Below are 187,680 nucleotides of genomic sequence, written 5' to 3'. Positions count from 1 at the left end.
AAAACAAGTCAATCAACAAGTGCCCACACAGATTGTCTGATATATTGTTAAAGAGCAAAAAACAACGACGCACTTGGAAACTTAAAAACTTCACAACAGTGCGTCGTTGTGTGCGGTGCATTATAGGCGTTTTAAAACCCTTTGCAACCCCTTTTTAAGAAATTTTATTTGAACGCGCAAATTTTACTCATCATCTAATTTTCTATAACCCTTTAAACCGTTAGCCCTCAAAACTTCATTCAATTTTTTTAATAAAGCTTCTTTTTCTGCTTTAGTGAACATTTGGCTATTTTTATTAAGTAATGCTCCAACTAATTTCCAGTAGAAATCTAAAGTAGCACCACTTCCTGCTTTTTTTAATCGAACCATAGCATTCTCTGCGCCAATTTCCCTCAGCATTTTAACATCTAAAATACCAGCTTTAATTAGCGCTCTCTCATGCCTAATAGTCAAGTTAGCCAAATCTTTCAAACGGTTTAGTTTATTTAATGTACGCTTCAACTTCTGCTTTTGAATTTGTTTAATAGATAGAATTACTAGTTTTCTACATAATGCATTATCACCTATAACCTGATTAGATAAAGCATAATACTGAGAAAGAACAAAGCGTTTATTTACTTCATTTGTTGTAAAAGGCTCACAACCAAGCCTAATAAGATAAGATGCTAACTCTCCCTCCCCTCTCAAGTAGAGTTTCTTATTTTGCCAAATTGCAAACATCGTTTCTCCTTTATGGAATAACCCATATCCTGTAAAAAGGTTCCTGGAGGTAACATTTCCTACCAACTGATCTAACAGAGAGCAAACTACATCAATATGTTCGTCTTTTATATTCATATATATCTCCAAAATGAATAATTTGTTGAAAAAATCGGTAGAAGTACTTCTGCTTTTTTTATATCACGAACTTTTTTCATTACCTAAAAATAAATTTCAATTTTGTGAACCTGATCGCAAAATAAAATTTATTTTTAAAGAAATACTTAAATTACTATGAATAATCAATATAGTAAAAATCCTTCTTACAACATAAAATAGAGATAAAAGAAGCAAATTTATTTCTAACTATTTTTATTTATTTTATCTATAAATATTCAAAACTAATTCTGAACTGTTGTTCACATTTCTCATAAAATATAGAAATTTTTCTTGACCTGTACATCAATACAGATATAATCACAAAAAACTTGAACATTCAAACAGGAATTCACTTATGGCGACTCAAGAAGAAAAACAAAAAGCACTAGCTGCAGCATTAGGACAAATCGAAAAACAATTTGGTAAAGGCTCAATTATGAAGTTAGGCGATACCAAAACGTTAGATGTAGAATCTATTTCTACTGGATCACTTGGCTTAGATGTTGCACTGGGAATTGGTGGTCTACCTATGGGACGAATTGTAGAAATTTTCGGACCTGAATCATCTGGTAAAACAACATTAACTCTTTCCGTCATTGCTCAAGCGCAAAAAGCGGGAAAAACCTGTGCATTTATTGATGCAGAACACGCCCTTGATCCTATTTATGCAGCAAAACTTGGAGTAGATGTAAAAGAACTTTTTGTTTCTCAACCAGATAATGGTGAACAAGCACTTGAAATCTGTGATGCATTAGTTCGCTCTGGCGCAATTGATGTAATCATTGTTGACTCCGTTGCCGCACTGACACCAAAAGCTGAAATTGAAGGGGATATGGGTGATTCCCATATGGGACTACAGGCTCGTTTAATGTCACAAGCTTTGCGTAAACTTACTGGCCAAATAAAAAATGCAAACTGTTTAGTTGTATTTATTAACCAAATCCGAATGAAAATAGGTGTGATGTTTGGCAATCCAGAAACTACCACTGGCGGTAATGCATTAAAATTCTATTCTTCTGTTCGTTTAGATATTCGTCGCACAGGTTCTGTAAAAGATGGCGAAAATATTATTGGGAATGAAACTCGCGTAAAAGTAGTGAAAAACAAATTAGCGGCACCATTCCGTCAAGTAGATTTCCAAATTCTTTATGGTGAAGGTATTTCAAAAGCAGGGGAATTATTAGAACTTGGTGTAAAACACAAGCTTGTAGAGAAATCAGGTGCGTGGTATGCCTATAATGGAGAAAAAATTGGCCAAGGTAAAACTAACTCAATGAAATGGCTCAATGAAAATCCAGAAAAAGCAGATGAGTTAGAAGCTCGTTTACGCGCAGAATTAGTGGCTAATCCAGAACAAGCTTTAATGGCTGATATTGAACAATCTGAAAATAGTTCCGGATCAGAAAGTGATTTTGAATAAATCAAATCATTAACGCCAAAAGTGCGGTCATTTTTAACCGCACTTTATATCAACTCAATAAAAATAAAGGAATCATTCCTTGTCATCCCTTGCTTTTAATTACATAGTTAATCTTCTTTCTCGCAGAGAATATAGTGAATTCGAGCTCCGCAATAAAATGCAGGAAAAGAACTTTTCGGAAGAAGAAATTGATGATGCATTATCTTTATGCCAGGCAAAAAATTGGCAAAGTGATCGTCGTTTTTCAGAAAATTATCTAAATTCACGCGCACAAAAAGGTTATGGTGTAGGAAGAATTCGACAAGAATTACTCCAATTAAAAGGTGTGTCTTCTGATATTATTGATGAAGTTTTAATGGAATCAGAAATTAATTGGTATGAAATGGCTGAGAACTTGTTACGTAAAAAATTCCCAAATTACAACGAACAGCAAACGCCTAAAATGAAACAAAAAATTTGGCAATATATGCTATCACATGGATTTCGTAGCGATGAATTTGCTGATTTAATTGGGCAAAACCAAAGTGAATGGGATTAAGATAAAAGTTGAGAACAAATTTTATATATCCAAATGCCCAATACAGTCATAGCTAAACATCCGAATAAATGCATCATCAATACACAAAATCCATTTAACCACTTGTCATTAAAAAATAATTCCACAATTTCGGAAGAAAAAGAAGAAAATGTGGTTAGCGATCCTAAAAAACCGGTAATTAAAAATAACCGCCATTCAGAACTAATTTGTGGAAATTGCCAAAAAAGCCCAAGTAATACACCAATAATTAAACAACCAAGCAAATTAGCTATTAAAGTTCCAAAAGCAAATGAGGAAAATAAAGGATTAAATAACAATCCTATAGCCCAACGCAATGACGCACCTAATATTGCACCACAACTTATAAATAATAATGCCTGCATTAATAATCTAATCCAAATTGGGTTCGCAAATAACGAGCGACTGATTCTTCTTTATTTGAACCAATAACTTCTAACTCTGGACAAGCTTTTTTTAAACGAACATCTGCATCTTGCATGATGCAGCCCTTACCAGACCAAGAAAGCATTTCTACATCATTCATTCCATCACCAAAAGTAATACAGTCTTTTAACTCATACTCACGTGATTCGAGTAAATGTTTTAATGCATCCCCTTTTGAAACATTCTTATTCATTACTTCCAAACAAGCTAATGCTGAATAAACAATTGTCGTTACGTCACCAAACTTATCTCGTAAATAACTTTCTACTTCAACTAAATCCTCAGGAGTTTTACCAATAAAAAAGACTTTTTCTGTCCCACGTCCATGATGTTTGGAAAAATCGACAACGTTATAATCGAATCCAGATTCTTTATGGAACTGACGCATTGCAGGGATATCTTTGTTAGTAAACCAACCTTCATCTTGATAGCTATTCATGCATACTTTGGAAGTATCAAATGGCGTTTTGTAAAGCTCGAGAACTAAGTCTTCAGGCAAACTATTGCTATAAAGCAAATTACCCTGTAAATCCCGTACACGAGCACCATTTGATGTAATCATAACCGCACGTTCCGCACCAATTTTTCCAAGAATAGATGACACATCGGTATGGTTACGCCCCGTTGCCAAAATGATATCCACTCCGTTTTGCTCTAATGCTCTCAGCGTATCAATGGTAAGATCACCGACTAAATGTTCAGGAGTTAAAAGGGTGCCATCTAAATCAGACACCATTGCTCGAAAAGGTAAATTCATAAAAAACTCAAAAAATAATTTGCGGTTATCATATCACTAAATATACAAATTGCCCTTGTCTAAGATCAATGTATAAAAACCGTAATAAAAATAACCGCACTTTATTAAGGATTAAGGCATTAAATCAACTGATATATTTCCTTTCATTTGACAGCAACACGCTAAAACATAACCTTGTTTAATTTCATCTTCTGTCAGCGGTCCGTTTGAACTCACTTCATAATCCCCACTCACCACTAAAGTTTTACAAGAACCACAAATACCTTCTCTACAGGCGGCAATAATCGGTGCTTTATGTTCTTCCAAAGCAGCTAATAAGGTTTTTCCAACAGGTACAGAAAAAGTTTGAGGTACTGGATTAATAATAGAAAGCGTCACTTGTTTACTATTATCTAACATACAATTTTCTGCTGAAGAATGAAATTGCTCTAAAAAGAAACGCTCAGATGGAATACCAAGGGATTCTGTCATCGTACGTAAATCATTCATATAACTCTCTGGACCACAAGTCAGCACCGTATAATCAGCTATATTGGGTACAAGGTCAGATAACATTTGACTATTTAAACGTCCAGCTATAAAGCCATCATCCGCATCAACAGAAGCATTAATAAATAATTTTAACTGTGGAAATTGTTCTTTCAGCAATGTCCATTCTCGTTTAAAAATAACATCTTTAGGCGAATGGACACTATAGAATACAACCACATCTACACTCGGTTTATTTTTTAATAACCAGCGCGTCATAGACATGATTGGCGTAACGCCACATCCACCAGCCACAAGCAAATATCGATCACTTACAATACGGGTACAGGTAAATTTACCCATTGGATCGGATAGCCAAATTTGATCACCTTCTTTAATTTCGGATGTAATCCAATTAGAACCTACTCCATTTTTAATACGGCGAACGGTTAAAGTAACAAAACGGCTCATTCCTGGCGTAGATGATAGTGTATAAGCTCGCACAATATTTGGCGTATTACGAATACTTACTAAAGCGTACTGACCAGGCTCATAAGGGTAAAAATCTTGTGCTATTAATTCAATTGTATAGACATCATCAGTTTCCTGATGAATAGCATGTACCTGCATTTCGTTATAACACAACGGATTCTGATTATTTGACATAGAATTTTCTCTTTGAAGATAGAAAAAAGTGCGGTGGATTTTTAAAATGTTTATAAAACTAATACTACAAATTAAAAAATCGACCGCACTTTTCTATGAAATGTTATTTAGCTAAAGCTTCTGCCATATCTTGTTCAGGAGTGGTCAAACCGCGCAAACCGAATTTTTCATTTAATAATGCCATCACATTATCATTTAAAAATGCTGGAGCAGTCGGCCCTGTATAGATATTTTTTACACCTAACGCCAATAAGGTAAGCAAAATAACAATAGCTTTTTGCTCAAACCAAGAAAGCACTAGTGTTAATGGCAATTCATTAACGCCAATACCAAGTTTTTGTGAAAGATTTACAGCAAGCATTATCGCAGAATACGCATCATTACATTGCCCAACATCTAACAAGCGAGGTAACCCATCAATAGCACCAAAATCTAATTTATTAAAACGATATTTACCACAACCTAAAGTTAAAATCGCACAATCTTCCGGTACTTGACGAGCAAAATCAGTGTAATAGCTACGTTCACCTTTGCTACCATCACACCCGCCCACTAAGAAAACATGACGTAATTTTCCACCAGCAACAAGATTAATCACCGCATCTGAAGCATCTAATAAAGTTTGACGACCAAACCCAACGGTAATTTTGTGTTCTAATTCATCATAAGGGAATCCCGCCATTTCTTGTGCTTTCGCGATAACTTGACTGAAATCACGATCTTCAATGTGCGTTACACCAGGCCAGCCCACAATACTACGGGTATAAATACGATCTGCGTAATTACCAACATTAGGATCAATAATACAGTTAGAGGTCATAATTACAGGACCAGGGAATTTAGCAAATTCTTTCTGCTGATTTTGCCAACCACTTCCATAGTTACCAACTAAATGGTTGTATTTTTTCAATTCTGGGTAACCATGCGCAGGTAACATTTCACCATGAGTATAAATATTTATCCCTGTTCCTTCCGTTTGTTCTAAAAGTGCTTTTAAATCTTTTAAATCATGACCAGAAATTAAAATACATTTTCCTGCTACAGGCTTCACATTTACCGTTGCTGGAACAGGATGACCAAATGCTTCTGTTTCACCTGCATCTAATAAACTCATTACTTGAAAATTCATATTACCGATGCCAAGCGCCTTTTCTAACAATTCATTTAGATCGCTTGGATTTGTTCCTAGCCACGCCATAAACTCATGGAATTGACGATATACCTCATTATCAAATTTACCTAAAACATGGGCATGTTCCATATAAGCAGCCGCACCTTTTAAACCGTATAAACAAAGCATACGCACGCCATGTACTTCTTCCCCAATCAAAGTGCGGTCAGAATTTAGAGCAAAATTCGCTGCTTGTTTTGTTAAATCAGAAATCGTTGCACCTTCAAGCTGTAAATGAGCTAATGGATGGTTTATATCAATACTTGGATTTAGTGTACGGCAACGTTTCATTAAATTATCGCGATAAGCGATGGCTTGTTGCGCATATTCAACTATACGTTGAGAATCAAAGTTTACATTAGTCAAGGTAGAGAAAAATGCTTGTGCCGTAAAAGCATCAATTTCATTATCAATAATAGCTAAATCTCTCGCTTGAATAGCCCAAGCAGATAAGCTTTGCAGAGTTGCAATAAGAAGATCTTGTAAATCAGAAGTTTCCGCAGTTTTACCGCACATTCCTTGAGAGTAACTACAACCATTACCCATCGGAGTACGCATGGTTTGTTCACATTGTACACAGTACATAATTAAGTCCTTTTGTTAGAATAGAAAGTTTCGTTATAAACCCGATAAAATCACTCAGATTTATGAATAAAATGATAAAACCTTTTTTCTACTAGATACAAAAGGAAATTTTAATTAATTAGAACTTGTTTGATCTAGATTAAGCTAATACCAATCATAAATTGATTTTCTTGTTTAGAAAAACATAAATTCTAATAACACTAAAAACCTCGCAATAAAATTCAATATCTTTACATTACCAGATGAAATACGATAACAAATTTCATTTTATTTCTCTTATAATGCAACCGTTCGAACGACAAGCAGTATCTCGAATGATGTATGTTTATTCCCCAATGGATAGTCAAAACACAAGGAGATTATTATGGCTTTCAATATGAAAAATAGACATTTACTTAGTCTTGTTCATCACACAGAACGTGAAATTAAATATCTCTTAGATCTCTCCCGAGATTTGAAACGAGCCAAATATACAGGCACAGAACAACAAAAATTAAAAGGCAAAAATATAGCGCTCATCTTTGAAAAAACCTCCACTCGCACACGCTGTGCATTCGAAGTCGCCGCTCATGATCAAGGCGCACAAGTCACCTACATCGACCCGAACTCCTCTCAAATTGGCCACAAAGAAAGTATGAAAGATACCGCCCGCGTATTAGGCAGAATGTATGATGGCATTGAATATCGTGGCTTTAAACAAAGTATCGTTCAAGAACTTGCTGATTATGCTGGTGTGCCAGTATTCAATGGTTTAACCGATGAATTCCACCCAACACAAATGCTTGCCGACGTACTTACCATGATTGAACATTGCGACAAACCATTAAGCGAAATTAGATATGTATATATTGGGGATGCTCGCAATAACATGGGTAATTCACTTTTATTAATTGGTGCAAAATTAGGTATGGATGTTCGTATTTGTGGACCTAAAGCATTATTACCAGAAGCTAGTCTTGTGGAAATGTGCGAAAAATTTGCGAAAGAAAGTGGCGCTCGTATTACTGTAACTGAAGATATCGACAAAGCTGTGAAAGGTGTAGATTTTGTTCATACTGATGTGTGGGTTTCAATGGGTGAACCATTAGAAACTTGGGGCGAACGCATTAAATTATTACTTCCTTATCAAGTCACACCTGAATTAATGAAACGCACAGGTAATCCAAAAGTGAAATTTATGCACTGCTTACCTGCCTTCCATAACAGTGAAACCAAAGTTGGTCGTCAAATTGCTGAAAAATATCCTGAATTGGCTAATGGTATTGAAGTGACTGAAGATGTATTTGAATCTCCAATGAATATTGCATTTGAACAAGCTGAAAACCGTATGCACACAATTAAAGCAGTCATGGTGGCAAGTTTGGCATAAGGAGAGCGTATGAGAATAGTGATTGCATTAGGCGGTAATGCGTTATTACGACGCGGAGAGCCGCTGACAGCCGAAAATCAACGACAAAATGTTCGCATTGCTTGTGAGCAAATTGCTAAGGTTTGGCCAAATAATGAATTAGTAATTGCGCACGGTAATGGCCCACAAGTGGGTTTGCTCGCATTACAAGGTGCTGCCTATACTGATGTGCCAACCTATCCTTTAGATGTATTAGGTGCAGAATCAGTAGGAATGATTGGTTATATGATTCAACAAGAACTCGGTAATTTAGTTCCATTTGAAGTGCCATTTGCAACTTTATTATCTCAAGTAGAAGTTGATATCAACGACCCAGCTTTTAAAAATCCAACTAAACCAATTGGCCCTGTTTATACGAAAGAAGAAGCTGAACGTTTGGCAAAAGAAAAAAATTGGTCTATCGCACAAGATGGTGATAAATATCGTCGCGTTGTGCCAAGTCCATTACCAAAACGTATTTTTGAAATTCGTCCAGTCAAATGGTTACTTGAAAAAGGCAGTATCGTAATTTGCGCGGGTGGCGGTGGTATTCCGACCTATTATGATAAACACCATAATTTACAAGGTGTTGAAGCTGTTATCGACAAAGATTTATGTTCAGCTTTACTTGCAGAAAATCTTGACGCTGATTTATTTATCATCGCAACTGACGTTTCCGCAACTTTCGTAGATTGGGGTAAACCAACTCAAAAAGCAATTTCTGTCGCATCACCAGAAGCCATTTCAGAACTTGGTTTCGCTGCAGGTTCCATGGGGCCGAAAGTACAAGCCGCGATCAACTTTGCGAAACAAACAGGAAAAGATGCAGTAATAGGCTCTTTATCTGATATTGTGGATATTGTGAAAGGAAAAGCTGGTACTCGTATTACGAAAAAAGCTGAAGGTATATCCTATTATGCTTAAATAATAAAAGAACTTTGAGAAATCATTCTCAAAGTAAAAAGTGCGGTCGGTTTAACCGATGTTTTTACCAACCGCACTTTAAACGTTAAACATAAGGAGCTCGCTATGGATGCGTCCAAAAAGAAGAAAACGTTTAATTTCCCATCAGCGTTTACTATTTTATTTGCAATATTAATTCTCGCTGTTGGATTGACCTGGGTAATTCCATCCGGTTCATATTCAAAATTAACATATAACTCCACAGATAATGTTTTTGTCGTCAAAGCTTACGGCGTTGACGATAAAACTTATCCCGCCACAACAGACACTCTTGATAATCTCAATATCAAAATTAAACTCTCCAACTTCACCGAAGGCGTGATCAAAAAACCAATCGCAATTCCTGGTACCTATCAACGAGTAGAACAACACCACAAAGGCATTGAAGACATCACCAAAAGTATGGTGGAAGGAACTATCGAAGCCGTTGATGTCATGGTCTTTATTTTCGTGTTAGGTGGTATGATTGGTGTCATTAACCGTACTGGTTCTTTTAATGCTGGTTTGATGGCTCTGGCGAAGAAAACCAAAGGTAATGAGTTTTTTATTGTATTCAGCGTATCCGTCTTAATGGTGTTAGGCGGCACAACATGCGGTATTGAAGAAGAGGCCGTGGCATTCTATCCGATTCTGGTGCCTGTATTCCTGGCTCTAGGATATGATGCGATAGTCTGCGTAGGGGCTATATTCCTTGCTTCATCTATGGGGACCGCATTCTCTACAATTAACCCATTCTCCGTTGTTATCGCATCAAATGCAGCTGGTATTCAATTTACTGAAGGTATTGGTTTCCGTGCTCTAGGTTTAGCTTTAGGCGCAACTTGCGTAATCGCATATCTTTATTGGTACTGTAAAAAAATCAAAGCTGACCCAAGTTTTTCTTTCACTTACGACGATCGCGAAGAATTTCGCCAACGTTATATGAAGAACTTTGATCCAAATGCAACTATCGCATTCTCAGCTCGTCGCAAATTAATCTTAACGCTTTTCTGTATTGCATTCCCTATTATGATTTGGGGTGTAATGGTTGGCGGATGGTGGTTCCCTCAAATGGCTGCATCTTTCCTTGCCATTACTATCATCATTATGTTTATCAGTGGCTTGTCTGAAAAAGATATAGTGGAATCCTTCACTGAAGGTGCATCAGAATTAGTAGGCGTGTCCTTAATCATTGGTCTTGCTCGTGGCGTAAACTTAGTGCTCGAACAAGGTATGATTTCTGATACTATCCTTGATTATATGTCTAATGTGGTTAGCGGTATGCCGGGTAGCGTATTCATCTTAGGTCAATTAGTCGTATTTATTTTCCTAGGCTTAATCGTGCCGTCTTCTTCAGGCTTAGCCGTGCTTTCAATGCCAATAATGGCGCCACTTGCTGACTCAGTGGGTATTCCACGCGATATCGTGGTTTCCGCTTACAACTGGGGACAATATGCAATGCTATTCTTGGCACCAACAGGATTAGTATTAGTGACTCTCCAAATGTTGCATATTCCATTTGATAGATGGGTTAAATTCGTCATGCCAATGATTGGATGCTTATTATTAATCGGATCTATTTTACTGGTAGTACAAGTATCCTTATATAGCGTTTAATTAGCCAAATTGCCGCCTAGATCACAGTTTTTCTAGGCGGTTTCTTTTATAATAAGTTATCTTTTTTGTTAGCATAAAAAGGATTTACTATGCTTAAAAAATGTTTCGATAATATAGATACTCGTATTCTTAAAGCATTACAACGAAATGGTCGATTACAAAATAATGAACTTGCCAACGAAATAGGGCTTTCAAATTCAGCTTGCTTACGCCGAGTAAATCAACTGGAAGAAAGCGGCGTAATTGATAGTTATGTTGCCTTATTGAATCCCAAGAAAGTAAATTGTAATCTTATCGTTTATGCATTAGGTTCTTTCTTTGAAGAAGATCCAGAATTAAAAGAGCGGTTTATTTTTGAAGTAAAATTAATCCCACAGATCATCGAATGCCATTTTATGGCAGGAACTTTCGATTTTCTTCTGAAACTTTGTGTATCAGATTTAGAAGAATTTAACCACATTAAAACCACCTATCTTAATTCCAGGCTTGGCATTAAAACCTTAAAATCAGAAGTAACACTAAAAACGGTTAAATCAACAACTGAGTTGCCTTTATAAAAATCCAGCTTTTATGCTGGATTTTGTTTTTAGCTTCGACATAATAGCAATAACTTTTCATCCCTAAAAAGGATTATAAATATGAAAAACATGTTACTGCTCAGTAGCTCAAAATACAAGAATACAGGTTATCTTGAACACACTGTACCTTGGTTACAAAATTTCTTGGCTGATTATCGTGGTAAAACTATTGCTTTTGTGCCTTATGCTGGGGTACGTCGCACTTTTGATGAATATGAAAAAACTGTGCAAAATGCACTTTCTAATTTAGGGATGAATATTGTTTCCGTTCATCATGGTAAACAGCATCGAGATATCATTGAACAAGCAGATGTCATTGCTATTGGCGGCGGGAATACATTTTGTTTGTTAAAACAACTTTATGAGCACAATTTGATTGATATCATTCGTGAAAAAGTAAATAACGGTACGCCTTATTTTGGTTGGAGTGCTGGCGCCAATGTAGCGGGCGCATCTATTATGACAACTAATGATATGCCGATTACTTATCCTCCTTCATTTCAAGCATTACAACTTTTTCCTCATCAAATTAATCCACACTTTATTTCAGGTAAAATCCAAGGCCACAATGGCGAAAGCCGAGAAGAACGTTTGGCAGAATTTTTACTCGTTAATCCAACTGCATTTGTATATGCATTACCTGAAGGTTCTGCGCTTCATATACAAAATGAAATGGCAACTGTGTTGGGCGAAAATCCTATTTTGTGCTTCAGTGAAAATATGGAATGTGGCACATTTGATATCAATACAACTTTTTCTTATTAACTTAAAGGGAACATATAATGGAATTATTTAAATCCATCGTTGCAGTGATTGGCATTATTGCCACAATTTATTTTCTGATTAAAAAAGCCGAAACCCGAACCGTTTTGATTGGTGTCGGTTTAATAATGTCCATTCTAACGCTTAATCCAATGGGCGCATTAGATGCTTTTGCCAAAAGCATGACATCTGGCGGATTAATTATGGCCATCTGTTCTAGTATGGGTTTTGCTTATGTAATGAAATACACTCAATGTGATACTCATCTAGTGCATTTACTTACTAAACCATTAAGCGGATTAAAATTCTTCTTAATTCCGATTGCAACAGTCATCACCTTTTTCATCAATATTGCTATTCCTTCTGCTGCTGGTTGTGCAGCTGCAGTTGGCGCAACATTAATTCCCGTTTTAAAAAGTGCGGGTGTTCGACCAGCTACTGCTGGTGCAGCTATTTTAGCTGGGACTTTTGGATCAATGATGAGCCCAGGTTCTTCTCACTCAGCAATGATTAGTGAAATGTCAGGCTTAACTATCGCTCAAGTAAACCTTTCACATGCGCCATATAACATGATTGCAGGAGCAATAGGTGCTGTTGTTTTAACAATTCTTGCGCTTGTTTTTAAAGATTATGGTGAACAACATCGCCAAGCTTATCTTGCAGAACAAAAAGAAAGTGAAATTAAAGTTGTTGAAGGCGTCAATGTACTTTATGCCCTTGCACCATTAATACCATTAGTTATTTTAGTGATTGGTGGAACGTCATTACAACAAGTACCAGGTCTTGAATGGACTAAAATGGGCGTTCCTCAAGCGATGTTGATTGGTGCAATTTATGGCATTATCGTAACTCGTATTTCCCCAGTAAAAATCACTGAAGAATTTTTCAATGGCATGGGAAATTCTTATGCAAACGTACTTGGTATCATTATTGCCGCCAGTGTATTTGTAGCAGGATTAAAATCTACGGGCGCAGTTGATGCTGCAATTTCTTTCTTAAAAGAATCCAACGAATTTGTACGTTGGGGTGCAACAATTGGACCATTCTTAATGGGCTTAATTACAGGCTCTGGCGATGCAGCAGCGATTGCCTTTAACACAGCCGTCACGCCACATGCTGTAGAACTCGGCTACACTCACGTAAATCTTGGTATGGCAGCAGCGATTGCTGGTGCAATAGGCCGTACAGCTTCACCAATTGCAGGCGTAACTATTGTTTGTGCAGGCCTTGCGATGGTAAGCCCTGTAGAAATGGTAAAACGTACCGCGCCAGGCATGATACTTGCCGTTTTATTCTTAGCATTATTTATGTTGTAAAAATAGTAAAAAAATTGACCGCACTTTATTTAAGTGCGGTCTGTTTTTATAGACTTTTAAAGGAAGAAAAAAATGAACTTAGATTTAAATCAACTTGTTAAATGGCGTCGTGAATTTCATCGTTTTCCAGAAATTGGTTGGAGTGAATTTTGGACAACTTCTCGCATTGCGGATTACTTGGAAGACTTAGGTTGTTTTGAAATTTTTCTTGGCAAACAAATTATAAATCCAGACTTTGTTCGTGGACGAAAACAAGCTGTAGTAGATAAAGGTTTAGCTAATGCAAAAGCCTATGGAGCCAATGAAAAATGGCTCGAAAAAATGGAAGGGTATACTGGTTGTGTGGCATTATTTGATTCAGGTAAACCAGGAAAAACCATCGCATTACGTTTTGATATCGACTGTGTGAATGTAACGGAAACTCGCTCACCCGAGCATATTCCAAATAAAGAAGGTTTTGCTTCAATTAACGATGGTTTTATGCATGCTTGTGGACATGATTCACACATTACAATAGGTTTAGGCGTTGCATTATGGATCGCTCAGAACAAAGATAAACTCACGGGAAAAGTAAAAATTGTATTCCAACCAGCAGAAGAAGGTGTTCGAGGTGCAGCAGCCATTGCACAAAGTGGCATAATTGATGATGCAGATTATTTTGCTTCTTCACACATTAGTTTTTGCGCGAATACAGGCACAGTTATTGCTAATCCAAGAAATTTTCTTTCCACCACAAAAATTGATATTCGTTATAAAGGTAAACCTGCACACGCAGGTGCTGCGCCCCATTTAGGTCGTAATGCTTTATTAGCTGCAGCGCATACAGTCACTCAACTTCATGGTATTGCACGCCATGGTGAAGGCATGACAAGAATTAATGTGGGTGTGCTAAAAGCGGGTGAAGGACGAAATGTCATCCCATCTTCTGCTGAATTGCAATTAGAAGTGCGGGGAGAAAATAAAGTAATTAATGAATACATGACCGAACAAGTCATGCAAATAGCCAAAGGTATCTCCATAAGTTTTGATGTCGCATATGAAACTGAAATTGTAGGTGAAGCAGTGGATATGAATAATGATGTTGAACTTATAAAACTTATCGAAGAAATATCTCTTGAACAACCACAAATAAATAACGTAAATTCAGATTATGCTTTCAATGCAAGTGAAGATGCGACTATTTTAGGTAGACGTGTACAAGAACACGGGGGTAAAGCCATTTACTTTATTCTTGGTGCAGATCGTACAGCAGGTCATCATGAAGCTGAATTTGATTTCGATGAAAATCAATTGCTTACTGGAGTTAATATTTATACTTCTTTAGTACAAAGATTATTAGCTTAATTAAATAAAAATATTTTTACTCCTTTCTTTTAAGAATCCGCTATTTTTCTTAGAATAAAGGCAATATCTACCCACCTTATAAGGAAAACTCAATGATTAATAGACGTCATTTTATTCAAATCGGTGCAAGCAGTATTCTTGCATTAAGTGCAAGCCGTTTTGCGACAGCAAAAGATAAACATGATGTAGATTTACGTATTGTTGCTACTACTGACGTTCATAGTTTCTTAACAGACTTTGATTATTACAAAGACGCACCAACCGAGAAATTCGGTTTTACTCGTGCAGCAAGCCTTATTCGTCAAGCACGTGCTGAAGTAAAAAATAGCGTATTGGTTGATAACGGGGATTTAATTCAAGGTAACCCTATTGCTGATTATCAAGCTGTACAAGGCTATAAAGAGGGCAAATCTAACCCTGCGGTTGATTGCTTAAATGCTATGCACTATGAAGTAGGAACTTTAGGTAACCACGAGTTTAACTATGGTTTAGATTATTTAGCTGACTGTATCAAACAAGCTAAATTCCCAATTGTGAATGCGAACGTAGTAAAAGCGGGGACAGAAGAGCCTTATTTCACACCTTATGTCATTCAAGAAAAATCTGTGGTGGATAATAATGGCAAAACACATAAATTAAAAATCGGTTATATCGGTTTTGTGCCACCGCAAATTATGGTTTGGGATAAAGCGAACCTTCAAGGCAAAGTCGAAACCCGTGATATTGTAAAAACAGCACAAAAATATGTCCCTGAAATGAAGAAAAAAGGGGCTGATATTGTCGTTGCATTAGCTCACACAGGCCCATCAGATGAACCTTATCAAGAAGGTGCTGAAAACTCAGCATTCTATCTAGCTGATGTACCACATATTGATGCCGTCATTTTTGGTCACTCACACCGTTTATTCCCAAATAAAGAATTTGCGAAATCACCAAATGCAGACATCGTAAATGGTACAGTAAAAGGTGTACCAGAAAGTATGGCTGGTTACTGGGCAAATAATATCAGCGTGGTAGATTTAGGCTTAACAGAACACAAAGGTAAATGGATTGTTACTTCAGGTAAAGCGGTTCTTCGTCCAATCTATGATGCAGAAAATAAAAAAGCGCTTGCAGAAAATGACCCAGAAATTACCGCACTTTTAAAACCAGTTCACGAAGCGACACGTAAATTTGTTTCTCAGCCTATTGGTAAAGCAACAGATAATATGTACAGCTATCTTGCATTAGTACAAGATGATCCAACCATCCAAATCGTGAACCAAGCACAAAAAGCCTATGTAGAAAAAGTTGCACCAAGTGTTGCAGCAATGGCTGGCTTACCTATTTTAAGTGCAGGTGCACCATTTAAAGCGGGTGGTCGTAAAAATGACCCAACAGGTTATACCGAAGTAAATAAAGGTAAATTAACTTTCCGTAATGCGGCAGACTTATATCTCTATCCAAATACATTAGTGGTTGTTAAAGCTACAGGCGAGCAATTAAAAGAATGGTTAGAATGTAGTGCAGGTATGTTTAAACAAATTGACCCTACAAGTGATAAACCACAATCATTAATCGACTGGGAAGGTTTCCGCACTTATAACTTTGATGTGATTGATGGTGTTAATTATGAATACGATCTAACCAAACCTGCTCGTTACGATGGCGAATGTAAATTAATTAACCCAGAATCGCATCGTGTAGTAAATTTAACCTATCAAGGAAAACCAGTTGATCCAAAAGCAGAATTCTTGATTGCAACGAATAACTATCGTGCTTACGGTAATAAATTCCCAGGCACTGGCGATCAACATATTGTTTACGCATCGCCAGATGAAAACCGTCAAATTTTAGCTGATTACATTAAAGTAACCAGTGAAAAAGAAGGTTCTGTAAACCCTAGCGCGGATAAAAACTGGCGTTTTGTGCCTATCACAGGTAACGATAAATTAGATGTCCGTTTTGAAACTTCACCAAGCGAACAAGCAGCCCAATTCATCAAAGAAAAAGCACAGTATCCAATGAAACAAGTGGGTACTGATGAAATCGGTTTTGCAGTGTATCAAATTGATTTGTCAAAATAATAATTAGAAAAATAAAATGCTGTCTAAAAATTAAAATTTAGGCGGCATTTTTTCTTCCTAAAGAGCGGTCAAATTTCTGAGTATTTTTAATCTACCTTCTTTCTTTTACAAATTGCATTCGCTTTTCAATCCTTCTATTGCTTTACATTCCTCTTCATTATGTTCACTTTCGGTAACAATAGATTGTAAAAAAGCTTTAATTTCTAATAATTGAAATATTTTATTTTCTACTTGAATAAGTTGATTAAGTACTAATTGATCTGCTTGATAATGATCTTTCGTACTAAACCTAATACGATTGAGTTCCCGAATATTCTCTAAAGAGAAGCCCAACATTCGACATTTTTTAATAAAGTTTAATTGCTCTATACTCTCTTCATCATAAAATCGATAACCATTAGCCAATCGCTTAGGTGGAGGTAATACTCCTTGTTTCTCATAGTAGCGAATAGTTTCAATATTAGTATGTGTAGATTTACTTAATTCATTAATTTTCATTATTTCCTCAAGCAATTTTTTACTTTAATGAGAATGATCATTCGGCAATGAATTGTCATCGCTACTATATAAGGATTTAATAGCTTGAAAAACTGTAGAAATACCGCTGTGTAATACAAAAATACTTAAGATACCACTAGCAACTACATCAACCCACTGCCAATTTAACCACCAAGCACTTATTCCTGCAATAATAGCAACAACCGAACCAAATAAATCTACTAAAACATGCAAATATGCTGCACGAATATTCAAATTATGGCGATTACTTTTTAGCATTATAAAAGCTACCAACAAATTAATCCCAAACCCTAGTAAAGCTACACCTAACATTGGCAAAGCGTCTATTTCTATCGGAGCCTGCCAACGTGTTACAGCCTCAATAAAAATCCAAATAGCGACCCAAACTAATGAAATTCCATTGATTAAAGCTAACCATTTTTGCCATTTTAGACTTAAAAATAACCCAATCCATACTAAAAAAATAGATAAACTATCATTTGCCATATGCCCAGCATCAGCCATCAAGGTAAGGCTGTTAAACCAATATCCCCCTAGAAATTCAACAACCATATAAAAAGTAATAATTGCAAAACTGATGCCTAATACCATTTTATTTTTAGAAATTTGACTATGAGGGCAAGATGCATACTGCTGATATTCTTTAGGAGTATAATTTTTTACTAGAGAAACTTCTTTCATTTTATTTCCTTAACTATTTGATTTGAAAGAAGCATAAAACCTGTAGTAACTACAAAGTCAAATCATAAAACTTACATTTAATAAAATTAATTATTTAAAAAAAGCTAAATTATAGAGATTTCAATAAAAATTCATTTTTATCTGTGGATAACTCATAAATAATCTGTCATAAAACTGTTTTTACTCACTTGATAACTTTGAGAAAAAATAAAGTTGTTAATAACTTTCCATTTTACACACAAGATTTTTAAAGAAAATGATCGCATTTTCACAAGATCTTTAGATTCTATAACACCTGTTTCCATAAGGATCGAGTAAGGTTACTCACAACCTCAAAGGATCTTAATAGTAACAATAATAAGATCTTTATATATAAAAAGAGATCTTATTTACTAATAAAAACGTGATCTTTCAAAGGATCAATAGATCTATTCTTTTTTTGTCAGGTGTTTTAAATTTCTGTAAAATAATGCCAATTTTTTGATCCGAATAATATAGAGATAGATATGTTTTACACTGAAACTTATGATGTGATTGTGATCGGTGGTGGTCATGCGGGTACAGAAGCCGCGCTTACACCAGCTCGAATGGGATTAAAAACCCTTTTATTAACGCATAATGTAGATACTTTAGGGCAAATGTCTTGTAACCCTGCAATTGGTGGGATTGGTAAAGGTCATTTAGTAAAAGAAGTAGATGCAATGGGCGGTTTAATGGCTCATGCTGCAGATAAAGCAGGGATCCAATTTCGTACTTTAAATAGCAGTAAAGGCCCAGCAGTACGTGCTACTCGAGCTCAAGCTGACAGAGTTCTATATCGTCAAGCTGTTCGTACAGCATTAGAAAATCAACCTAATTTAGATATTTTCCAACAAGAAGCCACTGATATTCTAATTGAGCAAGATCGAGTTACAGGCGTTAGCACAAAAATGGGATTAACTTTTCGTGCTAAATCAGTGATATTAACTGCAGGTACTTTCTTAGCTGGTAAAATTCATATTGGTTTGGAAAATTATGAAGGTGGTCGAGCAGGGGATCCTGCTTCTGTAAATCTTTCACATCGATTAAGAGATCTTGGATTACGTGTAGATCGCCTTAAAACAGGTACACCACCACGTATTGATGCACGTACGATCAATTTTGATGTTTTAGCTAAACAGCATGGTGATGCTGTTTTACCCGTGTTTTCTTTTATGGGATCAGTAGATGATCACCCACAACAAATTCCTTGTTATATAACCCATACTAATGAACAAACTCATGAAGTGATCCGTAATAATTTGGATCGCAGTCCAATGTATACTGGTGTGATTGAAGGGATCGGGCCACGTTATTGTCCATCCATTGAAGATAAAGTGATGCGTTTTGCGGATCGTAATTCACATCAAATCTATTTGGAACCTGAAGGCTTAACCAGTAACGAAGTGTATCCAAACGGGATTTCTACCAGTTTGCCGTTTGACGTGCAAATGGGCATTGTGAATTCCATGAAAGGTTTAGAAAAAGCTCGCATCATCAAACCAGGTTATGCCATTGAATATGATTATTTTGATCCACGTGACTTAAAACCAACGTTAGAAACTAAATCGATTTCAGGTTTATTCTTTGCAGGTCAAATTAACGGTACAACTGGTTATGAAGAAGCGGCAGCACAAGGCTTATTGGCGGGGATTAATGCTGGTCTTTATGTACAAGAGAAAGAGGCATGGTATCCACGTCGTGATCAATCTTATACTGGCGTACTGGTTGATGACCTTTGTACGCTTGGTACCAAAGAACCGTATCGCGTATTCACTTCTCGTGCCGAATACCGTTTGTTATTACGTGAAGATAATGCAGATATTCGTTTAACACCTATTGCCCATGAATTAGGTTTAATTGATGAGGCTCGTTGGGCACGCTTTAATCAAAAAATGGAAAATATTGAACAGGAACGCCAACGCTTACGCAGCATTTGGTTGCATCCGCGCTCTGAATATTTAGGAGAAGCGAATAAAGTGCTTGGTAGCCCACTTATGCGTGAAGCCAGCGGTGAAGATTTATTGCGCCGTCCAGAAATGACTTATGATATTTTGACTTCTTTAACGCCATACAAACCATCAATGGAAGATAGAGAAGCTGTAGAACAAGTGGAAATTGCCATTAAGTATCAAGGCTATATTGAGCATCAACAAGAAGAAATTGAAAAACAAAAACGCCACGAAAATACGGCAATTCCAGCTAACTTTGATTACAGCAAGGTTTCTGGTTTATCTAATGAAGTACGTGCGAAGTTGGAACAGCATCATCCAGTTTCCATTGGCCAAGCCAGCCGAATTTCAGGTGTTACCCCTGCGGCAATTTCAATTATTCTGGTGAATTTGAAAAAACAAGGTATGCTGAAGCGTGGGGAATAAAGTTTTTTTAATTTAAATGTAAAAGAGCGGTGAATTTGATCTGCACCCCAAAAGTTGGACTCAACAACCAACAATTGAGGTGCAGATTTTTTATGGGTAAACGCTATACAACAGAATTTAAATTACAGGCTCTCCAACCTATCTTGAATGGAGAAATGAGTATCAGAGAAGCCGCGCTTTTTTACAATATTCCTTCCAACACCTTAGTCGGGACATGGTTGAAAAGGTTTGAAAAAACAGGCATAAAAGGACTTATTTCCCGCAAACCATCAGGACGACCGCCAATGAAACCCAAGTATGCAAAAATGCCACCGCCACCCAAAACTGAAGAAGACCGTTTACGTTTGAGAATTTTACAGCTTGAAGAGGAGGTAGCCTACCTAAAGGAGTTGAGAAGGCTTAGACTTCAGGACGAAGCCGAGCAACGGAAATTATTCAAAGGTTAAGAACACTCTATCCGTTAAAATGGCTTTTAGGCTTTGCACAGTTAGCGCGTAGTACGTTTTTTGCTAAACTTCAGATTAAACTGGATAAGGATGAGCAGCTGAAAAAGACTATTAAACGCATCAAAGCTAATCATCCTGATTATGGCTATTGACGCGTTCATGCCTGTTTGCCAGGCGTAAATCATAAAAAAGTCCAACGTTTAATGCAGGCCTTGGATTTCAAGTGCGGTCAAGAAAAAGTAAGAAATTTACGACCTATTGAGGCACGATAGGGGTGATTGCACTGAATCATCTTGAACGCGATTTTAGCGCAACGGCCCCGAAACAAAAATGGGTGACTGATATCACCGAGTTTAAGGCTAAAGATGGAGGAAAAGTCTATTTATCTCCAATTTTAGACTTATTTAACAATGAGATAGTCTCCTATAATCTCAGCTATTCCCCAAACTGGGCACAAGTAGAGAACATGTTAATGCAAGCAGCAAAGGATTAAATAAAGCTTGTGGTGTCATTTTACATTCAGACCAAGGCTGGCAGTATAAAATGATGGCTTATAGTCGGATCTTGGCTGAACATGGCATCATTCAAAGTATGTCGAGAAAAGGGAATGGCTTGGGCAATGCCGCGATGGAAAGTTTCTTTGGGATATTAAAAACGGAATGTTTTTATGGTCGGGAATTTAACAGTAGAGAGGAGATAGTTGATGCCGTCAGGGATTATTTGGATTACTATAACCACCGACGGATTCAACTAAAACTAAAAGGACTGAGTCCGATACAATATCGAAAATAATCCTTTAAATAACAGTCTAACTTTTTAGGGTCAGATCACAATAGCCAAAATTGGAACTTATTTAAGATATTTGCTGATATAGTATCAGGTTGGGGATAAGTAGCGACTACATCGATTCTAAAGATGGAAAAATGTCATCATTTAGACATCGAGAAGCTAAAAAACGAATAATAACTGGGTTTGGAATGGTATTAAAAAATTACTCTAAAATTTAGGAAATAATAATAAATAAAACAGTTGTGCTAATGTTACTGGCTATTTCAAGTTCTATCTATGATAATTACAATAATTATTATAAACAGTAATACTTTATAATCAACATCAATACGGAAATACAAATAAAAGTTCCATCTGTACAAAATCATTTATTCAGTTATAGTGTAGATAAGAAGACCGGTGCATTAGCAATGGATGCTATACGTAAAGGTGTAGAGTGGGATGGTACATTACAGCCGATACAGTAAGCGGAAATGATGTAAAAAAGCTGAATAGTTATATTCAGCTTTTTATTATGCATATTCTATTGTATTAAAATGTTTAATGTACTAAGTGTGTTGTAATACAATTTGTTGTTGTACCTGAATTGGTTGGAGTGTTTGATATTTTTGTCTTATTAAGTTATACAGATTAGGCATTTCCTCTGCGGATAATGTAACAACTAAAACGTAAGGTAAATCTTCCAGTTCGTTTATATGAACAGGCATACCACAATCTCTTCCATAATAAATTATATCAAAACATGGGGTTGTTAGTTGGTTAGCTTTAAACTTGTGTTCACTTCTTATTGTGTTTTCCCACTTATGGGCATCGCGTTGTTCACTTTCATCCATATAAATACGTTTCTGATTAAAAAATGGGAATGTAAGTCCCGGGGCATCATCAGTACTTTTTCGCATAGTGACCTCAAGTCCGCTTCTTGTATAATTGAGGGAATGTTCGGGATCTACCGAAGTTGAGAAACAGAGCGTTGCCCTTAAATTTACATTTCCCCGCATAGGTATGTTTGGAATTGGAATTAAGGCTCGCATATATTGTGATGGTTTGAGAATTCCTTGATAAATAACTTTTACTTCATCATCACTACAATAGATAATATCATTAATATCATTAGGGAAACGTCCCCATCCAATTTCATGACGCGGAAAATCCTTAGGTTCTGCATGATGTACGAGGAGAGCTTTAGCTGTTAATGGCGTGATGTTATATTGTAGGGATGTGCTTAAAGCTATTGCCTGCCGTAATACTAATGGGGCAGCAAAACTTGTACCGGCAGTGCTTACAATTCCGTTATTCATCGGACTATATGTTTGAAATGGTTCTTCGGCGTGCCCTCCAAAAGCAACACCATCCGGTTTTATATATCCAGGGCTTCTACCAGGGCCAATGCAGCTATATAAACATCTTTCCCAGTCATCAGATAGAGAAGTTGCCGCACCAACGGATAATCCATTGACTAAATCTGAAGGTGGTTGAATTCGATTCAGTGATTCAGGTAAATGTCCATCATTGCCAACGGCGATAGTACAAAGTGTTCCGCTTTTAGCAAAAATTTCTTCAAGAGTAGAAGTCCATACGTGAACATCGTCGTCGTCAATTGGTAGTCTTGGACCTAAACTTAGGTTTATATAATCATATTTTGTTTGCTCTAATATCGTTTTTATACGGATAAGAACATCAAATAAATCTGTATCAGTATTATTAATATCCGAGTCTAAAACTCTATAATGATCTATATTACAATAAGGCACACTAAGCTTTTTAGTATTACTATTCACAACACCAAAAAGAATAGTGGATGTGACATCTTGCCCATGAGAAAGTAATTGGGCACTAGTATTACCATTACCCCAAATATATTCTTTAACCCAAGGATCAAAATTATTAATTCCTAGTCCTCCATCGAATATTGCAACTTTTAAATCAGGATTTATAGCTCTCTCCGAAGGAGGGCTAAAAGTGGTTTCATTGGTAGATGAACGTAATATCACAGGATCATTAACCCGTAATTCGGGTAATTGTCTTAAGGTCCGTAGAAAAGAAAATTCCGCGAGTTTCAATGCCATATCTTTACTGGCTTTAGCTGGTATGAATGTTAATCCTTTTACGTTTATACTTCTTTTTTTATCTATGAAAACACCATTTTGTTTTGCGAATGTTTCAAAAGCATCAACAATTCCTGAAGGGGTATTGGGTGTATGTAAAGCTATTTCAACAGCTACAACCTCATCATTATTAAAACTTTTTACTTTATCTGAAATAGTTAATATAGATATACTTTCTAACGTAATAAAATCATCTTTTAGGCTTTGATTTAGTTTGTCTTCATTTAATGTATCAAGAAAGTTCTGAAAATTCTCTTTTTTACCAGATACATAAATACAGGCGGTTGTATATTCTTCTCTCCACCCTTTCTTTTTGATATTTTTTCTAGGCTTAATACTAACGGCCTTGCTGCCTATATTTTGAAGAGAAAATTTATTTAATAACTTAACTGGAAAATAACTTTTAGCTAAAAAAGCCGGATGAAGAACGAATTTTACTACTGCTTTCCCCTCTGGCATTGCAAGCGGTAGTGTATTGTTAATTTCAGAAATGACCTCATTTAGCTGCGCTACAATAACAGGTTTGTTTTCTTCATATGTATACGGCTTATTTTTCGGTCCTCCGCCTGTATTTAATATCACTGGGCTAGTAAGGGTTTCTCCATAACCAAGAAGCATATTTTTATTATTCATTTTTATAATCCTTGTTCTTTCACAAATTTTTGTATTTGAGATCTTGAAATCCCTAAGTCTTGTGCAATTTTTCGTTGAGAAATATTTGTTGATAACATCGTTTCAATAACATTTTCCAGTAAGACATTATCACCTAATAATTCATTAATTAATGTTGCACTGAAAGGTTTTTTTTCTATGATAGAATTTTTTTTAGCTTGATTGATGGATCTTTCTATTATGGCATAAGAAATATCATGTAATTTAGTTGATATATAATCTGCCAGATTATTACTAATATCTTTAGATATCAGATATTTTTTAATTAGTTCTTGATTCGGAAGCTCAAAATCAATAATACTGTCAAACCGTCGCCAAACAGCAGGATCTAGAAGCTCTGAATGATTAGTTGCTGCTATCAGGACAGATTGCTTAGGCCATTCGTCAATAGCTTGGAGAATAACGGTTACTAATCTTTTTAATTCACCGACATCAGTTGTATCGTCTCTCTTTTTAGCTATTGAATCAAACTCATCAAGTAATAATACACATGGAAAAGATGAAGCATAATTGAGTACGGCTTTAATATTATTGCCGGTTTTACCCAGATAACTGCTCATTACACTGGCGAGATCTAAAGTTAGGAGGGGTATGTCAAGTTTATGAGCAATCCATTTGGCAGATAATGTCTTACCTACTCCTGGCGGACCACTTATAAGCAAGGATGTAGATGGATGTAGCCCGCCTTTATGTAAGGATTCTTTCATTTCCCACTCAGCTATAAAGCGATTTAACTGAGTATTTACTTTTTCTGACCATATAGGAACTGTATCCATAATTACCGGATATACTTCAATTAGTAATTTTTGTCTGGTATCGGCGTCAACAGGGGAAAATTGAGGTGTTAATGATTGCCCTCTTGTGACAGCATTAGTGTTTGAAGTAGAAATTAAAGATTCCAATTCCTTTGCTAAGTCAGGTAGTTCTTTCTTTAGCTTTTTGGCTATTACTTTCAACCGCATCAAAAGGCTATCTTTTTTCCCGGTAAGAGCATCATTTACTACATCAATAAACATTTTATTTATTACATTGGCCATAAATTTACAAAAATCCTTATAAATAGATAAAATTTTTGAAATTATAACCCAAAAAAAACAAAGTTAAAGCCATTTTTATTTATTTTTAGTTTGTTTTTAACCATTTTTTATTAAAACTGAGCCAATCTTGTTTTTTTACTAAGATTATACCAAAAATCGTTGATAGATTGTTTTTGTTAAAATTAGTGGTAGCCCTTGATTGTAATAATGTAGCAAACAAAATTATAATACATAACGTAATCTCTCACATTAGCCACTGTGTAACTTAACATCAACTAACCATCCTTTTGTATAATAAATCTCTATTTATGTGCTGATAATAGGCTGGCGTTTATTGTTAGTTTTATCTATGCCTAGATTTAAGAAATAGTTTTGCGATGTAAATTGCAAAAATGATATTTTCCAAACCTAAAATACTAAACAACACACTTATAAATCTCCTCTGGTAATAAATAATTCCTATTTTCGTAACAATCAATAATAAGTAACTTTATCAATCTTGATGATGTTCTCCTGCGTTGGCATTTTTATTGTAGCGCCGTATAAGCTGTATAACACAACAGAAACTAGCTCCATTAGCTCTCTTTGGGGTAAATAGGCTTGCTTATAGAGTTCTACTAAGCGCTGAGAACAATGTTTTTTAAGCTGTTTAGTCTTAATTTGCTGAATCCGCTTATAATTGATTTCAAGCTCTCGATGGTATTCCGCAAGTGATTGATAAAGCTTGTTATTGCCGCCGTTTGCCCTGATTTTTCCACTAAATATTGATTTAGCTGATCTTGTGTTGGGTAATCCGTAATATTGTTAACACTGATTAAATCTATCGCAGGTTGCAAAGCTAATCGCACTGATTTAATTGAAGTTTTACCTTCATCACACCGACGTTGCAATTTCTGATAGTAACTTTCGATACGAGGCTCGGGCTCTTTGAGTTTATTAAAAAGAGCTTGTATGCGTTCTAATTCAGCTAAATTATCTTTTAACACTTCATCAACAATAATCTGATTGGTATCAAGCAACCAGCGTAATACAGTTAAATTGGCACGCAATCCATTTGGTTTAAAGTGCGTAACTAGCTCCGCATTTTTGCCAAATTTCATCACAATTAATGAAGAACCGCATAAAAATTGATCCTTTATCCAAGGCGACACTAATACCACATTTTCGCATATACCAGAAAATGAACTTCTTGTAGGTGGTTTTAACTGCTTTATTACACAAGATATGTCCATTTAGGCGAATCATATTGAACAATAAACTTCGTCTTGAACAATCATGGCAAACATTACCGTAACCAGATGGCATTTCACCGTTGAATTTCAGGCAAATTGAAAGTAACTGTTCGTCACATTTCTTGCACAACAGTATCTCTTGGTTATGAACCTTACGATAACTACAGCAATTCTTACAAGTTGCAAAAGTATATCGACGATAGCACTGCAAACAGACCAATTCATTCGTCATGGGCGAACGGTATCTATCGTGTGTCATTTTACCGCATTCTGAGCATTCTATTTTCTCTCGAAAATAATGAGTGCAAGAACTACACACCGCACCGACTTATTATACTGATTTCAAATGTACCAGCTTATTTACCATAGCGTACACAATCCTTTAATTTTTCGCATTCAAGACAAAGTTTACCATCAAGGTGAATACGTTTGAGTTGTTCGCATCGCTTACAAGATGTTTTTTTAAACCACTGGACGTAGCAATTTTCACAATAATATTCTTCTTGGAACTTGCGTGTAACTTGAGCTTTGCCACAAATAGAGCAACTATTTCTCTTTTGAGAGCAAATTTTAGTGATTTTCATGCTGCGATTTTTAACTGCCGTTTTAAGCGTTCCCATTGACGGTTTAGACTTAAAACAGAATCAGTCTTAGATTTATTAGTTACTGTCTTACGGCTTACAGTTTTGCCTTCTGGTGTGTATTTAAAGAGTGTATCAAGTTTCGTAGGATACTTTTCAAAGTCAAACACCTTTTGTGTTATACCACTTTGTTGAATAGCTTGAATAAAATCCTTACTTGGTAATTTTTGAATTTTAATCGCGTTTACCAATAGATTCTTGCGCTCTTCAACAGGAAGCTGTTCAAATGCAAGAGCTGTTTTGGTTTGGTATATTTCTACTTGAGAAATACCGCATTATTCCACAAACCTTGTGAAAGCATGAGTGGATTTGGAAACCGCAGCACGTCAAATAAAATTGATGAAGTAATGCAATGTAGCAAAGTACACTTGCACATCCACACGTTTTCTGAAACATTCACCTGAATTAGTCGTAAACGCATTATTAATCGTTTCCATCGTTACGATTTCTACTTCATTAAGAGGTGTCATCACAACCTATAATTTCTCACCGCATTGATGGTAATAATTCAATTGTTGTTTCTCTGTAGAAAGTAAATGCGGTTGATACAGTTCACTACAACAAGGACGTTTGGACTCAAGTAGAACCTGATGTTCTAAACAACCAAAGTGCTACGCAAAACGCCATTCATTACGCAAATAAGGAGTTTCCTCTAAGCAACAAGGACAATAAGATTGACCGACACGAAAAGTGCTATTATACGAACCTCTTGAAATCACCTACTTCGCTTGACCTTTAATCAGGGTGCTTTCGCCATTAATCAGTTTCAATACGAAATACATCGAATGGTTAGCTAAGTTTACCTGCTGATTAAGTGATAATGCTTTAATATCTTCATGAATCTGCGGTACTATCGGTTCAACCCTCTATCTAAATCACACATCCATAGTCGCCATTTATCCCAATAAAATCCAGTAAATATAATCGACTCCGTACCGTAATCTAAAGCAGCACGAATAAGCCACGAACTGATGCTTTCATTCGGATAAAGTGGAGTTCAGATACCCCCTGATTTTACTCGATAATTTTACGTAAGCCCTGCGTTGGTTGTACCCATGAATTATGCTCAATAATGTCTGATGTAATTTACTCAGTCCCACTTGTAATCGCTTCAACAGTACATACGTTTAATAAACAATATACATTGCCTAAGTTGCCACCTGAGATTGTATTAATCTTTGTTGCTAACTCTGGTGATTGTAGATTAGAACATTTCTTTAATGGCAAAATACCTTGAAATTGGAAGAGTAGTTTTTGAAAATCCTTATTCAATTTCCATATTGGCAACTCCGCTACATCAAAACGACTGGTATGCTGTGGATAGGTGTGTAAAACACGGATTGCATCTTTTGTACCTACGCTTACAATCGGAATTTGCAATTCATTGCACAACATTTTAATAGCATTCATTATTTGGCGTTGCAAACGCGGTGTTCCCATAAGCAACGAATGAAATTCGTTAATAATCAGCATTTTTACCTTGTATTCACGGAATAAGTGAATAGTCTGATAACGCAATTTAGCGACACTGTCCGTTGTGTCGATACGGAATATAAAAACGTTCCAATAACGAGATATAAAGCTCTTTTTTATTTGCACTCGGCGGTGCTTCTGCCAAAATAATGGGGTGCACGCCGTCTGATTGACTGTCCACAAAAGGTATGCCGTACAAATCATAAAAGTGTCGAATAAGCGTCGTTTTACTATTGTTAGAATCACCGACTGCCAACAAATTGAACATACTCATATTGCTTTTCCATTACTCAATCTCCCCAAATGTGAAATCATTGTCTAAAAGCAAGTTAGAAGCAGGTGTTTTGACTGTTTCTGTTGGTTTGCTTTCGGGTAAACTTGTTGGGATTACCACCTTGCTTTTCGCATGGACTTTCTGCCGTTGAGCCTGTCTGCAAGCTTTCTTAGTCCTATGTGCAGATTGTTCAACCAGTTTGCGCATCAATACTACAGGATCTCGACGAAATAAAAATTCCTTACTTTTTTTCGTCTGAATCATTGGTGTACATATTGAGTGCTACATCGTAGTAACGTAAACCATCAATTGTCACTCCATTATGCTGAATAGTCCGTTTTTTACTTGGTAGGAAATGGTAGAGTGAATCTGTAAAAAGGTGAGAAAGTAGAAAATCTATCATAGTACTGCCATGTAACTTAACTTGAGTAAGTACCGCCTCAATATCTTCAAGATTACATTGCTGTTGCTTGTAACTTTGAACAGAGTTAATGTTAAATAACGCAAGGTGACGAATTCTATCTTCATTATAAACGTGGAAAATACACTTATTCTTTTTACAAAATGCCATTGTTGCTTTCCATTTTTCTTTCCAATTACGCCAATGTTCTTGCCATTTTGATTTCGGTTTTACTTCAATCAAAAGCGATGGTCGTCCATCATTGAAACAAATGAAGAAATCAGGAGTGTAAGGATAAGTCATTCCATTTTTCACAAACAGAATGCTAACAGGTTGAGAAACGATTTCCTCTACTGCAGGAATATAAGTAAAATAGAGTAAGAGATCACGCTCAAGTGTAGATTCGTAAGGAATGCTTACTCCATCTTTAAAAGGAAATAAGCCTGATACGCTAAGGCGTGTAGGTTTAATCTTACGAACCTGTTGAAAGGTAGGTTCTGTTTTCATAAATAATTTGACCTTTATTGGTATCTTTTAATATATTTTGACTGCTATTTGTGGTTTTATCGCCATTAAACAGTATCTTCTAAGAGTAAAAATAGGCTAAAGTCTTATTCTATCATTCTAGGTTTTGCCCATTATGATACTTATTTGTAGCTTTAACAAAATTGTAACTGCTTTCTAATACATCCGCTTGATTTTGTAACATTGGAACAATGTTAAAATAGCTATGAATTGTGGCTTGGCTGTCATTAAATTCCACTTCTTCAATGTAAAATGATAAAGAATCAACTTTTGAGTATTTTGCAAATTTGAAGCTACTGAGCGAAATTAAATGTGGACGATAATGGAGAGCTGAGTAGAAAATCAAAGATAAAAGAATAAAGATAATAAAAAGCATTGTTTCTCCTTATTTTTATTACTCCCCGAATAAACAAACGCTATTTAAAAAGGTGCGATAATAACCGCACCTTGTTTTAGTCAAATGTTATTAGTGGGATAAAGCTTGTTTCACTGCTACATCCAATCCAGCTGTTGGACGGCCAAGTAATTTCTCAAGGGTTTTGTCTTCTGAGAATAACGCACCGTTTGACGCATCTACATCCCATTGTGCAATTAAGCCTGCAAAGCTTTCATCTAATCCTGCTTGTACAAGTGCTGCGGCATAATCTGCTACAGGAATATCCACGTAAGGGATATCTTTACCTGTTTGTTTGCTGATTTCTGCTGCAAGGTCAGCTAATGTCCAGCTGCTTGATCCGGCAAGCTCGTAAGTTTGGTTTTCATGACCTTCACCTAGCGCCACATTTACTGCAGCTTCAGCAAGTTCTGCACGAAGTACAGACGAAATTTTGCCGTTTTTTGCTGAACCGTAGAAAGCATTGTTTGCTAATGCTGCCGGAATTGAAGCTGTGTAGTTTTCGGTGTACCAACCATTGCGTAAAATAGTGTAAGTAATACCCGAAGCTTTTAATGCAGCTTCAGTTTCAACGTGCTCACCGGCAAGGGATTTTACAGTATTATTGTTGGTCGCGCCGAGTAAACTGGTATAGATAATATGTTTCACACCCGCTTTTTTCGCCGATTCAATTACGTTGTTGTGTTGTACAAAACGCTGACCGATTTCATTACTTGATACTAAAATTAATGTATCTACGCCTTGTAATGCTTCTACTTGTCCTTCTGTTTTTGAATAATCAAATTTGCGAGCTTCTACACCTAAAATTTTTTCTGGAGAGCGTACAAGCGCAAGAACGTTTGCTTGTTTTGCTTTTAATAAGTCTAATGCGATTGCGCCAAATTGACCTGTTGCACCAGTAATTGCGATAGTTTTAGTTGTCATGATGTTTTCCTTCTCGTTAAGTTGAAATGATGTTTGAACATTTGATTGTTCGCTTGATGTGGCGTATTATATTTTAATACTTACTTTTGAGAAGTACTTACATAAACGTAAGTTTTGGAATTTTTTAAAAAATTTTTCAAATTGTTGATTTTTAAGGAATTAAAAATGGAAAAAAATTTAAATCGTGGGAACGTACTGGCTTCAGCTTGCCCTTCTCGCCAAATTTTGCAACATTTAACCAGTCGTTGGGGCGCATTAGTGTTAGTGAGTTTACATTCTGGCACCAAGCGTTTTAGTGAACTTCGCCGTGCTATTGATGGCGTAAGCGAGCGTATGTTGACTAAAACCCTGCAGGAATTGGAGGCTGATGGTATGTTAATCCGTAAATCCTATAATACCGTGCCACCGCAAGTGGATTACACATTAACAGAATTTGGGACAGAGGCATCTAATAAGATGTTTGATTTGGTGGATTGGTTAGAAACAAATTTACCTGAAATTTTAGATACAGTGAAAAAACATTAAGAATTATTACTGAACTTGTTTATGGAAATTCCTAAGGTAAAAAAATCGCACCTTTAACAGTGCGATTTTTTCTTATATTAATTTAGGACATTCTGCCGTTTTCTATGCCAATCACCTGATCACAAATTGCCATGGTGGATTGGCGATGGCTGACGAGAATAATCAATTTCTCAGCTTTTACATCGAGTAATGATTTCAAAATCATTGCTTCGTTTAAGCTATCCAAATTACTGGTTGGCTCATCAAGCAAGATAATCGGTGCATTATGTAAAAATGCTCGGGCAATACCGATACGTTGTTTTTCACCATCAGACAGGTTACCGCCTAATTCCGTCATTTTTGTTTGATAACCTTGTGGCAAGCTTAAAATGAAATCATGAATTGAAGCTTTCTTCGCGGCTTCCATAATTTCATCTAACGTTGCATCACGGCGCGCAAGACGGATATTTTCCTCAATGGTTTCGTTGAAAATATAGGTTTGCTGAGTAATGTATGCCATATTGTCACGCAAGCTACGAGTGTTGATATTCGGTAAAGTTTCGCTGTTAATTTTAATGCTACCTGATTTTGGATCGTAAAAACGCATCAGCAATTTCAACAAGGTACTTTTACCGCTTCCGCTTCTGCCGTGAATCCCTAAGATTTCACCTTTTTTCACAGATAAGCTGACATCCGATAAAATTTGTTCTTCACCGTAAGCGAAGTTTACATTCTCTACATCAATGCGAGAAACCTCCTTCAAATCTACCGCACTTTCTACATCTTTTAACTCTGGTTCTTCTGCTAATAAACCTAATACTCGCTCACCTGAAGCCAAAGTTTGTAATAAGTTGCTTGAAAGGTTACTTAAGGCAATAACTGGCCCGTAGCTCGACATCAATAAAATCACACCAATTAAAAAGGCTGAGAAATCAATTTTATCTAAGCTAAATAAAATTAAGCCTGTGAATAATATAATTATGTTAAACGCCGATACCGCCACTTCAGTATAAACACGCACTTTTGCTTCTTGGTCTTTAATACGTTCAAAAGCTGTATCGATTTTTTGGCTGCGTTGTTGGATTTCATCTAACCGTTGTTTCGCATAACCGAAGAGCTGAATTTCTTTCATACCTCGCACACTGTCGAGGAAGAAATCATTCATTTCGCCCACTAATTCACGATAACGTCTGCCATCTTCACGCGCTAATTTAGTGGTGATAATCGGTAAAATAACACCCACTGTCAAATACGCAGCCAACGCCACAAGCACAAACCAACCTGAAAGATGCGCAAAGACCAACAATAAAATCACAGAGGTAAAGAACGCGATCATAATTGGCGCAATGGTATGCGCATAGAACACTTCGAGCAATTCAATATCATTAGTCACTAAAGACACTAATTGCCCTGCTTGTTTATCTTGCAACTTCACAAAAGCCAAACGGCGCAAAGAAGAAAACACTTTGTCACGCAATAATGCGAGTAATTTAAAAGCGATGTAGTGCCCAGACATTTGCTCTAAATAACGCAGTGCGCCACGAGCCACCGCCAATACTATAAGTGCGGTCAAAATTCCGGAGAAACTTAAATGAGTGTCAAAGTTAAGAAGATTTACTAACCCCATCGCACCCAGCACCATAATAAAGATGGCAGCCAGGAAACCAAGCGTACCCATAGTAATGGTAAACGCCATAATATGTGCGAGTGGAGTCACTAATTTCAACAAATGCCCCATAACAACAAAACCATTTTTACGCATTTGCCACCTCTCTAATTTGTTCTAAATCTTTTTGTTGTTGGAACATTTCAGCATACGCACCTTGTTTTGTCATTAAGGTTTGGTGAGTGCCTTGCTCAATCAATTTACCTTGGTCAAGTACGTTAATACAGTCCGCATTTACCGCATTTGCTAAGCGGTGAGAAATCATCACAATGGTTTTTTGTTGTTTAAATTGCTGAATGAACTGCAAAATAATTTCTTCGCTTTCCACATCAATGTTACTGGTCGCTTCATCAAAAATGTAAAGCTCGGCATTGTGTAATAAAGCACGCGCTAAGGCTAAACGTTGAATCTGACCGCCCGATAAATTCGCACCACGGCTTAATAATTGCATATCTAAGCCACCATTTTCGCGTACAAAATGGGCAAGATTCACTTGTTCTAAACACGCATAAATTTGCTCGTCTGTGGCATCAATTTTCGCCATCGTCATATTTTCACGCAGCGAGCCTTTAAACACGTAGCTACTATGGCTCACCAACGATACTTTTTGATAGAAAGAAGTGCGGTCTATTTCTGAGGCGTTTTGTCCATTAAACAAAATCTCACCTTGTTGCGCTTTATTAAAGCCCATCAACAAAGAAACTAAAGTTGATTTACCGCAACCACTTTTACCCACAAACACTGAAAGTTGATTTGGTTGAATCGTTAAAGTTAAACCCTGAATTGCTGGTTTTTCTGCAGAATACGCAAAATGTAAATCTTTAATTTCCACTTGAACGTTATTTTTGGCTTCAAAATTTACCGCACTTTGTTGGGTTTCCACAGGCGTATCAAGTAATGTGAAGATCTTATCTGAAGCCGCTTTACCATTCATCGCCACATGGAAGAAAGAACCAAGCAAACGAAGCGGAATAAAGAACTCAGAGGAAAGGAGAATAAATAAAATCACGCCTAACACGCTGAGTTGTGCATCTTGGAATTGCAATAGTGCGGTTAAAATCCCGATTGCCGCACCGCCGTAAGCAAGTAAATCCATAAGAGAAACCGAGTTAAGCTGCATGGTAAGCACTTTCATGGTAATTTTGCGGAAATGCTCAGCCTCTTTATCCATCTCTTTCGCTTTGTAAGCGTCGTCTTGATAGATTTTCAAAGTAATTAAACCCTGTAGGTTATCTAAAAAGCTGCTGCCTAATCCCACATAGATGGACCAATATTTTGCTAAGAGTTTTTTCGCAATTTTATTCACCGCAATGATCGACATAGGGATAAGCGGCACGCAAATTAATAAAATAATGGCTGTTTTAAAGCTGAAAAAAATCAAGAAAACAAAGAGGGTAAGCGGTGCAAGCAAGCTATAAAAAAGCTGCGGCAAATAACGCCCAAAGTAGATTTCAAGCTGTTCTACACCTTCTGATGCCACTTGGATAATGCTTGAAGTAGATTGTTGATTCACTTGGTTAAGTGGCATAGAAGCCAATTTACGATAAATGAGGCTACGCAATTCATGCTTCACTTTTGTGCTGGCAAAATAAGACGCCTGCACCGATTTTTTACCCGCAAAAGCACGTAATGCTAATGCCGCAATTAAAATCACACCTAAACCCACCGCACTTGACATCGTCAACTCTTTAAAATAAGCGGCTTGTAAAATATAAGAAAACACGACGGCACTAATAATCCCGCCAACTAACGCCACCCAATTCCACAACACCGTGACACCAATCCATTTTTTACTATCGGCCACAGTGTTAATTAGGCGTTTATCTATCATCATAATGATTGCTCCTAAAATAAAAAGAAGTACGCATAGAATTATGCGTACTTTATATGTAGGGAATGGAAGTTAGCACAATCCATGCACTCAGATTATTTATGTGTGTGAATGGAAAACGATTCACACACCCTACAAATTAATTAGAATCGAATTTCTACAGAAGCTGAGAAGTTACGACCTGGTTGATAGAAACGTTCAAGACCATAGCCTGTATCCCAGTTTAATCCATTTGTTGTTGAACGACGATTTATACCACGTAAGCTATCCCACGTATGGTATTTACGGTCAAGTAAGTTATACACACCAGCACGTAATGTTACATTTTCTACTGGTTTATAATAACCAAATAGATCTACAACAAAAGCAGAACCATTTAACCAGCGATAAGGTTTAATAAGATTATAGCTTATGTCAGCTCCTTGTTCACATCCTCCATCCAGATCACCATACCAATCTCTAGTTGGGCGTAAACATTCATGTTTTACTTCTTGGATTTTAGCATCTTTGTCTTTTTTAGCACCTAAATACGTAAATCTTGAAAAGATACCCCATACTTTATTAGGAGATTCATAATCTAAACCAAAAATTGTTTTTATTGGTTGAATTGATTGTAAACTTTCTCCATTAGACAAAGAACCTTTACTGTAACCTAGAGCACCAAATAACTTAAAGCCATCAGGTATTTTTTGATACAGAGAATGTAAGTTTAACGATCCTTTAAACTCAATGCCTGAAATTTTTGCTCTGTCAAGATTAACCATTTGTTGATATAACTCAGGAATTGTCGGATTACAAAATTTAGGATCATTATAACAACTATACTCGTCATAATATTTATTCGGAACTTCTTTCTCTGTTTCTTGTTCATACAAGAAATTGCGATAACGAGTGTGATAAATCGTTACATCTAAATCCCCTTTCTCACCACGACCTTGTAACGTTAAACTTTGACTTAAGCTACGTTCTGTTTTTAAATCTGGATTAGCAGCCCAATTACCATAAATATTCTCATAGGTAAAAAACATTTCGGATGCACTTGGCAAACGATATCCAGTGCTCAACAAATAACTTAATTTCCAGGCTTCATTAATTTGACCATTTAATCCAATTAACCCTGTCCAATCGTTAAATTTAGCTTTTTCTGGTTTTTTAGGTTGGAATTGAGGATTTCTATATGGAACATTATAATCTAAAGGTTCCATCTTTGTATGATCATAACGAATACCAACATTAGCTGAAAATATATCATTAAATGTCACGTTATCTAGCAAAGAAACACCATATTGGGTAGTTTTCACTGGGTTTTGGATTGTATAAATATTAGTTTTTCTAGTGTTTCTAGTTAAATCAATATCAGTATCATAATTCACATTTTGGAAATTTTTCTCACTAACAAAAGATTGGAATGAGAATCTATGATCACCAAACAAATCAAAAGATTTCGTATCTAATCGTAAAGATACTCTTTTATATTTTGTTTTTGTTTGACGATCATCTACTTCTGTTGCTGGATTCTTAGATAAATCTTTTTCATTTCTCCAAGAAGAATAAACATAATCCCCTTTATGATTAACAGAACCTAAATTAGTTTGTTGATAATCAAAATCCGCTCTTATTAATGTAAATAATCCTGATTTAGGTAAATATTGATAATTAGTATTTATTGTATATATTTTTTGAGAATCATCAGACTCACGATAAGAATTCAATAGATTATATGAATACTCGTCGGTGTAACGACTTGACTTCTGTCCTGAAATAGAAAAATTAATTCTATTCTCATCATTTAATTGATAACCAATTTTAGCTAAATAACTATTATTCCAATGTTTTGAGGGATCTGGTGTTTGTCTATTTTGCCCTCTAACCAACTCTCCACTGCCAGCACTTTTCATTTCGTGTCCATTACGATAAGAGTAAAGCAACGTTAAATCTACTTTCTCTCCTATATAGCCCAATCCCATTGTATGGAACCATTCTCGATTTTTGCTTGCGTAGCCATTACGTAAAAGGACACCATAATTTTTATTTGGCAGTAAAAAATCCCCTGCTTCCAATGTCCGATAATTTACTCCACCACCAAGGTAACCACTACCTTGATTAAAAGAATCTGAGCCACGAACAATATCAATTTCACGAACTAATTCTGAATCAATAGATAATCTTGAGCTATTAAAATTACCATAACGAGCATAAAGTGAATTTTCTTCGCTATCTGGTAAATTAACACCATCAATACTAATTCCTACACGATTATTTTCTACCCCACGAATAGAGAAACCTTTTAAGAATCTACCATTATCACTGATACCAACATCAGTTGTATAACGAACCAAATCTCGAGTATCACGGATCATCTCTTTTTGAATTGTTTTTTCATTTTTATGAATCACAGCGGATTGTGTTTTACGTGGAGATGATATTTCATCCGTAACCTTAATTTCAGACAATTGCTCCTCAGCCAAAGCATAACTCGTAACAGACATGCCAGCAGTAATCAGCAACAGAGCATAAGGGGTTAATTTATGTTGTTTCATTTATGATTTCCTTAAGTTATATAAATGATAATTATTATAAATAATGAATTTTTATTTTGTATATATTTTTGATAATTATTTTTATTTTGTGATCGAGATCAAAAAATTAAGTTGAGCTTTATTTTACTAATCATCATCACAGTACAATCAAAATGACTTTTTTTCCTAACAGTGATAGGATAATTGGCAGTTTTATTATGTAAATTGAATCAATTATGACCCAATCTCGAATTGTAAAAATCGCAACGCGTCAAAGTCCTTTAGCTTTATGGCAAGCAAATTTTGTGAAAGAGCGCTTAGAGCAACTTCATTCCCATTTAACAGTTGAACTTGTGCCTATGGTGACAAAAGGTGATGTGATTTTAGATTCACCTTTAGCAAAAATTGGGGGTAAAGGTTTATTTGTGAAAGAACTAGAGCATGCATTATTGGAGAAGCGAGCAGATATAGCTGTACATTCAATGAAAGATGTACCAATGACTTTTCCTGAAGGTTTAGGCTTAAGTGTGATTTGTAAACGCGAAGATCCACGAGATGCTTTTGTTTCAAATTCTTACTGTTCTTTATCTGAATTACCACGGGGCGCGATTGTAGGAACATCTAGCTTACGTCGTCAATGCCAGTTAAAACAGCTTCGACCAGATTTAGATATTCGTTCTTTACGTGGAAATGTGGGTACGCGTTTGAGTAAACTTGATACTGGTGAATACGATGCCATTATTTTGGCTTCTGCAGGTTTAATTCGTTTAGGTTTAGCATCTAGAATTGCTTCTTTTATTGAAGTAGAACAGTCATTGCCGGCTGCAGGACAAGGTGCTGTAGGAATAGAATGCCGAACGGATGATATAGTCGTGAAAGATTTATTAGCGCCGCTAGCTGATGAAGAAACAACAGTATGTGTTTTGGCTGAACGTGCGATGAATACTGCATTACAAGGTGGATGTCAGGTACCAATTGGGGGGTATGCTGTGTTACAGGGAGATGAAATTTATTTACGTGCATTAGTGGGTGATGTGGATGGTTCGTTGATTCTTCGAGCAGAAGGCAAAAGTGCGGTAGAAAATGCAGAAGAATTAGGCCGTACTTTGGCTAAACAGTTATTAGCTCAAGGTGCTGATAAAATTTTAGCAAGAATTTATGCATAATAGGGGGAAGTAATGGCTGTCTTAGTAACTCGCCCTGACGAACGTGGTAGGCAATTGGTTGATATGTTAAGTCAATCAGGTGTGGCAGCACTTCATTTGCCTTTATTTACTCTAGAAGAAGGCTATGAGCTTGTTAATTTACCCACTAGATTAAATCAACTCAATGCTGGTGATTATGTGTTCTTGGTTTCTAAAAGTGCGGTGGATTTTGCAGATAAAATATTAAAAAAAACAAATAATATTTGGAGAAAAGATTTACATTTCTTTACAGTTGGAGAACGAACCGCACAGTATTTTTCTTGTCAAAGCGAGCGCAATGTGCGTTACCCTATTCGTTCTGAAAGCAGTGAAGGTTTGTTAGAGTTACCCGAAATGCAATTTTTGCAAGGCAAACAAATTTTAATATTACGAGCTAATAATGGTCGAGATTTTTTCCGCAAACAAGCGGAATTACGTGGAGCATTGGTAAGCTATGTTGAATGTTATCGTCGGGAGCCTCTTCTTTATGATGCAGAAGAAAAAATAAATATTTGTAAGCGTTTAGGTGTAAATACTATTGTGGCGACAAGCTTAGACATCGTTCAATTCCTATTAACATTTGTGCCTGAAAATGATCAGGCATGGTTAAAACAATGCACACTGATTACTGTAAGCCAACGTATTGCTAATTTTACGAAAGAAGCTGGTTGGGCTAATGTCGTCATTTCTCCTAAAGCAGATAACACAAGTTTATTAAATACCTTACTTAAGACTCATTAAGGAATTGATATGGCAAAGAATCAATCAAATGATATCACTGAACAAGTCAGCGATACCCCTGAAATAGTAGTAGAAAAAACGGAAGCGGAACAATCTGCTGAACAGCCGGTTCTTCAACAAACAATAGTTAAAAAGAATGGTACAGCATTAAGTTTGTTAGCTATTTTAATTGCGCTTGGTGTTGGCGGTGCTGGTTATTATATTGGCCAACAACAAGTTACAGACTTTCAGAAAAAGTTAATTGTTCTTGAAAACCAAGTCGGAGAGTCAGCCTCTCGTGTTACTTCAAATGAGAAAAATGAGCAAGTAAGCCAATTGGAAAGTGGTTTAAAAGCCATGCAGGAAAAGGTAATTCAATTAGAAGAATTTAATAAAAGTAAAACGGAAGAAATTACTACTTTACAGGCACAAATAAAACAAGTGGGTCAACTTGCAAGTGCACAACAACCAAATGATTGGTTATTCTCTGAAGTCGATTTTTTATTGAATAACGCACTACGTAAACTTATTTTAGATAATGACGTTGATACAGCTATTTCTTTATTGAAATTAGCTGATGAAACGCTAGTTAAAATTAATAATACTCAAGCTAATTCTGTTCGTAATGCGATTAACCAAGATTTGAAGAAATTACTTTCTCTTTCTAGTGTGGATCAAAATTCAGTGATGCAAAAACTTTCACAGCTTGCCAACACAGTTGATGAGTTGCAAGTGCTTAATGTAAATTTTGATGATACCCCTGAAAATAATAATAAATTATCCGATAGTATCGAGGATTGGCAACAAAATGTTGAAAAAAGTGCTACTTCTTTCTTAAATCATTTTATTCGTATTTCGCCAAAACAAAGTGCAAATAAGAAAGAATTATTAGCACCGAATCAAGATATTTATCTTCGTGAAAATATTCGTTTACGTTTACAACTTGCTATTATGGCTGTACCTCGTCAACAGGATGAGCTTTATAAACAATCTTTAGATGCTGTGTCGTCTTGGGTTCGTAGCTATTTTGATACAAATTCTGAAACTACGCAGAATTTCTTAAAATCTGTGGATGAATTGTCAGAACTGTCTATTTATGTGGATGTTCCAGAACAATTGGCAAGTTTAACATTGCTTGATAAATATCTTAATCGCTTACCATTAGATGTACAAAAAGTAGAAATTGAGACAGATAAAGCGGTTGAAAGTATGCCGAAAGTAGAGGATACAATGCAAAAATCTGAAGATAAACCGGCAAAAGCCGAGCATCAACAATAAGGAGAGCCTATGTTTAGAGTGCTTTTTCTAATGATAGCGCTGCTTGCAGGACTTGTGGGTGGACCTTATCTTTCTGGTCAGCAAGGTTATGTCCGTATTGAAACGGCTAACAATATTATTGAAATGTCTATTACAACGCTAGTCATCTTTTTTGTTATCGCGTTAGCAATCATTTATGGATTGGAGTGGATTATTACCCGATTTTTACGTTTAAGTAGAGGATCTTACAACTGGTTTTCACGCCGTAAACGTGTTAGAGCACAAAAACAAACCCTTGAAGGTTTGGTTAAAATGAATGAGGGAGATTATGCAAAAGCAGAAAAATTGATTGGTAAAAATGCCAAACACTCTGCTGAGCCAGTATTAAATCTAATCAAAGCAGCTGAAGCTGCACAACAACGCGGTGATGAATTTAGTGCAAATCGTTATTTAATTGAGGCAACAGAGTTAGCGGGTTCTGATAATTTATTGGTTGAAATCGCTCGGACACGGATTTTATTACAACAAAATAAATTACCAGCAGCGCGTAGTTCAGTAGATAGCCTGCTTGAAATGTCTAACCGTAATAAAGAAGTATTAAAACTTGCTGTGGATATTTATTTGCGCTCTAAAGCTTATCAAGCGCTTGATGAGATTTTAGACAGTGTAGAAAATAGTGGTTTATTTAGCACAGAAGAGTTTCAAGAACTTCGTACGCAAACAGAAAATGGCCTACTTGATGAAAAGATGAATGAGGAAGGCGTTGATGGATTACTTGCATGGTGGGATGAGCTACCTCGTCGTCGCCGTAATAATGTTGATTTAAAAGTAGGCTTAATTCAACGTTTAATTGATTGTAATGATCATGAGTCTGCAGCAGAATTTACCCTTGAAATCTTGAAAAAAATTGGTGACAACACACCAATTGGTAAAGCGCTTTGCACTCAAATTACACGTTTACAGCCGGAAGATAACAGCAAGTTAATTAAACTTGTAGCAAAACGAGCTAAACATGCTGGTGATGTAGAAAAATGTTGTATTAATCGAGCGTTGGGCTATTTATATGTTCGTAATAACGAATTTTCCCAAGCTGCTGAAGTTTTTAAAAAGGTGATTGCTTGCCCTAATCAATTAGAATCAAATGATTTGATGATGGCTTCTTACGTTTTTGAACAGTCTGGTGATAAAGTCCTTGCAGAACAAGTACGACAAGATAGTTTAAAATCCGTAATGGCTATAGACAATATTCCTCTTGAAAAAAATGAGGAAAATATGCCAAAAAATGGAGATTAGCTTTCAAAAGCAAATTAGAATAAATACTGATTATAATAGATAAAACGCACTTCAATGAAGTGCGTTTTATTATGCTTTGGATTTTTATATCTTTATAGATTTTTAAGTCTGTTAGAATATAAAACAAGGCAAAGCGCAATAACCATAACAAGAATTGAACCAGCAAATAATAAGGTATCAACTGAGCTTTCATGATTTACAATAATGAGTCGTAACATTGCTGTAATCCCTGCGTATATAAAATAGCGCAATGGAAAATGATAGCCACTTTTAAAATATTGAACTATTAATCCTATAAACCCGAAATATAAGAAAAACATTACAGCTTGTTCAGCTACATCATAGGGTACAAAGCTTGATGTATTTAAAACCATCATTGCTAAGGTATAAGTTATTTTACCCAAAGCAATAATTAGTACAATTGCTAATGCAATTAATGCAGAACTTAACACTATTTTTAGGACTCCAGTTATCATTTTCGGGAGCTTTTCTAATTCCGAAGATTCTTCCATTTTTCTTCCTTAAGGATAAAATTTAAAAAGGCGTATATTTTAATCTAATATAGAAAAGTTGGTCAAAGCTATTTCGGAAAATAATATAGTATAGAGTGGCTATAATAAGTGAATAGAGTAGTCAACAGTTGATATAGAAAGGTATGTTTAAAGGATATATTATTGGATATAAAAAGTGCGGTGAAAATTTACCGCACTTTTTATTACCGTCTTGTTTTCAAGAGTTTTTCAGTCAATTCATAAGCTCGAAGTTTTGCTAACTCTTTAGAAAGTTTCGCAACCAGTAAATCATGATCTACATCTGATACATGAGATACAATGTTCTCTTCAGCTTTACGTTTTGCTTCGCGAATACGATCAGCATCCAATTCACTACCACGGATAGCAACATCTGCTAGTACCGTAACAATATTTGGTTGAACCTCTAAAAAACCACCGGAAACATAGATAACTTCTTCATTTCCATCTTGAAGGGTAAATTTAACAATCCCTGGTTTAATTGCCGTTAGCAATGGTGTGTGTCCAGGGAGAATTCCTAATTCCCCCTCAACACCTGTTGCTTGGATCTGTTTTACTTCACCTTCAAAGATTTTTCGCTCTGCGCTTACTATTGTTAAATTAAATGTCGCCATTTTTGTTCTCCTTCAAATGACTTGAAGTGATTACATATTTTTGGCTTTTTCTAGCGCTTCGTCGATTGAACCTACCATATAGAACGCTTGTTCTGGGATATGGTCGTAATCACCGCTTAAAATACCTTTAAAGCCGCGAATAGTTTCTTTTAATGGAACATATTTACCTGGAGTACCATTAAATACTTCAGCAACGAAGAACGGTTGTGATAAGAAACGTTCAATTTTACGTGCACGTGCTACCACTAATTTATCTTCTTCAGATAATTCGTCCATACCAAGAATTGCGATAATATCTTTCAATTCTTTATAACGTTGTAAAATACCTTGTACACCACGAGCAATATCATAATGTTCTTGGCCAACAACAAGAGGGTCTAACTGACGTGAAGTTGAATCTAATGGGTCAACCGCAGGGTAGATACCTAAAGATGCAATTTGACGACTTAATACAACAGTTGAGTCTAAGTGCGCAAAGGTTGTTGCCGGAGATGGGTCAGTTAAGTCATCCGCAGGTACGTATACCGCTTGTACAGAGGTAATAGAACCTGTTTTGGTTGAAGTAATACGTTCTTGTAATACACCCATTTCTTCCGCTAAGGTTGGTTGGTAACCTACTGCTGATGGCATACGACCTAATAACGCAGACACCTCAGTACCAGCAAGGGTATAACGATAGATATTATCCACGAAGAATAATACATCACGACCTTCATCACGGAATTTTTCTGCCATGGTTAAACCAGTTAACGCAACACGTAAACGGTTACCTGGTGGCTCATTCATCTGACCATAAACCAAAGATACTTTATCTAATACGTTAGAATCTTTCATTTCATGATAGAAGTCGTTACCTTCTCGAGTACGTTCACCTACACCCGCAAATACAGAGTAACCAGAGTGCTCGATCGCGATGTTACGGATTAATTCCATCATGTTAACGGTTTTACCTACACCCGCACCACCGAATAAACCAACTTTACCACCTTTAGCAAATGGACAAATTAAGTCGATAACTTTGATACCAGTTTCTAATAATTCCGTACTGTTTGATTGTTCTTCATAGCTTGGTGCAGAACGGTGGATAGCCCAACGCTCTTCTTCACCGATTGGACCTTGTTCGTCAATTGGTTCACCCAATACATTCATAATACGACCAAGGGTTTTTGTGCCTACCGGTACTTGAATCGGCTCATTCGTGTTTTCTACTTTTAAACCACGTTTTAAACCATCAGAAGCACCTAATGCGATACAACGTACCACACCGCCACCTAATTGTTGTTGCACCTCAAGTGTTAAACCTGATTCAACTTTTAATGCATCGTAAACTTTTGGCACTGCATCTTGTGGAAATTCAACGTCAATCACCGCACCGATGATTTGTACAATTTTTCCTGCTGACATTACCGTTCCTCTTTTCTTAAATCGCTGCCGCACCGGCTACGATTTCATTCAATTCATTTGTGATACTTGCTTGACGAGCTTTGTTATACACCAACCGCAGATCATTAATTAAATTACCTGCATTATCAGTTGCTGCTTTCATTGCTACCATTCGAGCCGCTTGTTCTGAAGCTAAATTATCTACAACCGCTTGATAAATTTGGGATTCTAAATAACGAACTAAAAGGCTATCTAATAGTACTTTTGGTTCTGGTTCATAAAGATAATCCCAAGTCTGTTGTCTTTCATTTAAATGATCGTCTTTAGATTCTGGTAAAGGAACTAATTGTTGTACAACAGGTTTTTGAGACATCGTATTAACAAATTTATTGTATGCAATATAAACTGCATCAATTTCACCATTACGATAAGCATCAAACATTGTATTTGCGACACCAATTAATTCTTCTAGAGCGGGCGTATCGCCTAAACCAGAAAGTTGACCTTTGATATTAAATCCAAAGGAACGGAAAAAACTAATCCCTTTTGAACCTATTAAGCCCAAATCTGTAGAGATATTTTGTTCTTTCCAATTTTTGATTTGGTTAAGTGTGGTTTTGAATAAATTAACATTTAAACCACCACACATACCACGATCTGTTGAAATAACCAAGATACCGATTTTCTTCACTTCACGCTCAACTAAGAACGGATGTTTATAACCGACACTTGCTTTAGACACATGACTAATAACGTTACGGATAGTTTCAGAATACGGACGAGATGCAGCCATACGATCCTGCGTTTTACGCATTTTCGAGGTCGCCACCATTTCCATTGCCTTAGTAATTTTTTGTGTACTTTGTACACTGGCAATTTTGGTTTTTATCTCTTTTGCACCTGCCATCTTATCTCTCCGTTACTACCAAGCACTATTCGCTTTAAAACTATCTAAAATACCTTTTAATGTATCTTTGATTTCGTCATTATAGTTACCGGTTTTAGTAAGCTCTTGCATAAACTCAGCGTGATTACGGTTAGAATAATCTAAAAGTGCGGTCTCAAAACTTGCAATTTTTGATAATTCCACGTCATCCAAATAACCAAATTCAACAGCAAACAATACAACCGCTTGTTCTGCAACAGATAATGGAGCAAATTGTTTTTGTTTTAATAATTCAGTTACTTTTTCACCGTGAGAAAGTTGCTTACGAGTCGCATCATCAAGATCTGATGCAAACTGTGCAAACGCTGCTAATTCACGATATTGAGCTAGCGCGGTACGAATACCACCCGCTAATTTTTTAATAACTTTAGTTTGCGCTGAACCACCCACACGAGATACCGAAATACCTGGGTTTACCGCAGGACGAATACCTGAGTTAAACAAGTTAGATTCTAAGAAGATCTGACCATCGGTAATAGAAATTACGTTGGTTGGAACAAACGCAGATACGTCACCAGCTTGGGTTTCAATAATAGGAAGTGCGGTTAAAGAACCTGTTTTTCCTTTCACTTCACCTTTAGTGAATTTTTCTACGTAATCTTCGTTTACACGAGAAGCACGTTCTAGTAAACGAGAATGTAAATAGAACACATCACCTGGATAGGCTTCACGACCTGGTGGACGACGTAATAATAATGAAATTTGACGATAAGCTACGGCTTGTTTTGATAAATCATCATAAACAATTAATGCATCTTCGCCGCGATCACGGAAATATTCACCCATCGCACAACCAGCATAAGGTGCTAAATATTGTAACGCTGCTGATTCAGATGCTGATGCGGCTACCACGATAGTATTTGCAAGTGCACCATGTTCTTCTAATTTACGCACAACGTTTGCAATAGTAGAGGCTTTTTGACCAATCGCAACATAGATACATTTAATACCAGAATTACGTTGGTTAATAATAGCGTCAATTGCTAACGCAGTTTTACCCGTTTGACGGTCACCGATGATTAATTCACGTTGACCACGACCGATTGGCACCATTGAGTCAACGGCTTTGTAACCAGTTTGAACAGGTTGATCAACAGAACGACGATCGATAACGCCTGGCGCAATCACTTCTACTGGTGAGAAACCATCATTTTCAATTTCGCCTTTACCATCAATTGGTTGACCAAGCGTATTAACTACACGACCTAATAAACCACGACCAACTGGTACTTCAAGGATACGACCTGTACATTGAACTTCCATACCTTCCGCTAAATCTGCGTAAGGTCCCATAACTACAGCACCAACAGAATCGCGTTCAAGGTTAAGTGCCATCGCATAACGATTACCTGGTAAGGCGATCATTTCACCTTGCATCACATCGCTTAAACCGTGGATGCGAATAATGCCATCGCTTACAGAAACAATTGTCCCTGTATTACGGGCTTCACTGACCACGTCGAATTGAGCGATGCGTTTTTTAATCAATTCACTAATTTCAGTTGAATTTAGTTGCATCTTGTATTCCTCTTATAATTGCAACTCGTTTGCGAGACGAGTAAGTTGCCCACGGCTACTTCCGTCAATCACAAAGTCTTCAGTACGAACAATCACACCAGCAATAAGTGCGTTATCCACGTTGCAATTTAATTTCACTTTGCGAGCTAATCTTTTTTCCATTGCAGCTGCAATTTTTTCGATTTGTGTTGCATTCAATGGTTGCGCAGACGTTACTTCAACTTCTGCAATAGCTTGGTGCTCCTCTACGTGATGTTTAAATTCTTCAAACACTGCAGGAATAGCACTCAAACGCTTATTTTCAGCCATTAACCGAATAAGATTTTGCCCATATTGATCCAATTGTTCGCCACAAATAGAAATTACTGTATCAGCTAATTTCTGTGCAGAAAGAGAACTACTTAAGTAAGCTTTTACCGTTTCATCTTCAGCTACGGCTGCAGCAAAACCTAACATTTCAGTCCATTTTTCGACCGCACTTTGTTCAATGGCAAAGTCGAATGCAGCTTTTGCATAAGGGCGAGCTATTGTAGTTAATTCTGACATAAGCTAAGCCTCTTATAACTCTGCAACTAATTTATCAATAATGTCATTGTTTGCCGCTTCATCAATAGAACGACCCACAATTTTCTCAGCACCAGCCACTGCCAATGAAGCCACTTTAAGACGTAATTCTTCTTGAACACGTTTACGTTCAGCTTCTACTTCTGCATAACCTTGAGCAATAATTTTTGCTTTTAGTTCTTCGGCTTCTGCCTTCACTTCGTCTAATACTTCATTGCGACGTTTATTCGCAGCATCTAAAATTTCTTGAGCTTGTACTTTTGCAGCTGAAAGTTCTTGTTCAACAAGATTTTTCGTATCTGCTTGCTCTTTTTTAGCTGCTTCAGCTGACGCTAAAGCGTTCGCAATTTGGCTTTGACGTGTTTCAATCGCATTAATAATTGGTGGCCAAACAAACTTCACACAGAACCATACAAAAATAATAAAGGCGATGGTTTGACCAATTAATGTTGCATTAATATTCACAACATACCTCCTTCGTTAATTAGGAAATTTGTTGTTTATTAACCTAATAATGCAGCAAATGGATTTGCGAATGCGAAATATAAACCGATACCTACAGCGATCATCGCAATCGCATCAAGAAGACCTGCAACAATAAACATCTTAGTAAGTAGTGAATTAGCTAATTCAGGCTGACGAGCGGCAGACTCAAGGTATTTACCGCCAAGAAGACCAAAGCCAATCGCAGTACCTAACGCAGCAAAAGCAAGCATAATCGCAGAAGCAATGATTGTTGCACTAATTACAGTTTCCATAAATTTTCTCCGTTGTTGAGAGTTGAGTTGTTAAATAAAAAATAAAAATTAATGTTCCGCTTTATTATATGCAATACTCAGGTAAACCACAGTAAGCATCATAAAGACGAAGGCTTGTAATGCGATAACCAAAATATGGAAAATCGCCCACACCAACTGCAATGGCACACCCAGTGCAGCCACAAACGCATTGGCTGAATACATCACGGCAATCAAAATAAAGATCAGCTCACCAGCATACATATTTCCGAATAAACGAAGTGCTAATGAAACAGGCTTTGAGATCAACGTCACGGATTCAAGAAGAAGATTAACAGGGATAAATGCCCAATGATTAAAAGGGTGTAAAGTGTATTCTTTTGCGAGACCTTTAATACCCTTAGATTTAATCGTATAAAAAAGGATTAATACAAATACTGAAATCGACATTGCAAATGTCATATTCATATCCGTAGTCGGCACGGCTCGTACAGGAATATGATGATCGCCTGTAATAATAGCAAACAACCGGGGAATATAATCCACAGGTACCAAATCAATAGTATTCATAATCATCACCCATACGAAAATAGTTAAAGCCAACGGCGCTATCACATCTCGTTTACCGTGATAATTTTCTTTTACCACACCATCAATCCATTCTACAGCCATTTCAACAGCACATTGTAGTTTACTCGGCACACCTGTTGTTGCTTTTTTAGCCACCTTGTGAAAAATAGCTAAGAAAAGGAAACCGCACAACACAGAGAAGAAAAACGTATCAAGATTAAACGTCCAAAAACCTTCACCTGTTGTAAGATAAGTTAAATGGTGTTGGATATATTCAATTGAAGTTTGTCCAGACATAATCGATCCTTTGTTCTGAAGAAGAATAACCCAAAGTTAAATTTTATTGAGAATAAGTGGAATAACATTATTCAGCACTAACGCCAATAAAAAACCAACAAAAAACGCAATAAAATTGATAACTAATAACCATTTGATGGCAATAATGATAAAAACCATCGTTAAAATAAACTTTATTGCTTCAGCACGATAAAGTGCGGTCAGTTTTGTTGAAAAATTTTGTTTTCTGTAAAAAATGATAAATATGAATGTACAAAAAGGCAAAAAGGCACTTAAAAAACCGTAGCTAAAATCTACCGCACTTTGGCGTTGCCATCCATAAATAAGCAAATAAAAAACTACAAGCAAAAGACTCTCAATAACAATAGCTTTTCTGTAGTTTTTTTTAGCGTGAGATAAAATGCGCGACATCACTTTTACAAAATAATTTTAGCTCGCCGATTATACCTTTGCTGGATTTAGATTCAACTTAAAAACACATAAAAAGTGTTATATAAATCACACTTTTAGAAAATAATTTATCTATTTGTTACTTTTTAACGCAAAACGATTAAATGTCGCTCACCTATAAGTTCAGGAACATGTAGTTCAATCACTTCTTGAATAGTGTATTTTTTATTCAATTCATTAATTTCATCTTCCTGATAAATACCTTTTAATGCATAAAAATGACCGTTTTCTTTGGGTAAATGATGGCACCAATCAGTCATATCTTTTAACGAAGCAAAAGCGCGACTTAATACACCATCAAATTTATCTTCAGGTTGGTATTCTTCTACTCGACTTAAAACAGGGATTACATTAGTGAGCCCAAGCTCACGTATAGCATTTCGAATAAAACTAATACGTTTGCCTAAACTATCAAGGAGAACAAATTGTTTGTAAGGATTAATAATTGCTAAAGGTAAACCTGGCAAGCCGGGGCCTGTGCCGACATCGATGAAACGATCGCCTTGTAAATAAGGGCTTACAACAAGACTATCTAAGATATGTTTGACTAACATTTCTTGTGGATCACGAACAGATGTTAAATTATAGGCTTTATTCCATTTATTGAGTAAATTGACCAGATCAATCAGCTGCTGAATTTGTTGATCACTTATTTTTATATTTGCTTGCGCAAGTAAACTAGCTAATTTGGCTTTCATATTTATTATCTCTTTAGAAAATTGCGCTATTTTACTTAAAAGTGCGGTGAAAATCTTTAGTGTTTTTTTACTTATAATAAGATTCTGTCTTAATTTATTTCTAACCAGTCTATTAACGCCAATATTATTGTTTAATAAAGAAAAAAGGACAGACACAATGTCTGCCCTTATAGGTAATATTTATTTACCATTCAAAGTTTACACCAGCGTTATAAGTTACGCCGCCACCTTGTGTAAATGCAACCCCTGCTTTAGTCGCAATGTTTTGGTTATAACGATAACCAGTACCAATCGCTACTGCAGTTTGAGATTTATAACCCCCAACAGCTGCTGTAAAGTTTGCTTTACCCACAGTATATGGTTGGAATAAACCTGTTAAAGCAGCTTGAGCAGCAAGACCACGTTTAAGATCTTTATCAAGTTTATTAACACGGTTATCTAAGTGATCAAGGCGTTTTGTATGGGTGTTAACGTCTGTACGTAGCTTATTAATATCTACTGCGTGAGCACTAACCACTGAACTATTGGCTTTTAATGCAAATTTATTATCGGTTTCAGTTTTACTATATACGTCAGCTACATTTGCTTTAGCATCTAGTTTGCTGTTGCTTTCAGCCTTAGTATATACATCTGATACATTTGCCTTTCTAGATAAAGCATCTTCTACATCATCAGCATCTGCTTTTTTGTCCAGTTCTGCATTTGTATTATCAGCAAATTTATTATAAGTTTCAGTAAATTCTTTAACACCTTCAGCTAATTTATTATGTTTACCTTCTAAGTCACGGTGTTCTTCAGTTAAATTCCCGACATCCTTACCAAGTTCATTAACGACCCCTGATAATGCACCGATTCCTTCTTCGTTATCTTTAACCTCTTCTTTAAGGTCTTCTAATGCTTGCTTATCCGCTTTAGCATTTAGTTTGCTGTCGCTTTCAGTCTTAGTATATACATCTGTTTTATCTGCTTTGTTTTCAACAAGAGCTTTAACATCATCTAAATGATTATAAGCTTTTAATTCATTAATGGCTTCTGTCTGTTTACTAACTACCTTCATTAATCCAGGATTCGCATCAGTTCCATCACCATATATAGCCTCTGCATGATTATCAACAACACCTACTAATCCAGGATTTGCATCAGTTCCATCACCATATACATCATCCTCAAGATTATTAACCTTACTTACTAATCCAGGATTCGCATCAGTTCCATCACCATCTAGAACCTTTGTATGGTCGTTAACTGTCCCAACAGTCTTAATAACTTCCTTCTCTAAATCATCGACATCAGAGGTTATATCGTTAATGGAGTTAATTACCCCTTTTCCTTTTAAAGGATCCGCCTCAACATCTTTCGCTGTAGCTGTTTTTTTAGTCACTTTTCCTGTTTCAGGATCTATATCATATAAATCATCGCCATCTTTAAAACCACTTAAAGTTAATGTGTTATTGTAAGAGTTTACAGTTACTCCAGCAATCGCATCTGAATGTTTATTAACGACATTAATTAATCCAGAATCAGGATCTTCCTTAGTACCATATATAGCATCTGTATGCTTATCTACAGTATTTAGTAATCCTGGATTCTCAGGATCGTCATCATCACCAAATATAGCCGTAGTATTGTCGTTAATTTTCTTATCTTGTTCTTCAATTTTTTTAGTGAGTTCTGATTTCACTGCTTCAGTTGCTTCAGTTTGTTTTGTAGCATTTGCGTTAATAGCTTTACCAAGAGCTGCTAGAGCATCGTCAACAGCTTTATCTTCTGCCATAGCATAAGTAGAAACAATACCACCAACAAATAACGCAATTGCAGTACGTTTTAAAAGTTCATATTTCATAAAAACAGTCCTTTTTCATTAAATTATTTGGAATAAATTTGTAGAAATGACAACAAACAATATGTAAAAACACATTGATTCGTTATTGAGAATATAGAAAGGGAGGTTTAAGGAAGTGCTAAATTAAGACGACTACTGATAGCTCAACGATACGACAAAATCTCTCTCTCATCATTGGCAGAGTTATACACCCACGTAAAATAAAATACAATTGAAAAACATGAAAAATGTGATCTCTATCACATTTTTATTTATCGGATTGATAATAAAAAATGCGGTGAATATTCACCGCACTTTGTAACATGGTAATATTTAGTTATCTTCAACTTTAGCCACCGTGCCTTTTACAGTGAGGCAAATTTCGGTTGAAATTAAATGAGAAAGCGTTGAAGCCAAATATTCTATTTTCTCAAGATTGCCATTGCCTGATTCATCAAAATAACCTTGCTCTTTCAAATTAGCAATGAACATAGAGAAGACGGCTTTATCAAAGAATTCCGGCGCGTTAATACCATGCAATACAGATAAACGTTGTGCAACGAGTTGGCTTTCTTTCTCCAGTTCTGCACGTGAAATATCTGATTGTTTTTGCAAAATTGTCACTGTGATGTAATAACGTTGCAAGATTTCACGCATTCCCGCGGACCAAAGTTGTAAAATACGTACTTTCGATTTATTGATAGATAAGAAATTATCATTAGAGTTAATCACCTGTTGGCGCGCAAATTCATCAATAATTTGGTGAATTTGAGTTTTTAACTCTTCTTCACTAAAGTGCAAGAATAGCTCGCCTTTTAAGAATGGATAAATCTTACCAACCGCTTCCACTAATAAATCTTTTTGAATCGCCTCATAATGCAAAATGATGCTTGCAACTAAAGATGGCAATACAAATAAGTGTTGAATATTATTGCGATAGTAAGTCATCAAGACGGCTGATGCACGTTCTAAACGCACAATTTCCCCAAAGTTATCTTTTTCGACTAACACGCCAACACGATCAAGCGTTAATACATGGTTTAACATCATTTCAGGCGTAGCCGTTGGCAATACAACATCTGTAGAATAAGGCACGTTTTGTAGTAATTGTTGGTAACTCGCCAGTTGTTCTAAAAGTTGCTCACGAGAAAGAGCACGCTGACGAGAAGACAACAATGCCGTCCCAACTAAATTCATTGCATTCACCGCGGCAGCTTTATTAATGTTCACCATCACTTGTTTTGATACAGAATCAACTGCTGGAGCAAACCATTGTGGTTTTTCTTCGTGATTTTGCTCTTTCCAATCAGGGAAGTGTTGACTCAAGTAGTTTGAAAGTGTAATTGGCTCACCAAAATTCACAAAACCTTGACCAAGATTGCGTAATTTTTTTATTACTCGAATAACCAAACCTGCATTTTCTTTTTCTTTCACCGCACCACGTAATTCTTTTGCGTAAGTATCTACCTCTAATACATGCTCATAGCCCACATAAACTGGAACAACAGAAATTGGACGAGTTTGATTATGTTGCAACGCTTGAAGTGTCATCGACATCATGCCTGTTTTTGGTGCAAGTAAACGGCCAGTGCGCGAACGACCACCCTCAATAAAATATTCTACCGAATAACCACGGTGGAATAACTCTGATAAATATTCGCGGAAGATTGCAGAATATAATCTATTTCCTTTAAAAGTGCGGCGAATAAAGAATGCGCCCCAACTGCGGAACATTCTACCCACAGGCCAGAAATTTAAATTAATTCCTGCTGCGATATGCGGCGGAACAAGCCCTTGATGATAAAGCACATAAGAAAGTAATAAATAGTCAATGTGGCTACGGTGGCAAGGCACATAAACAATCTCATGACCTTCGAGTGCTAATTTACGTACGCGATCTGCATTTTGCACATCAATACCAGAATAAAGTTTATTCCAAAGCCAACGTAAAAAACGATCCGCAGCTCGTAAACTTGAATGACTTACATCTGCTGCGATTTCATCCAAAATCTTATGTGCTTCTTTTTGCGCTTTTTCAATACTGATATTTTTCGATTTTGCTTCATCTTCAATCGCATGCTGAATCGCTTCTGATTGCAATAATTTATTAAACATAGCTTGGCGATTCGGTAAACGAGGGCCTGTTGCCGAAATACGCTGTTTGGCAAAATGCATTTTTGCAACTCGAGCCAGCTTCTGCGCAATTTTTTCATCGGAGCCATACTCATTCACCATATAACGTAATGAAACAGCTTGAGAAAAACGTACAAAAGTATCACGTCCAAACCAAATAGCAGCAAAAGTTTTTTGCATGCCATTTAACAAACGCAAGTTAGGCAAGCCGGATTTATCTTCATGCCCAGGAGAACGCCCCCAAAGAACGGAAACTGGAATAAGTTGCACATCTAAACTCTCAGAAGTGCGGTGTAATTCGAGGTATTTATTGAAGATCGTGGTGGTTTCATCTTTCGCACCTTTCGATTTAAAAATGCGGCGTCCCTCATCTAAATACACATAACGAGGCAACTTCACACCATCAATTTCATTTTTCTCAGCAGGATCAGGTAAACCTAACGCCAAACAATTTCGACGGAAAATAACGAAATCGGTTTGAGAAGTATAAGGCAAAACATAAACAACAGGTTGGTGAATATTGAGGGAAAGCTCTTCTATCGGATTGGCTGGAATTGGATTATTTTTCACTAATACTGACAGAGGCAAGCTCAATAATTGACGATACATATTTACAAAATTTGCCATGATAAATTTTCTCTTTGTTGTAAATTCGGAATATTTTAACACATCCGATCTCAACCGCTTTAAAAAATTTGCTGGAAGAATGTGACCTAATACACAGATTTAAAAAATAACTATTGCAACTTCACACAATCTGTATACAATACCAGTTATCTGTATTTAAAAACAGGAGTGTATATGAGACCATTAACAGCACGCCAACAAGAAGTGTTGGATTTATTAAAACGTCATTTAGAAACAACAGGCATGCCACCAACACGAGCCGAAATCTCTCGAGAATTGGGCTTTAAATCCCCCAATGCTGCAGAAGAACATTTAAAAGCACTTTCACGCAAAGGTGCCATTGAAATTATTCCAGGCGCATCTCGCGGTATCCGAATTTTAGACAATAGCGCAAATGAAGAATTTGATGGTTTACCACTCGTAGGGCGCGTAGCGGCTGGAGAGCCTATTCTTGCAGAACAACATATCGAAGCAACTTATCGCGTAGATGCCGATATGTTTAAACCACAAGCCGATTTCTTACTCAAAGTTTATGGCCAATCCATGAAAGACATTGGTATCTTAGATGGTGATTTATTAGCTGTACATAGCACCAAGGATGTACGTAATGGACAAATTGTCGTTGCCCGTATTGAAGATGAAGTGACGGTAAAACGCCTTGAGAAAAAAGGTTCTATCATTTATCTACACGCAGAAAATGAAGAATTTGATCCAATCGTAGTAAATCTTGAAGAACAAGAAAACTTTGAGATTGAAGGCATTGCAGTAGGGATCATTCGCAATAATGCTTGGATGTAATCTGAGTAAATTAGCGAATCAAGTGCGGTAAAAATTTCCTGTGTTTTACCGCACTTTTCTTAGTTTAAAATTCTGAATTTGCCATTCTTTTTACCGCTCTCTATAATGCAATCAATCTTGAATTTAAATAAAGGATGGAAAAATGCAGTTTTCCAAAATGCACGGATTAGGCAACGATTTTGTTGTGGTTGATGGTGTTACTCAAAATGTTTTTTTTACGTCAGAAACCATTCAACGCTTAGCTGATCGCCACCGTGGAATTGGTTTTGATCAGCTTTTGCTTGTTGAGCCACCTTATGATCCTGAACTCGATTTTCATTATCGTATTTTCAATGCCGATGGAAGTGAAGTTTCGCAATGCGGAAATGGTGCCCGCTGTTTTGCTCGTTTTGTGACATTAAAAGGATTGACTAACAAAAAAGACATCGCGGTTAGCACGCAAAAAGGTAATATGGTTCTAACGGTAAAAGACGATAACCAAATTCGTGTGAATATGGGCGAACCTATTTGGGAGCCAGCAAAAATTCCATTTACCGCAAATAAATTCGAGAAAAATTACATTCTGCGCACGGACATTCAAACCGTCTTATGTGGTGCCGTTTCAATGGGCAATCCTCATTGTGTTGTACAAGTAGATGATATTCAAACCGCAAATGTTGAACAACTTGGTCCTTTGCTAGAAAGCCACGAACGCTTTCCCGAACGGGTCAATGCTGGTTTTATGCAAATCATCAATAAAGAGCATATTAAACTTAGAGTTTATGAACGTGGTGCTGGAGAAACGCAAGCCTGTGGCAGTGGAGCTTGTGCAGCTGTTGCAGTTGGAATAATGCAAGGTTTATTGAATAATCGAGTTCAAGTCGATTTGCCAGGCGGTTCATTAATCATTGAATGGGATGGCGTTGGTTATCCACTTTATATGACTGGCGAAGCGACCCATGTATATGACGGTTTTATAACCCTTTAATCTTCTTATCCCCATCAAATTCTTAAAGATGGGGATTTTATCCCTCACTAACGCAAACGTTTTCGTTTCTAGAAATATCCTTTATAATACACCTAGATTTTCATTCCTATCCTCATAAAGGACCCCCTTATGTTTCAAACTTTTCGTGGCTCACCAGCCCTTTCTGAATTCCGTATTCAAGGCTTAATGCAAAAATTCCAACAAAATCAATTGCCGGTAAAATCGGTTTACGCGGAATATTTGCATTTTGTGGAATTAAATCGACCGCTTGTTAGCGAGCAGGAAGCAAAACTAAAAGCATTGTTACATTACGGCCCAACCTTGGCAGAACACGATGCCAAAGGCGAAACCTTTATCGTGATTCCACGCGTTGGCACGATTTCTTCTTGGTCTTCTAAAGCGACCGATATTGCGCATAACTGTGGTTTAAGTGAAGTGGAGCGTATTGAGCGTGGTTTGGCGTATTATTTTGAGTTAAGCCGACCGCTTGATGAAAAAACAACTGAAAAATTGACCGCACTTTTACATGACCGAATGATGGAAACCGTGGTGCGCAATCCGCAAGATGCTGAGATTTTATTCCGTCATCAAGATCCGAAACCGTTCAAAACTGTGGATATTTTAAAAGGTGGACGTGAAGCCTTAGTAACAGCCAACGTAGAATTAGGCTTGGCACTGGCAGAAGATGAAATTGATTATTTGGTGGAAAATTTCACCCAATTAGGGCGCAATCCGCACGATATTGAACTTTATATGTTCGCGCAAGCCAACTCTGAGCACTGCCGCCATAAAATCTTTAATGCGGATTGGATTATCGACGGCAAAAAACAGGATAAATCCCTGTTTAAAATGATTAAAAACACCTTTGAGAAAACCCCTGATTTCGTGCTTTCAGCTTATAAAGATAATGCAGCGGTAATGGAAGGCTCAAAAGTTGGCCGTTTCTTTGCGGATCAAGATGGGCAATATCGCTATCACAATGAAGATGCACATATCTTAATGAAAGTGGAAACTCACAACCACCCAACCGCAATTTCGCCATTCCCAGGGGCGGCAACAGGTTCGGGCGGTGAGATTCGTGATGAAGGTGCAACGGGTCGTGGTGCAAAACCCAAAGCAGGTTTAACTGGTTTCTCTGTATCAAACCTTGTCATTCCAAACTTTGAGCAACCTTGGGAAAATCCGCTCTCCAAGCCAAACCGTATTGCATCAGCCTTAGATATTATGATTGAAGGCCCATTAGGTGGTGCAGCATTTAACAACGAGTTTGGTCGCCCTGCGTTATTGGGTTATTTCCGTACCTATGAAGAGAAAGTCAACAGCTTCAATGGTGAAGAAGTGCGTGGTTACCACAAGCCGATTATGTTAGCGGGCGGTATCGGTAATATTCGTGGCGAACACGTTCAAAAAGGTGAAATCCCCGTTGGTGCGAAATTGATCGTATTAGGCGGTCCAGCCATGAACATCGGCTTAGGCGGTGGAGCAGCTTCTTCTATGGACAGCGGTAAATCAAAAGAAGATTTAGATTTTGCCTCTGTTCAACGTGAAAACCCAGAAATGGAACGCCGCTGCCAAGAGGTGATTGACCGCTGCTGGCAATTAGGTGATGAAAACCCAATTCTCTTTATCCACGATGTGGGGGCGGGGGGGTTATCCAATGCGATGCCTGAATTGGTGCACGATGGCGAGCGTGGCGGTAAATTTGATTTACGCTCAATCCTTTGCGATGAAAAAGGCATGTCACCATTGGAAATTTGGTGTAACGAATCGCAAGAACGTTATGTCTTAGCCGTTGCGCCAGAAAAACTCGAATTATTTACCGCACTTTGTGAACGTGAGCGCGCGCCGTTTGCGGTCATTGGTGAGGCAACGGAAGAAAAACATTTAACCTTACATGATAGCCATTTCGACAATAATCCAATTGATTTGCCAATGAATGTGTTATTAGGCAAAACCCCGAAAATGACGCGTGAGGTTTCGTCAAAAACTGTCGAAAATCGACCGCTTGCAACAGAATATATTCAATTAAAAGAAGCTTTCCATCGCGTATTACGCTTACCGGTGGTGGCAGAAAAAACGTTCTTAATTACTATTGGCGACCGTTCGGTAACTGGTATGGTGGCACGTGATCAAATGGTCGGTCCGTGGCAAATTCCAGTATCTGATGTGGCTGTCACAACCGCTTCATTAGACAGCTATCACGGCGAAGCCATGGCAATGGGTGAACGTGCACCTGTGGCATTATTAAACTTTGGTGCTTCTGCACGTTTAGCGGTGGCAGAATCCATTACCAACATTGCGGGCACCAACATTGGCGATATTAAACGCATCAAACTTTCTGCAAACTGGATGTCTGCAGCGGGTCATGGTGGTGAAGATGCCGGCTTATATGAAGCGGTGAAAGCCGTAGGTGAAGAACTTTGCCCGGCATTAGGCATTACCATTCCTGTGGGTAAAGACTCTATGTCGATGAAAACCACTTGGGAAGAAAATGGTGAGAAAAAATCCGTTACTGCACCACTTTCTTTAGTGATTTCATCTTTTGCCCGCGTGGAAGATGTCCGCAAAACTGTGACACCTCAATTACGCACAGACAAAGGCGCAAGCCGTTTATTGTTGATTGATTTAGGCGAAAGAAAAAATCGCTTAGGCGCGACCGCACTTGCGCAAGTGTATAAACAATTAGGTGACAAACCAGCCGATGTGGTGAACGTAGCCAAACTGAAAAACTTCTTCGATGCAATGCAAGAATTGGTGGCAGAGCGTAAATTATTGGCTTACCACGACCGTTCAGACGGTGGTTTAATTACCACACTTGCAGAAATGGCATTTGCGGGTAACTGTGGCGTGGATGTTGATATTTCTCCGTTATTCGATAGCGGAAAAGGATGGGCGCTTGAGCTCGGTGCGGAACACTATGCTCAAGAAATTTCTGAGTTAGCCATTTTATTTAACGAAGAATTAGGCGCGGTGATTCAGGTATTAGAGGCGGAACTTGACGCTATTTATACGGTGTTGAAAACACATGGATTAGAGGGAATTACCTACGACATCGGCAAGGTTAGCAACGATGATCGCATTGTGATCCATCAATTCGGAAGGGAAATTTTGGATGAAAAACGCTCCGAATTGCGTGGCATTTGGGCGGAATTGACCCATCAAATGCAACGCTTACGCGATAACCCTGAATGTGCTGACCAAGAATTTGAAGCGAAAAAAGCAACAGACAACAAAGGTTTGTCCGCTCACTTAACTTATGATGTGAATGAAGATATTGCTGCGCCTTACATCAGCAAAGGCGTAAAACCAAAAGTAGCAGTATTGCGTGAACAAGGTGTAAACAGTCACGTTGAAATGGCGGCAGCGTTTGACCGTGCAGGCTTTGCGGCAATAGATGTTCACATGAGTGATTTAATGGCGGGTTGTTACAACTTAAACGATTTCAACGCGATGGTGGCCTGTGGAGGTTTCTCTTACGGTGACGTATTAGGTGCTGGCGGCGGATGGGCGAAATCCATTTTATTCAACCCGCAATTACGCGATCAATTCAGCCAATTCTTCGCCAATGAAAACACCCTTTCATTAGGTGTATGTAACGGCTGTCAATTTATCTCCACCCTTGCGGAAATCATCCCAGGTGCAGAAAACTGGCCACGTTTTGTGCGTAATAAATCAGAACGCTTTGAAGCGCGTGCCGCGATGGTGAAAATCAACGACACCAACTCAGAGTGGTTTAAAGGCATGGCAGGTTCACATATGCCGATTGCCGTTTCTCACGGTGAAGGTCGGGTAGAATTCAAAACTCCTGAGAATTTGACCGCACTTCAAGCGCAAAACTTGATTGTGGCACAATATATCGACAGTCATTTAAATGTGACGGAAACCTATCCAGCCAATCCGAATGGCTCGGCATTAGGGATCACCGCCATTTCTAACGTCGATGGTCGTATTGCCGCGATGATGCCACACCCTGAGCGTGTATTCCGTGCCGTGAGCAACTCATGGTATCCAGAAGACTGGTCTGAAGATGGCGCATGGATGAGAATTTTTAGAAATGCGAGAGTGAATTTCAAATAATGTGAAATTGATCACGGAAAATTAATTAAAAATAAGAGATACTAAGAAATTGGTATCTCTTTTTTTATTGCATAAATCTTAGCAATAAAAAAATACCAACAATATTAGCGAGTAATATTGTTAATGATTTATATAAATATTTTATATAAAAATTCTTGGACATTATGTCCGTTATATCAATTGAACTATATAAGGAGTTCTGAATGAGTGCATTAGTTACATTGCTAGCTAATATTGTTGCGCCATTGCAACGTCAATTTATTAACTTTATCCGCATTGCGATTTGTGTTGTGATGGTTTGGATTGGTGGCTTAAAAGTTTGCCAATATGAGGCAGATGGTATTGCACACTTTGTGTCAAATAGTCCTTTCTTAAGCTTCCTTTACAAAAACGGTGCAAATGAAGTGACAAATGATAAGGGGGTTTTAGTGAAAGAATATACCTTATATAAAAACCCTGAAGGCAAAATGGTCGCAAAAAATATCGAATGGCATAAAGTCAATGGCACCTATACCGCTTCTTATATTATTGGCGCAATTATTGTGACGATTGGTATTTTAGTATTAGCGGGGATTTGGTCTCCAACATTAGGTTTATTAGGAGGCTTACTCACCTTTGGTATGTCGATAGTCACGCTGTCATTCCTGATATTTACGCCAGAAACCTGGGTGCCTAATTTAGGTGGAGACTTCCCAACACCTAATTATGGCTTCCCATATCTTTCAGGTGCTGGCCGACTCGTGATTAAAGATATTATTATGATGGCGGGTGGCTTAGTTGCTGCAGCAGAATGTGCGAAACGTTATTTAGAGAATAAAAAACAGTTTGCTTAATTTCTTTATTTTGAAAGGCTTGCTGAGGTAAATGGCAAGTCTTTTTTGTTAAATGTAAAAACTAAATTGGTTTATTTTTAATAATTTAGAAAGAGAATATAATTTAAAGTTGAACTAAATTAAAAAATAGAATTTATTTTATAGGAGTTAAACATGGTAGATTTATCTAATGTAATTTTTAAAACAGCAAAAGAAGAAGGAGTAAAAAATAATAAAAATGTAAATATTAAAAAAATTATAGGAATTTATATTGATAATTTTAGAGGACTAGAAAATCAAGAATTTCTATTAGCTAACAACATAACTGTAGTTTCAGGCCGAAATGGTTCAATGAAATCTACAATTATGGGGCTTGTAGCTCATCCATTTTCAACAGCTGAGATTGATATTATGGGTAATAGTATAAAAACAAATCTAAGTGAAGTCTTTAGTTTCTCAAAAATTCATGATGTAAATAAGTATAATTATTTTATAAAATTAGAGGCAGAGTATGCATCCCAAAACTTATACTTATCCGAACCAATATCTATTTCATACAGAAAAACTGAAAATCGGCATAGAATCATAGTTAGTGGACAAAGTAAAGGAAACGGTAATTTTAATTTTCCATCTAGATATATAAATTTAAAAAGGTTATACCCCTTAACAGAATCAAGAAAAAATGAAGAGAAGAAGGTGATTTATAATGATGCTGAACGCAAGTTCATCTCAAAATTTTTTGAAAGGGTTCTGCTGAAAGGAAATTATTCTAATTTTAGTACATTTAGTGCGAATGCTAGCGCGGGTGGGAATATCACTAGCACCCCTATTGGTCCCGTAGATAGTGATTATGATATAGAATCTATATCTTCAGGGGAGCATAATTTAGGGACTATAGTTAATACTTTAATTTCTTTTATGAGAATCTATAATAAATTAGACGATAATAATAAAAAAAATAAAGAATCATTTATTGGCTTATTAAGCATAGATGAGTTTGAGGCAAGTTTGCACCCAATCTCTCAACTTAATTTATTCGACTTTTTATTATCCTGGTCTAAAAAGTATAAAGTACAAATTATCATAAATACTCATTCTCTCTATCTAATAGAAGAGATTATGAATAAAGAAAAAGAAATAAAAAATAAAGAAATATCATTAAATTTTATAACTTATAGATACAGTGATAAATTAAAAATTTTACATAATCCTGATTATAGGATCGCGAAGGAAGAATTAACTCTAAAAGTAGATGAGTATTCTAAAACATTATCTAAAATAAAACTATTGTGTGAAGATGAGGTCGCTAAAGGTTATATAAAGAAAATAATTGGGCGAAATTTATCAAAATATTGTGTGTTTCAATATGACCTAGTGCCTGATAATAGTGGCTCACCTTATAAGGGGCTGTTAAGTTTAGCAAAGAATGGAGCAGTTTTATTAAAAGATACTATGTCTTTAATTATTGTTGATGGAGATGTAGCAGATACGGAAATAGAAAGTGCAAAAAGAAGATTTGATTATATTTTATCTATTCCTACTGTTAATAGCAAATTGCCAATAGAAAAAGACTTGATTGTTTATATATTGAAAAAATCAAGAAGTGATGATTTTTTTGAAAAAACAGGGAAAACAAAAGACGTATTTATCCAAGAGTTTTCGAGTTTTGAAATACCTTTAAACCATAGTCAGGCAAATAGTTATTCCATTGATTGTTATAAAAAATGGTTTTCTCATCAATCTAAAACTGACTTAAATAAGTACCTAAAATATATGATTAAAGATAACAATGAAATATTTAAAAAATTTAAGGAAGATCTAACTGATATTATCGAGAATATTTTTAGGGAAAATGGTTTTCCTTTTCAGAGATAATATATAATATAATCTTTCAAATTGAAATGTTTTGCTTAATTACTCTTAGTTATCTGTGTTTATAAAATATTTTATTTTTATAACTCTTTTATGAAAAGGTATAAATATACTTATTTTTAGTAGGATTAAAAGCGGTCAAAAATCATAACGAATTTTGACCGCTCTTTTTATTACTTTTACTTACGTATTATTTTTGTTTTTTCAAAAATTCAACACCAGTGTCTGGGAAGTCGGTGAATACACCAGTTGCACCAGATTTATTCAATAACGCATCGTACATTTGATTTACGTCAGTGAAGAACTGATAAAATATTTTTACGCACGTTGTATGGGAGCAATTACACTTTGTATTGTTCGAGCTCTTCACTTGGTTATTTACTTCATTGAAGTTAGTTATATATCAGTAAAATGTTTCCTTATAAATCAAAAACGTTTTTATCGCGTAGGATATGATCGTTTCCTTTACGACGTAAGAAACCAGTACGATCAAAATATTCCATGAGTTGAACTGTCAGTTTTCGCCCAAAATTTAATCGATCTCGAATTTCATTTACTGATGCTTTCCCTTCTTTTTCTGCGATTTGCTTAATAAGGCGAGCATAGGCATAAATGTTTTCAGTTAAGAAAAACCTATCTTTTACGATGGGTGTGAGATATCCTAGTTTGCCTGCTTTATACATAAAGTTACGCATTTGGGATTCATCCATAGCCAAGGCATTTGCCATATCACGCACCCAAATTGCTTGTCCTTGAGCTTTTTCAAATTCATCGAGTACACTTGCCCAATATTTTTGTTCTTCTTGGCTAAATTGGATTTTATGTTCGGGTAAGTGAAGCCAACCTCGAGTTTGCTGTAATCTTCCCTCTTCTAACATTTCATCAATAAAATGATTGATCAAGTTTTCAGGCTGGTTTAAAGCGGCCATTCGGTAGAGACGTGCTTTGCTTACACCAAGTTGATCATTGTGTTGCTCGTGATAGGTATTAAGTGCGGTTAAAATTAGTTGTATTTTTTCTTTTTTGTAGTCTGTATTAAAGCACCAATCTTGATAACGAACGGCGCTACGTTCGTTAATTGCATCATCTAGTTGTTTATTTGTGAGTTGTTCTATCCACATCAGTTTATGAGCTGATATTGCATTATGTTGAAGGATGAATGCAATACGTTGGGCTGCATTTTCAGCAAGCGCTAAATTTGCCAAGAAGCTTAATCGACCCTCTGTTCGTTTATGGCGTTTGGGTGAATCAATTTCTAATACGCGCGCACCAGCAATTAACGATTTAGCATCACCACTGCGTAAAATAAGTTTGTCTCCGAAAGCCAAGAATAAAGGTGAATCTAATATGATTTCAGCCAAAGTGCGGTCATTTTTAGCGGCATTTTTTCCTTGTAATAAGGTGAGCTTACCCGTAGTGCGACTCGCTCCGTGATAAATATGCACAGGTTGGCTTTCATTTAATGGTACTTCAGCCAAAATTTGTACACTGATGCGATCTGTTGGTGGAAGTGGCTCATTCTGCAATAACCAATCACCTCGTTTCATTGGTGTGCGGTCTAAATCAGCATTTAAATTTAGCGCTAAACGTTGCCCTGCAATACCTTGTTCGCTTGATGTATTTTGTGCGTGAATCGCTTTTACACGAACTTTCTGTCCAGTGGAAAGGTAAAGTTCATTGTTGACTTTCACTGTTCCTGAAAAGGCAGTGCCTGTCACGACGGTACCCGCCCCTTTTACGCTGAATACTCGGTCTATTGCGTAGCGGAAAGGTTTCTGAGTATCAGCTAATTCAGGTAGATTCGCTAAGTAATGACGTAATTCATTGACGCCTTGTCCCGTTTCTGCAGAGGTAATGAAGTAGTTAGCATCACGTAAAAAACTATAATTTTGTTTAATTGTTTGGATTAACGATTCTATTTGCTCTGAATTTGTACGATCTGCTTTTGTGATGACAACAATAATTTCGTGGAATTGAAGTTGGCGTAATATCGATAAATGTTCTTTTGTTTGCGCTGCAACGCCTTCATCCGCAGCGATAATTAACATTGCATAATGCACACCACCTAAACCCGCCAGCATATTTGACAAGAATTTTTCGTGCCCCGGTACATCAATAAAGCCAAGCACTTTGTTTTCTAAAGGCAGATAGGCATAGCCCAAATCAATGGTCATACCGCGTTTTTTTTCTTCTGGTAAATGTGCGGTACTTGTGCCAGTTAATGCTTTTAATAATGCTGTTTTGCCGTGATCAACGTGACCTGAAGTAACAATAATCATAGTTCATCCAATGTATTTAATAATGTTTCAATATCTGCAAGGCTACGTAAATCTAGCCAAATTTTTCCGTTTTCCATTCGCCCAATAATAGGTTGAGAAAGTTGTTTAAAGCGAGCTGAAAGTGCGGAAAGTTTTACGTTTGTTTTTTCTGCAATAGTAACAGCCAAGGAAGGGATTCTTTCCATTGGTTGTGAGCCACTGCCGATTTGTGCTTGGCTATCTTCAATTTGAATATCAAATTGTGAATTTAAGCGAGATTCTAACCGCTCTTTTAGACGTATAGCATTTATTTTGAGTTGTTCTAATGGTTGTGTGAGTAAGTGCAAAGTTGGTAATTTTTTGTTCAGTTTTTCAGGATTTAAATATAAACGTAATGTGGCTTCTAAGCCTGCTAAAATGACTTTATCGCAACGTAATGCACGCTTGAGTGGATGGGCTTGTAATTGTTCGATCCATTCTTTTTTACCCACTATTATGCCTGCTTGCACGCCACCAAGTAATTTATCGCCAGAGAAAGAGACTAAATCCACACCTTGCGTGACTTTTTCTTGCACGGTTGGTTCTTTTGGTAAGCCATATTGGCTTAAATCAACTAATGCGCCGCTACCTAAATCAGTTACTACTGGTACATTCATTTCTCGGCTTAGTTCTGCGAGTTCTTTTTCTGAAACTGAAGAGGTAAAACCACAAATTTGATAATTGCTACTATGCACTTTCATTAAAAAAGCCGTATTTTCAGTGATAGCATTACGATAATCTTTCAGGTGAGTACGATTAGTGGTACCCACTTCCACTAAATGGCATCCAGCTTGTTCCATTATATCTGGAATACGAAACGCACCGCCGATTTCAATTAATTCGCCACGAGAAATAATAACTTCTTTACCTTGAGCAAAGGTTGCTAGCATTAACAACACCGCAGCGGCGTTGTTATTCACTATACAGGCTGCCTCAGCACCTGTGAGTTTGCATAATAATTCACTGATGTAATTGTCGCGATGACTACGCTTACCTTCATCTAAATCATATTCAAGCGAAACATTTTTTTGCATCGCAGAAAGGGCTGCCTGTTGTGCTGTTTCAGACCAAAGTGCCCGCCCAAGATTTGTGTGTAAAACTGTACCAGTTAGATTATGCACCGCTTTGATTTGTACTTGGTTTTGTTTTTGTAGGCGAGAATGAATTTCTACAAAAGTGCGGTCAAAATTAGAAAAATATTCAGGAAGTTGATTATTTTTTTGAATAAATTGACGAGCTTGTGTTAATAATTCTCGACATGTTTCCACGACTGCAGAGTGGCCAAATTCAGTAATGAGTTGTAATCCTTGAGAGGTTTTGAGAATCTTATCAACGGAAGGAAGTTGTTGAAAAAGTGCGGTCATTTTTGAATCCGTTTAAAATAACGTTGAATTGCTGATTAATTTACGCTAAAGTAACCTCAATTTCAACCACGGAAGGTCGTCATCTCCGGTGAGGTGGCAGGACTTCAAATCCTGTTGGGGACGCCAGCGTTCCCGGGTGGGTTCAACTCCCATGACCTTCCGCCAATCTATATAAATCCGCATAGATTCACTTAAATATCTCATCTTACAAGTAGGTAGCCCCATGTTTTCCGGAGAAACATTTCAACAACATACGCCAATGATGCAACAATATCTAAAACTCAAAGCAGAGAATCCAGATATTTTGTTGTTTTATCGCATGGGGGATTTTTACGAGTTGTTTTATGACGACGCGAAAAAGGCAGCGGCATTGTTGGATATTTCTTTGACGAAACGAGGTCAATCAGCAGGGCAACCAATTCCAATGGCAGGAGTGCCCTATCATGCGGTGGAAGGTTATTTAGCAAAATTGGTTCAGTTGGGTGAACCTGTGGCGATTTGCGAACAGATTGGTGATCCAGCCACAAGCAAAGGGCCTGTGGAACGCCAAATTGTGCGAATTGTTACACCTGGTACGGTAAGTGATGAGGCACTTTTGCCTGAACGCCAAGACAATCTGATTGCAGCAGTATATCAAGAGAAAGAAAAATTTGGATTAGCCACTTTAGATATGACCTCTGGCCGTTTTCAGCTTTGTGAACCTGCAGATAAAGAAACATTACGTGCGGAATTGCAACGTATTGCACCTGTTGAATTGCTGTATTGTGAAGAATTTAATGAAATGGCTGCGATTGAACATTGCAAGGGATTACGCCGTCGCCCGATTTGGGAGTTTGAACTTAGTACTGCCATTACGTTACTAAATCGCCAATTTGGCACAAAAGATTTACGCGCCTTTGGTGTGGAAAAATCCCCTTTAGGCTTAAGTGCGGCAGGTTGTTTATTGCAATATGCAAAAGAAACGCAACGTACCGCATTACCCCATATTCAAAGCATTAGCTTAATTCAAAATCAAGACTGTATTCAGTTAGATGCCGCCACGCGCAGAAATCTTGAATTGACACAAAATCTTGCGGGTGGCACAGAAAATACACTAGCATCTGTCTTGGATAAATGCGTTACGCCAATGGGAAGTCGCTTGCTGAAACGTTGGATTCACCAGCCTATTCGCAATGTAGAAAAATTAAAACAACGCCAACAAGCGATTGCGGAAATTCTGAATTTTGATTTGGTCGATGAACTTCAGTCTTATTTGCAATTAGTCGGCGATATGGAGCGTATTTTAGCGCGTGTGGCACTACGTTCAGCGCGTCCACGCGATCTCACCCGCTTGCGCACGGCATTGGAGCAAATTCCAGCATTGCGCGCGATTGTGCAACAAAAAACACCGCCATTTTTAACCGCTCTTTTCAGCAAAATTTCCGATTTTACCGAGCAGTACGATTTATTGCAACGTGCATTGATTGAAACTCCTCCGCTTTTAATTCGGGATGGTGGCGTGATTGCCGAAGGCTATAATGCCGAATTGGACGAATGGCGTATGTTGTCTGATGGCGCAACGCAATATTTGGAAAACCTCGAAAAACGGGAGCGTGAAAGCACAGGCATTGATACGTTAAAAATCGGTTTTAATGCAGTGCATGGTTATTACATCCAAATTAGCCAAGGTCAAGCGCATAAAGCGCCAATTCATTATGTTCGCCGTCAAACCTTGAAAAATGCAGAGCGTTACATTATTCCTGAGCTCAAAGAATATGAAGACAAAGTGCTTAAATCAAAAGGCGCAGCGTTAGCATTAGAAAAGCAACTTTACGATGAATTATTTGATTTATTATTACCGCACTTAGGTGCGTTACAGCTGGCGAGCCTCGCACTTTCTGAATTGGATGTATTGGTCAATCTTGCCGAGCGGGCAGATACGCTTAATTACGTGATGCCAAGATTCTGTGATGAAGTGAGTGTGAAAATTGAAAATGGTCGCCATCCTGTTGTGGAACAAGTATTGAAAGATCCTTTCATCGCCAACCCTGTGGAGTTAAATCACCATCGTCATTTGCTAATTATCACTGGGCCAAATATGGGCGGTAAAAGTACTTATATGCGTCAAACCGCACTAATTACATTGCTGGCGTATATCGGCAGCTTTGTGCCGGCAGACAGCGCCCGAATTGGACCGATTGATCGTATTTTCACTCGAATTGGTGCGTCTGATGATTTAGCCTCAGGACGTTCAACCTTTATGGTGGAAATGACTGAAATGGCAAATATTCTTCATCAGGCCACGGCGCAAAGTCTCGTGCTTATTGATGAAATCGGTCGTGGCACATCCACTTATGATGGTTTATCTTTAGCTTGGGCTTGTGCAGAATGGTTAGCCAAAAAAATCCGCTCGCTTACATTATTTGCCACCCATTATTTTGAATTAACCGCATTGCCGGAACAGCTAGAAGGTATCGCGAATATTCATTTAGATGCCCTTGAGCATAACAACACCATCGCCTTTATGCACGCCGTACAAGATGGCGCCGCAAGTAAAAGTTATGGTTTGGCAGTCGCTGCTTTGGCGGGTGTGCCACAATCTGTTATTAAACTGGCAAAACAGAAATTGACACAATTAGAAAAAACATCAGGCCATTCAGCCGATCAGCAAATTCAGGCATTGCGTGAAGCCAATCACACTCAAGGTGAATTATTGTTTGAGCAAGAAACGGATGCATTAAGAGAAGCTATTGAAAAACTGGAACCCGATGATTTAAGCCCTAAACAAGCCTTGGCGTATTTGTATCAGTTAAAGAAAATGGTAAGTTAAGATATAGAGAAGAATGGCCACATTTCGTAAAGCAAAATGTGGCCATTTGTTATGTTATAAATAAATAATAGGATAACTAATGCAGTTTTGCGGATTTGGCTGTAAGACAAAAAGTGCGGTTAAGTTTATATGTGTTTTCCTTTTTCTTTTTGAGCCGCGAAATCTGCACCTTTTGCTAACATTCTTAATTGTAAAATTACGCGTGTTTTGAGTTGTTCTCTTTCAGCTTTATTCATATCTAAAGCATTTGCTCCAGCGGTGAAGACAATAGTCACAATGCCTTCAGCTTGAACATATGCAATATATTGAGAATACTGATGCTTAGATGAAATATACTCTGCGAGTTCATCGACAAAATGTTTGATTTCGCGTGCTGCTGCAGTGCGAAATGCTTGGGAGGTACCCGAGCTTTCACGTAATAATAAGCGGAAAACATTTGTGCTGTTGGTAATAAATTCAAAAAACGTATCAACAGAAACAGAAATTACACTACCACCAGCATCGATACGTTTACGCGCTTGTCGCATTAATTGACGCAAAATTAAACCAGCTTCATCTACCATTTCTAAGCCTAATTCATCCATGTCGCTAAAATGACGATAAAACGAAGTTGGCGCAATACCCGCTTCACGAGCGACTTCGCGTAAACTTAAGTTGGAAAAGCTTTTTTCCGCACTGAGCTGATTAAACGCGGCATTTACTAAGGCTCGACGTGTTTTCTCTTTTTGAATTGCACGAACCCCGGCCATTATTTTTCTCCGGCTAAAATTAATTTTACTTCACTGCTGATTGCACCGGCTACGCGTTCGTAACGGTTACGTAAAGGTGAACCAGGTCGATAAACCAAAGCAATAGTGCGTGATGGTTCAGGTGAGTGACAAGGAATATATTTTACACCTTTACGAGCACCTTCATTTAATACAGCAAGTTCAGGCATAAACGTGATACCTGCATTTGCAGAGACCATATTGCGCAAAGTTTCTAGGCTTGTGGCTTGGAAGTGGGCATTTTCTTTTGCGCCTGCCGTGAAGCAATAATCTAAAGCCTGATTACGTAAGCAATGACCATCGTCTAACATTAACATTTCTTGCCCTTTCAGCTGATTCATAGACATTTTCTTTTCTTTTGCCCAAGGATGTTCATCTGATACGGCCAGTAACATTTTTTCGTTAAAAATAGGCACTTCAATAAAGGCTTCTGTTTCTGGCACGGTAGCTACAATTGCACAATCTAAACGACCAGTTTCGAGTTGTTCTAACAATTGATGTGTTTGTGCTTCGTAGAGAAAGACTTCTAGATCCGGAAAGGCAGCTTTTAGCGTTGGAACAATATAAGGTAATAAGTAAGGGCCAACAGTTGGGATTAATCCTATATGTAATGGGCCTGTCATTTCCTTACCTTGATTACTTGCCATTTCTTTCAATAATTTTACTTCACGCAACACGGTACGCGCTTGTTCTACAAGTAACATACCTGATTGTGTGAATAATACTTTACGGCTGGTTCGTTCTAATAAAATAATGCCAAGTTCATCTTCGAGCTTGCGAATTTGACCACTTAAAGTGGGTTGGCTGACATTGCAAGAATCGGCAGCACGGCGGAAATGTTTATATTCTGATAAGGCTACAAGGTATTCTAAATCTCGGATATTCATTTGATTCCTCCTATAGAAAATTTCAATTAAAAAAATAGAATTAATTGATTGTAACTATACCATAAATTTCCCTATAATCCAGCGCATTCAAATTAAATCAACAACCAAATAGGAGAATAATGATGATGTCTAATATGGAAGGCAAAAAAGTCCCTCAAGTGACATTTCGCACTCGTCAAGGTGATAAATGGGTTGATATTACTACCTCAGAATTATTTGATAATAAAACCGTGATTGTATTCTCATTACCAGGTGCATTCACGCCGACTTGTTCATCTTCTCACTTACCACGTTATAACGAATTAGCCCCTGTATTCAAAAAATATGGTGTGGATGATATTGTTGTGGTTTCAGTCAATGATACTTTCGTGATGAATGCGTGGAAAGAAGACGAAAAATCTGAAAATATCACTTTTATTCCAGATGGTAATGGTGAGTTTACAGAAGGCATGGGAATGCTTGTTGGTAAAGAAGATTTAGGTTTTGGCAAACGTTCTTGGCGCTATTCTATGTTGGTAAAAAATGGCGTAGTAGAAAAAATGTTTGTTGAACCAAATGAACCGGGCGATCCGTTCAAAGTTTCTGATGCAGATACAATGTTAAAATATCTTGCGCCACAGCATCAAATTCAAGAATCTATTTCAATCTTCACTAAACCAGGTTGTCCGTATTGCACAAAAGCAAAACAACTTTTACATGATAAAGGATTAAGTTTTGAAGAAATCGTATTAGGTCATGATGCTACTATCGTGAGTGTACGTGCGGTTTCTGGTCGTACAACTGTTCCACAAGTGTTTATCGGTGGTAAGCATATTGGCGGTAGCGACGATTTGGAAAAATACTTTTCATAAGCAGGCAAGTATTTAGCTGATTATTATTTGGGAATGTAATTTAAAGGGCGCATTGTGCGCCCTTTTCATTTTTACGAATTTATTGCAGAAATTAATAATGCGGTGGTGGCGTTTCTTCCGCTTGGCTTGCAATGTTTGATGGATGAAAATCTTTTAATTTACTTGCCACATAGCGTAGCTGAACTTGCATTTTATCAAGCGCAAATTGTTGTTGAACTAATGCATGATTCAGTTCGTCTAATAGTTGCTCTTGAAACGCGATTTTGGTTTCAAGTTCAGCAATACGATTTTCTAATATTTGTTCAATGTGCATAAAATTTCTCTAAATTTTAAAAAAAAGTTGAGAATAGGTTAAAAGCGATTTAATCTAGCCTCAGAATTATTTCATTTATTATAAAGGATTAACGCATATGTTAAAAATTCAAAAATTATCTATCGCAGCATTAATGGTAAGTGCGGTGATTTCTGGCCAAGTTTTTGCGGAAGAAAAAGCGCTTGATGAAAAAGCTGCCTCTTATGCCGTGGGTGCATTAATGGGTGGGCAAATGAAAGATTTGGTCGATGCGCACAAAGAAGTGATTACTTATGATAATGCTCGTATCTTAGATGGTTTAAAAGATGCTTTAGAGGGTAAAGTTGATGTGCGTAAAGATGAAAATGTACAAAAAACTTTAGAAGCTATTGAAGCGAAATTAGTATCTGCATCAAAAGCAAAAGCGGAAGCCATTGCGAAAAGTGCTCAGGAAGAGGGAGATAAATATCGCGCTGATTTTGCTAAAGACAAAGATGTTAAAACGACTAAATCAGGTTTACTTTACAAAATTGAAAATGCAGGTAAAGGTGAGGCAATTAAGGCTACCGATACTGTAAAAGTGCATTACACTGGTAAATTACCAAATGGCAAAGTATTTGATAGTTCTGTGGAACGTGGTCAACCGGTTGAATTCCAATTAAACCAAGTTATTCCTGGATGGACAGAAGGCCTTCAATTGGTGAAAAAAGGTGGAAAAATTCAGTTAGTGATTCCACCAGCGTTAGGTTATGGTAAACAAGGTGCTGGCGCCTCTATTCCACCTAATTCAACCCTCATTTTTGATGTAGAAGTTTTAGATGTAAATCCTAAATCAGAAAAATAATACTTCTAGTCATGGCACGTGTTTTTTTAATGCGTGCCATTTGTTATAAAACTCAGTGAATTTTGATCGCACTTTTAACCTTGAACCATGACATTAAACGATAAACAACCTTTCTCGGATGAAGATCGCACTATTATTAATTCTTATAAAGCGGTTGTTGATGGCGTTAGCGCGCTGATTGGCGAACACTGTGAAATCGTTTTACATTCTTTAGAAGATATTGAGCATTCTGCTATTTGTATTGCAAATGGCCATAATACGAATCGTCAAGTGGGCTCACCAATTACTGATTTGGCATTGCGTTCACTCCGTAATATGCAAAGTGAAAGTGTTTCTAAGCCTTATTTTACTCGCACTAAAGGCAGTGTGTTGATGAAATCTGTCACGATTGCGATTCGCAATAAAGTTCAACGTATTATTGGTTTACTTTGTATTAATATTAATTTAGACGTGCCTATTTCACAATTTGTACAGGCTTTTATGCCAACAGAAAAAACAGAAGAAACATCGTCTGTCAATTTTGCAAGCTCTGTTGAGGATTTAGTCAATCAAACTATTGAGAAAACCATCGAGGAAGTAAATACTGATCGTATGGTGGCCAATAACACTAAAAACCGCCAAATTGTCTTATCTCTGTATGAAAAAGGCATTTTTGACATTAAAGATGCGATCAATTTAGTGGCTGAGCGTTTGGATATTTCCCGCCATACGGTCTATCTCTATATTCGTCAAATAAAACACGAGCAAGAATAATGCGCTATGTACTTGCAGTTAAAAGCCCTATTTATGGCCAGCAAGGGGCTTTTTTAGCTTACCAATTTGCCAAAGCATTGATTGAAAGAAAACATGAGATCACCCAAATTTTCTTTTTCCAAGATGGTGTGACGAATGGTAACGCATTAGTTTATCCTGCTAGTGATGAAGTTAATTTGCAAAAGTGTTGGCAAGATCTTGCTATGATGCATCAAATCCCATTGCACCTTTGTGTTGCCGCTTCACAACGTCGTGGCATCGTGGATACTTTAACGGCAGAAAACCCAGAAAACATCAATCTTGCTGAGGGCTTCACGATTGCGGGGCTAGGTGAATTTATATCGGCAACATTAAAGGCTGAGCGAGTCATCACATTATGAAAATTGCTTTTTTGTTTAAAACAGTTCCCCATGGCACCGCACTTTCCCGTGAGGGATTAGATGCATTACTTGCCGCAACGGCTTTTTGTGATGAAGAGGATATTGGCGTATTCTTTATAGATGACGGTGTGCTGAATCTTGTTTCTTATCAACAACCAGAACATATTCTCCAAAAAGATTTTATTCGCACCTTTAAATTGTTAGATTTATATGAAATAACACAACGTTTCATTTGTTCAGAAAGTTTGGAAAAATTCGGCATTTCGTCAGAGCAATGTATTATTTCAGCTGAAAAAATGAATCGTGCTTCTTTTATGTCCAAACTGAATCAAGCTGAAAAATTGCTGACTTTTTAAGGAAAATCATGCTTTATACTTTTTCACAAGCAGATTATGCGCAAAGAGAACTTGAGGGGTATTTTGCGAATATTACTGAGAATGATGCGGTGGTGTTATGGCAAGATGGAGTCTTGCTCGCAATTAAATATCCGCATTGTTTTGAACAATGCCCAGCTGAATGTCTGTTGTTAGAGCAAGATATTCTGGCAAGAAATCTCACCGCACTTTTACCTAGAGAAAGTAAAGTGCGGTCTATTACTATGCTGGATTTTGTGGCGATAACGCAGAAGTTTTATCCGCAATTAGCACTTTGAATTAAACTAAATTTGTCACAGTGTATTAAGCTGGTAAAGTTTTTTCTCATTTGTTCCCCATTCCCTTCTAGCCAGAATCATGGCTTACCTCTTTTTATTATAATCGGTTTAGAGGACGTTTATTTTTTACGTTTTGCTCTTGGATGAGCCTGATCGTACACTTCCGCCAAATGTTGAAAATTTAAGTGAGTATAAATTTGTGTGGTGGAAAGGTTGCTATGCCCAAGCAATTCTTGCACGGCACGCAAATCAGAACTGGCTTCTAACATATGGGTCGCAAAAGAATGGCGCAATTTGTGCGGATTAAGATGGCTATTTAAGCCTTGACGAATGCCCCAAGTTTCCAAACGTTTTTGAATGGCTCGATGAGAAATACGATTTCCAAGCTGGCTAACAAATAATGCCTCATCTTTTGGGTTAAATAACGGCCGCACTTTTAACCATTCTTGAATGGCATGCGAAGCATAACGCCCAAACGGCACTACACGCTCTTTGTTGCCTTTCCCGATAACGCGTACCTCCCGCACACGGGTATTAATGCTGTTTAAATCTAAGCCTTGTAATTCAGATAAACGTAAACCTGAACTATACATTAATTCCAAAATAGCACGATCACGAATATCAATCGGCTCTTTGCTATCGTTGGCAAGCAATTGTTGAACTTGCTCGCCATCCATATTTTTCGGTAAATGCTTGCCTTGTTTCGGTGCAGAAATGCCTGTGGCGGGATTTACTTTCAATTCGCCTTGTTGCACCAAAAAACTGAGAAATCGACGCAATGCGGATAAACGCAAAGCCAAGCTTTTTTCTTTTAAGCCTTGTTTTTTGCTTTCCGCCAAAATAAATCGCACCACGCTGGGTGTCACTTGTGCCCAAGCATGAATATCTTGTTGCGCTAAGATTTTGATGATGGCATCGAGTTGATGTTGATAATTGGTAAGCGTGTGAGGGCTCATTTGGCGTTCAATCCGCAAATAATCCCAATAACGATTTAACGCGGTTAGCATTACAAACTCAATTCAAATAAACGTTCTTTCGGGTTTAATTTAAACCCTTCCGATTCCAACATTGAATATTGATTTTGTGCTAATTCCGCTACTAAACGATTAGATTGCGTGAAATGCACAAAGTCTTTTGCTTTAGAAATCAGCGCCGCATAAATTTCTGTTTGTTGAACATGTTCCAACACAAAAATATCGGTGATTTGCCAATAGCGTTGTAATTGTAAAGAAGAAAGGCGAGGGAAAAGCTGCACAAAGCCAATAGCCTTTTCATTCTCATCCACCGCAATAAAAAACAGGCTTTCATTAAAACGCATACGATTAGTTAAAAAAACCAAGGTGCGTTCTGGATTCTCTGCTTGTCCATAGGCTTGGCGATAGGCTTCAAAAAGAGGAAGAAGCACGTCAATATTCCATTGTTCAGCTTTGAAAAGTTTCATAATTGGTTATTTTTTATTGGTTCCATACAGGTAATTGTAGCTTTTTAGCACAAGATAATCATCTTTCTATGAGAATTTTTTTAATTTTATGATCTTCTGCAAAGAATCGTGGAGAAATTTTGGTATAGTAGGCAAGTTAATTTTATCAACTATGGAGAAACAAAAATGGCACGTCGTCCTTTAGTGATGGGTAACTGGAAATTAAACGGTTCTAAAGCGTTCACCAAAGAATTAATCCAAGGATTAAAAGCAGAATTACATGATGTAACAGGTTGTGATGTAGCAATTGCCCCCCCTGTTATGTATTTAGGTACGGCTGAAGCAGCACTTTCTGGTTGTGGTTGTAGCTGTGGCGGTAAAAGTGTAATTCAATTAGGTGCACAAAACGTAGATATCAATGTGAAAGGTGCATTTACTGGTGATATTTCTAGCGAAATGTTAAAAGATTTTGGTGCAAAATACATCATTATTGGCCACTCTGAGCGTCGTACTTACCACAAAGAAAGCGACGAATTCGTAGCGAAAAAATTTGGTGCATTAAAAGAAGCTGGTTTAGTACCAGTATTATGTATCGGTGAAACTGAAGCTGAAAACGAAGCAGGCAAAACAGAAGAAGTGTGTGCACGTCAAATTGATGCAGTCATCAATGCATTAGGCGTAGAAGCATTCAACGGTGCAGTGATCGCATACGAACCAATCTGGGCGATCGGTACGGGTAAATCTGCGACTCCAGCACAAGCACAAGCCGTTCACGCATTTATCCGTCGTCACATTGCAGCAAAATCACAAGCCGTGGCAGACCAAGTAATTATCCAATACGGCGGTTCTGTAAATGATGCAAATGCCGCTGAATTATTTACTCAGCCAGACATCGACGGTGCATTAGTAGGTGGCGCATCATTAAAAGCCCCAGCATTTGCAGTAATTGTAAAAGCAGCGGCAGCAGCGAAAAATTAATTTTCATTTAATTAGAATAACAACAAAGTGCGGTGAATTTTCACCGCACTTTTGTTTATGAATTCAAGCAAACTGCATCGACAATTACTTTCCATTCGTTTGATCGAGAATTTTCGTCACCACTTTCAAATACTCAACCGCCAAGCCCTGTTGAGCAACACTGGCATTAAAAACTAAGTCTTCGGAAAGTACGCCACAAGGTTGGTCTTTTGGTACTTCGCCATTTTCATAAGCCTCAAAATCCTCTCGCCAATCGCCTTCGAAGTAATAATGTTCTAGGCGTTTCATTTTAAGCAAAAATGCCTGCCATTTTTCCAAAAATTGTTCTGCCTCGGCAAGAAAGCCATTTGCTTCATCTAAAATACTTTCCATTTCGGCAAGTTGGGATAAACGTTCTTTTGATAGCATATTTTTCTCTCATTTTATAAAAGTGTGGTCGGAGCAGATTTTACCGCACTTACGTTATAAAGTTATCCGTTATTCACAGAGATTGAATGTAAAGTCAATAATTTACAATGTAAAGATTGTAAATTTTGGTAAAGATACTTTTCATTTATTTTAATTGCTTGTAGAATTCGTGCGAAATTTAAATAGCGTATTTTATAGACAAATTTGTTATAAAAGACGTTAATCTGATAAACAAGGCTGTTTATCTATTCGTTATGCCGATAGCGAAAACCGCTGTTATCTATTTTAATACTAGGAGAAAACCTGAATGAACAACATTTTCAAAGTAATTTGGAATCACGCAACCCAAACTTGGACTGCTGTGGGTGAATTAGCGTCCGCAAAAGGTAAATCAAAATCTGTAAAATTAGCCGCAATTTCTACCGCACTTTTAGCTGTTGTGGCAGGTGGAGCACAAGCTGCAAATGTAGTTACGAAAGCAGAAGATAGAGGCGGATTAGCAATTGGAACTGACACAGTAACAAATCAATTTTATGGAAATGCAGACTATAAAGCTAAAACAGGTTTAAGTGAAAATAAAGCTGAAGCGAAAGTAAATGCTTATGATGGTATTGCAATTGGTAATGGTGCTCTTTCTGGTTCTAATTCTGGTACAGCCGGTAATGCACATATCGCAATAGGTTTAATGTCTCAAGCAACTGGTAATTTTGCAAATGGTAAGGATACTGGTGGTGCAAACGCTCAAAATGCAGCGGTTGCATTAGGGGCATATTCATTAGCTAGGGGTCAGGGCAGTACTGCACTTGGTGCCCACGCTGTTGCAGATGAGGTGGACTCTACAGCAGTAGGTAAAGTTGCTAATGCGAAAGGACAGTCATCTACTGCTGTCGGTCAACAGGCAGAGGCAATTCAGCGAGCTACTGCAACTGGTGCACAATCAAAAGCTTTGGGAACTTACTCTACTGCGATGGGGCAAAGCGCTACAGCTAATTCTTGGGATTCCATTACTGTTGGTAGTGCTTCAAAAGTATCTGGCCAGGGTTCTGTTAATGTGGGTAGTAACTCAGTATTATCAGGTAAAAACATCGCGGCTGTTGGTGCAGATTCAAAGATATCCAGTAATAATGTTTCAACATTAGGTTCAAATATAACTGTAGCCGCAGGTCGTGATGGCGCTGTTGTACTAGGCCATGGTAGTGATGCAGGGAAAGAGTCTACAAAGGTTATGGCTGTAAATTCAGCTGTGGCTGATGGTTCTCCATTGGTTTATTCTGATTTTGCGGGTAAGTTAGGTGGAACTGATACTGATGGTACAAATAAAGAAGCTACAGGTAAGCAAGGTAATGTTGTATCTGTTGGATCTAAAGGTAATGAACGTCAAATTAAACATGTTGCAGCAGGTCAAATTACAGCAGACTCAACTGATGCAATCAATGGCTCACAACTTTACCAAGTGGCTAAAACTTTAGGTACGGCAGCAAATCAAACTGCTAATGCTTTGGGTGTTACTTTAAATAAAGATGGTACGTTAAGTGGATTCTCACAACCATTAACTATTGCTGAAGGTAGCAATTATACTGCACCTCCTGCTGCAGGAGATGTAAAAACTGCGCTTACTAATTTAAATAATTATGTTAATGCTGGTTGGAACATTACTGCATCTGGTAATGGCTATAAAAATAATGTATCAATTGGACATACTGTTAACTTTGTTGGTTTAGGTAATGTAGATGTAGATGGTGTTGATGAAGAAAATGGCGTACGCACTATAAACATTTCGACTGACTCACCTATTGACTACGCAAGCACAACATTTGATGGTAAACCAGTAACTAAAGCGAGTGATGGTAAATGGTATCAAGTGGATGAAAATGGCGACATTAAAGGGGATCCAATTGACGCATCTGAAATTGATAAAAAAGGCGCTAAATTAACTGACTCTGATACAGAGAATAATCCGTATGAGAAAGGTAATTCCTATACCTATGATGACAAAGGCAATATTACTGAAACTGGTTATGATAAAACTAAACCAGAATCTAAGGATAAGATTACCGCAGGGGAACATGGTGTTCAGTTAAGTAATGTGGGCTGGGCTACCCAACCAGATCAAGCAGTAAATAAAGATCAGTTAGATCAAACTGTGAATAAATCAGGTTTCTATGTTCAGCAAAATGGTAAGTCTACTTTAGATGCTAAAACTGGCTCTGATAAGGTATCAGACACCGAAAAAGTAACGCCAAACGATGTAGTTAACTTTGCAGATGGTGATGGCACTATAGTTAAAGTTAAAACTGTACGTGATGACAAGGGCGTAGATACAACAACAGTTTCTGTTGATGTTGATAAAGGCTCAATTAAAGTTGATGAAACTAATCTTGGTAAAGTTGCCGTGGATAGTAATCCAACATCAACGGAAACTCAAGCAAACGCAGATGCTCGCGAAGGTAAGAAACTTGCTACAGTTAAGAATGTTGTTGATGCTATTAATAATGCTGGTTTCGTTGTGTCAAATGGTGAGTCTAATAAAAGTGAATTGATCAATGCAGGTAAAAAATTGACGTTAAAAGGCGGAAATGGCGTAAATGTAGAGCAAGATGGTTCTAACTTTACTTTCAGCATTGATTCATCAAAACTCTTAGAAGGTAAAACTGGTGACATTACTGTAGATAAGGATAAAAAAGCTGGAGAAGACGGTGCGGGCAAGGCTGCCGTAAATGATAATGATGCTACTAAACTTGCTACAGTTAAAAATGTTGCTGATGCGATCAATGGCGCAAAATGGTTTGCAAAAGTTGAAAATTTATCTGACTCAATGAATGTGCGAACACAAAATGATAAGGATGCTGATGCTCAAGCCATGGGAGCAGGTGATATTCTAACGTTGAAAGCTGACAAAAACTTAGCGGTAAAACGTGAGGGTAAAGATGTTACTTACGGTTTAGCATCAACAATTGAAGTTGATAAGATTACTGTGAAATCTAAAACTCCAGGTGAAGCTACGACTACATTTGAAAATGGTAAAGTAACTAACTTAGATGATCATTTAACTGCACCAGATAAAGTGACTGGTGGTAATGTAGTTAATGCAACTGAAGTTAAAACGCCAACATTAAAAGATGCGCAGAAAAAAGAAGCTGCTACAGTTAATGATGTGTTAAATGCAGGTTGGAATTTAAAAACTAATGGCAATCAGACCGCAGCTATAACTAATGGTAAAGGTCTTGATTTTGCGAGTGATGATAATTCAGTAACTATTACCCCAACTGTGGATAAAGATGGTAATGCAAAAGTTAACTTCTCTGTAAATGCTACAAACGCGATTAATGGTGTTAAGGGTAACGTAACAGCAGCTAAGGTTGATGGCGATCAAGCTGGTAAAGTGACAGTTTCTGATGCTGATAAAGGTAAGTTGGCGACAGTTGATACAGTTGCCGAGGCAATTAACAGCGCAGCAACTTTCGTGAAAGTAGCTGACTCGCAAGAGGTTATCAAAAAGTCAACTGATGATGATAACGGAGTTGCAGTTAAATCTGGCGATACAGTTACTCACACTGCTGGTAAAAACTTGAAAGTAAAACGTGATGGAAAATCTATAACTTATGCATTAGCACAAGATATTGATGTGAATAGCGTTACTATCGGTAGTGGCGATAATGCAACTAAAATTACCTCTGATGATAAAGGTTTAAACCTTGCAGGTAAGGATGGTGCAGCAACCAATATCAATAATGTGAAAGATGCGGATCTTAATTCAACATCTAAACAAGCTGTGAATGGTAGCCAGTTATATGCTACAAACGAAAAAGTAGCGAATTTAGGCACGACTGTTAATAACTTAAGTAAGGTTATTAATCATCACGCTGGTGCTATTGATAGCCTAGACAGAAAAGTAAACAAACACAGCAAACAAGCGCGTGCAGGTATTGCAGGTGCGAATGCAGCGGCGGCATTACCACAAGCTTATACTCAAGGTAAAGCAATGGTGGCTGCAGCAGCGGGTACCTTCAAAGGTCAAAATGCTTTAGCTGTAGGTTACTCTCGTATTAGTGATAATGGTAAAGTAATCTTAAAACTTCAAGGTAACGCAAACACCAGTGGTGATGTGGGTGCCGGAGTTGGTGTAGGTTACCAATGGTAATAGCGTAATCATTTATGATGGGATTTTCCCATCATGAATAAATCCTAAAAGTGCGGTGAAAATTCACCGCACTTTTTTATTTTCTTAGCTTCACCAATTCTACTTCGTGATTTTCCCCTTTTTTTAGAATTAAATTGGCACGTTCTCGTGTTGGCAATATGTTCTGATTAAGATTTAATCCATTAATTTCATCCCAAATTTTGCTTGCTGTGGCAATGGCTTCTTCTTTTGATAACTTTGCATAGTGCTTGAAATAAGAATTAGGATCAGTAAAGGCACTTTCACGGAATTTTAAAAATCGTTTGATATACCATTCTTTTAATAAATGTTCTTCTGCATCAACATAGATGGAGAAATCAACAAAGTCAGACACGAAGGTTTGATTTGCTTTATTGTTGCCTGTTTGTAGCACATTTAATCCTTCTAAAATGAGAATATCCGGTTGATCGACAACATCAAATTTATTGGGAATAATGTCGTATGTCAGGTGAGAATAAATTGGTGCATGAACGTTTCTTTTACCCGATTTTACATCAGCAAGAAAGCGAATGAGTTTGGGCGTGTCATAGGAAATGGGAAAACCTTTCTTTTGCAACAGATTATTTTGTTTGAGTTTCTCAAGTGGATAGAGAAAGCCATCAGTGGTGATGAGTTCAACTTTTCGCTCTTTTGGCCAATGGGAAAGAAGTGACTGTAATATCCGTGCAGATGTGCTTTTCCCGACAGCCACACTGCCAGCAATACTGATAACATAGGGAATTTTGGTATTGTTTCTGCCGAGAAATCGATGTAATACCGTTTGGCGACGTAAATTTTCATCGATGTAATAATTAATTAAGCGTGTCAGGGGTAAATAAATTGTGCTGACTTCATCCAGTGAAAGTTCTTCGTTAAAACCTAGGAGAGGCTTAAGATCTTGTTCTGTGAGTTTTAACGGAACGGATTTACGTAATTCAGCCCATTGTGCGCGATTGAAGCTTAAAAACGGGGTTAATTGATTTGAAAATTCCATGATGTAGTGATTTTATCGTGAAATAAATGCGAGAAAATATACTCTATAAGATGAAATTTCGCATTGATTTTTCAGCATACTTCATGATTTCTGATTAAAAAATCACATTTTTGATTGTGATTTAAACGAATAGACAAAAAAAATAAATTTTTTAGAAAAAACACTTGTCAGGAAAAGTTTTTTCCATATAATACGCCTCACTTGCTTACGACACGCCGACTTAGCTCAGTAGGTAGAGCAACTGACTTGTAATCAGTAGGTCATCAGTTCGATTCCGATAGTCGGCACCATTCCTTCGTATCAAGTATTCATTTAGCGTGGAGGGGTTCCCGAGCGGCCAAAGGGGGCAGACTGTAAATCTGTTGGCTCAGCCTTCGAAGGTTCGAATCCTTCTCCCTCCACCATCTTTTAGATGAATCCTGATGGGACAGACGAATTTAGGACTTGCGGGCATCGTATAATGGCTATTACCTTAGCCTTCCAAGCTAATGATGCGGGTTCGATTCCCGCTGCCCGCTCCAAACGCTGATATAGCTCAGTTGGTAGAGCGCACCCTTGGTAAGGGTGAGGTCGGCGGTTCAAATCCGCCTATCAGCACCATCCTTCATTTCTCTCTTCCTTCAATTATAGCAAACAATTTTATTGGTTAATGTGGTTTAATTTACCCATCGATAACCGTGTCTATTTAGAGGGACTCTTTAAATGTCTAAAGAAAAATTTGAACGTACAAAACCGCACGTAAACGTGGGTACAATCGGCCACGTTGACCACGGTAAAACAACTTTAACAGCAGCAATCACAACCGTATTATCTAAACACTACGGTGGTGCAGCTCGCGCATTTGACCAAATCGATAACGCGCCAGAAGAAAAAGCGCGTGGTATCACCATCAACACTTCACACGTTGAATACGATACAGCAACTCGTCACTACGCACACGTTGACTGCCCGGGACACGCCGACTATGTGAAAAACATGATTACTGGTGCGGCACAAATGGATGGTGCTATCTTAGTAGTAGCAGCAACTGATGGTCCAATGCCACAAACTCGTGAGCACATCTTATTAGGTCGCCAAGTAGGTGTACCTTACATCATCGTATTCTTAAACAAATGCGACATGGTAGATGATGAAGAGTTATTAGAATTAGTAGAAATGGAAGTTCGTGAACTTCTTTCTCAATATGACTTCCCAGGTGACGATACTCCAATCGTACGTGGTTCTGCATTACAAGCATTAAACGGCGTAGCAGAATGGGAAGAAAAAATCCTTGAATTAGCAAACCACTTAGATACTTACATCCCAGAGCCAGAGCGTGCGATTGACCAACCGTTCCTTCTTCCAATCGAAGACGTGTTCTCAATCTCAGGTCGTGGTACTGTAGTAACAGGTCGTGTAGAACGTGGTATCATCCGTACTGGTGATGAAGTAGAAATCGTCGGTATCAAAGATACAGCGAAAACTACAGTAACGGGTGTTGAAATGTTCCGTAAATTACTTGACGAAGGTCGTGCAGGTGAAAATATCGGTGCATTATTACGTGGTACTAAACGTGAAGAAATCGAACGTGGTCAAGTATTAGCAAAACCAGGTTCAATCACACCACACACTGACTTCGAATCAGAAGTGTACGTATTATCAAAAGAAGAAGGTGGTCGTCATACTCCATTCTTCAAAGGTTACCGTCCACAATTCTATTTCCGTACAACTGACGTAACTGGTACTATTGAATTACCAGAAGGCGTGGAAATGGTAATGCCTGGTGATAACATCAAAATGACAGTAAGCTTAATCCACCCAATCGCGATGGACCAAGGTTTACGTTTCGCAATCCGTGAAGGTGGTCGTACAGTTGGTGCGGGCGTTGTAGCGAAAATCATCAAATAATAGATGTAGCGAAATAGTCTAAGAGACAAGTAAGAGAAAAGTGCGGTGAGTTTTCATCGCACTTTTTTGCATTTATATCGAGCCACTGGGAATAGTGAGGATAAAAAATAAGCTTTTGTGATTTTATCTCAAAAGCTTATTTTATATAGTTAGTAAGACAGGATTAATTAAAGATTAGTCCCATTTCTAAATCTTTTAGAAGATTGCTTTCAATTCTTAATTCATTCCATATTAATGGGTTTCGTTCTAAGTAACCTTCTTCAAGCGTTAAGAGCCAATTATTGTCAGATCGTTGAGTTTGAAAGGTGAACGTTTTTAGATTTTCCGTGGCTTGACGTGATTTATTGAAAATTACCGCAAGACGGAGAATGCGTATAAGCGTGATGATATCTTGTTCATGATAACGAGAAGATCGAAGAAATTCGTTTGGCTTGAGGTGACCAATATGCCAGTTAACTAAGGTTGTGAGTAAACGTTGCTGTTCACGGTCAAAACCAGGTAGTGCGATATTTTGTAAAATATAAGCAGAATGTTTTTGCAAACTTTTGTGATTGATGACAATACCTACTTCATGCAGGCGAGCAGCCCAAAGTAGGATTTCTCGCATTTCTTCAATATATGCTTGAGATTGCCAATGTTGATATTGAGCACTTAATAAGTTTGCACTGTCAGCAACACGGTGAGCCTGTACTTGATCTATATTAAATTGTTCACTTAATCCCCAAGCTGTGCGTGCACGAATGTCAGCAACTTGAAAGTTTTTTTCTAAGCTATAGATAACACCTTCACGTAGTGCTCCATCAGAATAACGCATCTGTTGAATATTTAATACCTCAAATACAGCACTTAAAATAGCCAGTCCGGGTACAAACACATCTACGCGATCAGGATTTAAGCCATTGATATTCAGTGAGGTGAAATGATTGGCACGTAGCGTTTGAGCGATAAGGGTATTTAATCGTTCTGTGGTGATAATACCATTGGGATCGATAGTTGAGGAAATAACCTGAGAAACAGTTTTGATGGTTCCTGAGGAACCCAGTACAGATTGCCAGCCAAGTTTACGATATTCAAAACCTAAATCTTCGATTTTATTTACCGCACTTTGACGGGCTCGGTGGAAATTTTCTCCTGAAATAATTCCATCTTTGAAAAATTGGGTGGCAAAGCTGACACAACCCATGTGGCGACTTTCTGCAATAAGTGGGGTAAAGTCATCCCCTATGATCATTTCTGTTGAGCCACCACCGATATCAATTACCAGTTTACGGCCTTTTTCTGGCTGGGTATGACATACGCCGGCATAGATTGTTTTGGCTTCTGTTTGCCCACTGATAATATTTATTGGATATGGGAAAACACGGGCCGCCTGACGTAAGAATTCATCATTATTGACCGCGCGTCTTAATGTATAGGTACCGACGACGTTAACATTTTCCATCGGAAAACCTTGTAAACGTTCTGCAAATAATGCTAAACAGTTTATTCCTCGAGTAATTGCTTCTTGATTGAGTACGGCATTTTCATCTAATCCTTCTGCTAGTCTCACTTTTTGTTTTAAGCGAGAAAGGACTTGAATAGAACCATTCACAATACGTGCAATAATCATATGAAAGCTGTTTGAGCCAAGATCAATTGCTGCAATTTCACGGACATTACCACGATGTTGTGAGGGTAATATTGCGTTATTCATAAAATTCCTAAAATTCAAATTGATAAAGTAAGTCAAACACTTGGTTTGTACTAGAAACGGATTGAAAATAAAGTTGTGGCATTAATCGGTAACGTAGGGTTACTTCTGCCAAGCCATCAAATAAGCCTACACCATATTTTATTTGTAAGCGGTTGGTGAGGTTTCCGCTGACGGTCACTTTGGATTTATCACCCACACCCGATGTGCCAAGGTTTAAATCTTGGATACCAAAAGCCTCTCCAATACTTCCCACTAATTTACCGCTCTTTGAAAGCCCTAGACCAAGTAATGCAGCCCCTACGGATCCACTAGATCCCGCCTCACCACTATTTTCTAATGAACGACCCGTTAACAAATAGGAAAGTGCTTGATCTTGTGGTTTACTTGGTTCGCTAAAGATGGTGACATCAGGTCTATCCGCTGTACCTATTACTCTAACACCAGCAGTAATTTTGCTGTCTTCCATTGCTTCTGGATTGCGAATCGCTTCAATGTTTAACATCGGTTGTGACGGTTGGCCTGAAAAGTTAATTTGTCCTTTTCGAATTAATAAATCTTGTCCAAAAGATGCATAACGTCCTTTAGTTAAATTAATTTGCCCGAATAAACCTAAATTTCCCCTGTCTTGTTTCACAGAAAGTAAACCATCAAGATTGGTTTTCAAACCATAAGCATCAAGGCTGACGTCTTTACCAATATTGATGCGTAAATCAGAGCGAATATCCATGCCTGATTTTGTTTTTGCTGCAAATTCACGTTTAATCAGTTCTTCTTTGCTCTTATGAGGGCCATTTAAAATAACTTCATCTTCGCTCACTGGCTCAGCAGTGTCTGGTAAGCTATCAATTCTAATTCGCGCCCAAGGAATATCCACTGTTCCGCTTAAATTCAATTCTTTCGGATTCGCTTTTACCGTGATATTTGGACTGAAACGTAGTTTCGCCATAGAAGGAATATCCACGTTGAAATTATTTGCCTGAGCATTTAATTCTGTTGTCCAATGTTCGATATTTGCCCAGTTTGCTCGGCCGGTTAAATTCAAACGGCTATCGCTAGTTTCAATTTTGCCCTGTAAAGTGGAATTATTACCGTGGAAATGTACGGCAATATCGCCATCAGTAATATTGACTGGCATAGATTTTAATTTGGTACGAATATTGCGAATATTGAAGTCGCCATTTAATAATGGTTTCTCTAAATTCCCGCCGAAACTCAACTTTGAGACTACCTCACCATTTACTGATTCACCGCTAGTAAGTAGCTGATTTGCGATAGACAAGCTTAATCGTTCTATCGCAAGAGTTCCGCCAAGTTGACGATTTTTAGCCAGGTCATTTAAATGAATATCGCCAACAACTCTGCCTTGGTTATGCACATTAATGTCTGTTTTTAAAACCAAATTGTTATTTTGAATGTCGGCGTTAAGGGTTAATTTTGGAATATCCAATTTAAACGTACGGTAATCCAATTTTTGAGAGAAGGCTAAATGATTGCCATCTACTTTGGCGGTAAATTGGAATGGTTTATCCGTAAACCAAGCAACATTACCTTGCGCTTGTAAATTGCCTTTGAGGCTATCTTGTTCGATAAGTTTATTCACTAAATCCAAATTAACACGTTTGAATTGGAAAGGAATATTCCCTTGCTTGCCCACATTGAATGCTTGGGGAAAACATAATTCTACATCTGTATTTTGCCAGCAATGTGCGGCAATATTGGCTTGTGTTTGTTTGTGATCGTAAGACACTGCAATAGCTTGGTTAGATTTTACATCGCCAATAGGTGTATCGAATTTTGCTTGGGAAAGTGTGCCTTTCCACTGCTCCAAAGTGCGATCAAAATGACCGTTAATTTGTAAATTTGCAGCAACAGGCTCACCTTGGGATTTAAGCGTTAACAGATGATTTTGTTCATCGCCAGATAAAGCGAGATCAAGTAAACGGAGTTTAACACTTTCACCATAATGAAGTTGCTCAGCCTTAATATTGAATTGTCCTTTAGCTAAAGGATCGCTTTTGATATTCCCTTTTGCGCTCGCTTTAGATAATTGGAAACCTTGCAAGTGTAAATTAGACGAGGTTAAGTCAAGATCAAGGTTTGGATTGGTGAACTGACCAGAAATAGCCGCATGCCCTTTCACATTACCACTTAAATCAGACCATAAACCACGTAAATTCGGTGCATCGACATCTAATACAAAATCAGAATGGTCATCTAATACACCTCTTGCGTTAAGATGATTTTCACCATATCTCACCTGCAAATCGGGTACTGTTAGAAGTACATTCTGATTGAGTGTTGCGGAGCCTTTTAAACTGATGGGGTTTGAAGACAGCGTCCCATTTAAATCAGCTACAGGCAGTTCCACTTGCCAGCCTTGAGAGCCTGCAAAGCCACGAGAATGCAATTTGCCAGATAGTGTTGCAGGCATGACAGGTACATAAAAACCGATATTCATTTTTTCTAAATCGGCTTGTACATCCCAGTTTGCGCCCTCTTTCCAGTTTGCTGTCCCAACAAATTCACTTTTACCGTCTAACGAAGCTATCCCTAATTTATTGACGGTTACTTCATAAAGTTTACCGTCGGCATTAAGATCCACTTGAGATGCAGGAATATAATCCATTCCATCTACGCCACCTTTAAGTTCAGCGTGATAATTCAGTAAATTCCCCGTGAGCTTAAGTGTTACATCATTAATTTTAAGTGGCGCCATTGTGTTTACAAAAGCATATTGTCCTTTTGCCACATTTAATGTGAGGTTTAAGGGCATTTTGTCTTGTGCTAATTGCACTTCGCCATTCAGTTCAGCATCTAATACGCCTTTTGTTTTCAAAGAAAGTGCGGTGGATTTTTTCAATGATCCCGAAAGCGTAAGATCGACATCACTCGCTGGCAGAATTTCTTTTCCAGAGGATTTCAACGGCTCCAAATGGGATTTTAAAGTTAAATCTAGTGGCATATCGCCATCAAGTTGTAATTTACCTTGTGAATAAAGATTACCCAACGAGCTTTCTACCGCTAATTTTTGTAATTGCAGTTGGTTATCGACGGTATCCGCCTGTGCAATCAGGTTTGAGATTTCAATAGATTGAAGTATTTCACCTTTTTCATTCACCGCTTGATAATACCAGTTTTGGCCTTTAATCGCGGGGATGTGTAAATCAAAAGGAAGAATTATTTCTGATACATTGCCTAAAAAAGCAGGCGTTAAAGATTGCTCAATCGCATCCCAATCTACAGGTTTATTCGGCTTTTTGTCTTGCGGTTCAGGTTTAACTTCGGGTAATTTTTTTGAAATAACTGAAATATCGTTAATTTCAGTCGGCGCAATAGTTAACCCTTTTTCATTATTTAAACTTACCGCACTTTTAAAATGACTGAGAGTAATATTAGTCTGATCAATATTTACAGATAAATCTTGCACCACCAAATTTTCTGCATTAATACCAATTGGCAAGGAAATACGCTTCATCGGGCTAGACTTTGAATCATCAGGCATTGATCGAGGCAGTAATGCTGTATTAATTGCAATCGTCGGTTTATTTAGGGTGAAATCACGTAAACAAACCTCACGTGAAAGCAAACAATCGAAATCAAGCTGTAAACGTGCTTGCGCAATATGAGTATCAATTCCTGCGGTTTGATAACGAACATTATTCAGCACTAAGCCATTTTGTAGTCCGCCTTCAATTTGCTCAACGGAAAAACTATCAAGCATTTTATCAGCAAGTTGAATTAAACCTCTTTGCCCCGCATCGAAAGAAAGTGCCCCAGCAACACCTAAAACAGGCACCAAAATGACCGCACTTCCGATACAAACAGCCTTGCGTACCCAATGTTTTTTATTAGGTTGCTCAGGTGATTTTGGTGAAGTTTCTGATGGTTGTATTTGTTCTGTCATAAATTCACCTTAAATTTCTGTACCAAGTCCGATGTAAAATTGAATATTTTTGCTGTTATCTTTATCACGAATCGGGGTGGCAATATCAAATTTAATTGCGCCCACTGGTGATGCCCAACGGACACCAACGCCTGCGCCATAACGCAATTCTTTAGTCGTGTAATCATTAGCTGCTAATCCGCTATCTGCGAAGGTCGCCGCCCACCAATTCGGATAAACTTGATATTGATATTCTAAAGAACCCGCAAGTAATCGCGAGCCACCAACCAATTTTCCGTTTTTATTTTTAGGCGCAATTTTTTTATAGCCGTAACCGCGCACACTGCGATCGCCACCCGCAAAGAAACGAAGTGCGGGCGGAATTTTTTCAATATCCTTTGTATGTAAATACCCAACTTCAGCACGAGCAACGATACGGTGATTTTCCGCATAAGTACGAATCCATGCGCTAGAGGCTTGCACTTTTACGAAAGACACTTCCGATAACCAAACTTTGTTACCCACATCAAAAGTGATTTTTTGTACGTCGCCCCAAGTTGCAAAAGAACCGCCACGTAATCGGGTGCGAGTAAATCCGACCGTTGGATAAAGGAGGAATGTTTTATCGGTTATATCGGCTTGTGTAAAACTGTCGTATCGCGCACGAAGTCCGCCAAAATATTGCCAGCCATGTGCGTTGTTCCAATAACGTAACGCGGACAATGTAAGCGCTCTCGTATTGGTATCATTCTCTTTTTCACCTTCCCAACCGACAGAGTAATCATAGTAATAATTTAATGGATTTTTAAGCAGTGGCATTCGATAAGTTGCCTCTAAAGTTTGTTTTGGCGCAGAGAGATAAAGATTGGTACGGAAACTATGTCCACGACTATTAATCCAAGGCTTTGTCCAACCAATTTGAGTGTGCACGCCACCATCAGTTGAAAAGCCCACCCCTAGTTCCATCGCATTTTTTTTACGTGGATAAAGAATAATCTCTACATCCACAGTTTTGCTTTTATGATTAACATTAGGTTGAACTAATACTGAACTAAACCAATTTGAAGATGAAAAATCACTGGTTAAATCCGATAAGTTATTCATTAAATACGGATCACCAGATTTGATGTTAAGAATATTATTTAAGTAATCATCCCGAATTTGTGAATGATTAAAAGTAATATTGCCATAATGATAACGAACGCCGCTATCAAATAACATTCGCCACCATGCTTGATGGGTTTCAGGGCTGATTTCTAAACGTGAAATTTTGAATTCCCCATCAAAATATCCACGATTTAATGCTAAACGTGAAATCGCTGTTTTGTAATCATCGTAAGTTTGGTGTTCGACTAACACCCCTTCTTTAGGTAATTTTTTACGTAGCGCATCAAAATTTTCATCTTGTGCGGCTTCCCCTTCAATTTGCACATCAGTACCCGCAATTTTTGTTGGCTCACCCGGTGTAACATGAGCAATCAATAAATCGCGTTTGCCTTGACGCTGTTTTCGTTCAAAACGCACGGAAGATTCATAATAACCAAACACACGCAAACCACGATCCACAGCTTGAGTGACTAAATGTTGATAGCGTTCGGAACCATCCATTTCTTCTTTATTAATCAGATGAACATTGAGATCCGTATTACGAACAGCACGAAATCCACGGATACCTTGAATTTCAATATCCACCGTTTGTTCAGCTAAAGCAGCTAGGCTAGGAAAAAAAAGAAAAAGTGCGGTGAGTTTTAGAGGTTTTTTATTCATGCTTAAATGCTACTAGGTATTATCGTTGCACATTAGTGGCTATAGTCTACGGATATGTAAAAGATGATCAATGCTATTTATCATTTCTTGTCATAATTTTTATGCTTGAATGTGGGTAAACATTAATAAGCGGTTTCAATAGGTAATTCTGCTCTACACCAGCCATCAAATCCACCAATAATACTAAACACATTTTCATAGCCTTGTTCCACTAGAAAGGTCGCCACATTTTTACTGCTCACGCCATGATAACAACTCACAATAATGGGGGAGTCAAAATCTACTAACTCTTCAAATTGCAAAAAACTTTGATTCGTTAAATGAAAAGCACCTTTAGGGTGCGAGAGGGTAAAGCGGGCATCATCGCGAATATCGGCTAACACTGCCCCTTGCTGAACCATTTCCCATGCTTGTTGTGGTGTAATTTCTTTAAATGACATTTATAAACTTCCTTTTGCGTGCTGTTTGTACACACCATCAATCACAACAAGAATCATAGCGAGCACTAAACAAATAAAAAGCGGGTAACTTTCGGCGTCAATTTGTTCACCAATAAAAAACGATACGAAAATCATCATAATGGTTTCCACATAGCCAAGTAGGCCAAGCAAATTCATCGGTAACATGTTGCTGGCAATCACATAAGCAATCAATGCCGTGCCGCTAATTAATCCAAGCAACACAAGCAGCCCCCAAATATTAGGGTTACTTTGTTCGACCACAGCGAAATCTGTTTGTAACGCAAAATAAATACTAATTGGGATTAGGCTCAGCATCTCTAAACCAAAAGAAGCGAGATCACTATTTTTTAATGCTTTTCGAACGGAAAAATAGGTGGTATAGCCAACACAAATCACAATAGCTTCCCAAGAAAGCCCACCTTTTAGCACGATATTAGAAATCACACCTAATGCGGCAATCACGACTGCAATAAATTTGAACGTTGAAATACGTTCTTTAAAAATTAAGCGACCTGCTGCCACCATGACAATAGGCAAAAGCAAATAACCAAAAGAGACGCTCAATGAACTGCCATTATTCGGCGCCCAAAGAAAAAGCCACATCTGAAACCCCATCAATAAGCCGCAAAAAAGATAGGGCAATGCCAAGTGCGGTTGTTTTTTGATGAGTTTTAAACGATGAATCAACGCATTTTTCTGCTTAAACATAAACACGGAAAGGACAACAAAGGGAAACGTAAAAATCATCCGATAACCGAAAATATCCGTGCCACTCAAAGGTTTCAACAGCGTAGAAAAATAATACATATAGCCAAATAGAAACGAGGCAAGTAATGAAACGAGAACACCTTTAAACATAAGAAATCCTTATTCTAAACAGCCAATCATTCTATTCTAACATCGCCCAAAATGCACGGATTAAGGGTTGTTCGAGATTCCTTTTTTGGGTACAGATAACCAATTCAAAAGGCTCGATAGGCTTATCAAGATTAAGTCTGGAAATTTGGTTATTCATTGGGCTATTGTCAATGACCGCATCAGGCAACATCGCTAATCCGAATCCCAATCCAACCATCGGAACAATCCCTTCATGCCCCGCAACGGTAGCATAAATTTTCGGATGTTTAATGTGTTTCTCCCGTAGCCATTGTTCAATCCGTTGCCGAGCATGCCCTTCAACAGGGAAAATAAAAGGCATTTGCTGCCAATTAATGGGTTTTTCTTGCAGTAATTGTGTCGCCAAACAAGCCACACGCGGTGCAATTAAAGATAAGCTAATATCATCAATTTTATGAAATACCACACTAGATGGCAGATTATTCGGTTTACCCGCAATAGCGAGGTCAACCTGTTGTGTTTGAATCAACTCTAATGAAAGCGCTGGATCGCCCGTCGTCAGCTGAATTTCCACTTTAGGATAACGCTGGCGAAACTCTTTAAGTACCTGCGGAAGATGGCTATAAGATGCGGTTACAGAGCAAAAAAGTTTAATTTCACCGCAAAGTTCATCTGATTCATCCTTGAGTTGTTGTTTAAATTGTTGCCAGCTTTGCCATTCTGTTTTAGCAAATTGCAAAAATTTCTCGCCATATTCAGTGAGTTTAACTTGACGGTTATCACGAATAAAAAGTGTTTTCCCTAACTCGTCTTCCAACCGTTGAATTTGACGGGAAAGGGTGGAAGGGGACATGTGGTTTTGGGTGGCGGTTTTGGCGAAGTTTTGGGTTTCTGATAATTTAATAAATAAGTTGAGATCGTTGAAGTCCATAATGATATCTATTTTATTTAAGTCAGGGTTTCGCCTGACGGCGACTTACTTTCTTTTGCTTGTACAAAAGAAAGCAAGCAAAGAAAAATACACCCCAGTTAAATCGCTGATCTTTGCTTTGTTTCAATTTTCTTTACGGCAATTTTCTAAACTCGCTGCGCTCAAACAGACGAAAATTGCCTAAAAATTGAAAGTCACAAAGGCGATTTATATGGGGCTTAAGATGTATTAGCACATTATTTGAAAGTGAAGTTGATTATAAGATTGTTTTTATAATGAAAAATATTCAATTTTTAACCGCACTTTAAATCAAAGAAAGAATAAAATATTTTCCCTTCTTTGCCACCTGAAAAATTGGAAATTTGTAGGAAATTTTCGTCTGTTTGAGCGCAGCGAGTTCAGAAAATTTCCGTTAAGCAAATTTTCAATTTTTCAGGTGGCAAAGCCGGGTGTGTTTTCTTTTTGCCTACTTTTACTTTGCACAAGCAAAGTAAAAGTAGGTCGCTCATCGAGCGAAATACGATGCAATCCACAAAAAACAAAATAATTGCGTAAATCGCAACATTACATTCCTATAATATCACTTTACGCAATCATAAAAAATCCTATAATCAAACCACAACAAAAAAATATGCAAACACAACATCATACAATTATTCACCTTATACAATTAAGGACAAAAAATGGCTAACTATTTCAACACATTAAATTTACGTCAAAAATTAGACCAATTAGGTCGTTGTCGTTTTATGGATCGCGAAGAATTTGCAGATGAAGCAAACTTCTTAAAAGGCAAAAAAATCGTTATCGTGGGCTGTGGTGCGCAAGGTTTAAACCAAGGTTTGAATATGCGTGATTCTGGCTTAGATATTAGCTATGCCTTACGCCCTGAAGCGATTGCAGAAAAACGTGCTTCATTCCAACGTGCAACTGAAAATGGTTTTAAAGTGGGTACTTATGAAGAATTAATTCCAACTGCAGATTTAGTCGTAAACTTAACGCCAGACAAACAACACTCTAAAGTGGTTGCTGATGTGATGCCTTTAATGAAAAAAGACTCTGCATTTGGTTATTCACACGGTTTCAACATTGTTGAAGTTGGCGAAGAAATCCGTAAAGACATTACAGTTGTGATGGTTGCGCCAAAATGCCCGGGTACTGAAGTTCGTGAAGAATACAAACGTGGTTTCGGTGTGCCAACATTAATCGCGGTTCACCCTGAAAATGACCCGAAAGGCGAAGGCATGGCGATTGCAAAAGCATGGGCTGCTGCAACTGGCGGTCATAAAGCGGGTGTTTTAGAGTCTTCATTCGTGGCAGAAGTAAAATCTGACTTAATGGGTGAGCAAACTATCCTTTGCGGTATGTTACAAGCAGGCTCTATCGTATGTTATGACAAATTAGTGGCAGACGGTAAAGATCCAGCATACGCAGGTAAATTAATCCAATACGGTTGGGAAACCATTACCGAAGCATTAAAACAAGGTGGTATCACATTAATGATGGATCGCCTATCAAACAGTGCAAAATTACGTGCATTTGAACTAGCTGAACAAATCAAAGAAAGCCTTGGTTTCTTATATTACAAACACATGGATGACATCATTAGCGGTCACTTCTCTGCAACAATGATGGCTGACTGGGCAAATGGCGACAAAGACTTATTCGCATGGCGTGAAGCAACAGGTAAAACAGCCTTTGAAAATGCACCAAAATATGATGGCAAAATTAGTGAACAAGAATACTTTGATAACGGCGTATTAATGATCGCAATGGTGAAAGCTGGCGTGGAATTAGCTTTTGAAGCGATGGTTGCAAGCGGTATTTATGAAGAATCAGCTTACTACGAATCACTTCACGAATTACCATTAATTGCGAACACCATCGCACGTAAACGCTTATACGAAATGAACGTGGTAATTTCTGATACTGCAGAATATGGTAACTACTTATTCTCTAACGTAGCGACTCCAATTCTTGCAAAAGAAATTATCCTTAACCTTCAAAAAGGTGACTTGGGCGAGCCTACTCCAGTAGCGGAAATCGATAACATCACCTTGCGCGATGTAAACGATGCAATTCGTAACCACCCTGTTGAATTAATCGGTCAAGAATTACGTGGTTATATGACAGATATGAAACGTATCGCAGTTGCGGGTTAATTACTAAATCAGTAAAATTCAAGCCAACTTATTCAATAAGTTGGCTTTTTTTATAATCCAAAGGAATTCATATGAAAAATAATAAAATTTTTAACCGCACTTTTAAAGTGAGTTTGGTGGCTGTGGCGTTAGGATTAGTTAATTCGGCATGGGCAACAGATCTAACTTGCTCAAACTCAACAGGATGTCAGTATTCTTGGGGTGCATCACCTAATTGGACTTTCAACAAAAACCAACAAACATCAATTAGTGATGCAATTAATGTAACTATTACACCAGGAAACTACCAAAATATCGCTAAAACTGATATCGGAACTAGTATGCATGGAGGACAACCACTAGCCTCTAGTGATTCACTATTTGGTATTTTTGACCTTACTGATAGAAATAATCAACTTACTATTAAATCTGGTGTAAATGCCACACTTAAAGAAGACTACCCTTCAAGTTCACTTTTAGATATATCGGGGGCAGTTGCTACTTTAGAAAAAGGCTCAAAACTCATTGTTGAGAAAAATTACGCACAAATTCACAATATAACTGATGCTTATGGTGATTTAAGTGGCAACTCAGCGATTGAATCTCGTGGTGGCAAAATTAATACAGAAGCTGATATTGAAATAAATAACGATGGTTCTAGCGCAATTGAATCTCAAAAGACCTCTGTTATCAATTCATCCAATCATAGTATCAAGATGAATGGAAAGAATGATATTGCCTACGCATTATATGGTGCAGAAGATATAGCAAATATCAGTAATGTACAAATTACTGGAAATCAAGATATGCAATTTGCTTTTGACATCGGTACAAATGATGAGAATGCGGCTCAGACGGTTATAGCTAATGGTTTAAATGTAACTCTTAACAATAAAAGTGGCTTATTCACCACATCAGATAGCGGATCGCAAGCAATAACACTAACAAATTCGGAAAGTAACGCAGGTTATGGTTTACTCGCATTCCCATTGGGCGATGAGCAGTTAGTTAAAATTAATTTAGAAAATACAACATTAAATGCTACTCAAGCATTAATCTCGCTTAATGATAAAAACTTCCCTCTTGAAGCAGAAGATGAGGATGATGCATCTAATTCTACACCAGCTGGAGTCTATCATCTAAACCTTACTGCAAGTAAAAACTCCAAACTAACTGGCGCAATTCTTGAAAATCCAGATTGGCCCGTAAAAAATGAAATTAATTTGTCTATGTCTAATAGCCAATGGAGCTTCAATAAATCAAGCTCATTGAATAATTTATATGCAAACAATTCTGAAATCACATTTACCCCGACTTCTGAGTATAAAACATTAACTATTAAAGATAACCTCACTGGTTCCAGCACATTTAACCTCAATACTAATATTGCTGAAAACAAAAGCGATAAAATCGTTGTTAAAGGCACTGCTGAAGGTAATCATAAAATTGGTGTAACTAACCAAGGGGCAAATGTTGCTAACGGAAAAGTGACACTTGTAGAAACCAATGGTGGTAATGCGTCATTTAACTTAACTAATACGAATAATCGAGTAGATTTAGGTGCTTATCAATACTTCCTAACAAAAGAGGGAAACAATTGGGTATTAGCGAACTCTAAAAATGTAGTTACACCAAGTAATTCTATGGTAACTCCAAGCAACCCTGTGGTGACTCCAAGCAACCCTGTGGTGACTCCAAGCAACCCTGTGGTGACTCCAAGCAGCCCTGTGGTGACTCCAAGCAAACCAGTGGTAACTCCAAGTAATACTGTAGTGACTCCAAGCAACCCTGTTGTGGCTCCAAGTAATCCTGTGGTGACTCCAAGTAATCCTGTGGTGACTCCAAGTAATCCTGTGGTAACTCCAAGTAATACTGTAGTGACTCCAAGTAACCCTGTGGTGACTCCAAGTAATCCGGTAGTACCATCTGCAGCTCCAGTTCTACCAAGTACACCATTACTTTCAGACTTAGCAAATGCACAAGTTTCTCTTCGCCAAGCACAATTGCTTTTAGTGGAAGATGATTTAAGTGGCATTTATCAACGTCTAGGCGAAATGAAAAACGGTGAAAAAGGTAATGTATGGGTTCGTAATGTAAGTTCTCGCCAAAAATTAGCCGCACTATCGACAGGTGAGAGTAAAACTTCTGGCTTTAAACAAAACGTACATAGCTTACAAGTGGGCGCTGATGCTGCTGTAACAGATAATCTTCGTGTCGGTGGATTTGTGGGCCGTAGCCAAGCTAACGTTGATTTCAGTGGTTATTACGGTGATGGCAAAGTAAGAAGCAATAGCGTGGGCTTATATGCAGCTTACCTTGCAGATAACGGTATTTATGTAGATAACATCGTGAAATACAGCCGTTTACACGCTAACTCAGATCACACTGAAAAACGCCATTACAACGCTTATACCATTTCGAGTGAATTAGGTAAACGCTTTAGCCTTGCGAATGATTGGACAATTACCCCGCAAGCACAATTAGCGTGGACACATATTTCATCACAAGAGAATGAAGATAGCTTATCTTCTGTTTATTCTCGAATTGGTTTACGTGTAGCGAAAGGCTTTGCATTAAGTAATGGTTGGAATTTACAACCTTATGCAGAAGTAAATGCGATTACTAGCAAAAACCGTAGCAGTAAAATTCATTACACAAACAGCGCGCTTGATGTCGCAAGCAGCCGTGGACGTTTTGAAAGTGCGGTCGGTTTAAATGCTGGATTTGCAAATCATCGTTTTGGTTTAGAAGTAAGCCGTGCTGACGGTAAAAACTTCGACAAACCTTATGCAATTCAAGCGGTTTATCATTATAGCTGGTAGTATCTTACTAAACATACCTCTTAAAAGTGCGGTGAATTTTCACCGCACTTTTGTTTGTCCTAACTAAATATTCAAAGTCTTATAAATTCTAGACTCTTTTAGCTATTAAGAGAGAAATGAATTTGATTATTCTGCTGTGTTCAAGGATATCACGTGCTGTTATATCGATGACTCATTGGTTGTTTTTTTACTCAAAATAAAATAAAAAATATGAGCAAGATCACAAAATGAATATTTTTTATAAGTATGTAGAATCCCAGAAATGTATAATTTCAAATCGATTATTGATTTTAAATAGTTCAAGGATTGAGGAGAATATTTTGAAAAAACATACAATTCTTACTACAGCAAAAAGCTCAGTAGCCTTATTGCTCTTTACATTGCCTTTATCTTCTAATCTTGCCTATTCTGCCCCGTCCACAACGGGTGAAGGGAATATTGTCACTGGCGATCATGGCGTTGCAACTGGTTATAATAATACTGTGACGGCTACAAATGGCTTGGCGCAGGGTAATGATTCTGTTGCAACAGGTGGGAATATTTCTCGCAAAGAATTTGATGAAAAATTAAACGAAAGAAAGCAAACGATTGCAGATAAAAGCAAAGAGGAAAATAACCTTTCTGATATAAATAAAAAAATTGAAACTAACAATAAAGCTACTGAAGATCTAAATAAAAAAATTAATGAAATAACAGATTTAATCAAACAATCTAACGATAAAAAAAATCAAGTTACTTCGCTGAAGAATGATTTGGCCAATAAACAAAAAGAATTAGCCAAATTAGACAAAGAGCGGGAAGAGGCTAAAGAATACGCTAGTCATTATCCTTCAATCTATTCAGAGGATGAAAATGTTTCGATAAAATTCCAGAAACAACTTAAAGAACTTGATTGGAATAAACTTTCGGATAACTCTGCCGGAACAACTGGGGTACAAAAACTAGCAAAAGACCTAAAAGAGCGAGTTGAGGCTGATTACCCTAATGTTTCTGAACTTAAAAAATTTGGTATAGATAAATATGAAGTTATAGTTAATGGATATGATAACGCTAGAGGATCATTTGAATATAACAAAAAAAAGATAGAAGATACGATTAGATCTAGAAATCAACAATACTTATTTTACTACGGAGCTGGAAGAGATCTAAGTTCATACACCTCTGATCATGATGGCATTACAGATTTACTAAGAAATGTCACTTCTGTAGACCCTGTAAAAATTACAAGTATCGATAATATACCAAGCCGAATTACAGATGACTTTTTCTCATCCCAAAAACAAGATCGTTATGTACAATTTTCTACCCTACTAAATATAATAAATGGGAATAATATCATAAGTGATTTAAGTAAAGCTTATAAGCTTAATAAAATACATACTGATAATTATTACAAACCAAATTACGTAGCGAATACTGTATTTTATCTTCCACCAATAAAAGCTAGTGATGATCAAGTAAATCACAGTAATTTTTTATTAACTAGACACCATTATAATCCAAGTGATTTTGATGACATGAACGACAGTGAGGATAATCATAAAGTTGAACATCGCTTTAACACAGAAGCTGAGAAAACAAAGTATTATCTTTACTATGGTCAAACAAAAACATTTTTTGATAAATTTTTTAATGGAGAAGAAAATAACACCCCTCAGGATGTAGATCGTTTAAGAGAATGGGTAAATACATTTTATAATGACTTTGATAATCTAATTGATCGTGAAGCACCTGAAGAAAAATGGCTTTTTGATAAAAAAGACTTTCTTAAGCAACTTGAAGATGTGGAAAGTTTTGCTAAGAAAATTTCAGACTATATAGCTGTTTATGATAAGTCAATCGCTGACCCAACTCCAGAAAATAGAGGTAAACGAAACAGTTTATATGAAGAAATCTCTAAGCTAAAAAACGATTCTAAAAATTATTATGAAAATATTGAATTTAAATTTAAGGAATCTACCAAGAAATTATGGAATGAATATGCTGACGAGACAGCAAAAGAATTAACTGATTGGGCTAAAAAATTAAAACTTTATGACCCATACAATGAAGTTGTTAAGGGAATAACAGAAGCATCTGAAAAAGCCCAAAAAGCCTTAGATGACGCTCAAATAAAATTTGAGAAGATGGAAGAAGAAATCAATGATCTTAAATCTCAAGTTGAAAAACTACAATCAGCTTCGGATTCAAATAATTCAGATGAGTTAAAACGAAGACAAGAAGAACTTGCAGATAAACAAGCTGAAAAAGAAAAGCTTGAAAAAGAGCGAGCAGAAAAAGAAAAAGAATTAAAAAAACTGGAGGAAAAACTAACAAGTATCCTCGGTAAGACCGGTGAAAACTCAATTGCTGCAGGGAAAGAATCCTTTGCGAGCGGTACAAACTCAATTGCTATCGGTACTAAAAATGAGGTGACGGGTAATAATTCTGTAGCGATTGGTGCGGGGAATAAAGTTGCATCACATAATGTGATGGTGTTAGGCAATAATGTCACTGTTGATGCAGGCTTTGATGGTGCTGTAGTATTAGGTAATGAATCTGCGCCAAGTAAACCAATGCCTGTAGAAAGCATCACTATTCAAGGCACCACTTATCGATTTGCTGGTACAAATCCAACATCAACTGTCAGCGTAGGTGCCGAAGGTAAAGAGCGTCAAATTACGCACGTTGCAGCAGGTCGTATTACCAGTACATCAACGGATGCGATTAACGGCTCTCAACTTTATTCTGTTGTCGAAGCTATTAATCAAAAAGTTACTCAACATAATAAAATGTTGAAAGCGGGGATTGCGGGCTCTGCTGCAATAGCTGGATTACCACAAGTGCGAGGTAATGGTAAGTCTATGGTTTCTGCGGGGGCAGGAAACTTCAAAGGACAAAATGCTATCGCAGTGGGATATAGCCGCTCTAGTGACAACGGTAAAGTGTTGTTCCGCTTAAGCGGAAGCACAAATACGCAAGGCGATGTGGTAAGCTCCGTTGGTGTAGGCTACGAATGGTAAGCTAAGCAACACAAAAGTGCGGTGAAATTTCACCGCACTTGTTGTAGATAACTAAATATTCAAAATCTTATAAATTTCAGAATCTTTACGAGCTAAGTCATGAATTGATTGTATTTTTTGGATTGCACATGATTGACCACAGATTAAGAGGGTTTCTGTAAAAGCTAAATTACCCTTGCGAGAGATACCTTTTAGCAAATCACCATGGGTGATACCCGTTGCGGTAAATACAAGGTTGTCATCACGCACAAGATCTTCAAGTTTTAACACTTCATTGATTTTTACGTCTAATGCTTCACAACGCTGAATTTCATCAGCAGCAATTTTTTTATTTTCTTCCGTATCACCTTTTACTTCGTTACGAGGAAGTAAACGAGCTTGCATATCGCCACCTAATGCACGAATTGCTGCGGCAGCTGCCACGCCTTCTGGCGCACCACCGATTCCGTAAAGAAGATCGACTTCGGCATCAGGCAAACAGCACAATACGGAACCTGCTACATCACCATCAGGAATTGCCATTACTCTCACGCCCAAGTTATGCATTTGTTTAATTACCGCATCATGGCGTGGTTTTGCTAATACCATTACGGTGAGATCAGAAAGGGATTTTCCTAGCGTAGATGCGACACAGCGAAGATTTTGTTCCAGTGGTAAAGTTAAATCAATCATGCCTTTAACATTTGGGCCTACCACCAATTTTTCCATATACATATCGGGTGCTTTTAAAAAGGTATTTCTGCCGCCAGCTGCCAAGACGGAAATAGCATTAGACTGACCCATTGCGGTCATACGCGTGCCATCAATAGGATCAACGGCGATAGAAACTAATTCTCCCATGCCAGAACCGACTTTTTCACCAATATAAAGCATTGGTGCTTCATCAATTTCACCTTCGCCAATCACGATTTCAGCATCCATATCGATTAAATTTAGCATATAACGCATAGCTTTTACTGCAGAATCATCAGCCGCATTTTTATCTCCCCGCCCAAACCATGTATGAGCAGCTAATGCGGCCATTTCTGTTACACGTGAAAATTCAATTGCTAGGGCAGCGTTCATTTTATTCTCCTTTGACTTTTAGCCATAAAAACGGTGTGATTTTATCATTACGTTATTGAACGCATAATAATTTTTTCTCCAACGCTTTAAAAAGGCAAATTTACTGGGTAAAATACTCTCAAACTTACCCATATTTAAAAGGAAATCATTATGTCTTTAGAAATTTTAGACCAGCTTGAAGAAAAAATTAAACAAGCGGTAGAAACCATCCAATTGCTTCAATTAGAAGTTGAAGAATTAAAAGAGAAAAACGCAGAATCTCAAAGAAATATCGAAAGTTTACAAACTGAAAATGAGCAACTGAAAAACGAACACCGCAACTGGCAAGAACATATTCGTTCATTGCTTGGCAAATTTGATAACGTTTAATCGTAACAAAAGGCTTAGAAAATCTAAGCCTTTTTATTTTAATCATTTCAGAAATATTCTTTTTGCTTTTCCCTCGAATGAGGGAAGAAAATAAATACAGGATAATCAAATGCACATTTGCATTCTCTCTGGCAGCACTTTAGGTGGTGCAGAATATGTTGCCGAACATTTAAACGATGTTTTAGAAACTCAAGGTTTTTCCACCGCTCTTTTTCACGGACCAAGTTTATCCGATATCGAAAATGAAAAAATTTGGCTTGTTGTGACTTCAACTCATGGTGCAGGCGAGTTGCCAGATAATTTAAAACCTCTATTTGATGAATTAGCTAAAAATCAAAGCGATTTTTCAGATGTTCGCTTTGCGGTCGTTGGATTAGGTAATTCTGATTATGATACGTTTTGCTATGCTGCGGACAAAGTGGAGCAAACTCTCCAAGAAAAAAGTGCGGTAAAAATTTGCGAGACTTTAAAAATTGATGTTTTAAACGTGGATGATCAAGAAGGCTATGCTGAAGCATGGTTACCGAGCTTTATCGAGGGATTAAAATGATTGCTTTAATTCAGCGTGTGTCTCAAGCGAAAGTTGATGTAAACGGTGAAACAATAGGACAAATTGGCAAAGGTTTACTGGTTTTGCTTGGTATAGAAAAAGAAGATAACCAAGAGAAAGCGGATAAACTTGCTGAGAAAGTGCTTAATTATCGAATTTTCAGTGATGAAAATGACAAAATGAACTTAAATGTTCAACAAGCACAAGGTGAATTACTTATTGTTTCTCAATTTACATTAGCGGCGGATACACAAAAAGGTTTGCGTCCAAGCTTTTCAAAAGGTGCGCCTCCAGCATTGGCTAATGAATTATATGAATACTTTATCCAAAAGTGCGGTGAGAAATTACCTGTTTCAACAGGGCAATTTGCAGCGGATATGCAAGTGAGTTTAACAAACGATGGTCCAGTGACATTTTGGCTTAATATATAAAATCTTCTATAAGATAGACGCAAGCTGAAAGGCTTGCGTCAGTGAGTATGGGAAATATTAGAGTGTAATTTCTAATTTTTGATAAGCTTGATTTACCTTTTCTAGCGCTTTTTCTACGGAAACGTCTCGTGCTAATAACACGCCTAAACGTCGGTGGCCATTAACCTCACTTTTACCAAATAAACGAATATTCGTATGGGGTTCAGCAAGCACTTTATCAATCGCACCAAATTTTACATTCTTTGATTTCCCTTCTACAACAATAGCTTTAGATGCGGATGGACTAATTAAAGTAATCTCTGGAATAGGTAAACCTAAAATGGCTCTTGCGTGTAAGGCAAATTCTGAAAGCTCTTGAGAAATAAGCGTGACCATGCCTGTATCATGTGGGCGTGGTGAGACTTCGTTAAAAATGACATTATCTCCACACACAAACATTTCTACGCCAAAGATGCCTCGTCCACCTAGTGCACTTGTAATTTTCTCCGCAATCGATTGCGCTTTTTCCAATGCAATATCCGACATCACTTGTGGTTGCCATGATTCTCGATAATCACCTTCTTCTTGGCGATGGCCAATTGGTGCTAAGAAGCTTGTACCATTGATATGACGAACGGTTAAAAGCGTAATTTCATAATCGAATTTTACAAACCCTTCTACAATTATTCTTCCTGCACCAGCACGGCCACCTTCTTGTGCATAATCCCATGCTTTTTGAATATCGTCTTTAGATCTTAAAATACTTTGCCCATGACCAGAAGATGACATGATTGGTTTCACGACACAGGGAATGCCAATTTTTTCTACCGCATTTTGGAAATCAGTAAAATTATCTACAAATTGGTAAGGCGAGGTGGGTAACTTAAGTTCTTCTGAGGCCAGTCGGCGAATCCCCTCACGATTCATAGTAAGTTGTGTGGCTTTGGCGGTAGGTACCACGTTAAAACCCTCTTGCTCTAATTCCACCAGTGTTGCTGTTGCAATTGCTTCTACTTCTGGCACGATGTAGTCAGGTTGTTCTTGTTTTACAAGTGTTTTTAATGCTTCACCATCCAACATTGAGAGTGTATAGGCACGGTGTGCAACTTGTTGTGCTGGGGCATTTTCATAGCGATCCACTGCAATTACTTCTACGCCTAATCGTTGTAGTTCAATTACTACTTCTTTACCAAGTTCCCCCGATCCCAATAGCATCACTTTTGTTGCATTAGGTGTTAATGCGGTACCAAGTGTTGTCATTATTTCTCCTATTTTAATAATGCATTATCTAATGTTAAATCTTCGTTTTTATTAATACCAACACGACGAGCAATCACATTTTTTGCGATTTCATGTGCTTCTTCTAAAGAGTGCTCTGTATATGTGCCACATTGATAAATGTTTAATTCCGGAATTTTGGTTTGATCTTGTACATTTAAAATATCGTGCATTGATGCTAACCAAGCGTTAGCGACTTGTTGTTCGTCTGGTGTGCCGATGAGAGACATATAAAAACCGGTTCGACATCCCATAGGTGAAATATCAATAATTTCAACATCTTCGTTATTTAAGTGATCACGCATAAAACCTGCAAATAAGTGTTCTAGAGTGTGGATTCCTTTTGGAGGGAGGATTTCTTTATTGGGAATGCAGAAACGTAAGTCAAAAATAGTAATATCATCACCTTTAGGTGTACGCATTGTTTTAGCCACACGCACGGCAGGGGCATTCATTTTAGTGTGGTCTACTTTAAAACTATCAAGTAATGGCATAAATTTTCCTTATAAATCAGTTGATTAAGAATTATTTGAATGAATGTTCATTTTTTTACAATTTTTTTATGAACTTTATAGCAAGGTCTTTGTCCTATAAGACGAGCAACTTGCAGTTGTTTTAATAAAATTGGTTCCTTAGGTTATTTGCCCCGTATTCTTGCGGGGCTTTTTTCTTTGTATTTTTTGTTAGATTTTATTTTTTGGAATTTTTTTAATTTATGTGAACTTTTTCCAGATGGGCTTGTCTGATAGAACAAGCAACTTGCAGTTGTTTTAATAAAATTGGTTCCTTAGGTTATTTGCCCCGTATTCTTGCGGGGCTTTTCTTTTGTCCATTTTATAATAAGAAAGGTACACTGAGAAACAATAACGCGACATAACGTACCAGTTTTCCAAGAAAAATAAAAAAACAGCTCGCGATAAAGTTCAATCTAAGCCAGCCCGCTAGGGCGCAAAATAAATCGCCTACTATAGGTAGCCAACTTAATAGTAAGGTGAGTGAACCATAACGTTGAAGTTGCTTCATAACCCATAAAGTGCGGTGATTTTTTGGCCTAAATTGAGGAAGCCAGCGCCCTATTCCATAAGTAGTTAAGCTACCTAGCCCATTACCTAGTGTTGCCATAAAAAGAAGTAAAAAAATATCCGTACTTAGCCAAGTTCCTAACGCTAATTTGGGGATAGCTAATACAATAAATATTATCTCTGAATTACCTGGTAATACCGTCGCACTTAGAAATGCACTTGCAAACATTAACCATAAGGCATGAGTTTGCCAAAAATCGGTGAGTAATCCTAATAACCATTCCATCATTTTGTGGTTATAATTTGTTGAGTACGAATATCAAAAACATCTATTCCGGCACTTAAACCTGCTTTTACACCCAAGTCTGCATCTTCAAAAACAATACAGTTTGTAGGATTAATCTTGATCAGCTCTGCACAACGTAAAAAAGTTTCTGGATGAGGTTTATGCGCTTTTACATCGTCTGCACTGACAATGGCATTAAAATAAGAGGCAATATCAAGTTTATCTATCAACATATCAATAATTTTTCGATGAGAGCCCGAGCCTAGTGCAATCGGTTTTTTCTGATAGAAATGTTTTACAATATCAAATGTAGGAAGCAAGGTGGATTGTGATGGAATGAGCTGATAAGATAAAGCACGTTTTGCTGTAATAACTTCATCAAGGCGCTCAAGTGGCATATTAGCCGATTTCATCATTTCCTCTGCAATGGTTCTTACGGTTGCCCCACCTAAGTTATACATGATTTGACTGTCAAATTCGTAGCCAAATTGTTTTCCCACCATTCTCCATGCTTTTGCGTGAACAGGCATAGTATCAATGAGGGTTCCATCCATATCAAAAATTAATCCTTCATATCGATCGAACATTGCATAATTAAACATTTTTACATCCTTACTTATTTTTAAATTTTTATCATTTTGCTATAAAATTGCGATCTCTTGTTTTATTTTTATAAAGATCGGTAAATTAAAGCACAAATTTTGAACAAATAGAATTCAAATACGATTGCTTCAGCAATTAGAATGTTGGAAAGTTCCTAGGCGAATTAATTAATCGATTATTGAATATTCATACGCTTGTTTTAGATTGCAATGGAATAATATTGTCCCTGACTGATAAGAAATGATTTCATTCACATTGGTGAGCAAGGTTAAAGTTAACCTTGCTTTTGAATTTTATTGCGTTAATGTTTTTTTATAGGCATAAAGTGTATTGCTCATTAACATTGCAACGGTCATTGGCCCAACTCCACCTGGAACAGGGGTAATATATGCCGCTTTTTCAGCTGCTTTGTCAAACTCTACATCGCCTACTAATTTTCCATCTACACGATTAATTCCGACATCAATGACAACCGCACTTTCTTTGATCCAATCGCCAGGAATTAAATTCGGCTTACCCACTGCAACGACAAGTATATCAGCTTGGCGAACATGACTTTCCAAATCTTTAGTGAATCGATGAGTCACAGTGACGGTTGCACCTGCTAATAATAATTCTAAAGACATTGGGCGGCCGACAATATTGGATGCACCTACAATTACCGCGTGTTTGCCATGTAAATCAATGCCTGTTGTTTCTAATAGTTTCATTACACCATAAGGTGTGCAGGCTCGTAATGTTGGAATTCGTTGACACAATCTTCCTACATTATAAGGATGGAAGCCATCCACGTCTTTTTTCGGATCAATATGTTCAATAATAGCTTCTGCATTGATTTGTTGAGGTAAGGGGAGTTGTACTAAGATACCATCAATTGTTTTGTCGTTATTGAGTTTATCGATGAGGGCTAATAATTCGGCTTGTGTAGTTGTTTCTGGTAAATCATAAGATTGGGAAAGTATGCCGATTTCTTCACAGCTTTTACGTTTACTTCCTACATAAATTTGTGATGCAGGATCTGCCCCAACGAGAATGACTGCAAGCCCTGGTGCACGTTTACCTTGAGCAATATAATGTTCAATCTCAGAGGCAACATCAGATTTGATTTTTTTTGAAAGGGTAGTACCAGAGATGATTTGTGCCGTCATTTAGTTGTCCTTTTATATGAAAAGAGAGAAAACGTTTGCTATTCTAACGGACAATGAATTTTTTACAACGGGAAATAGTGACATTTCCTAAATTGAAATAATTTTGAGCAATTAGCTTAAAAAATAAAAAAAGTCATTGACTGGTATCAAAACAAATCTATAATTAATTCAGTTTATCGGCGAGTAGCGCAGCTTGGTAGCGCAACTGGTTTGGGACCAGTGGGTCGTAGGTTCAAATCCTATCTCGCCGACCACTTCTTTTATATTGTCTTGAAATTCTGTACAAAAGAAATCCTTTGAATGCGCCCTTAGCTCAGCTGGATAGAGCAACGCCCTTCTAAGGCGTGGGTCAAAGGTTCGAATCCTTTAGGGCGTGCCATTTATTTCTTCAATCCGTTTTTTATTCTCTTTTATTCTCTTTTATTAATTTCTTTTGCTATTTAAGCAAGCTACAATACGCCCCCAAATTTTATCAATATAAATCAGAAAGAGAATTATTATGCCCTTTGCTATTGGTCAGCGCTGGTTGAGTGAAAGTGAAAACGCTTTAGGATTAGGTATCATTACCGCATTAGATCAAAGAACTGTCGCGATTTATTTCCCTGCTGCGGATGAAACGCGTATATATGCTGCTGCACAAGCGCCTTTAAGCCGAATTGTATTTAGTAAAGGTGAAACATTATCTCATCAAGCTGGTTGGCAAGGTGAGATTTTAGACGTTCAAAATATGAACGGTTTACTCTTTTATTTAGTTAAAAATCCACAAGGTGAAGATGTCATTGTGCAAGAACGTGATATTTCACCGATTATTTCTTTTAGCCAAGCGAAAGATCGTTTGTTTTCAGCGCAAATTGATCGCAGCAGTCATTTTGCATTGCGTTATCGCACGCTTTGTCATCAGCAAGCACAATTTAAATCGCCATTGCGTGGTTTGCGTGGAACGCGTGCGGGTTTAATTCCTCATCAGCTTCATATTGCAGCTGAAGTCGGTAATCGAGTTAATCCTCGTGTGTTATTGGCGGATGAGGTTGGTTTAGGGAAAACCATTGAAGCTGGAATGATTTTGCAGAATCAACTTTTTGCTGAGAAAGTGCAACGTGTTCTTATTATCGTGCCAGAAACGTTGCAACATCAATGGCTGGTGGAAATGCTTCGTCGTTTTAATTTGCATTTTTCACTTTTTGATGAAGAACGTTGCAACGATTTTGATCTTGATGCCGTTAATCCATTTACAACTGAAAGCTTAATTATCTGTTCGCTGAATTGGTTAGCAACTCATCCAAACCGAGTAGAGCAGGCGCTTGATGCTCAATTTGACTGTTTAATTGTGGATGAGGCACATCACCTCGTGTGGTCAGAATCTTCACCGAGTGTAGCTTATTTATTAGTTGAACAGCTTGCTCGTATTATTCCCTCTGTCTTGTTACTTACTGCAACTCCAGAGCAACTTGGGCAAGAAAGTCATTTTGCTCGTTTGCGCTTACTGGATCCAGAACGTTTCTTTGATTATCAAACCTTTGTGAAAGAGCAGGAACACTATCAACCTGTGGTTAACGCTGTTGAATCTTTGCTGGCAAATAAGGCATTAAGTGCGGTAGAAAAAAATCATATTTCTGATTTGTTGCTTGAACAAGATGTCGAGCCACTTTTTAACGCGATTGCATCAAATAATGATGAAGAACAACAGCGTGCCCGTCAGGAACTGATCCAATCCTTAATTGATCGTCACGGCACTGGGCGAATGCTGTTCCGCAATACACGTCAAGGCGTGAAAGGTTTTCCGCACCGTGTTTACCACCAAATTACACTCTCGGAAGAGAATGATAAAATTGATTGGCTGATTGATTTCCTCAAACTCCATCGCGATGAAAAAATTTTTGTGATTTGTCAGACTGCGGCCACGGCGATTCAGTTAGAACAAATTTTACGTGAACGTGAGGCGATTCGTGCCGCAGTGTTCCACGAAAAAATGTCGATTATTGAACGAGATAGAGCCGCAGGGTATTTTGCGGATTTAGAAAACGGCGCACAGGTTTTACTGAGCTCGAGTATTGGCTCGGAAGGGCGTAATTTTCAATTTGCGGCAAATTTAGTGTTATTTGATTTACCGACAAATCCTGATTTATTGGAACAATGTATTGGCCGATTAGACCGTATTGGACAAAAACGTGATGTGCAAATTTATGTGCCTTGTGTGAAAGATTCGCCTCAAAGTTGTTTAGCGCGTTGGTACAATGAGGGGCTGAATGCTTTTGAACAAACTTGTCCAATGGGAATGGCATTATTTGCCCAGTTTTCTGATGAGTTGGAAAAAGTGCGGTCAAATTCTACCGCACTTTCAGAGAATGAATTTTCTGAATTATTAAAACAAACTAAAACCGCGCGAGAAAAACTCAAGATTGAGTTAGAAAAAGGTCGTGATCGTTTATTAGAGCTAAATTCTCATGGCGGTGAGCAGGCTCAAGCGTTAGCGGATCAAATTGCTGATGAAGATAATTCGCCTGAGCTTGTGAATTTTGCTTTAAAATTATTTGATATTATTGGCGTAGAGCAAGAAGATCTTGGGGCTAATAGTATTGTAATTAGTCCAACTGGGACAATGCTTGTGCCCGATTTTCCGGGTTTAAAAGAAGAAGGTGTGACGGTCACCTTTGATCGAGAACTTGCCCTTGCTCGCGAAGAAATGGAATTCTTGACTTGGGATCATCCTATGATTCGTCAAGGTATTGATCTTGTTGCTTCAGGTGATATTGGCAAAGCTGCAATGGCATTGCTTGTAAATAAACAACTGCCCGCTGGAACCTTATTAATTGAATTAATTTACGTGGTGGAAAGCCAATCGCCAAAAGGGTTACAGCTCAATCGTTTCTTGCCGCCAACGCCTATTCGTCTGCTGCTTGATAACAAAGGAAATAACATTGGTGAGCAGGTTGCCTTTGAAACATTGCATAGCAAATTGAAACCACTTGGTAAAAATATTGCCAATCAAATGGTGAAAATGGCACGGAGCAACATTGAAGCCTTGATTACACGAGGCGATCAACTGGTAAAATCCTTGGCAGAACCGATTATTGCTGAAGCTAAAAATCAAGCAGATCAACAATTAAGCGCAGAAATTAACCGTTTACAGGCTTTGCGAGCGGTAAATAAAAATATTCGTCAAAGCGAAATTGATATTTTGGAACAACAACGAACACAATCACTGGACGAGCTTTCTAAAGCAAATTGGCGTTTGGATTGCCTGCGTGTTATTGTGACGAACAAGGAATAAAAATGGCATTGATTGAATATAATCCGCCTCTTGAACCTTATTTAGAGATTATTTATCAAGATAATCATTTGTGCGTGGTGAACAAACCTAGCGGTTTGCTTTCTGTGCCGGGCAATCAACCACAATATTACGATAGTGCAATGAGTCGAGTAAAAGAAAAATTCGGCTTTTGTGAGCCAGCTCATCGTTTGGATATGGCCACGAGCGGCATCATTGTGTTTGCTTTAAGTAAGGCGGCGGATCGTGAATTAAAACGTCAATTTCGCCAACGTGAACCGAAAAAACATTATCAAGCGATTGTTTGGGGGCATTTGGAGAAAGATTATGGCGAGGTAAATTTGCCGATGATTTGTGATTGGGAAAATCGACCTCGCCAACGTTTGGATTTTGTTTTAGGAAAAAGAGCGGTCACAAAATTCGAAGTTTTAGCACGTTTGTCCAATAATAGTACTCGCGTGAAACTGACGCCCGTGACAGGCCGATCTCATCAATTACGCTTGCACATGTTAGCATTGGGGCATCCCATTCTAGGCGATAAATTTTATTCTCATCCACAGGCTAAAGCTATGTCGCCAAGATTATGCTTGCACGCAGAAGAATTGACGATTACCCATCCTATTACAGGGGAAACAATGACTTTTAATGCGAAATCCAATTTTTAAATTTGCGCAGAAGCACGAGATCACGAATGAAAAACTTTTTAGCTCAACAAGGAAAAATCACGCTAATTCTCACCGCACTTTGTGCACTTATTTATATTGCCCAACAGCTGGGTTTTGAAGACGATATTATGTATTTGATGCATTACCCCGCTTACGAAGAGCAAGATAGCGAAGCTTGGCGTTATATCTCACATACATTGGTACATTTATCTAATTTGCATATTTTGTTTAATTTGTCTTGGTTTTTTATTTTTGGTGGAATGATTGAGCGCACTTTTGGCTCGGTTAAATTATTGATGTTGTATGTTGTAGCATCTGCCATAACAGGGTATGTGCAAAATTATGTGTCGGGCCCCGCTTTCTTTGGACTTTCTGGTGTTGTCTATGCGGTTCTAGGTTATGTATTTATACGTGATAAATTGAATCATCATTTATTTGATCTGCCAGAAGGTTTTTTCACCATGTTATTGGTGGGGATCGCATTAGGTTTTATTAGCCCCTTATTTGGTGTTGAAATGGGAAATGCAGCGCATATTTCAGGCTTGATTGTCGGCTTGATTTGGGGATTTATCGATAGCAAATTACGTAAAAATTCGCTACAGTAGGTGTGTTCAATTTGGATAAAGGATTCTCTATGAAGCAGTCGTTACGGCATCAACAAATTATTAAACTGGTGGAACAATCCGGCTATTTAAGCACGGAAGAATTGGTTGCTGCCTTAGATGTTAGCCCTCAAACGATTCGCCGTGATTTGAATATTTTGGCGGAGTTAGATTTAATTCGCCGCCATCACGGTGGTGCGGCATCGCCATCTTCTGCAGAAAATTCTGATTACGTGGATCGTAAGCAATTCTTTTCATTACAAAAAAATAATATTGCACAGGAAGTCGCAAAGTTGATTCCTAACGGCGCATCTTTGTTTATTGATATTGGTACGACGCCTGAGGCTGTCGCCAATGCCTTGCTTGGACACGAAAAACTCAGAATTGTGACGAACAATCTGAATGCCGCTCATCTTTTACGCCAAAATGAAAGTTTTGATATTGTCATGGCAGGCGGATCATTGCGAATGGATGGTGGCATTATTGGCGAAGCTACGGTGAATTTTATTTCTCAATTTCGCCTAGATTTTGGTATTTTAGGGATTAGCGCGATCGATGCAGATGGTTCACTATTGGATTATGATTACCACGAAGTACAAGTAAAACGAGCGATTATTGAAAGTTCACGTCAGACCTTATTGGTGACCGATCACTCTAAATTTACGCGCCAAGCGATTGTTCGATTGGGCGAATTAAGTGATGTAGAATATTTGTTTACGGATAAGGTCCCTAATAGTGTTACCGATTATTTACACGATAAGAAAACAAAATTAGTTTTATGTTAGTTTTATCAGATATGAAGAAAAACCCCGCTTAATTAGCAGGGTTTTTTATATGTAATTAATGTATTTTTTCTACTTGACTAAATTCAAGTTCAACAGGTGTTGCGCGACCAAAGATAGATACTGAGACTTTTAAGCGACCTTTTTCATAATCTACTTCTTCTACTGTTCCGTTAAAGTCTGCGAATGGACCTTCAGTGACTCGAACTTCTTCACCAGGGTGATACTCATTACGATGGCGTGGTTTATCTGAGCTTTGTTCTAATCGATTTAGAATAGCATCTGCTTCACGTTTAGAAATTGGCGCAGGTTTATCAGGTGTACCGCCAATGAATCCCATGACACGGGGCACACTTTTTACTAAGTGCCAAGTATCATCATTCATTTCCATTTCAACAAGGACATAGCCTGGGAAAAATTTACGTTCGCTTTTACGACGTTTACCTGCAACATTCTCAACGACTTCTTCAGTTGGAACTAACACTTCACCAAATTGGTCTTCCATTTGTTGCTGTTTAATGTATTCACGCAAAGTTAAAGCCACTCGGCTTTCAAAACCAGAAAACGCCTGTAATACATACCAACGTTTTTTTGATACAGTTGTTTCTTCAGTCATTTTAGAATCTCAAATCAGTTAAGAAATTAATTACTGTGACAATAATCGAATCTGTCGCCCAGAAAAATAAGGATGCAATGATTGTTACCCCAATTACGATTAATGTAGTTTGACGCGCTTCTTGGCGACTTGGCCATACCACTTTTTGCGCTTCTATTTTTGAATCTTTAAAGAATGTACGAGCTTTTGTACCTTGATTAGTAATTGCAGCAAATGCAAAAGCAATCACTAATGCAATAACGACACCCACTACACGAATAGGTAATGAATATACTTTTTGGAAATAAACATTACCAATTGCAGCTGCCGCAAAAAAGACTGCGACTAAAATCCAAAGAAGGGTATTTAATCCTTTAGATTTATCTTCTACCACCGTCTCTGATACATTTTTCTTTTTATCAACAATTTCAGTTGCCATAAATTGAATCCGTTATTTACTTAGGAAAATAAGAATAAAGTTATAAGAACGTGAGATTGTAGCATTTTCTTTTCTCCTTGCCTATTGAAAATCATCAAGCAAAATAGAAAATATAGGGAAAAACAACCGCACTTTTCTATTAAGAATGATATTCTAATTTTGGAGCAGTATTATCTACGATAGTGCTTTCATCCACGACTACTTTACGTAAATTTTCGATAGATGGTAAATCATACATCGTATCAAGCAATACCGCCTCGACAATAGAACGTAACCCACGCGCGCCTGTTTTTCTTTCAAGCGCTTTCTTCGCCATTGCTTTTAAAGCTTCTGGAGTGAATTCTAATTCCACATTTTCAAGTCCAAATAAAGCTTGATATTGTTTAGTTAAGGCATTTTTAGGCTGTGTAAGAATTTGCACAAGGGCCTCTTCATCTAATTCACTTAGTGGAGAAATCATTGGTAAACGCCCAATAAATTCCGGAATTAAACCAAACTTCATTAAATCATCAGGTTCTACTTGGCGAAATAATTCAGAAAGAGACTTTTCTTCTTCATCCTTTTCTACTTTCGCACTAAAACCGATACTCGTACTTGTTTGTGTACGTTTACTGATAATTTTATCCAATCCCGCAAATGCGCCGCCGCAGATAAAGAGAATTTTTGACGTATCCAATTTCACCATTTCTTGCTGCGGATGTTTACGTCCGCCTTGAGGTGGAATAGACGCTACAGTACCTTCAATGAGTTTTAACAATGCTTGTTGTACACCTTCGCCAGATACATCTCGAGTAATTGATGCGCCTTCCGATTTACGGCTAATTTTATCAATTTCATCAATATAGATAATGCCTTGCTCCGCTTTTTCAGTATTATACTCACAGTTTTGTAAAAGCTTTTGTAAGACATTTTCTACATCTTCACCCACGTAGCCAGCCTCAGTCAATGTTGTCGCGTCAGCCATCGCAAACGGCACATTTAAGCGACGAGCTAATGTTTGAGCAAGCAATGTTTTACCACTACCCGTTGGTCCAATAAGCAAGATATTACTTTTACCGAGCTCAACATCGTTATTTTCATGATTAGTTCGTAAGCGTTTATAATGATTGTAAACTGCGACAGAAAGCACTTTTTTCGCATAATCTTGGCCAATAACATAATCATCTAGATGAGCACGAATTTCGTGAGGAGTTGGTAATTTCTCCTCATTGTCTGCCGCACTTTCGTCTACACTTTCATCATTACTTTCTTCAAGCATTGAATGACAAAGTTCAATACACTCATTACAAATATAGCCGTCTGTACCAGCAATTAATTTATCTACTTCGCCTTTTTCTTTTCCGCAAAAAGAGCAATGTAAATCTTTATCTTTGTCTGACATGTGTTTCCTTAACGTTTAATTAAAACTTCATCAACTAAACCATACGCTTTTGCTTCTTCAGCTGACATAAAGTTATCGCGATCTGTATCTTTCTCAATTCGTTCGATACTTTGCCCAGTATGGAATGCTAGACGATCGTTTAAGGTGTGTTTAATTTTCAAAATTTCTTGTGCATGAATTTGAATATCCGATGCTTGACCACGGAAACCGCCCAACGGTTGGTGAATCATCACACGCGCATTTGGTAACGCAGCTCGTTTTCCTGCGGTTCCGCCAGCAAGCAAGAATGCGCCCATTGAGCATGCCTGACCGATACAAAGTGTACGAATATCTGGCTTAATAAATTGCATTGTGTCGTAAATAGCCATACCTGCAGTCACAGAACCACCGGGAGAGTTGATATAGATATTGATATCTTTAGTTGGATCTTCAGACTCTAAAAAAAGCAGCTGAGCCACAATGAGATTTGCCATACGATCTTCCACTTCACCACTTAGGAAGATTACACGCTCTTTTAATAAACGGGAATAAATGTCGTATGAACGCTCGCCACGCGAAGTCTGTTCAACAACCATAGGAATTACACTCATTTTCTTACCTTTTTCTCTAAAATTGCTAATTATTTTACTCTAAATAATCTACAAATAAAAATGCGGTCGCTTTTGTTAAAAAGAGCGACCGCACTTTTATTCAATCATAACGATATTAATTAATCATTATGCTTGTGGATTCATAATTTCATCAAACGAAGAAACTTTTTCAGTAACTTGAGCTTTAGCAAGTACTGCATCCACCGCTTGTTCTTCTAATACTACATTACGAATATTGTTCATTAACTCTTCGTTTTTACTATAGTATTCAACAACCTCAGCTGGTTGCTCGTAAGCTGATGCAATATCTGCAATCATTGCTTTAGCACGTTCTTCATCAGCTTTTAATTCATTAGATTTAATCACTTCAGAGAATAATAAACCTACTTGAACGCGACGAGTTGCCTCCGCTTCAAATAATTCACGTGGTAACTGTGCAGCTTGTTGTGCATTACCACCAAAACGTTGAGCAGCTTGATTGCGTAATACATTAATTTCTTCTTCTACTGCAGAAGCTGGAACTTCAATTGGATTTTGTTCAATTAAGCCATTGATTACTTGTTGTTTAACACGTGAAACTAATGCATTTTTCAATTCACGTTCCATATTCTTACGAATTTCTACACGTAAATCTGCAACAGATTTAGTATTCGGACCGAACTTAGCAACAAACTCATCTGTTAACTCAGGTAACACCATGTTTTCTACTTTTTTCAAGGTAATTGCAAATTTTGCCACCTTACCTTTTAAGTTTTCTGCATGGTATTCAGCAGGGAAAGTTACATTAATATCAAATTGCTCACCTGCTTTATGGCCTACGATACCCTCTTCAAAACCAGGAATCATACGACCTTGTCCCATAAATAATACGAAGTCAGATGCTTTACCGCCTTCAAACTCTTCGCCATCTACAGAACCAACAAAATCAATAGTTACGCGATCATCTGCTTTTGCTGCAGAGTCAGTTTCTGCCCAAGTCGCTTGTTGTTTACGTAACACATCAACCATTTTATCAATATCAGCTTCTGTGATTTCAACAGTTGGTTTTTCAACTTTAATATTCTCTAAACCTTGTAATTTAACTTCTGGATAAACTTCAAAAGTTGCTGTAAAAACTAGATCTTTACCTTCTTCAAAAGTTTCAATACCAAAAGTTGGACGACCTGCAATATTAATCTTTTCTGCAATCACAGCATCAAAAAAATGACGTGGTAATAAATCGTTTAATACATCTTGACGGATTGATGCACCGAAACGTTGTTCGATAATATGAGCAGGTACATGGCCTTTACGGAAACCATCTACACGAACATTTTTTGATGCACGTTTAAATTCTTCACGAACTGCTTTAGATACAGTTTCAGCTGGAACGGTGATCGCTACACGGCGTTCTAAACCTTGAGTTGTTTCAATATTTAATGACATTTGTTACCTCAATTAATTTGCACTCGGTAAAAATCCACACCGAACACGTTTGTTAAATAAAATAAGACGCCTGATTATAGCGAAAGAAATCTAAGCAGTCGATATGAGACTGATGAAAAGTTGTATTTTAATGGTTTTTTTATACATATTTTTTACGTAATAATTTGATATTGAATTTATAAATCTGCTTGATTATTTCTAATGTGGTGAGTAGACTTGGAAAAGTTCAATATATTTTAAATATATTTATTTTTTAACTCTTAACAAAACAAGGAAAGCAAATGATGAAAAAAACACTTCTCGCTTTAACAGTAGCTGCATTGGCTGCAAGTTCTGCACAAGCTTACAAATTCCAAATTCAAGAAACTGGTACAGATATTGATTTCAATGGCTCTTTACGTGTGAAATGGGAAAGTACCTCTCATACCACAGATACTTATGGTAGTACACCTAGTCAGAAAAAAGATCATATTAATCATGCTGTTTCTAATAATGGTTCACGTTTTGGTTTCAAAGTGAAACAAAAATTAACTGATGATTTCTATGCTTTAGGTCGTGTTGAGTGGCGTTTACGTGGAGAAGCTGATTCTCAACATGATTTTGATCATCTGTATACGCGTATCCTTTATGCAGGTTTTGGTTATAAGCATGCGGAGAAACAATTTAGTGAATTAACTTATGGTAATATGCCAACTATCACTGATGAAGTAAAACGTACAGATTTAGCTAATACTTATAGCTTATCTGATGGTTTATTAGATAGTGCAGCTCGTCGTGCAACTCAATATACTTATACTTCAGAATATGGAAATGGTGATAAAGTAAGAGCAGGTATTTACTACGGTGGAGCTAGCAAACGTGGTGATACTAATCTAGATTTAAAAAATCCTCGTAAAAATGTTTGGGGTGTAGGTTCTATTTACGAGCACAAAATTAATGATATTCAAAGTGTAAGTTTTGGTGCAGGCTTTACGCGTGAAATTTCTGCGAATACAAATGCTAATAATTCATTTGCAACAAATGCTTATTCTTTAGGTGCATCTTATACATTTGTAAATACAACTTATGGTATTGATCTTGAACGTCAAGTTACTAACCATAAAGGTGGTTATGATAACAAAAATACCAAGAATGAAATTCGTACAATCGTTCTTCAAAAATTCAATAATCCATGGACTTATAATAATGATTTAAATGTATATGCGATGTATGCATATAAAACAGATAAGGATCATACTGGTTCTCGTACAGAAAAAACTAAAAATCAATTTATGGTGGGAACCGAGTACTACGTATATAAACAAGGTTCTATTAAGGTTAAACCATTTGTTGAATGGCAAGCAACACGAACCAAAACTCAAGAAAATGGTGTAGAAACTAGCAAAGCGCACGATTATAAAACTGTTGTAGGTTTACGTGCTTATTGGTAATCTAGGACTGTAATTGAGTGTGAGCGGGATATTGTAAAATATCCCGCTTTTATTTTATTGAATATTGACGAGAAAACCTAAGCTTGTAGAATCAATCATATTGGTAAATAAAGTGATCAGTTTATGGTAGAAACACTTTTTCAACGCATAAAGCATGAAGAGCTTTGCCCTCAATGTGGTTCGCCTTTGCAAATTAAACAAGGCAAAAAAGGGCTGTTTTTAGGTTGCTCTGCTTATCCTGAATGTGATTATTTGCGTCCTTTGCAACGATCGGAGCATAAAGTATTAAAAACACTTGATGAAATTTGCCCGAAGTGCGGTAATTTATTGCAGTTGAAACAAGGTAGTTTTGGGATGTTTATTGGTTGTAGCCATTATCCTGAATGCGATTTTGTGGTGCGAGAAGAATCTGAGTCTGAGGAAAAAATTGCTTGTCCTGAATGTAAAACGGGGCATTTGATTTCTCGTCGAGGTCACCAAGGAAAAATTTTTTACGGCTGTGATAATTTTCCTAAATGTAAATTTTCTTTGCCTACCAAGCCTTATTCCGTGCCTTGTCCAACCTGTCATTTCCCACTTTCTTTGTTAAAAGGCGAAGATGGGGAAAAACAAATTTTCCAGTGTGCAAATAAAACTTGCCGTCATATTTTTGAGCAATAAAAGTAAAAGAGTGAAATGAATAGAGAACAAATCGCCGAGGCCCTTCGACAAAATCAAGTGGTCGCTTATCCCACTGAAGCTGTGTTTGGCTTGGGCTGTAATCCGCAAAGTGAAAGTGCGGTAAAAAAATTACTTGATTTGAAGCAACGTCCAGTGGAAAAAGGCTTGATTTTAGTGGCACCGAGCTTGGATTTTTTCCGTCTTTTTATCGATTTTGAGCTGATTAACGATGAGCAGCTTTCTCGCCTGCAAGGCAAATATGAACGTCCAACAACTTGGATTGTGCCAGCTAAATCGACCACCCCGCACTTTCTCACAGGCAAATTTGATAGCATTGCGGTACGTTTGTGCGATCATCCTGCTGTGAAAGCCTTATGTGAAATCACAGGGTTTGCATTAACTTCGACTAGCGCAAATCTGACAGGTGAGCCACCTTGTCGCACTGCCGATGAAGTGTGGTCACAATTCGGTGCTGATTTTCCTGTATTAGATGAAACTGTGGGCGGCGCACTCAATCCATCCGAAATTCGAGACTTGCGCACAAATCAACTTTTTAGACAGGGATAATTTATGGATCTTTATGCTGTGTGGGGGAATCCGATTGCGCAAAGTAAATCGCCATTAATTCAAAGTCAGTTAGCAGCGCAAACGCATCAAACCATGGAATACATTGCAAAATTAGGTGATCTTGATGTTTTTGAACAACAGCTTTTGGCATTTTTTGAGGATGGTGCGAAAGGTTGCAATATTACTTCGCCTTTTAAAGAACGAGCTTATCAGCTGGCAGACGAATATAGCCAACGAGCAAAATTGGCGGAAGCCTGTAATACGCTAAAAAAACTCGATGATGGAAAACTTTATGCGGATAACACTGATGGGATTGGCTTAGTGACGGATTTGGAGCGTTTAAATTGGCTTCGTCCAAATCAGCGCGTATTAATCTTGGGGGCGGGCGGAGCAACAAAAGGCGTATTATTGCCACTTTTACAAGCTCAACAAAACATTGTTCTTGCTAACCGCACTTTTTCGAAAGCCAAAGAATTAGCCGAAAGATTTCAGCCTTACGGCGATATTCAAGCCGCCTCAATGGATTCTATTCCACTACAAACTTATGATGTAGTGATTAATGCAACTTCAGCTGGATTAAGTGGTGGAACTGCTCCAGTTGATACTGAAATTTTAAAATTAGGCTCAGCTTTTTACGATATGCAATATGCCAAAGGCGCAGACACGCCATTTATTGCATTATGCAAAAGTTTGGGTTTAACCAACGTTAGCGATGGCTTGGGAATGTTGGTCGCGCAAGCAGCACATTCTTTCCATTTATGGCGAGGCGTAATGCCAGATTTTGTGGCGGTTTATGAGCAGCTTAAAAAGGAGATGTTATGATTACTCGATGCCCTTGGGTTGGCGAACAACCTATTTATGTTGATTATCATGACAAAGAATGGGGAAAGCCTGAATTCGACAGTCAAAAGCTATTTGAAAAAATTTGTTTGGAAGGGCAACAAGCGGGACTTTCGTGGATTACGGTTTTGAAAAAACGTGAATCTTACCGTGTAGCCTTTCATCAATTTGATCCGAAAAAAATCGCAAAAATGACTGCACTTGATATTGATGCTTGTATGCAAAATACAGGATTAATTCGCCATCGAGCCAAATTAGAGGCTATTGTCAAAAATGCTAAAGCTTATTTAGAGATGGAAAAGTGCGGTGAAAATTTCAGTGATTTTATTTGGTCATTTGTAAATCATAAACCGATTGTGAATGATGTGCCTGATTTGCGATCTGTGCCAGCTAAAACAGAAGCATCTAAAGCTCTTTCTAAAGCCTTAAAAAAACGTGGTTTCGTCTTTGTTGGCGAAACCACGTGCTATGCGTTTATGCAATCTATGGGATTGGTGAACGATCATTTAAATGATTGTCCTTGCAAAACTCGCTAGTGTTTATGCTGATCACGCTCCCATAAATCGGCGTATTTTACAAAGGTTGAATGCGCCGATAACACCGCTAATAAAAATCCTTGTTTGCCATCTAAAAAACCCGCTTTTAACAAATACATCTTCACAAAACAACCGAGCGCATGCGTGATTCCTTGCCAAAGTGTCGCTTTTTTTTCTTTTGCTTGGCGTTGGTCTGCCCAGGCTTTTGCATAACCTGCGGATTTTACTAAATAATGATGGATGCTTTTATAAGTAAAATGCTCTAAATCACCTGTCAATTTTTCTACTTTTGTCCCAGCTGGAAATTCCACTTTTTCATGTACAAGTGAGTCGTTATATTGCGCATAATTTGTGCGATAGAGACGAACCACATAATCGGGATACCAGCCTGAATGGCGAATTTCACGCCCAAAGACTTCACTAACTCGTGGAATTTCGTAAACGGTATTTTCTCGATCATTTTTAACCGCACTTAAGATAGCCTGTTGTAGTTTGGGGGTAACGCGTTCGTCTGCATCTAACCAGAGTACATAATCACTGGTTACATATTGTTGGGCTAATTGGCGTTGTTTACCAAAGCCTGGCCAGTCGTTATTTTCATAGAATTTCGCCCCATAACTGAGCGCAATTTCTTTAGTGTTATCTGTGCTGCCTGAATCTAGAATGATAATCTCATCCACCCAATCTTTTACGGTGTCTAAGCAATTGGCGAGGTCTTGTGCTTCATTTTTTACAATCATCGCAACGCTAATTGTAGGCATATTTTCAGTCCTTTTTTTGCTATACTAGCCGAAATTTTTTCAAGTATAACCGAATTTCATTTATGTGGCGTTTTTTTTATACGAGCTTGATGTATCTGATTCAACCGTTAGTGCTGCTCTTTATGTGGCTACGCGGATTTAAGGCACCGAATTACCGAAAAAGGCTTGGTGAGCGTTATGGTTTTTATGTCTCACTGACACCGCCCAAGGCTGGTGGTATCGTTATTCATGCGGCATCAGTGGGTGAGGTTATTGCTGCTACGCCACTCGTGCAAAAACTCCAACAAAATTACCCGCACTTACCTATTACTTTCACTACGGTCACCCCTACGGGTTCAGATCGTGTCAAAGCGGCTTTTGGCGATAGCGTTTTCCATTGTTATTTGCCTTACGATATACCTTGTGCCATTAATCGTTTTATTGACTTTGTTCAACCAAAACTTTGTATTGTGATTGAAACCGAACTTTGGCCAAATTTAATTCAACAATTTTATCGCCGTGACATCCCTTTTGTGGTGGCAAATGCACGCTTGTCTGCTCGTTCCGCGCGCCGTTATGGAAAAATTAAACCGCGTTTGCAAAATATGTTTTCACAAATTGATTTAATTGCACCTCAAGACAAAATTAGTAGCAATCGTTATTTGGATTTAGGTTATCGCAAAGATAAATTGAAGGTGACGGGTAATATTAAATATGATCTTTCCATTACAGATGAGTTACGTGAAAAAATAGATGCTTTACGAACACTTTGGGTAAAAAATCGTCCGATTTGGATTGCGGCGAGTACCCATGAAGGCGAAGAGCAAATTATATTACAAGCACATCGCCAATTATTGGAAAAATACCCAAATTTATTGTTATTGCTCGTTCCGCGCCATCCAGAGCGTTTTAATGTCGTGGCTGATTTACTCAAAAAGGAAAAATTCCAATTTATTCGCCGTTCGACAAATGAGTTACCAAATGAAAACACCCAAGTGATTTTAGGCGATAGCATGGGTGAATTGATGTTGATGTATGGCGTTTCTGATATTGCTTTTGTGGGGGGAAGCCTTGTGAAACATGGTGGACACAATCCGCTGGAACCTCTAGCATTCAAAATGCCGGTGATTACCGGCAAGCATACTTTCAATTTCCCCGAGATATTTCGAATGTTGGTGGAAGTACAAGGTGTGTTGGAAGTTAATTCAACCGCAGATGCTTTGGAACGTGCGGTTGAAGCCTTATTAAATTCAAAAGAGGCAAGCGAACGTTTAGGCAATGCTGGCTATGAAGTGCTGATGGAAAACCGTGGCGCATTACAGCGTTTGTTAGATTTATTAAAACCTTATTTGGAGCGCAATGTATGACGAGTGTGATTTATCCCGGTACATTTGATCCGATTACGAACGGTCATTTAGACATTATTGAAAGAAGTGCGGTGATTTTTCCTCGTGTTTTAGTGGCGGTGGCGAATAGCCCAAGTAAAAAGCCATTATTTTCTTTGGATGAACGCGTAGAACTTGTGCGTCAATCTGTGGCGCATTTATCCAATGTTGAGGTGTTTGGCTTTTCTGATTTGTTGGCCAATGTGATTAAGCAGCACAATATTTCTGCCATTATTCGCGGCGTACGCACGACAACAGATTTTGAATATGAACTTCAATTGGCTGCCCTTAATCGTTTACTCACAAAAGGCGTAGATAGTTTGTTTTTCCCTCCAGCAGAAAAATGGGCGTTTGTTTCTTCCACCATTGTGCGTGAAATTTATTTACATGGCGGTGATGTCGCTGAGCTAGTTCCTGTGCCTGTGTTCAATGCGTTAAAATCACGATGATAAAAATCTTTATCTTTTTAACCGTACTTATCGCTTTATCTGGTTGTGGTTCTGTGGTCAAACTTATCGATCCAACAGAAAAATATACCGCCTATGCAGGGGCTGCTTATGATCTTGAAATGGCCCAACAATGGGGATTGCCAATCTTAGATTTGCCCCTCTCATTTTTATTAGACACCGTATTACTGCCCTATGCGTGGGCTCAATAATTCTTATGAAACTCAATCCTCAACAACAACAAGCCGTTGAATATGTGACAGGCCCTTGTCTTGTGCTTGCTGGCGCAGGCTCTGGCAAAACTCGTGTCATTATTAATAAAATTGCTCATTTAATTGAAAAGTGCGGTTATTCTCCGAAACAAATTGCGGCTGTTACTTTTACTAACAAAGCGGCACGAGAGATGAAAGAGCGTGTGGCGCATTCCATTGGCAAAGAGCAATCTAAGGGCTTGCTTGTTTCCACTTTTCATACGCTCGGTTTTGACATTATTAAGCGTGAATATAAAGCGTTGGGCTTTAAATCAAATATGACTTTGTTTGATGAACATGATCAATTTGCGTTGTTAAAAGAGCTAACCGCTGATGTGTTAAAAGAAGATAAGGATTTATTGCGTGAGTTAATTTCCGTGATTTCTAATTGGAAGAACGATTTGATTTCGCCAAAACAGGCGTTTGCGTTGGCGCGTGATGCAAAATATCAAACTTTCGCAAAATGTTATGAGCGTTACGCCACACAAATTCGAGCTTACAATGCCCTTGATTTTGATGATTTGATTATGCTTCCAACATTATTGTTCAAGCAAAATGAAGAAGTGCGGTCAAAATGGCAGGCAAAAATTCGTTATTTGTTGGTGGATGAATATCAAGACACCAACACCAGCCAGTATGAGCTGATTAAACTTTTAGTGGGTGATCGTGCTTGTTTCACTGTGGTGGGCGATGATGACCAATCTATTTATTCGTGGCGTGGCGCACGACCAGAAAATATTGTGCGTTTACGCGATGATTTCCCTCGTTTGAACGTGATTAAGCTAGAGCAAAATTACCGCTCAACCCAGCGTATTTTGCATTGTGCCAATATCTTGATTGATAACAATGAGCACGTGTTTGATAAGAAACTTTTTTCAACTATTGGAGAAGGGGAGAAATTGCTTGTTATCGAAGCAAAAAATGAAGAACACGAAGCAGAGCGGATTGTCGCCGAGCTGATCGCCCATCGTTTTAGCCGTAAAACCAAATATAAAGATTATGCGATTTTGTATCGAGGCAATCATCAATCCCGATTACTCGAAAAAGTACTAATGCAAAACCGCATTCCTTACAAAATTTCGGGCGGTACTTCTTTTTTCTCTCGTGCAGAAATCAAAGATATGATGGCGTATTTGCGATTGGTGGTAAATCAAGATGATGACGCCGCATTCCTGCGTATTGTGAATACACCGAAACGTGAAATTGGCACTGCAACGTTACAAAAACTTGGTGAGTTGGCTCAAGAAAAGCACATCAGTTTGTTTGACGCTATTTTTGAGTTTGAGCTTATTCAACGCATCACACCAAAAGCCTATGATTCATTGCAAAAATTTGGCCGTTGGATTGTAGAACTTAATGATGAAATTCAACGTTCTGAACCTGAACGGGCGGTACGTTCTATGTTATCCGCAATTCATTATGAAGAATATTTGTACGAATACGCGACAAGCCCTAAAGCCGCAGAAATGCAAAGTAAGAATGTCGCTACGCTATTTGACTGGGTTGCGGATATGTTAAAAGGCGATAAAACCAATGAACCGATGAACCTTAATCAAGTGGTAACCCGCCTAACATTACGCGATATGTTGGAGAGAGGCGAAGACGATGATGAGAGCGATCAAGTTCAACTGATGACATTACACGCCTCTAAGGGATTGGAATTTCCTTATGTTTATTTGATTGGTATGGAAGAAGGCATTTTGCCCCACCAAACCAGTATTGATGAAGACAACGTGGAAGAAGAACGTCGCTTGGCTTATGTGGGGATCACAAGAGCGCAAAAAGAACTCACTTTTTCCTTATGCCGTGAGCGCCGTCAATATGGTGAATTAGTTCGCTCAGAACCCAGCAGATTTTTAGCTGAATTACCCAATGACGATGTGTTATGGGAACGTGATAAACCAAAACTCACCACCGAGCAAAAACAAGAAAAAACACAAAACCAACTTGATCGATTAAGGGCGATTTTGAAAGGAGGCTAGAAAATCTGGTTTGGAATGAAAAGACAAGAGGGGAAAAGTGCGGTCAGGTTTTAAAGTATTTTTGCAAATTGACTTTAAAATTTGAGGCTTATGAATTTTAATTATCCCCTTAGCTCTTCTACTAAAAAGTCTAAAAACACACGTAGGCGAAGATTGGCGACTTTATCGCTGTAATAAATAGCGTTGAAAGGGAGTGTTTTATCGGTGATGTGATTAGAAAGTAGGGAAATACCAGATGCAACACCATCGGCATGGAAGAATTTACGCGTAGTACGTCTCGTGGTACGGTTGATTAGGTTTACGCTTAATTTTTCTTCTAGCCTTTTCACCACACAGCTTACAGCAGAATTTGCCATCGCTAGCTGCTTAGCTGCACGGCTGAAACTGCCATTATCCTTTCGATTTTGTGACCGCACTTTTTTATCATTAGAAGAAAATGGAGAACTTAAATAGGTGATCACTTTATAACCAAATATTACTATATTTCCTGTAATCTTTATTCGTTAGCTTGCCTCGGGATTTTGCTAACTCCGAAATTACAATAGATTGTAATGGCATAAGCGAGGACGCTTGCGCTATCGGGAGTGGTTATGCATCTGCATAATCTGCAGCAGTACCACAAGCTTAGCCACCAATAGACGCGTTTGATGACAATATTCCGTTCTAAATGAAAGTTATAAAACATCATTTATAAATGTCAAAGCCACTCTTTCGAGTGGCTTTATTTTAGGTTAAGTTTCCAAATTTACCTGATTGCACATCGTGGATAGCTTGAAGGATTTCTTCTCGACTATTCATAACAAATGGGCCATATCCTACAACAGGCTCATTGAGAGGTTCCCCTGTGAGAATCAATAATTTTGCAGTATTATTGGATTCAATCGAGACATCTGCAGCACCATGCTCAAAGGTAACCAATTCACCGCGTCGAGCAATCGCCTTGCCACTCACTTGGATCGTGCCATCTAATACAAGGATAATCACATTATGACTTGCTGGTACGCTGAACATATAGGCAGCATTCGCATTCATTGTGGTATCCCACATATTAATTGAGCTAAATGTATCCGCAGGGCCTTTCACATTGAGCAATTCACCAGCGATAACTCTGACTGAACCTGCATTATTCGGTAATGCCACGACCGGAATATTTTCAGATTTAATCGCTTGATATTTAGGCGTTGTCATTTTATCTTTTGCCGGCAAATTGACCCATAGCTGTACCATCTCGAACAAACCGCCTTCTTTAGCAAATTTTTCAGAGTGCATTTCCTCATGCATCACGCCAGAACCGGCAGTCATCCACTGAACATCACCCGTACCAATCGTACCACCACCGCCATGTGAATCCCGATGTGACACTTCACCTTGATAAGCAATAGTCACCGTTTCAAAACCTCGGTGCGGATGTTCACCGACACCACGTAAATCAAATTCAGAATCATCGCGACGACCACCTTGGAAAAATTTTGGTTCGTTGTAATCCATTAAAAGAAATGGATCAAGATTTTTATCTTTATCGTGATAACTAAACATCGAGGCGACATGAAAGCCATTTCCTACCCAATGTTTTGCTGGGGCAGTAAAAACATTTGCAACTTTCTTCATATAAAACTCCTTTGTTAATATGTAGAACCTATCGTTCTGTCAATGCGAGTATTATATGGTTCAGAAATAAGAAATAAATAATGCTTTAATTAAATAATATTTTCCTAAAAGGAAATAATTATGAAGGCATGAGAGATAGGATAAAATTCATAAATTTTTAGATTTTATAAAGCCGTTTCTAAAAAGAGCACTGCCTGACATCTGATCTTCAAACGGCATTTATTTTCTAAGACTTAAAATCTCAATACTTGCACATTAGGTTTATCTAGCGCAACTCAAACAGCGCTTGATGTAATGAGCTTGTCTTAAGCTTTCCTGCAATACTGCTTGTAAAGCTACGACTAGTACAAAGCCATAGGCTGCGGGTTTTACTATTCTGAATGCTTTGTGCCATATGGTTAGCGGACAATCTTTGAGTTTCAGAAGGAATATAGTGGAATGAAACGTTAGCTCATTTAAACAATCTCAAATACGTTAAACCTCCTCTTAAAATTCAAGGCTTCATCAAAACATTGATTTGGCACGAACTGACACATAAAGATCCTGCCTATCATTGGATCAGGGAGCTGATTGAAAAGGCTTGTTTGGTGAAAAATAATGAATGCTAATGATAGCTGCCAGAAATTTTCCTTTATGGTCTGTAAATAGAGTGTAAGCGAATGCACTTTTAAAAGATGCAGTAAAAAGGCATAATTGCAGCCCCATTTTTTGAATTATTTATTTAGGAGCAAAAAGATGAATATTTTATTACTAGACGGTGGGAAAGATTTTGGTCATTCACATGGTGAGTTAAATCATACTCTTCACAAAAAAGCGAAAGAAGTTTTGACCGCACTTGGACATAATGTAAAAGAAACCGTGATTGATGCTGGCTATAATGTTGAAGAGGAAGTTGAAAAATTCTTATGGATGGATGCCGTGATTTGGCAGATGCCAGGTTGGTGGATGCACGAACCTTGGATAGTGAAAAAATACATAGACGAAGTATTAACCAGCGGACACGGCAAGCTTTACCACAGTGATGGCCGTCATCGTGTAAATCCAACCGAAGGCTATGGCACAGGTGGTTTATTGCAAGGCAAAAAACACATGCTTTCGCTTACTTGGAATGCGCCGATTGAAGCGTTCACTCGTGAAAGCGACTTCTTCGAAGGCAAAGGTGTGGATGCTTTATACATGCACTTCCACAAACTCAACGAGTTCATCGGTTTGACCCGTCTGCCTACATTTTTATGTAACGATGTGATCAAAAATCCACAAATAGAACAATACTTAGCAGACTACCAAGCACACTTAGAAAAAGTGTTTGGTTGATAGAAAAATCCATCTTCAATGCGAAGATGGATTTTTTGTTTATTTCGTTGAGATTGTTGTTATTTAACAACTTCCCCATAAATCATATTCATCAGAATTTGTGATAGTTACTTTAATCACGTCACCGACTTTTACATTCATTCCGCTTAAATTATCTACATAAACTAACCCGTCAACTTCAGGGGCATCTGCTTTGGAGCGGCCAATAATGCCGTCTTCGTCAATTTCATCCACTAATACATCAAGAGTTTTACCGATTTTTTGTTTTAAACGGTTTGCAGAAATTTCCTGTTGTAATTGCATAAAACGATGGAAACGTTCTTCTTTCACATCTTCTGGTACTTGGTCAGCCATCTCTGTTGCAGGTGCGCCTTCAACGGGGCTGAATTTGAAACAGCCTACGCGATCAAGTTGAGCTTCTTTTAAGAAATCGAGCAATAATTGGAAATCTTCTTCTGTTTCACCAGGGAAACCGACAATAAAGGTGGAGCGCAATGTTAAATCTGGGCAAATTTCACGCCATTGTTTAATGCGTTCTAAAGTGCGGTCAATACTGCCCGGTCTTTTCATTGCTTTTAAGATTTTCGGGCTGGCGTGTTGTAATGGAATGTCTAAATACGGCAAGAGCGTGCCGTCAGCCATTAATGGAATTAAATCATCCACATGCGGATAGGGATACACATAATGTAAGCGAACCCAAATGCGAAGTTTGCCAAGCTGTTTACAAAGCGTCATTAAATCATTTTTAATTGGCATGCCATTCCAGAAAGCCGTTTTTACTCCGCCCTCTTGGCGTTTTAAATCCATGGAATAAGCGGAAGTATCTTGCGATACCACAAGTAATTCTTTTACGCCTGCTTCGGCCAAACGTTTTGCTTCGTCTAAAACTTGCGTAATAGAACGGCTTTCTAAATCACCACGCATAGATGGAATAATACAGAACGTACAACGGTGATCACAGCCTTCAGAGATTTTCAAATAGGCATAATGTTTTGGTGTGAGTTTTACGCCTTGTTTTGGTACTAAGCTGGTGTAAGGGCTATGTGTTGGTTTTGGCACGTATTTGTGAACTTGCGCCATCACTGTTTCATAACTATGTGGGCCGCTGACTTCCAAAACTTTAGGATGCACTTCACGAATTTGGTCTTCTTTTGCCCCCAAACAGCCAGTTACAATGACGCGTCCATTTTCTTCCAATGCTTCGCCAATGGCTTCGAGTGATTCCTGCACGGCACTATCAATAAAGCCACAAGTGTTCACAATCACTAAATCAACATTTTCATAGCTTGGCACAATATTGTAACCATCGGTGCGTAGTTCCGTTAAGATTCGTTCAGAATCTACTAAGTTTTTTGGGCAACCAAGGCTTACAAAGCCAATGCTTGGGGTTGAATTTTGCATAAAAATAACCGTTCTTTCGCTCTATAAAATTTCAAACGCAAGATTTTACTCAATTTTCGCAAGAAAGGCGATAAATTAAAGGCTTGGAAGGGTAAAGATTTTAAGCTAAGTGATGTAGAATAGACGATTATGTCGTACTCATTTTTATCATTATGGAAAATTCATCTTTACTTTTAACCGCACTTTTCGATCCTTATCACTTAATTATTTTTAGCAAAATGCTATTGGCGATGGTGCTTGGCAGTGTTATTGGCTTAGAGCGTGAGCTTAAGCGCAAACCTGTGGGTGTAAAAACTTGCGCCATTATTGCCGTCACCACTTGTGTGCTAACCATTGTTTCGATTCAAGCCGCAGAGCATTATGCGCAAGTTTCAGAAAATATTCGTACGGATCCGATGCGTCTTGCGGCTCAAGTGATTAGCGGCATCGGTTTTTTAGGTGCAGGAGTGATTTTGCATAAGAAAAATGATGCGATTTCAGGTTTAACCACTGCGGCGATTATTTGGGCTTCTGCGGGGATCGGTATTGCCGCTGGTGCGGGCTTCGTGTTTGATGCGGTCATTGCGACGGTGATGATTTTGGTGTCTATTCGATTAAGTCCGTTGGTACAACGTTGGGTTCATCGTAAATCACAACGTCGTCGGACAAAATTCAATATTCTTGTCAATAGTGCAGAAAGTATTGGAAAAGTCACCCAATTGTTAGTAAACAATCAGTATCGTATTGAACATATACAGGTGAAAGATCAAAGTAGTGGTGAAGTGCGGCTACAAATTCGCTGTTTTTCCATTGATTCCACAATGTTGAAAGATGCGTATGCATTGTTGAAAGCGGAAGAAGGTGTGATAAGTGTCGAAGTAGATAACTAGAAAAAGAGCGGTCAAATTAAATTTTCTTTTAAATTGACTGCTCTTTTTTATTTCTTATTTAATTTCTTTCGCAAAATGTAAATTTCCATGAAAAATACTTGATTTTGCTAACGCTATCTTGTAATTAATAATTCTATTTAAACACAACGAACTAAGGAAACAATAATGAAAAATGTAGGCTTTATCGGCTGGCGCGGAATGGTGGGTTCCGTATTAATGGATCGTATGTTGCAGGAAAATGATTTTGCGAATCTTAATCCCGTATTTTTTACAACTTCACAAGCAGGTCAAAAAGCCCCTGTATTTGGTGGCAAGGATGCAGGCGAACTTAAAAATGCATTCGATATTGAAGAACTGAAAAAATTAGACATTATCGTGACTTGCCAAGGAGGCGATTACACCAATGAAGTCTATCCAAAATTAAAAGCAACAGGTTGGGACGGTTATTGGGTTGATGCCGCTTCTGCACTACGCATGAAAGATGACGCAATTATCGTGCTTGATCCGGTAAATCAACATGTGATTTCTGAAGGGTTGAAAAAAGGTATTAAAACTTTCGTGGGCGGGAACTGTACCGTAAGCTTAATGCTTATGGCTATCGGCGGTCTATTTGAAAAAGATTTGGTGGAATGGATTTCTGTGGCAACTTACCAAGCGGCTTCAGGTGCTGGCGCAAAAAATATGCGTGAATTACTTTCACAAATGGGTTTATTAGAACAAGCAGTTTCAAGTGAATTAAAAGATCCTGCTTCATCTATTTTAGATATTGAACGTAAAGTGACGGCAGAAATGCGTTCTGATAGTTTCCCAACCGATAACTTCGGTGCAGCATTAGGTGGCAGCTTAATCCCTTGGATTGACAAACTTCTTCCTGAAACAGGACAAACTAAAGAAGAATGGAAAGGATATGCAGAAACCAACAAAATTTTAGGTTTAAGCGACAATCCAATTCCTGTGGATGGTTTATGTGTGCGTATCGGTGCATTACGTTGCCATAGCCAAGCATTCACCATCAAACTGAAAAAAGATTTACCATTAGAAGAAATTGAACAAATTTTAGCGTCTCATAACGAATGGGTGAAAGTGATTCCAAACGACAAAGAAACCACATTGCGTGAATTAACGCCAGCTAAAGTAACTGGTACATTAAGCGTACCGGTTGGTCGTTTACGTAAATTGGCTATGGGTCCTGAATATTTGGCAGCCTTTACTGTGGGTGACCAATTATTATGGGGCGCGGCAGAGCCAGTTCGCCGTATCTTAAAACAATTGGTGGCATAATTGGCAGAGTGCGTGAGGTAAAATCTCACGCACTTTTTCTTTCTTTTGTATGCGTTGATGTATCCCATCTAAAAACTTATGAATCGAGAATCCTACTTTACTCAATTTGTCTTTACCGAACTGTTACCTTTTTTTAATCAATTTCCAACGCAATATTTCACTGGCAAAAATAATGTTCAAATCGCTTATCATCATTTAATCCACGCAAAAAGTGCGGATAGAAAATTGATGATTTTAGTGAATGGTCGTGCTGAAAATATGTTGAAATGGTCAGAGCCCGCTTATGATTTTTATCATCAAGGCTATGATGTGTTGCTATTTGATCACCGAGGTCAAGGCTATTCAACCCATTTGCTGAAGGATTCTGAAAAAGGGCATTTAGATGAATTTCGTTTCTATGTTGATGATATGGCGAAAATTATCGAAAAAGTGACTGCACTTTTCAGTTATTCCACGCAGTATTTGCTTGCTCATTCTATGGGCGCATTGATTGCAACATATTATTTGGCAAATTGTGATCATCGCATTAATAAAGCAGTGCTTTCTTCGCCTTTTTACGGTATTCCTTTAAAACACCCTATTAGAGATGAACTGATTATTGCCCTGATGAATATGTTAGGGCAAGGCAAGCGTTATGTTTTTGGTAAAGGGCCTTATCAACAAGCCCATTTGGAATACAATGAACTAAGTTTCTGTAAAACCAGAATGAAATGGATGAATCGTGTAAATCGTAAAAATCCAGCAATTCATCTTGGTGGACCAACGTTCCGTTGGGTACATTTGTGTTTAAATGCAATTAAACGTTTGCCGCAAGTTATTCCTAAGATTGAAATTCCAATTCTAATTTTACAAGCCGAAAAAGAAAAAATAGTAGATAACAAAAATCTTGAAAAATTAACCGCACTTTTTCCGAATGCTCAATGTAAAGTTGTATTGAACGCTAAACATGAGGTGTTATTTGAGCAAGAGGAATTGAGACGGGAAACAATATCTAAGATTTTAGTATTTTTGAATAATGAGTAGATTTTTATTCAATAATATATTTAATGTGTAGATAAAATATTCAAACAGGTATGTTTTTCAAAAAATGGTTTGACATATTTTCTAAAAAACGTATTATACCGCTCACACCGATTGTGGTGAGATGGCCGAGCAGGCTGAAGGCGCTCCCCTGCTAAGGGAGTATGGGGTTAAAAAGCTCCATCGAGGGTTCGAATCCCTCTCTCACCGCCATTGTTTATTTTATTTATTCTGCACCCGTAGCTCAGCTGGATAGAGTACTCGGCTACGAACCGAGCGGTCAGAGGTTCGAATCCTCTCGGGTGCGCCATTTTAAAGCGACTCTATCTTATAAAGTGGTTATGAATAATTAAAGCATCATCTACGCACCCGTAGCTCAGCTGGATAGAGTACTCGGCTACGAACCGAGCGGTCAAAGGTTCGAATCCTTTCGGGTGCGCCATTTCATTTTATTCAAGTCTATTGATTTCCACTTGCTTTCTAATAATCACAGTATTTGTTATATTGTAATTATCAATTATTCGTAAAATTTTAAGTTATGACAAGACAATCTTTGCCTTGTGGCTTTAGTTTATTTTCTTGGGGATTAGCTGTTTTTTGTGCCCCTGTATTGTTATGTCCGATGGCTCTGTTGCTTTCCACTACATTTGAGAAAAATTCAAACTTAGAAACTTGGCAAGTTAATTTATTCTCAATATTTTTTTGGATTTATCCTATTATTCTTGCGGTGGTAGCTCGAATTTTATATTGCCTACATCAGAGAAAACCAAAATTGGCTTTTAAATTATTGGTATTAAGTGCGGTCATTTTTTATGTAGTTTTAATTATGATTTGTAAAATCGGTTTATAAAAAAATCCTACGATAAAACGTAGGATTTTTTTATGCTATTTTATTTTTTCTTTGTTGGTCGCTGCCAATCTTGAATATGACGCTGAGGAATTCGTGTAATCACTAATTCATTTTCACCAACATCACGTGTAATTGTTGTACCGGCACCAATAGTTGCGCCATTTGCGACTTTCACTGGCGCGACTAATTGTGTATCAGATCCAACAAATACATCATCACCGATGATCGTTTTAAATTTATTTGCGCCATCGTAATTACAGGTGATGACACCCGCACCAATATTACAATTTGAGCCGATTTCTGAATCGCCAACATAGGTTAGATGATTTACTTTAGAACCTTTACCAACGGTAGATTTTTTAATTTCTACAAAGTTACCGACATGCGTTTCAGCTGCGAGTTCTGCACCTGGGCGTAAACGAGAAAATGGACCAATTGCGGCTTTTTCTCCCACTACAGAATCCTCTAGCACAGAATAGGGTTTTATTTCTACATCATTGCCAATAACAACATTTTTTAATACGCAACCTGCGCCAATTTTTACGCGATCGCCGAGTTTAACACTACCTTCTATAATAACATTAACGTCGATTTCCACATCTTTTCCATGCTCTAATGTTCCACGTAGGTCAAAGCGAGCGGGATCGTAAATCATTATGCCTTCAAGTAATAATTTGGAGGCTTGTTTATTTTGGAAATAACGTTCAAGTGCGGCTAATTGTAAGCGATTGTTTGCGCCTTCAACTTCCATGACATCTGTTGCTTGTACTGCAACAACTTGACAATTATCCTGGTTTGCGAGAGCAATAAGATCCGTTAAGTAATATTCGCCTTGAGCATTATTATTGCCTACACGAGCTAGCCATTTTTTGAAACTTGCACCATCGGATACCATAACGCCAGTATTTACTTCTTTAATATTTAGTTGATCAGCATTTGCATCTTTTTGTTCTACAATTGCTACAACATTCCCATTTTCACGAATAATTCGTCCATAGCCTGTTGGGTTATCTAAATTTACGGTAAGCAATGCAATGCCATTTTCTGGTTTCGCTTCAATTAATTTTTCTAATGTTTCTTTAGTTATTAATGGTGCATCGCCGTAAAGTACAATAATATTTTCGTTATCTTTAAAGAAAGGTGCCGCTTGTTGAACTGCATGTGCAGTACCTAGTTGTTCTGTTTGTAATACCCAATTTACTTGTTCATTTGCAAGATGGGTACGCATTAAGTCTCCACCGTGGCCATAGATCAAATGAATATTTTCTGCACCTAATTGATGAGCAGTATCAATTACATGTTTTACCATTGGTTTACCAGCTATTTTATGTAGTACTTTTGGTAAATCGGAATACATGCGCGTTCCTTTTCCGGCTGCTAAAATTATCGCACTTAATGCTTTTGTAGTCATAGATTTTCTCTTTATTTATAAATAATAATGGGAGATATTTTATCGTAGAAAGGAGAAGATGATAAGTTTTTAAATTAAGGAAGTTACGGCTTTTTAGATAGGAAAAAACCGATGGTTTCCCATCGGTTTTCTGAATTTTAAAGTGGTTAAAATAGAAATTATTTAACTTCTACTTGTGCACCCGCTTCTTCTAATTCTTTCTTAAGTGCTTCAGCTTCTTCTTTAGAAACACCTTCTTTTAATGCTGCTGGAGCAGATTCAACTAAATCTTTAGCTTCTTTTAAGCCTAAACCAGTTGCACCACGTACTGCTTTGATTACTGCTACTTTGTTAGCACCAGCTGCTGCAAGAATTACGTCGAATTCAGTTTTTTCTTCTGCTGCCGCTGCGCCGCCTGCTGCTGGAGCTGCTGCTACTGCTGCCGCTGCTGAAACACCGAATTTTTCTTCCATCGCTGCGATTAATTCAACGATTTCAGTTACAGTTTTTGAAGCAATCGCTTCAATGATTTGTTCGTTAGTTAATGACATAACAATCAATTCCTAAAATAAATAAAGTTAAATGAAGTAAGAAACGCTTAATGATTAAGCTGCTTCTTGTAATTTGTCGCGTAATGCCGCGAAGGTGCGAGCAAGTTTGCCTGCTGCAGCTTCTTTCATTGTGCCCATTAAACGTGCAATCGCTTCTTCGTAAGTTGGTAATGTTGCCAAGAATTCAACATCTTGGATTTTACCTTCAAAGGCTGCACCTTTAATTTCAAACTTATCGTTTGCTTTAGCAAACTCTTTGAACAAACGAGCAGCTGCGCCCGGGTGTTCGTTAGAGAACGCGATAAGTGTTGGACCTACAAACGTATCTTTTAAGCATTCGTAATCTGTGCCTTCAACTGCGCGACGTAATAAAGTATTACGAACTACACGCATTGTAACGCCAGCTTCACGTGCTGATTTACGTAATTCAGTCATTTTCTCAACAGTTACACCGCGAGAATCCGCGATTACTGCTGAAAGTGCACCTTTGGCTGCTTCATTTACTTCAGCAACAATTGCTTGTTTGTCTTGAAGATTTAATGCCATTGGCTTTTAGCTCCTGAATACACTCCGATTGCTCGGAATTAATTTACCTAATCATTAGACTAGGATGACTTCGGCGCCCAGAAGCAAGAAAAATTCTTATTCTGTTCACCATCTACGTAGGATAATTAAGATTACTCCCCTACGGTCTTGGATGGGGCTTGAATAGGTCAAGCACCAACCAGAAATTTGTTAGATTGACTAACACAGGCGCAGGATTATAGAGAAAAGCTATGTTCTTGTAAAGGATATTGTTGGAAAAAGAACCAAATTCCTATGATAGTTTCTCTACTAATTCCACTGCAGCCCCAATATAAGTAGCGGGTGTTAATTTTTGTAAACGTAATTTTTCTTCTTGTGGAATATCCAACTTATCAATAAATTCACGCATAGCCTGTTCTGTCACTCGTTTACCTCGCGTTAATTCTTTTAATTTTTCGTAAGGTTTTTCTATTCCATAGCGACGCATTACGGTTTGAATTGGTTCGGCCAAAACTTCCCAGTTTTGATTGAGTTCTTCTAATAAGTGCGGTTTATTTACTTCAAGTTTACTAATGCCTTTGCGTGTTGAAGCATAAGCGATCAAACAATAACCTAATCCTACGCCTAAATTACGTAATACGGTTGAATCCGTTAAGTCACGCTGCCAGCGAGAAATTGGTAACTTTTGACCTAAGTGGGTCATTACTGCATTGGCTAACCCTAGATTGCCCTCTGAGTTTTCAAAATCAATTGGATTGACTTTGTGTGGCATGGTAGAAGAACCGATTTCGCCTGCAATAGTCCGTTGTTTAAAGTGATTTAATGCAATGTATCCCCATAAATCCCGATCAAAATCAATGATAATGGTATTAAAGCGTACTACAGCATCAAAAAATTCAGCGATGTAATCGTGCGGCTCAATTTGCGTGGTATAAGGATTCCATTGAATACCTAATGAAGTGACAAATTCTTCGCTGAATTTATGCCAATCAATATTAGGATATGCCGATAAATGCGCATTGTAGTTACCTACCGCGCCATTGATTTTACCTAAGATTTCTGCGTTCTGAAGTTGTTTAAATTGACGTTTTAGACGGTAAACGATATTCGCCATTTCTTTGCCCACTGTGCTTGGTGAAGCTGGTTGGCCATGTGTACGAGAAAGTAATGGAATCGTTTTATATTCTTCTGCAAGACGAGTGATTTCATCAATGAGTTTTTGCCATTCTGGTAAAATCACTTCGTCACGAGCGGTGCTTAACATTAACGCGTGAGAGAGGTTGTTAATATCTTCTGAGGTGCAAGCGAAGTGAATAAATTCGGACACGTTCACTAGTTCCAGTTTATTTTGAATTTTCTCTTTCAGAAAATACTCAACGGCTTTCATATCGTGATTAGTTGTGCGCTCAATTTCTTTAATACGCGCAGCATCTGTCTCATTAAAATTAGCCATAATTCCATCTAAAAAAGCATTTGCTTGCGTAGAAAATGGCGGTACTTCGGTAATGTCTGCCGTTGAAGCTAATTTTTGTAACCAACGAACTTCCACAGCTACACGGAATTTCATTAACCCGAATTCGCTAAAAATAGCGCGTAATGGAGTTACTTTATCTTGATAACGACCATCAAGAGGGGAAAGTGCGGTCAGTGTAGAGAGTTGCATAAATGTTTGCTCCAGAATTGTATTAATAAATAGAAGAATAAATCTGTTTTGCGGTGGCAAGTAATTTTCTGCGAAAAAATAAAATTTGCCATTTTGTTCCACCCATTTGTTTCCACAGCACGGCAGAGCGAATGCCTGCAAGTAAAACTGCACGAATTTTATTTTGCACGAGTTCTTGTCGCAAATAATCAGGCGAGCCTAGTATGTGAATTTTTTTGCCCAATGGGCTAATAACGTCGCTGTAAATGTTTGCCATAATAGATAACATTGTTTCACTATCGCGAGCGTAATGAATTTCTTGTTCTTTTAGGCGAGAAATTCGATTGCCCAATGTTTGTTTGGCATCGGGATTTTTCGATAATTTTCCTTCTAATGCCAAAAGGCTTAACCAATAGCGAGTTAAATTTTGATCGCCTTGTGCATTGAGCTGGTGAATTAAGGTTTCTAGACCTAATTTTAAATGACGAACTTCGCCACCAAAAACATCTTCGATTCGTTGTGGTTGGGTAATGAAAAGGCTATTAAGTGCGGTTAAAAATGTATCTGAATCTGCTCGACTTTCTGTTGCAAGTTGATGAACCAATTTTGCTGATTGGCACACGCCAGCAAGGGCAAGAACAATATCGTGGTAGTTTTTCATTAGAAAATATTAGGAAAACGTTTTCGTTAAATATAGCATTTTTAACCTAGCTTTTGAACTCGAACATTAAAAAAGCCTAGAGTTTCTGGTATGATGTGCGAACAGTTTTAAGGTATTAAGGATTGATTATGGCAAAACCAATTGTTTTTAGTGGCGTGCAGCCTTCTGGTGAATTAACTATCGGAAATTATTTGGGCGCGTTGCGCAACTGGGTGAAGATGCAAGAAGATTATGAATGTATTTTCTGCGTAGTTGATTTACATGCAATCACTGTTCGTCAAGATCCTGTTGCCCTTCGCAAAGCAACGCTTGATGTGCTTGCACTTTATTTAGCGTGCGGAATTGATCCAAATAAAAGTACTATTTTTGTTCAATCTCATGTTCCAGAACACACGCAATTAAGCTGGGTGTTAAACTGCTACACCTATTTCGGTGAAATGAGCCGAATGACCCAATTTAAAGATAAATCAGCGCGTTATGCAGAAAATATTAACGTAGGTTTGTTTGATTATCCTGTGTTAATGGCGGCGGATATTTTACTTTATCAAGCAAAAAGCGTGCCTGTTGGCGATGACCAAAAACAACACTTAGAAATTACGCGTGATATTGCAAACCGCTTTAATGCGCTCTATGGCAATATTTTCACCATTCCTGAAATTTTCATTGGAAAAGCAGGGGCGCGTATTATGTCATTGCAAGATCCTGAAAAGAAAATGTCAAAATCAGATGATAACCGCAACAACGTGGTGACACTTTTGGAAGATCCAAAATCTGTAGCGAAGAAAATTAAACGTGCCGTAACAGATTCAGATGAGCCGCCTGTTGTTCGTTATGACGTGCAAAATAAAGCGGGGGTATCCAATCTTTTAGATATTCTTTCTGCGGTTACGGATAAGCCAATTGCTGAGCTTGAAAAAGAATTTGAAGGTAAAATGTACGGACATTTAAAAACAGCAGTAGCGGATGAAGTATCAACTTTACTTGCTGGTTTACAAGAACGTTTCCATCAATATCGTAATGATGAAGCTTTATTAGATAATATCTTACGACAAGGAGCGGAAAAAGCGCGTGCAAAAGCGCAAGAAACCTTGGTAAAAGTGTATGAAGCAGTAGGTTTTGTTGCTGCAAAATAATCTGAATAAAAGGGATAATATTATGGCGATTCAAACTGAAAAACCGATTGAATGTGTAGGTTGTAACACATTTGATATGAAATCACTTTTCGATAATCGTGATTGTAGTCAGGTTATTGAATATGTTTATGACAGTGAAGAACAAGCGCAAGAAGCGCTCGCATTTTTTACTCAGAAAGCGCGTGATGTAGAAAGTGAACCTTGTGAAATTCAATCTGAAATTACAAAAGTGGATGATGGCTATTTATTAAAGGCAGATTTCACTTTCTGTTGCCAAGCTGAATTGGTGATTTTTCAAATGCGTATTGCGTAAGAAAAATCGCTGAAAAATAAGCCGCACTTTTGCGGCTTATTTTGTTTTTTATGATTCGTTTTCTACAAAGCTTAAGGCGGTTTCAACTACTTCAACTCCTGCACCTTGTTTAAACGCATTTTCACTTAAATAGCGTCGCCATTGACGAGCACCTTTGCAATTTTGGAATGCGCCTAACATATGGCGGACGATATGATTAAGGTGTATGCCTTGGCTAAGTTGTTGTTCAATATAAGGAAGCATTGACTGTACTGCTTCATGAGCGGTAACAATTGGTGCGTTAGGATCAAATAAGGCTTGGTCAATTTGCCCAAGTAAACTTGGATTTTGATAGGCCTCTCGCCCAACCATCACGCCGTCTACATATTGCAAATGTTGCTTCATTTCTTCAATGGTTTTTATGCCACCATTAATTGCGATAGTTAGATGTGGAAAATCACGTTTTAGTTGATACACCCGAGCATAATCTAATGGCGGAATTTCTCGATTTTCTTTCGGGCTTAATCCTGAAAGCCAAGCTTTTCGTGCGTGGATAATAAACTCTTGGCAACCTTTTCCTTGAACCTTTTCAATAAAATCACATAAAAATTCATAGCTGTCTAATTCATCAATGCCAATACGCGTTTTCACCGTGACTGGAATTTTGACCGCACTTTGCATTTGTTCTACACAGTCTGCCACCAAATCTGCTTTTGCCATTAAGCAAGCACCAAACATTCCATTTTGTACGCGATCAGAAGGGCATCCTACATTAAGATTAATTTCGTGATAGTCTCGTTCCTCAGCAAGTTTTGCGCAATATTTTAGTTGTTCAGGATCGCTTCCTCCCAGCTGTAACGCAACGGGATTTTCTTGTAAATCAAAATCCAAGTGATCGTATTTGGCATAGATAATCGCAGGTGCGGTGACCATTTCAGTGTAAAGTAATGCATGTTTTGAAAATTGGCGATGAAAATAACGACAATGGCGTGTTGTCCAATCTAACATTGGCGCAACAGAAAAACGGCCGCGGTAAAAGTGCGGTAGATTTTGAGGCATTTTTATTTCTCTTGTTCGGTTTTGCTGCGTAATTCTTCGGCTTGGCGAGCTTGCATTTGCTGGCGAAAACGGCCTGCAGCAAAGTGGTAAAATGGTTTTGGACTAAATTGGCGCGAGATTATGGATGCAATAATGCTGGAAATCAAGAGCCAAATGAGAACGGGTTGTGCACCTGTCATTTCCATTACAACAACACTGGCGGTAACTGGAGATTGTGTGCCGCCAGCTAAAAACGCCGCCATACATAAAATTACTAAAAAACGTTGATCGACCATACCGCCACTGAGATCCCAAAGCATTGCGCCAATGCCCGCTCCTGTTGTTAGTGATGGGGTAAAGATACCACCGGCAATACCATTCCAATAAGTGGCCACCGTTGCCAAAAGTTTAAGGATGCCAATTTCGGGATCTATGGACTGCCCTTCTAAAGCGTGTGCAACAACCTCATAGCCAGTACCATAAGTTTGTCCGTGAGTGTAACTGCCGAGTGCGGCAAGCACTAAACCCAATAATAAAGCAATATAAATAGGATGTTGGCGAACCCAGCCTCGCCATTTATCAGGTGATAATCCTGCGAGACCTTTTGCTAATAATCGTCCAAATATGCCACCTAGAATGCCACAAACCACCCCACAAATTGCAAGACAAAGATAGAGATAAGAAACAGATGTTGCCCCTTGATAGCTTGGAAAATAAGGGCTGTTTCCTTGAATCGCGACAAGAATAAAACCTGCGGCTAATACGCCCATCAATACACGTCGTTCCCAACGTAACATTACGCCACGTCCAAGTTCTTCAATCGCAAATATCACGCCAGCCAAAGGTGCATTAAAGGCTGCTGCAAGCCCACCTGCTGCACCTGTAGCAAGTAATTCATTGGTGCTTAATCCTCTAAATGCTAAATTATGTTTTCTACAATAATTTCCCCACGCAAGCATAACAGCTGCGCCAACTTGTACCGATGGTCCTTCACGTCCAACAGATGCGCCAATAAGCATTGCTAGAAAGGTAAGAGGAATTTTCCAAATAGTTTGGCTGAATCCAACTAATTTGGTTTTATAGCTACTATGAGGAAGATTAATTGATGCAATGACTTGCGGAATACCGCTTCCTCCAACATATGGAGTATATTTTTTTGTAAACCAAGTCAGGCAAGCCATGCCTAGGGGTAAAACAAACCAAACTGCAATAGGATATTTAGATGACCAGTGAGCGTTTAATTCTAGGCCAAGATCAGATAATTTCGCAAAGCAAAATGAAAAGAGTGAGACAAATGTCGCACCTATAATTAGGCAGATAAATTCTAAACTTTTGTGGGAAATTCTGTGTGTTTGGCGTAGTTTTTTATGGAAGAAATAGCGTAAGTGAAATTGGAGCGAGCGTAACATAATCATTATAATTTAATACTAATTAAGTAGAAATTATAAAACTGTCATTTCGCTGGGGCAATTGGTTTGGCATTTTGAATAAAAAAGTGCGGTGAATTTGGGAAGCGTTTTTGTACGCAACGAAAGATCCTTTCACGGATCTTTGGCACTGTTTAATTATTGACAATAAACCTCAGAACGATTAAAATTCGCCGTCTATTTCTGTATGGAAGTAGATTTTTTGAACAACATTCTATTATTGAATAACATTTAAACTGGAGCTTTTTTAATGGCAACTATCAACCAGCTAGTACGCAAACCGCGTGTGAAAAAGGTTGTAAAAAGCAACGTTCCTGCATTAGAGGCTTGCCCGCAGAAACGTGGTGTATGTACTCGTGTATATACTACAACTCCTAAAAAACCAAACTCAGCGTTACGTAAAGTATGTCGTATCCGCTTAACTAACGGTTTTGAAGTAACTTCTTATATCGGTGGTGAAGGTCACAACCTTCAAGAGCACAGTGTTGTATTAATCCGTGGTGGTCGTGTTAAAGACTTACCGGGTGTGCGTTACCACACAGTACGCGGTGCATTAGACTGCGCAGGCGTTAAAGATCGTAAACAAGGTCGTTCTAAATACGGCGTTAAACGTCCTAAAGCTTAATGGTTCTCCGTTAAGTAAGGCCAAACGTCTAAATTAGCAAAACAATTTAAACCATAAACTCCAGTCAAAAAGCGCTTTGCGCTGCAAATTTTCTCAATGAGAAATATTGCTGATGGGTTTTGGATATCCTGAAGATTAAAATACGGAGAAATTCGCAATGCCACGTCGTCGTAGTGTTGAAGCACGCAAGATTCTTCCAGATCCGAAGTTCGGTTCAGAATTACTTGCAAAATTTATTAATGTAATCATGGTAGACGGTAAAAAATCCGTTGCTGAATCAATCGTTTATGGTGCTTTAGAAACTTTAGCACAACGCACAGGTAAAGAGCCTTTAGAAGCGTTTGAAGTTGCACTTGAAAACGTACGTCCAACTGTTGAGGTTAAATCTCGTCGTGTTGGTGGTTCTACTTACCAAGTACCAGTTGAAGTGCGCCCTGTACGTCGTAACGCATTAGGTATGCGTTGGATCGTTGAAGCAGCACGTAAACGTGGTGATAAATCAATGGCTTTACGCCTTGCAAACGAATTATCTGATGCTTCAGATAATAAAGGTGCAGCAGTGAAAAAACGTGAAGATGTTCACCGCATGGCTGAAGCTAACAAAGCATTTGCTCACTACCGTTGGTAATAAGTTTTTGAATTTAAAGGGCTTCATCATTGATGAAGCCTTACCCTTATATAAACTGATATTAAATAAACAAGGTTATAATAATGGCTCGTACAACCCCTATTGAAAGATATCGTAATATCGGTATCAGTGCGCATATTGATGCGGGTAAAACCACTACTACTGAGCGTATCTTATTCTATACTGGTGTTAGCCACAAAATCGGTGAAGTGCACGATGGTGCCGCAACGATGGACTGGATGGAACAAGAACAAGAGCGTGGTATTACCATTACCTCTGCGGCAACAACTGCATTCTGGTCTGGTATGTCACAACAGTTCCAACAACACCGCATCAACGTTATCGATACTCCAGGACACGTAGACTTTACTGTTGAAGTAGAACGTTCTATGCGTGTTCTTGATGGTGCGGTAATGGTTTACTGTGCGGTTGGTGGTGTTCAACCACAATCTGAAACTGTATGGCGTCAAGCTAACAAATATCAAGTGCCACGTATTGCGTTCGTAAACAAGATGGACCGTACTGGTGCAAATTTCTTACGCGTAGTTGAGCAATTGAAAACTCGTTTAGGTGCTAACGCAGTTCCTCTTCAACTTCCAATTGGTGCAGAAGATAACTTCACCGGTGTTGTTGACTTGATCAAAATGAAAGCGATTAACTGGAATGAAGCAGATCAAGGTATGACATTTACCTATGAAGATGTGCCTGCAAATATGCAAGCAGACTGTGAAGAATGGCGTCAAAACCTTGTAGAAGCAGCAGCTGAAGCGTCTGAGGAATTAATGGAGAAATACTTAGGCGGTGAAGACTTAACTGAAGAAGAAATTAAGTCTGCATTACGTCAGCGTGTATTAGCAAGTGAAATTATCTTAGTAACCTGTGGTTCTGCATTCAAAAACAAAGGTGTTCAAGCTATGCTAGATGCCGTTGTTGAATATTTACCAGCGCCAACAGATATTCCAGCTATTAAAGGTATCAATCCAGATGAAACTGAAGGCGAACGTCATGCAAGTGATGAAGAACCATTCTCTTCATTAGCATTTAAAATTGCAACTGACCCGTTTGTAGGTAACTTAACCTTCTTCCGTGTATATTCTGGTGTTATTAATTCTGGTGACACAGTATTAAACTCTGTACGTCAAAAACGCGAACGTTTTGGTCGTATCGTACAGATGCACGCTAACAAACGTGAAGAAATTAAAGAAGTTCGTGCAGGTGACATTGCAGCTGCTATCGGCTTAAAAGATGTAACTACTGGTGATACATTATGTGCAATTGAAGCACCAATCATCCTTGAGCGTATGGAATTCCCAGAGCCAGTAATCTCTGTTGCGGTAGAACCAAAAACTAAAGCTGACCAAGAAAAAATGGGCTTAGCATTAGGTCGTTTAGCACAAGAAGACCCTTCATTCCGTGTTCACACTGATGAAGAATCTGGTGAAACCATTATTTCTGGTATGGGTGAGTTACACTTAGATATCATCGTTGACCGTATGAAACGTGAGTTTAAAGTGGAAGCTAACATCGGTAAACCACAAGTATCTTATCGTGAAACTATCCGCACTCGTGTTAATGATGTAGAAGGTAAACATGCAAAACAATCTGGTGGTCGTGGTCAATATGGTCACGTTGTTATTGACTTATATCCATTAGATCCAGAAGGCCCAGGTTACGAATTCGTAAATGAAATCAAAGGTGGTGTAATCCCTGGTGAATACATTCCTGCGGTTGATAAAGGTATCCAAGAACAGCTTAAATCTGGTCCATTAGCTGGTTACCCAGTAGTTGATCTTGGTGTACGTTTACACTTCGGTTCATACCATGATGTGGACTCATCTGAGTTAGCGTTTAAACTTGCTGCATCTTTAGCATTTAAAGCAGCATTCGCAAAAGCAAACCCAGTATTACTTGAGCCGATTATGAAAGTTGAAGTTGAAACTCCACCTGAATATGTTGGTGATGTAATTGGTGACTTAAGCCGTCGTCGTGCTATGGTGAACGGTCAAGAAGCGAATGAGTTCGTTGTTAAGATCGATGCTGAGGTTCCACTTTCAGAAATGTTCGGTTATGCAACAGACTTACGTTCACAAACTCAAGGTCGTGCATCATACTCAATGGAACCGTTAAAATATGCTGAAGCGCCAACAAGTGTTGCTGCTGCAGTAATTGAAGCGCGTAAAAAATAATTTTTGTAAACCAGCGGTATAAAACATGATTTTTATACCGCACTTCTTAGGAAACATTAGCAATGTCTAAAGAAAAATTTGAACGTACAAAACCGCACGTAAACGTGGGTACAATCGGCCACGTTGACCACGGTAAAACAACTTTAACAGCAGCAATCACAACCGTATTATCTAAACACTACGGTGGTGCAGCTCGCGCATTTGACCAAATTGATAACGCGCCAGAAGAAAAAGCGCGTGGTATCACCATCAACACTTCACACGTTGAATACGATACAGCAACTCGTCACTACGCACACGTTGACTGTCCGGGACACGCCGACTATGTAAAAAACATGATTACTGGTGCGGCACAAATGGATGGTGCTATCTTAGTAGTAGCAGCAACTGATGGTCCTATGCCACAAACTCGTGAGCATATCTTATTGGGTCGCCAAGTAGGTGTTCCATACATCATCGTATTCTTAAACAAATGCGACATGGTAGATGACGAAGAGTTATTAGAATTAGTAGAAATGGAAGTTCGTGAACTTCTTTCTCAATATGACTTCCCAGGTGACGATACACCAATCGTACGTGGTTCTGCATTACAAGCATTAAACGGCGTAGCAGAATGGGAAGAAAAAATCCTTGAATTAGCAAACCACTTAGATACTTACATCCCAGAGCCAGAGCGTGCGATTGACCAACCGTTCCTTCTTCCAATTGAAGATGTGTTCTCAATCTCAGGTCGTGGTACAGTAGTAACAGGTCGTGTAGAACGTGGTATCATCCGTACTGGTGATGAAGTAGAAATCGTAGGTATCAAACCAACAGCGAAAACTACTGTAACGGGTGTTGAAATGTTCCGTAAATTACTTGACGAAGGTCGTGCAGGTGAAAACATCGGTGCATTATTACGTGGTACAAAACGTGAAGAAATCGAACGTGGTCAAGTATTAGCGAAACCAGGTTCAATCACACCACACACTGACTTCGAATCAGAAGTGTACGTATTATCAAAAGATGAAGGTGGTCGTCATACTCCATTCTTCAAAGGTTACCGTCCACAATTCTATTTCCGTACAACTGACGTAACTGGTACTATCGAATTACCAGAAGGCGTGGAAATGGTAATGCCAGGCGATAACATCAAAATGACAGTAAGCTTAATCCACCCAATCGCGATGGACCAAGGTTTACGTTTCGCAATCCGTGAAGGTGGTCGTACAGTTGGTGCGGGCGTTGTAGCGAAAATCATCAAATAATAGATGTAGCGAAATAGTCTAAGAGACAAGTAAGAGAAAAGTGCGGTGAGTTTTCATCGCACTTTTTTGTTTATGAGTATTAGATATATCTCTATAATATTTATAATTATCAAGCTATATTTATCAGATTAGTATCTTATCTTTAATTGATTAAATAAGTCTTTTATTTCATCTAATGACAATGATCTAAATGCACCATTTTTTAAATTATTGATGGATAAATCGCCGATATTTACTCTTATTAGCCGTAAAGTGGGGAAACCAATATAGGCGGTCATTCTACGAACTTGACGATTACGCCCTTCACTAATTTTTATTTCTAGCCAACTTGTTGGAATATTTTTACGATCTCGGATGGGCGGATTTCGTTCCCATAGGTTAGGTTCGGAGATATGGCGTACTTTAGCTGGGCTAGTTATGCCATCTTTAAGTTTTACGCCTTTTCTAAGTTGATCTAAAGTTTTTTCTTCGGGTATTCCTTCAATTTGTACCCAATAAGTTTTTTCTGTTTTAAATTGAGGATCTGCTAAGCGATGTTGTAGTTCGCCATTGTTAGTTAGAATCAATAATCCCTCACTATCTCTATCTAATCGTCCTGCTGCATAAACATTTGGAATAGAAATAAAATCTTTTAATGTGCGACGACCTTGCTCATCAGTAAATTGAGTAAGCACGTCAAAGGGTTTATTAAATACGATAACTTTCGTTTCTTTTAGTGAGATGAGTTTAAACTTTGACTTTTGCTTGAAAGTGCGGTGAAAATTATTCGAATTTTGTTTGATCTTATTTAAAGAGAAAGATGATGAATGTTTTTTCATTGCTTATTTCTCATACCAAATTCGGTTCACATAGAGAATTATTTTGCCAGAGGGCGTTTTTACATGGATTTCATCGTCAACGCTTTTACCGATTAAAGCACGCGCAACAGGAGAATCAATGGAGATCCAGTTTTTAGCAGGATCGAATTCATCACAACCGACGAGGCGATATTGCTTCACTTCTCCCTCTTCATTTTCTAGCTCAACCCACGCACCAAAAAACACTTTACCTTCTTGTTTTGGGCTGTAATCTACTATTTGTAGCACTTCTAGTCGTTTAGAAAGAAAACGTACTCGACGATCAATTTCACGTAAACGACGTTTTCCGTAAATATATTCTGCGTTTTCGCTACGATCGCCTAGCGCAGCGGCATCTGAGACTGCTTGAGTAACTTTTGGGCGTTCTTCTTTCCACAAAAACTTGAGTTCTTGATCAAGCTCATTCCAGCCTTGACGGGTAATATAATTTGATTTTGCCATAATAAAAATAAAAGAAAGTTTTTCGAATTATATTTGAGCCAACAGCCTAAAACCAGTATTCTATCCCCGTTTTTTCTCGAATCCTTTCATAACAAAGAAGTATGACAATGTTAAATCAACAAATTAGCCAAATTATTGCGGCAGAATTAACCGTTCAACCCCAACAAATCCTCTCCGCCATTCAATTATTAGATGATGGCAACACGATTCCATTTATTGCACGTTATCGTAAAGAAGCCACAGGTGGCTTGGATGACACCCAGCTTCGCCATTTTGAAACCCGTTTAATTTATTTACGTGAATTAGAAGAACGTCGTCAAACCATCTTGAAATCTATTGAAGATCAAGGGAAATTGACCGATGAATTGCGTGACAAAATCTATGCGACACAGAGCAAAACTGAATTAGAAGATTTGTATTTGCCATACAAACCAAAACGTCGAACCAAAGGGCAAATTGCCATTGAAGCAGGTCTTGAGCCATTGGCTGATTTACTTTGGAATGAGCCAAAAAATGATCCAGAATCAACCGCACTTTCCTTTGTAGATGCTGAAAAAGGCGTAGCTGATAGCAAAGCTGCGTTAGACGGTGCACGCTATATTTTAATGGAGCGTTTTGCTGAAGATGCGGGTTTATTAGCGAAAGTGCGTGATTATCTAGCGAAAAATGCCGTTATCGTATCCAAAGTGATCGAAGGCAAGGAAACGGAAGGCGCAAAATTCCAAGATTATTTCGACCACCAAGAATTATTGAAAAATGTGCCTTCTCACCGTGCATTAGCGATGTTCCGTGGACGTAATGAGGGTATTTTACAATTAAGTTTAAATGCTGATCCTGATGCGGAAGAGGGAAGTCGCCAAAGCTATTGTGAAGAGATTATTCGTGATTATTTAGATGTGCGTTTCACGGGACAGCCTGCGGATAAATGGCGTGAGCAAGTGATTGCGTGGACATGGAAAATTAAAGTTTCGTTGCATTTAGAAACGGAATTAATGGCAAGTTTACGTGAAAAAGCGGAAGAAGAAGCCATTGATGTTTTCGCTCGAAATTTGACCGCACTTTTAATGGCAGCACCGGCAGGGGCGAAAAGTACTATGGGCTTGGACCCGGGCTTACGTACAGGTGTTAAAGTCGCGGTGGTGGATAACACAGGTAAGTTATTAGATACCACCACCATTTATCCACACACGGGGCGTGAAGCTGAAGCGCAAGTGGCAATTTTCAGCTTGATCCGCAAACATAACGTGGAATTAATTGCCATTGGTAATGGCACAGCTTCTCGTGAAACCGAACGTTTTGCGAAAGAAGTGATTAAAGAAATCAAAGAGAATAAACCACAAACTGTCGTAGTGAGCGAAGCGGGCGCATCGGTTTATTCTGCTTCTGAATTTGCCGCAAATGAATTCCCGAATCTAGATGTATCTTTACGCGGTGCGGTATCAATTGCACGTCGTTTACAAGATCCATTGGCAGAATTAGTGAAAATCGAACCAAAAGCCATTGGTGTAGGGCAATATCAACACGATGTAAACCAAACTCAACTTGCGCGTAAACTCGATGCGGTGGTGGAAGACTGTGTAAACGCGGTGGGTGTGGATTTGAATACGGCATCCGCGCCATTGCTCGCTCGTGTAGCTGGTATGACAAAAACCTTAGCGCAAAACATTGTGGAATACCGTGATGAAAATGGGCGTTTTGAAAGCCGTAGCGAATTGAAAAAAGTGCCACGTTTAGGGCCAAAAGCCTTTGAGCAATGTGCGGGCTTTATGCGTATTGCAGAAGGTAAAAATCCACTTGATGCTTCAGGCGTTCACCCAGAAGCTTATCCTGTGGTCGAAAAAATCTTGCAAGCCACCGCGCAATCTATTCAAGATTTAATGGGCAATGCTGGTGTAGTACGTCAGCTTGATGCAAAACAATTCATTGATGAGCAATTTGGTTTACCGACCGTTCAAGATATTTTCAAAGAATTGGAAAAACCAGGTCGTGATCCTCGAGGTGAATTTAAAACTGCCGTATTTGCAGAGGGTGTGGAAGACATCACCGATTTAAAACCGGGCATGATTTTAGAAGGTACCGTCACTAATGTAACCAACTTCGGCGCATTTGTGGATATTGGCGTTCACCAAGACGGTTTAGTACACATTTCATCATTGAGCGATAAATTCGTTGACGATCCACACCAAGTAGTGAAAACTGGTGATATCGTAAAAGTAAAAGTGTTGGAAGTAGATGTGCCGCGTAAACGTATTGCGTTAACGATGAGATTAGATGAAAGTGCGGTCAAAAATGACGGCAAATCTGACCGCACTTTATCCGCAAGACCTCGTGGAAATACGCAACGAGAGGAGCGTAGTTCAAGAGGTAATAATGCGATGGGCAATGCCTTTGCTGATGCGCTAAAAAATTGGAAAAAATAACAAGTTATAGGGCGAGATTATTCGCCCTTTTTTTATCGCTTTCCTTTCCCGAAAAGCATCGCCAAAACGGCGATTTTTTGCTATAATCCCGCCCAATTTTTATTTACAAAAGAATGAGATAAATTATGTCAGAAACGACCAATGATAACTATGGTGCATCGAGCATTAAAGTATTAAAAGGCCTTGATGCAGTGCGTAAACGTCCTGGTATGTATATCGGTGATACCGATGACGGTACTGGTTTGCACCATATGGTATTTGAAGTGGTGGATAATGCTATTGATGAAGCCCTTGCTGGCCATTGTTCCGATATTATCGTGACAATTCATGATGATAATTCAGTATCGGTGCAAGATGATGGACGTGGTATTCCAGTGGATATTCACCCAGAAGAAGGCGTTTCTGCAGCAGAAGTTATCATGACCGTGCTTCATGCTGGCGGTAAATTTGACGATAACTCTTATAAAGTATCGGGCGGTTTACACGGTGTGGGCGTATCAGTAGTGAATGCACTTTCTGATAAATTACAGTTAACCATTCGTCGTCAAGGTCACGTTCATGAGCAATTCTATCATTTAGGTGAGCCACAAGCGCCATTAACAGTGATTGGGGACACAGAGGCAACGGGTACAACAGTTCGTTTCTGGCCAAGCTCAGATATTTTTGCTATCACAACCTTTGATTACAAAATTTTAGCAAAACGCTTACGCGAGCTTTCTTTCTTGAATTCTGGCGTATCTATTCGTTTAATTGATAAACGCGATGGCTCTGAAGATCATTTCCATTACGAAGGCGGTATTCAAGCATTCGTCGAATATTTGAACAAAAATAAAAACCCAATTCATCCGAAGCCATTTTATTTTACAGCTGAGAAAGATGGCATCGGCGTAGAAGTCGCATTGCAGTGGAATGATGGTGTAAATGAAAACGTGTATTGCTTCACCAATAACATTCCTCAACGTGATGGCGGTACTCACCTAGCTGGTTTCCGTGGGGCTTTAACCCGTAGCTTAAATAGCTACATGGAAAACGAGGGTATGCTGAAAAAAGAAAAAGTGGCGACTTCAGGTGATGATGCACGTGAAGGTTTGGTAGCGATTATTTCCGTTAAAGTGCCTGATCCAAAATTCTCATCGCAAACTAAAGACAAACTTGTGTCTTCAGAAGTTAAAAGTGCGGTGGAATCTGCCATGAATGAAAAAATGCAGGAATATTTATTGGAAAATCCTGCAGATGCAAAAATCATTGTAAACCAAATTATTATGGCTGCTCGTGCGCGCGAAGCAGCACGCAAAGCTCGTGAAATGACGCGCCGTAAAGGGGCATTAGATATTGCAGGTTTACCGGGTAAACTTGCAGACTGCCAAGAAAAAGATCCTGCGTTTTCTGAACTTTACTTGGTGGAGGGTGACTCCGCGGGTGGTTCTGCAAAAGTTGGTCGTGATCGTAAAACTCAAGCAATTTTGCCATTGAAAGGTAAAATCTTAAACGTAGAAAAAGCACGTTTCGACAAAATGTTGTCTTCCCAAGAGGTGGGAACATTGATTACTGCCTTAGGTTGCGGTATTGGTCGTGATGAATATAACCCTGATAAATTACGCTATCATCATATCATTATCATGACTGATGCTGATGTGGATGGTTCTCACATTCGTACGCTGCTTTTAACATTCTTCTATCGTCAAATGCCTGAGCTTATTGAGCGTGGTTATGTTTACATTGCTCAGCCGCCACTTTACAAAGTGAAAAAAGGAAAACAAGAACGCTACATTAAAGATGCGGATGAAATGGAGCAATATGAATTAACGCTTGCTTTAGATGGCGCAGAATTACATATTAGCGCAAATGCACCGGCAATGAATGCCCTTGTATTTGAAAAATTGGTGGCAGAATATAACGGCGTACAAAAACTTATAGGTCGCTTAAGTCGCCATTATCCAACGCCTGTGTTGCAAGGATTAATTTATCAGTCGCCAATTTCTGTTGAAATGATGAAAGACGAAAGTGCGGTTGAAAATTGGGGTAAATCTTTTGTTGAACAACTGACTGCAAAAGAAACAGAAGCGCATCAATATTCAGTGCGTACACAATTTAACGCGGAACGCCAAGTATATGAAGCGGTGATTACGGTTCGTAAACACGGTATTGATACAGATTATTTCTTGAATTTTGATTTTGTTCACGGCAATGAATACGCGAAAATTGTTTCTCTTAATAAACAACTCAATGGTTTATTGGAAGAAGGCGCTTATGTTACACGCGGTGAAAAAATGCAACCCGTGCGTAGCTTTGAACAAGTCGTTGAATGGCTAGTGAAAGAATCTCGCAAAGGCCTTGAAGTACAACGTTATAAAGGACTTGGTGAAATGAACGCAGATCAACTTTGGGAAACCACAATGGATCCAAATTCACGTCGTATGTTGAAGGTTTCTATTAAGGACGCCGTTGCGGCGGATCAACTCTTCACGACCTTAATGGGAGATGAAGTTGAGCCACGCCGTGAGTTCATTGAGTTGAATGCGTTAAGAGCAAATTTAGATATCTAATCGAAATATAGTAAGAAAAATAACCGTGCTTGTATTAAGTGCGGTTATTTTTTATTCAAAGTGATCTTGGTGTTTAAATTTCAGTAAATTACGTCTTTCTTGTTTGTTTGGGCGACGATCAGGATGGGGCATGGATAATGCATTATTTTTACGAGCCCATGCTATTTCCTCACGTTTTTTTAGGCTTGTTTCCGTTTCCCGGTAAAGTAATTGTGCATCAGGTGCGCCACGACGTTGATCACTTAATGCAAGTACTTCAACTTCTTTTTCTTCATTCCCTTGGCGTAATTTTATTAATGCACCTAGTTCTACAATTTTACTAACTTTTGCACGTTGTCCATTGTAGTGTATTTTCCCCCCTTCAATCATGGTTTTGGCGATAGTACGAGTTTTGTAAAAACGTGCTGCCCATAACCATTTATCTAAGCGGACACCTTCTTTGCTAGCCATGAATTTACCTTTTGGATTAGGTTATTATTGAATAAGATAGTATCACAAATCTTATTTATTGCATTTTTATTAAATTAGGAAAGAGAAATACCGCTTAATTTAAATATTTTCTAATTGAATAAAATTAAGATTAAAAGTACTTGAAAAAATATGTGTTTTTTGCGATTTTTAAAGTGTTCTCTTTTTTTTACTTAAGGATGTAACATATGCATAACGAAAACTTAAAAGAATTGACCTTTCGAGGGATCATCCTCGGCGCATTGATTACAGTGATTTTCACTGCATCTAATGTGTATCTCGGTCTAAAAGTAGGGATGACATTCGCGTCATCTATTCCGGCGGCCGTCATTTCTATGGCTGTACTCAAATTTTTCAAAGATTCTAGTATTCTTGAAAATAACATGGTGCAAACACAAGCATCTTCAGCGGGGACACTTTCTTCTGTGATCTTCGTCTTACCAGGCTTATTAATGATGGGTTACTGGCAAGACTTCCCATTCTGGCAAACTATGCTGATTTGTGCTGCTGGTGGTACATTGGGCGTGTTATTCACCATTCCATTACGCCGTGCGATGGTGGTAAACAGTGATTTACCTTATCCTGAAGGGGTAGCGGCTGCTGAAATCTTAAAAGCGGGTAATCATGAAGATGGCGATAGCGGCGTGAAAGATATTGCTTACGGTGGTGTTTTAGCGGGATTAGTTGCATTTTTAACCAACGGTTTACGCGTGATGGCTGATGGTGCAAGCGCTTGGATTCAAACTGGTAAAGCGGCTTTCCAATTACCAATGGGCTTTTCACTTGCCTTGCTTGGTGCGGGTTATTTAATTGGTATCGTAGGCGGTATTGCGATGTTAATCGGTGTTATTTTGACTTGGGGTGTGGCTGTGCCATATTTCACGATGTCAGGTGATATCGCGGCTGACGCAAGCTTAATTGATGCTGCTATGGTGGTTTGGAAAACGAAAGTACGCTTTATTGGTGTGGGTACAATTGGTATCGCAGCGATTTGGACATTACTGATTTTAATGAAACCAATGATTGAAGGGATGGTACATTCTTTCCGTATGTTGAAAGGTGGACAGGCTGAATCTGAGCATCGCGTAGATATCGACCTTTCTCCAAAAACAATGATTTACATCTTAATCGCGACTGTTGTGTTAATTGTTATTTCATTACACCACTTTATCGCGGCTGCACCGATTTCACCGGAGCTTTCCATTTTATTAGTGGTAGTTTGTACTTTCTTAGCTGTATTTATCGGCTTCTTTGTAGCTGCAGCTTCTGGTTATATGGCAGGTTTAGTGGGTTCATCTTCAAGCCCAATTTCTGGTATCGGGATTATTTCTGTTATCGTGATTTCATTGGTATTGGTGTCAATCGGTAATGCATCTGGCTTATTTGAAACCGTAGATGGTCAGAAATTTTTAACCGCACTTACACTCTTTACTGCGTCAATTGTATTAACCACCGCAACAATTTCTAATGATAACTTGCAAGATTTAAAAACGGGTTTATTGGTGGATGCGACACCTTGGCGTCAACAGGTAGCATTAATTATCGGTTGCTTTGTCGGTGCGCTTGTTATCGCACCAGTATTAGAAATCTTATATCACGCGTATGGTTTCAGCGGTGCGTTGCCACGTCCAGATATGGATCCTTCACAGGCTCTATCTGCACCACAAGCAACATTAATGACCACTATTTCTCAAGGTATTTTTACCAATAAATTGGAATGGACTTATATCTTAACTGGTGTGGTTTTGGGGGCTGTGTTAATTACGATTGATGCATTCTTGAAAAAAGTCAGCAACAAAGTCTTTGGCTTGCCAGTTATTGCCGTGGGGATTGGTATTTACTTACCACCATCAATTAATATGCCTGTGATTGTTGGTGCATTCTTAGCGTGGATCATGACTCGCCATATTGCAAAACTTGGTAACAAAGAAGTGTCAGCTAAAGCAGAACGTTTCGGTACCCTTTTTTCTGCAGGTTTAATCGTAGGTGAAAGCTTAATGGGGGTGATTTTAGCATTCATTATTGCGGCTTCTGTTACTACCGGTGGTTCTGAAGCGCCATTATCCTTAAATCTTGAAAACTGGGATACTATTGGCGAGTGGTTAGGTTTAATCGTATTTATCGTGGGCATTGTGATTTTTGCATCTCGCGTATTACGTGCGAAAAAATCTGATTAATCCTTAAATTTATTTTAGAATAGGCTACCTTTGGGATAGCCTATTTTTTTATTATGAAATCTTATTTAAAAACACTTATTTTTTTTCCTCTAATTTTACAAGTAATCGTCACCGCACTTTTGATTTGGTTCGATGATGATTCAAGTGGCGTTATCGTTCCTTTTTCTAGCTATGCTCTCACAGCATTTCTTCTTGCCACCATTCCCGCATTTTTAACCGCACTTTTAGCTGTAAAATTCCGTTACACACGTTATAACATTGCTTCGATTGTATTAGTTTCCTCTATCATTTCATTTGTTTACTGCAATATGGCATCTTATTTTTATTTACTATTGCTCGGTGAACAAGAAACTTCCTTTTGGGGCTGGTTAACCGAAGGGGGATTATCCCTCGGGCTAATAAGCACATGCGGAATGGTGTTTTATGCTCTATTTGTGATGCCGTGGTTGCTGCCAAAAATAAGAGAATAATTTTATGCTCACGTTAAACGAACATTTACTTAACCAAGTATTGCTGATTGCTTATCAAGCGGGTAAGCATTTGCAACAGTTTTATCAAAAACAGGTTCATGTTGAATTGAAAGAAGACAACACGCCTGTGACGGAAGCGGATCTTTTTGTGAGCCAATTTTTAACAGAAAAATTGACCGCACTTTTTCCTAATGTCTCTGTTCTTTCGGAAGAAAATTGTCATATTTCCTTTGAAGAACGTAAAAATTGGAAAGAATATTGGTTGATCGATCCTCTTGATGGCACACAACAATTTATTAATCGTACCGATCAATTTTCTGTGTTGATAACCTTAGTTCGTAAAAATAAGCCAGTATTAAGCGTTATTCATGCACCAATTTTATCGACGACTTATTATGCAATGCGTGATTTTGGAGCATTTAAAAAACAAGTGGATCAGGTAAAAAAACTCACTAAAACCACGATTAATTTTGACCGCCCTTTACGAATTGCGGTAGGTGCAACCACTTCACAAGAAAAAGTGAGGTCGATTTTACCGAAGGATTTTCCTAGTGAATTTGTTGTGGTGGGTTCAAGTAGCTTAAAAAGCGGTTTAGTGGCTGAAGGTGCAGTAGATTGTTATGTTCGTTTAGGACAAACTGGTGAATGGGATACCGCTGGCGCTGAAGTCCTACTGGGTGAAACTCACGGTGCCATTTTTGACTCTCATTTTGAGCCTTTAACCTATAACCAACGTGAAACCTTGATTAATCCGCATTTTGTCATGGTGGGCGATCAATCGCTCGATTGGCGTTCTATCTTTCAATTTAATTGATTGGTTCGATTGGTTTTTTTCTCTAGAATACGGCATTATTTTCCGATATTACTCGGAATCTTATAAGGAATAATTATGCAAACTGATAATAACTGTATCGTCATTTTTGGCGCGTCTGGTGACTTAACTCACCGTAAACTCATTCCAGCTCTTTATAATCTCTATAAAATTGGGCGTTTGAGTGAAAACTTTTCCGTTCTAGGTGTTGCACGTTCTGACTTGAATGATGAAACTTTCCGCGAAAAAATGCGTGAGGCGTTAATCCATAATGAAGAAACAACACCTGAAACCTTAGATGCTTTCTGCTCCCATCTTTATTACCAAGTAGTGAATACTTCGGATGCTCAAGATTATGGCAAACTTGTTCCACGTTTAGATGATCTTCATGATAAATATAAAACCTGTGGTAACACCCTTTACTATATGTCCACTCCGCCAAGTCTTTATGGCGTGATCCCTGAGTGTTTGGCTGCACATGGTTTGAATACGGAAGAATATGGCTGGAAACGTATTATTGTTGAAAAACCTTTTGGTTACGATGAAAAAACAGCGCAAGCGTTAGACGTACAAATCCACCATTTCTTTGAAGAACACCAAATTTATCGTATCGACCATTATTTAGGTAAAGAAACCGTTCAGAACTTGCTCGTATTACGTTTCTCAAATGGTTGGTTTGAACCGCTTTGGAACCGAAATTTCATTGATTATGTAGAAATTACGGGTGCAGAATCTATTGGCGTGGAAGAGCGCGGTGGCTATTATGATGGTTCTGGTGCAATGCGAGATATGTTCCAAAACCATTTATTGCAAGTATTAGCGATGGTGGCAATGGAGCCACCAGCGATTATTAATGCGAATTCAATGCGTGATGAAGTAGCAAAAGTGATGCATAGTTTGCGTCCATTAACTGTAGAAGATATGGAGCATAACCTTGTTTTAGGTCAATACACTGCGGCTGAAATTAACGGCAAAATGGAAAATGGCTATTTAGAAGAAAAAGGCGTACCGGCAGATTCTCGCACTGAAACCTACATCGCATTACGTTGTGAAATTGAAAACTGGCGTTGGGCTGGTGTGCCATTCTATGTCCGTACAGGTAAACGCTTACCAGCAAGGGTGACGGAAATTGTGATCCATTTTAAAACTACGCCACATCCTGTATTCAGCCAAAATGCACCAGAGAATAAATTGATTATTCGTATTCAACCTGATGAAGCGATTTCAATGCGTTTTGGTTTGAAAAAACCAGGTGCAGGCTTTGAAGCGAAAGAAGTATCAATGGATTTCCGTTATGCAGATTTAGCAGGCGCACAAGTATTAACTGCTTATGAACGCTTATTGTTAGATGCGATGAAAGGCGATGCAACATTATTTGCTCGTACTGATGCTGTGCATGCCGCGTGGAAATTTGTGCAACCGATTTTAGATTACAAAGCTAATGGTGGTCGTATTCATGAATATGAAGCTGGCACTTGGGGCCCTGTGGCAGCCGATAAATTAATCGCAAAACAAGGTAAGGTTTGGCGTAAACCGACAGGCTTAATGAAGAAAAAAGTTTAATTAATCTAATGTAGGGTGGGCTTTAGCCCACCACTCTTAATATCTAACATAATAAATTATGGGCTAAAGCCCACCTTACGGAAAATCAATGAACTATATCAGCTTCCCAACGGCTCAACACGCAGTCGATAAAATTGCCCAAGAATTTGTGATTTATAGCCAATTAAATCATCCCGTACATATTTCCCTTTCCGGTGGTTCAACACCTAAGTTGTTATTTAAAACCTTATCCAAAACGCCTTATGCGGAACAAATTAACTGGAAAAATCTGCATTTTTGGTGGGGTGATGATCGCATGGTTCCACCATCCGATCCTGAAAGCAACTATGGCGAAGTGCAAAAACTCTTATTCGATCATATTCAAGTTCCAGCAGAAAATATTCACCGAATTCGCGGTGAAAATGAACCGCACTTTGAGCTCAAACGTTTCGAAGAAGAATTAAGTGCGGTCATTCCAAACGGTGTTTTTGATTGGATCATTTTAGGTATGGGAACTGATGGTCATACCGCTTCTCTTTTCCCACATCAAACCAATTTTGATGATAAAAACCTAGCTGTCATTGCTAAGCACCCTGAAAGTGGTCAAATTCGCATTTCTAAAACAGCTAAACTTATTGAACAAGCCAAACGCATTACCTATTTAGTCACAGGTGAAAGCAAAGCAGATATTTTAAAAGAAATCCAAACGACTCCAGCCGATAATCTACTTTACCCTGCAGCAAAAATTAAAGCAAAAAATGGTGTAACGGAATGGTATTTGGATAAAGTGGCAGCGAAATTGCTATAACAAGTTGAGTATCCAATATCACAGGCTTGCAAAATGATAGACTACAAAGTGAATGAACCGATTTCAGTTAAACAATTTATTGAATTGCTAAATAAAACAACGCTCGGGGCACGCCGTCCGTTAGAGGATGAAAAACGTGTCGCAGCAATGTTACACCATGCGGATTTATTAGTGACCGCTTGGGATGGTGAACGATTAGTGGGTTTAGCACGTTCCGTGACGGATTTTGCCTATTGCTGTTATTTATCTGACTTAGCGGTTGATGAACAATATCAAAAGCAAGGTATCGGTTTGCAATTGATTGAACACACTAAGCAAGCCCTACATCCACAAGCCAAAATTGTGCTTTTATCGGCTCCACAAGCCGTGGATTATTATCCACATATTGGATTTACGCAGCATATGAGTGCATGGACGAAGAGTTAATTTATTAGCATTGTATGGATTAAAGTAAGATTAAAATATAGATACATCAGATGCGGAGTGACTTAATGTTGAATTTAGATAATAAAAAATTTGTTGCTGTTGAAAACACCGCAAATGGTGAAGTGAGTAGCCAAACAGAATTTCATTACCATCAACAAGGTAAAATGATTTGGGCCGAATATGGTGGCGGTGAAATTTTAAAAGGCTTCTTAATTGGGAAATGGATTGACGATATTCAAATTGAATTTACGTATCAACATTTAAATCAATCTCTAGAAAACCGTTTGGGGCGTTGTTGTACCACATTTTCTTTAGAAAAGAGTAAACTCATCGGCTATGAAAAATGGCAGTGGCTAGACACGTTAGAGCAAGGTAGCTCTTTGATTAGAGAAATTTAAAAGAAGTTTTGCTATAGAATATCTGAAACAAGGTATCATCTTGCAGTTAATTGAATACACTAAGCAAGCCTTACATCCACAAGCCAAAATCGTGCTTTTATCTGCTCCACAAGCAGTGGATTATTATCCATATATTGGATTTACTCAACATATGAGTGCGTGGACGAAGAGGTAAATACTTGGAAAGGTGGCTGCACTTTTGCGTAGAAAGAAGATGGATTACTGATAGCGCACGTTTCATAACGTATGCTTGTAGATAAAGGCACGCGTCAGGAGACACGCGCTATCATAGGGTTTTTAATTTAATAACATTTATTTTTTAGGGTAAAAATATGAAAAAAATATTAGTAACATTATTTGCATCTCTCATATTGACCGCATGTGTGACAGATAATAACAAGACTACTTCTTCACAGCCTGAAATTAATCAGATTAGTGATATTCCTGAAAGTATGAGAACGATCTCTAAAAAACAAGTTCCTGCTAATATAAAAGATGGTGAATTTACAGGAACTGCAAGTAATGGTCGAACTTTTAAAACAGTTGTAAAAAATGGGTATGTAGATAAATATTTTGATGTTTATCACCCTAATGGGAAATTGCACTCTCATACACCATTGGTAAAAGGACTAGCTCAAGGATGGTCTGAAGGTTATACGCAAGAAGGTAAGTTAAGAACAAAAATTTTTTATAAAAATGGACATCTAATTCGATTTCAAGTCTATGATGAAAAAGGTTCTTTGATTAAAGATATTAAAGAATAGAATTTATTTTGTAGAGTGCAACTTATTGCACCAACATATTCAAATCGGTACAACAACTTGTACCCTACAACAGGAGAAAACAATGTCAGTAAAAGGCGACATCGGTGTTATCGGCTTAGCCGTTATGGGGCAGAACCTCATTTTAAATATGAACGACCACGGGTTTAAAGTGGTGGCGTATAACCGAACCACATCCAAAGTGGATGAATTTTTACAAGGTGCGGCAAAAGGCACGAACATTATCGGTGCTTATTCTTTGGAAGATTTGGCCGCTAAATTAGAAAAACCACGCAAAGTGATGTTAATGGTGCGCGCGGGTGATGTGGTGGACCAATTCATTGAGGCATTACTGCCACATTTAGAAGAAGGCGATATCATCATTGATGGGGGTAACTCAAACTATCCTGATACCAACCGTCGTGTAAAAACATTAGCTGAAAAAGGCATCCGCTTTATCGGTTCGGGGGTTTCTGGTGGTGAAGAAGGTGCGCGTCATGGCCCCTCTATCATGCCGGGTGGTAACCAAGAAGCATGGCCATATGTCAAACCAATCTTCCAAGCAATCTCAGCTAAAACCGAACAAGGTGAGCCTTGCTGTGACTGGGTTGGCGGTGAAGGTGCTGGCCACTTTGTGAAAATGGTTCACAATGGTATCGAATATGGCGATATGCAATTAATCTGTGAAGCTTACCAATTCTTAAAAGAAGGTTTAGGCTTAAGCTATGAAGAAATGCAAGCTATCTTCGCAGAATGGAAAAAAACTGAACTTGATAGCTATTTAATCGATATCACCACCGATATTCTTGGTTATAAAGATGCTGATGGTGAACCATTAGTTGAAAAAATCTTAGATACAGCTGGCCAAAAAGGGACTGGTAAATGGACGGGTATCAATGCATTAGATTTCGGTATTCCATTAACCTTAATCACTGAATCTGTCTTTGCTCGTTGCGTATCTTCATTTAAAGATCAACGTGTTGCCGCTAACCAATTATTCGGCAAAACAATTCAACTGGTTGAAGGTGATAAAAAAGTGTGGATTGAAGCAGTACGCAAAGCCTTATTAGCGTCTAAAATTATTTCTTACGCACAAGGCTTTATGCTGATTCGTGAAGCCTCTGAACAATTTGGCTGGAACATCAACTACGGTGCAACCGCATTATTATGGCGTGAAGGTTGTATTATCCGTAGCCGTTTCTTAGGCAACATTCGGGATGCATATGAAGCAAATCCAGATTTAATCTTCTTAGGTTCAGATAGCTACTTCAAAGGCATTTTAGAAAACGCATTAAGCGACTGGCGTAAAGTGGTGGCAAAATCGATCGAAGTGGGTATCCCAATGCCTTGTATGGCCTCTGCGATTACCTTCTTAGATGGCTATACTTCAGCCCGTTTACCGGCAAACTTATTGCAAGCACAACGTGACTATTTCGGTGCACACACTTACGAGCGTACTGATAAACCACGTGGTGAATTCTTCCACACCAACTGGACAGGTCGAGGTGGGAATACAGCCTCTACCACTTATGATGTGTAGTTAAAATATCGATAAAAATTACCGCACTTTGAGATATTAAAGTGCGGTATTTTTTTATCTCTTTTTTATTATTTATTAAGCTTTAACTGGTATATCAGCTAATACATTTACTAATACATTCCAGTATGTTGCGACAGTAGAAATCTGTACTTTCTCATCTGGTGAATGCGCATTACGGATAGTTGGTCCTAGAGAAATCATTTCGATATTAGGATAATGCTCTTTGAGTAATCCACATTCCAAACCCGCATGAATGACTTTAATATCAGGTTGTTTTCCTAACACTGCAGCATAATGTTTTTGGGTAAGATTTAATATGGAGGAATCATTGACTGGTTTCCAACCTGGATATGGTGCTGAAAATTCAGTTTTCGCACCCGCAAGGTTGGCAACAGAGGTTAATAATTCTGTTACATAATCTTTACCGCTTTCAATTAATGAACGTACTAAAATAGTCCCCTTCACACTGTGATCTTCGGTTTTTAATACCCCAATGCTGAGTGAACTTTCGACAACATTTTTGATTACATCGCTATTACGAATGACGCCGTTAGGTAACGCGTTTAATAAATGAATGACTTTTTCTGTTGATTCTAAGGTAAAGATAGATTGTGGTTTTTCCGCTGATTCTAAGAAAAGCTTAAGGTTAGGTTCAGCAATGAATAATTCTTCTTTTAATAAAATGTTTAGTTTTTCTACCTCACTTTCAAAAGCATGAGGTTCGCCATTGAAAACTAGAATCGCAACAGCTTCTCTAGGAATAGCGTTTCGAATTGAACCACCACGAATTTCTGCAAGCTGGAAAGGAGAAGTGTTTTGTGAAAGTTTCGCTAATACGCGAGCCATAACTTTGATTGCATTAGCTCGTCCAGTATGAATATCGCAACCTGAATGTCCACCACGCAAACCTTTCAATGTGAGTTGAATTGATTGTTCAAAAGTGTTGTTTTCCCATTGAATTGGTATTGATAAATTGGCATTAATCCCTCCGGCACAACCGATATAAATTTCTCCGACTTCTTCAGTGTCAGTATTGATAAGAATGTCCGATTGTAGCCAATTACGACGGAGGTGTAATGCACCGTCCATTCCTGTTTCTTCTGTCATGGTAAGAAGGACTTCAAGTGGTGGATGTGCGATGTTATCGCTTTCAAGAACGGCTAATGTAGATGCTAAACCAATACCATTATCGGAACCAAGCGTTGTCCCTTGTGCTTTTACCCAATCGCCATCAATATAAGGACGAATCGGATCTTTAGTGAAATCATGGGGATTACCTTCATTAGCCTGAGGTACCATATCCAAGTGGGCTTGCAATACAACAGGTGTGCGATTTTCCATACCTACTGTTGCAGGTTTGCGAATTAAAACATTACCCGCCTCGTCACGTTCTGCAAAAAAATGTTTTTCTTTTGCCCAGTTAACAATAAAGTTTGCAAGTGTATCTTCATGATGAGATGGATGTGGTATTGCACAAATTTGATCGAACCATTTCCATAGCAATTCGGGTTGAAGCGTTGTAATTTCAGACATAGTTTCTCCTTTTTATCGAAAAAGTTTGAGGAAATAATAGCATAAAATGCTATTTCAGGTTATCCTTACGCAATTTTTATTTATTGACAAAATTTAGGGTATTAAAATGAGTGAAAAATATGTGGTGACTTGGGATATGTTCCAAATGCATGCTCGTAAATTATCAGAGCGTTTACTTCCAGCATCCCAATGGAAAGGTATTATTGCTGTGAGTCGCGGTGGTTTATTCCCTGCTGCTGTATTAGCTCGCGAGTTAAGCATTCGCCACGTAGAAACCGTTTGTATTGCAAGTTATCATGACCACAATAATCAAGGTGAATTGCAGGTTCTTCACGCTGCACAGGTACCAAATGGCGGGGAAGGTTTCATCATAGTTGATGATCTAGTTGATACAGGTAATACGGCACGTGCAATCCGTGAAATGTATCCAAATGCAAAATTTGTGACAGTATTTGCAAAACCAGCAGGGGCAGAACTAGTTGATGATTATGTGATTGATATTCCTCAAAATACTTGGATTGAACAGCCTTGGGATTTAGGATTAATGTTTGTACCGCCTCTTGCAAGAAAATAAGTTTATTCTTTAGACTTGAATGCGAAATCTCTTTGATTTCGCATTTTTTTATCTCTTAATTTACCTTTTGAGTTAATCCGTGTCATTTCGGAAACAGGATTATTTATGCTATTCTAAGCGCAATTTTAAAAGGAATCCTTATGTCTGAAATTAAACTTAATTACCATAAAACTCACTTTTTAACGAGTGCGCCGAATATTCGTTCTATTCCTGAAGATACGGGCATTGAAATTGCGTTTGCGGGTCGTTCAAATGCGGGAAAATCGACCGCACTTAATGCATTAACCAATCAAAAAAATTTGGCCCGTACCTCAAAAACACCAGGGCGCACACAACTCATTAACTTATTTGAAGTGGAACCAAATTGTAAATTGGTGGATTTACCAGGCTATGGCTACGCAGCTGTACCAGAGCAAATGAAAATCCAATGGCAAAAATCATTAGGTGAATATTTGCAAAAACGCGAATGTTTGGCGGGATTGGTTGTGCTGATGGATATTCGCCATCCGCTTAAGGACCTTGATCAACAAATGATTGAATGGGCGGTTTCAGCAGATTTACCAGTACTTTTATTGCTTACTAAAGCCGATAAATTGAGTCAAAGTGCACGTAGTAAACAAGTGAAAATGGTGCGCGAAGCGATTCTTCCATTCCAAGGTGATATTCAAGTAGAAGCCTTTTCTGCACAAAATAAAATTGGTATTGATAAACTTGCAGCGAAATTAGATTTTTGGTTTTCGCCACTTTTTGCGGAATAAAATGTAAATTTTGCGATCTAGATCGCAAGAAAAGCACATGATGAATGATTTCATTATGTGCTTTTTTTATAGTGCAAAAACTATTTTCATTTTTACCGCACTTTAAGGATTATCATGTCCCTTGCTATTGTTTACAGCCGTGCTTCTATGGGTGTGCAAGCACCGCTTGTCACCATTGAGGTGCATTTAAGCAACGGAAAACCAGGATTTACGCTTGTTGGTTTGCCCGAAAAGACGGTGAAAGAGGCACAAGATCGGGTGCGTAGTGCGTTAATGAATGCACAATTTAAATATCCAGCCAAGCGTATCACTGTGAATCTCGCCCCTGCGGATTTGCCGAAAGAAGGTGGTCGATTTGATTTGCCTATTGCCATTGGAATTTTAGCCGCATCGGAGCAGCTTGATGCGAGTCGCTTAAAGCAATTTGAATTTGTGGCTGAGCTTGCGCTTACGGGCCAATTGCGTGGTGTGCATGGTGTGATTCCTGCTATTCTTGCTGCGCAAAAGTCAAAGCGAGAGTTAATTATCGCGAAACAAAATGCCAATGAAGCCTCGCTTGTTTCTGATCAAAATACTTATTTTGCGCAAACGCTTTTAGATGTGGTGCAATTTCTCAACGGTCAGGAAAAATTACCCCTTGCCACTGAAATTGTGAAAGAAAGTGCGGTAAATTTTTCGGGTAAAAATACATTAGATTTAACGGATATTATTGGTCAACAGCATGCCAAACGAGCATTGACCATTGCCGCCGCTGGTCAGCATAACTTGCTCTTTCTTGGTCCTCCTGGCACAGGGAAAACCATGTTAGCTAGCCGATTGACAGGGCTTTTACCTGAAATGACTGATTTAGAAGCGATAGAAACGGCATCTGTAACGAGTTTAGTTCAAAATGAGCTAAATTTTCATAATTGGAAACAACGTCCTTTTCGCTCACCGCACCATAGTGCATCAATGCCTGCTTTAGTTGGAGGCGGGACGATCCCAAAACCTGGTGAAATATCCTTAGCAACAAATGGTGTGCTTTTTCTTGATGAACTTCCAGAATTTGAGCGAAAGGTGTTAGATGCACTACGTCAGCCTTTGGAAAGTGGTGAGATTATTATTTCTCGTGCTAATGCCAAAATCCAATTTCCAGCTCGTTTTCAATTGGTGGCAGCGATGAATCCAAGTCCCACAGGCCATTATACCGGAACACATAACCGCACTTCACCCCAGCAAATTATGCGTTATTTAAATCGACTTTCAGGGCCATTTTTAGATCGTTTTGATTTGTCTATTGAAGTGCCTTTATTGCCACAAGGCAGCTTACAAAATACCGGCGATCGTGGCGAAACCAGCGCACAAGTACGAGAAAAAGTGTTAAAAGTGCGTGAGATTCAAATGGAAAGATCGGGGAAAATTAACGCTTATTTGAACAGTAAAGAGATTGAACGTGATTGCAAGTTAAGTGATAAAGATGCCTTTTTCCTTGAAAATGCGCTGAATAAACTAGGGCTTTCTGTTCGGGCTTACCATCGTATTCTGAAAGTTTCTCGAACCATTGCCGATCTACAAGGAGAACAACAAATTTCTCAACCGCACTTAGCGGAAGCTTTGGGATATCGAGCTATGGATCGTTTGCTACAGAAATTATCGAATATGTAAAAACGCGTGGTGAGGATACCACGCGTGAAAGGATTAGTAAGTGCTTTGGGTATCTTGCGTTCCGCTAATAATTGCAATGCCAGCGCTTGCACCAATGCGAGTCGCACCCGCTTTAATCATTGCAAGTGCAGTTTCAGTATCACGCACACCACCTGATGCTTTAACACCAATATTGCCGACTGTTTGTTTCATCAATGCAACATCTTCTACGGTCGTCCCACCTTTATTGAAGCCTGTTGATGTTTTAACAAAAGCCACACCGATTTCTTTACAAATTTCACAGGTTTTCACTATTTCATTTTTAGTGAGCAAACAAGTTTCTAAAATCACTTTTAATGGCGTGCCATCACAAGCATCAAATACCGCTTGAATATCTTGTTTTACAGCATCCCATTTTTGCGATTTTATCCAACCTACATTAATTACCATATCAATTTCATTTGCGCCCGCTTTAATAGATTCTTGCGTTTCAAATGCTTTGACAGAGGTTAAATTGGCACCTAAAGGGAAGCCAACTACGGTGCAAATTTTTACATTTGATCCTGTAAGTTTTTCTTTAGCGAGTGGAATATAACCAGAATTGATACATACAGAATAAAATCCGTGTTCAATCGCTTCATGACAGAGTGTCAAAATATCTTGTTCATTTTTTTCTGCGGTCAGTGCGGTGTGATCGATATATTGAGCAAGTTGATTCGGTGTCATTATTTTCCTCCTTTTATTTATGTTTTACCTATTGTAGCAAAAATCCCTTATTTTTGACTGTGGTTTTATGCTTGATTACAATCATCTCAATGCGATAAGGAATAAAGAAAATGAAGATTAAAAAACTACTTAAGAATGGATTATCCCTCTTTTTAACTTTTATTGTGATGAGTAGCATACTGGATTTTGTTCGTCGCCCTGTGGTACCAGAGGAAATAAATAAAATCACGTTACAAGATCTTCAAGGGAATACGTTCTCTCTTGAAAGTCTTGATCAAAATAAAGCGACGCTGCTTTATTTTTGGGGAACTTGGTGTGGTTATTGTCGCTATACTTCGCCAGCAATTAATTCTTTAGCGAAAGAAGGCTATCAAGTTGTATCGGTGGCGTTACGTTCAGGTAATGAGGCGGACGTAAATGATTATTTAAGTAAAAATGACTACCACTTCACTACGGTTAACGATCCTAAAGGGGAATTTGCAGAACGATGGCAAATTAATGTAACGCCCACAATTGTGCTGTTGAGTAAAGGCAAAATGGATCTTGTTACGACCGGCCTCACGAGTTATTGGGGATTAAAAGTGCGGTTGTTTTTCGCAGAGTTTTTTGGCTAAGCGGTAGAAAATCTATTACAATACGCAGACTTATTTTAAAGAGGACAGAATTATGATTATCGTAACAGGTGGCGCAGGTTTTATTGGCAGCAATATTGTCAAAGCATTAAATGATTTAGGGCGCAAAGATATTTTAGTGGTAGATAACTTAAAAGATGGCACAAAATTTGCCAATTTAGTTGATTTAGATATTGCAGATTATTGCGATAAAGAAGATTTCATTGCTTCTATTATTGCGGGCGACGAATTTGGCGATATTGATGCAGTATTCCACGAGGGGGCATGTTCTGCGACTACGGAATGGGATGGCAAATACATTATGCACAACAACTACGAATATTCTAAAGAGTTGTTGCATTATTGCCTTGATCGCGAAATTCCTTTCTTTTATGCCTCAAGTGCAGCAACTTATGGAGACACCAAGGTATTCCGTGAAGAACGTGAATTTGAAGGTCCGTTAAATGTTTATGGCTATTCTAAATTCTTATTCGACCAATATGTACGCAACATTTTGCCAGAAGCAAAATCGCCAGTATGTGGTTTCCGTTATTTCAATGTTTACGGGCCGCGTGAAAATCATAAAGGTTCTATGGCTAGCGTAGCATTCCACTTGAATAACCAAATCTTAAAAGGCGAAAATCCAAAATTATTTGCAGGCAGCGAACACTTCCGCCGTGATTTTGTTTATGTGGGTGATGTGGCTGCAGTGAATATTTGGTGTTGGCAAAATGGTATTTCGGGTATTTACAATCTTGGAACAGGAAATGCAGAAAGTTTCCGTGCGGTGGCTGATGCGGTAGTGAAATTCCACGGTAAAGGTGAGATTGAAACTATTCCATTCCCAGAGCATTTGAAATCTCGTTATCAAGAATATACTCAAGCTGATTTAACTAAACTTCGTTCAACAGGCTACGATAAGCCATTCAAAACAGTCGCGGAAGGCGTGGCTGAATATATGGCATGGTTGAATAGAAAATAAACCGTAGGTTTGCCTACTTCCAATCAACAAAGTGCGGTTAAAAATCTTGATATTTTTGACCGCACTTTTATCTGAAAGACAGAAAATGAATATTCTAATTATTGGCCCCTCTTGGGTTGGCGATATGATGATGTCGCACAGTTTGTACCAGCAACTGAAAATTCAATATCCAAACTGCAATATTGATGTGATGGCACCGAATTGGTGTAAGCCTTTGCTTGCACGCATGCCAGAGGTGCGTAAGGCGATTGAAATGCCATTAGGGCACGGAGCCTTTGAATTGGGAACGCGTTATCGTTTAGGAAAGTCTTTGCGTGAACAATATGATATGGCGATTATTTTACCTAATTCATTGAAATCTGCATTTGTTCCTTTCTTCTCAAAAATTGCTCATCGTCGTGGTTGGAAGGGGGAAAGCCGTTATATTTTATTGAATGATTTACGAGCCAATAAAAAAGATTATCCAATGATGGTGCAGCGTTATGTTGCATTGGCTTTTGAAAAAGATGTTGTACCAAGAGCTGATGATATTCCTGTCTTAAAACCCTATTTGACGGTTGAGTCAGCGCAACAAACTGAAACCTTAAAAAAATTTGAAAAACAAACCGCACTTTTAGGTGAGCGTCCAATTATTGGTTTTTGTCCTGGCGCAGAATTTGGCCCAGCAAAACGTTGGCCACATTATCATTATGCAAAATTAGCAGAAATGTTAATTACCCAAGGCTATGCGGTGGAATTATTTGGCTCTGCTAAAGATGAGCCTGTGGGCGAAGAAATTCGTCAAGCTCTGCCAGAAGAATTACGTGAGTTTTGTGTTAATTTAGCAGGAAAAACCAATTTAAATGAAGCGGTGGATTTAATTGCCAACTGTACGGCAGTAGTGAGCAATGACAGTGGTTTAATGCATATTGCGGCTGCAGTAAATCGTCCATTGATTGCACTTTATGGCCCAACGAGTCCGCAATATACGCCGCCACTTTCGGATAAAGCAACGATTATTCGTTTAATTGAAGGTGGATTGATTAAAGTCCGTAAAGGCGATAAAGAGGGCGGATATCATCAAAGTTTGATTGATATTACACCAGAAATGGCATTAGAAAAATTAGAGGCATTATTAGCAAAATGAACCCTCTACGCATACATTTACAATTAATTGGAATGGTAATTTTATGGGGCGCCTCTTGGCCTTGGGGACGAGTGGTTGCTCAAGCTATGCCGACATTTGTTGCTTCAAGCGTGCGCTTTTTTTTCGCCATTATTCCACTCATTATTTGGCTATATGCGGCGAATCGTTTCAAATATGCTAAACAACTGCGACCTAATCAATGGGTGGGGTTATTGTTAACGGCTTTGCTTGGGATCTTTGGTTATTCGACTTTCTTTATTTGGGGTTTGAAATATGTTCCAGCAGGGCAAGGAACGATGGTCGTTGCCTCTAATCCTGTCTTTACGATGTTTTTTGCTATTTTATTATTTAAAGAAAAATGGAATCGCTGGGTTGTATTAGGGATGATTATTGCCATTAGCGGTTCTTTATTAGCTATGACAAAAGGGAATCCAACTAACCTCTTACAAAATTTTGGATTTGGTCAAATGTTATTGCTTTGCGCTTTAGTTTGCTGGGTTGCTTATACTTTATTGGCTCGTAAAGTATTAATCGGAATTGATTCTCTCACCGCTACCACGATTTCTTCTACTTTTGGTTTTTTCATGCTGACGTTGGCAACATTATGGACGGAAAGTGCGGAAGATTGGGCAACCGTATTTCAATTAAATGGATCGCAATGGTTTAGTTTACTTGGTCTTGCATTTGGTGCAACGGTATTGGCTTATGCATGGTATTTTGATGGTGTGAAACACTTAGGGGCAGGCAATGCCTCGGCTTACATTATTCTTGTGCCGATTTTAGGTATTTTATTTTCAGCCATTTGGTTGAATGAACAAGTGGATTCCTCCTTAATTATTGGGGGCATTTTAGCCGTATCTGGGCTTGGGATTATGCACTGGGGAAGAAGGTTAATTAGATGAAAGTATGTGTGATTAAAACTTCCTCTATGGGGGATGTGATTCATACTTTGCCGGCATTGACTGATGCACAGCGTGCTATTCCTAATCTCTCTATTGATTGGGTGGTGGAAGAGAATTTTGCAGAAATCCCACGTTGGCATTCTGCAGTGAATCAAATTATTCCAATTGCTTTAAGACGTTGGCGAAAATCGCCTTTTTCCATTCAAACAAGAAATGAGTGGAAAAATTACCGCACTTTGTTGCAGTCTGAAAACTATGATGCGGTAATTGATGCGCAAGGGCTCATTAAAAGTGCATTATTTGCAACTCGTTTTGCTCAAGGTGTGAAACATGGCTATGATCGTCAAAGTATCCGAGAGCCGTTAGCATCTTTTTTCTACGATAAAAAATATGCCATTTCTTATCAACAGCATGCGGTGGAACGAATTCGTCAGCTTTTTGCCCAGAGTTTAGGTTATGAATTACCTCAAGTTCAGGGCGATTATGGTATTGCTCGCCATTTTCTTCATCAAACTTCAGAACAAAACTATGTGGTATTCATTCATTCTACAACTCGGGCAGATAAGCATTGGGAAGAATCAGAATGGCAAAAATTGATTGAAAAAATTACCGCACTTTCTGATTACGAAATTCGCCTACCTTGGGGAAATGAACTAGAAAAAGCGCGAGCAGAGCGTTTGGCTCAAGTTCATTCTAATGTGATCGTGTTGCCTAAGTTAACTTTAACGGAGCTTGCAAAACAGCTTGCAAATACAAAAGCTGCCGTGTCGGTGGATACAGGTTTGGCGCATTTAACTGCCGCCTTGGATAAGCCCAGTATTACGCTTTATGGCGCAACAGATCCTAAATTGATTGGCTGTTATGGTAAAAATCAGCATTACTTATCGGCTAATTCAATGAAAGAGATTTCAGCCGAACAAGTGTTATCACAATTGCTTCCGTTTATTTCATAAAAAATGCTCGCACTTGGCGAGCATTTTCATCTTTTATATTTTCTTAGTCTAAGGCTTTACCTTTTAATTCAGGGATTAAGAAAATTGTCGCTAACATATCAATTACGTAGATAATCGCAAGTAGGGCGATGGCAGTTTGGAAAGAGTAGGCGAGTACGATGGCCCCCACAACCACAGGTCCAAATCCCCCTACGGCACGACCAATATTGAAAAGTACGTTTTGTGCGGTTGCTCGAGCTTCTGTTGGATAGGCTTCTGCCATCAATGCACCGTAACCGCCCATCATTCCGTTCACAAACATACCTAAAAATGCCCCAGCAAGAAGCATGATGTCAGGATCGGTAAGTTGTGAGTAAACCACGATACTTATCACCGCGCCTAATTGGAAAAGTAAGAAACTTGGTTTGCGTCCGATTCGGTCAGCAAGTTGTCCGAAAATCCAAATTCCAGCCATCATGCCACAGACGGTAACGGCTGTCCAAAGTCCAGATTTAGTTAAGCTGAATCCAAGTTGTTTTGATAAGAAATTAGGTAACCAAATCATAATGCCGTAATAACCGAAGTTTTGTACGGAAGTGAGTACGACGATACCCAAGCTAATTTTGCTCGTGGCTTTATCTTTAATAAGAAGCTGGAATGAACGTAATTTATCAGTAAAGCTGGATTGCGTTGAAAGTGCGGTTTGTTTTTGAGTGAAAATTTCAGGTTCGTGCAGATGAGAACGTAAGAACCAAGCGACAAATGCAGGGAAGATACCCACCAAGAACATTCCACGCCAGCCAATATGCGGGAGCAATAATGGTGTAAGCAATGCTGCACCTAACACACCAGCTTGCCAACCCAAGGCAACATAAGATGCTGCTTTAGCTCGGTGGCGTGCGGGCCATGCTTCTGCTGCTAGAGCCATCCCAATTCCAAATTCACCGCCTAAGCCAATGCCAGCAATTGTGCGATAAATCAGTAAGTCCCAATAACCTTGTGCAATCGCACATAATCCAGTAAATACTGCAAAAAGAAGAATTGTCCAAGTCAGTACGCGTACACGACCGTATTTATCGCTTAATGCACCAAATAAAATGCCGCCAAATACAGCACCAATCAGAGTCCAAGTTACGAGAGAGCCACCTTGTGCGGGTGTTAGATTTAAGTCTGCGGAAATTGCACTAAGCATGAAACCTAAAATGAGAAGATCGAAACCGTCCATTGCATAGCCGACGGCAGAGCCAATTAAGGCTTTCCAGCCATAACTGTTTACTTTGTTTGTCATGATGTGTCCTTTTGTTACTCGCGGGTAACATTTAAAGTGAAAAGAGAGGTGATTAAAAATCGGTGGCTAGTTTACTGCATTGATGAAAAAATTCAATGAACAGAATACGAAAAGAAGAATAAAAAATTGATTTTGAATAAGAAGGAAAGGAGAAAAATAAGGGGATTAAATTAGGATGGCGGTGAGAAAGAACAACAATTTTTAACGCTTATGCCTTGATTTTACTGAGGTTTAGTAGTGATCGCTTATATTTACTGGGATCTAAACAGGGATCAAAGATAGGGTGCAATGTAAATTAATTTGTGATTAATAACAAGTAATATCATTAAATATAGATTAATTTAATCTATCCCGTGCAGCGGTGTAAACTTCAGCGCGTTCACGCTTGCCAACAGCAAGAACATAAACGATAACTTTATCTTCAATAACTTCATAAACTAAACGATAGCCTACAGAGCGAAGTTTTATTTTATAAAACACACCAGAAAAGCCAGAAAGCCGATCTGCGGGCACGTGTGGATTTTCTAAGCGTTCTAATAACTTTTTCTTAAATTATTTTTTTCTGTTTGTGCGTTTTTTTTACAGGAATTACAGGAATTACAGGAATTTTTTAATTTTTATGGAAAAAATCTTTGTTTATTAATGATTTAAAGGTTTGAAAAAATTCCTGTGGTTATTTTTTAAACAGGAATTTTTTAGGAATTTTACAGGAATTTTTTAAGGCTGTTTTTTGTACAATAGGAACAAAAAGAGCAAAAATAGGAATTTTTACCCACTGAATAGGAATTTTTAGATAGGTAATAGGAATTTTTTATTATTATAAGTTATTGATTTATAAAGATATATAATATTTTATTCCTATAATTCCTATAAAAATCCTATCTTTTGGCAGAAAAATTCTTTTAAAACATAAAAAAAGCAAGGTGGCGAACCTTGCTTTAATTTTTATTCGGTTTTTTCTGAATCACTTTCATCATCTGAAAATGGCATCACTTTATAAGCCCTAACCGTTTTGCCTATATACTTTTTCGATATTTTGAAAATGTATTCATTATAGCCATTCTCGGGCTTTTTCGGTTTTTTTAATAACCCTGATGAAAAAAGTATGCTGTGCGCCATATTTTTAGGGAATCCCTCAATAATTTCATCAAAAATTTTAGGATAAATGAAATAATGCTCTTCTTCCTTTTTCGCTTCATTGGCCAACACTCTAACACCTGATACTTTAATCGGTGTTCTTGCATTAGGATCCGCTGGGTACTCAATGAAACTTGCTTCATTGACTAATAGCCAATCGGTCAAAATTCTGATTAAACTTGTTTCCTCTCGGCTATTTTCGCCAAATTCTTCTTTCCAGTTGAGAAAGTTTTTTAAAATGGCTTGTGCGCTTTCTTCTTCCGTCCATTGGGTTAAGTCTTTGGCTAAATAAAGTGCGGTTTCTAGCACGGCGAAACGGTCGCCCGCTACACGTTGCACTTGTCCGCTCATATTATTAGATAAATCTAGCCATTTTTGGCGAATTATCTTATAGGTGCTTTTCACTGCATCCGCATTGTTAGAAAGAAAGGCAATCCATTCTCGCCCAATTACGCCAAAGCATTCTTGTACTTTTTCGTTTAAATGGTCGGCGTGCGCTTTATTATTGGGAAAGTTGTGTAAATGCTTTGCTTCCTCAAGCGGCACATTTAAAAGTCGTACTAATTGCCCAGCGTGCACCTTTGCGCCCTGCTGTCTTAGCTGGGTTTCTAAATCTTTTTCCCCTGTCGAAAGTGCGGAGACTTTCCAGCGTTTTATCTCTCTGTTTCCGCCCTCTTTTTTGCTTCTGTTCTTGTCCGTTCCATTGAATAACGCATAAGCAATATTTTCTAAAGAATCCTTATTCTTTGATTCTCCTATTTCGTCCATTGTTAGAAAGCCATCATTACGCGCAGCGGCTTCAGTTTTTAGGGCGTTATCAGTTGAACTCCAGCTTAATTTTATTTTTTCGGGGTTGCCGTAAATACTGTTGGCAATATTTAGGGTTGTGCTTTTTCCCTTTGAACTTTCCGCGAATAAATGCACGCCAAAAGATTCCCGCCCTAAAAGTGAAAGCATAGGTGCAGCTAACGCAACCGCTACGCCAATCATCATTGAGGCGTTACCACGTACATTTTGCGCAATTTCTCGCTGCCAATCTGCAAGCGTGCCGCTTGTCGTATAGCCGAGGCTTGAACTGCTTCGGTCGGTAAAATAGATCGGTTTAAGCGGCGTGCCAATAATTTCCCCATTCGGTAATAAATACGCCCCATTTAGCCAGCCTGTCACATTTGTGATAGTCCACTGTGTGAAATGGTCGCCGTTAAAGTGAAAGTGCTCGGTAAGGCGTTGTGTTAAGCCTGAGCCTTGTGTCATTTTCAAGCCTTGTGCTTTCAGCATCTTCCAGCCTGAATCTGTGCCAAAATCTTCACGGGCGATAGCAACGGTGCGCGGTTTATTTTCATCTCGGTTTTGCCATTGAAAAAGATAGTAATATTCGCCGCCTTGCGTTTTCCCCTCGCCAACCAGTGCCAAATCATCACAAATCCACGTCATATTCTCTTTAATGATTTCGCCAGTATCATTATCAACTTTAGGCTTAATGTAATGTAACCCTTTAATCTTGCCATTTTCTCGATACTCTACATAAGGCTCACGTTTTGGTGCTTCTGGCTTATCCATATATTCCACGCGCATTTCTGCTAAATTGCGCGATTCTGCACTATTGCGTAAATCTTCTAAACGGTGGCTTAATTCTTCCAAATTATCGCCGAGGCTATCTGCAAAAAAGACTTTTTTTGCTTTACTGCGCGTTGCTAGTGCCAATAAAAGGGCGTTTTCTTGGTCGCTTGTCACTTCGCCAAAACGGTAAAATGTCACGGCGTGCACATCATCTTTTAAAATCTGATAATCGCCAGCGTTTGCCAGTTTCTCCGCATCTAAAATTATCGGCTTATAATCACGCTCAAGCCCTAATTTATCGCGCAATAAACCCCATTCAAGGCCATTGCCTTTATCTTTACCAAATCCCCAAGCATTCCAGGCTTTATTGCCAATTAATGCGTGAATATGCTCAAAGGCTACGCGCCCTTGTTCATCAAAGTGCGGTGCTTTTGGTGGGTGTTTTTTATAACTCATCTTTTCCCCCTATGCCTTATTCCGATTCTTAAAAAACTCGATAACATCTACCGCGCGGTATTTTTTCGGCGAACGTGGGCGTGAATCGCCTAACGTTGTGGGAAAATCAGGCAATTTAATCAAGGTTTGAATCACATAACCATAAGATACTTTTGCATAAGCGGCTATATCGTGTGGCGTCCATATCTGATCTGCTTGCGCATATTGATTTTCTATTGCTTGCACACGGGCTTTCAGGCTCTCCAATTCATTTAATAAAAATTTGGTGGTTTCTGTTTGCTTTTCCATATTTCCCCCTAGCGTTGTTTCCGTCTTGCTTGTTTTTGATGGGTGCGGTGCTTTTTCTTGCGCTTTTGTGCTTTCGTTTTAATACATTCCGCTTGCTGTACTAATCGCTCGGCTTTTTGCCACATTGCTTTAGCCTCATCATTGAAAAACTCTATGATCGTGCCGTCTGGTAAGATAATTTTATGCGTTATCATTTTTTGCCTCCCGAGAATGGGAAAATGTAGGGCGTGATTTGGGGAAACACTGATCTAACTTCTCTTGAATTAGCTCAATCTGTAAATGTTGAAAGTGTGCAATATCTAGCATAAAGCCGCGAAATTCGTTTACATCATTTAGATAATTCGTTGCACTTGCCATTTCTAAACAAGTGCCTAAGGTGTTGAAGCGTGAAATATCGGCTTGAATATCATCAAGAAAAGATGGGGAAAGATTACGCATAAATCCCCCCTTTCATCGCTAAAGTGCGGTTAAATTTCGGGTTGATTTTTGCAACGGTGACGAGGTAGCGAAAATCAGCGTTAAGGCTTAATCTTGCGCTTTCTTCGGTGTTGGCGTGAATAGTTTGAATGCACAAATTAAAGTGCGGGTGTGTGCGATTAACGCATAGAAATTTATAGATCATTTCTGCGGTGTCCTTTTGATTATTTTCAGGAACTACCGCTAGACTTTCCACGGTCGGGCGGTAGCACGTAACAGGGTGGAAAACTGCCTCAAAAGGATAACAGCCAACCGCTAAGGGTTGCCCATTACGCGCTACCATTGAGAATAGTCTATCAAAAGATAGATTATTTGGGATAGGTGCGTAAACGCTACAAACAAAAAAAGCACGGTTAAATGGCGTGCTATCGTTCGCCTTTTGAATCTTCAGCTTTCCACGGCTGGCTCTCGATTTTGCGAGTGCGGGATTAATATAGTTTAATCTCGTTTTATCTGTCAAGCCATTTTGTAAAAATGGTTTATTTTTACGTGTAAAAAGGTTGCACGCTGCCGCAGTAAACGGTAGATTGTCGTTTAAATAGTTCATTGAATTATTCGCTTTAAATTGTCGTTATAGGGAACGGGCTTATCTTTCGAGGTAAGCCCTTATTTTTTGCTTTTTAATTGGGGTGGGTGGTCTTGCGCCCATTGGTGTGGCTGTGCAATTGGCTGGAATCGTGCAAATTGCCCTTGTTCAAATCCTGCTTTATAAACGCCTTTCAATTCGCATTTGTCGCAATAAACATAAGCTATCGTTACCGTTGCGCACGGTCGCACAGAAGAGCGAATTTGTAACGCTTTACCACATTCAGGGCAATTAAGCCGTAAGCCCGCCATGCTGCGCCTCTTGTTTGCGGTTTGGGTTTTGTTTATCTAACCAGGCTTGTACATCTTCACGCGCCCATCGGTTGGTTCTGTCGTATTTTAACGGCTTCGGAAAATCGCCACGCTTCATCATGTAATAAATCTTTGTGCGCTTGGCAATGCCCATTTCTTCAAGCTCTTGAATCGTCAATAAGGTTTTTAATGTCATATTCTTTCCTTTTATTTAAGTGCGGAATTGACCGCACTTTATTTAATCAGGGTTTTGCCTACATCATCTTTTTCTATATATTCCATCAGAATAAAATAGAACGTTCTTTTTTCATTATGGTTGAGTTCGTCATATCTCGGTAAAATTGAGCTATGTAACGGAATTTTCTCTTGTAAAAGTTCACGCGCAATTTCATTAATAAAACGGCGTTGCGTTGAAATTGGCAAGCGGGATAACTCGGTCATTACAGATAAGGCTTTATTCATTTTCAAATACCACGTTTTTATGCTCGATTGCCGTCATTAAATTGAGGTTTTCTACAACATAGCACTCTTGGCGATAGTAGGCGTTAATATAGTCGCCCGTGTTTTCTTCGTTATAAATAGAGCGGTGACAGCTTGTTTTTTGTGTGTAAATACTTAAATTTTTAAGCGTGGTAACCACGGCGCATTTTTTCGGGAATTGCGGCGGAATAATGCTAGGCATACCGCCAAAATAATTTGATAAATAAAGATTATTCATGCCGTTATTTTCAGAATAAAGGTATGCACCTTGAATGTTGGCATTGGCTTTAGAGGCTAATTCAGCCCCTACAAGAAATACAAGATCATTGCATTCTTGATATTCTGCTGGCAATTTATTGCGCAATGCAGTCGCTAATTCATCTAAATTTTTGTAGTCGGCTTTTTCAGTAAATAAGACAATTTTGTCCGCACTTTTTCCGCCCTTAATGATATTCGCTGGGTTTTGTTCTTTCAGTTGTGCCAGCCAGCCTTTTGTAACATCTGATAAATCTTCGGCTTGTGTGTTTACCGCTTGGCTTTCACCATGCCAGCCTATTTTCAGCATATCTAAAATAAACTGGTTTTCCGTCAACCGGGTGAAAAGCTCTTCAAAGTTTTCTTGAGTGACTTCAAGCTCATCAATTAAACGCCAGCTAATTTGCACGCCGCTATCTATCTCGCAAGTTTTGTAAGTTTCGTCATATTTCATAATAGAGCGATTTCGCCCTTCCTGTTTGCGTCCTGTTGTTGTGCCTTTTAGTGCACCTAAGAATTTTTTCCCTTCAACGTTTTTGACCGGGAGCCAGTTAACTGCCCCTAAAAAATCAGAGCGCGCCTTAAAATCTGTCATTAGACTTTGTAGGGCTTTTTCATTTAGTGTGATAGATAAAACAACGTCAGACTGTTTGCTTGGTTGACCTTGATATTTTGTCACAAGTTGGCTTGCATATTGCTTTATTTGAGAATCTTTCATTTTGTTATTCCTCTTGAATAAGTAAGTGTGCATATGTACTGAGCAATCTTCATTAACGTTCACCTTTGTCTATGTTTGATTGCGGAAAGTATTGTAGGAAGTTGAAAAAATGATCTAGAGGAAATTGGGAAAATTTACTTTTTTTTAGAAAAATTTTGTCTTTTTTAGAAAAAATTAGACGGTTGAATAGGGTAACAAAATAAAAGCCCCAATTAGGGGCTTGATTTAGTAGTATTGACTTCGGTCTAGAAATTTTTCTAGAAAAGGTGCTATGGTCTTCGCTTTTCTGACTTTTCCACTATATCCAACTTTACTTTGCATTTCTTCTAATATATCGCTAATAGCTTCAGAAATTGCATTAAATGATGGTCTGTTCTTGTCAGTTATGAAAAAGCTCTTTCTATTTACTTTTTGAAATTTTGGATGATGCAGAAATACTAAAGCATTAATAATGCTTTGATACATCTCATGATCTAAATCACCGTTTAATTGTGATTCTGACTTTTTATCATCTGTTTTTGTAAATAATTCAAAGTCTTTATTTAAGAGATTAATCTCAGCCTTTGATAAATAAACATCATTTAGATAATCAATAAAAATTTGATCATCTTCTGCATCTATAAAAATATCAGGCTCTCCTATAAAAGTCTCATTGATTTCTAAGGATGAACAAATAAGCCTAGAAAGCCCCGTTTTAGAAAGAATTATAGATTTTCTTATATTATATAAATAACTATCAAGGTCTAACCCTATTTCATTAATAAATCCTTTATCTATATTTATTCTAAACATCCCTTCAAAACAAAATTTATCTGATACTATTAAATTTCTTCTATCATTAAGTTTATATTTTTCTTTCGCTATCAAATCGCACGATAAATAACTTAATTCAAAATGAAAGTCGTTGTTTTCTAAATTTATTTCTGCTGTACTTCCATATTCTTTTGCAACGCGATTAGTAACAAAGAGATTATCATTAGTATTGCCATATGTTTCTAACTGTGTTGAACAAAAATAGGATCTATCTGATATATATATTTCCTCTTGATTGCCTTTTATTTTTAAATAGAAATTAAGTTTTTCATCTACAAAAAGTTTTAGTAGGTAATCTATATCTATTTTTGTTTTATCGGTTTCATTTAAAGAATTAATAAAATCAGAAATAGTCATATAATCTTGTTCAATTAGACATAGCCCCATAGTACCCATCCTAAATACTGTGTTTTTATATAGCAAAATAGCACAAATATAACAGGTTGAACAGTCCAAAATCGTTCCAAATTATGCCAATTTATCCTAAAAATAAAAAAGCCCTGTTTTTAACAGGGCTACGACTTAGTATTGATTTAGTTTATTGTTCAGTTCTTCTAAATGTTTATTTCTCTGCAATAAACTGCAGCTAGGAATCGGGATAGATAGTTTAACTTCGGGTGATGAAAAACCTAAATTCCGCACATTTGCATCAGCTTTAATGTAAGGTTTCAATCGTTTTATCAATTCATCAATAAAAACATCGCGAATATTGCTATCCGTTGAATATTTTAAAACATCTGCATATCTTCCACCTTTATCAAAAATGGTAAGTATTCGGCTTAATTCTTCTGCTATACTGCCTGAAATAAATTCATTGAGTAACTCATCGCCAATAAGTGAATAACATTTGCGGGCGGATTCATTACATATTGTCAGGTTTTGTTCGTATTCCGTCATCAAAAGAATTTCTAATTGAATTTCGAATTTTTCAACCACTTTTCTAATTGTGTCGATTTTACGGGTGTTTTTACTGATTCGTTCTGAAAGTTCATCAAAGCCATCAAAATTAATCTCGCCAGTGTCGCTAACTTGAAGATTGTCTATTTCTTTCTGTGCTTCTTGGTTATCGCTTTCTAAGGCTTCAATGAGTTTTTTATTGCGCGATATGTTTTCTTTAATTGATAAGGCTTTATCTTGTATTTCGTAGAATACTTGATTGCTAACGTTTAAATTGCCGATCAGTTGTTCTAATTCGGCTTGCTTATCTTGGTTTTGTAGTTTCATTCTACTTCTCCTTTTGGTTACGTTTTTCTATCTGTGCTTGCATCCATGCATTTACTTCGCTTTCAAGCCATACGATGTTATTTTTGTTTAGTTGAATGCTTCTGGGAAAATCGCCAGCATTCATTTTTCGATAAATACTTGATCGCCCTAGCCCCGTTTTATTCATCACCTCGGGTAATTTTATGAAGCGTTCCGCCTGTGGCATTTTTTCATTCATAAATATTTTCCTTATAAAAATTGGATTCCTAGGAATCTCAATACATCCCATTGGATAGGCAAAAAATAAAAGATTAGTGATAGATTGAATAGAAAGTTTGTTTGTGAAATTAGAATCCACAAAAAGAGAATAAAAAATAACCATTTCAACCAGGGCCCACGGAAATTTTCCACGGAAAATTCAACGTCACGGAAAATCCACTTCCTCCCCCGCCGAATTTGCGTTAAAAATTGAAAAAATTACAGTTAATTTTCAGTCTTTAAAATTGCGTAAAGCCTTTCTATATCTAGCTTTAGATGCTCATTTATTGAATTTTCTTAACTGTAAAAATTACACATTTTTTCAGTGTTTTTCAGTTAAGGAAAAAGTGATATATTAAGAAGTGAAATATAAATATCTGATTTATAATATTTTTTTTAAATTTTTCGTGAGAGGATTAATAAGAAAAGTATTTCAGTTAAGAACGCGTGAAAAAATGATTTTTTGTAAAATATGTGGTTATAAGGCAGTGATTAATAGAAGCCAAAGAGAACATAAAGAATATACTAAGCTTTATTGCACCTGTAAAAATAAGAATTGTGAGCATAAATTCGTTTTACATTTAGAATTTAGCCATACAACAAAGCCTAGTAAACTAGAAGAACAGAATTATTTTAAATATATCATTGCAAATCTGCCAGAAAATAAAAAACAAGAGCTTCGTTCAATGTTAAGTGCGTAACGCCTTTATTTTGCATTCCTCCACATAATCCCCCCACGTCTGCATAATATCTTGTCTAGAACGCCATTTTTTCGATTTATCGTAAGCCGCGCGCACTTTCCCCCGATTTTCGTGAGATAAACATAACTCAATGGCTTCAGAAGAAAAGCGATCTAATTCATGCAAATAAGTGCTTGCTATACTGCGTAAACCGTGCGCAACTAACAACCCCTTAAATCCAATACGCTTCAAAGCAACATTTGCCGCACCGCTATTCATCGGGCGATTATAAGGTGCAATGCGTGAACAAAACACATATTTACGATTGCCATTATAACGGCGCATTTGCTCTAATATATTCAAAGCCTGTCGAGAAAGTGGAACACTATGGGAACGCTTACCGCCTTTCATTCGTTCAGCGGGAATATGTAGAGCTTTCGCATCCCAATCAATATCCGCCCATTCAATACTAACCGCCTCCGAACTGCGTAAAATGCTTAATAATTGCCATTCGATTAAAAGTGCGGTTGGTTTTTCTAAATTTGCCCCTTGCATCACTTCAAACAAGCGGGGTAATTCTTCTGGTGCAAGTGTCGGATGATTTTTAGTTTCAATGTAAGTAAATTCATCATGAATTTTTCTAAATGGATTTTTAACAATTAAATCTTCATCCTCTGCCATTCTAAAAATCTGATTTATTGCAATGTTTATCTTATAAAGCGTATTTGAATTTTTAAGCGGAGACAATACAGGTTCAAGAGTCTTATAATTAGCTTGATCAATGGGCAAATCTGCTATTTTCGGGAATAAATGTAATTCCACGCGGCGGAAAGCGTCATTGACGGTTTCAGGTTTAAGTTTTCCCAATTTTAAACGCTTATCACGCCATCTAATCGCCATTTCCGCAAAGGTTATTTTCTTTTCTTCTATATTAGAAGAGTTTCGATATTCTAGCGGGTCAATGCTACGTAAAATCAGTCCACGATATTCTGTAGCTATTTCTCTGGCGTATGCAAGAGATAAATCAGGAAATGCACCAAGACTAATTTTTCTGTGCTTCTTATGCCATTTATAGGCAAAGTACCAAATTTTAGTGCCATTAGGTTTTATTCTTATATAAAGCCCGTTTCCATCAGATTTAATGTATTCTTTGGAAATCGGTTTAAGGTTTTGTAAAGTGGTATTTGTCAGCGGTTTAACAATCTTGCTCATAAGTCATCATCTCATAAAATAAAATGTATGACTTTTTAGATCCCTCGAAAAAAGCCCTAAACAGTGAGGGATCTAAATTGGGATCTAAAAAGTGCGGTTATAAGCAATCAGAAATAAACAGTAGTAAATATTTGTGAACGATAACTTATTGAAATATCAATAGTTTGTTATCGAATATGAACGTTGGTGAACGTTAATGAATTGGTTCGTGGCGGTGAGAAAGGGATTCGAACCCTTGATGCAGTTTCCCACATACACGCTTTCCAGGCGTGCTCCTTCAACCACTCGGACATCTCACCGTAAAAGGTGCGCAAACTATAAAGATTTGCTCCAGTTTAGTCAAGTTTTTTGCGCTAGAACATAAAAAACTTTTAAAAGTTTCGCTAGAATAACCGCACTTTATTTATCGTTTGTAGTTTTTTTATGCATATTAAAGCGTTATTTTCTAAAAATGTTTTTTTAGCCGTAAAACCCTTTAGCGCGCTGAA

At 38.1% G+C, this 187,680-nt stretch carries 169 protein-coding genes, 11 tRNA genes and 7 pseudogenes (1 of these 187 running past the window's edge); 96 read left to right on the top strand and 91 right to left on the bottom strand.

All coding sequences use genetic code 11. The annotated features are described in order from the left end of the window. Positions 1-183: 183 nt before the first annotated feature. Complete coding sequence (gene tfoX / locus KKW16_RS07140; RefSeq protein ID WP_080351540.1) at positions 184-837, bottom strand: DNA transformation protein TfoX; 654 nt, start codon at positions 835-837, stop codon at positions 184-186. A gap of 376 nt (positions 838-1,213) precedes the next feature. Here tfoX and recA point away from each other — a divergent pair, with 376 nt between their 5' ends. Beyond that, complete coding sequence (gene recA, locus KKW16_RS07135; RefSeq protein ID WP_048953163.1) at positions 1,214-2,278, top strand: recombinase RecA; 1,065 nt, start codon at positions 1,214-1,216, stop codon at positions 2,276-2,278. A gap of 79 nt (positions 2,279-2,357) precedes the next feature. Continuing rightward, positions 2,358-2,816: a recombination regulator RecX gene (gene recX / locus KKW16_RS07130; RefSeq protein WP_048953162.1), complete on the top strand. Its 459-nt coding sequence runs from the start codon at positions 2,358-2,360 to the stop codon at positions 2,814-2,816. Here the strand turns inward: recX and crcB are convergent. From crcB to hcp, 4 genes are all read right to left on the bottom strand, one after another. After that, complete coding sequence (gene crcB, locus KKW16_RS07125; RefSeq protein ID WP_048953161.1) at positions 2,813-3,199, bottom strand: fluoride efflux transporter CrcB; 387 nt, start codon at positions 3,197-3,199, stop codon at positions 2,813-2,815. The genes recX and crcB overlap by 4 nt on opposite strands. Continuing rightward, positions 3,199-4,017, bottom strand: a complete 819-nt coding sequence (locus tag KKW16_RS07120; protein WP_048953160.1) for a Cof-type HAD-IIB family hydrolase — start codon at positions 4,015-4,017, stop codon at positions 3,199-3,201. Before KKW16_RS07120 ends, crcB begins: the two co-directional genes overlap by 1 nt. A gap of 111 nt (positions 4,018-4,128) precedes the next feature. Then, positions 4,129-5,151, bottom strand: coding sequence for an NADH oxidoreductase (hcr, locus tag KKW16_RS07115; protein ID WP_048953159.1), 1,023 nt, complete (start codon positions 5,149-5,151; stop codon positions 4,129-4,131). A gap of 103 nt (positions 5,152-5,254) precedes the next feature. After that, the gene (hcp, locus tag KKW16_RS07110; RefSeq protein ID WP_048953158.1) at positions 5,255-6,907 is read right to left on the bottom strand and encodes a hydroxylamine reductase; all 1,653 of its coding nucleotides are present in this window, start codon (positions 6,905-6,907) and stop codon (positions 5,255-5,257) included. 364 nt (positions 6,908-7,271) lie between these two features. Between hcp and KKW16_RS07105 the strand changes: the two genes are divergently transcribed. The 8 genes from KKW16_RS07105 to cpdB all read left to right on the top strand — a co-directional run bounded on the left by KKW16_RS07105 (position 7,272) and on the right by cpdB (position 16,919). Further along, complete coding sequence (locus KKW16_RS07105; protein WP_048953157.1) at positions 7,272-8,276, top strand: ornithine carbamoyltransferase; 1,005 nt, start codon at positions 7,272-7,274, stop codon at positions 8,274-8,276. Positions 8,277-8,285: 9 nt separating this feature from the next. Further along, positions 8,286-9,218: a carbamate kinase gene (gene arcC / locus KKW16_RS07100; RefSeq protein ID WP_048953156.1), complete on the top strand. Its 933-nt coding sequence runs from the start codon at positions 8,286-8,288 to the stop codon at positions 9,216-9,218. Positions 9,219-9,323: 105 nt separating this feature from the next. Continuing rightward, a complete protein-coding gene (locus tag KKW16_RS07095; RefSeq protein WP_005632201.1) occupies positions 9,324-10,853 on the top strand; it encodes a YfcC family protein in 1,530 nt (509 codons plus the stop codon). A gap of 89 nt (positions 10,854-10,942) precedes the next feature. Next, on the top strand, positions 10,943-11,410 hold the full coding sequence (locus tag KKW16_RS07090) for an Lrp/AsnC family transcriptional regulator (protein ID WP_048953155.1): 468 nt from the start codon (positions 10,943-10,945) through the stop codon (positions 11,408-11,410). 81 nt (positions 11,411-11,491) lie between these two features. Then, a complete protein-coding gene (pepE, locus tag KKW16_RS07085) occupies positions 11,492-12,196 on the top strand; it encodes a dipeptidase PepE (protein ID WP_048953154.1) in 705 nt (234 codons plus the stop codon). A 17-nt stretch (positions 12,197-12,213) separates the two neighbouring features. Next, positions 12,214-13,509 (top strand): C4-dicarboxylate transporter DcuC, encoded by a 1,296-nt coding sequence (dcuC, locus tag KKW16_RS07080; protein WP_048953153.1) that lies wholly within the window; start codon positions 12,214-12,216, stop codon positions 13,507-13,509. 72 nt (positions 13,510-13,581) lie between these two features. Then, complete coding sequence (locus tag KKW16_RS07075) at positions 13,582-14,853, top strand: M20 family metallo-hydrolase (RefSeq protein WP_140524128.1); 1,272 nt, start codon at positions 13,582-13,584, stop codon at positions 14,851-14,853. Positions 14,854-14,945: 92 nt separating this feature from the next. Continuing rightward, positions 14,946-16,919 (top strand): 2',3'-cyclic-nucleotide 2'-phosphodiesterase, encoded by a 1,974-nt coding sequence (gene cpdB, locus KKW16_RS07070; RefSeq protein WP_048953151.1) that lies wholly within the window; start codon positions 14,946-14,948, stop codon positions 16,917-16,919. A 105-nt stretch (positions 16,920-17,024) separates the two neighbouring features. Here cpdB and KKW16_RS07065 read toward each other — a convergent pair whose 3' ends face one another. Further along, positions 17,025-17,417 (bottom strand): MerR family transcriptional regulator, encoded by a 393-nt coding sequence (locus tag KKW16_RS07065; RefSeq protein WP_046953379.1) that lies wholly within the window; start codon positions 17,415-17,417, stop codon positions 17,025-17,027. A 24-nt stretch (positions 17,418-17,441) separates the two neighbouring features. Then, the gene (locus KKW16_RS07060) at positions 17,442-18,119 is read right to left on the bottom strand and encodes a cation diffusion facilitator family transporter (RefSeq protein ID WP_048953150.1); all 678 of its coding nucleotides are present in this window, start codon (positions 18,117-18,119) and stop codon (positions 17,442-17,444) included. A gap of 506 nt (positions 18,120-18,625) precedes the next feature. On the opposite strand from KKW16_RS07060, the gene mnmG reads away from it, so the two are divergent. The 4 genes from mnmG to KKW16_RS09070 all read left to right on the top strand — a co-directional run bounded on the left by mnmG (position 18,626) and on the right by KKW16_RS09070 (position 21,753). Beyond that, entirely contained in the window at positions 18,626-20,515 is a 1,890-nt protein-coding gene (mnmG, locus tag KKW16_RS07055) for a tRNA uridine-5-carboxymethylaminomethyl(34) synthesis enzyme MnmG (RefSeq protein WP_048953149.1), read from the top strand. 92 nt (positions 20,516-20,607) lie between these two features. After that, positions 20,608-20,961, top strand: a complete 354-nt coding sequence (locus tag KKW16_RS07050; RefSeq protein WP_048953148.1) for a helix-turn-helix domain-containing protein — start codon at positions 20,608-20,610, stop codon at positions 20,959-20,961. Positions 20,962-21,235: 274 nt separating this feature from the next. Then, the gene (locus KKW16_RS07045) at positions 21,236-21,454 is read left to right on the top strand and encodes a DDE-type integrase/transposase/recombinase (protein ID WP_140524126.1); all 219 of its coding nucleotides are present in this window, start codon (positions 21,236-21,238) and stop codon (positions 21,452-21,454) included. Positions 21,455-21,504: 50 nt separating this feature from the next. Continuing rightward, positions 21,505-21,753, top strand: coding sequence for an IS3 family transposase (locus KKW16_RS09070; protein ID WP_140524124.1), 249 nt, complete (start codon positions 21,505-21,507; stop codon positions 21,751-21,753). Between the two features lie 545 nt (positions 21,754-22,298). Here KKW16_RS09070 and KKW16_RS07035 read toward each other — a convergent pair. From KKW16_RS07035 to KKW16_RS06995, 9 genes and pseudogenes are all read right to left on the bottom strand, one after another. Then, positions 22,299-24,488, bottom strand: a complete 2,190-nt coding sequence (locus KKW16_RS07035) for a S8 family peptidase (RefSeq protein WP_048953147.1) — start codon at positions 24,486-24,488, stop codon at positions 22,299-22,301. Positions 24,489-24,490: 2 nt separating this feature from the next. Next, positions 24,491-25,564, bottom strand: coding sequence for an AAA family ATPase (locus KKW16_RS07030; protein WP_048953146.1), 1,074 nt, complete (start codon positions 25,562-25,564; stop codon positions 24,491-24,493). Between the two features lie 416 nt (positions 25,565-25,980). Then, a pseudogene (locus tag KKW16_RS09015) lies at positions 25,981-27,416 on the bottom strand (hypothetical protein). Continuing rightward, a pseudogene (locus KKW16_RS09065) lies at positions 27,377-28,440 on the bottom strand (TniQ family protein). The pseudogenes KKW16_RS09015 and KKW16_RS09065 overlap by 40 nt, the downstream one beginning before the upstream one ends. An 11-nt stretch (positions 28,441-28,451) precedes the next feature. Then, a pseudogene (locus KKW16_RS07015) lies at positions 28,452-29,178 on the bottom strand (TniB family NTP-binding protein); the annotation flags it as partial. An 18-nt stretch (positions 29,179-29,196) separates the two neighbouring features. Further along, positions 29,197-29,448: a hypothetical protein gene (locus KKW16_RS07010; RefSeq protein WP_226385932.1), complete on the bottom strand. Its 252-nt coding sequence runs from the start codon at positions 29,446-29,448 to the stop codon at positions 29,197-29,199. Further along, positions 29,426-30,091 carry a TnsA endonuclease N-terminal domain-containing protein gene (locus KKW16_RS07005; RefSeq protein WP_226385933.1) on the bottom strand — a complete coding sequence of 222 codons (666 nt, stop codon included), beginning with the start codon at positions 30,089-30,091 and terminating at the stop codon, positions 29,426-29,428. Before KKW16_RS07005 ends, KKW16_RS07010 begins: the two co-directional genes overlap by 23 nt. A gap of 112 nt (positions 30,092-30,203) precedes the next feature. Beyond that, positions 30,204-30,485: a hypothetical protein gene (locus KKW16_RS07000; protein ID WP_048953144.1), complete on the bottom strand. Its 282-nt coding sequence runs from the start codon at positions 30,483-30,485 to the stop codon at positions 30,204-30,206. 90 nt (positions 30,486-30,575) lie between these two features. Beyond that, positions 30,576-31,427, bottom strand: coding sequence for an SDR family oxidoreductase (locus tag KKW16_RS06995; RefSeq protein WP_048953143.1), 852 nt, complete (start codon positions 31,425-31,427; stop codon positions 30,576-30,578). 165 nt (positions 31,428-31,592) lie between these two features. Between KKW16_RS06995 and KKW16_RS06990 the strand changes: the two genes are divergently transcribed. After that, positions 31,593-31,952 carry a winged helix-turn-helix transcriptional regulator gene (locus tag KKW16_RS06990; RefSeq protein ID WP_048953142.1) on the top strand — a complete coding sequence of 120 codons (360 nt, stop codon included), beginning with the start codon at positions 31,593-31,595 and terminating at the stop codon, positions 31,950-31,952. A gap of 82 nt (positions 31,953-32,034) precedes the next feature. Here the strand turns inward: KKW16_RS06990 and KKW16_RS06985 are convergent, their stop codons facing one another. From KKW16_RS06985 to KKW16_RS06975, 3 genes are all read right to left on the bottom strand, one after another. Then, a complete protein-coding gene (locus KKW16_RS06985) occupies positions 32,035-33,693 on the bottom strand; it encodes an ABC transporter ATP-binding protein (RefSeq protein ID WP_048953141.1) in 1,659 nt (552 codons plus the stop codon). Beyond that, the gene (locus KKW16_RS06980; protein WP_048953140.1) at positions 33,686-35,431 is read right to left on the bottom strand and encodes an ABC transporter ATP-binding protein/permease; all 1,746 of its coding nucleotides are present in this window, start codon (positions 35,429-35,431) and stop codon (positions 33,686-33,688) included. The genes KKW16_RS06985 and KKW16_RS06980 overlap by 8 nt, the downstream gene beginning before the upstream one ends. Positions 35,432-35,571: 140 nt before the next feature. After that, on the bottom strand, positions 35,572-37,968 hold the full coding sequence (locus KKW16_RS06975) for a TonB-dependent hemoglobin/transferrin/lactoferrin family receptor (protein ID WP_048953139.1): 2,397 nt from the start codon (positions 37,966-37,968) through the stop codon (positions 35,572-35,574). Positions 37,969-38,183: 215 nt separating this feature from the next. Here KKW16_RS06975 and hemC point away from each other — a divergent pair, with 215 nt between their 5' ends. Genes hemC through KKW16_RS06955 form a run of 4 tightly spaced genes read left to right on the top strand, consistent with a single transcriptional unit; the run spans position 38,184 to position 42,401 of the window. Further along, the gene (hemC, locus tag KKW16_RS06970; RefSeq protein WP_140524274.1) at positions 38,184-39,113 is read left to right on the top strand and encodes a hydroxymethylbilane synthase; all 930 of its coding nucleotides are present in this window, start codon (positions 38,184-38,186) and stop codon (positions 39,111-39,113) included. 12 nt (positions 39,114-39,125) lie between these two features. Beyond that, positions 39,126-39,872, top strand: coding sequence for a uroporphyrinogen-III synthase (locus KKW16_RS06965; RefSeq protein ID WP_140524276.1), 747 nt, complete (start codon positions 39,126-39,128; stop codon positions 39,870-39,872). Between the two features lie 9 nt (positions 39,873-39,881). Next, on the top strand, positions 39,882-41,129 hold the full coding sequence (locus KKW16_RS06960; RefSeq protein ID WP_140524278.1) for a uroporphyrinogen-III C-methyltransferase: 1,248 nt from the start codon (positions 39,882-39,884) through the stop codon (positions 41,127-41,129). A gap of 9 nt (positions 41,130-41,138) precedes the next feature. Next, positions 41,139-42,401, top strand: coding sequence for a heme biosynthesis protein HemY (locus tag KKW16_RS06955; RefSeq protein ID WP_140524280.1), 1,263 nt, complete (start codon positions 41,139-41,141; stop codon positions 42,399-42,401). Positions 42,402-42,493: 92 nt separating this feature from the next. Here KKW16_RS06955 and psiE read toward each other — a convergent pair whose 3' ends face one another. The 13 genes from psiE to plsB form a co-directional block, all read right to left on the bottom strand. After that, positions 42,494-42,913 carry a phosphate-starvation-inducible protein PsiE gene (psiE, locus tag KKW16_RS06950; RefSeq protein ID WP_065265661.1) on the bottom strand — a complete coding sequence of 140 codons (420 nt, stop codon included), beginning with the start codon at positions 42,911-42,913 and terminating at the stop codon, positions 42,494-42,496. A gap of 203 nt (positions 42,914-43,116) precedes the next feature. Next, the gene (locus KKW16_RS06945; protein ID WP_215768114.1) at positions 43,117-43,545 is read right to left on the bottom strand and encodes a F0F1 ATP synthase subunit epsilon; all 429 of its coding nucleotides are present in this window, start codon (positions 43,543-43,545) and stop codon (positions 43,117-43,119) included. Between the two features lie 30 nt (positions 43,546-43,575). Beyond that, positions 43,576-44,949, bottom strand: coding sequence for a F0F1 ATP synthase subunit beta (gene atpD / locus KKW16_RS06940; RefSeq protein WP_048953132.1), 1,374 nt, complete (start codon positions 44,947-44,949; stop codon positions 43,576-43,578). Between the two features lie 16 nt (positions 44,950-44,965). Next, entirely contained in the window at positions 44,966-45,835 is an 870-nt protein-coding gene (atpG, locus tag KKW16_RS06935) for a F0F1 ATP synthase subunit gamma (RefSeq protein WP_005632226.1), read from the bottom strand. 15 nt (positions 45,836-45,850) lie between these two features. After that, positions 45,851-47,392 carry a F0F1 ATP synthase subunit alpha gene (atpA, locus tag KKW16_RS06930; protein ID WP_005629241.1) on the bottom strand — a complete coding sequence of 514 codons (1,542 nt, stop codon included), beginning with the start codon at positions 47,390-47,392 and terminating at the stop codon, positions 45,851-45,853. A 12-nt stretch (positions 47,393-47,404) separates the two neighbouring features. Continuing rightward, entirely contained in the window at positions 47,405-47,938 is a 534-nt protein-coding gene (gene atpH, locus KKW16_RS06925) for a F0F1 ATP synthase subunit delta (RefSeq protein WP_005642563.1), read from the bottom strand. A gap of 12 nt (positions 47,939-47,950) precedes the next feature. Next, the gene (gene atpF / locus KKW16_RS06920) at positions 47,951-48,421 is read right to left on the bottom strand and encodes a F0F1 ATP synthase subunit B (protein ID WP_046949257.1); all 471 of its coding nucleotides are present in this window, start codon (positions 48,419-48,421) and stop codon (positions 47,951-47,953) included. 38 nt (positions 48,422-48,459) lie between these two features. After that, entirely contained in the window at positions 48,460-48,714 is a 255-nt protein-coding gene (gene atpE / locus KKW16_RS06915; protein WP_005632219.1) for a F0F1 ATP synthase subunit C, read from the bottom strand. Positions 48,715-48,762: 48 nt separating this feature from the next. After that, positions 48,763-49,560, bottom strand: a complete 798-nt coding sequence (gene atpB / locus KKW16_RS06910; protein WP_215768113.1) for a F0F1 ATP synthase subunit A — start codon at positions 49,558-49,560, stop codon at positions 48,763-48,765. 36 nt (positions 49,561-49,596) lie between these two features. After that, positions 49,597-49,971 (bottom strand): ATP synthase subunit I, encoded by a 375-nt coding sequence (locus tag KKW16_RS06905; RefSeq protein ID WP_215768112.1) that lies wholly within the window; start codon positions 49,969-49,971, stop codon positions 49,597-49,599. Between the two features lie 125 nt (positions 49,972-50,096). Next, positions 50,097-50,708, bottom strand: a complete 612-nt coding sequence (gene rsmG, locus KKW16_RS06900) for a 16S rRNA (guanine(527)-N(7))-methyltransferase RsmG (protein ID WP_215768111.1) — start codon at positions 50,706-50,708, stop codon at positions 50,097-50,099. 184 nt (positions 50,709-50,892) lie between these two features. Continuing rightward, entirely contained in the window at positions 50,893-52,551 is a 1,659-nt protein-coding gene (locus KKW16_RS09000; RefSeq protein ID WP_252347878.1) for a YadA C-terminal domain-containing protein, read from the bottom strand. A 312-nt stretch (positions 52,552-52,863) separates the two neighbouring features. Further along, positions 52,864-55,290: a glycerol-3-phosphate 1-O-acyltransferase PlsB gene (gene plsB, locus KKW16_RS06890; protein WP_215768110.1), complete on the bottom strand. Its 2,427-nt coding sequence runs from the start codon at positions 55,288-55,290 to the stop codon at positions 52,864-52,866. Positions 55,291-55,464: 174 nt separating this feature from the next. On the opposite strand from plsB, the gene lexA reads away from it, so the two are divergent. From lexA to KKW16_RS06865, 5 genes are all read left to right on the top strand, one after another. Next, positions 55,465-56,088, top strand: a complete 624-nt coding sequence (lexA, locus tag KKW16_RS06885; protein ID WP_005632942.1) for a transcriptional repressor LexA — start codon at positions 55,465-55,467, stop codon at positions 56,086-56,088. 142 nt (positions 56,089-56,230) lie between these two features. Next, a complete protein-coding gene (gene dapF, locus KKW16_RS06880) occupies positions 56,231-57,055 on the top strand; it encodes a diaminopimelate epimerase (protein WP_065249818.1) in 825 nt (274 codons plus the stop codon). Positions 57,056-57,184: 129 nt separating this feature from the next. Further along, positions 57,185-61,132: a phosphoribosylformylglycinamidine synthase gene (gene purL / locus KKW16_RS06875; protein ID WP_215768109.1), complete on the top strand. Its 3,948-nt coding sequence runs from the start codon at positions 57,185-57,187 to the stop codon at positions 61,130-61,132. A 203-nt stretch (positions 61,133-61,335) separates the two neighbouring features. Then, the gene (locus KKW16_RS06870; protein ID WP_215768108.1) at positions 61,336-61,965 is read left to right on the top strand and encodes a YkgB family protein; all 630 of its coding nucleotides are present in this window, start codon (positions 61,336-61,338) and stop codon (positions 61,963-61,965) included. A gap of 153 nt (positions 61,966-62,118) precedes the next feature. Beyond that, positions 62,119-63,819, top strand: coding sequence for an AAA family ATPase (locus KKW16_RS06865; RefSeq protein WP_215768107.1), 1,701 nt, complete (start codon positions 62,119-62,121; stop codon positions 63,817-63,819). Positions 63,820-64,006: 187 nt separating this feature from the next. Here KKW16_RS06865 and KKW16_RS08995 read toward each other — a convergent pair. The 3 genes and pseudogenes from KKW16_RS08995 to selA all read right to left on the bottom strand — a co-directional run. Next, positions 64,007-64,184 (bottom strand): annotated as a pseudogene (locus KKW16_RS08995) (glycerophosphodiester phosphodiesterase); the annotation flags it as partial. A gap of 51 nt (positions 64,185-64,235) precedes the next feature. Next, positions 64,236-66,095: a selenocysteine-specific translation elongation factor gene (selB, locus tag KKW16_RS06860; RefSeq protein WP_215768106.1), complete on the bottom strand. Its 1,860-nt coding sequence runs from the start codon at positions 66,093-66,095 to the stop codon at positions 64,236-64,238. Then, positions 66,092-67,477 carry an L-seryl-tRNA(Sec) selenium transferase gene (gene selA, locus KKW16_RS06855; RefSeq protein WP_215768105.1) on the bottom strand — a complete coding sequence of 462 codons (1,386 nt, stop codon included), beginning with the start codon at positions 67,475-67,477 and terminating at the stop codon, positions 66,092-66,094. Before selA ends, selB begins: the two co-directional genes overlap by 4 nt. A 70-nt stretch (positions 67,478-67,547) precedes the next feature. On the opposite strand from selA, the gene KKW16_RS06850 reads away from it, so the two are divergent. Then, a tRNA-Sec gene (locus KKW16_RS06850) sits at positions 67,548-67,642 on the top strand. Positions 67,643-67,700: 58 nt separating this feature from the next. Continuing rightward, the gene (gene mutS, locus KKW16_RS06845) at positions 67,701-70,286 is read left to right on the top strand and encodes a DNA mismatch repair protein MutS (RefSeq protein WP_215768104.1); all 2,586 of its coding nucleotides are present in this window, start codon (positions 67,701-67,703) and stop codon (positions 70,284-70,286) included. Positions 70,287-70,411: 125 nt separating this feature from the next. Here mutS and fabR read toward each other — a convergent pair whose 3' ends face one another. After that, positions 70,412-71,035 carry an HTH-type transcriptional repressor FabR gene (fabR, locus tag KKW16_RS06840; RefSeq protein WP_048953364.1) on the bottom strand — a complete coding sequence of 208 codons (624 nt, stop codon included), beginning with the start codon at positions 71,033-71,035 and terminating at the stop codon, positions 70,412-70,414. Then, positions 71,035-71,940, bottom strand: coding sequence for a DNA-binding transcriptional regulator OxyR (gene oxyR / locus KKW16_RS06835; RefSeq protein WP_048953362.1), 906 nt, complete (start codon positions 71,938-71,940; stop codon positions 71,035-71,037). Before oxyR ends, fabR begins: the two co-directional genes overlap by 1 nt. A gap of 125 nt (positions 71,941-72,065) precedes the next feature. On the opposite strand from oxyR, the gene pgdx reads away from it, so the two are divergent. Then, entirely contained in the window at positions 72,066-72,791 is a 726-nt protein-coding gene (pgdx, locus tag KKW16_RS06830; protein WP_111407856.1) for a hybrid peroxiredoxin PGdx, read from the top strand. A 91-nt stretch (positions 72,792-72,882) separates the two neighbouring features. Here pgdx and KKW16_RS06825 read toward each other — a convergent pair whose 3' ends face one another. Further along, positions 72,883-73,104: a SlyX family protein gene (locus KKW16_RS06825; protein ID WP_065265677.1), complete on the bottom strand. Its 222-nt coding sequence runs from the start codon at positions 73,102-73,104 to the stop codon at positions 72,883-72,885. A gap of 97 nt (positions 73,105-73,201) precedes the next feature. Between KKW16_RS06825 and fkpA the strand changes: the two genes are divergently transcribed. From fkpA to KKW16_RS06800, 5 genes are all read left to right on the top strand, one after another. Further along, positions 73,202-73,927, top strand: coding sequence for an FKBP-type peptidyl-prolyl cis-trans isomerase (gene fkpA, locus KKW16_RS06820; RefSeq protein ID WP_215768103.1), 726 nt, complete (start codon positions 73,202-73,204; stop codon positions 73,925-73,927). 87 nt (positions 73,928-74,014) lie between these two features. Beyond that, positions 74,015-74,680 carry a helix-turn-helix transcriptional regulator gene (locus KKW16_RS06815; RefSeq protein WP_215768102.1) on the top strand — a complete coding sequence of 222 codons (666 nt, stop codon included), beginning with the start codon at positions 74,015-74,017 and terminating at the stop codon, positions 74,678-74,680. Continuing rightward, positions 74,680-75,060, top strand: coding sequence for a sulfurtransferase complex subunit TusD (gene tusD, locus KKW16_RS06810; protein ID WP_215768101.1), 381 nt, complete (start codon positions 74,680-74,682; stop codon positions 75,058-75,060). The genes KKW16_RS06815 and tusD overlap by 1 nt, the downstream gene beginning before the upstream one ends. Then, on the top strand, positions 75,057-75,416 hold the full coding sequence (gene tusC / locus KKW16_RS06805) for a sulfurtransferase complex subunit TusC (RefSeq protein ID WP_139989340.1): 360 nt from the start codon (positions 75,057-75,059) through the stop codon (positions 75,414-75,416). Before tusD ends, tusC begins: the two co-directional genes overlap by 4 nt. 8 nt (positions 75,417-75,424) lie before the next feature. After that, positions 75,425-75,712: a DsrH/TusB family sulfur relay protein gene (locus tag KKW16_RS06800; RefSeq protein WP_065265682.1), complete on the top strand. Its 288-nt coding sequence runs from the start codon at positions 75,425-75,427 to the stop codon at positions 75,710-75,712. Positions 75,713-75,831: 119 nt separating this feature from the next. Here the strand turns inward: KKW16_RS06800 and xerC are convergent, their stop codons facing one another. Both xerC and KKW16_RS06790 read right to left on the bottom strand, forming a co-directional pair. Next, complete coding sequence (gene xerC, locus KKW16_RS06795) at positions 75,832-76,719, bottom strand: tyrosine recombinase XerC (protein ID WP_134080144.1); 888 nt, start codon at positions 76,717-76,719, stop codon at positions 75,832-75,834. Next, a complete protein-coding gene (locus tag KKW16_RS06790) occupies positions 76,719-77,153 on the bottom strand; it encodes a GNAT family N-acetyltransferase (RefSeq protein ID WP_215768100.1) in 435 nt (144 codons plus the stop codon). Before KKW16_RS06790 ends, xerC begins: the two co-directional genes overlap by 1 nt. Positions 77,154-77,318: 165 nt before the next feature. Here KKW16_RS06790 and tpiA point away from each other — a divergent pair, with 165 nt between their 5' ends. Continuing rightward, a complete protein-coding gene (tpiA, locus tag KKW16_RS06785; RefSeq protein WP_215768099.1) occupies positions 77,319-78,110 on the top strand; it encodes a triose-phosphate isomerase in 792 nt (263 codons plus the stop codon). A gap of 84 nt (positions 78,111-78,194) precedes the next feature. Here tpiA and KKW16_RS06780 read toward each other — a convergent pair whose 3' ends face one another. Then, complete coding sequence (locus tag KKW16_RS06780) at positions 78,195-78,518, bottom strand: DUF4298 domain-containing protein (RefSeq protein ID WP_215768098.1); 324 nt, start codon at positions 78,516-78,518, stop codon at positions 78,195-78,197. A 307-nt stretch (positions 78,519-78,825) separates the two neighbouring features. Here KKW16_RS06780 and KKW16_RS06775 point away from each other — a divergent pair, with 307 nt between their 5' ends. Then, positions 78,826-82,659: a YadA-like family protein gene (locus tag KKW16_RS06775; RefSeq protein ID WP_215768097.1), complete on the top strand. Its 3,834-nt coding sequence runs from the start codon at positions 78,826-78,828 to the stop codon at positions 82,657-82,659. Positions 82,660-82,735: 76 nt separating this feature from the next. Here KKW16_RS06775 and coaA read toward each other — a convergent pair whose 3' ends face one another. Then, positions 82,736-83,671, bottom strand: coding sequence for a type I pantothenate kinase (coaA, locus tag KKW16_RS06770; protein ID WP_048953349.1), 936 nt, complete (start codon positions 83,669-83,671; stop codon positions 82,736-82,738). 214 nt (positions 83,672-83,885) lie between these two features. Between coaA and KKW16_RS06765 the strand changes: the two genes are divergently transcribed. The 5 genes from KKW16_RS06765 (at position 83,886) to tuf (KKW16_RS06745) (ending at position 85,558) form a co-directional block, all read left to right on the top strand. Further along, positions 83,886-83,961 (top strand) — tRNA-Thr (locus KKW16_RS06765). 29 nt (positions 83,962-83,990) lie between these two features. Then, positions 83,991-84,075, top strand: a tRNA-Tyr gene (locus tag KKW16_RS06760). Positions 84,076-84,117: 42 nt separating this feature from the next. After that, positions 84,118-84,192 (top strand) — tRNA-Gly (locus KKW16_RS06755). A gap of 3 nt (positions 84,193-84,195) precedes the next feature. Continuing rightward, positions 84,196-84,271, top strand: a tRNA-Thr gene (locus tag KKW16_RS06750). Between the two features lie 102 nt (positions 84,272-84,373). Continuing rightward, complete coding sequence (gene tuf, locus KKW16_RS06745; protein ID WP_005646706.1) at positions 84,374-85,558, top strand: elongation factor Tu; 1,185 nt, start codon at positions 84,374-84,376, stop codon at positions 85,556-85,558. 163 nt (positions 85,559-85,721) lie between these two features. Here tuf (KKW16_RS06745) and ppx read toward each other — a convergent pair whose 3' ends face one another. The 6 genes from ppx to ilvY form a co-directional block, all read right to left on the bottom strand. Next, a complete protein-coding gene (ppx, locus tag KKW16_RS06740) occupies positions 85,722-87,251 on the bottom strand; it encodes an exopolyphosphatase (protein ID WP_215768096.1) in 1,530 nt (509 codons plus the stop codon). A gap of 7 nt (positions 87,252-87,258) precedes the next feature. Continuing rightward, complete coding sequence (tamB, locus tag KKW16_RS06735) at positions 87,259-91,155, bottom strand: autotransporter assembly complex protein TamB (RefSeq protein ID WP_215768095.1); 3,897 nt, start codon at positions 91,153-91,155, stop codon at positions 87,259-87,261. A 9-nt stretch (positions 91,156-91,164) separates the two neighbouring features. Continuing rightward, positions 91,165-92,901, bottom strand: coding sequence for an autotransporter assembly complex protein TamA (gene tamA, locus KKW16_RS06730; protein WP_215768094.1), 1,737 nt, complete (start codon positions 92,899-92,901; stop codon positions 91,165-91,167). A gap of 122 nt (positions 92,902-93,023) precedes the next feature. After that, entirely contained in the window at positions 93,024-93,341 is a 318-nt protein-coding gene (gene glpE, locus KKW16_RS06725) for a thiosulfate sulfurtransferase GlpE (protein ID WP_048953326.1), read from the bottom strand. Further along, complete coding sequence (rarD, locus tag KKW16_RS06720) at positions 93,342-94,220, bottom strand: EamA family transporter RarD (protein ID WP_215768093.1); 879 nt, start codon at positions 94,218-94,220, stop codon at positions 93,342-93,344. It lies immediately after the preceding gene. A 31-nt stretch (positions 94,221-94,251) separates the two neighbouring features. After that, positions 94,252-95,130, bottom strand: coding sequence for an HTH-type transcriptional activator IlvY (gene ilvY / locus KKW16_RS06715; protein ID WP_215768092.1), 879 nt, complete (start codon positions 95,128-95,130; stop codon positions 94,252-94,254). Positions 95,131-95,813: 683 nt separating this feature from the next. Here ilvY and ilvC point away from each other — a divergent pair. The 3 genes from ilvC to KKW16_RS06700 all read left to right on the top strand — a co-directional run bounded on the left by ilvC (position 95,814) and on the right by KKW16_RS06700 (position 103,095). After that, a complete protein-coding gene (ilvC, locus tag KKW16_RS06710; protein ID WP_048953323.1) occupies positions 95,814-97,292 on the top strand; it encodes a ketol-acid reductoisomerase in 1,479 nt (492 codons plus the stop codon). A gap of 71 nt (positions 97,293-97,363) precedes the next feature. Continuing rightward, positions 97,364-100,093: an autotransporter outer membrane beta-barrel domain-containing protein gene (locus KKW16_RS06705; protein WP_215768091.1), complete on the top strand. Its 2,730-nt coding sequence runs from the start codon at positions 97,364-97,366 to the stop codon at positions 100,091-100,093. Positions 100,094-100,413: 320 nt separating this feature from the next. Next, on the top strand, positions 100,414-103,095 hold the full coding sequence (locus tag KKW16_RS06700; RefSeq protein WP_215768090.1) for a YadA-like family protein: 2,682 nt from the start codon (positions 100,414-100,416) through the stop codon (positions 103,093-103,095). 51 nt (positions 103,096-103,146) lie between these two features. On the opposite strand, the gene glpX is transcribed toward KKW16_RS06700, so the two are convergent. Beyond that, the gene (gene glpX, locus KKW16_RS06695) at positions 103,147-104,160 is read right to left on the bottom strand and encodes a class II fructose-bisphosphatase (protein ID WP_215768089.1); all 1,014 of its coding nucleotides are present in this window, start codon (positions 104,158-104,160) and stop codon (positions 103,147-103,149) included. 150 nt (positions 104,161-104,310) lie between these two features. Between glpX and KKW16_RS06690 the strand changes: the two genes are divergently transcribed. The 3 genes from KKW16_RS06690 (at position 104,311) to dtd (ending at position 105,510) form a co-directional block, all read left to right on the top strand. Continuing rightward, complete coding sequence (locus KKW16_RS06690; protein WP_046949384.1) at positions 104,311-104,529, top strand: cell division protein ZapB; 219 nt, start codon at positions 104,311-104,313, stop codon at positions 104,527-104,529. 109 nt (positions 104,530-104,638) lie between these two features. After that, positions 104,639-105,079, top strand: a complete 441-nt coding sequence (mioC, locus tag KKW16_RS06685; RefSeq protein ID WP_048953319.1) for an FMN-binding protein MioC — start codon at positions 104,639-104,641, stop codon at positions 105,077-105,079. Then, entirely contained in the window at positions 105,076-105,510 is a 435-nt protein-coding gene (dtd, locus tag KKW16_RS06680; RefSeq protein WP_215768088.1) for a D-aminoacyl-tRNA deacylase, read from the top strand. The genes mioC and dtd overlap by 4 nt, the downstream gene beginning before the upstream one ends. A 57-nt stretch (positions 105,511-105,567) precedes the next feature. Here dtd and purT read toward each other — a convergent pair whose 3' ends face one another. From purT to folD, 5 genes are all read right to left on the bottom strand, one after another. Continuing rightward, the gene (purT, locus tag KKW16_RS06675; RefSeq protein WP_215768087.1) at positions 105,568-106,749 is read right to left on the bottom strand and encodes a formate-dependent phosphoribosylglycinamide formyltransferase; all 1,182 of its coding nucleotides are present in this window, start codon (positions 106,747-106,749) and stop codon (positions 105,568-105,570) included. Positions 106,750-106,757: 8 nt separating this feature from the next. Beyond that, entirely contained in the window at positions 106,758-107,261 is a 504-nt protein-coding gene (luxS, locus tag KKW16_RS06670) for an S-ribosylhomocysteine lyase (protein ID WP_065265494.1), read from the bottom strand. Between the two features lie 340 nt (positions 107,262-107,601). Continuing rightward, positions 107,602-108,075, bottom strand: a complete 474-nt coding sequence (locus KKW16_RS06665; protein ID WP_140586674.1) for a YqaA family protein — start codon at positions 108,073-108,075, stop codon at positions 107,602-107,604. Continuing rightward, positions 108,075-108,677, bottom strand: a complete 603-nt coding sequence (locus KKW16_RS06660; protein ID WP_215768086.1) for a beta-phosphoglucomutase family hydrolase — start codon at positions 108,675-108,677, stop codon at positions 108,075-108,077. Before KKW16_RS06660 ends, KKW16_RS06665 begins: the two co-directional genes overlap by 1 nt. Before the next feature lie 294 nt (positions 108,678-108,971). After that, positions 108,972-109,826: a bifunctional methylenetetrahydrofolate dehydrogenase/methenyltetrahydrofolate cyclohydrolase FolD gene (folD, locus tag KKW16_RS06655; RefSeq protein ID WP_048953314.1), complete on the bottom strand. Its 855-nt coding sequence runs from the start codon at positions 109,824-109,826 to the stop codon at positions 108,972-108,974. A 177-nt stretch (positions 109,827-110,003) separates the two neighbouring features. Here folD and KKW16_RS06650 point away from each other — a divergent pair. The 6 genes from KKW16_RS06650 (at position 110,004) to KKW16_RS06625 (ending at position 115,146) form a co-directional block, all read left to right on the top strand. Further along, positions 110,004-110,080: transfer RNA gene (locus KKW16_RS06650), tRNA-Pro, on the top strand. Between the two features lie 48 nt (positions 110,081-110,128). After that, positions 110,129-110,205: transfer RNA gene (locus KKW16_RS06645), tRNA-Arg, on the top strand. A gap of 120 nt (positions 110,206-110,325) precedes the next feature. Continuing rightward, complete coding sequence (gene rapA, locus KKW16_RS06640; protein ID WP_215768085.1) at positions 110,326-113,097, top strand: RNA polymerase-associated protein RapA; 2,772 nt, start codon at positions 110,326-110,328, stop codon at positions 113,095-113,097. A 2-nt stretch (positions 113,098-113,099) separates the two neighbouring features. Further along, positions 113,100-113,759: a bifunctional tRNA pseudouridine(32) synthase/23S rRNA pseudouridine(746) synthase RluA gene (gene rluA, locus KKW16_RS06635; RefSeq protein WP_106013739.1), complete on the top strand. Its 660-nt coding sequence runs from the start codon at positions 113,100-113,102 to the stop codon at positions 113,757-113,759. A gap of 26 nt (positions 113,760-113,785) precedes the next feature. Next, positions 113,786-114,364 (top strand): rhomboid family intramembrane serine protease, encoded by a 579-nt coding sequence (locus tag KKW16_RS06630; protein WP_106013737.1) that lies wholly within the window; start codon positions 113,786-113,788, stop codon positions 114,362-114,364. 29 nt (positions 114,365-114,393) lie between these two features. Next, a complete protein-coding gene (locus KKW16_RS06625) occupies positions 114,394-115,146 on the top strand; it encodes a DeoR/GlpR family transcriptional regulator (RefSeq protein WP_048953310.1) in 753 nt (250 codons plus the stop codon). A 55-nt stretch (positions 115,147-115,201) separates the two neighbouring features. Here KKW16_RS06625 and nusG read toward each other — a convergent pair whose 3' ends face one another. The 5 genes from nusG to tig all read right to left on the bottom strand — a co-directional run bounded on the left by nusG (position 115,202) and on the right by tig (position 119,573). Next, entirely contained in the window at positions 115,202-115,759 is a 558-nt protein-coding gene (nusG, locus tag KKW16_RS06620) for a transcription termination/antitermination protein NusG (RefSeq protein ID WP_048953309.1), read from the bottom strand. A 1-nt stretch (position 115,760) separates the two neighbouring features. Then, positions 115,761-116,177, bottom strand: coding sequence for a preprotein translocase subunit SecE (gene secE, locus KKW16_RS06615; RefSeq protein ID WP_111407797.1), 417 nt, complete (start codon positions 116,175-116,177; stop codon positions 115,761-115,763). Between the two features lie 139 nt (positions 116,178-116,316). Then, the gene (gene clpX, locus KKW16_RS06610; protein ID WP_048953307.1) at positions 116,317-117,558 is read right to left on the bottom strand and encodes an ATP-dependent protease ATP-binding subunit ClpX; all 1,242 of its coding nucleotides are present in this window, start codon (positions 117,556-117,558) and stop codon (positions 116,317-116,319) included. An 8-nt stretch (positions 117,559-117,566) separates the two neighbouring features. After that, complete coding sequence (clpP, locus tag KKW16_RS06605) at positions 117,567-118,178, bottom strand: ATP-dependent Clp endopeptidase proteolytic subunit ClpP (RefSeq protein ID WP_258182720.1); 612 nt, start codon at positions 118,176-118,178, stop codon at positions 117,567-117,569. Positions 118,179-118,274: 96 nt separating this feature from the next. After that, positions 118,275-119,573, bottom strand: coding sequence for a trigger factor (tig, locus tag KKW16_RS06600; RefSeq protein ID WP_111407796.1), 1,299 nt, complete (start codon positions 119,571-119,573; stop codon positions 118,275-118,277). Positions 119,574-119,857: 284 nt separating this feature from the next. Between tig and KKW16_RS06595 the strand changes: the two genes are divergently transcribed. From KKW16_RS06595 to KKW16_RS06575, 5 genes are all read left to right on the top strand, one after another. After that, positions 119,858-121,003, top strand: coding sequence for a porin (locus tag KKW16_RS06595; protein WP_111407854.1), 1,146 nt, complete (start codon positions 119,858-119,860; stop codon positions 121,001-121,003). A 123-nt stretch (positions 121,004-121,126) separates the two neighbouring features. Continuing rightward, positions 121,127-121,663 carry a DNA topoisomerase family protein gene (locus KKW16_RS06590; protein WP_111407795.1) on the top strand — a complete coding sequence of 179 codons (537 nt, stop codon included), beginning with the start codon at positions 121,127-121,129 and terminating at the stop codon, positions 121,661-121,663. Positions 121,664-121,678: 15 nt separating this feature from the next. Further along, positions 121,679-122,230 (top strand): L-threonylcarbamoyladenylate synthase type 1 TsaC, encoded by a 552-nt coding sequence (tsaC, locus tag KKW16_RS06585; RefSeq protein ID WP_111407794.1) that lies wholly within the window; start codon positions 121,679-121,681, stop codon positions 122,228-122,230. 3 nt (positions 122,231-122,233) lie between these two features. Beyond that, positions 122,234-123,052 carry a shikimate dehydrogenase gene (gene aroE, locus KKW16_RS06580; protein WP_111407793.1) on the top strand — a complete coding sequence of 273 codons (819 nt, stop codon included), beginning with the start codon at positions 122,234-122,236 and terminating at the stop codon, positions 123,050-123,052. Continuing rightward, positions 123,049-123,606, top strand: a complete 558-nt coding sequence (locus tag KKW16_RS06575; RefSeq protein WP_111407792.1) for a DNA-3-methyladenine glycosylase I — start codon at positions 123,049-123,051, stop codon at positions 123,604-123,606. Before aroE ends, KKW16_RS06575 begins: the two co-directional genes overlap by 4 nt. Here KKW16_RS06575 and KKW16_RS06570 read toward each other — a convergent pair. Further along, positions 123,603-124,367, bottom strand: coding sequence for a glycosyltransferase family 2 protein (locus KKW16_RS06570; protein WP_111407791.1), 765 nt, complete (start codon positions 124,365-124,367; stop codon positions 123,603-123,605). The two genes, KKW16_RS06575 and KKW16_RS06570, sit on opposite strands and share 4 nt — an antisense overlap. Before the next feature lie 62 nt (positions 124,368-124,429). Here KKW16_RS06570 and waaA point away from each other — a divergent pair, with 62 nt between their 5' ends. Genes waaA through rep form a run of 4 tightly spaced genes read left to right on the top strand, consistent with a single transcriptional unit; the run spans position 124,430 to position 128,410 of the window. Continuing rightward, entirely contained in the window at positions 124,430-125,713 is a 1,284-nt protein-coding gene (gene waaA / locus KKW16_RS06565; protein ID WP_111407790.1) for a lipid IV(A) 3-deoxy-D-manno-octulosonic acid transferase, read from the top strand. Continuing rightward, a complete protein-coding gene (gene coaD, locus KKW16_RS06560) occupies positions 125,710-126,180 on the top strand; it encodes a pantetheine-phosphate adenylyltransferase (RefSeq protein WP_111407789.1) in 471 nt (156 codons plus the stop codon). The genes waaA and coaD overlap by 4 nt, the downstream gene beginning before the upstream one ends. Beyond that, positions 126,177-126,389, top strand: a complete 213-nt coding sequence (locus KKW16_RS06555; protein ID WP_111407788.1) for a YceK/YidQ family lipoprotein — start codon at positions 126,177-126,179, stop codon at positions 126,387-126,389. The genes coaD and KKW16_RS06555 overlap by 4 nt, the downstream gene beginning before the upstream one ends. A 5-nt stretch (positions 126,390-126,394) precedes the next feature. Beyond that, positions 126,395-128,410, top strand: coding sequence for a DNA helicase Rep (gene rep / locus KKW16_RS06550; protein ID WP_215768084.1), 2,016 nt, complete (start codon positions 126,395-126,397; stop codon positions 128,408-128,410). A gap of 272 nt (positions 128,411-128,682) precedes the next feature. Here the strand turns inward: rep and KKW16_RS09100 are convergent. Both KKW16_RS09100 and KKW16_RS06535 read right to left on the bottom strand, forming a co-directional pair. Beyond that, a pseudogene (locus KKW16_RS09100) lies at positions 128,683-128,826 on the bottom strand (LysR family transcriptional regulator); the annotation flags it as partial. A gap of 310 nt (positions 128,827-129,136) precedes the next feature. Next, positions 129,137-130,018 (bottom strand): pirin family protein, encoded by an 882-nt coding sequence (locus KKW16_RS06535; RefSeq protein WP_215768083.1) that lies wholly within the window; start codon positions 130,016-130,018, stop codon positions 129,137-129,139. 735 nt (positions 130,019-130,753) lie between these two features. On the opposite strand from KKW16_RS06535, the gene KKW16_RS06530 reads away from it, so the two are divergent. Continuing rightward, positions 130,754-131,332 carry an NAD(P)H-dependent oxidoreductase gene (locus tag KKW16_RS06530; protein ID WP_215768082.1) on the top strand — a complete coding sequence of 193 codons (579 nt, stop codon included), beginning with the start codon at positions 130,754-130,756 and terminating at the stop codon, positions 131,330-131,332. Between the two features lie 63 nt (positions 131,333-131,395). On the opposite strand, the gene rimO is transcribed toward KKW16_RS06530, so the two are convergent. Beyond that, positions 131,396-132,733, bottom strand: a complete 1,338-nt coding sequence (gene rimO, locus KKW16_RS06525; protein WP_048953347.1) for a 30S ribosomal protein S12 methylthiotransferase RimO — start codon at positions 132,731-132,733, stop codon at positions 131,396-131,398. A gap of 152 nt (positions 132,734-132,885) precedes the next feature. Here rimO and KKW16_RS06520 point away from each other — a divergent pair, with 152 nt between their 5' ends. The 7 genes from KKW16_RS06520 (at position 132,886) to KKW16_RS06490 (ending at position 136,753) form a co-directional block, all read left to right on the top strand. Then, positions 132,886-133,602 (top strand): MgtC/SapB family protein, encoded by a 717-nt coding sequence (locus KKW16_RS06520; protein ID WP_048953346.1) that lies wholly within the window; start codon positions 132,886-132,888, stop codon positions 133,600-133,602. Between the two features lie 165 nt (positions 133,603-133,767). Next, positions 133,768-134,883 (top strand): aspartate-semialdehyde dehydrogenase, encoded by a 1,116-nt coding sequence (gene asd, locus KKW16_RS06515; RefSeq protein ID WP_215768081.1) that lies wholly within the window; start codon positions 133,768-133,770, stop codon positions 134,881-134,883. A 78-nt stretch (positions 134,884-134,961) separates the two neighbouring features. Continuing rightward, entirely contained in the window at positions 134,962-135,906 is a 945-nt protein-coding gene (locus KKW16_RS06510; protein ID WP_215768080.1) for an alpha/beta fold hydrolase, read from the top strand. 115 nt (positions 135,907-136,021) lie between these two features. Next, positions 136,022-136,116: transfer RNA gene (locus tag KKW16_RS06505), tRNA-Ser, on the top strand. Positions 136,117-136,136: 20 nt separating this feature from the next. Further along, positions 136,137-136,213: transfer RNA gene (locus tag KKW16_RS06500), tRNA-Arg, on the top strand. A 55-nt stretch (positions 136,214-136,268) separates the two neighbouring features. After that, positions 136,269-136,345 (top strand) — tRNA-Arg (locus KKW16_RS06495). 96 nt (positions 136,346-136,441) lie between these two features. Then, the gene (locus KKW16_RS06490; protein WP_215768079.1) at positions 136,442-136,753 is read left to right on the top strand and encodes a DUF5389 family protein; all 312 of its coding nucleotides are present in this window, start codon (positions 136,442-136,444) and stop codon (positions 136,751-136,753) included. Positions 136,754-136,793: 40 nt separating this feature from the next. On the opposite strand, the gene glmU is transcribed toward KKW16_RS06490, so the two are convergent. From glmU to hflD, 5 genes are all read right to left on the bottom strand, one after another. Next, positions 136,794-138,164, bottom strand: coding sequence for a bifunctional UDP-N-acetylglucosamine diphosphorylase/glucosamine-1-phosphate N-acetyltransferase GlmU (gene glmU / locus KKW16_RS06485; protein WP_215768078.1), 1,371 nt, complete (start codon positions 138,162-138,164; stop codon positions 136,794-136,796). A 158-nt stretch (positions 138,165-138,322) separates the two neighbouring features. Then, positions 138,323-138,694, bottom strand: a complete 372-nt coding sequence (gene rplL / locus KKW16_RS06480) for a 50S ribosomal protein L7/L12 (RefSeq protein WP_005626607.1) — start codon at positions 138,692-138,694, stop codon at positions 138,323-138,325. A 54-nt stretch (positions 138,695-138,748) separates the two neighbouring features. Continuing rightward, positions 138,749-139,240, bottom strand: coding sequence for a 50S ribosomal protein L10 (rplJ, locus tag KKW16_RS06475; RefSeq protein WP_005626605.1), 492 nt, complete (start codon positions 139,238-139,240; stop codon positions 138,749-138,751). Positions 139,241-139,511: 271 nt separating this feature from the next. Then, entirely contained in the window at positions 139,512-140,882 is a 1,371-nt protein-coding gene (gene purB, locus KKW16_RS06470) for an adenylosuccinate lyase (protein ID WP_215768077.1), read from the bottom strand. A gap of 22 nt (positions 140,883-140,904) precedes the next feature. Then, positions 140,905-141,522 carry a high frequency lysogenization protein HflD gene (hflD, locus tag KKW16_RS06465; protein ID WP_005638526.1) on the bottom strand — a complete coding sequence of 206 codons (618 nt, stop codon included), beginning with the start codon at positions 141,520-141,522 and terminating at the stop codon, positions 140,905-140,907. Between the two features lie 128 nt (positions 141,523-141,650). Between hflD and trpS the strand changes: the two genes are divergently transcribed. Beyond that, on the top strand, positions 141,651-142,655 hold the full coding sequence (gene trpS, locus KKW16_RS06460) for a tryptophan--tRNA ligase (protein WP_048953341.1): 1,005 nt from the start codon (positions 141,651-141,653) through the stop codon (positions 142,653-142,655). A 22-nt stretch (positions 142,656-142,677) separates the two neighbouring features. Beyond that, the gene (locus KKW16_RS06455) at positions 142,678-142,968 is read left to right on the top strand and encodes a YfcZ/YiiS family protein (protein WP_005665629.1); all 291 of its coding nucleotides are present in this window, start codon (positions 142,678-142,680) and stop codon (positions 142,966-142,968) included. A gap of 48 nt (positions 142,969-143,016) precedes the next feature. Here the strand turns inward: KKW16_RS06455 and dusA are convergent, their stop codons facing one another. Together dusA and KKW16_RS06445 are read right to left on the bottom strand one after the other, a co-directional pair. Further along, on the bottom strand, positions 143,017-144,006 hold the full coding sequence (gene dusA / locus KKW16_RS06450) for a tRNA dihydrouridine(20/20a) synthase DusA (RefSeq protein ID WP_048953339.1): 990 nt from the start codon (positions 144,004-144,006) through the stop codon (positions 143,017-143,019). Positions 144,007-144,008: 2 nt separating this feature from the next. Next, a complete protein-coding gene (locus tag KKW16_RS06445; protein ID WP_140578714.1) occupies positions 144,009-145,394 on the bottom strand; it encodes a chloride channel protein in 1,386 nt (461 codons plus the stop codon). 268 nt (positions 145,395-145,662) lie between these two features. Between KKW16_RS06445 and rpsL the strand changes: the two genes are divergently transcribed. The 4 genes from rpsL (at position 145,663) to tuf (KKW16_RS06425) (ending at position 150,098) form a co-directional block, all read left to right on the top strand. Further along, positions 145,663-146,037, top strand: coding sequence for a 30S ribosomal protein S12 (rpsL, locus tag KKW16_RS06440; protein ID WP_005543325.1), 375 nt, complete (start codon positions 145,663-145,665; stop codon positions 146,035-146,037). Between the two features lie 157 nt (positions 146,038-146,194). Then, on the top strand, positions 146,195-146,665 hold the full coding sequence (rpsG, locus tag KKW16_RS06435) for a 30S ribosomal protein S7 (RefSeq protein WP_005626581.1): 471 nt from the start codon (positions 146,195-146,197) through the stop codon (positions 146,663-146,665). 83 nt (positions 146,666-146,748) lie between these two features. Then, the gene (gene fusA, locus KKW16_RS06430; protein ID WP_005638535.1) at positions 146,749-148,851 is read left to right on the top strand and encodes an elongation factor G; all 2,103 of its coding nucleotides are present in this window, start codon (positions 146,749-146,751) and stop codon (positions 148,849-148,851) included. 62 nt (positions 148,852-148,913) lie between these two features. After that, a complete protein-coding gene (gene tuf, locus KKW16_RS06425) occupies positions 148,914-150,098 on the top strand; it encodes an elongation factor Tu (protein ID WP_005636071.1) in 1,185 nt (394 codons plus the stop codon). A gap of 128 nt (positions 150,099-150,226) precedes the next feature. On the opposite strand, the gene KKW16_RS06420 is transcribed toward tuf (KKW16_RS06425), so the two are convergent. Then, complete coding sequence (locus tag KKW16_RS06420; RefSeq protein WP_048953384.1) at positions 150,227-150,916, bottom strand: rRNA large subunit pseudouridine synthase E; 690 nt, start codon at positions 150,914-150,916, stop codon at positions 150,227-150,229. A 3-nt stretch (positions 150,917-150,919) separates the two neighbouring features. Beyond that, the gene (greB, locus tag KKW16_RS06415; RefSeq protein WP_048953387.1) at positions 150,920-151,396 is read right to left on the bottom strand and encodes a transcription elongation factor GreB; all 477 of its coding nucleotides are present in this window, start codon (positions 151,394-151,396) and stop codon (positions 150,920-150,922) included. 107 nt (positions 151,397-151,503) lie between these two features. On the opposite strand from greB, the gene KKW16_RS06410 reads away from it, so the two are divergent. Both KKW16_RS06410 and gyrB read left to right on the top strand, forming a co-directional pair. After that, positions 151,504-153,816: a Tex family protein gene (locus KKW16_RS06410; RefSeq protein ID WP_215768076.1), complete on the top strand. Its 2,313-nt coding sequence runs from the start codon at positions 151,504-151,506 to the stop codon at positions 153,814-153,816. Between the two features lie 125 nt (positions 153,817-153,941). After that, on the top strand, positions 153,942-156,362 hold the full coding sequence (gene gyrB / locus KKW16_RS06405; RefSeq protein WP_215768075.1) for a DNA topoisomerase (ATP-hydrolyzing) subunit B: 2,421 nt from the start codon (positions 153,942-153,944) through the stop codon (positions 156,360-156,362). Positions 156,363-156,413: 51 nt separating this feature from the next. Here the strand turns inward: gyrB and hslR are convergent, their stop codons facing one another. Continuing rightward, positions 156,414-156,812, bottom strand: a complete 399-nt coding sequence (hslR, locus tag KKW16_RS06400) for a ribosome-associated heat shock protein Hsp15 (protein WP_048953393.1) — start codon at positions 156,810-156,812, stop codon at positions 156,414-156,416. Between the two features lie 206 nt (positions 156,813-157,018). On the opposite strand from hslR, the gene KKW16_RS06395 reads away from it, so the two are divergent. The 10 genes and pseudogenes from KKW16_RS06395 (at position 157,019) to gnd (ending at position 165,763) form a co-directional block, all read left to right on the top strand. Beyond that, positions 157,019-159,007, top strand: coding sequence for an OPT family oligopeptide transporter (locus KKW16_RS06395; RefSeq protein WP_065265531.1), 1,989 nt, complete (start codon positions 157,019-157,021; stop codon positions 159,005-159,007). A 53-nt stretch (positions 159,008-159,060) separates the two neighbouring features. Beyond that, positions 159,061-159,477: an HI_0559 family membrane protein gene (locus KKW16_RS06390; RefSeq protein WP_065265532.1), complete on the top strand. Its 417-nt coding sequence runs from the start codon at positions 159,061-159,063 to the stop codon at positions 159,475-159,477. A gap of 4 nt (positions 159,478-159,481) precedes the next feature. Continuing rightward, the gene (gene cysQ, locus KKW16_RS06385; protein WP_215768074.1) at positions 159,482-160,291 is read left to right on the top strand and encodes a 3'(2'),5'-bisphosphate nucleotidase CysQ; all 810 of its coding nucleotides are present in this window, start codon (positions 159,482-159,484) and stop codon (positions 160,289-160,291) included. A 75-nt stretch (positions 160,292-160,366) separates the two neighbouring features. Then, complete coding sequence (gene zwf, locus KKW16_RS06380; protein ID WP_215768073.1) at positions 160,367-161,851, top strand: glucose-6-phosphate dehydrogenase; 1,485 nt, start codon at positions 160,367-160,369, stop codon at positions 161,849-161,851. 88 nt (positions 161,852-161,939) lie between these two features. Then, positions 161,940-162,638, top strand: coding sequence for a 6-phosphogluconolactonase (gene pgl / locus KKW16_RS06375; RefSeq protein WP_048953402.1), 699 nt, complete (start codon positions 161,940-161,942; stop codon positions 162,636-162,638). Positions 162,639-162,671: 33 nt separating this feature from the next. Then, the gene (locus KKW16_RS06370; protein ID WP_048953403.1) at positions 162,672-163,064 is read left to right on the top strand and encodes a GNAT family N-acetyltransferase; all 393 of its coding nucleotides are present in this window, start codon (positions 162,672-162,674) and stop codon (positions 163,062-163,064) included. A 65-nt stretch (positions 163,065-163,129) separates the two neighbouring features. Next, on the top strand, positions 163,130-163,462 hold the full coding sequence (locus KKW16_RS06365) for an avidin-fold protein (RefSeq protein WP_009499570.1): 333 nt from the start codon (positions 163,130-163,132) through the stop codon (positions 163,460-163,462). Between the two features lie 16 nt (positions 163,463-163,478). Then, positions 163,479-163,637, top strand: a pseudogene (locus KKW16_RS06360) (GNAT family N-acetyltransferase); the annotation flags it as partial. Positions 163,638-163,794: 157 nt separating this feature from the next. After that, complete coding sequence (locus tag KKW16_RS06355) at positions 163,795-164,226, top strand: toxin-antitoxin system YwqK family antitoxin (RefSeq protein ID WP_111407771.1); 432 nt, start codon at positions 163,795-163,797, stop codon at positions 164,224-164,226. An 82-nt stretch (positions 164,227-164,308) separates the two neighbouring features. Next, positions 164,309-165,763 carry a decarboxylating NADP(+)-dependent phosphogluconate dehydrogenase gene (gene gnd / locus KKW16_RS06350; protein WP_215768072.1) on the top strand — a complete coding sequence of 485 codons (1,455 nt, stop codon included), beginning with the start codon at positions 164,309-164,311 and terminating at the stop codon, positions 165,761-165,763. Between the two features lie 75 nt (positions 165,764-165,838). Here the strand turns inward: gnd and pepD are convergent, their stop codons facing one another. Continuing rightward, positions 165,839-167,296, bottom strand: a complete 1,458-nt coding sequence (gene pepD, locus KKW16_RS06345) for a beta-Ala-His dipeptidase (protein WP_048953408.1) — start codon at positions 167,294-167,296, stop codon at positions 165,839-165,841. 106 nt (positions 167,297-167,402) lie between these two features. On the opposite strand from pepD, the gene gpt reads away from it, so the two are divergent. The 3 genes from gpt (at position 167,403) to KKW16_RS06330 (ending at position 170,272) form a co-directional block, all read left to right on the top strand. After that, positions 167,403-167,870, top strand: a complete 468-nt coding sequence (gpt, locus tag KKW16_RS06340; RefSeq protein ID WP_048953410.1) for a xanthine phosphoribosyltransferase — start codon at positions 167,403-167,405, stop codon at positions 167,868-167,870. Between the two features lie 140 nt (positions 167,871-168,010). Next, on the top strand, positions 168,011-168,628 hold the full coding sequence (gene yihA, locus KKW16_RS06335; RefSeq protein ID WP_005632793.1) for a ribosome biogenesis GTP-binding protein YihA/YsxC: 618 nt from the start codon (positions 168,011-168,013) through the stop codon (positions 168,626-168,628). 114 nt (positions 168,629-168,742) lie between these two features. Beyond that, the gene (locus KKW16_RS06330; protein ID WP_048953411.1) at positions 168,743-170,272 is read left to right on the top strand and encodes a YifB family Mg chelatase-like AAA ATPase; all 1,530 of its coding nucleotides are present in this window, start codon (positions 168,743-168,745) and stop codon (positions 170,270-170,272) included. A gap of 33 nt (positions 170,273-170,305) precedes the next feature. Here the strand turns inward: KKW16_RS06330 and deoC are convergent, their stop codons facing one another. Beyond that, the gene (gene deoC, locus KKW16_RS06325; protein ID WP_215768071.1) at positions 170,306-170,977 is read right to left on the bottom strand and encodes a deoxyribose-phosphate aldolase; all 672 of its coding nucleotides are present in this window, start codon (positions 170,975-170,977) and stop codon (positions 170,306-170,308) included. 110 nt (positions 170,978-171,087) lie between these two features. Here deoC and KKW16_RS06320 point away from each other — a divergent pair, with 110 nt between their 5' ends. The 5 genes from KKW16_RS06320 (at position 171,088) to rfaC (ending at position 175,551) form a co-directional block, all read left to right on the top strand. Beyond that, a complete protein-coding gene (locus tag KKW16_RS06320) occupies positions 171,088-171,591 on the top strand; it encodes a protein disulfide oxidoreductase (protein WP_048953418.1) in 504 nt (167 codons plus the stop codon). A 52-nt stretch (positions 171,592-171,643) separates the two neighbouring features. Further along, a complete protein-coding gene (gene rfaD / locus KKW16_RS06315; RefSeq protein WP_005636304.1) occupies positions 171,644-172,570 on the top strand; it encodes an ADP-glyceromanno-heptose 6-epimerase in 927 nt (308 codons plus the stop codon). An 85-nt stretch (positions 172,571-172,655) separates the two neighbouring features. Continuing rightward, positions 172,656-173,696, top strand: coding sequence for a lipopolysaccharide heptosyltransferase II (gene waaF, locus KKW16_RS06310; RefSeq protein WP_215768070.1), 1,041 nt, complete (start codon positions 172,656-172,658; stop codon positions 173,694-173,696). Then, positions 173,693-174,598 carry a DMT family transporter gene (locus KKW16_RS06305; protein WP_215768069.1) on the top strand — a complete coding sequence of 302 codons (906 nt, stop codon included), beginning with the start codon at positions 173,693-173,695 and terminating at the stop codon, positions 174,596-174,598. Before waaF ends, KKW16_RS06305 begins: the two co-directional genes overlap by 4 nt. After that, positions 174,595-175,551: a lipopolysaccharide heptosyltransferase RfaC gene (gene rfaC / locus KKW16_RS06300; protein WP_215768068.1), complete on the top strand. Its 957-nt coding sequence runs from the start codon at positions 174,595-174,597 to the stop codon at positions 175,549-175,551. The genes KKW16_RS06305 and rfaC overlap by 4 nt, the downstream gene beginning before the upstream one ends. A gap of 43 nt (positions 175,552-175,594) precedes the next feature. On the opposite strand, the gene KKW16_RS06295 is transcribed toward rfaC, so the two are convergent. The 14 genes and pseudogenes from KKW16_RS06295 to KKW16_RS06230 all read right to left on the bottom strand — a co-directional run bounded on the left by KKW16_RS06295 (position 175,595) and on the right by KKW16_RS06230 (position 185,280). Further along, positions 175,595-176,818 (bottom strand): MFS transporter, encoded by a 1,224-nt coding sequence (locus tag KKW16_RS06295; protein WP_046939430.1) that lies wholly within the window; start codon positions 176,816-176,818, stop codon positions 175,595-175,597. A 336-nt stretch (positions 176,819-177,154) separates the two neighbouring features. Then, positions 177,155-177,358: pseudogene (locus KKW16_RS06290) on the bottom strand (type II toxin-antitoxin system RelE family toxin); the annotation flags it as partial. 405 nt (positions 177,359-177,763) lie between these two features. Then, positions 177,764-179,971 (bottom strand): DUF927 domain-containing protein, encoded by a 2,208-nt coding sequence (locus KKW16_RS06285; RefSeq protein WP_215768066.1) that lies wholly within the window; start codon positions 179,969-179,971, stop codon positions 177,764-177,766. Between the two features lie 9 nt (positions 179,972-179,980). Then, the gene (locus tag KKW16_RS06280; RefSeq protein WP_215768065.1) at positions 179,981-180,259 is read right to left on the bottom strand and encodes a hypothetical protein; all 279 of its coding nucleotides are present in this window, start codon (positions 180,257-180,259) and stop codon (positions 179,981-179,983) included. Positions 180,260-180,267: 8 nt separating this feature from the next. After that, positions 180,268-180,453: a hypothetical protein gene (locus KKW16_RS06275; protein ID WP_053465524.1), complete on the bottom strand. Its 186-nt coding sequence runs from the start codon at positions 180,451-180,453 to the stop codon at positions 180,268-180,270. Continuing rightward, the gene (locus KKW16_RS06270) at positions 180,440-180,697 is read right to left on the bottom strand and encodes a hypothetical protein (RefSeq protein ID WP_215768064.1); all 258 of its coding nucleotides are present in this window, start codon (positions 180,695-180,697) and stop codon (positions 180,440-180,442) included. The genes KKW16_RS06275 and KKW16_RS06270 overlap by 14 nt, the downstream gene beginning before the upstream one ends. Continuing rightward, the gene (locus KKW16_RS06265; protein ID WP_215768063.1) at positions 180,690-181,283 is read right to left on the bottom strand and encodes a host cell division inhibitor Icd-like protein; all 594 of its coding nucleotides are present in this window, start codon (positions 181,281-181,283) and stop codon (positions 180,690-180,692) included. The genes KKW16_RS06270 and KKW16_RS06265 overlap by 8 nt, the downstream gene beginning before the upstream one ends. A gap of 59 nt (positions 181,284-181,342) precedes the next feature. Then, positions 181,343-181,573, bottom strand: a complete 231-nt coding sequence (locus KKW16_RS06260; protein ID WP_215768062.1) for a transposase — start codon at positions 181,571-181,573, stop codon at positions 181,343-181,345. Further along, a complete protein-coding gene (locus KKW16_RS06255; RefSeq protein ID WP_032823658.1) occupies positions 181,554-181,769 on the bottom strand; it encodes a helix-turn-helix transcriptional regulator in 216 nt (71 codons plus the stop codon). The genes KKW16_RS06260 and KKW16_RS06255 overlap by 20 nt, the downstream gene beginning before the upstream one ends. A gap of 38 nt (positions 181,770-181,807) precedes the next feature. Then, positions 181,808-182,035 (bottom strand): hypothetical protein, encoded by a 228-nt coding sequence (locus tag KKW16_RS06250; RefSeq protein WP_053465528.1) that lies wholly within the window; start codon positions 182,033-182,035, stop codon positions 181,808-181,810. Beyond that, a complete protein-coding gene (locus KKW16_RS06245; RefSeq protein WP_215768061.1) occupies positions 182,028-183,026 on the bottom strand; it encodes a phage major capsid protein, P2 family in 999 nt (332 codons plus the stop codon). Before KKW16_RS06245 ends, KKW16_RS06250 begins: the two co-directional genes overlap by 8 nt. Positions 183,027-183,251: 225 nt before the next feature. Continuing rightward, a complete protein-coding gene (locus KKW16_RS06240) occupies positions 183,252-184,196 on the bottom strand; it encodes a hypothetical protein (RefSeq protein WP_215768060.1) in 945 nt (314 codons plus the stop codon). A gap of 165 nt (positions 184,197-184,361) precedes the next feature. Beyond that, entirely contained in the window at positions 184,362-185,063 is a 702-nt protein-coding gene (locus tag KKW16_RS06235) for a hypothetical protein (protein ID WP_215768059.1), read from the bottom strand. 1 nt (position 185,064) lies between these two features. Beyond that, positions 185,065-185,280 (bottom strand): helix-turn-helix transcriptional regulator, encoded by a 216-nt coding sequence (locus KKW16_RS06230; protein WP_046939418.1) that lies wholly within the window; start codon positions 185,278-185,280, stop codon positions 185,065-185,067. A 475-nt stretch (positions 185,281-185,755) separates the two neighbouring features. On the opposite strand from KKW16_RS06230, the gene KKW16_RS06225 reads away from it, so the two are divergent. After that, the gene (locus KKW16_RS06225; protein ID WP_215768058.1) at positions 185,756-186,001 is read left to right on the top strand and encodes an ogr/Delta-like zinc finger family protein; all 246 of its coding nucleotides are present in this window, start codon (positions 185,756-185,758) and stop codon (positions 185,999-186,001) included. Here the strand turns inward: KKW16_RS06225 and KKW16_RS06220 are convergent. Then, on the bottom strand, positions 185,990-187,192 hold the full coding sequence (locus tag KKW16_RS06220) for a tyrosine-type recombinase/integrase (protein WP_215768057.1): 1,203 nt from the start codon (positions 187,190-187,192) through the stop codon (positions 185,990-185,992). The two genes, KKW16_RS06225 and KKW16_RS06220, sit on opposite strands and share 12 nt — an antisense overlap. 209 nt (positions 187,193-187,401) lie before the next feature. Further along, a tRNA-Ser gene (locus tag KKW16_RS06215) sits at positions 187,402-187,491 on the bottom strand. Between the two features lie 124 nt (positions 187,492-187,615). Here KKW16_RS06215 and dauA point away from each other — a divergent pair. Then, positions 187,616-187,680, top strand: partial view of a C4-dicarboxylic acid transporter DauA gene (gene dauA, locus KKW16_RS06210; RefSeq protein ID WP_140524073.1) — the beginning only. Its footprint extends 1,678 nt past the window's final position; the window shows 65 of its 1,743 coding nt (coding positions 1-65); the start codon lies at positions 187,616-187,618; its stop codon lies off the right edge, out of view.

This window comes from Haemophilus sp. SZY H8 (genome assembly GCF_018829755.1).
GTDB lineage: Bacteria > Pseudomonadota > Gammaproteobacteria > Enterobacterales > Pasteurellaceae > Haemophilus > Haemophilus haemolyticus_K.
This window is presented reverse-complemented; position numbering and strand designations above follow the sequence as displayed.

Excerpts from the sequence above, each read along its gene's own strand:
- plsB (WP_215768110.1), bottom strand. The coding sequence starts at position 55,290 with ATGGCAAATTTTGTAAATATGTATCGTCAATTATTGAGCTTGCCTCTG.
- pepD (WP_048953408.1), bottom strand. The coding sequence starts at position 167,296 with ATGTCTGAAATTACAACGCTTCAACCCGAATTGCTATGGAAATGGTTC.
- hslR (WP_048953393.1), bottom strand. The coding sequence starts at position 156,812 with ATGGCTAGCAAAGAAGGTGTCCGCTTAGATAAATGGTTATGGGCAGCA.
- pepE (WP_048953154.1), top strand. The coding sequence starts at position 11,492 with ATGAAAAACATGTTACTGCTCAGTAGCTCAAAATACAAGAATACAGGT.
- KKW16_RS06865 (WP_215768107.1), top strand. The coding sequence starts at position 62,119 with ATGGTAGATTTATCTAATGTAATTTTTAAAACAGCAAAAGAAGAAGGA.
- KKW16_RS06260 (WP_215768062.1), bottom strand. The coding sequence starts at position 181,573 with ATGGCGGGCTTACGGCTTAATTGCCCTGAATGTGGTAAAGCGTTACAA.
- tamB (WP_215768095.1), bottom strand. The coding sequence starts at position 91,155 with ATGACAGAACAAATACAACCATCAGAAACTTCACCAAAATCACCTGAG.
- KKW16_RS07050 (WP_048953148.1), top strand. The coding sequence starts at position 20,608 with ATGGGTAAACGCTATACAACAGAATTTAAATTACAGGCTCTCCAACCT.
- KKW16_RS06445 (WP_140578714.1), bottom strand. The coding sequence starts at position 145,394 with ATGTTACGCTCGCTCCAATTTCACTTACGCTATTTCTTCCATAAAAAA.
- folD (WP_048953314.1), bottom strand. The coding sequence starts at position 109,826 with ATGACGGCACAAATCATCTCTGGTACTACCCTTTCAAAAAAAATCAAA.
- KKW16_RS06530 (WP_215768082.1), top strand. The coding sequence starts at position 130,754 with ATGAATATTTTATTACTAGACGGTGGGAAAGATTTTGGTCATTCACAT.
- KKW16_RS06410 (WP_215768076.1), top strand. The coding sequence starts at position 151,504 with ATGTTAAATCAACAAATTAGCCAAATTATTGCGGCAGAATTAACCGTT.
- KKW16_RS06905 (WP_215768112.1), bottom strand. The coding sequence starts at position 49,971 with ATGTCGCGCATTTTATCTCACGCTAAAAAAAACTACAGAAAAGCTATT.
- dtd (WP_215768088.1), top strand. The coding sequence starts at position 105,076 with ATGATTGCTTTAATTCAGCGTGTGTCTCAAGCGAAAGTTGATGTAAAC.
- rpsG (WP_005626581.1), top strand. The coding sequence starts at position 146,195 with ATGCCACGTCGTCGTAGTGTTGAAGCACGCAAGATTCTTCCAGATCCG.
- KKW16_RS06265 (WP_215768063.1), bottom strand. The coding sequence starts at position 181,283 with ATGAACTATTTAAACGACAATCTACCGTTTACTGCGGCAGCGTGCAAC.
- hcp (WP_048953158.1), bottom strand. The coding sequence starts at position 6,907 with ATGTACTGTGTACAATGTGAACAAACCATGCGTACTCCGATGGGTAAT.
- pgl (WP_048953402.1), top strand. The coding sequence starts at position 161,940 with ATGAACTATATCAGCTTCCCAACGGCTCAACACGCAGTCGATAAAATT.
- KKW16_RS06230 (WP_046939418.1), bottom strand. The coding sequence starts at position 185,280 with ATGAATGAAAAAATGCCACAGGCGGAACGCTTCATAAAATTACCCGAG.
- KKW16_RS06395 (WP_065265531.1), top strand. The coding sequence starts at position 157,019 with ATGCATAACGAAAACTTAAAAGAATTGACCTTTCGAGGGATCATCCTC.
- rarD (WP_215768093.1), bottom strand. The coding sequence starts at position 94,220 with ATGTTTAAAGGTGTTCTCGTTTCATTACTTGCCTCGTTTCTATTTGGC.
- KKW16_RS07090 (WP_048953155.1), top strand. The coding sequence starts at position 10,943 with ATGCTTAAAAAATGTTTCGATAATATAGATACTCGTATTCTTAAAGCA.
- KKW16_RS06800 (WP_065265682.1), top strand. The coding sequence starts at position 75,425 with ATGCTTTATACTTTTTCACAAGCAGATTATGCGCAAAGAGAACTTGAG.
- tsaC (WP_111407794.1), top strand. The coding sequence starts at position 121,679 with ATGAATAGAGAACAAATCGCCGAGGCCCTTCGACAAAATCAAGTGGTC.
- rluA (WP_106013739.1), top strand. The coding sequence starts at position 113,100 with ATGGCATTGATTGAATATAATCCGCCTCTTGAACCTTATTTAGAGATT.
- rfaD (WP_005636304.1), top strand. The coding sequence starts at position 171,644 with ATGATTATCGTAACAGGTGGCGCAGGTTTTATTGGCAGCAATATTGTC.
- fusA (WP_005638535.1), top strand. The coding sequence starts at position 146,749 with ATGGCTCGTACAACCCCTATTGAAAGATATCGTAATATCGGTATCAGT.
- KKW16_RS06330 (WP_048953411.1), top strand. The coding sequence starts at position 168,743 with ATGTCCCTTGCTATTGTTTACAGCCGTGCTTCTATGGGTGTGCAAGCA.
- purB (WP_215768077.1), bottom strand. The coding sequence starts at position 140,882 with ATGCAACTCTCTACACTGACCGCACTTTCCCCTCTTGATGGTCGTTAT.
- oxyR (WP_048953362.1), bottom strand. The coding sequence starts at position 71,940 with ATGAATATCCGAGATTTAGAATACCTTGTAGCCTTATCAGAATATAAA.
- rsmG (WP_215768111.1), bottom strand. The coding sequence starts at position 50,708 with ATGAAAGCCAAATTAGCTAGTTTACTTGCGCAAGCAAATATAAAAATA.
- KKW16_RS06815 (WP_215768102.1), top strand. The coding sequence starts at position 74,015 with ATGACATTAAACGATAAACAACCTTTCTCGGATGAAGATCGCACTATT.
- xerC (WP_134080144.1), bottom strand. The coding sequence starts at position 76,719 with ATGCTAACCGCGTTAAATCGTTATTGGGATTATTTGCGGATTGAACGC.
- KKW16_RS06370 (WP_048953403.1), top strand. The coding sequence starts at position 162,672 with ATGATAGACTACAAAGTGAATGAACCGATTTCAGTTAAACAATTTATT.
- KKW16_RS09000 (WP_252347878.1), bottom strand. The coding sequence starts at position 52,551 with ATGAAATATGAACTTTTAAAACGTACTGCAATTGCGTTATTTGTTGGT.
- atpB (WP_215768113.1), bottom strand. The coding sequence starts at position 49,560 with ATGTCTGGACAAACTTCAATTGAATATATCCAACACCATTTAACTTAT.
- KKW16_RS06630 (WP_106013737.1), top strand. The coding sequence starts at position 113,786 with ATGAAAAACTTTTTAGCTCAACAAGGAAAAATCACGCTAATTCTCACC.
- tusD (WP_215768101.1), top strand. The coding sequence starts at position 74,680 with ATGCGCTATGTACTTGCAGTTAAAAGCCCTATTTATGGCCAGCAAGGG.
- purL (WP_215768109.1), top strand. The coding sequence starts at position 57,185 with ATGTTTCAAACTTTTCGTGGCTCACCAGCCCTTTCTGAATTCCGTATT.
- KKW16_RS06985 (WP_048953141.1), bottom strand. The coding sequence starts at position 33,693 with ATGCGTAAAAATGGTTTTGTTGTTATGGGGCATTTGTTGAAATTAGTG.
- KKW16_RS07075 (WP_140524128.1), top strand. The coding sequence starts at position 13,582 with ATGAACTTAGATTTAAATCAACTTGTTAAATGGCGTCGTGAATTTCAT.
- rep (WP_215768084.1), top strand. The coding sequence starts at position 126,395 with ATGAAACTCAATCCTCAACAACAACAAGCCGTTGAATATGTGACAGGC.
- tusC (WP_139989340.1), top strand. The coding sequence starts at position 75,057 with ATGAAAATTGCTTTTTTGTTTAAAACAGTTCCCCATGGCACCGCACTT.
- waaF (WP_215768070.1), top strand. The coding sequence starts at position 172,656 with ATGAATATTCTAATTATTGGCCCCTCTTGGGTTGGCGATATGATGATG.
- KKW16_RS06570 (WP_111407791.1), bottom strand. The coding sequence starts at position 124,367 with ATGCCTACAATTAGCGTTGCGATGATTGTAAAAAATGAAGCACAAGAC.
- KKW16_RS06825 (WP_065265677.1), bottom strand. The coding sequence starts at position 73,104 with ATGCACATTGAACAAATATTAGAAAATCGTATTGCTGAACTTGAAACC.
- greB (WP_048953387.1), bottom strand. The coding sequence starts at position 151,396 with ATGGCAAAATCAAATTATATTACCCGTCAAGGCTGGAATGAGCTTGAT.
- tfoX (WP_080351540.1), bottom strand. The coding sequence starts at position 837 with ATGAATATAAAAGACGAACATATTGATGTAGTTTGCTCTCTGTTAGAT.
- dusA (WP_048953339.1), bottom strand. The coding sequence starts at position 144,006 with ATGCCTCAAAATCTACCGCACTTTTACCGCGGCCGTTTTTCTGTTGCG.
- KKW16_RS07005 (WP_226385933.1), bottom strand. The coding sequence starts at position 30,091 with ATGAAAACAGAACCTACCTTTCAACAGGTTCGTAAGATTAAACCTACA.
- hemC (WP_140524274.1), top strand. The coding sequence starts at position 38,184 with ATGACCCAATCTCGAATTGTAAAAATCGCAACGCGTCAAAGTCCTTTA.
- nusG (WP_048953309.1), bottom strand. The coding sequence starts at position 115,759 with ATGACTGAAGAAACAACTGTATCAAAAAAACGTTGGTATGTATTACAG.
- asd (WP_215768081.1), top strand. The coding sequence starts at position 133,768 with ATGAAAAATGTAGGCTTTATCGGCTGGCGCGGAATGGTGGGTTCCGTA.
- KKW16_RS07030 (WP_048953146.1), bottom strand. The coding sequence starts at position 25,564 with ATGGCCAATGTAATAAATAAAATGTTTATTGATGTAGTAAATGATGCT.
- KKW16_RS06390 (WP_065265532.1), top strand. The coding sequence starts at position 159,061 with ATGAAATCTTATTTAAAAACACTTATTTTTTTTCCTCTAATTTTACAA.
- KKW16_RS06320 (WP_048953418.1), top strand. The coding sequence starts at position 171,088 with ATGAAGATTAAAAAACTACTTAAGAATGGATTATCCCTCTTTTTAACT.
- aroE (WP_111407793.1), top strand. The coding sequence starts at position 122,234 with ATGGATCTTTATGCTGTGTGGGGGAATCCGATTGCGCAAAGTAAATCG.
- KKW16_RS07000 (WP_048953144.1), bottom strand. The coding sequence starts at position 30,485 with ATGCTTTTTATTATCTTTATTCTTTTATCTTTGATTTTCTACTCAGCT.
- rplL (WP_005626607.1), bottom strand. The coding sequence starts at position 138,694 with ATGTCATTAACTAACGAACAAATCATTGAAGCGATTGCTTCAAAAACT.
- KKW16_RS06780 (WP_215768098.1), bottom strand. The coding sequence starts at position 78,518 with ATGCTATCAAAAGAACGTTTATCCCAACTTGCCGAAATGGAAAGTATT.
- fabR (WP_048953364.1), bottom strand. The coding sequence starts at position 71,035 with ATGGCCGGGGTTCGTGCAATTCAAAAAGAGAAAACACGTCGAGCCTTA.
- KKW16_RS07105 (WP_048953157.1), top strand. The coding sequence starts at position 7,272 with ATGGCTTTCAATATGAAAAATAGACATTTACTTAGTCTTGTTCATCAC.
- hflD (WP_005638526.1), bottom strand. The coding sequence starts at position 141,522 with ATGAAAAACTACCACGATATTGTTCTTGCCCTTGCTGGCGTGTGCCAA.
- KKW16_RS06455 (WP_005665629.1), top strand. The coding sequence starts at position 142,678 with ATGGCGATTCAAACTGAAAAACCGATTGAATGTGTAGGTTGTAACACA.
- coaA (WP_048953349.1), bottom strand. The coding sequence starts at position 83,671 with ATGGAATTTTCAAATCAATTAACCCCGTTTTTAAGCTTCAATCGCGCA.
- clpX (WP_048953307.1), bottom strand. The coding sequence starts at position 117,558 with ATGTCAGACAAAGATAAAGATTTACATTGCTCTTTTTGCGGAAAAGAA.
- glmU (WP_215768078.1), bottom strand. The coding sequence starts at position 138,164 with ATGACTACAAAAGCATTAAGTGCGATAATTTTAGCAGCCGGAAAAGGA.
- rapA (WP_215768085.1), top strand. The coding sequence starts at position 110,326 with ATGCCCTTTGCTATTGGTCAGCGCTGGTTGAGTGAAAGTGAAAACGCT.
- cysQ (WP_215768074.1), top strand. The coding sequence starts at position 159,482 with ATGCTCACGTTAAACGAACATTTACTTAACCAAGTATTGCTGATTGCT.
- KKW16_RS06625 (WP_048953310.1), top strand. The coding sequence starts at position 114,394 with ATGAAGCAGTCGTTACGGCATCAACAAATTATTAAACTGGTGGAACAA.
- luxS (WP_065265494.1), bottom strand. The coding sequence starts at position 107,261 with ATGCCATTACTTGATAGTTTTAAAGTAGACCACACTAAAATGAATGCC.
- yihA (WP_005632793.1), top strand. The coding sequence starts at position 168,011 with ATGTCTGAAATTAAACTTAATTACCATAAAACTCACTTTTTAACGAGT.
- ilvY (WP_215768092.1), bottom strand. The coding sequence starts at position 95,130 with ATGGACTTCAACGATCTCAACTTATTTATTAAATTATCAGAAACCCAA.
- mnmG (WP_048953149.1), top strand. The coding sequence starts at position 18,626 with ATGTTTTACACTGAAACTTATGATGTGATTGTGATCGGTGGTGGTCAT.
- atpD (WP_048953132.1), bottom strand. The coding sequence starts at position 44,949 with ATGTCAGCAGGAAAAATTGTACAAATCATCGGTGCGGTGATTGACGTT.
- KKW16_RS07120 (WP_048953160.1), bottom strand. The coding sequence starts at position 4,017 with ATGAATTTACCTTTTCGAGCAATGGTGTCTGATTTAGATGGCACCCTT.
- pgdx (WP_111407856.1), top strand. The coding sequence starts at position 72,066 with ATGTCTAATATGGAAGGCAAAAAAGTCCCTCAAGTGACATTTCGCACT.
- KKW16_RS06365 (WP_009499570.1), top strand. The coding sequence starts at position 163,130 with ATGTTGAATTTAGATAATAAAAAATTTGTTGCTGTTGAAAACACCGCA.
- KKW16_RS06295 (WP_046939430.1), bottom strand. The coding sequence starts at position 176,818 with ATGACAAACAAAGTAAACAGTTATGGCTGGAAAGCCTTAATTGGCTCT.
- atpE (WP_005632219.1), bottom strand. The coding sequence starts at position 48,714 with ATGGAAACTGTAATTAGTGCAACAATCATTGCTTCTGCGATTATGCTT.
- rplJ (WP_005626605.1), bottom strand. The coding sequence starts at position 139,240 with ATGGCATTAAATCTTCAAGACAAACAAGCAATTGTTGCTGAAGTAAAT.
- gpt (WP_048953410.1), top strand. The coding sequence starts at position 167,403 with ATGAGTGAAAAATATGTGGTGACTTGGGATATGTTCCAAATGCATGCT.
- KKW16_RS06945 (WP_215768114.1), bottom strand. The coding sequence starts at position 43,545 with ATGGCGACATTTAATTTAACAATAGTAAGCGCAGAGCGAAAAATCTTT.
- tuf (WP_005636071.1), top strand. The coding sequence starts at position 148,914 with ATGTCTAAAGAAAAATTTGAACGTACAAAACCGCACGTAAACGTGGGT.
- KKW16_RS06355 (WP_111407771.1), top strand. The coding sequence starts at position 163,795 with ATGAAAAAAATATTAGTAACATTATTTGCATCTCTCATATTGACCGCA.
- arcC (WP_048953156.1), top strand. The coding sequence starts at position 8,286 with ATGAGAATAGTGATTGCATTAGGCGGTAATGCGTTATTACGACGCGGA.
- KKW16_RS07035 (WP_048953147.1), bottom strand. The coding sequence starts at position 24,488 with ATGAATAATAAAAATATGCTTCTTGGTTATGGAGAAACCCTTACTAGC.
- KKW16_RS06285 (WP_215768066.1), bottom strand. The coding sequence starts at position 179,971 with ATGAGTTATAAAAAACACCCACCAAAAGCACCGCACTTTGATGAACAA.
- KKW16_RS06235 (WP_215768059.1), bottom strand. The coding sequence starts at position 185,063 with ATGAAACTACAAAACCAAGATAAGCAAGCCGAATTAGAACAACTGATC.
- KKW16_RS07060 (WP_048953150.1), bottom strand. The coding sequence starts at position 18,119 with ATGAAAGAAGTTTCTCTAGTAAAAAATTATACTCCTAAAGAATATCAG.
- waaA (WP_111407790.1), top strand. The coding sequence starts at position 124,430 with ATGTGGCGTTTTTTTTATACGAGCTTGATGTATCTGATTCAACCGTTA.
- KKW16_RS06270 (WP_215768064.1), bottom strand. The coding sequence starts at position 180,697 with ATGCGTAATCTTTCCCCATCTTTTCTTGATGATATTCAAGCCGATATT.
- KKW16_RS06690 (WP_046949384.1), top strand. The coding sequence starts at position 104,311 with ATGTCTTTAGAAATTTTAGACCAGCTTGAAGAAAAAATTAAACAAGCG.
- fkpA (WP_215768103.1), top strand. The coding sequence starts at position 73,202 with ATGTTAAAAATTCAAAAATTATCTATCGCAGCATTAATGGTAAGTGCG.
- ilvC (WP_048953323.1), top strand. The coding sequence starts at position 95,814 with ATGGCTAACTATTTCAACACATTAAATTTACGTCAAAAATTAGACCAA.
- KKW16_RS06250 (WP_053465528.1), bottom strand. The coding sequence starts at position 182,035 with ATGAATAAAGCCTTATCTGTAATGACCGAGTTATCCCGCTTGCCAATT.
- tuf (WP_005646706.1), top strand. The coding sequence starts at position 84,374 with ATGTCTAAAGAAAAATTTGAACGTACAAAACCGCACGTAAACGTGGGT.
- KKW16_RS06980 (WP_048953140.1), bottom strand. The coding sequence starts at position 35,431 with ATGATGATAGATAAACGCCTAATTAACACTGTGGCCGATAGTAAAAAA.
- dcuC (WP_048953153.1), top strand. The coding sequence starts at position 12,214 with ATGGAATTATTTAAATCCATCGTTGCAGTGATTGGCATTATTGCCACA.
- coaD (WP_111407789.1), top strand. The coding sequence starts at position 125,710 with ATGACGAGTGTGATTTATCCCGGTACATTTGATCCGATTACGAACGGT.
- KKW16_RS06535 (WP_215768083.1), bottom strand. The coding sequence starts at position 130,018 with ATGAAGAAAGTTGCAAATGTTTTTACTGCCCCAGCAAAACATTGGGTA.
- secE (WP_111407797.1), bottom strand. The coding sequence starts at position 116,177 with ATGGCAACTGAAATTGTTGATAAAAAGAAAAATGTATCAGAGACGGTG.
- KKW16_RS06995 (WP_048953143.1), bottom strand. The coding sequence starts at position 31,427 with ATGACAACTAAAACTATCGCAATTACTGGTGCAACAGGTCAATTTGGC.
- KKW16_RS06240 (WP_215768060.1), bottom strand. The coding sequence starts at position 184,196 with ATGACTATTTCTGATTTTATTAATTCTTTAAATGAAACCGATAAAACA.
- atpH (WP_005642563.1), bottom strand. The coding sequence starts at position 47,938 with ATGTCAGAATTAACTACAATAGCTCGCCCTTATGCAAAAGCTGCATTC.
- KKW16_RS09070 (WP_140524124.1), top strand. The coding sequence starts at position 21,505 with ATGATGGCTTATAGTCGGATCTTGGCTGAACATGGCATCATTCAAAGT.
- trpS (WP_048953341.1), top strand. The coding sequence starts at position 141,651 with ATGGCAAAACCAATTGTTTTTAGTGGCGTGCAGCCTTCTGGTGAATTA.
- KKW16_RS06790 (WP_215768100.1), bottom strand. The coding sequence starts at position 77,153 with ATGAAACTTTTCAAAGCTGAACAATGGAATATTGACGTGCTTCTTCCT.
- gnd (WP_215768072.1), top strand. The coding sequence starts at position 164,309 with ATGTCAGTAAAAGGCGACATCGGTGTTATCGGCTTAGCCGTTATGGGG.
- KKW16_RS06975 (WP_048953139.1), bottom strand. The coding sequence starts at position 37,968 with ATGAAACAACATAAATTAACCCCTTATGCTCTGTTGCTGATTACTGCT.
- KKW16_RS07010 (WP_226385932.1), bottom strand. The coding sequence starts at position 29,448 with ATGATTCAGACGAAAAAAAGTAAGGAATTTTTATTTCGTCGAGATCCT.
- recA (WP_048953163.1), top strand. The coding sequence starts at position 1,214 with ATGGCGACTCAAGAAGAAAAACAAAAAGCACTAGCTGCAGCATTAGGA.
- KKW16_RS06245 (WP_215768061.1), bottom strand. The coding sequence starts at position 183,026 with ATGAAAGATTCTCAAATAAAGCAATATGCAAGCCAACTTGTGACAAAA.
- ppx (WP_215768096.1), bottom strand. The coding sequence starts at position 87,251 with ATGAATAACGCAATATTACCCTCACAACATCGTGGTAATGTCCGTGAA.
- KKW16_RS06575 (WP_111407792.1), top strand. The coding sequence starts at position 123,049 with ATGATTACTCGATGCCCTTGGGTTGGCGAACAACCTATTTATGTTGAT.
- KKW16_RS06280 (WP_215768065.1), bottom strand. The coding sequence starts at position 180,259 with ATGGAAAAGCAAACAGAAACCACCAAATTTTTATTAAATGAATTGGAG.
- deoC (WP_215768071.1), bottom strand. The coding sequence starts at position 170,977 with ATGACACCGAATCAACTTGCTCAATATATCGATCACACCGCACTGACC.
- KKW16_RS06275 (WP_053465524.1), bottom strand. The coding sequence starts at position 180,453 with ATGATAACGCATAAAATTATCTTACCAGACGGCACGATCATAGAGTTT.
- atpA (WP_005629241.1), bottom strand. The coding sequence starts at position 47,392 with ATGCAACTAAATTCAACTGAAATTAGTGAATTGATTAAAAAACGCATC.
- KKW16_RS06225 (WP_215768058.1), top strand. The coding sequence starts at position 185,756 with ATGATTTTTTGTAAAATATGTGGTTATAAGGCAGTGATTAATAGAAGC.
- KKW16_RS06420 (WP_048953384.1), bottom strand. The coding sequence starts at position 150,916 with ATGAAAAAACATTCATCATCTTTCTCTTTAAATAAGATCAAACAAAAT.
- KKW16_RS06705 (WP_215768091.1), top strand. The coding sequence starts at position 97,364 with ATGAAAAATAATAAAATTTTTAACCGCACTTTTAAAGTGAGTTTGGTG.
- rfaC (WP_215768068.1), top strand. The coding sequence starts at position 174,595 with ATGAAAGTATGTGTGATTAAAACTTCCTCTATGGGGGATGTGATTCAT.
- psiE (WP_065265661.1), bottom strand. The coding sequence starts at position 42,913 with ATGGAAGAATCTTCGGAATTAGAAAAGCTCCCGAAAATGATAACTGGA.
- tig (WP_111407796.1), bottom strand. The coding sequence starts at position 119,573 with ATGTCATTAAATATTGAAACAACTCAAGGTTTAGAACGCCGTGTAGCG.
- KKW16_RS06255 (WP_032823658.1), bottom strand. The coding sequence starts at position 181,769 with ATGACATTAAAAACCTTATTGACGATTCAAGAGCTTGAAGAAATGGGC.
- KKW16_RS06990 (WP_048953142.1), top strand. The coding sequence starts at position 31,593 with ATGGAAAAAAATTTAAATCGTGGGAACGTACTGGCTTCAGCTTGCCCT.
- KKW16_RS06775 (WP_215768097.1), top strand. The coding sequence starts at position 78,826 with ATGAACAACATTTTCAAAGTAATTTGGAATCACGCAACCCAAACTTGG.
- atpG (WP_005632226.1), bottom strand. The coding sequence starts at position 45,835 with ATGGCAGGTGCAAAAGAGATAAAAACCAAAATTGCCAGTGTACAAAGT.
- glpE (WP_048953326.1), bottom strand. The coding sequence starts at position 93,341 with ATGTCATTTAAAGAAATTACACCACAACAAGCATGGGAAATGGTTCAG.
- KKW16_RS06520 (WP_048953346.1), top strand. The coding sequence starts at position 132,886 with ATGGAAAATTCATCTTTACTTTTAACCGCACTTTTCGATCCTTATCAC.
- purT (WP_215768087.1), bottom strand. The coding sequence starts at position 106,749 with ATGACAACACTTGGTACCGCATTAACACCTAATGCAACAAAAGTGATG.
- KKW16_RS06220 (WP_215768057.1), bottom strand. The coding sequence starts at position 187,192 with ATGAGCAAGATTGTTAAACCGCTGACAAATACCACTTTACAAAACCTT.
- KKW16_RS07095 (WP_005632201.1), top strand. The coding sequence starts at position 9,324 with ATGGATGCGTCCAAAAAGAAGAAAACGTTTAATTTCCCATCAGCGTTT.
- KKW16_RS06870 (WP_215768108.1), top strand. The coding sequence starts at position 61,336 with ATGAGTGCATTAGTTACATTGCTAGCTAATATTGTTGCGCCATTGCAA.
- KKW16_RS06660 (WP_215768086.1), bottom strand. The coding sequence starts at position 108,677 with ATGTTTAATTATGCAATGTTCGATCGATATGAAGGATTAATTTTTGAT.
- lexA (WP_005632942.1), top strand. The coding sequence starts at position 55,465 with ATGAGACCATTAACAGCACGCCAACAAGAAGTGTTGGATTTATTAAAA.
- KKW16_RS06510 (WP_215768080.1), top strand. The coding sequence starts at position 134,962 with ATGAATCGAGAATCCTACTTTACTCAATTTGTCTTTACCGAACTGTTA.
- rpsL (WP_005543325.1), top strand. The coding sequence starts at position 145,663 with ATGGCAACTATCAACCAGCTAGTACGCAAACCGCGTGTGAAAAAGGTT.
- dapF (WP_065249818.1), top strand. The coding sequence starts at position 56,231 with ATGCAGTTTTCCAAAATGCACGGATTAGGCAACGATTTTGTTGTGGTT.
- rimO (WP_048953347.1), bottom strand. The coding sequence starts at position 132,733 with ATGCAAAATTCAACCCCAAGCATTGGCTTTGTAAGCCTTGGTTGCCCA.
- tamA (WP_215768094.1), bottom strand. The coding sequence starts at position 92,901 with ATGAATAAAAAACCTCTAAAACTCACCGCACTTTTTCTTTTTTTTCCT.
- KKW16_RS06490 (WP_215768079.1), top strand. The coding sequence starts at position 136,442 with ATGACAAGACAATCTTTGCCTTGTGGCTTTAGTTTATTTTCTTGGGGA.
- mutS (WP_215768104.1), top strand. The coding sequence starts at position 67,701 with ATGTTTTCCGGAGAAACATTTCAACAACATACGCCAATGATGCAACAA.
- glpX (WP_215768089.1), bottom strand. The coding sequence starts at position 104,160 with ATGAACGCTGCCCTAGCAATTGAATTTTCACGTGTAACAGAAATGGCC.
- mioC (WP_048953319.1), top strand. The coding sequence starts at position 104,639 with ATGCACATTTGCATTCTCTCTGGCAGCACTTTAGGTGGTGCAGAATAT.
- selA (WP_215768105.1), bottom strand. The coding sequence starts at position 67,477 with ATGACCGCACTTTTTCAACAACTTCCTTCCGTTGATAAGATTCTCAAA.
- gyrB (WP_215768075.1), top strand. The coding sequence starts at position 153,942 with ATGTCAGAAACGACCAATGATAACTATGGTGCATCGAGCATTAAAGTA.
- KKW16_RS06590 (WP_111407795.1), top strand. The coding sequence starts at position 121,127 with ATGGTAGAAACACTTTTTCAACGCATAAAGCATGAAGAGCTTTGCCCT.
- hcr (WP_048953159.1), bottom strand. The coding sequence starts at position 5,151 with ATGTCAAATAATCAGAATCCGTTGTGTTATAACGAAATGCAGGTACAT.
- KKW16_RS06965 (WP_140524276.1), top strand. The coding sequence starts at position 39,126 with ATGGCTGTCTTAGTAACTCGCCCTGACGAACGTGGTAGGCAATTGGTT.
- KKW16_RS06305 (WP_215768069.1), top strand. The coding sequence starts at position 173,693 with ATGAACCCTCTACGCATACATTTACAATTAATTGGAATGGTAATTTTA.
- cpdB (WP_048953151.1), top strand. The coding sequence starts at position 14,946 with ATGATTAATAGACGTCATTTTATTCAAATCGGTGCAAGCAGTATTCTT.
- KKW16_RS07065 (WP_046953379.1), bottom strand. The coding sequence starts at position 17,417 with ATGAAAATTAATGAATTAAGTAAATCTACACATACTAATATTGAAACT.
- KKW16_RS06955 (WP_140524280.1), top strand. The coding sequence starts at position 41,139 with ATGTTTAGAGTGCTTTTTCTAATGATAGCGCTGCTTGCAGGACTTGTG.
- KKW16_RS06665 (WP_140586674.1), bottom strand. The coding sequence starts at position 108,075 with ATGGAATGGTTATTAGGATTACTCACCGATTTTTGGCAAACTCATGCC.
- KKW16_RS06555 (WP_111407788.1), top strand. The coding sequence starts at position 126,177 with ATGATAAAAATCTTTATCTTTTTAACCGTACTTATCGCTTTATCTGGT.
- crcB (WP_048953161.1), bottom strand. The coding sequence starts at position 3,199 with ATGCAGGCATTATTATTTATAAGTTGTGGTGCAATATTAGGTGCGTCA.
- selB (WP_215768106.1), bottom strand. The coding sequence starts at position 66,095 with ATGATTATTGTTACTTCAGGTCACGTTGATCACGGCAAAACAGCATTA.
- tpiA (WP_215768099.1), top strand. The coding sequence starts at position 77,319 with ATGGCACGTCGTCCTTTAGTGATGGGTAACTGGAAATTAAACGGTTCT.
- KKW16_RS06960 (WP_140524278.1), top strand. The coding sequence starts at position 39,882 with ATGGCAAAGAATCAATCAAATGATATCACTGAACAAGTCAGCGATACC.
- zwf (WP_215768073.1), top strand. The coding sequence starts at position 160,367 with ATGCAAACTGATAATAACTGTATCGTCATTTTTGGCGCGTCTGGTGAC.
- KKW16_RS06595 (WP_111407854.1), top strand. The coding sequence starts at position 119,858 with ATGAAAAAAACACTTCTCGCTTTAACAGTAGCTGCATTGGCTGCAAGT.